The organism is Acidobacteriota bacterium (genome assembly GCA_040754075.1).
In the GTDB taxonomy this organism is placed as follows: domain Bacteria; phylum Acidobacteriota; class Blastocatellia; order UBA7656; family UBA7656; genus JBFMDH01.
Window position 1 is genome coordinate 173,015 of record JBFMDH010000003.1, and the last position, 222,340, is coordinate 395,354.

The window sequence follows — 222,340 nt, forward strand, 5'->3', positions numbered from 1 at the left end:
CCCGCAATACAAATTGAAATTGACCGGTAAAACCCGCAAACGCGGCACCAAAATTACCTTTAAACCCGATGCGGAAATTTTCGACACCACCGAATTTAATTTCGATACCTTGTCGCAACGCCTGCGCGAAAAAGCCTTCCTGAATTCCGGCATTCGCATCACCATCACCGATGAACGCAGCGAAAAAGCTCACGAATTTTATTACAAAGGCGGCATCGCGGAATTCGTCAAACACCTGAATAAAAACAAAAACGTACTACACAATCAGCCGATTGCCTTCAGCAAAGAAGGCACAAACGATGACCCGGTTTCGATTGACATTGCCATTCAATACAACGACAGCTACAACGAAATCGTCCACACCTTCGCCAATAACATCAACACCGTGGATGGCGGCACCCACCTTTCCGGTTTTCGCGCGGCGCTTACGAGCACCATCAACAGCTATGCGAAATCGGCGGGGCTATTCAAGAAGGACGACGAAAAACTTGCGCCCGAAGATGTGCGCGAAGGGTTGGTTGCCGTGGTCAGCGTCAAATTGCCGCAACCGCAATTTGAAGGACAAACCAAAGGCAAATTGAATTCCGACGTCAAAGGGCAGGTGCAATCGTTTGTCAACGAAAACCTCGGTCAATATTTTGAAGAAAACCCGGCGGTTGCCAAGCGAATTATTTCAAAAGCTTTGGACGCCGCCCGCGCCCGCGAAGCCGCCCGCAAAGCGCGCGATTTGGTGCGCCGGAAAGGCGCTTTGGATTCAACCTCGCTTCCCGGAAAACTCGCCGATTGTTCCGAAAAAGACCCGACATTGTGCGAGTTGTTCATCGTCGAAGGCGATAGTGCAGGCGGGTGCTGGTCTGGTGATACATTGATCCAGTTAGCCGAAGGACGCGCCATAAGCTTCAAAAAATTAATTGAAGAACAGGAAGCCGGCAAAGAACATTTTTGTTACACGATGCGTCCCGGTGGGCGCATCGGTGTAGAGAAAATCATAAATGCGCGTTTGACTAAAAAAGATACCGAAGTAATTCAGATTACTTTGGACAATGGCGAAAAACTAGTTTGTACACCTGATCATCCGTTCATGCTTCGTGATAGCAGTTTCAAACCTGCGGAATTGTTGACTGCTGATGATTCGCTAATGCCTTTCCATCGCAGGTTATCTGTCAAAGGCGAATGCCGAGCGGCTTTGGATGGTTATGAGATGGTGTGGAATCCGGCTGATAACAGTTGGATTTATGCGCATATACTCGCAGATGCCTGGAATTTGTTGAATGACATTTATGAATTTGTGCCTGGCGATCACCGTCACCATGTTGATTTCAATAAATTGAACAACAATCCGACAAACATTCGCCGTTTGTCACCTGATGAACATATTAAATTGCATCATGAGAATATTGAGCGGGGGCTGCGCCGTCCCGAATCTCTTGAGAGGAGTCGTAAAACCCGTCAAAGCGCAGAATTTCGCTCAAAGATGAGTGCGCGCATGAAGCAGACAGAGACACGCCCAATATTATCTCAACAGGCAAAAGCGCAATGGGATAACCCTGAATACAAAACCTATATGGCTGAGAAATGGCTGAAATTTTACGCCTCAAATGAAGCCTACCGTCAAATGAATGCTCAACAATTGAATCAGGCACAAATTGAATACTGGGCGAAAGATGAGCATCGTCACGCACCATCCGAGCGGGTCCGCGCGTTTTTTGCAAATCATCCTGAAGTGCGCGACACGTTTTCTCAGCAAGCCAAGCAGCAATGGCAGAATCAAGATTTGGTTGAATGGAGACGCCAAAAAACTTCAGAGCAATGGACGGAAGAGTTTAGAAATAAACGCAAAAATGCCTTGCACCAAACCGATTATCGAAAAACCATTGGCGCGTTGAAACAGATTGAATTGGAGAACGGGAACCTTGACCTTGAGGCTTATCGGAATTTGCGTATTGCAACCCAAGACAAATCCCTACTTCGATTCGATACGTTTTGCAAACGTTACTTTAATGGCGACACGGCTAAAGCATACGAAGCCATTGCCAACTACAATCATCGTATTGTCAAAATCGAGAGATTAACCGAACGCATGGATGTTTATGACATTGAAGTACCCAACACCCACAACTTTGCGCTTGCCAGTGGCCTGTTCGTTCATAACAGTGCAAAGCAAGGTCGTGACCGCCGCACGCAGGCGATTTTGCCGCTCAAAGGAAAAATTCTGAATGTTGAAAAAGCCCGCTACGACAAGATGCTGTCGCATTCGGAAATCTCCGCGATGATTTCGGCGCTCGGCACCGGCATCGGCAAAAACGATTTTGACCCGACCCGGTTGCGCTATCACAAATTGATTCTTATGTGCGACGCCGACGTTGACGGTTCGCACATTCGTACCTTGCTGCTGACGTTTTTCTATCGCCAGATGCCGCAACTCATCGAACAGGGACATGTGTATATTGCGCAACCGCCCCTCTTCAAAGTCAAAAAAGGTCGCAGCGAACAATATATGCGCGATGAAAAAGAGCTGTCGAAATTTCTGCTGCGTAAAGCAACTGAAAATGTGACGGTCACCGTGAAAAACGCCGGTACGCAATATAAAGGCGCGGAACTTCGCAAGGTGCTTGAAAAACTTTCCGAACTCAGCACCTATGTTGAAAAGCTGGAACATCGTCTGCACGACCGCAAACTGGTCGAAACCATCATTGATGCTTTTGCCGGGGTGAAAGGCGTACTGGCTTCCCGGGAAGGGATGAAATTGCACGAGGTCTTCGCTAAAGAGAGCCTTTTGCAAAAAGTGTCATCAGCGTTGGAGAAAGCCGGATACGAAACCCTGCTTGAACAGGACGAAGAGCATAGCATTTACGAAATCGCCGTGGTTCGTTCGCGCAGCAGCAATCGCTTGATGATTGATTGGGAACTCGCAACCCACGTCGAATTTCAAAAAGCCATTCAACTGTATGGCGACCTGCGGGAACTGAGCGCGCCGCCATTCGAGATTGCCGATAACGGCAACAGCGCGACGGTTGAATCACGCGATGCGCTGTTGGAACACATTATGGGCGCGGCGAAAAAAGATTTGACCATCCAACGTTATAAAGGTCTGGGCGAAATGAACCCCGAACAACTCTGGGAAACCACGCTCAATCCAGACAAACGCACGCTGCTCAATGTGCAAATCAACGATGCCGTTGAAACCGATGAAATGTTTACCGTGTTGATGGGCGATGCCGTTGAACCGCGTCGTCGGTTTATCGAAGATAACGCGCTTGAGGTTAAAAACCTCGACATCTAAAACAAGCGTTTGGTCGATGAATACAATTGGTCTATCGAGTTTGGTCATTCACCTAACTTGATAGACCAATTCAACCCATCGCCTTTCATTGATTAAAAGTATACAAAATCCGCGATGCGTGATTTAGAATAACCACAGATGTTGTCCCCTTCATCAATTCACTGAATTCACCAAAGCCCCGCAATCAATCAAGCAGGTTTGCCCTTAGGCGCACCGATTCAACCTTTTGAATTTGTGCTGAAAGCCCTCAGAAGTTGTGAGGTAGATGCAAAATGTTTGGAAAAGAAAATCCCGTACTCTCAATCAAAGAAATCAAAAACCGGTATGTCAATGAATGGGTAGCCCTGGCGATTGCCGAAACCGATGCCGATGGCTTTGCCGCCGCAGGCGAAGTCATCACCCATGACAGAGATGAAAGTTTTGTGTGGACGGCGGTAAAACTGCGAGAAGTCGAAGACCCGATTTATGTCTTTTTCACCGGCACCAGGCGCAAGTTCCGAAACGTCGCGTAATGAATCAAAGCCGCTTCTTTAAAGCTTTGACGCAATCGCTCGCATAAAAACATCCAGGCTGATATTGCGTCCCGAAATAATCGCCGCTAGCGATTGACCTGTGAGTTTCGGCGAATGCAACGCCGCCAGACTCACCGCCGCAGACCCTTCAATCATCACATGCTCTTCGCGCGCAAATCGGTAAAGCGCCTCACCAATTTCCGCTTCACTGACAGTAATCATGTCATCGACGAAGCGCTGCACAATCGGAAACGTAATCGAACCGGGTTCGATGTTTCCCGCAAGCCCATCGGCAATGGTGTCGTCTTCGATGACTTCAATAATCTGCCCGGCTTTCAAAGCTTCCATCATCGTCGGCGTTGTAGCGGGTTCCGCGCCATAAATTTTGATTTGCGGATTCAAGGCTTTTGCGGCAAGCGCGATGCCGGCAATGAGTCCGCCGCCGCCAACCGGAATGACCATCGCGTCAAGGTGCGGCGCGTCTTCCAAAATTTCAAGCGCGATGGTTCCCTGTCCGGCAATCACTTCGAGGTCATTATAAGGCGAGACAAAAGTTTTGCCGCTTTCGCGTTCCATTTCACGCGCGGCGCGCTCGGCTTCGTCATAATTTGCGCCACGTTCGATGAGGGTGACGGGGAAGCGACGAATGGCTTCGACTTTGGCGCGCGATGCGGACTTTGGCACCACGATAGTTGCATCGATTTTCAAAACCTCAGCGCCGCGCGCGACCGCCAATCCGTGATTGCCCGCTGAAACCGTCAACACGCCGCGCGCTTTTTCTTCATCGCTGAGCGCCGTGAGTTTCGCCATCGCGCCGCGCAATTTGAAAGAGCCGGTCTGCTGAAAGCATTCCAGCTTTAAAAATATTTCGCGGCTGAGTTCTTTCGTAAGCCATCGCGAATACTCGGTCGGCGTGCGCCGCACCCATTCGGCGATGCGCGCGCGCGCCTGCTTCACTTGTTCGAGAGTAACTGAGTTCATAAAAATTTGAATTTCAGTAAATATCCAAATCGCGGGCTGAGACCACTTTGCCCGAATAAAATTGCTGCACCTCTTTTACCAAATCTGCTTCGCTGGTTCCCCAGAACAGTTGATGATACAAAATCAACAAACCGGGTTTGGTTTGCGTGGCGAGATCAGCGAGTTGGCGTGAAGAGGTATGAAAATTCGCATGATATTTTTGCCATTCGGGAGGACGGCGCGCAAACCCTGCGGTTGAATAGACCTCGTGAATCAACACATCGCAACCATCGCAATTGTCAATCACACTTTTTGCGGGCGTTGCATCACCTGAGATAACAATGGTTTTGTCGGGCGTTTCAAACCGAAAGCCGAACGCCTCGCGCCACGAGCCATGCGGCACGCGAAAGGCTTTCACGCGGACATTTTTATCCTGATAAATCATGCCGGGTTTGAGGTCTTCGGCAATCACCCGATAGCCGGTTTTGTTTGAGGGTTCCAACCCTTTGGTGCGGATTTCAATATCTTCTCGATAAGCCTGCAACAAATGATGAGACATGGTTTTGATGCCGCGTGGCCCGAAAACTTTTAATGGCTCCTGACGTTCCAGTGTCCACGGCGTGAAGATTAAATCGGCAAAACCCAACGTATGGTCAGAATGCAAGTGGGTCACGAACGCGGTTTTGAGTTTATCGACTTTCAATCCGGTCACGCCTTTTTGATAAGCGGCGGCGGCGCGACGCACCACGCCGGGTCCGCAATCAACAATGTAAGGCGTGTCATTGACGACAATCGCCACGCTTGGTCCCGAACGTTCGGGGTCGGCATTGGGTGTGCCGGTTCCAAGCATCACGATTTGCGTAATTGGCTGCTTGTTCGTTTGCGAATTATCGCTTGCGGGTTTGGTCGTATGGGTTGATGTAGCAACGACAAAAATAAAAATCAACGACAGGCAAGACATTTTGTATTTCAAGGAAATCACCTCCAAAACAATGCCAGGATGATTAATTGATACGCTCCATCACGGCGGCAAAAAAACCATCGGTGGCGTGAAGATGCGGAAAGGTTCTAACAAATCCTTCGCGGGTGATGCAAACATCCGGCGCGTTCGGCGCAAGCAATCGAAACCCTGAATTCATTTGCAGAAAATTCTGTACAACCGCTTCGTTCTCTTGGCGTTCGATTGAACAGGTCGAATAGACCAGTTTGCCGCCTGCTGCGACGACACTTGCGGCGCGGTCGAGTAATATCGCTTGCAAAGTTGCGAGCCGCTTGAGGTCATTCACCACCAGTCGCCATTTGATTTCAGGATTGCGCCTGAGCGTTCCGGTTCCCGAACACGGCGCGTCAAGTAAAACCCGGTCAAATGATTTTGCGCTTTCAACGAAGGGCAATCCTAGGGTGGCATCGCAAGCGACGGCGTCAACCGAAGTCACCCCCAACCGGTTGCAGGTGGTCATCAAGGTTTTCAAACGATGGGAATATAAATCGGCGGCAAGGATTTCCGCTTGATTATCGGTGAGCGCGGCAAGCAGCGAGGTTTTAGAACCCGGCGCGGCGCACATATCGAGAATGCGCTGTGCGGGTTTGACATCGAGTAATCGCGCGATGAGTTGCGAGGCTTCGTCTTGAATATAAATCCGCCCGGCTTCAAGGGCGCGTGTGAGGCTCGCTATTGAACCCTGTTCGACTACGAAAGCCTGACGAGCAATTTTAGAAGGCGCGATTTGCACACCGGCTTTGGTCAATTCGTCCAGCACTTCATCAACCTGTGCTTTCAGGGTATTGACGCGAAAAGCGAGCAAAGGCGTTTGATTATTGGCTCGCGCAAGTTCTGTGGCTTCAGTTTCGCCAAAGGTTTTTATCCAGCGTTCGAGCATCCAGCGCGGGTGCGAAACGGCTATCGCCAATTTTTCGAGCGCGTCGTTTATGCCTTCGCCCGGTTGGTCTTCGAGATGCCTCGCAGCGTTGCGAAGCGTTGCATTCACAAACGGCGCGGCGCTTGATTTGCGGGCAAATTTTACGAGTTTCACTGATTCATTGACCGCCGCCGATGGCGGAATGCGGGTCAGGAAACGCAGTTGATAAAGCCCCAGGCGAAGCGCCAGCAATACCGCTAAATCCAACTTTGCAATTTTTCGTCCGGCATATTTTTTGATGAAATAATCGAGGGTTTTTTGTTGGCGCAACACGCCGAGCACCAGTTCCTGGGTTAGCGCCTGATCTTCACGCGAAAGTTGGTTGAGGGATGCCAGCAACACCGATGCGTAAGCGTTTTCGGAAGCGACACGATTGAGAATTTCAAAAGCCACGCGCCGCGCGTGAGTGATTTCGGGGTGTTTACCTGACGGGGATTTTCGTTTTGCAGATTTCATCAAGCACGTCGATTATAGCGCAGCGCCGGTTCACGCGCCTGCAAAGATTACTCGACGGATTGTGAATTCCAGGCGTATTCACTTTCTTCATCTGCGGTAGTGGGGTTCGCGAAAATTTTATAACGAGCCGTCAGCGAAGCGGAGATGGCAGCCAGAAAACAGAATATCGGCGAATAGGCGTGCGATAACAGCGCCCCGGAAACCATGAAGCCGACAATACTGACTTCGATTGCCGAAGCCAGCCACCACAATTCCTGGGCTTCGGTTGCGTCACGCGCCAGGCGTCGCGCCCTGCGCGCACCCAAAATTGCCGTGATGATGATTGCCAGAAAACAGAGGATGCCGCCGACACCGAGTTCCGCCATGACTTGAATGAACGAGTTGTGCGGCGAGATATAAATGTGACCGTCGGATAAAACCCGATGCGCTTCGTTAAACGAGCCGATGCCTACGCCGGTCAGCGGATGAGTGATGAGCATTTTTATGCCGTTTTGCCAGACGCTTTTTCGCCCATGCCCATCCTGCATATTGTAGTCCTGCTCCAACGCAAAAATCGTATTGATACGATTCCAGAACGAAGCCGGCGCAGCCACCACGAAAAGCGTCGCGCAAACGAGCAGCCCGATTAACACATATTTTCGCGCTTCACTTGATGAGCGAACGAAAATGAACAGGCTGATGACCACCAAACCTAAAAAGCCGCCGCGCGAAGCCGTCTTCACCATTCCTAAAAGCATCAAGCCGATAGCGCAAAAGAGCAGGAGGCGAGATTTGAAACTTGCTTCTTTCATCAGGAAAAAAGCGAAAGGCAGGGTGACGACAAACAAGAGCGCCAGATCGTTTACATCATAAGTGCCGCCCACCATCATTCGTTGTTCGGCTTCATAAATCGAAACTTCGGGACCAAAGCCGGTCATAATCGCCAGCACGATCAGCGAACAACCCAAAACCAACGCCCCGGCAATCATTCGCGATGAGCGATTGTCTTTTGCGCCCTGCACCAACAGGTAAGCGAACACCACATTTTTGACAAAGGTTTCCATCAGAAAATTAACGCTGCCGCCGCGCCAGTAAGAGAACGGCAGGGTTAAAACGCCAAGAAGCAGAATGCCAAGCAGATATTTAAATTGGGGGATGTCACCTAAACGCCAGCGATTGGCAATCAGATGCGGGGTGGTAACAAAAATGATGGCAACCAGAGCGACGATGATTTTAACCAGCGGCAAACCATTCAATTTGGGAAAAAGCTGCATCAACTGCGTCACGAAAAACAGCGTCAATACCGATACGCCCAGCACAAACACCGACGGTTTGGTTTTCGCCGCCGCTTCAGACCGCGTTTCACTTTTACTCGCTTCGAGTTCGGTGTTGTCGGTGAATTCAAATGATTCGTATGTGCTGCTCATTTTGTAACTTTCTGTGATTATTCACCGCGCACCCAGACATTGCGTTTGCCGAAAATAAAGTAGAATAAGCCGACAATCGCCGCGGCGTTCATCACTGAAAAAACATAGACGACATTAAAAATTTTTACCCTGATTTTACGTTTAGCCAGAAGCCAACCAAACAACACACTCAGATAAAACCCCGATTGGAAAGCCAGCGCAGTTTTATAAAAAAGCGCCGCCAAATCACCCGCGTTTTGCAGGCAAATGCTGATATTGGCAATCAGCAAAATCATCATCAGGATGGGCGCGGCAAGGCGCAGCAATTTATGCGACCAGAATTGCCATAACAACAGATTGTTGGGAAATAACAATCTTGGCATCAACTGGCAGAGTTGATAATTGCCTGTCAGCGTCCGTGCTTTGCGGGAAAACTCGCGCCTTGCAGATTGAGGAGCACGGTCGTGCGCGGCGGCTGCGGGTTCATAAATGACGCGGCTGCCGCTTAAAGCGATTTGCATCGGCGTATAGACATCATCAAGGATAGTTTCCGGCGGCAAGGCTTTCCACAATTTTTTACGAATCGCATAAATCGCCCCGGTTGCGCCAATGATGGAATTGAACCTGCCTTCGTTTTGACGAATCCACGCTTCGTATTGCCAATAAAAGCCGACACCTTCGACCACCGTTGAACCGCCGGGTTTACTTATTACATAGGAACCGGAAACCGCGCCGACGGTGGCATCGGCAAAATTCGCAGCCAGTTCTTTGAGCGCCTGTGGTTCAAAGCTTTGTCGCGCATCGGCAAACACCAGGATGTCGCCGCTGGCATGTTGTACGCCGAGATTCAAGGCGCTCGGTTTGCCCCTGCGTTCCGGGTAATGCAACAGGCGCACGCTTTGACTGGTGAACGATTCTGCGCATTCAACGGTGCGGTCGGTTGAGCCATCCGAAACCACAATGATTTCCAAATGGGTTTTCGGATAATCGCTTTGCAATAGATTGTGAATTCTTGCGGCGATGTTTTTTTCTTCATTCAAACAGGCGATGATGACTGTAAGATGTGGCGTAAACGGTTGTTTGCTAACGTGTCTTCCGCGAAAGCGCGCAAGCATCCACACCGCGAGTGGATAGCCGACAAAGGTGTAAAGGAGTGCTGCTATGGAAAACCAGAAAAGAAATTTTGCCATGTTTGAATCACCGCAAATTAAACGTGAGCCAAAGCCTTCTGACAAGTTAAATTCGTAACTGTGTTCTGATTCCTGATTTGTTTATCAACGAATGGAAAAATTATTCGATTGACCATTTATTGGTTATTGAAGCCATCTCAGGTGTGCATCTCGATTCTTGGTTAGCGCCATATGATTAAAACAAATTCTTCCACTGATTCCAGTTTCAACATCAGGAAAGGTTTACCTGACCGCGATACCCAGGTCATCAGCAATGAAGCGTTTCATAAAGTCGAAACCCACAATGCTCAGCCGGAAATTTTTCCCAATGCTTTGCCTGATAAAAAAACATTAATCATTGGCAGCCTTTGCATCACCATTTTTGTCACGGCTTTTGTTCTGTTGTGGTGGAATAAATATCTTGGCATTACCAATGACGGCTGGCATTTTTTTCACGCGCAGAGAATGTTGAATGGCGAAATTCCTTATCGTGATTTTTATCTCTTCATTCCGCCGCTGCATCCTCTGCGACTGGCGCTTGAAATCAAACTATTCGGCAATTATTTAATCGTTCCGCAAATTTTCGGACTCCTTGAACGCTTGATTTTATTCGTGGTTTTATTCATCTGGCTGGCGCGCTTTTTCCCGGTCAAATACGCCTGCATAGGAGTTATCGCCGGAGCGGTTTTTTATCTCGCGGATTATTCCGAGACCCTCAGTTCATTGCATCACGAAGCGGTTTTTTTTCCGACACTAGCGGCTTTCAGTTTAAGCGCCGCTTATAGCAAATCTCATCGCCAAACCCGTTGGTTGATGGTTGCCGGGTTTTTTGCTGGACTCGCATTTTTAGGAAAGCAGACCTCGGGGCTTGGCATCACGGCAGCAATTCCCGGGTTTTTGATTTTCGCGGACTATAAATCCGGCTGGCGGTTGTTGGCGAAAAAGCTCGCGGCATTCGCCGCCGCTTTCATCTTGCCGGTCGGGATGGTTTTCAGTTGGCTTGCCGCAAATCATGCCTTTTCGCCGTTCATCGAACAGATTTTTCTTAAAGGTCCCACCAGTAAAGGCTCACTCGCGCAATTGCTGATTCGCCCGATTGCCATGACGCTTGAAGAACCTTATATGCGGCGCACGGCATTTTTGGCTCTGGCAATCATTATAGGGTGTGCTTATTTGATTTATCGCAGCAGAGGCAAAGCGACCAATCCCACAACCAACCGTCAGCTGTTGGTTATCACCACCGGCGCGTTTTTATCATTGGGCGCGGGAATAATGATTGCGAAATTGACGACGCTTTCTCTGCAATCCTATTTTGCCAAACTGGTTGAACAATTGCCGATGTACATCAGTCAAATCGGCATCCTCGCCATGTTGATTTATATCGCTCAACGATTTTTTCGCGGGAAATTCAACAAACAGGATTTACCCCTCGGCGCGTTTGTGTTTTGCGGCGCGGCGATTATTCTGACCCTCTCTTTTTCGTGGTCGGTTTATGTGTCGATGATTATTCCGGCGTTGCCTTTTTTAATCGCTTTGGCGCTCACCCATCTCGACAAGCGCCGCTTGACAGGTTTTGCGCGTTTTGGACTGCTCGCCGGATGCGCGTTGCTGATCATGTTCACCGTCGCGCAAAAACTTGAACGCCCTTATAACTGGGCGCACTGGATCGAACCGAGTGTCGAACAGGCGACAGTTGCTTCAACGCTTCCTGAGTTGCGTGGTATTCAAATGTCACCTTTAACCAGAGAGCGCGTCGAACGCATCACTCAGTTGATGCAAACTCATGCAAGCGAAACCGAGCCGGTTTTTGTCTATCCGCATCTGCCGATTTTTTATAGCCTCTCGCATCGTCGTCCAAGCACGTTTGCGAGTGTCCATTTTTTTGACGTCAATCCCGATTATGTCGCCAGACAGGATGCCGCCGAACTTTTGCAACATCCACCGGCGGTTATTGTCGATTTTCAGTTTACGCCTGAACAGATTGCCAATAACGAAATGCTGTTTCGCGGCGGCGCGCCAAGCGGGCAACGCGACATCGTTGACGCCATTCACCAATTGACGGTTAATTACCAGTTGCTCGAAAGCTACAGCTTGCCGAAAGGTAATGTGATTCGCGTCTGGGCAAAAAAGTCATGAAAGCGTAGGATGCAAACCATGCGTAAGTGGGAACCGCAGCTTAGAATTTTATATTTCGCGCCGCGTCTTTGCGTCCCGACCAATACCGGCGCGCACCTGCGCAATTTTCATCTCACGCGTGAACTGTCACAATCGGCGCGCGTGGTTTTTCTCTCTTTCCCGAATCAGGATTCAGAGACCGCTGTTGATACAGATGAAACCAAGGAATGGGGTGTCCAACGTGTAGTGACAGTGCCGCGAGCCGGCGGTTATTCTGCCGGTAAAATTTTGCGCGGCGCGGTTGGCAAAACCCCTTTGCCGATTCTCAACTACACCACAGACGATATGCACGAAACCCTTGCGCGATTACTCGATGAAGAAGATTTTCACATCGTGCAGATTGAAAGCGTGCAACTGTCCGCTTATCTGCCGACGATTCGCCGGGCGCGCTCAAAACCCTCAATCATTTGCGACTGGCATAATGTCGAATCGGAATTGATGCAACGTTACAGCGAACACGCTACGAATCCTGCCCGAAAAATGTATGCGCGAATGACAGCGCGGCGTCTGGAAGCGGTTGAACGCCGCGTGTTGCGCGATTGTGATGCCCATTTTACGGTCAGCCAACGCGACCGTTTGCGACTACTTGAGATGAACCCGAAGGCGCAAATTTCGGTTGCCGATAATGGCGTCGATGCGCGGCATTATTCCCCGCAAGCCTGTCAAAAAGCCTATGAACATTGGCTAAATAGCCTATCGGATAATTCTTTAAAAAATCGTTCGGCAATCAACGGACGCCCACGTTTGTTATTCGTCGGTTCGATGGATTATCACGCCAACATTGATGCGGCGCTCTATTTCGCGAATGAAATCTGGTCGGAGGTTTACCAGAAACACCCTGAAATGATTTTCACTATCGTTGGTCGCAATCCCGCAAAAGTGGTGCAGGAGTTGGCGAATTTACCCGGCATCGAAGTCACCGGCACTGTTGATGACGTGCGCCCTTTTTACGCCGAAGCCTTTGCCTCGGTTGTGCCTTTAAGAGTTGGCGGCGGTTCGCGTTTAAAAATTCTTGAATCAATGGCTGCGGGGGTGCCGGTCATTTCGACGCGACTTGGAGCCGAAGGCATAGCGGTGTGCGATGGCGAAAATATTTTACTTGCCGATAGCCAAGCGAGTTTAGCGCAGCACATATCACAGGTTCTTATTAATCGGGAATTGCAGAATAAATTAAGCCAAGCCGCGCAGACGCTCGTGCATAAAGGTTATGACTGGTCGGCAATCGGTAGCGTTTTATTGAACGCTTATGCGAAGCTATCGCAAGCCAATCGCTGGTCTTTTGAAAGCACCGGTGTCACGCTGACATCTTAGAAATCATTGTTGAACGGCTTTTATCGGGTGAAAGCGGTTTTCAAGGAACCAAACATTTCATGAAGTTACTGGCAATCATCGAAGCGGGTTCGATCACCGGACCTGCAAAAAATCTTCTGGCATTTTGCGAGAACGCCCGCTGTCATGCGTTTGATAATTTGCCGCGCATTGAAACCACGCTTGCGACCTTTCAAAGAGCCGGTTCTGCAAACTCATCGAATGAATTCATCGCCTGCGCTCAAGAGAAATCCATTCCCATCGAAATCATCGAAGAACGGTTTCGTTTCGACACCCGCATCATTGGTGATGTGAAAAAGCTGGTCAACCAATTGCAGCCCGAGGTCATTCAAACGCACAACGTCAAATCGCATTTTTTAGTGAACGCATCGGGACTGTGGCGCGATATTCCCTGGGTGATCTTTCATCACGGCTACACGGCGACCGATTTCAAAATGCAGCTTTACAATCAACTGGATCGCATCTCGATTAGAAATGCGGCGCGCGTCGTCACCATGAATCAGGCATTTGGGCAGCACCTTGAAGCCATTGGCGCGAAATCTGCAAGCATTAGAATTTTGCACAATGCGGTTGACGTCGAAAATCTGACGAATATCAATCAACAGGAAACAGAAAATTTAAAAACCCGTTTGGGCATCGCTGATAATCAACCCGTTGTAATTGCCATCGGACGATTATCGAAAGAAAAGGGACACCTTGATTTAATTCGCGCCTTTGCGCGGTTGCTTGAACTCGATGCGCAAACATCAGCCAGATTGTTGATTGTCGGTGATGGTCCTGAACGCCCTGTACTTGAAGAAACGGCAAATAATCTGGGACTCAAAGCGCGTGTGGTATTTGCAGGGCAAATAAGTGATGTGAAGCCATTTTACGCGCTGGCTGATTTGCTGGTTTTGCCTTCACATTCTGAAGGCTCGCCCAATGTTTTACTTGAAGCGATGGCGGCGCGTGTGCCTGCGATTGCGACAGCGGTCGGCGGCGTACCGGAAATCGCTACGCATAATGAAACGGCGTGGCTGGTAAACGCGCGCGATACGCAAGCGATGGCTCAGGCGATGCGAACCCTGTTGACGGAGCGGGCATGGGCTTTGCAGCTTGCCGAAAATGCCCAACAACACATCATCAAGCATCATTCGCCCGATGCCCGTTTGCGGTCATTGCTGGAAATTTATCGAGAGGTTGTGCCAACCAGCATCGAGAATCAAGTTTCGGTTGCGCGTTGGTAAATGCCTGGGTTTTTAATACGAAAATAATGAACGAAGGCTCAGTAAAAATTTTAGAACCGCAAACTGCTGGTGAAGTTGTTGGAGAAACGCCATCATTTGCGGCACGGGCGCGTTCCTGGGTTAAAGCAGTTTTCTTTTTCATCTATCTCTATTGCGGCTATGTGCAATTGCGCGATTATTGTCTGGCGTTACTTGGTCGTTCACGCGCCGTGGTGCTGTATTATCATCGACTCGGTAAAGCCGATGTGTTGACCCGCGCGCCGGAACAATTCAGCGAAGACCTCAACTATTTAAAGCAACATTACGACTGCATCAGCCTGCGCGAACTGTGCCAGCGTTTGCAAAGTAAACAGGCGTTTCGTCGTCGCGCTGTGGTCATAACCTTCGATGATGGGTATCGCGACAATTACCTGCTGGCGGCGCCGATGTTGAAAAAAGCTGGAATTACCGCAACATTTTTCGTTTCCACTGGATATATGGGAACCGAGCGCGACTTTCTACATGATTTGCGAGATGAAAAAGAAGTTTCAGAAAAACCGCTGCGGTTCCCGAAACTGACTTGGGATGATTTACGTGAGATGGAACGCGAGGGGTTTGAAATCGGTTCGCATACCGTCAATCACACGAATATGGGAAAAACGGATAAAGTGAGCATTGAACGGGAAATTGTCGGCTCACTTGCAATGCTGAATTGCGAACTCAATGAACGACCGCGCGCTTTCTCGTTTCCCTGGGGGAAACCCGATGACATTTCCGATTACGCGCTGGAAATCGTCCGGCAAGCCGGTTATTACACCGCCGTGTCGGCGTATGGCGGAAGCAATACGCGCGGCGCAAATCTATTCAACATCCATCGCGTGGATGTTGGCAACGGTGAACTGAGCCGCCTTGCGATGCGCGCCCGGGTTGCAGGTTTTGACCCGGACTTTTATCGGTTGAAATTAAAAAATAGAAATATCTAAACGTTACCTGGCTGTACTGGCATTAAATCAGATGTTACCCGCAACCCAGACAATCGATACACCCCTCCCGAAGACTTGGTCTCTGGCTTTTGTGAACCTGCGCAAACTCTTACTTCTTTTCTGGGCATTCATCGCATTTTTCTTTTATCTATCTGCCAGCGCGCAGGCAAAAACGATTTATGTTGCGTCGAATGGTAAAGACAGTAATTCCGGCACACTTCAACGTCCCGTGGCATCGCCCGCGCAGGCGCTGGCAATGAGCGAAGCGGGCGATACGATTTACCTGAGAGCCGGACGTTACTCGATCAATCATTTTTTGTGGGTTGATAAACCCGGCATCACCATCGCTTCTTATCCGAAAGAGCGCGCCACCCTCACAAGCGGCACCGAAGAAACCGATAGCAACGCCAACAACATTCTCATTCTGGTCGCCGACAATATTTCCATCCTTGATATAGACATCGAAGGCGGTTCGTATTACGGCATTAAAATCGACATTGACCGCGCGCAAACCACCAAAGGCGTCACCCTTCGCGGTTGTCGCATACGCAACACCGGACGCGATTGCATCAAAAGCTTTCGCGCCGATAAATTGCTCATTGAAAATTGTGAAATCGGCCCATCGGGCATACGCGACGCATCAAACGCCGAAGGCATTGATGCCATTGCTTCTGTCGGCATCACCATTCGCGGTTGTTACATACACGACACTGCGACCAACGGGCTTTATTTAAAAGGCGGAACCCGTGAAGGTTTGGTTGAGCGCAATCGCCTCGAACGCGCGGGACATGCAGGGATATTGCTTGGACAGGACACCGACGAAGCGGCGATGCGCGACGGCGCAAAGTATGAAGCCCTCAATTGCGTTGCGCGAAATAATATCATCAGTGACACGCGGGGAGCGGGCATCGGTTCTTATTCGGGAAGCCAGATTCGTTTTGAAAACAACACGCTTTACGATGTAGCGAAACAGATGCAGGCGGGTTTTTATGTTGTGACCAACAGCCGCGCGGTGATGGCTGAAAAAATTTCTTTCAAAAATAATATTGTGGTTGTCTTGAGCGAACGCCCGCTGGTGTTGATTAAAAATTTAGGCGACCCGCTCCTGTGTGATACGAACATCTGGTTCAGCCCCAGGCAAGCCAACAATTTTCATCGCGAAGTCGAACTTGCAGGCAAATTCGATAAATGGAGTTTTGCGGATTGGCAGCGCCAGTTGCGAATTGATGCGCACTCGTTTTTTGCTGACCCACTGCTTGACCCGGCAAGCCTGTTCAAACCGCGCGCCGGAAGCCCTGCATTTGACAGCGGCGAACAGTTGCCGGAAATCAAAACCGATTATAGAGGCAACCCCAGACCACAAGGTGCGGCTTTTGACATCGGCGCTTACGAAGTGGGCGGCAACCACGAATCTGCGACAACCGCTTTGCCCGAACGCAACCCTGACGTTCCCGATACCAACGCCGAAATCGAAGAAAAGGACGAAACATTTGTCTCAAGAAAAAAACAAATCCTTGTTATAGTTTTTTCGGTACTGTCCGGGATATTGATTGTTTTATGTATCTACTGGTTTCGCGCCAAAAACCGTGCTCCCAAAAATATCCGCATCTAGGTGAAGCCAACAGCAAAGTGATTGAGCAATGATACGAGTAGAGAGGATTAACACCGATACCGCATTTCAACAACTCGCGCCGATCTGGAATCAAATTCTGGAAGCGAGCGCGAGCAACACGCTGACCCTCACCTTTGAATGGCTCTCCTGCTGGTGGCAAACCTTTAAAGAAAATCGCGGGTTATACATTCTGCTGGCGCGTGATGGAGAAGCCATCATCGGCATTGCGCCACTGCTGAAACGCGCGGTTCAACACTTAGGTGTGCTTCCCTATCAACGCCTTGAATTCCTCGCTTCGGGCGAAGATGAAGCGGACGAAATTTGCTCGGACTATCTCGATTTCATCTGTGTGCGCGGACGCGAAACCGATGCTTTAACGGCGATAGTCACTTATCTCAATCAAAACAGCAGCGATTGGGATGAAATTCTGCTGACCGATATTTCCGGCGAATCAATCAACCTGCCAATCCTTGAAAAACTTTGCGAGCAATACCGGATGCCGGTGCAAACCGTAGGTGAAGCCATTGCCGTTTACCTGCCGCTCAATCAAAGTTGGGAATCCATTGTGCAAAATGTCGGCAGCCATTTTCGCAGGCGCATTCGTCAGGATCGTCAGGTCTTTTCGGATTTTGGCGGAGAGTTTCGCATCATTGACACAGGCGAAGGCTTTGCCGAAGGGTTTGCAACGCTCATCGAGTTGCATCAAAGTCGCTGGGAATCGAAAGCCGAGTCAGGGGTTTTTGCCAGTCCACGCTTTGTGGAATTTCATCAACGATTTGCTGAACAAGCAATTGAACAAGGTTGGCTGCGGTTATATGTCGCGCTTAAAAACGGTGAACCTTTTGCGGCAATTTATAACTTTTTTTACAACCGCAAAGTGTATTACTACCAAAGCGGCGTCAATATCGCAGCGAGCGGTTTACATAGCCCTGGCATTTTATTGCAGGGCTTGGCGATTGAAGACGCCATGCGAAGCGGGCTTTGGGAGTATGATTTTTTGAAAAGCCCGGAAGGCAGTTATAAATTCAAATGGCGACCTCAGACGCGCCCACTTCTGCAAGTGCGCCTTGCGCAATCGCAAGCCAAAGAGCGGGTTTACCGGGCAACGACAAAAATGCTGAATGGCTTAAAAAATTTCAAACGCGGTTTACGAAATAAGGCGGCTCTGTAATCGCGCGAAGTTTAGTTATGAGCAAACGAGAAGTAGCGGCAAAAATTTTAGATAACCCGTTGGTGCGCGGCTTGTGGCGTGTGGCGACGCCCTTGAGAAACGGTTTGCGCATTCTGGCTTATCATCGCATCTTTGATTCTACAGATAGTGAATTTCCATTTGATGAAGCGGTGATCAGCGCCTGCACCGAGGCGTTTTATCAGCAGATGAAATTTGTTCAGCGTAATTTTGAGGTCATCTCGTTTGCTGATTTAGATGAGTGCGAACGAAAAGGTCGCCCGTTTCCGCGTCGCGGATTGATTATTACTTTCGATGACGGCTATCGCGATAATTACACCCACGCTTATCCGATTCTCAAACAGCTCAATTTACCGGCAACCATTTTTCTGGTCACCGGCCACATCGGCTCAGCAAAATTATTCTGGTGGGACATGGTCTCTTATTGCATTAAACATACGCCGCTCAAAGAAAAAATCTTTCACGACATTTCGCATCAAAAAATGAGATTGATTGATAGCCGCGATAAAGCCTTCATCATTCAATTGATTCTCGGATGGATTAAACATGTCCCGGACGATGTGAGCCGCCGGTTTGTTGAAAAATTGCCCGCAGAACTTGAAGTCGATTTATCGAATGAAGTTGGTCAGGGCGTGTGTCTCGCCTGGGAAGAGGTGCGTGAAATGGCTGCAAATCGCATTGAATTCGGCTCACATACGGTGACTCATCCAATCCTGGCTAACGTTAGCGAAGAACGATTGAACTGGGAAATTTCAGAAAGCAAAAAAACCATCGAGCAACAGGTTGGCAAAGAAGCCCTGGTGATGGCTTATCCGGTCGGACGTAAAACCAAATTCAGCAAACTGGCGCAGGAAGCCGCCGCTCATCACGGTTTTCGTTTTGCCGTCTCTTATGAAGAAGGCGTCGTCCTGCAAAAAAACTACAATCGTTATGCGATGCCGCGCGTTCATGTGGAAACCGAATATACCCGCAATCTTTTCCGCGCCAATTTAATGTTTCCCAATTTAATGTTGAGCGGCAGTCAATGGCCGCATTTAGCTCTGGAATTCACCGAGAATTTTCATTTATCTTCTAAAGAGCTTGCTTGAGGGTTTCCTTATATCCCCGCAATTTCCATCAGGCAAGAGAGCAAACTGTGAACACACTCAGTGAAAATGAAATGAATTTGAGCGATGAACTGGTTGCCGCCTGTGTCGCTACGAAAACGCCGCTTGCCGTCATGCAGGTCGTCTGGTCGCTGGTTGCCGGTGGTTCGGAAATGTACGCCTACACGGTGGCTGCCAATTTGAATGCCGAACGGTTCAGCAGTTCGCTTTGCGCCATTGATAAAGGCGGCGCGCTGGAACCGGAAATTCGCAGAAAAGCGATTCCCTATTTTGTAATGAATCGACGCAACGGGTTGGATTTCGCCTTGATGTGGCGAATGTATCGTCTGCTCAAATCTCAACGGATTCGCGTCATTCACACGCATCATTTCAATCAACTGTTTTACAGTGTCATCGGCGCGAAACTCACGGGTGCGCGCATCGTTCACATGGAACATTCCATTGAATATTTGAAAAGCAAAAAATTCCGCCTGGCATTGAAATTTCTATCCTTCTTTTGTGACAAAGTCATGGCTATCGGCAATGACGGACTGACGGTTTTAAAAGAGCAGGTGGGCATTCATCCTCGCAAACTGGAAATCGTGCGCGCCGGCGTTGACCCGGCAATCTATGCGGAAGAAAAAAAACAAGCGCGACAGGCGCTGGGATTGAATGCCGACGCTAAAATCATTGCCATCATCGCCCGGTTGTTCCCTGAAAAGAATCACCTGTTGCTGCTTGCAGCTTTCGCCGAAGTTGTTCGTCGCCTATCGAATGCGCAACTGCTGATTGTCGGCGATGGCACTGAACAGAAAATCATCGAAGAAAAAATTAATGAATTGCATTTAACCGCTAGTGTGCAGATGCTCGGTGTGCGCCGCGATGTGCCGCGCATTCTGGCGGCAGCCGATGTTTTTGCGCTCTCATCAGACCGCGAAGGTTTGCCGATTGCCGTGCTCGAAGCAATGGCAGCCGGAAAGCCTGTGGTGGCGACAGCCGTTGGCGATTTGCCGATGGTTGTTAAAGATGGTGAAACCGGACGCCTGGTGCCGCCGAAAAATTCTCAGGCTTTTGCCGACGCGCTTTGTGAAATTTTGAGTGATTCAGACCTTGCCTCAAAGATGGGCGCAAATGCCAGACGCGCGAGCGAAAATTACAGCCTTCGCGCTATGATTGAAAAATTTGAAAAACTCTATTCGGGCAAATGAACCTTAGAGGGTTGAACCGAACACCAGTAGGCAATTTGATTGCTGCTTTTCAGGATGAATAATGAGCGTGCGCTTTACCCAGATGGAACCAGATAACGCAAGCCCGGTTGCCTTAGCAACTCAAAACCTTGTGCGCCAAAAAGCTTTATCGGAAACCGCACCAACCTCAACGCCTTTAACACCAAGCGAAAATAAAATGACGGTTGTGGTGGCGCGAACGGTTGATGAGTTAAAACCGCATCTCGACGCCTGGAAAAAACTCGCCGCCACTGTCATCGAACCGAATGCGTTTTATGAATCGTGGATGCTTGTGCCGGCAATTGAAGTCTTAGGCAAAGAAACGGATTTATATGTTGTTTTAATTTACGCAACCGACCCGTTGCACCCATTTGGAGAAAAGATTTTATGCGGGTTGTTTCCGCTTGAACGGTTGCGAAACTACAAAATATTTCCGCTTGCCACGTTTCGTTTCTGGAAAAGCCTTCATGGTTTTTTATGCACGCCGTTAATTCACACGGAATTCGCGCACCGTTGTTTAGCGACATTTTTCGATTGGCTTAAATCTCCTGCCGCGCCTGCAAAATTAATGGAATTTTATTCGGTAGCCGGTGACGGTCTGTTTTACCGATTATTGATTGATGAATTGAATAATCGCGGTTGTTTGACATTTTCTTCCGACAGTTACAATCGCGCCATGTTCAAACCGCATACCAGCGAACCATCGGTGGTCGAAGGCATTTCGGGGCGACATAAAAAAGAGTTGCGCAGGAAACTAAATCGCCTGGCAGAAGAAGGCGCGGTTGAATTCGTCGCGCTTGAATTTGAAGACGAGGTGGATGCCTGGATTCAGGAATTTTTAACCCTTGAAGCGATGGGCTGGAAAGGGCAGGAAGGCACGGCTTTTGCCGCAGACGTTGAACAAAAAAGGTTTTTTGAAAAGGTAGTGAAAAACGCCTTTGCCAACGGGCGATTGATGATGCTGGCTTTGCGACTGGGCGGCAAAGCGATTGCGATGAAATGTAATTTCCTGTCGGGTCGCGGTTCATTCGCTTTTAAAATCGCTTTTGATGAGCACTATTCGCGCTTTTCGCCGGGTGTGTTATTAGAGATGGAAAATATGCGTCGCTTAGAAGCGATGCCTGAAAGAGAGTGGATGGATTCCTGCGCCGTGGCAGAGCATTTTATGATTAACCGGTTGTGGACGTCGCGCCGCAACATTACAACATTGCTGGTTTCGACCGGCAAAGGCTCTGCCGATTTATTGGTTTCAACGCTCCCGCTTTTGCGCTGGCTCAGTCGCAAATTGAAAGGGATAAAGAAGAGGAGTTAAGATGAGCGCACAATTGGTAATGGGAAAGGCAATGACAAACGCTTCCGCGAATCCATCAACGACGAACCGTAACTTGCTGGAGATTAACCAAGCCGAGTTTCGCGAAAATTTTAATCGCCAGTCATTTTTCATCCGTCACTATTTAACCGGGCAGCAATTGTTTGAACTGCCGCGATTGATTGAATTAGCCAAACAACTGCCCGCTGAATTTGTTGAATATAACACCGGTACGATTCCAATCAATCAAGACCCCACACTGACACCCCAAAACGGACTTTCAGTGGAAGAGACTATTCGCCGCATCGAAGCCTGTAGGTCATGGCTGGTCTTGAAATATGTCGAAACCGCCCCCGAATATAAAAAGCTTCTGGATGATTGTCTTGATGAAATCAAACCGTTTTCAGAACCCTTAGCGCCGGGGATGCGCAAACGCGAAGGCTTTATTTTTATCACCTCGCCCGGTTCAGTAACGCCTTATCATATCGACCCCGAATATAATTTTCTTTTACAAATTCGCGGCAATAAAACCATGAGTGTGTGGAACCCTGCGGATCGCGCGGTGCTCAGCGAACAGGAACTCGAACAATATTTATCGGGCGGGCATCGCAATTTGGTTTACAAAGACGAGTATCAAGCGAAGGCGAAAGAATATCATTTAACGCCCGGAATGGGTTTGCACGTTCCGGTGACTGCGCCGCACTGGGTGCAAAACGGCGATGCGGTATCGGTTTCATTCAGCATTACCTTTCGCAATCCGGCATCCGACCGGCGCAACCTCATCTACACCACGAATGCCTATTTGCGAAAACGTGGTTTGAACCCCAAGCCTTTTAATGAATCGCGCTGGCGCGACGAAATAAAATTTAATTCCTATCGCGTGGTGAGAAAAATCAAAGGCGTGCTGGGAAGTAAAAAGTAAAAAGTAAAAAGGCAAAAGTAAAAAGTCAGGAAAGCTGTTTAGTTCATTGCGCCAAACCGATTTCCAAAACAACAATCAAGAAGGCAAAAGTGAAAATTGAAACTCACTTTTGCCTTTTTACTTTTTACTTTTTACTTGATACGGGCAATGACGGCAGTTTGCATCACAGCAAGAACCGCGCTTTAACAGATAGGCGCTTGTAAAAATCATAAACCGACCTTCAAAATAGAAATCGGCTCCCTCAATCAATTCCAAAGTCGCGATGGGATTCGCAGGGATTGATTTTTTAACTTCATGGCGGTTCATTACTGGCTTACCAAAAATGTAAAACAAAATTTCGCAAAAGGCGTTAGATAGATTTTATTTTGCCACTCTTGAAGAGGAGAACATGTTCACAATTTTCCGAACGGTTGGTTTATTGACTTTATCCAACATCTTTATGACCTTCGCCTGGTATGGGCATCTCAAAAATTTAAACAACCGAAAATGGTACGTCGCCGCGCTGCTCAGTTGGGGCATTGCGCTGTTTGAGTATCTTTTACAGGTTCCGGCAAACCGCATCGGCGCAACCGAACTGAGCGTCCCGAAACTGAAAATTATGCAAGAGGTCATCACGCTTTGCGTGTTTGCGCCATTTGCGATTTTTTATATGCAGCAACCGTTGAAACTCGATTACCTGTGGGCAGGGCTTTGTCTGCTCGGCGCGGTCTATTTTATCTTTCGCTCTTAACAGAGGTCGCAGTCTTCAGACCACTTGCTCAACCAACGCCATGTTTCGCGAAACGATTAGCTGGCATTCAGGCACATCTGGTAAAGCGCTCTGGAAAAATCGCCTTTGACGCCCAGCATTTCGCGAAGTGCGGCTTTGGCTTTTTCCTGCGCCTCGCGGGTGTCGGCAAATTTTTCGATAATCGCGAGCGCGCGTTCGGCGTGGTCTTCATCTTCGCCAATGTGAATGAGCAGATATTCCACATCGTTTTTCGATAAACCGTAGTTGGTTTGCAAAGACCGGGCGAACATTGCGAAAAATTGCGGAATCGAATATTCGATACCGACACCGATTGCTGTCATGCCTTCGACGAACGACTGGTCGTGAGTGATGCGCAAACAAAAATTCACATAGGCAGTGGTTTCAGGAAGCGGCGCAACCGAATGGAGTTCTTCATCAGTTGCGCCGAGACTTTTCGCCAGGCGTTGAATCAATCGGTAATGGTCGCGTTCGATTTTACCTTTGCCATGTTCTTCCCAGAGATTTTCCGCAAGCAAAGCCTGCGCGTCGCGATGCGGGCAATTGGCATGAATGCCGCTCACGAACCGCGTAAACGGTTCGACGATGAGTGACGCCTGCAACATCCAGAGCTTGAGCGCCTCGCGACTCAGTTGCCCTTGCTGAATCGCCTCAAAAATCGGGTCGCGGCTGGATGCTTCGCGAAGAATGTCAAGTAGTTCTTCGCGAAATAATTTTCCTTTGGGTTGTGACATGGCGTTGCTCCTTTTAAAACACCGGGTCGGCAAGTTTCGCGAGCATCAATGCAGATGATTGTTCGACATCGGCGTGCAGAGAATTGCCATGCGCATCCATCGTCACGATTGCCGGAAAATCTTTGACGCGCAGATGCCACATCGCTTCAGGAATGCCGAAATCAAGCAATTCGACATCAACCACTTCTTCAATACAACGCGAATAATATTGCGCTGCGCCGCCGATGGCATTCAGATAAACCGCGCCCGATTCTTTCAGCCCATTGAGCGTCTTTTTGCCCATTCCGCCTTTGCCGATGACGGCGCGCACCCCGTAACGTTTGATGATGTCGGCTTGATACGGCTCTTCGCGAATGCTGGTCGTCGGGCCTGCGGCAGTGATTTTGTAATGCCCGTTATTTTTCAAGACGACGGGTCCGCAATGATAAAGCACAGAACCTTGCAAATCATAGGGCGCGTCATGTTTCATCAAGTAAGAATGTACGGCGTCGCGCCCGGTAAACATTTCGCCGGAAATCAACACCACATCCCCGACTTTAAGCTCGCGCACCTGGGCTTCGGTTATCGGTGCGGTGAGATATTTTTCATTCCCGGTCAAGGTAAAGCCCGCGCCGGCTGCCATCGGTTGCGGCGCAACTTGGTCATCGCGATAGAGCCAGCGTTTGATTGCGCCGGTTTTGGCATCAAGCACCACGCCGAGCCGTCTGAACGCCCAGCAATCATAAGCTACTGAAACGAAGAAACTCGCGGGCAGGCGATTGAGCGCGCCAACTTTGCAACCGATGAGCGTGGTGCCGCCGGAAAATCCCATCGTGCCGATACCCAGAGTATTGGCGGCTTGCATGATGTAATCTTCGAGGGCTGCAAGTTTCGCATTCGGGTTGGTGTCGTCCAAGGTGCGAAAGAGTTGTTCTTTGGCGAATGAATAACTGCTGGCACGGTCGCCGCCGATGCAAACGCCTACGGCACCGGCGCTACAGCCTTTGCCCTGGGCTGCCCAGATGGCATGCAGAATACATTTGCGAACACCATCGAGGTCACGACCGGCGCGACCGAGTTGCGGGAGTTCCATCGGCAAGGCGTATTGCGCGTTGGTGTTTTCGCAACCGCCACCTTTCAGCAAGAGTTTGATTTCGATTTCATCTTCGTTTTCCCACTGATCGAAATAGATGGCAGGGGTGCCGGGTCCGAGGTTGTTGCCGGAATTTGCGCCAGTGATGGAATCGACTGAATTGGGGCGAAGTTTCCCGGTTTTGGTTGCGTCGTCAATTGCCTGATAAATTTCGCGGCGCATGACGATTTGATTAGCGCCCACAGGCGTTTTGATTTTGAAGGTCGGAAAGCCGGTATCCTGACAGATGGGACCTTCCGCTTCGCAAGCCATATCGATGTTGCTGGCGATAACATTTAAAGCCGTACCGGCGCGGGTTGCGGCGTCTTCCGTGTTGAGCGCAGCCGCCATCGCCTGTCGAACATCGGGCGGTAAATTGGTTGATGTCTGGGTGATGAGTTCAAGCACACTTTCTTTGAATGATTGCATATCAAGGTCTCCAAAAAATTAAAGTGGTAGGTCAACGATTAAATTTGTCCGGTCTTCCATTTCTGATGCCGTCCATACCAAAAGCAATTCGTTAATTGCCGACCGCACGCTTTCTCTTTGCGAGATGATAAAAACCCCGGGACTATCCTCATTCGCAATAAATTTTGCAAAATGACCGGGCATGGTTCGGCGGTCATGAGTAACTAAAATTCGCTTGTCTCGCATAGCGATTTGCAAAACTTCTTCATCAGCCAAACCGCGCAGTTTCGCTTCGCTAGCGGTTTGAAAATCCACAGTAGATTCCTGTCGTATGAGTCCTGAAACGATTTCTTCATTCAGGTCTGCATCGGCTTGGAAGCGGATTTTCATTACCTTGTGACCTCGCTCTCCTGCTTGGCGCTTTTCAGCCGTTTTATCAACTCTGGTTTCGCTTTTTGTATTTGCTTTCGACGGGCTGCGGCTGTTGATTCGAGTTGGGTATTGGCTTCTTCAAGGTAGTCATCGACTTTTTTCTCATTTGCGAGATAGAAAGTTATTGCGCCGTAGATTTCTTCGAGCCTTAACAAAGGAAATTTGTGTTTTATGGTTTCAGGTGAAGCGCCTGCTTTAAAAGCATAAACAATTGAATCAAGTGAAATGCGGCTATCTTTAACCCAGTATCCGCCTTTACGTTTTTCTATATAATCTTTGCTCATGGTTTCCACCCGAATCTGATTTCATGTGTTTAACGAAGGTATCGGATATTCGATTGTCGCTATTCATTGATGTCAAGTCAACGGCATCACCAAATAAAAAAGGGAGGCGCGATTGCCTCCCCTTTTTAGCTTGTCTGGCTCATTCATTACTTGGCGATAAACAGCGTCAGGAACGTAAAGAGCACGAGGGTTTCAATCAGCGCCAGACCCAGAATCAACATGGTGAAGATACGTCCACCAGCGCCGGGGTTGCGGGCAGTGCCTTCGCAAGCGGCGGCAATCGCTTTTCCGTCTGCGAGCGCGCCACCGATAGCGGCAAGCGCCACGGCAAATCCGGGCCAATTGGGAATCACCCAGAACTGGCTGCCGGTCGCGGCAGTATGAGTGTCTTGCGCGGACGCGGTGGCAACCGCAATCAACATAACAAAGAGCGCCATGAAAAATAATCTTGCTTTAACCATTGAGCTTTCCTCCAGAGGTTGTGAACAACACTCGTCGGTCGTCGGTAGCCGGTAGCCGGTAAAGAATGAAATTTATAAAATGACTACAGGTTGCGAACTTCCGCTTTCGGTTGTTCGGGTTAATGCCAAAGGAGAGCGTTGAGAAAACTCAGGGATTATTTCCACTCGTCTGGTATTCACTTGCCTTTCCCCCTAGCTGTTGGCAAGGCTCCGACAACCAAGTGCCTCATTGAACTGCTTATAAAAGAGCTTCTTTCTTCTCTCCCACTTTTTGAACGATGAAGTTTAAGATTTCAGTTCATCGTTCATACTTCATACTTCATCAGTTAAATATTAATGCGCAGCGGCGGCTTCGCCGTGACCGGATTCTTCGTGGTCGTGTTCTTCGTGCGGCACGGTTTCCGATAGATAGACCATCGACAGCATGATGAAAATAAAGGTCTGCACGAAGGCGACGAATATGCCAAGCACGGTGGTAAACATCGGCACCAATGGCGGCGCGAGGTTCAAAAAGGATACGGCAATCTGATGGTCGGCAAACATATTGACGAACAAACGCAGTGCCAGCGTCACCGGTCGCACGCTATTGGATAACAATTCGACAAAGAAAATCAAAACCCCGATGATGACCAGCGGTCCCGATGTCAGCCCACCGGTGAAATGCTTCAAATATTTAATGCCTTGCTGTTTGAAGCCCATCGCCATGTAATACAAAAATGAACAGACGCCAAGCGCCCCCGTGACGTTGATATTATCGGTTGGCGCTGTAAGCCCCGGAACCAGTCCCATGAGGTTGGCGATTAAAATAAACAGCGCGAATGAACCGACGACCGGCAAATAGCGCCGTCCGTAAGGACCAACGACGCCATCAAGCATGCCGCGCACCTGTTCGACGGCGACTTCAAGCAGTTGTTGCCCTTTGGATGGTTTATCCACAGAGAGTTTGCCGCGCAGCAACAGCACCAGGACAATGACAATCAGAAACAGCAGCACGGTTGCGATAATGTGTTCGGGAACTTTGCCGCCCAGCAGGTGGTTGATTTGTTCGATGATAAACGGAGGCGGGCCGTGATCGCCGCCCGATTCGCCGCCACCGTGGTCGCCTTGTAATAATGCAAGTAAAATTGCTGTCATTTAATTATGCTCTCCGGGTTGAGTGATCGTCTTATAGGTAACGTAACCAGCTTCAATCATCACGGCAAGCGCGGGAGCAAAAAGTCCCGCAAGCATGGCGACGATGTCAAAATAACCGGTCAGGTGCAGCCCGTAAACCACCGCGCCAACCAAAATCCAGCGAACGATGAACAGAAGCATCGTGCCGGGAGGTCGTTTGCCATCGCTTGCCGTCAGCACATCTTTGATGGAGGCGTGCAGCCATTTGAAATTGACCAGACTGAGCGCGCTACCGACGAACAAGCTGAGCGTGAATTTGAGGTTGGCAAATAGGCTTGCGAAGATGATTGCCAGAATAATAATCGCAAACGTATTGCGCCAGATTCGGCGTTCGACCCGTTCGGGACTGGTCACTTCGTTCAGCGCCCTGGTTGCGGGCGAGTCCGGCGAATCTGCTACGCCATGCTCAGGTGTCTCACTCGTATTCAAAGCCGCTGATTTTAGCAGCGCGGTGAAATCATTGTCCAGCGCGTCAGTTTTCAATTAATGGCGGTTTTGCTATGCTCAAACCGCCATTGGCAATTCTGGTTTTTCTATTAGTTCATTAATCAAGGTCAATTGATTTTTAAATCACAATTCGAGTCAACGCAACTTACAGAACTTTAATAGAATTGGTGGTCATGGAAAATAATTACACATGGATTATTGAGGGAATTGGTTACTATCCGGTTTTCGGGAGCATATTACCTGATGGGCATTTACGAATTGCAATATCGGGTATGAACTCGAATGGTGAAAGATGGGATGGATATGAAACCATCGGTCTGCAACATAAACACTATGAACTCTGGCGGCAAATCATCGAAAATAAAGAAACTATTCTTCGTGCAATGAAGGACGAAAGAGCGAAAAGAAGGGCAAAAAATAAATCTGATGTCTTTGAAGAACGTAAATCAAAAAATCGCTAATTTCCCTTCAAAAAGGTTTGCTGCGAATATTTATCAAAATGTTATTTTCCGTGACCGCAGTTTATGATTGTTTGAAAAAGAACTGTTGAATTACAATCGTTGCGCCGACGCTTCTTATCGTTATGAGTAACACTTCAAAACAAGCGATCCGTATTTTACTCATTGATGACCATGTGGTGATTCGCACGGCGCTCAAAATACTCATTGAAAGTCAGGAAAGTTTGACGATGGTCGGCGAAGCTGGCAATCGTCAGGAAGCATTTGCTATTGCCGAAGGCGAACAGCCCGACATTATTTTGCTCGATATTGACCTTGGCGGCGAAAACGGTTTAGACCTCATTCCTGAACTGCTCAACCTCGCAACTCAAGCGCGCATTGTCGTGCTGACGGGCGTGCGCGACCAGGCGGTTCATCAACAAGCCATCAGCCTCGGCGCAATGGGCATCGTGCAAAAAGACCGCGCTTTTGAGGTGCTGGTCGGCGCTATCGAGCGCGTCAATGCCGGTGAAGCGTGGCTTGACCCGACCTTGATGGCAAAGGTACTCAATCAAATGTCTGCCGCCGGGAAAGCCAAAAAGGTTGACCCGGAAGAAGCCAAAATCGCCACGCTGACCGAGCGCGAACGCGAAGTGCTGGAGCATATCGGGCAGGGGTTAAAGAATAAGGAAATCGCTGATAAATTATTTATCAGCGAATGGACGGTGCGCCATCACATCACTTCGATTTTTTCCAAACTGGAAGTTTCCGACCGCGTGGAGTTGATTCTCTACGCCTATAAACGAGGGCTTGCCACGCCGCCCCGCTAAATTTTTCATCCTCACTGATTTTTCGTTATAGCAGTTTGGTGCTACCCATTCTGGTTAGTTGTAGCCAGTGAAATTGGCACCGGCTGGCGATGACGAAGAAAATAAACAATGCTAGACTGTAGTTTCTTGAACAGGTGGTAAGAAAAACGTGGGGTGTCTGGCCTGTCTTAATATTCTAAACAATAGAGGAAAAGAGGTAGAGATGGACAAGAGAGTTAGATTTCGTTCGTTTATCGTAGCAATTTTGGCTTTAACTGTCGGACTTGGAAATGGGTTTGCCGCCTTTGCGCAAAAAAAGACGACAACCACAACAAAGAAAACTTCAACAACCGCGAAAAGCGCGACCGCACAAAAAACCGCAACCAAACCTGCGGCTCCGGCAACGCCTTACGCCAAAGGTTATACCAGCGGTTATTCGGATGGATTCGGGCAGGGCGGTCAGGACTGGCGCGCCAAGTATCCGCGCGATTATAAAAACTCGGATGCCTATCAACGCCGCGAGCGGCTCTATGACCCGCAACTCGCAGATTCCGATGAGTATCGTCAAGGTTACGATTTAGGCTATGAACTCGGCTACACCGATGGTTATTTCGGTCGCCTGCGCAATGCGGAAGTTCCGGTCAATGGCGAAGCGATTGCCCGCGCCGCCGCGCCGCGTGAAACGGAAAGACCGCGCGAGCCTGAGCCAACCCAACCGGTGCAACCGGCGCAACCACAGACGCGCCGCGATACCTCTTCGAGCCGCAATGCCATGTCGGTCAATATTCCGGTCGATACCAAGTTGCGCTTGCAACTCACATCGGAAATCAGCACCAAGACGGCGCGCGTCGGCGACCGCTTTACCGCCACCGTCACTTCGCCTGACACCTATGCCAATGCGGTGGTTGAAGGGCATGTTTCCAGCATCAACAAATCCGGCAGAGTGAGCGGCAAAACCGAAATGAGTTTGACCTTTGATTCGATTTCCCTCGAAGACGGCAGAAAAGGACCCTTGACCGCAGACATCGAACGCATCGTCGAATCCGACAGCGTCAAAACCATTGATGAAGAGGGTAACATTCAATCCGGCAGTCGCACGTCGGATTCGCAAAAACGCGGCGGCATCGGCGCGGCAGCCGGCGCAGTCATTGGCGGTATTGCCGGTGGCATCAAAGGCGCGATTTTAGGCGCAGTGCTTGGTGGCGGCGCAGGCGTTGCAACGGTTGCTATCGAGGGCAGCAAGGATTTGGTTTTAGGCGTGGGAACCGAAATGGTCATTCGCACAGCAAAAAGCAGTTCGCGCGCGCAATAATCCGAACGATTTTTTAGTCAACATTATTGTAAAAGCGGTCAGAGATTTCATTGGTTGATCTCTGACCGCTTTTGATTTTAAAAATCATTTGTCACCTGATTCAACAACTTCTCTGAACGTAAGATGCAATCACTCACCCGTTGCCTTGCGAAATTCATCACGGTTTAACAGGCGCGATAGCCAAGCAAAACGATAAGCATAGCAAGCACGATTAATGCGCCTCTTTGTTGAGTCGGGGTAAATCCTGAAGCTTTCATTGCCTGATGATTATGACCGCAGCCTTGTGATAAGCAAACCGTAAAACGGATGGTTTGATTGTTGCATAAAAGCTTTTGATGAAATTTACCTTGAAGGAGTCTCAATATGGCAGATGTTGACAACACTTGCGCTCATGAAAATTGTAATTGCGCGGTAGACGAAAGTTCAAAATATTGCAGCGTACAATGCGAAACCGCTGAAGCCGCAAATACCACAAGTATGGCTTGCGAATGCGGGCATCCGGGCTGCGCCGGAGAAATTACCGCTTAATCAATGCAGAAAATTTTGGTTGGCGAAAGGATGGTTGATGATTGTGCTGTACGCAATTCAACCATCCTACCTGTCTTTTCAACGGACGATTATCTAAATTGATACACGGAGCGGCACCTCAATCAACAGACCGTAAAACCCGGCAACTGCATAATCATTTTCATTGTCGGATGAACAGGCACAAATTTCTTTAGAAATTTTGCGGAGTTCCTACATTCTGATTTTTTTCATTGTCCAACTGACTAATTGCCGTTTTTCATTAAACGAAAACCGGATGCGAAGTTCAAACCTTGCATCTATGATGCGCTCGATTTCAGGAATGCTGGCATCGATTATGCCGCTGTTTTCCGACCGATTGTTGCGCACCTCAGAGGTCTCGACATAGTCAAGGTGTTCAATCTTATTCACATCAAGAAAAGCGATAACCTCGGTAATTGTCATCCCTTTGATGAGTTGTTGCTTGAGCAATTGCTTGATGTCATTGTAGGTATATTTTTGAGCGTTGCCTTTAATGGTTGAAGCGCCGAAGCTCTGTAGCTTCTTCCATAAAATCGTGACGCTGCCGTTCTCATGAATGCGAATGACGCGAAATGCCACCAGCACATCCGACCCATCATATGCCAGATTATAGAGGCGTTTAAATCGGTGATACGGTTCATTCGGCTCAACCACAGCGCCATCTCTTTTGTAGAGGATTGAGCGAAAGAGGTAGGTTGTATCTGGCTTGACCTCGCTGACAAAACGGTAAGTGAAATCGCCGACCGTCAAGCCTTGAGCGAGGTCCTCAGTTAATTGCACGAAGCCGACATAATTTTTAGGAGGTGAAAGTTTAGTCAAAAAAACCACACCTGGAGTGCTTAGCGTAACCGACGCGAGCGGAATATCTCCAAGTTGGGTTAATGCTCCGACGGCGTAGCGCGAACGTACCGTGTATAAGCCATGACCGTCATTGCCGAGCGCCACATTATCCTGGTCGCTTAAAACCCCCATTGTTTTACCGGTGACCGCGGCATAGAAACGATTATTTGCCAGGTACAGATCAGACCACGGCCCGAGTTTATTGGTTTTTTCGGTGAACGAGTAGTAGGCTGCGCCGCCGAGTATGGGAAGCCGCATCTTTACCGTCTCATGAACCGAAACTGTGCGACCGGTTATCGCATATCGTCCTTGAGGTTGCAGACGGGCGATACCGGTATTTTTCTGCTTCAGGAACGATTCGTGTGCCGTTTGATCTTCGGGCAGGGGGGCGAGCAAGGCTTTCTGCTCCGGGGGTAACTTGGTGTCGTAAAAGTTCGGCCGCGTGTAAAACCAGTCGACCGCGCCGCGCGGCGACGGTGTAAAGTTCGGCGTAACCTCCAGGACATCCTGTCCAAAGATGCCGGTCGGAGAAAACGCGATCAAAAAGATGAACAGCCAGATTTTTGAGTAGGAGAGGTTTTTCATCGCCAATACACCCTCACAAACAGATTGATTATGGCAACGCCATGGTACTGAAAAACACCCCTCATTTCAGTCGTGATGCTTAACTATACTGAACTTTTCAAATCCTGGATACACCAATGAACACAAATTATTGGACGAAGCTAATCTGCCGAGGCTTCCGCTGTCTCCTGAACCCCTACGGAAAAATAGGTCGCGTCCGGGTGATGGAAGACCAATGCCGAAACGCTCGTACTTTGAGATCGGTTGGACAATTCATTTGTGACTTATTCAAAAAATTCTATTACACGATGACGACTCAACTTGTCGTGATGAGTCTGATTGCTAAAGTTTTTCAGACAATCATAACAAGCAACTTCGCATTTACATTTCTCACAAACCTTCTGTGCAGACGCTACGGTTTGCTGCCAGTTATCAAAGCCTTCTTTAACAAACCCTGCGCCGCCTGGAGTGTTGTCGAAAAGTATTATCTCTGCTTTCGCATCAGCAATATTGCGATTTGCCAACCAACGCCAAGCAACACCAATATCTGATGTTTCGATTTCGAGCATCTCACATAAGCCTTTTTGCAAAGCATAAGCTAAAGACTCAATTGGCGGTTTGGGTTCAATCGGACGCGCAATCAAACAAAAGCTTTGGAATTGATGACCATAAGCCAAAGGCTTCGTCCATGGAGTTTCATTTGAACAATCTAAACTGCCTTGCATTGGGCGTAACTTTCTATGCTTCTTGCCAGCTTTAAAGAAGTGTAACGGCTCGCTGCATCCGCAATGCGCGCAGAGCATGAAGCCTTTATTTTGTGGACCTAAGTTGTATCGAAACAGACTGCCTGAAGTTTTTAACGCAATTTTAAATGCCCCTCTGTCTTCAAACTCATCATCATTTACTGAATCAATGAAATGTGTCAGCGATTGCCTTTGTCGAACTAACGAAGCTCGCCGATGTCTTGCTGCATTAACATTGCTTTTTTCAATTCGCACACTGAAGGTTGCTGGCTCAACGAAAGGTTTGATGTGTTGTGTTGTAATAGAGCGTCCGCAAACCTCACAACTTGTTATCAAAGGGTCTTGTGTTCGTGAGGTACGAATTTGTAAACACTCAGGGCATTTTGAGTACCACCAACGCTCTGGTTTGTCTGTGCGACTGACGACATATAAGCCTGAACTGGTGAAGACCTTTTTGTGAGCAATCACTTGCGCCCCCGGAGCGAACTCTGAAATAGCAATGGCTCTATCCCGATTGAGTTCAACGTCGCTGTCACTCGACCATCGACTCCAACCCGTTTCCAAAGTGACAGTGTCCAACGGAAAAGCATAGCGTGGCAAGAAACCGCGTTTTGCCATAACTGCGACAATATCGCTATCAAGCAAATTCTTTACAGAGCGATCAATGTCGCCTGTCTCTTTACCCTCATTAAAAAATTTCTTGCGCTCGCTCATCAATTCAGATAGCTCATCTGCAATGTTGCTTAAAACTTCTTTATAGGTTTCTTTCGACTTTTCTTTGCCCAACTCAAAACCATCAATCGCTCCAAGCAAAGACTGTCCGGCTGGTGAGCAAAAAATGTCGGCAACGCTTTGCGTTTCGAGCCAAGCAATAAAATCTAAATGCAAATCCGACGGATAAAGCTGCAACCAATCTTGTGGAATGCCCACGCGGGAATCGGTTGGCAAAAAAGCTGCCAAACGGATTTTTTGTTTGACATCACGAAGAGCCTTTTCGTTAAGAATTTTGACGCGCAAGAAACGCGCAAAAACAACAGCGTTGAAATGTCTTTGCGCTATGACACGATTTTCTATAAAAACGGTTGGCGTGCGAACTTCGCCAGACATCAGACGCTGAGGCTCACGCCACATATCTGCATCATACTTTGAACGCCGGCAGAGTGTGACGCACACAGCATTCTTATCTTGTCCGCGTCCCGCTCGCCCAACTCTCTGCACATAACTTGCGCTTGAAGGCGGCGCGTTTCGCAATAAGACTTTTTGCAAATCACCGATATTAATGCCCATCTCAAAAGTCGTCGTGCTGCTCAAAAGGTTTACTCCCTCAGCACGGAAATCATCTTCAATCTTCTTGGCAAGGTCTTTGTTGATTTGTGCTGTGTGTTCTTCAGATTTCAAAGTTGTAAACTGGGGTTCGCCAGTGCCTGCCACCCAACGAGCGATGATATTGGCTTGAGTTGCATCGAATGGTCGTTCTTCTAATTTCCCGCTACAGGCTTTGCGGGGACAACACTGTTTAGCGGCGTAAGCTGTCACCATACCGCAACGATTGCAAATATACCGCGCTGTATTTTTCACAACAGCTAATCGCTCGTGGTCAAGCCGATACCTACCAGTACCTTTTTTGTTGATAATCAAAAGGTCGTGCTTAGTTAAAAAAGTCCAAACCTCTTCAGCTAATTTGAGCGTTTCTGCATCTGATTGACCAAATAATCGACGCAAATAGTCTGTGATAAAATTGTCATTGTAGCTACCATCTTTCTTAAGAAGCGGTAGCCAGCCGTTGGTGATTTTTTGACCCTCACGACGAAGCGCGTAACTGATGTCAGCAGTCACTCGCCCGAATGCTGGCGCATCATGCGCGACACCATTAGGCAAAGTAAATGCTTTACGTTGACGCATAAAACCAAGCAAGGTTTGTAAAACCGCTTTTGCTTCGACCAATGAAAGCTCAGGTAAGAGTGATTGAAACGCTTTCATCTCGGTTTCTTTGACTTCGTATTTGATTGCAACCAATCCTAAATCTTCCGCTGATTCGCGGGCTGAATCAAGAATGCCGAAATAGCTGAGGGTTTCCGCGATCCAAAGATTGCCTTTCTCTTTTGCGCTTGGGTTTTCATCCGTATAACGCGATACAGGCAGAAAGAATTCGGGATCGTGAATATCCGAATTGCGCTCTTCCGCAATCTCTGCAAGCAACTCTCCAAGATCACTCACTGTCAGAGGCTCATTTCTATTATGAATAAGTTTTACGATCTTGCGCCCCATATCGTGTGCGAAAGTTTCTTCCTCTAATAGTGACGGAAAAGCGGCTGCACGTTGGCGATGGTCAGTAAAACAAAGCAATTTGCGTGGCGGCTTGCCTTTGGTTTTTGGTTGACTGACTTGGAAATGCGACAAAGGAATTGCCATCGCCAAGCCTGTCTCATCGTCGGATTCTTGAAAACGACGCACAGGCTCTATGCCTGATCCGTTACGCGCTCCGCAATTGGGGCATGCAGCTAAAAGTTTTTTCTGTTGGCTGTAGATGTCTTGAAATCTCTCTGCTGCACATTGCCGATGAAAAATTTTGATTGGTCGCAAGTGTGGGGCTTCGCAACTGCAATTGTCTCCTTCACCCGAATCGCTTTTCTTGCCACATACAACGCACCACTCCAGCGAAGCAGGATTAACTAACAATTTGTCCTGTTCTTCGTCTTCTTCATCAGCCTTTGCCTGTATGGGATAAGGCAAATCATCCTCAACGCTAAAGTAAGACCAAAACGAATCTGATGCCCAACCAAGCTCTGTACTAAAAGAGTCGAAGGCAGGCTTTTGTATTTGCTCGTCGTTGTCAGGGTTTTGAGCGCGACGCGGCCCTAAATCCTGCAATGCGCCAAACAAGTAACCGCATTTGCGACAAGAAACGACTTCAACGAGTTGCGATCTTTGTGCAGGATAACATTTCGGGCATAGACCTTCGGGGATGTCGCTGTCGTCGCTCTTGCGCGAAACGAAAAAGGCAGGTTTATCGTTGCTTGAGCGCCCCGGACAATTTCGGTGCAAACAAACGTGTAAGCCATCTTGCGCTCGCACGAAATAATGTAAACGAGTAGGCAGCAAATCTTCGTGTGCGTCATCCTGTTTGGCAGCAGCGACGATTTCCAACAATGCTTGTAGCCCATCTTCCGCCTGTTTGTTCCCTCCCCATAAACTCTTTGCTGCGTCTTTCAACAGAGTCGGTTTGGTTAAAATTTCTGCGCGCAAGCGATAGAGGTTCTCGTCGTAGTTGAATAAATCTGCCAAAGTTTTTGCCACGTGATTGTGCGATAAAACTGTTCGCACATCGGCTTCTTTATTTTGTTGCAAGATTTCTGCTGCTTTTATGTACTGTCCGGGAGTCGGACAAACTGATGGTTGCAAAAGGAGTGGCGGCGCAGGTGTGCCGTAAATCGGATTCGGTTCAATAAATTCTTCGCCAAACAGTGCAGACGCGAAGGCACGAACTCTGCGTTTGCTGTCTTCCTCGTTCGGATTGCCAAGCGTTGCTGATGTGGCGATGCAAGACAATTGCTCTAACCCTAGTCTGTCTTTGAGTCGTCGAACCAAGAAAGCAATCTCTGTTGCCTGCACGCCGCGATAGGCGTGGACTTCATCCAAAACTAAAAACCTGAGCCTTGCGTTTTCAAATATCGGGGCATCAACAGGACGTTCCATCAAGTATTCGAGCATTGAAAAATTGGTGATGAGAATATGTGGCGGATTGGCGCGAATGTCATCCCGATGATTGAGGCGATTGGACGGATCATTTCTTAACTGTTCGTTCAGTTTGCGATTTACTTCACGTTGCAATTCGTTTTGCATCAACCCTTGTTCGCGGAGTTGTGTTTCAAAAGTTTGCTTTAAACGTGATTCATAATCTTGCTGATTATTTGGAGTTTGTCCTGTGAATCGTGCAAAAGTAATATGCTGGTGCTTCTTCAACATAGTTTCCCATTCTTCGAGTTGGTCATTAACCAGAGCATTAAGCGGATAGATAATGATGGCACGTAATCCGGGCGACGAATCATGTAACAAATCATCAAGAATCGGGATTTGATAACAGAGCGTCTTGCCACTGCTTGTGCCAGTGGCGATGACCGCATTCTGCCCATTCAAAATCAATTGTAAAGCGTCTGTTTGATGTTGATAAAGATTGCGCCCTTTCAATCTTTCATGGATAGTTGCTTTGGTTTTCTCATGCAGTGGCAGATTTTCTAAGCTTACACCTATTTTATACATCTGCGATTTTTCCAGAAATGCACCGTGAACCAATTCCGCCATCGTGAGTTTTTCATGCCAAGTTCTTTCAGCGTAGGCAAATTGCGGGTGGAAACGATATTCAGATTTGAGTAAATCCAAATACGGATTGAAAACTTCCTGCTCGAAACGATCTGTTAATGATTTCATACGCTCTCTCCAATTTTTCTTTTCATCGACCACAGCAATTAGGGTTCGGCATTCCATAAATCATCAACAATGCGAACTCCTTTTTTTTGCAGATATGTTCGTATAAGTTTTTTCAGGTCTTTTTGCCAAGCCATATAGAAATAAGGCAAACAACGAGGCTCGGCTACTACCTCAATAACAGGCAACCCATATTGAGGAATATGTTTGCCGTTCTCAAATCTAAAAATAGTTTGTCGCTCAAGTAATCCTGGGTTTTCTTTAGAAATCTCCCTATATAAGCCCCAAAGCAAAGATGGGTCGCCACAGAAACTTAAATGACATTCGTTGGCTGTATCTATAACAGCGAGTGATTCAGCAATTTGCCATTTCTGACCGCGTTGTATAAGCAATCCGTAAGATTCATACTTGCGTAGCAAAGCCACTGAGAATCGTTGAGAGTTTGGCGCAAGAATCTCTTTAGCCAATATCATGTCTTCCCATTTCAGCCCTTCAACTGATTGGCACAGTAAGAAAAAAGGAAGCATTTTGCCGGGCAAATTTTTCCAAAACTTTTCCAGTTTGGGAATCGGCTTAACCACTTCAATTTCCTTTTGAAACTTGAGGCCCAATTTGGAAGAAGTCAGATAAATGCTTTTGCGATTGCCAGTCAGATCAGGAGGTGCTAAGTATGCTCCCAGTTCTGCAAATGGATTGATTCCATCAGAACTTCTAAGCGGTTTGCGTTTCAGGCGAACAGCCTCTTCGTCCCAAATCCAAAAATATATCTCGCGCTCATTGTCTTCGTATCGCTTTTTCCATAAGCCATATAATTCATACTCATTAGACTCATCAATACTGACTTTGAATTCTCTTTCTAGCAGAGAAAGATTGTTATCAGAAAAACCTTGGGGAATAACTACACACACGATAGGCAGGTGTGCGATTCTAGTCACCTCAGATTCATGTGAGAAATTTGCCATCTGTGCGCCTTCGCCAAAGTAGAAACGTGCATCGATGCGCGCACTATTGCGAAAACGAATTTGGTGTAAACCATCTCGACTTGTAAAACAGATTTGCGGGATTTTACCAATAGGGAATAGTTTGGTTACATAACAAAATGTGCCATCTTCAAGTTCATACTTTTCATTTAGGGGATTTTCTTCCTCATCAAATCCTTCTCGTTTGAATTCAGTTAATGGTTGCTCAGCAATTAAAATATAGCTGCTGATTGGCAACTCCTGTCTTTCAGGATTGACGAATTTGTTTTTGACTATGTCAAATAGCCCATAAGGCGCAAGCCCCCGCAACATTTGCCTTTCGCTCAGTGTTTGATTATTGAGCGTAAGGAAGAGTTTCTTCGTAAAGGCGGCAGCATTTAAATTCAAACTATTTGAGTTGGCGCTGGCAACTTGCTTAAGATTCGCAATCTTCCAATCTGCAGGTAATTTGGCGCGCTCCACACCGGGTAAATCTAACCGGATTCTGCAAGGGTCTTCTTGCCAAACCAAAGACGCTCGATTCTTAAAAAGTGATTCTGGGTTGCTCGGACGCAAAAACTCTGCGGTTTCAGGTACTTCTTCAAAATATTCTGCACGTAGCAAACTTGCTTGTTTTCTTTCTATGGTCTGCTTTTCGTTCTCGCTAAGAACGGCACGAGCGTCGAGAAGTTCTTGAATAAAACCAGAAGCGGCTTCGCGGTTGGCTAATAAAAAATTCTTCAATCTTGTGCGCCCTCCCGCTCGCCTTTCGATAGCTTCTTTCCACTGTGTTTCCGAAAAATCACGCCATTCATCATGCAACAAAGCCCACGCACAAATTTTTAAGAAATCGTCCCACAACGAAAGCGGAATTCCTATGTAAAAAACGGCAGATCCTACATAGTCCATAGAAGTTTCTCTTTTGAGAATCTTTAAGCCTAAATTTTGTGCTGCGTCGGCGAAATAGCGATTAATATCTTGTTGTTGCTTAGCTGCAAGAGGTGGACAGCCAACGGCAGCGGCAAACGGCCTCCAAAAATTTCTTTCGTTGTATTCATAAAAGGCTAGCCCGCCAAACAAAGCAACTAGACAATGAGGGTAGCGCAGATCAGCTTGCCAGTAACGCCACTCTGTTTTAATAGAAAGAATGAAATCTTCCCACTCAGCACGGCTCGGCGTTATAGTCAACAACGCGCCTGCCGTTTGTCGCGCAGATAAACTAAGCTCTTTAAATTTGGCTTCAAATAAAGCATCCCAAGACGCCAAGCTATCCAACACTGGTTCCCCAACCTCTTGATGAAAATTTGAGAGCGGACGTCCACTGTTTAGAAACCGCGAAACCTGTTTTGATAAGCCGAAGAATGATTCAAAGATTGAAGTTATGAATCAATCGCCAGTTCTAACTTGTCGGTCAAAGTAGTCTGAGTTTTTCAGAAGGGTGGACGTCAACTAATAAATCAAGCACTGTTGGGAATAAGTGCGGTTCATTATTGCGAACAGATTAGTCGAGACTACTACGTCCACCAACGGCAGGAATAATAAGACAGAAATAGTTTGATGTCTATTGACTTTGTGTACAGGAAATAACAGAAATCAATCTGCCGAGGCTTCCGCTGTCTCCTGAACCCCTACGGAAAAATAGGTCGCGTCCGGGTGATGGAAGACCAATGCCGAAACGCTCGCTTCCGGTTCCATCATAAATCCGTCCGTGAGTTCGACGCCGATGTCTTCAGGGTGGAGAAGTTTGAAAAGCCCTGCCTGCGATTCCAAATCGGGGCACGCCGGATAACCGAACGAATAACGCTTGCCGCGATAACGCGCCTGAAAAAGATTCTGGCGCGACAAATCTTCGCTGTCGGCAAATCCCCACGCGGCGCGAAGTCGCGCGTGCAACCATTCGGCGGCGGCTTCGGCGGTTTCAATCGCTAAAGCCTGCAAGGCATACGAGCGCAGATATTCGCCCTGTTGTTTGGCGGCTTCTGCAAGTTCACGTATGCCGCTGCCTGCCGTGGTGACAAACATCGCGATGTGGTCGCGGCGGATTTCGCCGTTATGAATTTCCAGCGGCAAAACATAATCGCTCAAACACAAGCCGTCATCTTTGCGTTGCCGTGGGAAAGTAAAGGTTTCAATCGGCATATCGGAATTTTTATCGCTGAAAAGGTGAATGCGATTGCCGCTGGACTCGGCTGCAAAAAATTGCCACAAAACACGAACCTGCATCGCCCCTGCGCGACATTCTTCTTTCACCCGTTCGATTTTTTCTTCAAGCTCCAGGGCTTTCTTATCGCCCGCCGCCAGCATATCTTTGAAGCGCCCGCGAAAGCCCAGATGTTTGCCGTAGAGCATTTGCGGATTGATATAGCTCCAGATTTCATCAAGGTCTGTGACCGGTAAAATATGACGCTCCACATCGGGCACCGCAGGGATAGCGACATCAAGCGAAACGCGCGCGCTGCGCTGTTCGGTTTCAAGGGTTGCCGCTGGTGAAGTTTGCACCGTTGCGCCGTTCGCCTGCGCGTTCAATTCGGCAATCAGTTGGGCGCGCGCTCCCGCATCCATCAAACGATTTAAAATATCCAGCCCGCTCATCGCATCTTTCGCGTAGGCGACCGTGCCGTCATAAGCCGGAGCGATTTTCGTGCGGGTGAATTTATCGGAAAGCGCCGCGCCGCCAACCAGCATCGGCAGTTCAATGCCGGCGTCTTTTAAATCCGCAGCGGTGACCACCATCTGTTGCGCCGATTTGACGAGCAGACCCGAAAGCCCTATGGCGTCGGGTCGATGTTCACGCGCCGCAAGTATCAACGTCTCCGGCAAAACTTTAATGCCGAGATTGATGACCTGATAGCCGTTATTTGAAAAAATGATGTCCACGAGATTTTTGCCAATGTCGTGAACATCGCCTTTGACGGTTGCCAGGATGACTTTGCCGCGCGACGAGGTGTCGCTCTTTTCCATGAATTGTTCAAGGTGCGACACCGCGGCTTTCATGGCTTCGGCAGATTGCAACACTTCTGCGACGATGAGTTCGTTGGCGTTAAACAGTCGTCCGACCTCATCCATGCCGCGCATAAGCGCCCCGTTGATAATCTCAAGCGGCGCGGCTTCCTGTAACTTCAAATCCAAATCAGCAATCAGTCCGTCTTTGGTGCCTTCGATGATGTAATTCGCGAGCCGTTCATCAAGCGATAAATTCGATGCAGCGACTTTCACACGTGAAGTCTTATTGCGAAAATGCGCGGCAAACGCAGCAATCGGGTCATCGCCGCGATTCCACAACAGGTCTTCCGCGAGATGGCGTTCTTCTTCAGGGATAGAAGCATAGCGTTCAAGTTTTTCCGAATTGACGATGGCGAGGTCAAGCCCGGCTTTGGTGCAATGATACAAAAAGACCGAGTTTAAAACTTCGCGTCCGGCATCCGGCAATCCAAACGACACATTGCTGATGCCTAAAATGGTTTTGCAAAGCGGCAACGCTTCTTTGATTAATCGCACGCCTTCGATGGTTTCAACGGCGCTGCCGATATAATTCGCGTCGCCGGTCGCGCAAGGAAATACCAGCGGGTCAAAGAGAATGTCTTCCGGGCGAATGCCAAAATCTTCGGTTAAAAGTTTGTGCGAACGCAAAGCGATTTCCAGTTTGCGATGGCGGGTGATGGCTTGCGCCTGTTCTTTGTCTTCGTCAATGCAACCGACAACTAAAGCTGCGCCGTAACGGCGAGCCAGCGGCGTCACCAGTTCAAATTTTTCCAAACCGTCTTCAAGGTTGATGGAATTGATAATGGATTTGCCCTGACAGAAAGTGAGGGCGCGCTCGATTGCCACCGCATCTGTGGTGTCAATCATAATCGGCACTTTGACGATGCGCATCAATTTGTCATAGAAGCGGTCAACATCTATGAGTTCATCACGGTCGGCGTTTTGCAAATTGACATCGATGATGTGCGCGCCGCCTTTGACCTGCTGGCGTCCGATTTCGGCGGCTTCTTCGTATTTTTCTTCGCTGATGAGACGTTTGAATTTGCGCGAGCCGACTTCGTTGGTGCGCTCGCCGACTATCAGCGGGCGATTGTCATCGTTCGCCTCAACGATGTCCATGCCGGAAAAAAATGTGCGATGAATTTTTTTCGGAAGGCGCGGGCGTTTGCCTTCGAGCATTTGCGCGAGCGTGCGAATGTGTTCGTAAGTGGTGCCGCAACATCCACCAATCAGGTTTAACCAACCTTTATCAACAAAGTGTTCCAAGGTTGACGCGAATTCCGTAGGTGTTTCCAGATACTCGCCGGTCACCGTATCAGGCAAGCCGGCGTTCGGATAACACGAGATGCGATGTTCACTAATCTCTGCAAGACTGCGGATATGATCCGTCATGTGTTCGGGTCCGGTCGCGCAATTGAGTCCCAGCGATAAGAGATCGGCATGCATCATTGAGACGGCGAGGGCTTCGGCAGTTTGTCCGGCAAGCATTGCCTGCCCGACCAACTCAACGGTTGCCGAAACCATCACCGGAACGCGCGTACCGATTTCATCAAATAAACGTTCAATGCCGACGAGCGCGGCTTTGATATTGCGGGTGTCAATCATCGTCTCGACCAGCAAAATATCTGCGCCGCCGGCAACGAGTCCTGCCGCCTGGTCGTGAAATGCCGCGGAGAGTTCAGCAAAGGTAATGCCGCCGGTAAGTGAAATCGCTTTAGTTGTGGGACCGATAGAACCGGCGACGAATCGCGGTTTACTTACGGTCGAATATTCGGCGGCGGCTTGACAGGCGAGTTCGGCGGCGCGTTTGTTCTGCTCAAACGTCAACTCTTGCAGGTTGTATTCGGCAAGCACGATGGAGGTGCCGCCGAAGGTGTCGGTTTCGATGATGTCTGCGCCGACTTCGAGATATTGGCGGTGAATGCCGAGCACCACATCGGGGCGCGTGAAGACTAAATTTTCGTTGCAGCCTTCGAGATGCGCGCCGCCAAAATCTTCGGCGTGCAGGTGACAGGCTTGCATAGCCGTGCCGGTCGCGCCATCCAGTAACAGGATGCGCTCGGCTAAAACTTCTTCGAGTAACTTGGTTCGTGACTGTCTATCGGTCATTAGCTAATGCTCCGTTTTAAAAACCATATAGATCTTTAATCAAATTATTGATTTCTGCTTCATGATTTTTGGGATATTCGTGATGGTTCTTTAAAGCAAACAAAATTATTTCTACTGCCGCATTAATTGCAGTCAAAATATCTTCGGGCGGCACAATGAACGGAATTTTTTTTATGTAGTTTGCCGAGTTGTTTGTCGTTGGGTTAATGGTACGAATCAGTTGATTACAAGTCGGTGAATTGAAGAAGGCTAATAGATAAAAAAGCCATCGTGCGTCTTTCGGAAAAACGCCGACGATAGATTGGTCGAATAACTGATTGTCAATTAATGCTGCGCTAATTGACGATGATGAAACCATCGGCACGCCTACGCCGCGCTTGAAATAAAACTGTGAATTCTGGAATCGTGATTTCTTGTCCTGCTTAAAGTGTGCAACCGATTCGACGTGCCAATCCATAAACCAGCAATCCGGTTTGAAATAACGTAAACCACCGCCTTTCATAATCGGCACAAAACAGACAGACGCATCAATTCCATTGAATCGCTGTTCGTCGGTGATTGACGAACGAAAAACTGAGGTGGGATGCACCGTTTCATAATTTTTAGCATTTTTATGTTGCGCGGAAAGCGTTCGTAGAAATTTTTTATCATTACCTGAATAAAATCCGGTTACGCAATCGGCAACATCACCGACGCGAGTTTGGCATTGATTTATTAACCGCAAAACTTTATCGCTGTGGGCTATAAACAAAGCGTAATCAATATTGTTTTGAAGGTCGCTTTGCTTGAAAACGAATGAGGACGAATGCTCAGACTGCGCCAATTCATCAACATTTTTCAAATTGGTAATGACTTTGAAGCGATTATCAGTTCGTTTATTTTCATCTCTGCATTTTTCCAGGGTGATGATGCACAGATTTGAATAACCGAAATTGACCTTTGGAAAAAATGACGAGGGAAACAAACAAATTTCCTTTATACAAGTTGTCTGCAAAATAAACTTCCGCAATTGTGCATGACGATGAAGATTCAAAAAGGTATCGGGAATGATGAAAACTAAAATCCCGGTTTCGCGCAATAATTCAATACAACGATACAAAAAGAGTGCATAGGTTTCTTTGACATACAGGTTGGGGAAAAGTTTTTTGAGATATTTGCGTTTATCAAAGTCTTGCCACGCGCCGTAAGGCGGATTACCGATAATGCGATCATATCCCCTCCCAAGGTTTGTAAGCAAAATCAAGGTTTGACTGGTGAGAGTGTCATCACAGATTACATTGATGTTTTCTTGAAATTGATATTTTGCTTTAAGCGATTCACCGGCTTGCGGATTAAGTTCGTAAGCGTCCAGTGAAAGATTGATGCCTGAGTTGAGCAGGGCATCGACAAACACCCCATCGCCAGCACAGGGTTCCAGTACCCTGACGCTACCTGTGAGCGAAAGTTTTTTGACCATATAACTGACTATCGAAACGGATTTCGTATAGTGCGGTCGGTAAATTTGTTGACTCGGTTTTACCATTTCAAATATTGATCGAGATGATGTCTCCTGAGATGCTCAAAGGTATCGCTTCGTAAATCGTTGTCCCAATCTATATTGCTATCAATCCAAGCTTTCAAATCAAAGCCGGAGAGTTTTTTGATCGCTCCGTAGGTCTCATCGCCGCAATAAGCTTCCCAAATACCTGAGCGTTTAAGAGTTTGAAAGTAGTGATTATTCGTGTCTTCTGCGGCTCTCACCAAAAGCAGGCAACGATAGCGCGCTTCCAGATTTTTGTAGATGGTTGCGACTAATAACAACCGGTTGGTATTGCCTTTTTCATTTGAGCCGAACCCACTTTTGAAATCAATAATGAATTTTTCTCTCCGTTGCTCAAAATGTAAATCCGATTCCAGCTTTATTTCCCCTGAATCAACTAAGCCCCAAACTTTAGCGTAGTATTTTTTTAACTGTGATTTTTGATCAGGAGATAGCCCCAAAGCATCAATATAGTTTTCTATTTCATCGGTAAGGCTTTGCTTCACTTCTGAGAAAAGAGGCGGAATAAATAAGGTGAGTTTCTTCAAAGGATGCTGAAAGCAAAGTTTGCAAAAAGGCTCCCATAATTCGCCGATTCTGCGTGAAAACGCCATATAATCATAAGCCCAAACATCATTGCGAGACTCTATCATAACCACATAACTACAGTAGGCGATCATCAGGCAGCAGCGCAAAATAGCATCATTACTCCACTTCTCAGCGAGGGCTTTTTGCATAACCGCAGCGAGAATGTTGTCCTTTGTTGCAACGATAGCTTTGTTTATCGCCGCCGCTCGTTCTTTGAACTGAGTTGAGCCGTAAGAGAGTTTTATTTCGTCAAGCGATTCACTCGCTCTTTCTCTAAAGTAAGCAAGCAATTCCGCTTTTTTGTTATTCAAAGACCGGTCAATATTAAACATAATATGCACTGTTGCGATATGGTTTAATCAACTTCTTGCACTTCATAGCCCGATTTCCAGAAGGCGGTGAACCAGAAGATCACCCCGGAAAACGCGCCAACAATTAGCAATAAAAAGAACGTGTTGATAAAAGACCAGACCCCAAATAACGGTGCGATGAGTCCGCTTATAAGCCCTGCAAGTGTGCCGCCCGAAACCGATGCGGTCAGCAGCCTGATGCCGCGATAACGCATGAGCGTTAGACAGGGCACAGCAATGAACAGTTGGGCGATGAGGGCAAACAAAAAGAGCCGCAGCATCGGCGATGAACTGCTGCCAACCCAGCTTTGTTCATCACGATAAACGCTTGCTGAAAATACCAGGACTGCCGCAATCATCGGCGTGGTGATTAAACTTAAAATAAATCTTCGTCCGGTCATGTCAATCGCTTCTCTTTAGGCAACTCAAAATTTCCAATAGCCAAAATTGCTATAGGCAATAGACTATTGAAATATTTTTGCCTTTTAACTTTTGCCTTCTTATCGAGTCGGCGGTTTATCTTCGGCGGCTTTCTTGGGGTCTAAAGGTTTATCGGGTTCAAGCCCCAGGAGTTTGCGAATCTCCGGTTTATGTTCGCGTTCGGTCGCGAGCATTGAAAGATAAATCGTATCGAACGCGCTTTTGGTAATCGTCGTGCCGACATTGATGATGTATTTGTAACCGATGTCATCTTCATCATCGACGAAAAACGAACCGATAGAAATTTTATCGTTGGTCGAAAGCAGATAACGATAGACCTCATCTTTGTTGGGAAGGTCGCGGACATTGCCGAAATTATAAATATAAAAACTGAGCAGCGTCTTATTTTTGCTTTGTAAAATGACGATGTTGGTTTTGAGACTGGTCTTGGGGTCAAGGTAATTTGAAACCACCATCGCCGGGCTGCTTTTCGATTCATCGACCGTCGCTCCGGCTTTTGCGACCAACTCTTTGACCTGCTCAATCAAGGTTTTGGGTTTTGGCGGCGCGGCTTTGGGCTTGGGTCGATCAATCTGGGTTTGAGTGATTTCGACCTGCGCGGCGGCTTGAACGGCAAACAGCGTGAGAATAACCAGCACCGCATAAATTATTTTCCTGTTCATTACAATTCCCTCTTCGTCGTTTTATCGCGCACCCAAGACGATGCGCTTATGCCAGGTATAAAAATTAATTCTTGATTTTCGGCGTATCTTTCGCCGCTTTATCCTTATCGGATTTATCTCCGGACTTATCGGCTTCGGGTTTCTGCATATAGGTTTCCATTTTCGGCGTGAACTGGTCGGCAATTCTCAACACTTCGTTGACAGCGGCATTGAAGGCTTCATAGCCGATGCCGTTTTCGCTGGTAAACGTGAAGCGTGTGCCGATGTCGCCTTGCCGGTCAACAAAAAAAGTTGTGAATCCCGCGTAATTTTCTTCGAGTAATTTTTGAAAAAGTTTTTCCTTGTCAGCGACTCGCGACAGGTTGAAATATCTGCCTTTGGATTTTGCATAGACAGTTAAAATTACCGTCAAGTCTTTGCGAATTTCAACATAAAGGTCGAGCCGTTCCGCCGCTTCATTCTCGCGCGTGGTGACCACCAGGGTGTTGTCATTTTTCGGATGCACCACATATTTCAAACCGATTTTATCGAGATAGCCTTGAAGCTGTTTGATGTTTACCGCATCTTGCGCCTCAGCCGACGACGCAAAAAATAAAAATAGAAAAATAAATGTCAAATATCGTTTTTTCATAAAACCTCAAAACCAGTCTGGAGTCTGGAGTCTGGCGTCAGAAGAAGAGCGATGAAGGATGAAGTATGAACGCTGAACTTGGCGGATAGCAACTCTGTTCATCCTCCATCGCTCATATTTTCTTGCTTGGACTCCAGACTCCAGACACCCGACTCCAGACTGTTTGATTATAAAACCGAAAACACATCAAGCGCATATTTCACATTGCCGAAGGGCGCAGAGACCTGTACGCCTTGCACCAGGTCGCGCACTTCCGTAAGCGTTTCGCGGGCAATCGCCAAGCCTTCTTCGCGGGCAGCATCTTTGTCTGTCACTTTCGCCATGCGTTTTAAAATCGCTTCGGGCACCACGACGCCCGGCACTTCGTTTGCCAAAAATTCGGCATTGCGATAACTCACCAGCGGCCAGATGCCTGCAATCACCGGAATCCGGCAGTGCTCGATGCGTTTTAAGAAATTCTTGAGTTGTTCAACATCAAAGGTCGGTTGGGTGATGGCAAATTCCGCGCCCGCTTCGACCTTCCATTCAAACCGCCGCAGTTCATACTCCAAATCTACCGCGCAAGGGTTGACGCCGACGCCCATAAAAAAAGAGGTCGGACTGCCAATCGGGTTGCCGCCAATATCCAAACCGTGATTCAAACGATTGACCATATTCACCAGACCGATGGAATCAATATCAAACACGGCAGTGGCTTCCGGGTAAGGTCCCATCTTAGGCGGGTCGCCGGTGATGATTAACAGGTTTTTAAGTCCGAGTCCCGCTGCGCCGAGCAAATCGCTTGTCATACCGAGCAGGTTTCTATCGCGACAACAATAATGCACGACGGCTTCCATGCCGACGCGCTGTTCAATCAAAGTCGAAACCGCCAGCGCCCCCATGCGTGATTGGGCGCGCGGACCATCAGGGACATTGACGGCACTGACGCCCGCGTCTTTTAAAAGCTTAACGCTTTCCAGCATCTTCGACGGATCGCTGCCTTTGGGCGGCACGATTTCAACCGAAGTGACGAATTTACCTTGGCAAATGCTGCGGGCAAACTGTGATTTTTCGGCGCGCGGCGTGACCTTCACATCTGCGGGTTTATCATCGTGTGAAAGCACATGAACCGTCGTGCGACCGGGCGACATGGCGGCGACGGCGTTGGCAATTTCTTTGATATGTTTGGGCGTCGTGCCGCAACAACCGCCGATAAATTTCGCGCCCGATTGAATGAGTCGCTTGGCGTATTTCGCCATGTAATCGGGTGACGCCATGTACATCAAACGCCCTTCGTATTGACGGGGAAGTCCGCCGTTGGGTTGCGCAGACAATTTGCGGTCGGTGACTTCGCGCATCTTTTCCAGCGCGTCAAGCATGGCGTGGGGACCGACCGAACAATTCAAACCGATAACGTCCGCGCCCCATTCATCCAATCGTTGCGTGAAGAGTTCAGGCGACGTGCCGTAACTGGTGTTGCCATCGTTTTGAATGGTCATCTGCGCAACGATGGGCAAATCGCAAAGCGACCGCACGGCTTTGATGGCTTGTTGGATTTCGGCAATGTCGGAAAAGGTTTCGAGAATGAATAAATCGACGCCGCCTTCAAGCAGGGCGCTCGCCTGTTCGCGAAAGAGTTCCTGTGCCTCTTCGTTTGAAGTTGCTCCGTAAGGCTCGATGCGAATACCTAAAGGGCCAATCGCACCGGCAACAAAAGCCCGTTCGCCGGCGGCTTCGCGCGCCAGGCGCACACCCGCGAGATTGATGTCGCGGATTTTATCTTCGAGTCCGTAGTGTCGCAGCTTGACGCGGGTCGCGCCAAAAGTGTTGGTTTCGATAATATCTGCGCCCGCTTTAATGTATTCGCGGTGAATCCCTAAAATTAAATCGGGTTGCGCGACGTTCAATTCATCGTAGCATTTGTTGATGTATACGCCACGCGAATAAATCATGGTGCCCATTGCGCCATCAAAAACATAAACGCGGTCATCGGTAACGGCTTTGCGAAAATCTTTCATAAGGTTGAGAACTGAGTGCTGAGGACTGAGTTGTAGAAACGATGAAGGATGAACGCGGAACGATGAACTGGAAGATTTCTAATTTGACTTCATCTGTTCATCCTTCATCGTCCCTACAACTCAGTCCTCAGCACTCCTTACTTAAAAATTAAAAGCCTCGCGCTAAACGAACGCGAGGCTTAAAAACTCTCAGGCTGTTTAGCAGTTTTTTAAGTGGAGCAATTCGACCTTAAATCGCCACATTCGGTTATCAACGCTTCAAGCATACACGCCGCGTCAAAGTGAGTCAATTAACAATACCTTGGTCAATTCAATGCGAATTCAAACGCCTCCAGACATATTTTGCGCCGGTGTAGTAAAGAAAACCGGGCTTGCCGTCAAGCGTTTGTTGAATCACCTCGCCGCGCAACTGCGGAAAGCTTTTTATGCGCCGGGCAGTTTTAATCAAAGCTTTTGGGTCTTGAAGCATCATTTGATTGCCCACAGCATTTTTCAGCAGGTAAGTTTGAATCGCCTGAGGGCTGCGCCAGCCTTCTTGCCCGAATCCATGCAAAATCGCCAGCAAGCGGTCCGCAGGTTCGACGCGCACAGGGGCAGGGGCAGGCGGAAAAGGTTGAACGGGTTTTGTCGGGTCTGGCAGCGGGATGTTTTGCGGGTCTTCCAGAATCCAATTGGCAACCTCGCTACTCAGTTCTTGGTGTTTACCCGCAGCCGGTTTGACGATAACCGCGAGGTCTTGGGAATGGTCGCCGTTGAAATCGCCAACCAGGAATTGATGGGCTTCAATCATCACCGTGTCTTTATAGAGGCGGTTGACTGCCTGTTGTAATTCAGTCGGAGTAGGCGGTGGCAGTTTCAAAGTTAAATCAATCGGCTGAGGTTCGGCTGCCGGTAACACCGGTTGAGCAATTTCGACGGGAACTTCGCGTGTCGTGGTTTCAGGTTTGGCGCAACCACCTAGCAAAATAAACACACTCAAAAGGACACTCAGACGCAAAAATATCGCATAGCTTTGTTTAGCTGACATGGCGTTCTCCTTTGTAGAAAGTGAGGGCGGGTGGCGAAGCATCCCCGATGCATGCCGTTCGAGGATGCTTCGGTTATAGCTGATCATTATGCATTCAACCGAATGAATGCAGCGTCGCAAAGTTTAGAGTGAATTGAGAAATTTGATCAGCCGGTTTTTCTGCGTATTCGAGAGCGCGTTGTAATTCGAGATGACATTATTCGCTTCGCCCGCGTGACGCAAAATGGCTTCGTTGCGGTTGACGGTTTCGCCATCGTGCATCAGGCGGTTGCGACTGCGCATGCCCCAGAGCGGCGGCGTGCGCACTTTGTTGCGGGTTGATTGTCCGCCATTTTGCACAATGCCATCGCCTGTGCCGACATTGTGGAGCAGAAAATCGCTGAACGGGTGAATGATTTTGTTGCCAAGCGCCGCAGGAACCGTAAACGCGCCACCGTTAATAACCGTGCCGACAGGTGAGGTAGTGATGGTGCGAACGTGACAGATGTTGCAGCCCACTTGATTGAAAAGGTTGGAACCGGCAACGATGTCGGGGTCGGGACTGCTCGAATTTTCCGCGCCGGGACCGCGCGCCGGGGCTTTGGTGGCGCGCATGAAACGCGCGAAAATTTCGATGTCTTCGCCATCATCTTCGGGGTCAGCCACCGTATCATATGCTGCAATCGAGTTGCCATTGGAAGTATTTTCGGTTGGCTGCAATGGGCTGGTGATACCCATTTCATTCAAATAAGCATCGGCAGAAAACGAAACCAGACTGGCATGTTGATTTTTCCAGCCGAACCGCCCGCCGCGATTGTTGCCTGGGGCTTCGAGCACCGGCACTTGAATGAATTGCCCGCGCATCCCCGGCGGTTGATTGTTGGCAATCGCCACCAGAGTGTTACTGTCTATACATTCAATGTAACCATCGCCCAGAGTGTTTAGCGAGGTGCGAAAGGTGCGCACTTCATTGCCGCCAAGCACACGTTCTTGAATATCGGCATTGATGGCGCGGTCATTGATGAGCGAACCGCCGGGATGGTCAATGAAAATCGAGCCGTTGTAATGTCCTGCCCGCAGTTCGGTAATCTGGCTGATGCCACCGGTCACAGGGTTTTGATGGCATTCGCCACAGGCTTGAGCGTTGTAAACCGGACCCAGCCCTTCGGCAATCGATTCACGCTCGTCAAAGACTTCTTTATCTGCGTCAAAGGTCGCCTGGTCTACCAGCCCATTGGTTAAGTTATCGAAACCGCTTGGCGCTTCGGTTGCCGACTGACTCTCAACCGGCTGTGTCGATACGATGGAAAAGGTGAATAGCACAAAAAAAGAGACGAGAAGGGATATTTTTAGGGTTCTCATCTTCAGGTTTCCTCCTTTAAGAATGTCTGTGAAGAAACAGGTGAGGAAAGCTTCTTCGGTTAAACGAAAAAGGTGAGGTTGTTTGATTTTGCAGATAGGTTAATGGTTTTGCTTCTCTTTTGGTGACGCTATCTTGAGAAACAAGTTTGACGCGGAGGCGATAATACTCCCATTCAATTTCCGGCGCAATAGCCTGAAAAAATTCTCCGAATATTTTTTCGATTCGGAAATGTAAAAACCAAAAGGCTGGTGAAATGAAAATTGATATGCCGGATGGCTGCTAAAAATTTAGCAGCGCAAAGCATCTGCCTTACGCTGCTAAAGTTGTTTAAGCAAATACGGCGGGATCGATTTCGGTGAAAAATTCGCTGTGCAATTTGCGCGCAACCTGTTCGACATCGCGGTCTTCTATCACGAAGGTCAAATTAATTTCCGACGCCCCCTGGCTAATCATGTGAATGTTGACGTCGCCCAAGGCGCTGAACAATTTTCCGGCGACCCCCGGTTTGAATTTCAAATTGTCACCGACGACACAAACAATCGCTTTATGGGTTTCTATGCTCAGTTCGCCGTAGCCGCGCAAATCCGCTTTGATGGCTTCAAGGCGTTCGGTGCTGTCGAGGGTCATCGAAACCGAAACTTCAGAAGTCGTGACCACGTCAACCGAAGTTTGATGGCGTTCAAAGACTTCAAACAGGGCGCGCAAAAAACCATGCGCCATCAGCATTCGCGTCGAATTGACATTGACCACCGTGACCTTGCGTTTAAAAGCAATCGCCTTGATGGAATTTTTTGACGGCGGCGACTCGGCTAAAATCACCGTGCCTTCACAACTCGGATTTTTGGTGTTGAAGATATGCACCGGAATGCCTTTTTCAACCGCGGGCAAAACCGTACTCGGATGCAAGACTTTTGCGCCGAAATAAGAAAGCTCGGCGGCTTCTTCAAATGAAATGACGCGAATGCGCCGCACATCGCTAACGACTCGCGGGTCTGAGGTCAGAAGCCCGTCAACATCTGTCCAGATTTCGATGGCATCGGCAGCGAGCGCCGCGCCGATAATCGCCGCCGAATAATCGCTGCCGCCGCGTCCGATGGTGGTTGTGATGCCGTCTGTCGTTGAACCGATGAACCCTTGCGCTACGGGAACGCGACCGCTTTCGATGATGTGGGCGAGCGCCGCGCGTGTGCGCATCTCTGTGGCTTCCAGACGCGGCGCGGCGCTGGTGAATTTATCGTCGGTGATGACGAAACTGCGCGAATCGACGAGTTCCGCGTGAATGCCGTTTGCCTGAAAGGCGGCGCTGATGATGAGCGATGACAGGCGTTCGCCGAACGACACAATCGCGTCCTGACTGCGCGGCGTCAGTTCGCCAAGCGTGGCAACCGAATGCGCCAGGTTATCGAGTTCGGAAAAATATTTATGAATGTTTTGTTCAACGTATTCGAGCAGATTGGCGGAACCTGCCGACGATAAAAGTTCACGCGCGGTTGCCAGATGTCTCGTGAGCAGGTCATCGATAACGACGCGCGCTTCATCATAACGCCGAGACTGGGCGGTATGAGCAATCTTGAGTAGCGCGTCGGTGACCCGCGACATCGCCGACACCACGACTACGGGTTTTTGCGAAAGTTTGCTCTTAACAATTTCAGTGGTTTGGTTAATCGCTGCGGCATCCTGCACAGAAGTGCCGCCAAATTTCATGACAATCATTTTCTCTTTTCAATACCCGTTTCGTTTTTTTAGTCGGTAAGATTAAATCAATCCCCAGGTTTTCACGACATCGAGAATCGGGGGCAAGCTCTCTTGCCACAACCAATCGACTTTCAAAGTTAATCCTGCAAGCGTGCGACTGTGATAGACGCCGGTTTCATCCGGGGTTATGGCTTCGTAGGTTTTATCTTCCCCCAGACAATAAAACTCGGCTTTTTTGCGCATCGGGTCAATCAACCAATATTCGCGCACGCCGCCTTCTTCGTACTCGTAAAATTTTTCGCCGCGATCACGCACGCGACTTTCGGGGCTGATGATTTCAACCACCAAATCGGCAGGTCCTTCGAGATAATTCTTTTTGAGTCGCGCGAGATTTTCTTTAGCAACAAACAGAATGTCGGGTGAGCGACCATTCAAATGCGGCGCAGTTTTCATATTGAAGGGGTCGTAACGAATCTCTCCCAGATTTTTCGTTTCAACCCAGATACGAAATAATGCAATCAGAAAACTCCCAATGATTTGATGCAAACTTGAAACTGTTCCCATAAACACCACCTCGCCGTTTACCCATTCAACATGTTGTTTATCATCCGCCCATTGCAAAAATTCTTCATAAGTCATCTTGAGCGGAGAAACGACGGTTGGCAGATTCTTGGATGATGCAACTTTTAATTCCTGAACCATAAAGCCTCCTTGAACCGGAGATTCGCCAAAGACGAAAGCCATCGTCATTGTAGCACGATTTTTTGCTTCCGCTTTTGGCGGTTGCTGAGTGCCCTGTAAAAACCGTTGATTGAATCAACCAACTTACAAGATAAAATCCGCAATTCGCAATCCGCAATTGCAGCTTTTGCCTTTTGTGAGCCTTTTTGTTACTCTCGCATATCAATAAACCTGCTCTTCACACACGGGTTTTTATGAAAAAAAAAGACCTTTATTTCATCATCGGCGCGATTGTCATCATCGGCATTTTCGTTTATCTGTCTTACATCGGACGAAAAGCCAAACCGCTGACGGCGATTACTGAACACGCAGGCATCACCGACAAAACCGAACCGGCTTCATGTCTTCCGTGTCACGCGCCGGATTCCAACGTCAAACCGATGCCGGAACACCATCCGAAGAAGGGTCGTCCGCCCGACAAATCCAGTTGTTTTATGTGTCATAAACCGCCCGCGTCAGCGAGCGCCCTATTTTTACCTACTTTTTCTAAAGCTATATCGGAGGGAAAATTTAAATGGCAAAGCCAGCAGCAAAAATAAAACATGAATGCAATTTTATAAACGGCAAGTGGGTCGCCCCCGCTTCCGGTGAGTACCTTGAAAACCGCAACCCCGCAGATACGCGCGAACTCGTCGGGCGTTTTCCGGCTTCAAACGCCGAAGACGTCAATCAGGCGGTCGCCGCCGCCAAAGCCGCTTTTCAAATATGGCGCAAAACTCCTGCGCCGCGTCGCGCCGAAATTCTTTTCAAAGCCGGTGAAATTTTAATCCGTCGCAAAGATGAATTCGCCCGCGCTATGACCCGCGAAATGGGCAAAGTTCTTAAAGAGACCAGCGGCGATGTGCAGGAAGCCATCGATATGACTTACTTCATCGCCGGTGAAGGTCGCCGCCTGCACGGGTACACCACGAAAGCGGAACTGCCGAACAAAACCGCGATGTGCGTGCGCGAACCCATAGGCGTTTGCGGACTGATTACGCCGTGGAATTTTCCAATGGCAATTCCGTCGTGGAAAATTTTACCGGCGCTCATTTGCGGCAATACCGTGGTCATCAAACCCGCAGAAGACACGCCGCTTTCGACCTATAATTTCGTCGAAGCCTTAATTGAAGCAGGCGTTCCCGCAGGCGTCGTCAACATCGTTTCCGGTTACGGCGAAGCGGCAGGCGCGGCGCTTACCAATCACCCCGATGTGCGCTTGATTTCGTTTACGGGTTCAACCGACACCGGGCGCATTGTGGCAACCGCCGCCGCGCAAACCGACAAGATTTGCTCGCTTGAGATGGGCGGCAAAAATGTCGTGATGGTGATGGAAGACGCCGACCTTGAACTCGCGGTTGAAGGCGTTTTGTGGGGCGCGTTTGGCACTTCGGGTCAACGTTGCACCGCAGCCTCGCGCGTCGTAGTGCATAAACGGGTCGCCAAAAAATTCACCCAGATGTTAGTCGAAGGCGCAAAAACTTTGCGACTCGGCAATGGACTCGGCAATAAAACCGATGTCGGTCCGGTCATCAACGAAGAGGCGATGAATAAAATTCTCGGCTACATCGAAATCGGCAAAACCGCAGACCGCGCTAAACTCTTGTGTGGCGGCAATCGCGCCACCAAAGGCGAGTTGAAATACGGTTATTTCATCGAGCCGACCATATTTGGCGGCGTCAAGCCTGCGATGCGCATCGCCCAGGAAGAGATTTTCGGACCCGTGCTTTCGATTATCGAATGCAAAGATTTGCAAGACGCCGTCACCATTGCCAACAGCGTGAAATATGGGCTTTCGGCTTCGATTTACACGCGTGATGTCAATCGCGCTTACCAGGCAATGGAAGATTTGCAGACCGGAATTTTTTATGTCAACGCTTCGACCATCGGCGCAGAAGTTCACTTGCCGTTTGGCGGCGTGAAAGCCACCGGCAACGGTCATCGCGAAGGCGGCTTACAGGTCTTGGATATTTTCTCCGAGTGGAAAGCCGTTTACGTCGATTATTCGGGCAAATTGCAACGCGCCCAGATTGATAACCAGTGAATTAGTTCGTAGTCCGTAGTCCGTAGCCTTTGTTTTTGAGTTTTTTGCCGTAAACGAAAGATTGTGATGATGAAATAACTATGGACTATGGACTACGGACTACGGACTTCCTGCTTATTCAACTTAGGTCTGGAAGTCCGTAGCGCAATGCAGGCATTTCGTGAAACCGAATTGGCAAAAAGCCTGAACGCGGTTTATCAAATCGAAGGCAATAAGCGCGTTGACATTTCTGAAGTGACTCAAGTGCTGCGCGATTGAAATAGAAACCCCCCTTCACCATGCAACGGGCTTCAACTTATAAAAATCTCTCCGCGCCGTTTCGTTATTCCTGCAAAACATCGTAAAATCGAAACTCATAAATCAGCCTTATTACAAAATAAATCTGGAGACTTACGAATGAAAATCGGACTACCAAAGGAAGTGAAAGATAATGAAAATCGCGTCGGACTCACGCCTGCCGGGGTCAAAGCCCTCACCGACGCCGGACACGCTGTCCTGGTGCAGAAATCCGCAGGCGAAGGTTCGGGCATCACCGACGCCGAATACGCGCAAGCGGGCGGGCACCTGGTTGACCCCGCCGCCGAAGCCTGGGACGTCGATATGGTCGTCAAGGTCAAAGAACCGATCCCTGCGGAATACGGTTTTTTGCGTGAAAATCTTTTGCTTTTTACTTACTTGCATCTGGCTCCCGCGCGTGAACTCACCAAAGCATTACTTGATAGCGGCACCATCGGCGTCGCTTATGAAACCGTCACCAACGACAAAGGTCATCTGCCACTGTTGACCCCGATGAGCGAAGTCGCAGGTCGTATGGCTGTGCAAATCGGCGCGTATTATCTAGAAAAAGTCAACGGCGGACGCGGCGTATTGATGGGCGGCGTTCCCGGAGTTGAACCGGCGCAGGTGACCATCTTGGGCGGCGGCGTGGTCGGCACCAACGCCTGCAAGATGGCAGTGGGACTTGGCGCAGCCGTCACGCTGATTGACCGCGACCTCGACCGATTGCGCTACCTTGATGATATTTTCGGAAGCCGCATTCGCACGCTGGCTTCCAATCCTTACACCATTGCCGCATCGGTAGCGCAATCGGATTTGGTTATCGGCGGCGTTCTCGTGCCGGGGGCGGCGGCTCCGCGACTGGTCACCCGCGATATGCTTAAAACCATGCCGACGGCTTCGGTGATTGTTGACGTTGCGGTTGACCAGGGCGGTTGCATCGAAACTACCAAAGTCACAACCCACAGCAACCCGACTTACTTTGTTGACGGGGTGTTGCATTACGGCGTCGCGAATATGCCGGGCGCGGTGCCGCGCACCTCGACCTTTGCGCTGACGAATGTGACCATGCCGTTTGCCGTGAAGCTTGCCAATCTCGGTGTGGTTGAAGCCATCAAACGCGACCCGCATCTCAAACGCGGCGTCAATACTTTTAAAGGCAAATGCGTTTACGAAGCTGTCGCCATTGATCAAGGCATCGAATACACGCCGATTGACAGTTTGATTTAATCCAGGTTGTCGGTTGTTCAAAAAGGGGATTAGCCTGTGGTAAAGCCACAGGCTAATCCCCGCAGCGCCTCCCGCGCCTTTCTTTGCGTTTTGGCGTGAAATAGCTTTTATTCACCTACACCAGCCTGGTTGTTGTTCCTTCTTGAACTTTTACCTTGCCCGATACTTTTTAAGACTTTTTCGGTCGCATTCAAATCAAAACCTTGAAACTGATTTCAGGAGATATTTATGCGATTGATGAGAGCCGCGTTTATTGTCACTCTACTTTCGGTTATCGCCGTCGGTTTAACCATCAAATTCAAATCCGGAGCGCACGCATTCAGATTCAACGAAGGCGGTCAAAATAAGACCTTCACGGTTGATGGCGTCGAACGAACCGCGATTATCTACGCCAATACGGAAGCCGCGCCGAAAGCGGGCGTGCCGGTGGTGTTTTTCTTTCACGGACACGGCGGCAATTCACGCAACATTGACCGTCGCTACCAGCTAAACACCCTCTGGCGTGAAGCGGTGTGTGTTTATCCGCAAGGACTCACGGGCGTGCAAGGCATTACCGACCCGGAAGGCAAAAAAACCGGCTGGCAAAAAAATCCCGGTGAACTCGGCGACCGCGATGTGAAATTTTTTGACGCCATGCTTGCCGGACTGCAAAAAGCTTACCGGATTGATATGAATCGCATTTATGTGATGGGGCATTCAAACGGCGGGCGGTTCGTCAATGTCTTGTGGAAGATGCGCGGCGAACAACTTGCCGCCATTTGTTCCGTAGCCGGGCAGGGCGGCTTGATGATTCAAAACGCGGTGCCGAAATCCATCTTCATGATTGCCGGGGAGCGTGACCCGCTGGTGCCCTTTGAAGGACAAAAACGCAGCATGGATGTGGTTCGCAAAGTGTTAAAGACCGACTCAACAAAAGCCAAAACCGAAGGTTTGATGACCACAGAACCCGGCACGAATGGCACAGAGCTTGTCACCTACCTGCATCCCGGCGGGCACGAATTTCCTCAAGAGACCTTGCCGGCGATTATCAGTTTTTTTAAACGTCATCCCAAAGCCTGAACGTTGAACCGGCGGGTTTATTGGTCTATCTTCTCTGCGACGAATTCACAGGGAGGCACAGACCATGAGAGATGAAAGCCAGGAGTGGCAATTGCGTTGTCCAAAATGTGGACGCGCTAAAACCTACGCGGAACTCGGCGGCTACCGCGCGGGCGCAGCTTCAAAAGGTAAACGCCTGCTCGGTTGGTGCAGCCAGTGTCGCTGGTTTCGCTGGGCGATTGTTGAACGGGTCCCCGCCAAAGATAATGTTGCAAATACCCCGGCAAGCGATTGAGCAGGCATTTCTTTCAAAACTTCGTTTCCACTGAATGAGCGAATCAATTGGTTTTTATAGAAGAAATCGTTCTTGCCTGAATGGGAAAATTTACTTCGCGGATTGGGAGCTTGACTGAGAAAAACCAATCCTGCAAATCCGTTTCATCCGCTGAATCCGAGGATAAATTATCGCCTTTCGCAACTGTGCGCTTGCGCTTTTAGCGACACCTGTGAAATCCCCTGGAATATAAAGCCCAACCGAATGATTTATTCTCAAGATTGCCAGCGCGAATTCTATGAGGCAAAATTTCCGAGAAAAATCAGGAGAACGCCATGCGTAAATTATTTTTTAGCTTTTTAATCCTGCCGCTTTTTGTAGCCGCGCAAATCAGTTGCGCCGCCGCGCAATCTTCAACCTCAGAAGGCAAAGAATCAACCAAAGCCGCAACCAGTGAAACCACTGCAACCGCAGAAGGCAAACAGGTCGCCACCCTTGCGGGCGGCTGTTTCTGGTGCACCGAAGCAATCTTTAAAGAACTGCGCGGCGTCGAGCGGGTGGAATCGGGCTATTCGGGCGGCTCGGTTAAAAATCCGACCTATGAACAGGTTTCAAGCGGGACGACCGGACATGCCGAAGTCATTCAAATCACCTTTGACCCGACAGTCGTTTCATTCAAGGAACTTCTTGAAGTTTTCTTTGTCACCCACGACCCGACGACTTTAGACCGGCAGGGCGCAGACATCGGCACGCAATATCGTTCAGCAGTTTTTTACCATTCAAAGGAACAGAAAAAAATTGCCGAAGAGGTCATCAAAGATTTCACCGCGCAGAAGCTTTACCCAAACCCGATTGTCACCAAACTTGAACCCTTCAACGCATTTTATAAAGCCGAGGAATATCACCAGAATTATTACGAGCGCAATCCTGAAAAAGGTTATTGTCGCATCGTCATCGAGCCGAAGGTTTTGAAGTTTCGCAAACAGTTTATCAATAAGCTCAAAAAAACCGAGCAGTCGCAATAAACCCGTTCAACGAAAAGCTGCACGAAAATCAATTTCCGGAGTGATTGATGGTGAAAAAGGCGAGCCGTTGTTTAGCAATTTTTATAACCTTGCTTTCGCTTACGGTTTCGCTTTTTTCAAAGCAATCATCAACCGATAAATCGCCGCTTGCGCCGGATGCCTCCGGCAAAAACCAGGCGCAAAAACAATCCGAAAAGCAAACCGCACCTGCGGCATTCACCTATCAAAGCGAAACCGCAGACCGCGACATTGCCGCAATCTACGCGCCCGATTTTTATCAAGCCTATGCCGAAAAGCGTTTCGATTACCTCACCAATTTTGACTTCGATGGCGACTGGCGCGGCGACAACAACTGGGCGAATGCCGGTAAAGCGGAATTTGCGATGAAGGCGTTCATCTATTTCGCGGTGAGCGAAACCGCTACCCATTACTTCATTCACTACGCGGTCTTTCATCCACGCGATTACAAAGGCGGTGAACGGCGCGGCATGATTTTGAGCGAAATGATTCGCGAAGGCGCGAAAATCGGCACTCAGTATGACCCCACCGGCAAACTTGATGAAGCAGTCCTGGCGCACGAAAACGACATGGAAGGCTGTCTGGTCGTGGTGGAAAAAAATCTCAACAAACCGAAAAAATCCCGCGTCGCTTATGTTGAAACCCTCGCGCATAACAAGTTTTTGAAGTATGCGCCGGACACAAAAAATCTCAAAGGCGTACAGACAATTCAATTTGAAGGCAAGCGCCCGCGATTGTTCATCGAAGCCAAAGGTCACGGCATGGCGGCTTACACAGGCAAAGAGAAAGAGGTCGTTGAGAAAAAATATTTGCTCTATTCCTTCACCGGCGAATCCGAAAACCCCGAAGAAAAAAATAGTCCGGCTGTCGGGTATGATTTGCTGCCGCTTTACAGCACGCTCTGGAGTCGCGCACAGAATACGCCCAACGAGACGTTTGGCGAAGCGCAGGAATACCAAGGTGTAAAGCTGGTCAAGTCGTTGAACGAAACCAAAGCGGATGAAAAATCCGTGGAGTTGAATAAACTCGGTTCGGCGTTTTCAGGTAAAGTCGGCGCAGAAAACATGGCGCGACCGCCCTGGGGTTGGTTCGATAGCAGTGAACGCGAGAGACCTCTGGGCGAATGGTTTTTTAACCCTGCCGAAACTATCAAACGCCATTTCAAACAGGATGAAAAATTTGCCCTGACCTATACGCACAATCCCTTTTCAGGCGTATTTCGTTAAATTGACCGCGACAAAATTTTCCGTCGCGTGTAAGCTTGCTTTTCCAGCCGTCATGGCAACGACCTGCTGCGAGTTCAATGTCGAAAAATAATCGCTGAAATAAAATTCTCTGCGACCTCTGTGAAAGCCTCTGGGTTCTCTGCGGTTACTTTCAACCGGAAATATGAATCGCAAAGAATACAGAGGAAACCTCAGAGGACGCGGAGGTATTCGCGGCGCGCGTCACTTGTCGAATTCGCAGTTCATTAAAATTTGCATGACAACATTACTTCTCGGAGAAAATTTATGAATCGCCAACGCCACTTTCTGGTTTTGCTAATTATCTTGTTCATCGCGCAAATGGGTTTCGCGCAACAAACGGCAACCGACCCGTCGCGCCTCACGCTTGAGCGCATCTACAGTTCAAATGAATTCACTCCTAATTTTTTGCCGCAATCGCGCTGGATTGACGGGGGCGCGGGCTACACGACGCTTGAAGCTTCAAAGACTGCACAAGGACGCGACATTGTGCGTTACGACACGGCAACCGGCGGGCGCGCGATTTTGGTTGCCGCAGAAAAATTGATTCCCGCAGGACAAAATGCGCCGCTGGCGATTCACAACTACATCTGGTCGCCCAGCGGCAAACTGCTGATGATTTATACGAATTCGCAAAAAGTCTGGCGACTCAATACGCGCGGCGATTACTGGGTATTGGATTTAAACACCGGCAAATTATCCAAACTCGGCGGCGACGCCAAGCCCGCGACCTTGATGTTTGCCAAATTTTCCCCCGACAACACCCGCGTCGCTTATGTGCGCGAAAATAATTTGTATGTTGAAAACCTCGCTGATCATCGCATCACCCAACTTACCTCTGACGGTTCGCGCACCATCATCAACGGGACATTCGATTGGGTCTATGAAGAAGAGTTGGATTTGCGCGACGGTTGGCGTTGGAGTCCCGACAGTAAACAAATTGCTTACTGGCAACTTGATGCTGAAGGCGTGAAAAATTTCAACCTCATCAACTACACCGACGAACTCTATTCCAAAGTCATTCCCATTCAATACCCGAAAGCCGGTGAAAGCAATTCGGCGGCGCGCATCGGCGTGGTGAGCGCCGTAGGCGGCGCGACCCGTTGGATGCAGGTTCCGGGCGACGCGCGCAACAATTACCTGGCGCGCATGGATTGGGCGGAAAGCGCGGCTGAACTCATCATTCAACAACTCAATCGCCTGCAAAACACCAACACCGTGATGCTCGCTGATGCGAAAACCGGAGGTGTGCGCGCGGTTTTAACCGAAGTGGATAAAGCGTGGGTGGATATTTACGGTGATGAAGTGACCTGGTTTGATGGCGGCAAAAGTTTTTTGTGGGTGAGTGAACGCGATGGCTGGCGACACGTCTATGTGATTTCGCGTGATGGCAAAACGACGCGCCTGGTGACCAAAGGCGAATATGATGTGGTGAGCATTCAAAGCGTCGATGATGCGCAGGGATGGTTATATTTCATCGCTTCGCCGGAAAATGCTACGCAACGGTATTTGTATCGCGCGAAACTCGATGCGAGCGGTAAAGCCGAACGCCTGTCGCCTGCAAGTCAATCCGGGTGGCATTCGTATAACATTGCGCCGAATTCCAGTTGGGCATTTCATACCTATTCATCATTTGGCGCACCGCCGCGCACAGAACTGGTGCGACTGCCGGAACACACCGTGGCGCGGGTGATGGTTGATAACGCGGCGTTGCAGGCGAAAGTTAAACAACTCAAATTGGGAGCCAGCGAATTTTTCCGCGTCGATATTGGCGAGGGGCTGCAACTTGATGGCTGGATGATTAAACCGCCGGATTTCGACGCGTCGAAAAAATATCCGGTGCTGTTTTATGTTTACGGCGAACCGGCGGCGCAAACCGTCACCGATAACTGGGGCGGTGGAAATTATCTCTGGCATCAGATGCTTGCCGGTGAAGGTTACATCGTGATGAGCGTCGATAATCGCGGCACACCTGCGCCGCGCGGACGCGAATGGCGAAAAATTATTTATCGTCAATTCGGGCTGGTGGCTTCGCAGGATGAAGCAAATGCCGTTCGCGCGATTTCGCGCTGGCCATTTGTTGATGCAACGCGCATCGGCATATGGGGATGGAGCGGCGGCGGTTCATCTACGCTGAATGCGCTGTTTCGTTTTCCCGAGGTTTATCGTATGGGCATGGCGGTTGCGCCCGTAGGCGACCCGCGTTATTACGACACGATTTATCAGGAACGTTATATGGGACTTCCGCAAGACCACCCGGACGAATATAAACGTGGCGCACCCGTGACCTTTGCTCATCAGTTGAAAGGTGACCTGTTAATCGTGCATGGAACGGGCGATGATAACGTGCATTATCAAAATTCGGAGGCGGTGATTAACGCGCTCATCAAAGCCAACAAACCATTTACCATGATGGCTTATCCGAATCGCACACATGGAATTTTTGAAGGCGAGAATACCACGCGCCATCTGTTTGAACTGCTCACCAGATTTTTGCGCGAGAAGTTACCGGCGGGCGGGCGATGACGCTGAGGTGTGAAAAGTTAATGCTTGATTAGAAAATAGCGAGTAACGCGAAACCGGCTACTGTAGCCGGTTTCGCGTTTTAAGGTTGAGGTGATGTTCGCCGCACGCTCCAATGAAATGCCACCGGGCTTTGGTCGTTTTATGAGGGGTCGCGATGTGCAACAACCGCAACCCTGACGCTCTGATGCTTTCTTGTTATACTGAAAGCTTATGTACAGCGAATTATTCGAGACTCTCTATCCCATCAACCTGCTCAAGCGCGAAAAGGGCGTGGTGGTATCGGGCGTTGACCCTTTTGCGATTGGCGAAGAAATCGGCATCGAAGTTGGCGACAAAATCCTGAAGGTCAATGATAATGAGGTGCGCGACTTTCTCGATTTTCAATACTTCACCGGCTCTGAGGATTTCGTCTCGCTCGACATCATTAAAAAATCCGGTGAGCCTGTGAACCTCGAGGTTGAAATCGGTGAAGGCGAGATTTGGGGATTGGATTTTGAATACTTCACGCCGCGTCAATGCGCCAACGATTGCATCTTCTGTTTCTGTAATCAAAACCCGAAGGGGGCGCGCGAATCGCTGTTTTTTAAAGACGAAGACACGCGCCTTTCGTTCCTGCACGGCAACTACACCACTATGTCTTCGATATCGAAGATGGAACTTGACCGCATCGTCAGTCAACGCTTGTCGCCGCAATATGTCTCGGTGCATGCGACCGACCCGGAGGTGCGCCGTTATCTGCTCGGACGTAAACGCCCTGATGATATTCTCGGCAAAATGCGCTATCTCAAGGAGCAGGGCATTGAACTGCACGCGCAAATTGTTCTGTGTCCGACCATCAATGATGGCGAGGTGTTGAAGCGCACAGTCAATGATTTGGCGGAACTCTTTCCTGAACTCAGCTCGGTTGCAGTGGTGCCGGTAGTGTTTACCAAATTGCATAACTATGCGCATTTGATGACTGCCGTAACCCCTGAGTTTTGTCGTTCGCTGATTAAAGAAGCAGGTCGTTGGCAAAAAGAATTTCGCCAACGCCTGGGTTCGACCTTTGTATTCTTAGCGGATGAATTTTATTTGCGCGCCGGACAGCCTCTGCCTTCGCGTAAACATTATGGCGAGTATCCGCAGATTGAAGATGGCGTCGGCATGGTGCGGCGTTTTGTTGAAAGTTCTAAGAAAACCCTGCAAAAAGCGCGTCCATCATTCATCAAACGCGGCGGCTTATACGGCACCGTGGCGACGGGCGAATTGTTTTACCCGATTCTTTCCCGGTTTGTTGATGAAATGAATGAGCGTTGGCAGACCCGTTTAAAAACCGTTCCGGTAAAGAATCATTTTTTTGGTGAAGAGGTAACCGTTGCGGGACTCCTGGCGGGCGGCGATTTTCTCCAAGCGAAAGATAATGTCGCAGGTGAATTTTTAATTGTTCCCGAACAATCTTGCTTGAAAGCAAATCATATTTTTCTTGATGATTTAACCCTTGAAGATTTAGCGCGCGAATTGAATCTTCCGGTCGTTTCAGGCGGGGCAACGCTGATGGATATGGTGGAAACCGCTGCAAGCCTTGGCGACCCACAATAGCCTCAAGTTGATGACGCGGCTTTTCACAACCCGGTTTATTAATCAATCCGTATCCAATTTTTCGTAGAGCTATCCAGATTTTTGGAGAAATTCCTTGTCTTCGGGTTTCCGAAAGATTGCCAATTTTTAGCATTAAGGGTGTTAGCTACAGCGATTTTGCTGGCATATCTTTTGCTGGTTTGTAGTTTTCCATTTCTTTCGTAAAGCAATCAGAACTCAATTTACATAGGCGGAATGTATCAGTCTCCTGATGATAAAGTCTCCGCACCAGTATTATCCAATCGGTTTTATATCTATTAAGGAGGAAAGTATGAAGCAACTTCGCAAAATGAAGATGTTGTCCCGGACAACACTATTTCTCATCGTTGCAACTTTGGTCTTTCCCTTTACCACCCTGTCGGTAATGGCGCAGGCAACAACGGGTGGACTCACGGGTTCTGTGATGGACGCCAGTAACGCGGTCATTGCTGATGCTGATGTGACGGCAAAAAACGTCGGCACCGGAATTGAAACCAAAACCAAAACCAACAGCGATGGTATCTATAATTTTCCGAGACTAGCTCCGGGCATCTATTTGCTCACAGTTGAAAAACAAGGGTTCAAACGCCAGGAGTTTCAAGAGGTCACTATCAACGCCGGTCAGGTAGCAACCATTGATGCCAATCTGCAAGCCGGTCAAATCACCGAAACCGTATCGGTCACCGCTGAGGGGCAAGAGTTGATTCAAAAAGAGCAGGTGCAGGTTTCTTCAACTTTTGAAAGCCGCAAAGTGGCGGAATTACCGAAAAACGCTGTAGGCGCGGGTATCGACACGCTGGCGCTACTTGCACCGGGTGTGGTTCCCGGCTTTGGTAACGTCAACTCCAACGGCGCGACCCTTTCAGTAAACGGCAACCGCGCGCGCTCCAATAACTTTACGATTGACGGACAGGATAATAATGACCTCTCTATCGGCGGGCCCAATTACTTTGTCAATAACAACGAAATCGTTGCCGAGTTTCAAGTGGTCACCAATAATTTCTCTGCCGAGTACGGACGCAATCAAGGCGCGATTGTCAACGTCGTCACCAAGAGCGGCACCAATGATTTGCACGGCAGCCTCGCGTGGTTTCATAGAGATCGAAAATTATTTGACACGATGAACAACCTTGAGCGCCGTACCAATAATCAGGGCAAAGGCGAAGCCAATCCATTCCTCAATAATGTTTACACGGGCGCGGTGGGCGGCCCAATTAAGAAAGACAGACTCTTTTATTTCGGCAGCTATCAGTTGGTCACTAACCGACAGACTGCAAACCCTGGTTCCAATTCACCCACCATTGCTCCTGAAGAACTGAGCCGTTTGAAAGCCGATTTTCCGAATAATGGCGCGATTCAGGCGCTGGCGAATTTTTCTGCCTTTGCGCTCACTGATGTGGGCACAGTAACTGAAAATACCGACTTGAAAAACTTTCCGAATAATGAAAGGGTGACCATCGGTGGTAGAACTTATCGCCTGGCATACCCCGTGCGCACCGTGCCCATCACTTCCGACCAGCACCAATTCAGCATTCGCGGCGATTACAGAATCAATGACAAGCATTCGTTCTGGTATCGTCATCTCTATCAGACGGTAGATAATGTGAATGCTTTGGTGAGTGTAGACGGTTCAACCGGCAATCAACCGGCTTCAAGTAACCTTGGCGGATTGCAGTTTACCAGTCAGCTTTCAAACAGCGCCGTCAATGAATTTCGTTTTGTGTTCAACCGTTTGGACGTCATCTTCGGTGGCGGTTGTGAAAGTGTTAAGAATTGTATTCCCGACCCGGCAGACATCGGCAATACGGTCACCCGTATTACCTATGGTGGTCTAATTAGCAGTCTGACCTCACGCTCTTTATTGGCTATCGGTCCGGCAACCAACCTGCCACAAGGTCGTATCGTCAGCATCTATCAATTCAGCGATAACTTCTCAAAGACTCTCGGACGCCATCAACTGAGATTGGGCGCGGACGTGCGACGGTTGACCAATACCGTTCCCTTCCTGCCTAACGTGAATGGCTCCTACGCCTTCAACACGGGTGCTGCGGTTGCCAGCGGAACGCCAAGCACCTTGACGGTGGCTGCCGGTACAGTGCAAATCTCCTATGACGAAACCGATCAATTTTACTATGTGCAGGATGACTGGCGTATTCGCGACAATCTCACGCTTAATATCGGCGCTCGTTACGAATACACCGGGCAGCCGATCAACACGCTTTACAACCTGACCAAAGATCGCGAGTCAGACCCGGCGCAGGCATTGTGGAAACAATCATTGCCGCTTGAAGCCCGCATCTTCCCGAAGATTCCGGCTGATAAAAACAACTTCGCCCCACGACTTGGTTTTGCCTGGCGTCCCGGATTTACAGGGCTGGCGGGTAAACTGTTCGGTGAGGGTGACAGCACGGTAATCTCCGGCGGCTATTCCATCGCCTATGACCCGGCGTTCTATAACATCATGCTCAACATCTCGACTTCGGCGCCAGGTGTGTTCTTAAATACGCTAACCAGCCCAAGCATCGGTGTGCCGTTGAATCCGGTGGGTTCTGAAGTTTTAGCAGCCGCTTCCAGTTTGTTGCAAAAGAATACCTTTGATCCGAGATTTTTGGCATACACCAATGTCTCAGGCGATTTCTATTCACCCTATTCGCAACAATATTCTTTGCGTTGGCAACGCGAAATCAGCCGCCGCAATGTGGTTGAAGTGCGTTATGTCGCCACCAAAGGAACCGGATTGTTTATGACCACCAATCGCAATCCGCGCATCGACCGTTTGATTAGCGGTTTCACCGCTCCCGTCGTAATTGGGAGGGTTCCTATAACTAACGCGGCTATTACTCAAAACTTCACCTTCAAAGGCTTCCCAAATTTTGTGCCGCTTGGTGTCACACCGCAAACCTGCACCGACAACCCGGCAACCCCGGATAGAGACCAAGATTGTCAGGGGCGTGTGCTGAGACAAAATGTCATCCGCACCCGCGAAAACGGCGGCAGTTCGATTTATCACGGATTGCAAAGCCGCTGGCAGGCGAATTTCTCCAATCGCTATATGGGTAATGTCAACTTCGGCATGTCCTATAGCTGGTCAAAAGCGCTTGATAATGCCAGCGAAATTTTCTCATTCTTTGAAGCCATCGGCGCGCAAGACCCATTTAATATCGGTAGAGCCGAACGCGGTTATTCGGGCTTTGATCGCAAGCATTCCTATTCGCTGAATTTCATTTGGGATGTGCCGGGATTCAAAGACCAGCAAGGTGTCGTCGGTCGCGTGCTTGGCGGGTGGCAATTCAATGGCACCTATCTCCTTGCCAGCGGTCAACGCTACACACCGCAAATGAATGTAAACACTTTCTTCTTCGGCAACACCTATATGGATAGAACCTGGGAACAGACCTTCCTTGGGGTTGATACCTTCCGCCCGTTTGCTGGCAACCTCAATGCGCCGCGCAATGCCATCGGTATCAATCAGGTTGATGCGGCATTGCTGTTTGCCAGATTCGCGGCATTTGTTACCAGTTTCATTCCGATTCAAGACCCGAATGGGTTCTATTCGGTCAATGATTTGAATAATGGAAAGATTACGGTTGTGACCAAAGACCAGGTGCGTTATATCGTCAATGGTCCGGGCGCTGCACAGGTCTTCAACAGTCCTTATGGGACGGCGACCCGTGGCGAAGAGAAGGGGCCAAAACTCAATAACCTGAACCTCGGTCTTTTCAAGAACATTCGCATCAATGAAGGTATTCGTCTGCAATTCCGTATGGAAGCCTTCAATGCCTTGAACCATCCCAACACCGGTGTGGGCATTATCGAATCAGGACGTGTACCTCCGGTGAATATTCTCACTGCCGGACAGCGTGACGGTTATGGCGATTTCACCGCCATTAGCTTTGCGCGACGCGCTGTACAGATGGGTTTGCGATTGACCTTCTAATCGGCAAATTCATTCAAGCAGTAAAGCAAAAGGGGAAGAGCTTTCAGGCTCTTCCCCTTTTTGTGCTTGGATGGCAAAGCAATTTCAACGACCCCTCAAGTTTTGCGGTTGCCTTTACTCAAAGCCTGCTTTACCGCTGTTGGCGGCACAGCCGCAAACCGACGATTACCAAATACTGCACGCCACTAGAGCGGTTTGCGATTGAGTTTACTCAGCCTCGGTTGAGGAAGCGGTCTTTGACCGCGTATGACGGGAAACGCGGTCAAAGACCGCTTCCTCAACTTGAGTAAATCGTTTTGCAAACTGCTATATACAGGCTTTGATAGCGATTCATTTAACGACGCGGTCAAAGACCGTTCACTCAACATCGATTAATTGCCAACAAAGACCACGCGCCCCACAATCTTTGCCAACCGCTTTAATTGACCACCACAAAATCCATGCTGCGCACGATGGTTTGCGCTTTTTTATCCGCCAGCCCATCCGTGATAGTCAGTGTCAGTGTGTAGCGACCGGGTTTTACGCCGCCCAGTCCCAGTTGTCCAACCTTAATCAATTGTCCGCCGCTTGCTTCAAGCGCTATTTCCTCTTCTTTAAAAATCTCTTTGCCATTGTGACTGATAGTGAGTTGCGTCTTAACCTGTGGTTTGTTGTCTTTCACTTTGGCGTTATAGATAACCACTGCATAGCGCAAATCGCTTTTACGCGAAATCTGCCGGTTGCCATTGATTGGCACAGGATTAACCGCTTTCATATCATTGGCAGGAGCCGCGCCCAGCAGCAAAGTGCTTGCCGTGAGCCGACCTTTGGTTAAATCAGGAACCTCAATGTATCGCGACAGGGTGCCAATCTTGCCGGTCTTGTTGTCGCGCACAGCGATGCGGATTTGGTAAATGCCAGCCGGGAGATTGGTGTTGGCAGAATAAGCGATGCCGCCTTGATTTAACTTCGCCATATCCTGTGGCAAAACCCCGACCGCGACATTTTCACTGAAACCGCCACGCAATTTGCCGAGTTCATCGAAGACAAAACCGGCAACTTCCAAATCTGCCTTCTGTTTATCTTCACTGGTTTCAAACTCGACTTTCCTGGGGTCAATCGCCAGATGAATATCAATCGCGCCGGTAGTCGGCGATGCCGATTTGTAAAGCAGCATGGCGTCAATATCAATATCGCGTCGGGCAAGCGGCGCTTTGATTGCCGCAAGCAACTGTTCCTGTCTGGTTGCGGGCGCTCCCGTGGGCGCGTCGGCGCGCGCCATATAGCCCCGACGACTATAAACTTTCAAGCCTTCGCCTTTGACTTTGATTTCAACCTTGCGAAACTTGTTATCGAATTTCGTATCCATTGGCGTATAAGCCAACAGATAAAAGCCATCGTTGGCAGAGATGATTTTATCCAGTCCATCAATGAAATTATTTTTTTCAAGCACCGAAATGCCGCCGGTAGCTGCCGAGAGCGTTTTAAGTCCCATATGCCCTTCCAACTGGTCGAAAGGATTTTTATCGCCGAACTGGGTTTCATCCGGCACTCGTCCAAAGCCTCCGGCGGCTCCTGTACTGCCAACACCCGCAACCGCGCTTCTGCCTGGCGTCATATCGAAACTCGCGACTCCCGAAAACGCCTGCAATCCGCGTACATCCATCGTGTGAATGGCAACCCCCGCGCGCGTCGCATTATCGGAAAGCCTTTCGAGAAAGTAAGAGACATTGCCGAGGGTTTTGCTGGGATTGGCGCTCAGAATCGGCAAGCCGCCGGAAAACAGCACCAGCGATTTGCGTCCCGGCAACTGGGTCATGCTATCGACAACGAAATTTGCGGTTCCAAGACTCATCAAGGCGCGCAAGGCTTTATTGGTATCATCCTGCGGGCTGTCAATATCAATCTCTTCGCCTGAAGTCTCTGTCGCGGAACCGGCAGTCGCGCCCGCCGCACCGGGTTCGGCAACTAAATCATTCAATTTTATTGGCTGAATATCTTTGTCAAAAACCCGGAAAGCATGAGTGGTTGGCGTAAGCGATGCAATGGCGCGTTTGAGAAGGTTTTTGTCCGTCGTGAATTGTTGCAATAAACCTTTGCCGCCGACGGTTCGCACAATGGCGATGAGGTCGCCCGGCTGCATACGGTTTTCAACAAAATTCAAGAGCATCTGTCGAATGAAAATCAAATCTTCAAAACGAATGGTTAAATCATCAACCACAAAAGCAAAGATGCGATTGACATCGGCAATCGTAGTCTCGGCATTCAGGGCAGCGGGTTGTGTCGGTTTGGCGGTGTCGGTTGTGACTTGCTGTTTTTTAGCGACATCAACAAACTCAAAAAAACCGATTTGCTGCTTTTTACCATTCTCAATAATCTCAAAGTCCTCTTTCTTCAACCCGTTGACTATCCGACCTGCTTTATCGGTGACCACAGCATCAAGTTGAATCAAATCGGTGCCGATGCGAATGATTTTTTCGTCATCGTTTTTGGGGTTGGTTTGCGCGAGCGCAGAACAAGTCAGAAGAGCTATTGAGAATAAAGAAAAAATTTTCCTTCTCATAATCTGTGCCTCCTTGATGGGTCGTTTCAGAAGCTGCAATGGATGCTTGGCATTATATCACCAAAGCAATTGGTGCGAATAAAGAAAAGCCGCCGCTAGAATTTTTCCTGCAAATCACAAACAAAAAGGCTTCGCCGCAATGGAGATTTCCAATTTTTCGTAAATGATTCCAGAAACATGGAAAGATTAATGCCGCGGGCATCCCAGAGATTTTAGTTAAAGGCTTGAAAAACCACAGGTTGAGTTGTGTGGCACATTGCGGCATTGCGATTGCCTATGTAAACAGTGCACATCCTTAGAATCTCTACCATTCTGTTCTGAACTTGGAGAGGGGTCGCCACCCGGGCACGGTTGCGACCTCTAATTTTTTTGTCCATTCAGAAAAAATCATTTGGCATTTTCGGCTTCAAGCGATTTTCCCCACACCCCCAAAAAACCAAGGTCGCGGGTTGCGCGCCGCGAACGCAAACCTAATTCTCTGGTTCGGGTCTTGTCATCGAGTTGGCTTAAATCAGCTTTAAAGGGGTAGCCAATGGCAATCATCGCCATCGGCGTGTAACCTTCGGGAATTTGAAATTCGCTGCGCGCGCGTTCGGCATCGTAGCCCGCCATTTGATGAGCCATCAAACCGAGTTCAACAGCCTGCAAGACCATATACCCGGTTGCCGCGCCGGTGTCGTATTGGGCGTGGCGATTAGGCGCGCCATTATGCGAGAAATTTTCTTTGGCAACTGAAAGCAATAATAACGGAGCCTCGCGCGCCCAGGCATTGCCTTCCATCAAACACTGGCGCGCGCGTTCAAACGCCGCCGGGTCTCGCTGGTCAAAGACCAGATAATACCAGGGTTGTTCATTGAAACAGGATGGTGCCCAACGCGCCGCTTCCAGTAAGGACATCAGTTTCTCCGGTTCCACTGTGCGCCCTTCTTCAAATAATCGCGGACTCCACCGCTGTTTAATCAATTCATTGATGGGATAATCGTGGTTTGCCGGTTTTTCGGGATAGGTGGTTTCGCCAGGGTGTGTGCTGGTTTTCGACATCATCTCCTCCTTAGGATTAAAATGATAATTCGCTCTACCATTTATTTATCGCACGCCTTTGGGCGCTAGGCAAAGTCAGGTCGGCGAAAGCCGACCCTGCCGCGCTTGACTTGTTCGCTGCTGGCTCATAGCATTCGCCAAGAAACTCGAAGTCGAGGAAAGGCAAAAGGCAAAAGTAAAAAGGCAAAAGTATAGCGCGAGATTCGCCATCCGGTTGTCAATTTACAGCAACACAAAACCTGAGCATTTCACCTCAGTGGAAGAAATCATCACTTCAACAAATCTCAAAATCATAGGGGTCAACGATGCAATTCGGTTTAATGAACTTATTCAGGCAAAAAATTTTTCTCAGTACAATTTTGATTCTATTTGCGACGGCGATTTCCAGCTTCGCGCAAGGCGGCACCCTTGCCGCAAAGACCGCTAACCTGCAAAAGCTTGATGGCTATATGCCGCTCTATTGGGACGCGACCAACGGCAAAATGTTGATGGAAATTTCGCGCTTCAATAAAGAATTGCTTTATCAAGTTTCACTGCCAACAGGCGTTGGTTCCAATCCGCTCGGTTTAGATCGCGGCGAACTCGGCGGTACACGCATCGTCTATTTCGAGCGCATCGGGCAGAAAGTTTTAATGATTCAACCGAACTATCGTTACCGCGCCATCACCAATAATGCTGCCGAACGTCGCGCCGTCGAAGAATCGTTTGCGCGTTCGGTCATCTGGGGTTTTAAAGTCGAAGCCAGCGACGGCGAAAAAATTCTCGTCGATGCGACACCATTGTTTATGCGTGATGCGCACGGCGTGCTTGATGCTTTGCGAGGCACGCGACAGGGAACCTATCGAATGGACGAATCGCGCAGCGCATTTTATTTGCCGCGCACCAAAGCCTTTCCGAAAAACACCGAAGTCGAAGTGATGTTGACTTTCGTATCCGATGGCGAAACCGGCAACCTGGTGCGCGGCGTAACCCCTACGCCACAAGCCGTCACGGTGCGCCAACATCATTCGTTTGTCGAACTCCCCGATGATAATTACCAGCCGCGTAAATTCGACCCGCGTGTTGGTGTAAACGGCATGGATTTTCATGACTACGCCTCGCCAATCACCGAACCCATAGAAAAGAAATGGGTGGTGCGCCATCGCCTTCAGAAAAAAGACCCCTCGGCGGCGATTTCCGAACCCATCAAAGCGATTGTTTATTATGTTGATAACGGCGCACCCGAAGCGATTCGCAACGCCCTTGTTGAAGGCGCGTCGTGGTGGAATCAGGCATTTGAAGCCGCCGGTTTCAAAAATGGTTTTCAGGTCAAAGTCTTGCCCGAAGGCGCAGACCCGATGGACATTCGTTACAACATGATTAACTGGGTGCATCGCTCGACGCGCGGTTGGTCTTACGGCGCAAGCGTGGTTGACCCGCGCACCGGTGAAATCATTAAAGGCAATGTCACACTCGGCTCATTGCGCGTGCGCCAGGATTATACGATTGGCACAGGTTTGATTCCGTCTTACAGAGACCGCAGTCAAGGACAGGGCGACCCGTCATTTGCAATTGATGAATGCGATTTTGCAATCTTGCCCGATGCCGCATACTTGACGGAAACCGCAACCGATGCGGAAGCCATGTCGCTGGCGCGCATACGCCAACTTTCGGCGCACGAAGTCGGACACACCCTGGGACTGGCGCACAATTTTGCGGCAAGCAGTTATGGACGCGCCTCGGTGATGGATTATCCTGCGCCGATGGTCGAAATTAAAAATGGCAAACTTGATTTATCGCAGGCTTATGCGGCAGGCATCGGCGACTATGACAAATTCGCGATTCGGTATGGCTACGCGCAATTTGCTACGGGGCTAAACGAAGCCGCCGAACTCGAACGCCTGTTAAGCGAAGGCGCGGAAAAATATTTATTCATTTCAGATTCCGATACGCGCCCGCCCGGCGCGGCACATCCGCTTTCAAGTCTCTGGGACAATGGCGATGATGCGATTGCCAATCTGCGACACGAAATGAAAGTCCGCGAAATCGGTTTACAGGATTTCGGTTTGCAAAGCGTTCCCACAGGCACGCCGCTTTCCATGCTTGAGGCAAAGCTCTTGCCGCTCTATTTGCACCATCGCTATCAACTGACGGCGGCAATCAAATCTCTGGGCGGAGTTTATTACACCTACGCTGTGAAAACGCCGAGTGGCGCAAGCCCTGCGCGATTTAATGAAATCGTTCCGGCGGCGCGTCAACGCGATGCCTTGAATGCTGCGCTTGAAACTCTTGATGTGCAGGCACTGGCAATTTCGCCAAAACTTTTAGCGATGTTGCCGCCACGCGCTTACGGATATGGCGGCGGCGCGACCGAGCTATTCGAGAAGCGCACTGACCCGACGTTTGACCCGATTGGCGCAACGACGATTGCCGCTGATTTTGCCGTTTCGGGTCTGTTGCAATATGAACGCGCCGCGCGCCTCATTCAATTTCATTCGATGGATGCAAAGAATCCCGATTTTAAAGAGGTGATTGATGCGCTCATTGCGAAAACCTGGAAAGCGCCGACGCCGAAAGACGCTTATCATGCGGCAATTGTTCGCGCCGTGCAGAGTCTGGTGGTCACGCGACTGATGGACACGGCAGCCAATGACAATGCCTCGCCGGAAGTGCGCGCGACCGCCACGGAAGCTTTACGTGAACTTGGCGCGATGTTGAAACAGCCGGCGCGGGTTGCGGCAGAGCGTGCCCATCGCCGCGCTGTGCGCGATGACATCGAACGTTTCCTCACGCGCCCCGATGATAATCACAAACGCACCGCGCCGCTACCGATGCCACCGGGCGACCCGATTGGTTCACCAGGTCACAGCCGAAGTAATTAACTACTTTGTAAAAGCTCAGGAAGATAACGGAACAGACGAAAATAACGGAACAGATGGAAAGGCGATCAAAAAATATTTCTGTTTGTTCCGTTCATTCCGAGTGTTGCGTATTCTTTTTTTACTTCGATGAAAAGCGAATAACTTGGGTGAGGGTTAAGAGATTCGGTCATCTCAAAAGCCTTGCGCCATCAAAATACCTGGTAGAATCGTCGGCAGAAAAATTTGATTATTGGGAGAAGTAAAACCATGTCAACACCACCGAAAACCCGACTGACAATGGAAGAATACATTGAGTTGGACAAAGTTTCCGAAGAGAAATTTGAATATTTCGATGGCGAAATTTTTAATATGAGCGGCGTGCATCCCAATCATGCGCTACTTGAAAGTCGTTTGATTACCACACTCAATAATCAAACGGCTAAACGCGGATGTTTTATTTACCCATCGAACCTGCGCGTCAAAGTTCCAAGTATGCCGCCCTATCGATACCCGGATTTATCGGCGTTATGTGGCAAGCCGGAGTTTGAAGAACACAGCGGCTTGCTCTGTTTAACCAACCCCGTGCTGCTTGCAGAAATTCTTTCACCGTCAACCGAAGCCTTTGATCGCGGCGACAACTTCACTCATTACAAATCAATTCCCACTTTTCGCGAATACCTGCTCATCGCACAGAACAAAAAAAATATTACCCATTATTTAAAACAATCGGCGCGCCTGGTTGCAGACCGAATATAGCGCGGGAGAAATTTTGCAAATCGTTTCGCTTGAATGTGAATTGGATGTTGATGCCCTATACGACGGAATTAATTTTGAATCGGAAACCGGTTTTTAACCCTCACGCGATTGGGTAAACCCTACGTCTGCTTATAAAAAATGCCCGGAAAATTAACAGAAATTTAATGCGCCTGCCGATATGATGGTTTTAGAAATCTTTCATTAATGGCTTAAAATGATTCTCACTCAAGCAGTTGATATTGACTTTTTCCATTTCCCCGTTCTACTTGAGTTGAAAGAAACCGAAATAGAATGAAGCAAAATGTTTAATCAGGATTTAACCCAACTGCGCGATAAGCTGCTGATGATGGGCGGGGCGGCTGAACGAGCGATTGCCCAAGTAACCCGCGCCCTCGTTGAACGCGACGCTGATTTAGCCGAGCGCGTCATCACCGAAGACGACGCCATTGATCAATTTGAACTGGAAATTGATGCGATGTGCGCCGAGATGCTTTTAAAAAAATCGCTCACCTCCGCTGAACTTCGGTTGGTGCTGACGATTGCGCGCACGGCTCCCGGCGTTGAACGCATTGCCGACCACGCCGTCAACATCGCCAAACATGGGTTGGTGATTAATAGTGAACCGGAATTGGAGTTGCGAATCGATATTGCAAGGCTTGCGAGAATCGTTCGTGAAATGTTAATCGCCGGACTTGACGCCTTCACCTCAGGCGACATCGAACGCGCCCAGACAACCATTGCGCGTGATGATGAAGTCGATTCGCTTTACGATATTTTTTATTCTCAGGTCATTGACACCATGCGGCAGGACGCGATGAATGTCAGTCGCGGAGCCGAATGGCTGTTTATCTTGAAACACTTTGAAAGAATTGCCGATTACGCCACCAATATATGCGAACAGACAGTCTTTTTAGCGAGAGGTCAAGTTATCAAACACACGATATGGTAACTCACACAGATGACAGCAAAGTCCGCAGCATCGTTATTGTCGAAGACGATGACGATATTGCCGACACCATTAAATATAACCTGGAACGCGAAGGGTTTCGCGTGCGCACGGCAGCCACCGGCGAAGCGGCGCTCAATATCATTTTGGAACGCACCCCCAATCTGATTTTGCTCGATTTGAATTTGCCGCAGATGAGCGGGTTTGAATTGTGCCGTCGGTTACGCGCCGAAGCCACCACTGCGCGTGTGCCGGTGTTGATGCTCACCGCCCGCACGGATGAATCCGACAAAGTGCTCGGACTCAATCTGGGCGCAGATGATTACATCACCAAACCGTTCAGCGTTCGCGAACTCATCGCGCGGGTGCGCGCCGTGTTGCGGCGCACCGAAGGCAGCGACACTGGACAACAGGTTTACGATAACGGCATTCTCCGAATCGACCCCTCGACATTTGCCGTTACCTGTCACGGCAAAGAGGTGAAACTGACGCGCAAGGAATTTGCCCTGTTGCAGGAACTGGCGCGCAATGAAGGACGTGTGCTGACGCGCGAAGTTCTGCTCGACCGCGTCTGGGGAATGATTTATTACGGTGACTCGCGCACTCTTGATGTTCACATTCGTCGCCTCAGACAAAAACTCGGCGACCCTTCGCTCATTGAAACTGTTACAGGCATCGGCTATCGTCTCATCAGTCAGTAGTCGGTAGCTGGTAGCCGGCAGTCGGTAGTTCTTAGCTGGTGGCGCTGAAGGATTCGCCATCGACGGTTAATATCTACTGACTACCGGCTACCAGTTACTGACTGTCGACTACCGACTAAAGATGAATAATCTGGCGAAAAGAGTTTGGATAGTCACCTTTGCAGCGGTCGCTTTATTTGCGGTTTACGAGACTGCAAAAACGCTTCTGTTTCCGCACATGACCGTCGTGGTATCGCATGTCGTGACCACGATTGTCGTAGGCATTATCAGTTTTTTTATTTCGCGTTATGCGCTTCATCGGTATGGTATGGCTCTCGCGCAGATTGAAGAGCAAAAAGAATTTTCCGAAGAAACCAACCGCCTGCTTTCGGGTGTGCTCGCAACCATGCGCGAAGGCGTCGTCATCGTCAACCGGCAATTGGAAGTCGTGCTCTATAACGATGCCGCAACCCGTATTGTCAATCTGCAAACCGACAAGAGCTTGCTGCCGACGCGCAAACGTTTGATTGAAGCCACCCGCGACCCGCTGATTAATAACGCTTTTCGTGGCGTCTTAAATGATAAGCAACAGGTCGAGTTGCGCATTGAAATGGCAGACCTCGAAGCGCGTTGCTTTCAACTCAATGTCGCGCCGTTAGGGAGTGACCTCGCGGTCGGCGTCTTTTTCGACATCACCCAACTTGAAAAACTCGAACGTGTCCGCAGAGAATTTTTCGCCAACCTGTCACACGAACTGCGAACCCCGCTTACGGCAATCCTGGCTTATGCGGAAACCTTGCTGAATGGCGGTATCAACGACAGAGAAAACAGCGTTCGCTTTGTTGAAAAACTTTTCAAACATTCGGCGCGAATGCGCGATTTGATTTCCGATATTTCGGATTTATCGGCGATTGAATCCGGCAAAGTGAAACTGACGCTTGCCGCTGTGCGCCTCAAACATGTGGTCAGCGATGTCGTAACGCTTACGGAATCGCGCCGCAAAGAAAGCGGCGTGGTGTTTAATATCAATGTGCCTGAAACCATTCTGGTGCGCGCCGACCGCACCCGCCTGGAACAAATTCTTTATAACCTGATTGACAATGCCGTGAAATTCAATCTACCGAATGGCACAGTTACGGTGACCGCGCAGGAGAGCGACAACCTGGTGACGATTACCGTTGAAGACACCGGCATCGGCATAACCGAAGCCGACCTCACGCGTATCTTTGAACGCCTCTATCGCGCCGACAAATCGCGTTCACGCAAAATCGAAGGCACAGGACTTGGACTTGCCATCGTCAAACATCTGGTGCAGGCGCACGGCGGCGAAATCTCTGTCCTGAGCGAAGTCGGACGCGGCTCGCGTTTCGTTTTCACTTTGCCGAAAGCCATCGCGCAAACGGAAACACCGATTGAACCTGCAACCGATAAATCCCTTGAGCCTGAAGTCGCTTTATCAAGTATTGAACCTTAAACACCTTTTCATCTGTTCTGCACGCCACATATAAAATGTCACTTGCTTGCTCTTCATCTTTATTTTGTTTTGTACTATCCTTCGCAGAGGGATTATAAGGTAATGAGGTGTTCGACATGGCGGTTAATGAAGATTATTACAAACAAGCTATTGAAGCTGTGAAATATCTTTCGCCGGAACAAAGGCAACAGCTTATAGAAGAATTGTCTGAGCAGGTTGATGATTCCGTCATCCCGCTTGCCTTAGTTGGCACCTGGCAGGGAGTGTCGTTGAGTGAAGAGGAGATTAACGAAGCACGCCGTGAGTGCTGGGCAAGCTTGGGAGTTGATGAGTGAATCGCTACGTAACCGATACCCATCCGATGATTTGGGCTTTGAGCGATGACCCTCGATTAAGCTCACCAGCGAAATCTGTTTTTGTCGAGGCTGATACTGGCAAGGCAATCATTATCATCCCGCCAATCGTCATCGTTGAGATGATTTATTTGAGTGAAAAAGGTCGCATTCCTCTTCACCTTGTAGATGATTTCATGAACAAAATTGCACAGCTTGGAAGAAGCTACCGTCTGACGCTACTTGGCAAAGCAGTCATTAAAGCTTTGCGACAAATCCCGCGTGACCAAATCCCTGAAATGCCTGACCGCATCATTGCTGCAACTGCCAAAGCTTATAATTGTCCCTTGATTACTCGTGATGGAATGATTACAAGTTTTGGCGCTGTGGCGGTGCTTTGGTAAAAGAAAAGGAGTCGCTGAATGTTCAATCGAATACTGATGAGTCTGGCGCTGATTTTTGCCTTTGCGTTGATTGCCTGCGGGCAGAGTGCCACGCCGCAAACCCCGCAAAAACCTACAGCGTTTTTAAATCAACTGCCGCCCGATATAAAAGAAAAAGCCGCAACCTTGCTCAATCAGGAAGAAGGTGAATTGCGCCGCGTTCGACTGGTCGGTGAAATTGCCGCGAAAAATACCGATGCGACGCGCGATTTTCTCATCAGTGTTTATGACTCGGAAAAATCGGTGCGCATCAGGCGCGCAATTGTTGATAGTCTTGGCAGAATCAACCACCCGAAAATTCGCGAGTTTCTTGAGCGCGCGATTTTAAATGACGCCGATGCGACCGTATCAAGAGTTGCGCTTGAGCGATTGCGCGTACAAAAAAATATCGAGATGCGCGAAATGCTGATGCGACGTTTGGAAACCGCCCGCGCGCAAAATGATGCGGAAGGTTTAAAGTTACTTGCCGAAGAGCAGGAGCGTTGGATTGCCTTGGTTCGCGGCGCGATGCTGCCTTCGTTTTTACGGCGTCCGCCCGAAGTCTTTTCCGTGAAAGCCGAAAACCAGCCGGTTCGCGTGCTGGCATTCGGCGATTTCGGCACCGGCTCGAAAGCCCAAAAAGAAACGGCAGCGGCGATGCTCGCTTTCCATCGCAAAACCCCTTTCGATTTCGGCGTCACGCTTGGCGATAATTTTTATGACGCGGGGATGGCAAGCCCTGCGGATGCGCGCTGGAAAATCTGGTGGGAAGAGTTGTATACGCCGCTCGGCATAAAATTTTATGCGTCGCTCGGCAATCACGATTGGGGATTGGCAGACAGCCCCGCCGCAGAAATTCTTTATTCAAGCGCATCCTGGAAAATGCCTGCGCTCTATTACACCTTTACTGCCGGAGCCGCGCAATTTTTTGCGCTCGACACCAACGAAATGTCCGAAGCGCAACTCGCCTGGCTCAAAGACCAACTCGATAAAAGCAAAGCGCGTTGGAAAATCGTTTACGGGCATCACCCGATTTATTCGGATGGCGAGCACGGCGATAGCCTCGTGCTCGCGCAAAAACTTTTGCCGGTCATCGAAGGCAGAGCCGATATTTATTTAGTTGGGCACGACCACATCATCGAACACCTCAAACCCTCGGACAGTAAAATTCATTACCTGATTGCCGGGGGCGGTGGCGCGACACTTTACAAACTCAAAGAGAGCAAGCGTGCCTATTTCGCTGAGTCAGTGAATGGCTTTGCGGTGCTCGAGGCGACCGCCGAAGAAATCAAAGTTCGCTTTATCGGCGTGGATGGCAAACAATTGTACGAATACCCGATTCGCAAATAATTTGCAAAAGCGCGGTGATTTACTTGACACCGATACTCCCACAGGAATAAACCTTGCTCATACGAGAGAAATCTCTTGCAGTAAAAAATGAGCAAAGAAATATCACATTACAGGCTTGAGGACGAACTCGGTCAAGGGGGCATGGGGCGTGTGTACAAAGCCTTCGATACGACGCTTGACCGCACGGTTGTGTTAAAACTGCTTGCGCCTGAACTGGTCGCCGAAGAAGCATCAAGGCAGCGATTCCTGCGTGAAGCGCGACTCGCGTCATCACTCGACCACCCGAATATCTGCACGATTTACGAAATTGCCGAAGCCGACAAACAGTATTTCATCGCCATGCAATACCTGCCGGGTAAGACCTTGAAAAAACTCATCGGCAGTAAAGCTTTCAGTCTGGATTCGGTTTTATCTATCGGATTGCAGGTTGGCGATGCGCTTGCCGCCGCTCATGCGAAAGGCATTGTGCATCGCGACATCAAATCCTCGAACATCATTATCACCCCACGCGGGCAGGCAAAAGTGCTGGATTTCGGACTGGCGAAATTGCTCAATGAAAAAGGGCGCAACCATGATAGCGGCAATTTACCGAATGATGATTTGACCAAACTCGGCGCGCCGCTTGGCACCCCGACTTATATGTCGCCTGAACAGGCGCGCGGCGAACGGGTTGACCATCGCAGCGATATTTATTCGTTCGGCGTCGTGCTTTATGAAATGGCGACCGGGCGGTTGCCCCTGAAAGGCAACACCACCGTCGATACCATGCACGCCGTCTTGCACAACACGCAAAAGTCCGCCAATGAAATTAATCCCAACGTGCCGCAGGAACTTTCCGACATCATTGACACGGCGCTTGCGAAAAAACCGGGCGACCGTTATCAAACGGTGCAGAAGATGCTCGAAGATTTACAGCGTGTGAGCCTGAGTCTGCATTATGGCGGGCAGGGCGTCCCCGATGGCATCACTGTGCCGTATGTTGCGCCGCAACGGGCGGGCGGAAAACTGACAAAATTTTTCGGGCGACTGTTTGCGCGTGACGGCAACCTGGAAACCTTGCGCGCGCCGTCGCCGATTCAACCATCGGTTAACCGGGAAACTGTTAAACGGGAAACCAATCAGGATTTTTCCATTACTCAGGGCGCGAAAAAGTTTTTGGCGGTTCTGCCGTTTCGTAATCTGAGCGGCGACCCGCAATCCGATTTTTACGGACTCTCGCTCGCCGACAGTTTGATTACCGAGCTTGCCGCCACCAATCAGGTCATCGTCACGCCATCGAGTCGCGTGCTGCAATATCAGAATCAATCGGTTGACCCGGCGGATGTGCGCGCCGAACTGAATGTCGAAGTCATCCTGATGGGCAATTTTTTGAAAGCCGGCGACCGGCTTCGCGTCACTGCCCAACTGATTGATGCAACCGGCGGCGGCATCCTGTGGAGCGAAAAAATCGATGCCGATGCGACCGATGCGCTCGCCATTCAAGACCGCATCTGTGGGCGAATCATTGCCGGACTTGCAGGTGGGCAAAGACCGGTTGACCCGACGCAGCTATTAAAAGATGAAGACGAAATGATTCGCATCGACGCGGTGCGCACCCTGGAATTTTCGCACGACCCGCGCGCCCTTTCCGCACTGCTTGATGCGCTCCGGGATAAAAGTTTGAAAGTCAAAGCCGAAGCCGCGCGGGTGATTGTTAAATTGCGCGAGCAGGCGACCGGGCCATTGATTCGACTCCTGAATGACGCGGTTGATGAAGGCGATAATTTGACAGCGCGGTTTGCCGCAAAAGCCTTGGGACTGATTGGCGACCGCAGCATCGCCAACGTCCTTGAGATGTTGCTCACCAGCGAAGATAAATATGTCGCCTGCGAAGCGGCGCTGGCGCTCGGACGATTGAAAGACGCCAAAGCGGTTCCCGATTTAATTCAAATGCTCGAAGACGCCAACGGCAATGTGCGTTTTGCCACCGCCGAAGCCTTGGGGCAAATCTGCGATGTGCGGGCGATTGACGCATTGACCGCGCGGCTCAAGGATGAAGATGAAGGCGTGCGCGCCAAAGCCCGTTGGGCATTGAGCCGTTTGAAAAAAATCAAACTGAAAGCGACCAGCACAACGGCTTAGGATATAGGATTCAGGATTCAGGGAAAGGAAAGTATGAAGTAGGAACGATGAACGATGAACAAAAACGTTTTGCAGTTGTTCATCCTTCATATTTCAGCCTTCATCGTTTCTTCTCCCCTGAATCCTGAATCCTGAATCCTGAATCCTGAATCCTGAATTAAATTATGTCCACCGAAGAACATCTTTATATCGGCTTAGACGTCGGGCGCACCATTCGCGGCGCGTTAATCAATAATGCAGGCGCGATTATCAAGCAACAGAAAGTCGTCGCCGAAGTCAAAGACCCGCGATTGTTTGTCGCGCAACTCATTGAGGTCATCAACGGGCTGCGACTTTCCGATGAAGCCGCAGAGCGCGCGGCTGCGGTTGGCATCGGTTGGGCTGGCATGGTCAACCACAAACAACAGCGCATTGAAATCACCCCCAATATCGTTGATGTTTCGGTTTTCGATTTGCACGAAGAGGTGCAACAGGCGACCAAACTGCCGGTGGTTTTTGATAATGATGCGAACGTTGCGGCATACGGCGAGTGGCAATGCGGCGCGGCGCGGGGTTATGAAGATGTTTTCTACATCACCATCGGCACAGGCATCGGCGCGGGATTGATTCTGGGCGGCGAATTGCAGCGCGGCAGTCGCGGATTTGCCGGCGAATTCGGACATTTCAAGATTGGCTTTGATGGATTGGAATGCGCTTGCGGCAGCACCGGGTGTTTGGAAACCGTCGCCTCGGGTCCCAATATCGTGCGCCGCGTGCGTGAACAATTATTCAGTGACCCGGTGTTTTCGGTGTCGCAACTGGCGCGCGATATGGAAGGCGTGTTGACTTGCGAGCGCGTCTTTCAAGCGGCGATGGAACGCGACCAATTGGCGGTGCAGGTGTTAAAAGAGACCGCGAAAATTTTAGGCGCAGCCATCTCGAATGTGATTAATCTGCTCAACGTCGAAGTCGTGGTGATGGGTGGCGGCGTGATGTCCGCAGGCGAGTTGGTCATTCGTTACGTGCGAAAAGAGATTCTCAAAGACGCCATCGCGCCCGCCCGCGAAGCTTGCCAAATCCTTCCCGCCAAACTCGGACAAGACGCCGGCATCATCGGCGCGGCGCTGCTTGCCCGCGATTCCCTGCACGAATATGAATAGAGCGGAAGAAGGGGAAGGCGGAAGAAGGGGAGACGGGGAGAAAGGGAGAAGAGGAGACGGTAAATTATCTACATTTTCCAGAGCATTCTATGAATCTGATTTTCAAAGATTGATTTTCGATCTATGAATGAAAGAATAAAAAAGCGAAAAAAAGTCATTGCTGTTTTAGCAATAATTACGTTTCTATTGTCTATTTCTGCGCTGTGGACATATACAACTCGCTGGACAGTTGAAAAGGTAGAAAAAATTATAAAAAAAGAAACACCTCTTGGCTCAAGTAAAGAATCCGTCGACGCACTATTAACCAAATACAATTTTGAGTTTTCTTCATACGTTGAGGCATTAGATTCAGGGAATTTTGACGACAAACCAAATACCCTTAAAGGAATTGCCAAAGGATATATATCCGGGTTCAAAAAGAATGTAGGTTGGAGTTTATTAATTCGTTGGGACATTGCAGTCAGATTCTATTTCAATGAGAAGGGCGAATTGATTGACCATACAGTCAGAAAAATAGGAACTGCCCCATAGGTTATTTGCCCAACAATTATTTGTAGATGTGTGTGTAGTATTCGGCAATATTCAATTATTAAGTCAGCTCCTGTCTCCCTTTCTCCCCTTCTTCTTTTCCCTTTTTCTTTTTGGAACTTTTTTCCCGCCCAAGGTGAATAATAGGTGATGCACGAGGGATAATTCGCTTGTAAAGGTTTTCATGGATTTACGCAAAGAAGCCAGCGACGTCGAATTACTGAAACGAATGCTTGCCGGAGAAGAGCGGGCATTCGTCTCGCTCTATGCGCGACATCAGGCGAAGGTTTATAAATTCGCCTATCAAATGAGCGGGTCGCCTGCGTTAGCCGATGATGTCACCCAGGAAGTCTTTATAACGCTGATGCGCGATGGCGCAAATTATGACGCGAAGCGCGGCGCGGTTTCGGCTTTTCTTTACGGCATCGCGCGCAATTTTGTTTTAAGGAAACTTGCGAAAGAGAACCGCTTTGTGGCGATTGATGAAGATGATAAAAGCCTGTTGGCAATAAATGGCAAACCGCAAAATTTTAATGACCCGCTTCAGGATTTGACCCGCAAAGAAACCCTCGATGCCTTGAGGCAAGCCATATTAGCTTTGCCCGCGCATTATCGTGAGGTAGTGGTGCTTTGCGATTTGCACGAGATGAGTTACGCAGAGGTTGCCGATGCGTTGGAATGCGCGATTGGCACGGTGCGTTCGCGATTGAGCCGCGCGCGCACGTTGCTTGCCCAAAGGCTTCGCGGCGCAGAAGAGGTGAACGCGCAAAAAAAAGCGATTAGCGCGGAAAGGATTTTTATATGAACTGCGAGAAATTCGACCAGTCAGTCACTGACCTTGCTCGCGGACAATTGATGGAAAGCGGTGTGCGTGATGAAGCCTTGGCGCACCTGAAAACTTGCGCCGCTTGTGAAGCGCGTTACGAACAGGAGCAAAACCTGAGTGTTGCTTTACGAGTGCTGGCGGTGCTTGATGAAAACCGTCAGGCAAGTCAGCACATTGAAGTAAATTTACTCGCCGCGTTTCGTCAACAGGCGAAAACCAATGCAGCCTCAAGTGCATCGGGCGGACAATTCGCTCAACGCGCATCGCGAAAAAATCTGGCGCTTTACTGGTTAGCGGCAGCCGCTTTGTTATTAATCGCGATTACGATTTTCGCTTTGCGCCCCAAACCGGTTTCTCCACAACCACAGGCGAGGGATAACGCCGTTCAACCGCCACAACCTGAAAAGCAACCGAACGAGGTTAGCCCTCAACCGAAGAACGATGCGCCGCAACGCGATGCGGTCGGATATGCGCCGAAGAAAAATCGTCGGGATATTAACCGGCAAATAGCGAACCACTCATCAACAACTGACAGGCGCAATAATCATCGGAACATCACCGGTACGGATGGCAAAACGAATGCGGAAATCGCTACCGATTTTATTGTGTTACACAACCTGCCGATGAATGAAGGCGGGCAACTGGTGCGCGTCGAGTTGCCGAGTTCGGCGCTCGCTTCGTTCGGGCTGCCGGTCAACTATGAAAATGCGAATCAGCGCGTGAAAGCCGACGTTGTACTGGGTAATGATGGCATTGCGCGCGCCATCCGCTTCGTGCGCTAAAAAGTTTGATTAAGAAAAATCCAGCAAGTTAATGATTAAGGAGATCAGTCAATGAAAAATCGAAAGCAAATGATTCTGGCGTTGGTGTGCGCTGTAACCCTGTTGTCATCAACCGGCGCGTCAATGGCGCAAACCGCCAAACAGGAAAAAGCCACTAAAGCGCAAGGCGAAAAAGATGTCGTTGTCGTTGGCGCACAGGCTCCGATGCGTGAGCGCGTCGGGGGTGTGACCTTTGTCAGCGGCGCGGATACTTTTACTTATATCGCATCGGAAGCGAGTTTCGGCGGTAAAATCGTCAAAGGCGCGCCCTATTCGGCGCAGGCTGTAACCGAAAACATTCAGGTCTTAAACGACGGCAACCGCATAATCCAAAAAACCACACAGGATATTTATCGCGACAGCGAAGGCCGCACACGTCAGGATCAAACCATCGGCGGCATCGGTCCCTTTGCCGCCGCAGGCGAACCGCCGCAAACCGTTTTCATTCACGATCCGGTTGCCGGAACCACATACATTCTCGACCAACGTTCCAAATCAGCCCGCAAAATCGCCACTTTCATTCGCGAAGATCGCCCAGAAGGTAAAGAGGGCGAAGGCGCAACCTTCATCTACAAACAGAGCGAAGGCAGCACAGTGCATTGGAAAAGTGCTGATAAAGTGGACGCCGAGATGAAGGCGAAAATTGACGAGAAGATGAAAGCGAGTAAAGAAATGGCGAGGACTGAAGCCGAATTTGCAGCCGGAGTCGCAGCCGGAGCCAAGTTTGACATCAGCGCCGACGGCTCGCACTTCCGCGTTGGAAAAATGAAACGCGAAGTTACGACGGAATCGCTCGGTACACAAAACATTGAAGGCGTCATGGCTGAAGGTAAACGCACAACCTTTACCATTCCTGCGGGTGAAATCGGTAACGAAAGACCGATTAACGTGGTGACCGAAGAGTGGTACTCACCGGAACTGCAAGTCGTGGTGATGCGCAAGCACACCGATCCGCGACAAGGTGAAATGACTTATCGCTTGACCAACATCAACCGTTTGGAGCCGGCGCGGTCGCTTTTTGAAGTGCCTGCGGATTACACGGTTAAAGAGTCCGTCTCGCCAAAAATGAAATTGGATTTGGAAAGAGAAATGGTGCGGGAAAAGGTCAAAAGGAATAATGAACAATAAAGTTTGAAAGCTACGGCATTGTTTACCCCATCCCGGGCGAGGCAAAATTTGCTTCGCCCTTTTTTTATTAGAGCCGTTTTCGATAGAAAAAATTAAACACCGTTTAGTGAGCGGTCTCTGACCGCGTCGTTGGGAAATCGCAATCACAGGCTGAGGGAGTGTTGAGGGAGCGGTCTTTGACGGCGACGCTTACGTGGCGGTGATGAGTAAAAGCAATCGCACTAGGCGTCTATTTCAGCAAGCGTTTCAAGCGTTGCGGTGACCAGCATATCCGAAAGCGTGTCATAAGTCGTTTCGCCCTCGGCGCACGAAGCTTCAGCGGGGTTGCCGAAATAAGCTTCACTTGCGCCCGCCTGGTTAAAGGTCGTCACGCCTTCACGAATTTTATCGGCAATCGAAATATTCACAGGCTCAAGTTGCTCGCGTATTGGTTCGCGCACCAACTCAGGCGCGGCAACCATCACCAACGAAGTTTCATAAGCGCCCGCGTGACAATCGCCACGCCGAAATTCTTGGGTGAGTTTTTCTGCAAAGCGGCGACGGCGTTTATCCGGGAAAGCCACTTTGCGCCGGGTTTCCTGTTCAACTAGGGCGATGGCTTCATTGATAGAGGCAATGTGTTCGGGTTCAAGATGCGAATTGGCGATGACCACGAGGCGCGCGCCCTGTTGGTATAACGACACGCAGATGTCGCGAATCAACGCCGTAGCGGTGGCTTTGCGGATTGAAATGGTGCCGGCAAAATCGCTGCTGAAATCGGTGACGCTGTAAGAAAGTGGCGGCAGCACCAGGGCGTCGATGCCTTGTCGGGTGAGTTTTTCGGCGGCGCGTATGGACATCTCCTCAGAAATAATCACATCGGTTGCAAGCGGCAGATGCGGCCCGTGCGCTTCGGTTGACCCGACGGGCAATATCGCCACCACACCGTTTTGCAAACGTTTTCGCGCTTCTTTCCAGGTTAGCTTTTGAAATGCTGTCATACCTGTAAATCAAAATCGAATCCGGCGCGTGTGTCAAATCAATCAGGGTCAATGGCTTTTGCGTGAGCGAGTGGTCATCAAACACCTTTCGATTTGGAAAAACAATCTGTCTTGACGCGACCTTGCGGTTTCACATAGTTTTCGCATCGTGAAGACACAGAAAATCAGAAAAATTATTTGGCGGGCTTTGCGGTTGAAATGCCCCGATTGCGGTTGCGATTCGCTTTACCGGCGCATTTATCAAATCAAGCACCACTGCGAAATTTGCGGATTGATTTTTGAGCGCGAGCAGGGCTATTTCGTCGGCGCGATTTATATCAATGTGCTGATGACCAATGCGCTGATACTGGGAACCTTGATTACTTATATCGTCGTGACCGGAACCGTGAGTCAGAAAATTTTACTGGTTTTGTTCGCGATGGGCGCAACCTTGCCTTTTTTATTCTTCCGTCACAGTCGCAGTTTCTGGATAGGCTTTGACCATTATTTCGACCCGCTGAAAGAACGCTTCGATTTGCGCGACGATAGTTTTTAGAGAAGTTTACAAAGTTATTTTATGAAGTTGAACAAGCGGTCTTTGACCACGAACGACCGGAAGACGCGGTCAAAGACCGCTTGTTCAACGGGCGCTGAGGAAACGCAATTGCAAACGCCCATGAGTTCGATGTCCTCAAAGTCAGATTATGGAAATAAGGTCACGACAGTAGTCATTCGCGCCGTTTTTTGCGCGCTTCGAGCAAACGGCTGGATAAAGGCTTCGCGGTTTCGGTTTGTGCGGCAGTTGCTTCTTTTGCGGTTGCCGGCGTGGAAATCCGGGTTTCTTCTTGTGCAGGTTTTTCACTCTCTTTTTGACGGATGATTTCAATTCTTTCCTGAGCGATGAAAGCGGGCGGTTGAGTGGATTTTGATTCGCCAATCGGCACAGGTGTCTGGGTGGTCGTTTCATCTTCGCTCAAGCGCACACGCGACCGCGATTTTTTTAGCTGGGTGTGCGCAAGCGTCGCTTCATGGGTTTCAACTGCAACCTGACGACGCAATTTCGCTTGTAACCACTCACGCGCCTGCGCCAGTTGTTCGCGTGTAAGGTTCACGCGGCGAATGCCGACATCAAGAGGTAAAAGCAAAACAGCAAGCAACAATAGACTTTCAAAAATTTCTCGCGGTTTGGTTTTGTCTGTGCGACGTTCAAATAAATTCGCTTGACTGGTTGTTTCGTTTGTCTGTGTATCAGCAGTTAATTGAACGCCGCCGGTCGCTTCGCTGATTTCGGCAAGCAAATTGGTATCGGCATTGGTGATATTGAATTCGGGTGAATAAGAGTTCACCGATCCGGTGACCGGCGCAACCGCGCCGCCCGCCTCGGTGACACTAACGAGATATGCGCCGCGCCCGGTTGCCGTGAAATCGCCTTCATAACGCCCCGATGAAGTCTGTTCGAGCGGTACATCCAAAGTCGTAAAATCGGGCGTGACGATATGCGCGTTCAGGCGCAAATTATTTTTGAATCCGCCCTCCGGCGTAACGGCTTCAACCGTGATGTGACCTTTGCCTGCGTTAATTTCGACGCGCGGTTGTAAATCGCTTGCGCCTTGCCTTCTTAATGTATCGCGCAACACCTGCGTCCAGAATTGCCCGAACCCTGACCAGTTCAACCAACTCGCAGCCCAGCGCCCTTTGGCATCCGATGTAAATGCCGCGGCGCGACCCAACCCGTATTGCCAGACCGCATAAACCGGGTCGTCTTTGTCAGACACCAGCGAGGTAATCGCAGGAGAGTTCAACGAATCGCGCTCGGCGGTTCCGACATAACCGCCAAGTGGTGGTGATTGCGTCCAATCGACGCCTTCGGTTGCCTGCGTTGAACGCACCAGTCGCGCTTGAAAAGGTTCTTCGATAATCGTCGAACGCGAGGCGAGGAAAGCTTCGCGGGTGAAAATCTGCGGCAAAGTTTCGGCGCGGTCGGTGAAATAAAAACGCCCGCCGCCGATTTTGGCGATGGTTTGCATCCCGGCTACATCCGCATCATTACCGACAGCGATGGTCGATAGCGTCATCCCGGCTTGATTCACGGTTTGCGCGATGTCTGCAAAATCGCCCGGTTCGCTTTGCCCGTCCGACAAAACAATAATGTGTTTGATCTGCGCGTCACTGGTTTGCAGGGTCTCGAATGCCTGCTTGATTCCGGGGTACATCACTGTGCCGCCGCCCGCTTGAATGGTTTGAATGTCGCCGATGATCTTCTTTTTGTTTTCGACTTTGGTGAGCGGAACCACCGTTTGCGGTTCGCTATCGAAAGCGATGATCGTCACTCCGTCGCGTTCCGATAAAAAATCAACTGCCGTGGAAGCGGCTTCCAGAGCCAGTTCCAGCTTGTTGCGCCCACCGCCCTCGACCTGTAACATCGAACCCGATTTATCAATTACCAGCGCCAGCGCCAGCGCCGGAAAATGTTTTTTCTGCCGGACATCGAGTGAAACCGGCAAGACTTCTTCGACAGGAGTTTTGTAATACCCGCCGGGTCCAAAACTCTGTTCGCCGCCAATCATCAGAAAGCCGCCGCCCAAATCTTTGACATAAGCCTGCGTCATGCGCATCTGCTCTTTGGTGAGTTGCGTTGCCGGAAGATTATCGAAAATCACCAGGTCATAATTTTGAAACCCGGCAAGTGAAGCGGGCGCGGCGCGGCTCAGGTCGGCAACGAAATTGCCTTCGCTCAGCACCCGCATCAATGCCGATGAAGGTTGCGCGTCGCCCGTCACATAAAGCACTTTCGGACGACCTTCGACAAATGAAAAGGCTTCGCGGGAATTGTTCTGCACGAAGGTATCGACGTTCGGTGATTCGATTTCGGCGCGATAGGTATAAAAGCCTTTCTGTTCGATGCGCTCAGGCAATACAAAAACATTTTCACCGGCGGCGGTCAGTTGCACTTCGCGTTCGGCAATCAAAGTGTCATTGCGAAAGACTCTGAGTTTTGCTGCCGTGTCAACTGTGCTGTCAACCGTGGCTTTCAATTCAAATGCTTCGCCTTCGGCGAGTTGTTCGGGGGCGGTGAGTTCGCGAACTGCGATTTCACCTTGTTGTGCGGCAGTTTCACTCGTGGTGCTCACCAGGCGCGTGTGAACTTCGATGGATTCGGCTTTGAGTAGCTTGGCTTCGGCAATCGCGTTTTCAAGGTTTTCATTGCCATCGGAAATCAGCACCAATCGCCCGACCGCTTCATCGGGAACGAGCGCCGCCGCGAGTTTCAAGGCACCCGCGACGTTGGTGTAATCACGCGCGGGCGCGGAACTGATTTCATTCAGTTTCCATTCGCCCAAAATTTCTTTGCGAGTCGGCGCAAGTTCCACCGAAGCGTCGCGCCCGAAGACAATCACCCCGATGAAATCACGCGGCGCGGCACGAGCGACCTCGCGGTTAATAAATTCAATGGCGCTTTGGTGCTGGTTTTGCGCGACACTTGCCGAAACGTCAACCAGAAAAATCAACGCCAGATCACGCGAAGTGGTGCGCACCCGCAAGCCCGCAAGCGCCAGCGTCAGTAAAACGAGAATCGCAATGCGAACCCCAACGCTCCAGCGCGCCCGCAAACGCGAGAGATTTGCCAGGCTATGTCGCGCCAGATAGATTGCCGCCGGAATCAGCAGCAATAACAGAAGCGCGCTTGGATTGGTAAATTCGATTCTCATGAGGGCTTTCAGAGATTAATTTGGAAAACCAGAAAAAATCCATTGAAATGATGTTTGAGTTTAAAGACTTTGAATTGTTCGAGTTGGGTTTTATTGAACGCTCGCTTCATTTTCTTAATGGCGATTTCTTCATCTGCCTGTGAATGACAAGGTAGCACTAAATTCAATGTGTCCTCTGCGATTTCGGGATATTTGGTTGAGTTTAAAATATTGCCTTCGGCTTTGACCTCTGTCATCACACGGAAACGAAGTTTAACGGAAGCCTTGTCCACAGTTCTCACTTTGCTGAAACTCTCTTGTTCCGAAAAGGTTGTGATGAGTAATTCCTTTAAATCTTCGTCAACTGCTATTCCGCTTTGTTTTATACGTTCCTCAAGAACTTGCGAAAAAGATTTGCTTATCAATTCTTCGGTGTTGATAGTTTCAAAAAAGCTGCCGTGAACCAAAGCAACTTTAACCTTGCCTCTTTTTCTACCGCGCACCAGATAAAACACTTCACGCACAGGCAAACTATTGATGTCATCACCGGCAGTTTCCATTTGTTGACGAATGATGCTGTTCTCGCTTTTAATGACTTTTGCAATTTCTTTTTTGCCTGAAGGAATCGTTGAGTTGAATGACGAAACCATATAGCTATCGCTGTCTTTCAGTTCTATCAACTCACCACCTGTAAATAGTTTTTCACCTTTGTTGAGTTTGATTGCCATATCAGGAAACTGACCGGCATTTTTGCAAGACAACAAACTCTCATCAAAAGGAAAAACTTCAAGCTTGCCACTTTCCTTGAAGCGGGATTTTTGATTAAAAAGAGATTTGAATAAGTGGTAAATGGAATTCATTGGTTGTCAAATAGAGTTGCAATTTGTTTTTTCTTTTTGGGTTCAATAGCGTCAATCTTGCCGCCCCAAATTTCTGCCAGGTTGTCTGTATAAAGATATTCTTTGTAAAGCGGGTGAATGGAATCGGCGTCGCGCAAATTTTCCAGACGCTCTTTAATGCACGCCGCGTTTTTCGGGTCTATCTCGATGCTGATGGATTGACGATGCGTTTGCAAAGCGGTGACTGCCGTTGTTCCTGTTCCTGAAAACGGATCAAGCACCGTATCGCCCGGTGAAGTTGAGGTTAAGATCATTCTGAGCAGCAAAGCGATTGGCGATTGCTGCTTGTGAAAGCGTTCACCATTTTCCAGACGCAAGGCTTCCGCTCCTGCAAAATAACCCGATGTCAATTCACGAATATCATCCCAAACGTCGGTGACAAAAATGCCGCCTTCACGGTCGTATTTGTAATTTGCCGGAAGAGGCGGCGTGATGCGCAGTCGATTAAAAACGCGCGGTTTCGCGCCTTTTGTGGCATAAGCGATGATCTGATATTGCTTGCCGTATCTGCCTTGCACGGGAACCGCCGAGGTTTTCTTTTTCCAGATAATCAGGTTTTGAAATACCCAACCGGTCTCGCGCAAACATCGCAAGACCTGTTCGCTGTTTTTCTCGCGCTGCATGAAATAGATTGCGCCGCCGGTTTGCGTGAGCCGAAAAACCGCATCGCAAACCTCGCGCATCATTTGCCAGTAAGCTACTTCGGGCATAGCGTCGTTGTGCAGCGCGTAATCTTTCTGCTGATTAAAAGGCGGGTCGAGAAAAGTCAAATCAACCCGCCGGTCAATTTTGCCGGACTCAAAAACCGCCAGAGCGTTGTCGTTGAAAATTTCGTAGTTCATAAGTTTTATCGAAAGTTAAAAATTCTTTGGCTACGTTAGCTCTTCGCTTTTTTCTTTTCAAGCTAAGACATTGCTAACATCCCTGCCGGAAATCAGACGGCGATGCGTTTGTGATAAATCCACCATTCCAAACTTAACAGGGCAAGCACGGCGACGATTATCCACATCCAGATTTCGCGTTCGGCGCTGAAACTTTGCGACGCGCCGCTTACGCTACCGGCGCGCGTTTGAATGGCTTCGCGCGGCGTCGTGTTGGATTCACTTTCGTTCAATAAACTTACGGCAAAGCCCGGCGCATCTTTCACTTCGTATAAACCAACCTGCAAAGTATCGGCAAACGCTGCCGTGCCTTCGCGTAAATCAAGGTCTATTGAATCACCTGCGGGCGTAGTGATTTCGGCTTGGGTATTCGCGGCGCGAATGGTTGCCACGCCTCCGGCGCGAATCGCCCGTTCTTCGTTTAAGCTCTCGCGACCGGCAAGCCACGAAAGCGAATTCGCCAGGAAAATCGGAAATTCGACTTTAAGCGGCAAATCGCTTTTGGTTAAATCAAAACCGAGCATCACCACACGCCGTTTATTTTGTTCGCCGGCGAAAATCAATCCGTCACCATTATTTGCGGCAATCGCTTTCAACCAGGCAGCGGCTTGGCGTTTGGCTGCGGTTTCGATATGCACATCGGCATAACTTAAATAGCTATTCGCCGGGTGGGCGCGGTCGAGGGTGTTTAGCGCCGGCGCATCAAGTTGTCCTGTAGTTTGCCAGTATCCTGAAACGTCGAGCGGATTGATGGCAAGCAGCGGTTTATTGGCTGCAAGGATTTCCTGCGAAATCGCGCCGTCAGTGACCACACAATCGAACCCGTCAAGCGGCGCAGAAGCGGAATTCAATTTGCGCGCTTCAACCGCCGAGTTGACCGCGATGGCTTGCAAGAGAAATGGATTATCGCTTACCACAGCAACCCGCACGCGGCGCGAATCTGCAAGCATGGCAAAAGCGAGATTATCCGCGGCGAGGTCGTCTTCGTCGCCGGTGATTCTCAGTTCCGCGAGTCCGCCGGTCGCGGGCAGCGTGTCAAAGACCATAGCGGCTCTTTCATTGGCGGCAATGTTTGCGGTGCGCACATCCGCGAGCCGGTTTTCAATTTTAAGTTCGAGATTGACGGTCGCTGCCTTATCGCTGAAATTGGCAATCGAAGCGAAGAGTTCCTGTTTGCCGGTTGCCTGATTTTGCCGCGTATTCATCGCCACAATGCCAAGGTTTTGGGCGCGTTTGCCGACGCTCACCAGACGGGTTGCGGTTGCGCGCTGAATAGCTTGCGCGCTATTGAAATTGTTGGTTGTGACCACAGATGAACCGCCGCCATCCGAGATAACCACGATACCGGCGTCGCGTTCGGCTTTGGCTAACTGTTCGGCAAGCAGTAAAGCGTCAGCGAGGTTTCCCGCCGCATCGGTTGGCTGAATCTGATTGATGGCTGAACGCAGCGCAGCATGGTCTGATGTCAATGTCGAACGCACCGTCACTCGCGATGAACTTTCGATAATCGCTGCGCGGTCATTGCCGCCGAGACTCGCAATCATGTCATTGGCTAATTTTTTCGCGCGTTGAAGACGTGTATCGCCGTCTTCGTCACGCGCACTCATACTGGCGGTCGAGTCGATGATGATGATCGAACTGCCTGCGGCAAGCGCCTGAGTTTTAATGAGCGGTCGAGCCAAAGCGAAGACCAGCGCGGCAAGCGCAAGGAGTTGTAAAACGAGCAGCAGACTGCGGCGTAATTTTCTGAACGGCGCGTTGGCTTCGATCTCTTCCAAAGCGCGTTGCCACAAGAAGACACTTGAAACCACACGCCGTTTGCGCTTGAGTTTAAGCAGGTAGAAGAAAATGATAATGGCGCTGATGAGCAACCACCACAACGCGCTTACCGATAGAAATCGCATAACACCTTTACGGACAACTGCCTTTCACGGTTCCTGATTTGAACCGGCTCACAAGTTTTAACTTGAACCGCCAGAATGCCAAAGCGCCAGGAAAATTTTTTCATGGTTTGGCGTATTTTGCGTCCTGGCGATTCAAATTTTTTTGACTGAGAATCAGCAAGTATTGCATAGCCGATTGATTGACAGCCAACTCAGGCAACCGGCTTTGATGCGGGTTTGCGGCTGGATGCCGAAAAAGTTCCTCTGGGATTTGATTTTTAATTGGGGTATAAAATTTATATCGGGCAAAATTTATCAATAGATTTTCTGCATATGTCTGAAACCCTTATCACCAAAGAGAATTCATCAACACTCACGCCACGGCAACGCAAAGCCTTGTACAAACGAAAATCCACCTGGGCTTTTGCGGTCTCGCTCATCATCTATGCGGTGCTTGCGGGGTTTGCGTTTATTCATCCGTATTTCGGCTGGGATTTACGTATCGAAAATTTTGTGCAGACCATCAGCCTTCCGGGTTTTCGCGAATTGATGCTCTTTTTAACCCTGCTTGGCAATGGCTGGACGCCGTATTTAACGGTGATTATCGCCAGTATTTTTTTGCGAATGCTGAAACGCAAACCCGAAGCCTTTATCTGTCTGGTGGGCGTGTCTGCGATTGCCACCGTGAATCAGTTGATGAAAATTGTGATAGGCAGACCGCGTCCGAGTGGTGAGTTGGTCAATGTCTTCTCAGGCGTTGACCATCATAGTTTCCCGTCGGGGCATACGATTTTTTTTACCGTGTTTTTTGGTTTTCTGCTGTTTTTAACCTATGTCTTTCGCTTGCGCCCGGTGTATCGCTGGATACTGACCTTGCTTTTCGGCGGGATGATTGCGCTCATCGGGCTATCGCGTGTTTATCTTGGCGCGCATTGGCCCAGCGATGTCATCGGCGGTTACATTGTCGGCAGCCTCTGGCTTGCGGTGATGATCCGGGTTTATGCCTATATGAAATTGAAAGAGCAAAAGGGAACAGTTGAAACCATTGATTGACCTCGGGGCGCGGTTACCGGTTCTTTGACCGCGCTTAGCTGGGCAGTTATGATTTTCGCTGCAAGAAGCTGTTATGGCGACAACCGGAAGAAAACGAAAAATCTTGTGGCGGACCTTCATGTCCTTCCTCGATAACAACCTCACAACATCGGCAGCGGCAATTTCTTATTCGTTAATTCTCGCACTGTTTCCGAGTCTGCTGTTTTTACTGACCATCGGCAACAGTCTGATTGGACCGGAACGTGTCGAACGTTACGTGCTCAAACAGGTGCTCGATTTTTTCCCCGTCGCTTACGGGTTTATTCGTAACAACCTCGAATCGCTCTCGTCGCTTTCGACGCGCCTGATTATCACCTGTTTTATCGGCATGCTGTGGGCAGGGATGGGCATATTTTCGGTGATTGAAACGGCGCTCAATCGCATTTACGGAACTTCGCCGCGCTCGTTTCTGCACGGGCGCGCAGTCAATTTCGCGATGATCAATCTGGTCTTCGCGCTGCTCGGAGTTTCGGCTTTGTCAACGGCGGTGCTCACCGGTTTACAATCGACAGTCGGTTCATTGCCGATTAAATTGGGTGAAAAGGTCGCGGCGTTTTCGGGGTTTGTGTGGCAATCGTTATTTGTTCTGGTGAGTATGGTCATTACCATCACCTTGTTTACCGTGATGTACAAATGGTTGCCGAATACAAAAATTTCAACCCGTGAAGCGTTGACCGGCGGCATCATTGCAGGCGTGTTGTGGGAATGCGCAAAATACGGATTTTCTTTTCTGCTGCCTTTTTTCAATTACGATTTGTTGCACGGGTCAATCGGCGCAGCCGTGGCATTGCTCACCTGGGTCTATACCTCAAGCGTGATTATGTTATTTGGCGTACAGTTCACTGCTATCCTGCATCGCGATCATTTGTTGCATGCGGTGGATGCCAAAGCCGTTCCGGTGGTTAATGAAACGCCCATCGGCGTCAGCGAATAAAAAAGGCAAAGGTTAAAATTGCCTTCGCCATACTTTTAACTTTTGCCTTTTTACTTGATAGGTCTTTTCACGGTCGGGCTACTGATTCATTGTTCAACCCTGCGCCGGTTTGGTTAAAAATTTGGTATCCACATTATTGCGTTTGAGCATGGATTCAAAGGTCGCCTTATCGACAGCCTTCGCGTAGGCTTCATCAGGTTCGACGAGTTTCTTACTGACCAAATCCATCAAAGCATCATTGAGCATGACATTGCCGTTGCCGCGATTGGTTTGCATCATCGACGGAATCTGAAAAGTTTTGGCTTCGCGTATCAAATTACTGATTGCCGGATTGACGATTAAAACTTCTAATGCCGCCACGCGCCCGCCGCCTTTTTTCCTGAGCAGAGTTTGTGAAATGACGCCGCGCAAGGATTCCGAAAGCATGATGCGAATCTGGGTTTGCCGGTCGGGTGGAAACTGGTCAATGATGCGGTCAACCGTCGAAGCCGCCGTCGTGGTGTGCAAAGTTCCGAAAACCAAATGTCCGGTTTCGGCGGTTTCAATTGCGATGGCGACGGTTTCGAGGTCGCGCATTTCACCGACCAGAACAATATCCGGGTCTTCGCGCAGCGCCGCCCGCAAAGCGTCTTTGAATGACGTGGTGTGGTTATGCACTTCGCGTTGATTGATTAAACATTTTTTATTTTCGTGAACGAATTCAATCGGGTCTTCGATGGTGATGATGTGGTCTGTACGATTGCGGTTGATGTAATCAATCATCGCGCAAAGCGTCGTGGATTTTCCCGAACCGGTCGGCCCGGTAACTAGAACCAATCCCTTATTCAAATGGCAAAGTTTCAAAATCGCTTGAGAAAGTCCCAAATCTTCGGCGCTTAGAATTTTATTGGGAATCACCCGAAACACCCCGCCCATGCCTTTGCGGTCGCGAAAGATATTGGCGCGAAAGCGCGCGAGGTCGGCGATTTCGTAAGCGAAATCGGTATCATTGCGCCGCTCAAACTCCTCACGATTTTTTTGCGGCATAATCGAAGCCAGCAACTGCTTCATCGCTGTGGAATCAAGCGCCGGGTAGGTATCAGTGAGCGGCACCATCTGTCCGTCTTTGCGAATCAGTGGCGGCATATTGGAACTCAGATGTAAATCCGACGCGCCGGCTGCGACCATTGCGCGAAACAGGTCATCCATTTTGGAAGGTGAAGTCGAAGCCAATGCGCCCGAAGGAGGTCGCGTCACCGTCGTCGCCTGACCGTTTGGTCTTGGCGAAGTGAGCGGCGCTGTTGAATTGCGCACGAAAGGTTGAGCGGCAGGTGAAGTGGTGGTCATGCGCAATTGCGGTTGACCAGGAACCGCAGGGGACGCCACTGCACCCGGCGCGAAACTAACCGATAGCCCGCCGGTCAGTCGCCGAACTTTTACACCGAAATTACCCACTCCCGGACATTCATAATTGAACTCGATTTCCGATTGCGTAGCTAAAAGGTTTCTGACCGGGTCAGGAATAATCGGAGCAATCGTGCTTCCCACATCACCCTGGGTCAAAGGGGTTTGCGACATATCGAAAGTGCCTGCGCCGGTAATCAGTTTGATGCGATGCCCGACATCCATTTTGAGTTCTTGCCCTTTCTGGTTGTGCAGAATGCTCAATAAGCTATTGATATTTTCCATATTTTTCCCTTGATCGTTAGAAAGGTAAAACGTCTATGCAGAAGTGAGGGGGCAGCGGTCATATGAAAATCTTTATCGGGATGCCCATCTTACAACAGCAAAATTGCCAAATCTATAGTTACTTACTTGGGGCGTTGCGAGTAGAACGGCTACAATAGCAACGTGTTGGTATCGGATTTCGATTTTCATTTACCGGAAAAATTAATCGCCCAGGAACCCGCTGCAAAACGTGACGAATCGCGCTTGCTGGTCGTCAGTCGCGCCACCGGCAAACTGACCGATGCAGTTTTCAAATCGCTGCCTGACTTTTTAAACCCGACCGATTTACTGGTGCTCAACGACACGCGGGTTTTTCCCGCGAGGCTCCTGGGCAATCGTTTGTTGCCGGATGGCGAAGTTGGAGCAAAGGTCGAGATATTTTTAGTGCGCGAAATCGAGCCGCTCGTATGGGAAGCCTTGGTGCGACCCGGCAAAGCCATGCAGGTTGGCACTCGTGTGCGATTTGCGAGCGATAAACTTTCTGCCGAAGTCGTTGAATGGGGCGAGATGGGCAGACGTTTGATTCGCTTCACGACCACAGGCGATTTCAATCAAATCATTGATGAAATCGGGCGCGCGCCTTTGCCGCCCTACATTAAACGCGACGAAGCTTTGCGTCTGGACGCCGAGCGTTACCAGACCATCTATGCCAAAGAACGCGGCGCGATTGCCGCGCCGACTGCCGGATTGCACTTTACCCCGGAAATTTTCGCGCAATTGAAAGCGCGCGGGATTGACCGGGCGCAAGTCACCCTGCACGTCGGTTACGGCACTTTTCAACCGGTGAAAGTCGAGCGCGTCGAAGACCATCACGTCGAAGCCGAGCGTTTCAGCATCAGCCAAGCCGCAGCCGGGAAAATTAATTCCGCATTGCATGAAAATCGCCGCGTCATCGCTGTCGGCACGACGACCACCCGCGCGCTTGAATCAGCGGCAAGGCGTCAGGAGTCAGGAGTCAGGAGTCAGGAGTCGCAGGAAAAAGATGCAGCTAAAGAGTCGCCTCTTCACCTCTTCACCTCTTCACCTCTTCAAGCAGTCGATTATCAGCAGACCGAATTATTCATCTATCCGGGATACGAATTTCGCGTCATCAATGGTCTCCTAACCAATTTTCATCTGCCGCGCTCATCACTCTTGATGCTGGTTGCGGCATTTGCCGGGCGCGAATTGATTATGGAAGCCTACGCGCACGCCGTGAAAAATGAATACCGGTTTTATAGCTACGGCGATGCGATGTTGATTTTGTGATTCACAGATTCAACTGGGTAATTAAAAAGCGACGTGTTGCACCATGAGCCGGGTGTGAAAAACGAACTGTTACAACTCAATCATCAAGCGCTCTATGCGGCGTTTGACAGGTTTCCTTCGCGTAAAGGCGCGGCGGTTCATATCAATCAGATGGCTGGAACACTGTTTGACGCGGCAAATGGCGGTCTGCTTTTTGTCCTCGGCGATGACGCGCTTCCGGCTTATCAACGCGAAGACCAGGTGGAAATCGTACGGTTTTCAAAATCGATTGCCAATTTTCTTGACCGCACATTGGCTTATGGTCGGGCGCTTAGGAAATTATTAAAAGCGCAACGTGACACCTTAAAACTCTGCCATTTCCGCGATGTCTGGAGCGGCATTGCGGTTCTCGAAAAGAAAAATTATGTGACCGTGTTTGAAGTCAACGCCTTGCCTTCAATCGAACTGCCATACACTTATCCGAATCTCGCGCCCGCGACGCTTGATAAAATTCGCCTCGCCGAACAGTTTTGTTTTGTCGCGTCCGACGCCATCATCACGCCTTCACATTCTTTGCAAGAAAATTTGATTAAGCGAGGGGTTGATGCGGATAAAATCACGGTGATTGCCAACGGCGCAACTATTCAACCGAAACCACCACGCCCCGCGAATGTGCCTGAACGTTATTTGATTTACTTCGGCGCATTGCAACGCTGGCAAGGTGTCGAGGTGTTGCTGAGAAGTTTTGCGCGGCTTGCAGACCTCACCGATTTGCATCTGGTGATTTGCGCATCCACGCATCCGCGCACCGCCAGAGCGTATCAAAAGCTCGCAACAAAACTTGAAATTGCCGAACGCCTGCACTGGTTTTTCGCATTGGAAGAAGACGAACTCGCGCCGCTTCGCGCACACGCGCAGCTTTCCGTTGCGCCGCTTATCGAATGTTCACGCAATCTCGAACAAGGCTGCGCGCCGCTTAAAATTCTTGAATCAATGGCAGCGGGGGTGCCGGTCGTGGCTTCCGACATGCCCTCGGTTCGCGAAATCATCAATGACAAAATTGATGGGAAGTTGGTTCGCCCAGACCGCCCGTCGGATTTGGCGAGAGCCATTCGCGTAATGCTCGAATACCCTGAAACTTTGCAGGCGATGGGCGAACGCGCGCGCCGACGGATTGAAGAACATTTCACCTGGGAAAAATCTACAGACGAGTTGCGCGCGCTTTATCATTCGCTTTGTCCTGAACTCACTGGCAAATCTATTGCGTAAAGCGAATTCTTGTAGCATCCTTCAACGCGAAAGCGAGGATGATTGGGATGAATCTCTGGAAGGCTTTGCAGGCGCAACAGGCGCTCACCCCCGAACAGAAACTTTTTGTTAAAGAACGAATGGTTGAAGGAACCACAACCCCCGATGACTGGCTGGTGTTGTTTGGCAAAGTCGCCGAGTACGATTCGCTACGCGATTCATCATCGAAAACGGTTGGTTGGATGGGATGCGGTGGTTGCGCGGGGCTTGTGCTGCTGTTCATCCTGGGCGTCAGCAATGTCATTTTGTTTCCCATCTTTGTCATTGCGCTGATTATCTTCATCGGCGTCAGTGTGATTTTGGGAAAACACCGCAAAGATGTGCCGAATCATTTGCGTTTATTCGTGGTGCCCTTGCTTTCGGTTTTGCGTGAAGAGATGCGGCGCGGCGAGTCACTGTATTTGCGCCTGGACCTGCGCGGCGGTACGGTAGCCGATAAGCTGCACAGCAATCAGTTATCAAAAAAAGGGCAGCAGTTGCAGGCATCCGGCAGCAAAATCAAAGAAGAATTTTTTCAAGACGTGTGGCTCACGGGAAGCGCGCGGCTTGCCGACGGGACGCAATTGCAAATGCGCGTGGTTGATCGCATACGCAAACGCGAAGAAGGTAAACGGCGTTCGAGCGGTAAATACAAAACCAAGACCAAACATAAAATCAAATCCCGATTGGAAGCGCGACTGCAATTCAAGCGCGCGAAATACACTTTCGACAAAACCGGTTTGAAGGCTGCCACCAATGAAAAAGTGAATGTGCAATCCGACACGGGCAAAGATACGGTGCGCCTGCGTCGCACAGTGCTTTCAACGGATTTGAATAGACCCGCGAAGTTATATGATTTTTTAGATTTGCTTGCCAAAGCTTACAAGCAGGTCAAACCGGTTTCGTAAAGGAGGAAGCAATGCAACCCATGACCGGGTGCGCAATCAAGCGCGGTTTTTTTGTTTTGAGAGATTGTGGCAACGCCGCATATCAGGTCTGTCAGTATTGTTCGCGCTCAGTGTGCCAGGAACATCTTTCAATGCGCGGGCAAATCCTTGCGTGTCTGGATTGTCAGGCGCGACAACAGCAAATGACCGAAGAAGACCAAACTAATTTGATTGCCGGTGAAAATGCCTTCGGCAGAAGCGGCATTCACAGCTATCGCCATAATTATTATGCAAACCAGCACTACGCGCCGTTTTATACAGGACTCTATTACAGTCAGTATTACGACAGCTATGACACACGGGCTTTCGATAAGCGCGCCGCGCCGGAAGGGTTCGATGATGAATCTCTGAGCATGGGATTTTTAGACAGTTAGAAAAATTCAAGCAGGGATAGACAACCTGAACAGGAATTTTATTCATTATCCTGTTTATCCTGTCTATCCCTGTTAATTTCTGTAATGAACGACCAACGAATTTCACAGCTTCATCTGCTCTGGCTGACGGAAAATTATTTTCCGAGTCGCGGCGGGATGGCTGAGTCCTGTGATCGCATTGTGCATTCATTAAGGCAAGCGGGCGTGAACATTGATGTCGCGCATTTTTCGCATCGCACAACCAAACTTAAAATCGAAAATAAATCAAACGGGCGTGATGTGGTGTGCCCGCTTGGCGATGATGCGCCGCACGCCATGAATTTATTGTGGAATTTTCTTGCCGAACAGCAAACCGGCTATTCGCATCTGGTTGCTTTCGGTGGCACAACGCCGTTAATTGCCGGTTCGGTTTATACAGCGTGGTCGCGGGTGCCGCTTGTCACCTTGATTCGCGGCAATGATTTCGATGCGGCAATCTTTTCCGTAAAACGGCAGGATGTGTTGCGCGAAGCTTTGAAAAAATCGGCGCAGGTTTGCGTGGTCAGCCGCGATAAAGCGCAAAAGATCAGGGCGTTGTTTCCTGAGATTCAACCCATTTGGATTCCCAATGGTATTGATCTGGATGAATGGGAACTGTTGCCATCGCATAGCGCGCGCGCAGCGCATTGGCGCAGTGAAAATGTTGCGGCGGGTCGTCGCGTACTAGGCATGTTCGGGCACATCAAACAAAAAAAGGGTGGCTTGTTTTTTTTAGAAACGCTTTTGGATTCGGGACTCGCGGATAAATTTCATCTGCTTTTTGTTGGCGAACTCGACGCGATGGTCATTGAATTTTTACAAACCCATGAAAGTGAAATTGCCCACAGTATTTTTCCATTTGTTGACCGTTATGAATTGTTGCCACATTACGCCGTCTGTGACTTGGTAGCTATTGCGTCGTTTTATGATGGGTTGCCGAATGTTTTGCTGGAAGCGGCGGCGCTTGCTGTGCCGCTCCTGGCTGCAAAAGTTGGGGGAATGGCTGACGTGTTGACCGACGCCGAAAACAGCCTGCTTTTTTATCCCGGCGACGCACACCAGTGCCGCGCGGCAATCGAACGCGCCGCAACCGTCAGTGATGAAACCTTAAAGCAAATGGGCGAGAGTGCCCGCTTGCTGGTGCAAACCCGACTCACCAGTGAAATCGAAAGGGAAAACTATTTGCGGATGTTTCTGGAAACGCCGGGAAATTTGCCCGCTTATGATTTTGCTGATGAAGAAAATCTGGTGCGCGAAGGATGATAATTTATTACGCCGCAGGAGGTGGGCTTGGGCATTTGACGCGGGCGCGCTCGGCGATTCATTCGCTGAGTATCAATGAACCGGTTGCGCTAGTCACTGCTTCACCGTTTGCTGCGGACAACCGCATCGTTGGTGACGCTCAGGTTATTGGCATTCCGCAAAACTTTTCCGGTGATCTTCAAGGTTATCAACAATGGCTTGAAAAAACTTTTATTGAATACGCGCCCACAGAAATTTTTCTCGACGCTTTTCCCTGCGGAATCCTCAGTGAATTCGGCAATTTCAATTTTCCCGGGAACGCGAAACTTATTCACCTCGCCAGAAATTTGCGCTGGTTTGAGTATGAAAAAGTGATTCAAGGCAAGCCGCCGTTTTTTCAGCAGGTCTATTTTGTCGAAACTCTCGAAAATGAACAGCAGGCATTTTTACTAACCAACACCGAAGCTATGAGCTTTCTCGAACTCCAAGACCCGCCGGTTGATTTAAGCGAAGAAGAAAAAATTATTGTTCGCACATTTCAAGAAAGGTTTACTCATGACCCGCGACCCTGCTGGCTCATCGTCCATTCAGGTTCCGCCGAAGAGATTGCCGAACTTCTCGCTTATGCCGGCGAGATGAGTGAACAAGAGCAAATCAACCCTCGGCTGGTTCTGGTTGCGCCACAAAAAATTGATTTGCCCAATTTGAAAAAATTGTCGAGGTTGCAACCCGGAGATTCACAACTCCAGCAATTGGATTCCGACGCGCAAACGTCGGACATCGAACACCAGACGCCAGACGCAAAGTTCCAGACGCCAGACGCCAGACGCCAGACCGTTTTAGAGCGAATTGATTTTTATCCTGCCTCAGCACTTTTTCCGTTTGTTCACCGCATCATCACGGCTGCCGGATTCAATGCCATGCGCCAGACGGAAAATTATCGCGAAAAACATCGCTTTCTGCCGTTTGCGCGGCGATTCGACAATCAGTTTTTGCGAGCCGCGAGGCGACACGCAACTGAGTCTGCGAAGCAAAAATTTGAAATTTGAAACCCATCCCTCTATGATTGGCGCGACGTTTTTGGAAAAGAGTAAGCCCGGATGGAATTTAAAACCGCAACTCACGAAAAAGTTTATGAAAAAACCCGGCAGTTTCTCTTCGAGATTTTCGGCGAAGTCAATGTGACGGTCATTGACGATACCTTTGTTTTGCAGGAAGGTTCGACGTTTGTTTACGTGCGGGTTTCAGCGATTGGCGAACGACAAACCTGCGTTGAAATCTTCTCTTACGTGGTGATTGATATCGAGGTCAACGAAGCTTTGATGTGCTACCTGCTGGGTTACAATTTGAAACTGGTGTTGGGGGCATTTGGGCTGTCGATTGATGACAGCGGCAAAGGCACCATCGTGTTGACGCACGCGATTTTGGGCGACACGATGGATAAAGAAGAGTTGTACGCCAGCGTGTCGGCGATTGCGCGCGTCGCCGATAATCTTGATGATGAAATTGTTAAAACCTTTGGCGGCAAAACGGCGCTCGATAAATTGAACACGCCGATTGCGCCGGTTGAATACTGGGAAGAATAAGCGCCTCGCCCGACCGTCAGGGAAGGCAGGTGGAATCAGAGAAACGTTATGTTGAAAGTGGGACTGACAGGCAGCATCGCGGTTGGCAAAAGTTATGTGGTGTCGGTGTTTGCCGAACTCGGCTGCGTCACCTTTGACGCCGATAAAATCGCCCATTCGGTGATGGAACCGAATGCTTCGGCTTACAGGGATGTGATACGCGAATTCGGTGAAGGGGTGCTTGCGGAAAACAAAACCATTGACCGGGTGAAACTTGGCGCGATTGTGTTTGCCGATGCCATACGAAGACAACGGCTCAATGAAATCGTTCACCCGCGCGTCATTGAAGAACAGAACCGCTTGCTTAGCGACATCGAAGCCGCCAATCCCGAGGCGATTGTGATTATCGATGCGGCATTGATGATTGAATCGGGCGGCTACAAACGCTTTGACAAATTGATTGTGGTGTTTTGCGACCGCGAAACTCAGGTCGAACGCTTGATGAAGCGCAATCAAATCAGCCGCGAAGATGCCGAACGCCGCATCGCCGCGCAAATGTCATCGGATGAAAAACGCCAATACGCCGATTATGAAATCGATACCACCGGAACGATGGAAGAGACCCGCGAGCGGGTCATAGCGGTTTACGAAAAATTGAAAGCCTTACTCAATTGAAAGGCTGATTCAGAAATCCGGTTTATCTGAATTTTCCAAATCCTTCTGGTTCTTCCAGCAACGAAAGCATATTAAGTTCACCATATCGCCAATCGGTTTGTCGGGCGCAAATTCTTTGTACCAGGCTTCCAAATCTTTAACTTGCAAATGAAAAAGTTGTCCGCAGATTGGGCAAGTGGAATATGGCATAGCAACCGAATTGCTCAGACTGTTTCAATCAGCCGTGTAACCAAGGCGGCGCGACGCGGAATGTCGCTCAGGGTAATGTGTTCGTGCGTCGCATGAGCGCCTGCTCCGTCAACCCCTAAGCCGTCCAACACCGGCACCCCCATCGCCGCAATGAAATTACCGTCAGAGCCGCCGCCGACCTGCCCTTCCTGTAAATCGTAATCAATTTCGGCTGCTAAATTTTTAGCATGCGCAAAGAGCGTGGCAATCGCATCAGTGCGTTCAAGCGGCGGACGATTGATGCCGCCTTTGATTTCCAGTTGCGCGCCGTCGATAACCGGGGTGAGCGCGCGCATGGCTTCTTCGACACGATAGCCCTCTTCGATAACATTGAAACGCATATCAACCGCAGCGCGCGCTTCGGCGGCGACAACGTTTGAAAGCACGCCGCCTTCGACGACGCCGACATTGAGTGTCGTGCCGCGCGCAAAATCGGCAATTTTATTGATGGCTAAAATCTGATGCGCGAGTTCGGTGACGGCGCTGATGCCTTTATGAATATCATTACCGGCGTGCGCCGAACGTCCGCGAATCGTGAGTTCAAATTCGCCGACACCTTTGCGTCCGGTCTTCACGATGCCACCCGGAATTGGCGGTTCCAACACCAGGGCGGCGTGCGCGTTTTGCGCTTCTTCTTCAATAACGGGACGGGAAAAATGGCTGCCGGTTTCTTCATCGCAGGTCATCAAAAAAGTGATCGGGCGTTGAGTTTTACGCCCTAATTCTTTGAGCGCCAGCATCGCAAACGTGGCAAGCGTCACCCCGGCTTTCATGTCGAAAATACCCGGGCCATAAGCTTGGTCACCTTCGACGCGATAAGGCATTTTTGCAAGCGTGCCGATGGGCCAAACGGTATCAAGGTGTCCGACGATAAGCAGTTGTTTGGCGCAAGGGTCAAGGGTGTGAAAGTAACGGGCGCGAAGCGTCGCGCCGAATTTTTCATCGCGCAGCAAATCGACGGTTGCGCCGTGCGCGCTCAATCGCTCGGCTAAATTTTCAGCGATGCGCGTGGTCGCATCAGGCACTCGCGACATGGATTCCTGTTCGACCAGCCAGCGGATGAATTCAAGAATTTCACTTTGTCTTTCGCTAAAGTAAGAAAGCAATGCTTTGCCGGGTTTTTCACTATTTGACATCACAAGAGTTTTACCAGAGCGGCAAACCTGCCTACAACCTTTGCGGCAACAAAAAAGCCGACGCTGGATAGTCGGCTTGTGAAAAAATTTCTGCAATAAGGAGGAGAGCGTTTGATTAGAGCAATCCGTCAATCAGGTCGCTGATGCTGTTGATGAAAGCGGCGTTCGGATTGAACCCGCCGCGCGGTTGGCCCGCGACATTCCCCGCCTTGTCTAAAATCACGATGGTTGGCAATTGTTTTCCACCAAATTGTTTGAACGCTGCCCGGCTGGCGTCGCGCACCACTTTAACGGAACCTGCGGGACCGCAAGGCGCTTTCAACTCGGCGTCGGAAACGCTTGCCGGTGCGTCTATGCTCACCCAGAAAACCGCGACTTTGCTATTGGCATATTTATCTGCAAGCGTCTGTAAAGCTTTGAATTCTTCGCGGCATTGTGGGTCAGAAACGCCGCCGAAAACCAGCACGACAACTTGTCCACGTAGCGTACTCAATGAAATAGTTTCACCCGCAGGCGTTGTAAACACGGCGTTTTGCTGCGCGTTGGTTAAACTGACCAGTGCCGCAATCATTAAACTGGTGATAATCGTTTTAGAAATTCTGTTCAAGTTGAACACCCCTTTAGCGTTTGCTAACTTCTCAAACTTGAGATGCTTTACCCGGCGCAAAAGTTCGATGTCTGCTTGCTTGCGCCGGACTGCACAATCGAGATTCGCAACGCTTGACGAATTCAACTCTAACAGTCCGTTCAAAAGATGGGCAAACGACTTGCCAAACCTGAAGCGGCAATTGAAGCTATAGATGACAACTGCTTAAACGTTAGTATGGGATTTGGTGAGCAAAAAATTTTATGATTTCAGCGATACTGTTAGCCGCAGGCGAGTCGCGGCGCATGGGCGAGTTCAAACAACTTCTACCGTTTGGCGAAAAAACGTTTGTCGAAAGTTGCGTCGATAATTTACTCGCCTCATCAATTGATGAATTGATTGTTGTGACCGGACATCGCGAAGCCGATGTGCGTCGCGCGCTTGCCAAGCGACCAATCAAAAGCGTTTTCAATGCCCAGCACCGGCAAGGCATGAGTTCATCCATTCAATGCGGTGTTGAAGCCGCAAGCCAAAATGCGACGGCTTACCTGATTGCTTTAGTTGACCAACCGCAAATCAATATCGCCATCATCAATCAACTGATCGAGGCTTACCAACAAACCGATGCCTTGATTGCCATTCCGGTTTATCAGGAAAGCAGAGGGCATCCGATTCTATTGTCGGCAAAACTTAAAAAAGAAATCCTCAGCATTACTCCCGAAATCGGTTTGAAAGCAGTGATCACGGCGCACAGAAATGAAACGCTTTATGTCAAAGTCACTGACCAGGGTGTGCTTTTAGATTTTGATTACCCGGAAGATTTTGAGCGGATAAAGCGATAATCATTGCGCAAATCAAGGAAAATTAGGTGAAGAGTAAGCAAAATTAGTAAGCTTTTGACTACAGATTATCCAGACAAATGAATACTCACTATCCGAACATTTTATCCACCAGAAAAAAAGGCAAGAGATAGTTGTTCTACGGGGCAAATTCACATCTATCAAACGGCAATTTTCTGTTCCTGACTCTCACGGGCAGCGATATGTTCCTGAATCGAAATGACATTGGCATCATTGGTGGGCATGGCGGATTCCAGAAACTCCAATGCTTTATATAACATCATGGTCGATTCAAAGCTTGATGCCAGCACATAACTGTTGCCGCCACAGCGGGCACATTTGTCGTAAGCATTTAAGAAGGTTTTAAGCGGTGCCTCGTCTTCGCCGGCACAATCGCCACAGATAATTTGAACACCAACCAGTTTAATCAGATTTCGAGGTCGTGGAAGCGGTTCGGCGGGTATGCCAACCCTTTTGCGAAGAAGAAAATATGTCAACAGTGCGCCTGTGAAAAGCGAAACCAGTGAACTCAAAATAAAGGTAAACATAAACTACCCCCGCTTAAAAAAACATTGCCGGGTCGGGTCTTATTTCTATTCAGCGAAACCTAGTGCAACGAATATGCCAAGCAATTGAAATGTGCAATTGAAATTTAAACGGATTGAAATAATTCATTCCTGATTTAGGGAATGCGTAGTGAGTTTGGATAAACGCTAGCGATTGGCAAAGCAGGTGTAGTGTTGAGTCTGCGGTGGTTTTCTCAGGGCAAACTTTTCCGCAAGGTAGTGCTGTACCCTCAAGATAATCTGCCCTAAGAGCCGCTACGTTTGAGGTACATGCGACTCGCCATGGTGCGAACCACATCGGGGATATTTTTATTTGCAGCCAAAGCCCGCATATCACGGGTTTGAATGCGATTGAGGAAGTTCAAACTGAGCGCCACAGGGGTTCTCGGATTGCGCACCAGATTGTGAATGACTACATAGGATTTGGTGTAAGCGCGGTTTTGTCCGATTTGTCTCAGCACATCTTCGGGAACCGTGCGAATCGCCGCAATGCCTTCGACTTCGTTTTCAGTAATGCGCGGGTTACGCAACACCGCACAGGCGACGATGCGATTGGGATCGCGAATTAAAATCATGCGGGCTTCACGAGTGCCTTTAATCGCCAGCATCACACGTTCTTTGACGCTCATTATGGCGATTTGCTGAAACATCGCTTTGCGGTCAACCGAGATGTGTGATTGCGAAATTTCCGCAGCCGCATTCTCATCGTCGAGCACTTGACCGATGATGCTTTCAAGGTCGATCTGGTCATATTCAATGACCGGAGCCGCATCCAAATCACCGACCTCTTCTTCATACTCTTTAATGATGCCTTCGTAAACTTCTTCTTCGATGCCCTCTTCGACAAGCCCCAGGCGAACCAAATCTTCGAGACCGCCGATAAGAATTGATTCGTTGGCTTTGCGGGTTTGTTCTTCGGCATCGGCTTTGACGCGCTTTTCTTCGGCAATCATCTGGATGCCGAAGGCTTTTTCAAAAAACTCTTCGCGAATTTCTTTGGCGCGGCGTTCGGCTTCAGGAGTGCGTGCCGGATTATTCAAAATTGCTTCGATGATTTCCGGCGTTTGAATCAGGTTCTGTTGCTTGAGCGAGATGGCTTCGAGAATTTGCGCGTCGCGGGTGGTTCCGGCAAGCCGGGCAAGCGCCAGGTTGGGCGTAGCGCGATTGAAAATGATTTGTTCAAGAATTTCACTCGGCGTTTTTTTCCAGACGCAGAAAAATCCTAAAACCTCAGGCGCCGCCTCTTGGTCAGCAGCCAGGTGTGCGAACGATTGCGGATCAAATTTATCAACCGTGGTTGCTGCGGTGAGGCGTATCTCTTCATCCGCATCCGCCATCAGCAGCACCAGCACTTCAAACATTTCATCGTTGCTGAGTGGAAACAGTCCCTTGGCACCCGCCAGTTTTGCACTGTGTGGCGCTTTGCCGGATTTGATTGCTTCTAAAATTTGACTGGGGATAGCGGTGTCCTCTCTAACGTCGGCTGCGATGCGGGGCACTTCATCAGGGGACTGATGAAGCGAGAGTACAATAGCAAAAATGTGGATTCAATAGTTTGTTTCGGGAAGGTGAACCGCGTTGAATGAAAATCCGGAGTACGCCATGAGAATAATTTTCTCAGAGCAAACAGGAACTTATTTATTTGAAGAATTTTTAGCGAACCACTCCGCTCTGTTAATTTGGTACCGAACAATTGGCTTTTTCTCGCCGTAATACGCTCCTCTTATCCAGCGAGTTAATAAGCCACTGGAAACTATGGTCATCCCATTTTTTTCCATTACCCGCCTTGATGCACGATTATCCGCAAAACATTCGGCAATAACCCGCTCAACATTATGTTTATGAAAGCCGAGCCTTAATAGTTCACCGGCAGATTCCGTTGCATAACCTTTGCCTGTATATGAACTCTCCACATGCCAGCCAATGCCAGTGTTTTCATAACCGGCGAGTGTGCCACTAATTGAACAGGTTCCAATAATCGTTTCTTGTTCCTTTAATACTATCGCAAGAAAATAATTTAAACGGGGATTTTGCTCTTTAGACAGAAAGCCGCTTTCAAAAGACCGTTGAATATAGTCATCGTTTAATTGAAAGGAAAGAAAGTTGTTTTTTACGGAAGAGTCGTTATGGAGTTCAACAAAACGTTGCCAATCGCTTTCTTGAAAATCACGAAGTATTAACCGTTCGGTCGTAACCAGGAAATTTTGATTTTGCATTGCCGTTGGGGAGAAGAGCTAAGAAGTAATTAAACAAAAAGGCAGCAGGCAATCGAAAACTATCAATTGTCTGCTGCCCGTTATTACAGTTCAATTATTCAGCGCCGTGGCATTTTTTGTACTTCTTGCCCGAACCGCATGGGCAAGGTTCGTTGCGCCCGACGCGCGGCTCTTTATTGCGAAACGGTTTTGCTTCTTCCTCTTCACCCGCTGCAAACGCCGATTCGTTGGCTTTCGTGAAAGCGACGCGTCCGCGACGTTGACGCCGCCGCCGTTCAAGCAGTTGTTGCTCGACCGATTCTGTCACCTGCACCTGAAAGTTGAACAGATAACGCACCGATTCGTTGTTGATGCGATAGAGCATATCCTGGAAGAGGGCAAACGAATCGCGTTTGTATTCAACCAGCGGGTCTTTTTGCCCGTAACCGCGAAGCCCTATGCCTTCTTTCAAATGGTCGAGCGCCAGCAAATGATCTTTCCACTGCGCATCAACGATGTTGAGCATGATGTAACGTTCAAGACTGCGCAGCGCCTCGGCTCCCAGTTGCACCTCTTTCTCGCCGTACTTCTTCTCGATTTCAGGCCAGAGTTTTTGCCGCACCTCTTCGATGCCCATGTTTTCGAGATGCCAACCTTCGCTGTCCGCATCATAACCAAAAGTGGCGCGCAGTTGGTCTTTGAGTCCCGTAAAATCCCATTCATCCGGGCGCATATCTTTCGACAGGTACTCGTCAATCATATCATCGAATAACTCATGAGCGGTTTCCAGAACGTGCTCACGCTGATTGTCATTGCGCTCTTCGATAGTTTCGCCTTCAAAGCCCATCAACAATTGACGACGCATCGCGTAAATCGCTTCACGCTGTTTATTCATCACGTCGTCATATTCAAGCAGATGTTTACGAATCGAGAAGTTGTGTCCTTCGACGCTCTTTTGTGCGGCTTCGATGCGTTTGCTGACCAGCCCCGATTCAATCGGCACGCCTTCATCCATACCGAGTCGGAGCATAATGCCTTTGATGCGTTCGCCGCCGAAGATGCGCATCAAATCATCTTCAAGTGACAGATAGAAACGCGACGAACCGGGGTCGCCCTGACGCCCTGAACGACCGCGAAGCTGATTATCAATGCGGCGCGATTCGTGGCGTTCGGTGCCGAGTATGTGAAGCCCGCCGAGTTGAATGACCTCCTGATGTTCGGTTTCGGTAATGTCCTTGGCGCGTTCAAGCGCGGCGTTCATCTGTCCTTCGGTGGCTTCTTCGGGATTGATTTCTTTCTCTTTCAAAAACTGTTTAGCCAGGAATTCGGGATTGCCGCCAAGCAGAATATCCGTACCGCGACCCGCCATGTTGGTGGCAATTGTGACCTGTCCTTTGCGCCCGGCTTGCGCGACGATGTCGGCTTCGCGCCCCGCGTGTTCGGGTTTGGCGTTTAATACATTATGCGGAACGCGCATTTTTTTGAGCTTATCGGAAAGCACTTCAGAATTTTCAACGGAGACTGTACCGACGAGCACCGGCTGGCCTTTTTCATGAAGTTGTTTGATCTCTTCGGCAGCGGCATTCCATTTTTCGCGCTCCGTGCGATAGATGACATCCGAAAAATCCTTGCGTTGATTTTCGCGGTTGGTTGGAATGACCGCGACATCGAGTTTATAGATGTTGGCAAATTCCGATGCTTCGGTTTCGGCTGTACCGGTCATGCCTGCGAGTTTCGCGTACATACGGAAATAATTCTGCAAGGTGATGGTTGCAAGTGTCTGGTTTTCGGCTTCAATCTTGACGTTCTCTTTGGCTTCAACGCCTTGATGGAGTCCATCGCTCCAACGACGACCGGGCATCACACGCCCGGTGAATTCGTCAACGATAATCACTTCGCCGTCTTTAACGATGTATTGTTTGTCAAGATGATAAAGGCTGTGAGCTTTGAGCGATTGTTCAACACAATGCAGGAGTTCCATATTCGCAGGGTCATAGAGATTGCCGACCTGACAGAATTTTTCCGCCATATCCACCCCTGATTCCGTAAGCGTCGCCTGATGCTGCTTCTCATCGACGTGATAAAGCAGGCGCGGGTCTTGTTTCAAATCGACATCGCCTTCCTTACTTTTAATTTCAGCAACCAGTTTGCTCTGTTCAGCTTTCATGCGCACGATGCAATCATTGGCGATGTAATATTTTTCGGTTGAATCTTCCGAAGAGCCTGCAATGATGAGCGGGGTGCGCGCTTCGTCAATCAGGATGGAGTCGACTTCGTCAACGATGGCGAAATTGAAATTGCGATGCACCATCATGGTCGGGTCAAATTTCATGTTGTCGCGCAGGTAATCGAAACCCAGTTCGTTGTTGGTGCCATAGGTGATGTCGGCTCCGTATGCGGCTTTGCGTTCTTCATCGGTCATATCGTGTTGAATGCAACCGACAGTGAGACCGAGAAAGCGATAAATTTTGCCCATCCATTCGGTATCGCGTTTGGCAAGGTAATCGTTTACGGTGACGATGTGAACGCCGCGCCCGGCAAGCGCGTTGAGGTATGCCGGAAGCGTCGCGACCAGGGTTTTACCTTCACCGGTTTTCATTTCAGCAATCATGCCGCGATGCAAAACCATACCGCCGATTAACTGCACATCGAAATGGCGCATGCCGGTGGCGCGGCGCGACGCTTCGCGGACGATAGCGAAAGCTTCGGGCAAAATTTCATCCAACGCTTCGTCAATCGCCCGGCGCAAAGATTGTTGTCGCTCATCGGGAGAGGTGCCGCTGATTTCGGCTTCGGCAAGTTGACGCTCGACCTGTTCGCGAAACTCTGCGGTGCGGGCGCGCAACTCATCATCGGTCATTTTTTGCACTTGTGGTTCAAGGGCATTGATTTCATCAACAATGGGATAGAGGCGTTTGAGCAATCGCTCGTTGGCGCTGCCGAATATTTTGGTTGCCACTTTATTGAAAATCGCTGTCATATTATCTCTCTTTTCTTATCGCAAATTTTAAAATTCAGATAGTTGATTTTTGCATTCATTAAAGACCATTTAGCCTGTTGACTAAATCTTCTACGCCGCAGAAGCGATAAAAGATTCGGCAAACAGGCCAGGGGGTAAACGTTACGATGCTCTAAAAATCCGCTCACGAAAAATTTCTCACAATTCACTGCGCTAAAAATTCTATTGATATAAATTGAGCGCGTCAAACCGCCGCCCGTTCGTAGATTTTTTGCGACGGGACTCCTTTGATTGAAACCCGAGCGTTGGCGCGCGCAAGCGCCTTTGCGTCAGTCGGGCAAAGGTTTTGTTAGATTGATAATACCGCTACTGGAGAAGGGTAGCTTGCTGAACAGAATTGGAAAAAAGCCTAAAAAAGCCGGTATTTTGAGGACAAAAATTAACCCCTGATGGTTGCGGAAAATTAGTGTTGACACCTATGGTGACGGGTGTTAGAAATGACTGCGTTGGAAGAAGTGTCAATTTGATGTTTGATTCGCCTTAAAGTAAATGTCAGGACATCACGCGCCAGCAGGTCATTTCCGGCAAATGACATTTCTTTAATTCGACACCAAACATCGCCCCTAAGCACCGCCCCTTTTAATCTGACGACAATTCAAAATTTCAGAATCACATAGCCCCTAAAGTTCAAGTTGAAAATGGCGTTGGTTTCCGAGTCTGCAAGAAACCGGAAGCGCAAACAGCCACAGGGGAACGCTATGTTAGAAGGTTTGTTCGGAAATAAACAAAAAGGCGTAGTCGGATTAGATATCGGTTCCACCGCGCTCAAAGCCATTGAACTCAGACCTGCACGCGGCGGTTATGAACTCATGCATATCTCACATCAGAATCTGCAATCGGATACCATCGTTGACGGACACATCATTGACCTCAATCACGTAAGCGACACCATCAACCGCGTATGGATGGAACAAGGCATTAAAACCAATCAGGTCGCCACCGCTCTTTCAGGACACGCAGTCATCGTTAAAAAAATTACTATGCCGGCAATGCCCGATGAAGAACTCTATGAACAGATTCATTGGGAAGCCGAGCAATATATTCCATTCGATATTAATGACGTCAATCTCTACCACGAAGTGATGGGGCGCGACAGCACCGGGCAAAGCATGGATGTGTTACTGGTTGCCTGCAAACGCGACAAGATTGCCCAATTTACGCAGGTCATTTCGCAGGCGGGCAAACAACCGGTCATCGTTGATGTTGACGCCTTCGCATTGCAGAACGCTTATGAAGTCAACTACAACCCGCCGCCCAATCTCACGGTCGCGCTTCTGGACATCGGCGCATCGGTGATGACTATCAATGTGGTGCGTGGCACGACCTCGATTTTCACCCGCGACATCTCGGCGGGCGGCAATCAATATACCGACCTGTTGCAAAAAGAGTTCAACATGACCTTTGAACAAGCCGAGGCGCTCAAACGCGGCATGGCTTTTGGAATGGAACACTCGGTTGAAGACGCCATGCCGGCGATTGATTCGGTGACCGAAATGCTCGCTTTGGAAATTTCCCGCACCCTGGATTTCTTCCGCGCCACCGCAGTCGATTCGCCCAACATTGACCGGATGCTGATTGCCGGCGGTTCATCGAAAGTGATGAATCTGGTGAACTACCTTTCGGAAAAATTCCAGATGCCCGTCGAACGCTTTGATGCGTTTCGTTCCATCCGGTTCGACCACAAGAGATTTGATGAAGAGTATATGCGCGAACTTTCACCGAATATGGCAGTCGCTGTCGGTTTGGCAGTTCGTGTTGCGGAGGTGGCAAGATGATTAGAGTAAACCTGCTCGAAGGCACAGCCGAACAACGTGTAACCATTCAAAAGACCAGAGTCGCAGCCAAACACGGTCAGCAGATTTTCATGCTCATCAGCGCCCTGGTCATCGCTTTGCTTGCCATCGGCATTGACCACCTGTGGACAACCCGCGCGCACGCCGATGTCAAAGCCGAATTTGACCGCGAACAAGAGCAAGCCAAACAACTCGAAGCCGACATCAATCGCAAGAATGAGCTTGAGAATGAATTGAAGCAGTTGGAAGAGCGCATCAAGTTGATTAAACAACTGCGCGCCGAACAAAAAGGTCCGGTCGCCATGCTTTCGGCAATCAACGAACGAATGCCGGGCGGCAATGCCGATTTCAAACTGACGACGATTACCCAAAAAGGCAATCGATTGCAAATCATCGGCACTTCGATGAATGAACAGGTGGTCGCCGATTTTGCGCGACAGTTGGAATTCTCGAACGGACTGTTTACCAACGTTATTCCGGTGATTGAAGGGACGGAAGTCAAGATTGAAGAGGCTGACAAGAAAGAGGGCGATGATAAAGATACTGCCCGGGTGTTCAAATTCACCATCAACTGTGACTACAACAAACCTCGCGCCGAAGGCGAAGAGAAGAAGGCAGAGACTAAATAGGGGGAAATGATTATGGCAGCAGCAGTAGCAACCATTACAAAATCGGAAGAGGGTGGCAACTTTTTTACACGCCTGGCGTGGTATTACCAGATGTTGATTTTGCTCGCCCTGGTCGCGCTTTTGGTCTATGCCGCAGACACCATGCTCTACAGCGATACCCGCGCAGAGACCCTAAAGATTGAACAACAGGTGCAAACTTTGAAGGCGAAAAATGCCCAAGCCAGCATCATCCGGCAAAACCTGGCAGCCGCCGAAGAGACCCTGCGTCAGAAACAGGCGGAAATGGACAGCCTGCGCGATTTGCTGCCTGACCAGGTGGAAATCACCAAGGTTTTCGACAGCATCAAGGATTTAATGAAATCGCGTAAACTCGAACTCCGAAGATTCGCGCCGTTGTCGGTGACGCCATCGGAAATTTATACCGCGCAACCCATCCAAGTTGAAGTCACCGGATCATACGATAACGTTGGCTTGTTCCTTTCCGACCTGGGATTTTATAAACGCATTGTCAGCGTTGCCGATGTCGATATCAAACAGGCAGAAGACACCGCGCAAGTTGCGGGTCGTTCCATCAATACGTCATTTGTTGTGGTGGCATATTACATATCGCCTGAAAATCTCAACAAGTTGACCAGCAAAGGCGGCACGCCGCCAGCGGGCGCTGCGGCTCCGCAACCCGGACAGCCGACGCCTCCGCCAGCCAATCAACCGAAATAACCATGAGCCTCAAATATGGAGTAGTGTGATGAATAAAAGAATGGCAAATGTACAATCGCAGGTCATTGCCCGAAAAACCGCAAACGACAGAATAATAAAATGGACGGTTTTACTGGCAATCACCGGTTTACTGGTCTTTTCGCTGGTTTTGCAAGCCATCGCTCAACAACAACCGCAACCGGCTGTACAGGCGACGAAAAAAGAGTACCTCGGCCCGGCAAGCGATACCATTAAACCTTATGTTCCGGCTAACAAAGACCCGTTCAAAAAAGTGATTAAACCGAAACCCAAAGAAGGTCCGGGCGGCAAACCCAAAGAACCCAAGCCGGTCGGTTTCCCATCGCTTGAAGAACGCCGCGCAAAATTCAAAATGCTGGTTGATGAATATGTCGACAAGGGGATGGCGGAACCCAATCCGGTCATGCAATACCTGGTTTCAGAACTTGAAATCATCGGCGTATTTCGCGATGACCTCGGATTTGGCGCATTTGCCAGAGCCACACCAACCGGCTCGACTTTCTTTATACGAAGAGGTTCGCGTTGTTATAACGGCGAGATTTTAAGAATCGAAAGTGATACCAGCGATTCAGGGGCAAGGGTCACTTTCAAACAGGAAACTTATCAGATAAACCCTGATGGCAAACAAATCAAACTTGAAAATATTGTTGCCAAACAGCCTAGCGCGACGTCTGGGCCAAAAGTCAACTAAGCGATACTGACAAACTCAACGAAGCGGATGATCGTGGTGGTTGCTCCCTCAATCCCGCGTCTTCTTCATTCAAAACCGAGAGGGGAGATAAAGTGTATGATAGCTAGGAGGTTCGTAACTTCTATATTGCTGCTCACCGTGGTTGCCAATACCTGGGCATTTGCACGACCGAGCCATAATCAGAGAGTTCCGCAAGAGGGAGCGACTTTCAATTTAGTTGCGCTCAAACACGAGACCGTTGGAGCAGTAACCCGAATTGCCATCGAGTCCAACTCGCCACCTCTCTATACGGTTATCAAACCGACAGACAATTTGATTGTCGTCGATTTTCCGGGCGGGGACGGCTCGCAACTGACGCCCTGGTACGCCGTAAAGAGCGCGGGCGTCGAATCGATAACGGTTCGTAAATCGCAAGCTACATCGAAGGCGACCAAATTCATCGGCACCAATCTTGAGATTAAAGTTCAAGGACAGGTGAGCGATAGATCGATACTGCAAGGCAATACTTTGATTATCGAAATCGCGACTGAAAAACCGCTCGCTCAAGATGCCAGGAAAACCAACACCAAACCCGGCGTTTATGTCGAACCGGCACCGATTGCCGGAAGCGCGGTCGTTGAACCGACGCCGGTAAAAGCCAGTCAACCCGTAACCACGAAACCGGCGGCAACACCGGCTGCGCATACGGAAAAAGCCGACGCGGTAAACGCGAAAACCGATTCGCTAAACGCCGCGAAACCTGCAACCTTGATTCGCAACGTGCGCAGTGAAGCCGGCGAAGGCTTTGCGCGCATCATCGTTGAAGCCGACGGCAACGCCCAATTCAAAGATTTTGTTTTAACCAATCCTTATCGCATCGTGCTCGACATCACAGGGGTTCGCAATCAAGCGGGCAGCAAACCGATTACGGTCGGCGCGGCAGCGGTTGATAAAGTCCGCGTCGGACAACCCTCTGCCAATGTGGTGCGCATCGTGGTTGATGCGAAATCGCAGGTGGCGTATCAAATTGAACGCGAAGGCGCATCACTCGTCATTACCATCGGTGACCAACTTGCGGCGCGCAATGAACAAGCCAAAGCGAAAGCCGAAGAAGTAAAGGCACAAGGGGAAGCCGAAAAAGCGACGCTTGAAACCCGCACAGATAATGCCGAAGTTAAAGTTGCCGGTCAGCGCATTGAAAACGAAGCAGCCAAATCGGCAACCAAGCCTGCGACCACGGCGACCAAACCAGCTTCGACAACCAACACAACGCCACAACCGCCTGCACCGAATAAAACGACGGCGCAAACCACTCAACCGAGCGTCACGGTGAACTCACAGGTGGCTCAGGCGCAGAAGACCAACCCGGATTCGCAAGCCGCAAAACAGAGCCTGAACAATGCGCCCGCCGCCAAACCGGCAGTTGCGGATAAGAGCACACAAACTGCCAAACCGAGCGTTGTCGATACCAATACTCAGGTTGGAAAACCGAGCGTTCCCGAATCCTTGTCGGCGCAAGCCAGAAGAAATACGCCGGATTCGCGACCGCGGGTTACGGCTCAGCCCGTAAAGACATCTGCCAAGCCTGTAACGGTTAATCAACCGGGCGTTTCACCGACAACCGTGGCGGATACGCGACCCGCGCCGTTGCCCAGTGTAGCGATGCAAACGCAGGCCAGACCGCAAGCGCCGCAAGCTTTGTGCGACAGTGATTATCGAGGCGGTTTGATTAGCTTTGACCTTCGCGCAGGCGTCGATTTGCGCGATATGTTGCGCTTTGTTTCTCAACAATATGGCATCAATTTCGTTGTCGATAATTCCGTCAAGCAGGTTCCCGTAGATATTCGCGTAAGCGACCTGCCGTGGAATTATGTGTTGAATTCCGTGATGCGCGCCAATCGTCTGGGTTGGGTTTGCGATCAAGGAAACATCGTTCGCATTGCAACTTTGGATGCGATTGCTCAAGAAATAAATGCGGAAGTCGAGCGGAAAAAAGCAGAATCCTTAAAGGTTCCGCTGGTCACCAAGATTCTTCACCTCAAATACGCCCGCGCTGCCGGAACCCTGGGTGCAGGCGTTGGTTCATCCACACGCGGTGGCGGTGGTGGCGGATTAAGCAGCGGTGGCGGATTGACCGGTGCCGGCGGTTCGCAGGGTGGGTTACTTGCCATCGTGCAAAAGCGACTCAGCCCACGCGGCACCATTGAAATGGATGCGCGCAGTAATAGCCTCATTGTTTCGGATTTACCGGAATACCTTGTAGCCATCGAAGACATCGTTGCCAAACTCGATAAACCCGAAGCGCAGGTGGAAATCGAAGCTCGCATCGTCATCGCCAGCCGCAATTTCCTGCGTGATATTGGTGTTGAACTGGCGGCGGCGGCTTCAGGCTCAGGTGGCAAAGCGGGGCTGTTTGCCACCAGTCCTGTGCAGTTCATACCCGGCTCTGGTGTCAACCGACAAACAACGACCAGCGGCTCAGGTAGCGGCTCAGGCAGCGGCAGCGGCAGCGGCTCCACCTCTACTCCGACCAACTTGATTGGGCCAACGGCGACCGGCGCGTTCTCTGCAACCGCAGGGACGGTGCTCAGTCTGACAACCGGTATCTTCGGAACCAGCATCATCTCCGCAGCTTTGAGCTTACAGGAAACCAAAGGTCAGATTCGCACGATTGCCAGTCCGCGCATCACTGTGACCGACAATCAACCTGCGGAAATCGTCAACGGGGTGCAGATTCCTGTGCAAACCGTATCGAACAACACCATTACCACAACCTTTGTGACGGCAGCGTTGCGCTTGCAAATCACCCCGCAAATCGTCGAAGAAAATGGCGAAGTGCAGATTCGCGTGATTGCCGAAAACAATACTGTGAACTTCAATTTAGCCAGCCAATTCAACAATGGAACGCCGGGCATCAACACGCAATCGGCTGAATCAACCGTGCGCGTGCCCGATGGCGGAACGACGGTGATGGGCGGCATCAACATTGATAACGAAGGTCATACGATTGTTCGCACTCCTGGTGTGTCGCGCATTCCGGTGATTGGTGAATTATTCAAACGACGAACCACGCGACGTGACTTTGATGAAATTTTGTTCTTCATCACGCCGCGCATCATTCGCAATGACAATCTCGTCAGACCGAAATCGATGGAGTCGAATGCCTTGGCACCGCTCGACGGCAGAGTCAAACCGGATACGCCGCCGACCAAAACCAATCCGCCGAAGCAATAACTTTGTCGGATAAATCTTTGTGGTTAGCCGCCAAGTTGGATTAGCTTCAGGCAAGTGCTAATCTAAGTTTTCGGCTAACCACAAACCATTTTGAAAATTCTTGCGAGGGTAAATTGAGTTTCCACAAAACCTTAGAAACCATTGTCAATCAGGTCGAAGGCGGCGCGGTCGCCGTGGTGCTCGGTGTTGACGGCATCGTTATCGAACGGGTTGTGAAAGATATTGACCCGGCGCTTGACATCGATTTGATTGCCACGGAAATGACCACGCTACTCAGGCGCAGCATGCACACCGCAACCGATACAGGGCTTGGCGAACTGCGCGAGATGATGTTTGTCACCGATTTAATGACCTTTTTGCTGCGTTCGATTACCTCGGAATATTTTCTGATTTTTGCGGTCAATCCGGGGGGCAATATTGGACGCGCGCGCTTTGAACTGCGCAAAGCGCAACTCGCGCTCGAAACCGAATTTGTCATGTAATCGCTATCGAATCTTTATTTCCTCAAACTTTAATCAAATTTAACGGGCGCAAACGTTGCGCCCTTTTTTATTTCTCGCTTGCCTTGTTTGCCGATGAATTGTGAGCTAGCCTACTTGCACCCAAAACCTAAAAGTCGAGATGAACCGATGAACAAATTGTTCTTTACGATTTTGCTGTTTTTAATCATTGGCATGATGAATGACACCGCGGCGCAAAATTTTAAATCCCAGCAACAAAAATTTCCGCGCGTCCAAACCGCATTTGCCGAAAAAGAATCGACGGTTAGAAAAATGTTTGCGGCTAAGCAACTCACCTACCCGGCAAGAGCAATTTTTCTCCGCGCCTTCAAACGCGAAAGCGTGATTGAACTCTGGGTGCAGGAAACCGGTCAATTTCATTTACTGAAAACCTATAACGTCTGTGCCGCATCCGGCGGTATCGGACCCAAACGTGAGCAGGGTGATAACCAGGTGCCTGAAGGTTTTTACACGATTGACCGCTTCAATCCGGTAAGCAGTTTCTATCTTTCTCTGGGACTCAACTATCCGAATGCTTCGGATAGAATTTTAGGTGCGCGCGGCAATCTCGGCGGCGATATTTTCATTCATGGCAACTGCGTATCCATCGGTTGTATGGCGATTACCGACGAGCAGATTAAAGAGCTTTATTTGATTGCCGTCGAAGCGCGCGCGAGTGGACAAACGCAAATCCCTGTGCAGGTGTTTCCACTCAGGATGAACGAAGCCGGAATGAGGAAGCTCGAACAGAAAGCGGCGGGTAATGCGACGCTTCTTCGGTTCTGGCGCAATTTAAAAACCGGCTATGATGTTTTTGAAACTCAACATCGCTTACCTGTCGTTACAGTGGATACACAGGGGCAATACGTTTTCAGATAAGAAGCGAAATTCATTCGCTCAACAAAAGCGGCTGTGTTGTTTGCAAAATCAGCGAACCGCCAAGGGGCAAAATACGCCGAACTCGTTTGGCGATTTGGCGGTTGAATCATTATTCCGAAAAACCAAGGAGAGAATCTCATGTCAATTAACAACACCAGCATCATTAAACTCATTACGATTCCAACAGCCATTACGCTTGCCATCACGCTTTTGCGTTTGATTGGCGAATTGAATAACTGGACGCCTTTTCTGTTCAGCAAACAGGCGGGCGGCGGCGGCGCTTTGCTTGGCATTTCGTGGCTGCCGCCGATCTTCGGCATCTGGTTCGCGTACAAATTAATCAAAGCGAATGAGACGCCTGAGACGAGCAGCGGGCGGGTCATCTTGCACGCCATTGGCGGCATCGTGTTGTTTGCGGGCGGCGGCGCGTTAATGGCTGGACAAAGCCCCGAAAATTTCTCGCCCGTCAAAGCGTTTATCGGGGTTTTGCTATTCGTTGCCGCGACGGCGATTCAATTTCCGGCGTGGCGCAAATTCTTCAAAACCATTCTGGCGTATGGGTTCGCGGCGCGCGTTCCGGTTGCCATCGTGATGTTCATTGCGATTTATGGCAATTGGGGCACGCATTATGATGTCGCGCCGCCGAATTTTCCTGAAATGAGTTGGTTTAACAAGTACCTGTTAATCGGACTGATGCCGCAAATACTGTTGTGGATTCCATTCACTGTGCTGACCGGTTCACTCACCGCCGGCATCACTGCACTCGTGATGCAAAGAGGCAAAGCGACTGAAGCGGCGGAAGCGTAATAAGAAGCCCAAGCGTTTGCATTGCGCCTTGCTGACGCTTGGGCTTTTCAAATTAAAGAATCCTGATTGCCGTCACTGGCGAATTAGGAGGATGTTCAAATGAGTATAGGTAAAGAAAAATTAGCGCAGTCGGTCGGTAAATGTAATCTGTGTGGCGACCGATTCAATAAAAGAGTGATGAGCCGACACCTGCAATCGTGTCTGAAGAATGTGGTTACGGCGAATAAAAAAGCTTCGCCGACCAAAACCTTTCATATTGCGGTTGAAGGAAAGTATTTGCCCGAGTATTGGCTGCATCTGGAAATCCGCGCTGATGCGACGCTTGACGATTTGGATGAATTCCTCAGAGACCTCTGGTTGGAATGCTGCGGGCATCTGAGCGCCTTCACGATTGACGGCATACGCTACGATAAAATCGAAGATGATTTTGACCTGGGCTTCGGCTTTGAAAAATCGGCATCCATGAATATCGAAATCGGCAAGGTCTTTGCCAAAGGCGCGAAGATTGATTACGAATATGATTTCGGAACCACGACCGATTTAACCTTAAAGGTCATTCAGGAACGCGAGGGCAATTTGTCGAAACGTGAAGCAATTCGCATTTTGGCGCGCAATGATGAACCGATGATACCCTGTTATTTTTGTGGCGCACCCGCAAAAGCCGTCTGCTCATATTGTGTCTATGACCGCGAAGGCTGGCTTTGCAAAAAGTGCAAACGCAAGCATGAACATTATGATGATGACGTGTTTCTGCCGGTGTTGAATTCGCCGCGAACCGGACAATGTGGTTACGAAGGGTAAGTTTTTTCGGACTTTCTTTTGCAATCCATCGCCAAATAGTCGCTCATCGTATTGAGAGGTTGACCTGAGCTAACCAAAAATCTTCAACAGGTCGAGTTGACGTTTAAAATCGGCCAGAATAAAACTGCGCCGCCTATTCTCAAACGCAAAAATTAAAAAAGCCGTCGAGCGAATAACTCGACGGCTTTTCGTTTGGTTTGTCTACAACCTGTTACCTGTCACCTAATCGTAGTATTCAAGCCCAAGGTGGGTGATTAAATCTTCGCCTTTCAGATGACGCAAGGTGTTTTTCAATTTCATCAATTGAATGAACAGGTCGTGTTCGGGGTAAAGACCGGGCGCAGTCATCGGACTCTTGAAATAAAACGACAGCCATTCCTGAATGCCTTTCATTTTGGTGCGTTGCGCGAGGTCTAAAAACAACGCCAAGTCCAGAACAATCGGTGCCGCTAAAATTGAATCGCGGCACAGGAAATCGACCTTAATCTGCATCGGATAGCCGAGCCAGCCGAAAATATCGATGTTGTCCCAGCCTTCTTTGTTGTCGCCGCGCGGCGGGTAGTAATTGATGCGCACGATGTGGCTGAAATCTTTATAAAGCGTCGGGTAAACATCGGGCTGCAAGATGTATTCAAGCACCGAGAGTTTCGATTCCTCTTTGGTCTTGAACGATTCGGGGTCGTCCAACACTTCGCCGTCGCGGTTGCCTAAAATATTGGTCGAAAACCAGCCGTGCAGACCAAGCATTCGCGCTTTGAGTCCCGGCGCGATTAAGGTTTTCATCAAGGTCTGTCCGGTCTTGAAATCCTTGCCGCAAATCGCCACGCCGTTGTCGTTGGCGAGTTTCAAAATCGCCGGAATATCAACCGTCAGATTCGGAGCGCCGTTTGCAAACGGCACGCCGCTTTTGATTGCCGCATAAGCGTAAATCATCGACGGCGCAATCGCATCGCTATTTTCGCGCAAGGCTTTCTCGAACGATTCGAGGGTTTCGTGTTCGGCAGAGGGCTTCATAAAAACTTCTGTAGAAGCGCACCACACCAGCACCAGGCGGTCGCATTCGTTTTGGCGTTTGAATTCGGCAATGTCCGCCATTAACTGTTCGGCGAGTTCCATTTTGTTGGCGCCCTGTTTGATGTGCGTACCGTTCAGGCGTTTGACGTAGCGTTGGTCAAATACCGCTTTCATCGGTTTGACAGATTGCAGTTCAGGTTTGATTTGATTGATAAGGTCGCGTTCCAAAACGCCTGCATGCATTGCCGCTTCATAAGCATTTTCTTCAAAAATATCCCACGCGCCAAAGACCAAATCATTCAGCGCGGCAAGCGCCACGAAATCTTTAATCAAAGGCACGCGATTGTCTGTGCGTTTGCCGAGTCGAATGGTGCCCATTTGCGTGAGCGAACCAATGGGTTCGGCGAGTCCTTTTTTTATGGCTTCAACGCCTGCGATGAACGTAGTGCTCACCGCACCGAGTCCGACGAGCAACACACCAAGTTTGCCTTTCGGCTCTTGAACCTCTACGGTTGATTTATTGTTAGACATGAAAATTCCTTTCTTGAGATGCGTTCGGTCAACGCCTGAAATGTAGAACATCATTAGAGCAGATTTCCCTGCAAGAGTTTGCCGCGATGTTGCTCAGTTTTAGCGATGAGTTGCTATTTGGTGCTTCGTACTTGATGCTTTGTGCTTCGTGGTTGAGATTTTTTAACTTCTAAAAAAAATGCAGTGCATAGATTGATGCACTTGAAAACCAAGCCCCAAGTACAAAGTACAGTGTTTAATGACTCTCCCGATAAGAGCGTGGTGTTAATCCCGTAACCGATTTAAAAATTTTGGTGAAGTGGCTCTGGCTTTGATAGCCGACCATCGCAGCGATTTCGATGATGGGAATGGATGTTTCAGCGAGCAATTTGCGGGCGCGTTCGATGCGCAAGTTAGCAAGGTAGGCGTGCGGGGTCGCGCCGATGAGTTGTTTGAACAACCGGGCAAAATGAAATTCCGAAAGATAAGCGGCGGCGGCGATCTCTTCGAGCGCCAGTTCCCGCCCGAAATTGTCGTGCATAAATTCAATAGCGCGGCGTAAACGGCGATCAACCAACCCTGCGCGCGATAATTCAATCTGCGCCGATTTGCGAACCGTTAAATGTGAACGCAAGAGATGAATCACCAGTTGTCGCACTAAAGTTTCGAGCATCTCTTGATGCCCGATTTTTTCTTGAGCGATCTCGCCGGCGATTGAGCGCACGGTTGTTGTGATGGAGTCGTCTGTAACCAGGCTCGAATGAAAAACGATTTCTGCGGCATTGCGCGTGAGTCCAAGCTCTGTGACCAGTTCGTTAATTAATGTCGGGCTGATGCCGATGGAGACAAACTCAAATTCAGCGCCGCTTGCCGCGTGCGTTTGATGGGCATTGGTGAAGGTTGTTTGACCTCTGCCAAATGCAAAATGATTTTCGCCGATGGTGATTTGCATTCGCCCGGAAAGCAAGACCGTGACGGTGTAATAGGAATGCGAGTGCGCTTCAAATGTTGTTGGCTCAATGGCGGATGTATGGCGCACCGTAAAATGCGTTGCCGAAAATATTTTTTGAAACGCTTCAGTCATTACTCCAGGTAATTCATTTGTTGAAATGTTCAGTAATTTGCAGTCAAAGACTGCGGCTCAACACCATCTAATTTATGGTGATTGATGACATCTCCACAGATGCTTTCTACAATAACTCAATCAAACGATTCGGGTAATTGGTCATAATGGCATCAACTCCTGAAGCCATCATTTTTCGCAAAACCATTTTGCGATTGGCTGTCCACACCGAAACCGCAATGTGTTGTTCGTGCAAACTTTTGACCAATCGCCGTGTCGCCAGACTGTATTGCAAAGCTGCTTCGTCGGCTTTGATATGCCGAATCGTTTTAATAATCGAACGCCGCGTGGGAAGTCTATGGACAAGTGTTGCAAAGGTTGCAGCGGTGCGAATCTCCGGCGCAAGCCGTTTGGCTTCAGCGATGATTTGATGGTCGAATGAAAGCAAGGTGATAACCTTTTCCAATTTGTATGAGCGCACATCAGCGATGGTCGTTTCGAGTAAACGCTTTTTCGTTGCCGGTTCACCTTTGATTTCAACATAGATTCTTGGCAATCGCGCGGGCGCTAAAAGGCTGAGGGCATCTGCAAGTTTAACAACTCCTTCATCGGAAAAATCTATTTGAAAATTTAAATCGTTTAAAGTCGTTTCAACGATTTTACGTTTGCGCGGACGCAAAGCGAGTTGCCGCGTGAACCCATAACCGGCATTTAATTCGCAAAGTTCGGCGGCGGTGAAATTTGCAACCCGCCCGCGCCTGTTGGTCGTGCGGTTGATGGTGCGGTCATGCATGACCACCGGGATGCCATCGGCTGAAAGTTGTACATCGAGTTCAATGCCCTGAACGTCCATTGCGATTGCCAGGCGGAAAGCCGCAAGCGTGTTTTCGGGCGCAAACGCGGAAGCGCCACGGTGAGCGATGACCAGCGGTTGATGATTTTCGGAAACGATTTTGCGCATGTTGAAAAGTTTTTTGCACTCCTGAATTCAAGCGAAATCATAAGGCGGTCGAAGTCAACCAGCAAAACGAAAAGCTTGGATTACTGAGATAGAGAAAACTTTGCGGGAGTCATTGAAAAAAATCGTATCAGGCGCTTGCTTGATGCAGGGCTTTTTCCGTCGGTTTTTCGGCTTTTTGACAATCGGCGCAGATGCCGAAAATGCGATGGCTGTGACGCAACGGTTTGAATTTATAACGACGCACGATTGCATCCTGCAAGGCTTCAATTTGTTCATCATAAAATTCAATCAGTTTGCCACATTGTGTACAGATGAGGTGGTCGTGGTGTTTATGCTTGTATTCGTGTTCATAAAGCATGCGCCCGTCGTGGAATTCCAATTCACGCGCCAGTCCGCATTCGACAAAAAGTTTCAAGGTGCGATACACCGTAGTGAAGCCAACCGAGGGGTCTTGAATTTTGACGATATTATAGAGGTCTTCACTGGAAACATGCTTTTCGGTATCGAGAAAGACTTCCAGAATTAAATCGCGCTGCGCCGTGTGTTTTAATTTGGCGCGTTTCAGGTAATCGTGAAATATCCTGGTTTCTTCCCTGTCCATGTGCCTGTGGTTGATTATACACGCTAAATCCCGGCAAGCAAATTTTCGTTTGAGAGGCTTTGATATTTGCTTTTTCGGCAAGTCTTCAGGCTATAATTTCACTTTTCGTTCGCAAATTTTTTTAGAGGTGAATATGAAAAATAAAATTTTTAGTTGGTTAGCAATCGTTGCAATTGTCGTCGTTCCGGTTTTTGCTTTCAAAGCATCGGAAAAGCATTTCGGTGCGGCATTCAATAAAGATGCTAAAGTGGTCAAGCTCGCAGAGGTGACGGCAAACCCCGACAAATACAATGGCAAGACCGTCAAACTCAAAGGCAAAATCGCCGATGTCTGCCAGCGCGAAGGCTGCTGGCTGGTATTAACTGATGGTGAACGCACGGTGCGTGTGAATATGAAAGACCATGCGTTCGTGGTGCCCAAAGACAGTGGCAATAAAGAAGCGACTGTCGAAGGAATCATCGAAAAGAAAGAAATCAGCGAAGAGATGGCGCGTCATTACGCAGAAGAATCCGCTGGCAAAGTTGACCCTTCGACCATCAAAGGACCACAAGTGGTTATCTCGGTGGTGGCAACCGGGGTTCGCATCAGTCAGTAATTTTCAATTGCAAAACGGCGCGGTGAGCTATCATCGAATATCTGCCGCGCCGCTATACGAAGTTAGCTCTCTTCTAAAACCGTCTCGCCGGAAACCGCAGAATTTTTCGCAAAACCTTCCAGACATTGACGACATAAACAATCGTTAAATTGTTGGCGCATCTTTGCGCGCGTCGGCGTATCAAGTTTGACCTCCATACACCAACAGCCTGTAAGCCCTGCACCGCAAATAAAATTTTCGCCGCAGGACTGACAAGTCATCGGCTTGCGCAAACTTGGAATGAAGAAACTGGCTAATCGTCGCAATACCATTTGCTCTCTCTAAAAATCAACATTAATCAACCTGATTTTTATCAAGCCGGGATGGGAAGTGTCGAACCGTTTAGCATTTTTATCCGCATTTTTCATTTGTAAAAGGGGCAACCTTTGCACGCCTTACCTTTTTTAAATTTCTTACAACATTTCCTTTTTTTCATACTTCGTCTTTCAACCTCAAAATGACAAAGGCGCGACGACAGAGGCGAGAAAGCCGCCGCGCCTTTGTTGTTAAATCAACCACACAAGGTTGAGGAGAAAATTTGCTGTCTCATCATCTTAAAAGCGAAACTTCAAACCGGCCTGAATTAGTCGCGGGCTGCTCGGCAAAATACCTCGCGAGCGATCAACGATGTAGAGTTTGTCGGCAAGATTTTTTGCCGTAACAAAAAAGGTTGTGCGCCACGATTCAACATTATAATTCGCCGTCGCATTTAAAACCGTGTAACCCGGAAGCAATCCGCGTTGCCCATCAGCCGTCGGATTAATGGTATTCAAATCATCACCGAATTGCCGGTTTACACGAACTGCTTCGATGAAGGTATTCAAGCCAACAGGCGATGAATAACCAACAGTGAAATTCAACAGGTGTTCCGGCGCATACGGCAGACGGTTGTCGGTAATGAGAACATTGGTAAAGCCGGAAACATTACTGAAACGTCTGCCGGTAAATTTGGCTGTCGGCAGAAAGGTATAGGCTGAACTGAGAAAAATGTTGTGGCGGGATTTCAATATCGTCCCGGTGTCAAGGCGTGTCGAAAATTCAAACCCTTGGTGCAAGGTTTCTCCGGCGTTTGTAAGCGCCGCACCAACCCCACCTGCCAGGCTTGCCGGAATGATTTGATTTTCATAATCCATTCTGAAAAACGTCGCTTCAAGGCGCACACCTTGATGGAGTAAACCGCGAACTCCAACTTCATAATTCCAACTGAGTTCAGGGTCGAGGTCTATGCTGCCGCCTGTGGTGTTATTGATAATGTCTTCGGTGCGGGGCGGCGCAAATCCGCGATGCACACCCGCAAATAAGGTGACACTGGATTTCGGATTGTATGAGACGCCGATGCCCGGAACCAATTGCGTCAAATCGGTTCTACCACTGATGCCTGCTCCACTGTTGGCAAGGCGATTCAGGCGTTGGTAATTGATGTGTTCAACGCGCACACCCGGCGTGATGGTGACATTGCCGAGGAAAAAACGATTTTGGATGAACCCTGAATACGCCTGATTTTTGCGCTGGTTGTTTTCGACCAACACGCCTGAACGAGCCGTCGGGGTATCGCCGTTTTGCTGTTGACGTTCCTGACGCTCAACGTGCAGCCGGAATCCAAAATCCGCGTCGTTGTTGATTCCAAACAGGCGGAAATTGGCGCGGAATTTCGGCTCCAATCCCCAGACATAATAATCGCGCAGTCGTCCTTCGTTGCCGCAGGTGGTGTTGAGGTTTTGCATGCCGCCGCATTTCGGGTCGGCTGCGTCATTGGGGCGTTGACCGGAATTGCTTGATTGTCGCCACCAGTCTCGATGGAAAACGGAAGTGTACAAATTGGTGGTCAGCGCCAATGCGTTATTGAAGATCAAGGAGTGGGTTGCCGAAGCGCCGAAGCGGTCACCGTAGAAGAAATCATTTTTAAAGGGATTTTGTCGCGGGCTTGCGAGATATTCGCTGAGACGTAAACCTGAGTAAGTGACGTTGGAATCTTCGCCATAATAGTTGGCTTTGAGTGTCAGGGCTTGTCGAGAACCAATGCCAATGAGTGACTTGAAATTAAAATCATTCAAATCGGAATGGGTGTTTTCACGCGCTCCGTCTCCCTGTTTGCGTGTGTAATCAAACAGCAATCCAATCCCTTTCCAAGTTCCACCATATCCGAAATGTCCATTGAAATAATCGCGATTGCCACCAATCAGGGTGATTTGACCGGATGGTTTGGTGGGTGGGTTGGGCGTGACGTAGTTAATCACCCCGCCGACCGTAACCGGTCCGTAGGCAATTTGTCCTGAACCTTTCAAAATTTCGATACTCTCGAAGCGGTCAATTGGCGGGTGATAGTAGGACGCATTATCGCCATACGGCGCATAAGTGAGTGGGATACCGTCTTCCAGGAGTAAAACTTTGGATGAACGGGTCGGATTCAAGCCGCGAATACCGATGTTTGGACGAAGCCCGAAGCCTTCTTCATCGCGCACTGTAATCCCTGAGACTTTGCGCAAGGCTTCGGAAAAAGTGAAAACGCGACTTTCTTCTAAAAGTTTTTGATCAAGGAGTTCAATTGAACCCGGAGTGCGTTCGACAATTTCAGGAGTTTCAGCCAGGCGACCACTCTTAATCGCGATTTCTTCAGCAATCGCCGCAGGTTGAAGTTCAATCTTGAGATTATCCGGTTGTCCCGAAACCAAATGTACCGGACGGGTTAAGGCAGAAAATCCTTGCAAATTAACGCTCAAATCATAATCGCCTTCGATTAATTGGTCGAAAGCAAAGCTGCCGGTTTCATCGGTTTTCGTAATGCGCTCAAACCCGGTTGCCGGCTGACGCAAGCGTACCAGGCTACCTGAAACGACGGCACCGCTTTGATCTTGAACCTGACCTTTTAACGTAAGCCAACTATTTTGGGCAAAGCCGGAAAGAGACAAACTGGTAATTAACAAGAGAGTGATGGGAATGGAAAAAAGAGCTTTTTTCATAGATACTCCGCTAAATTAATGTAAATTCTTGTATGAAATTGAAAACGATTTTCAATTGCGAATTGCAGTATATGGCGACGGAGAACGGGTGTCAATGATTTTATGCGCTCAGTGGAATTTATTTGAAGGAGGGGTCGTCCGGGAGATTTGAAACCAATATGAGAATCGATTCATCGGGGTCTTGGCAGAATTGCCCAGACTCAGCATAATTGCGCCGGACATCGATAAACTATGCGAATGACGATTCTCGAATTTGCCCCGTGTGTGGACTGGATTTGTCACTTTCAACGTGATGCGGAAGAAGGTTACGCCGTTGGCGACGGAGAAAAATTCACCATTCACTCAGGCGCAAAGCTCAGACCTCGGGTTGCAAGTATTTACGCGGGCGGCAAAGCGACGAATGTTGCGCGGGTGATAGATCGTTTATTGAGCGATAAGGATGCAGTTGACATCGAATTGATGGTTTTTCGTCCTGATTCCCCCGAAGGTAACTATCTCCACGAACTACAGAGCCAGGCTCTCAAACGTGTTCGCTTGCGACCCGTTATCATTGCAGCTCAGGCGCGTTTGTGCATGGATTTATTTGATCCCACAACGCCGCCTGATAACCGTGTGGCATTTAATATCAGCCCGCGTGCCTGGTGGGGCGGTGCTTCGCTTGAACGTGCTTTGGATTTCGCTTCGCAAATTTCAACCGATTTATTGTTGCTTGCCGGTAATCCGCCGGTGCTTGAAACGACAGGGGAACTGGCAACGGACTTATACGCAAAGATAATTGAAAGCGTCCGACCACAGGTGAAAACGATTTCGCTTGATACTGAAAAACAATCGTTACTGACTTGTCTACAGGGGGCTGCAAAACCTGATGTCATAAAAATCAATGCGAAAGAGTATAGCTGGATTGATGAAAAGATGTGGGATGATTTTGACAAGACCTTGATGGTCACGCAGGAAACCGGCTGCTGGGTGCGGGAAAATAATCAACCTGCGTTGCCGCTTGCGGGGGCAAAGGTTGACTGCCTGTATTCAACCGTTGGTGCAGGCGATGCAGTTCACGCAGGTTTTACGCTTGCGCGATGGGTGCGCGGGTTTGATACTTTGCGGGCGGCGCGTTTCGGACAAGCAGTTGCCGCTGCCGTAGTCAACTCTGTAAGTGGCACACGCGATATTGATATTCACCTCGTAGAAAAATTTTTTATCGAGTTGGAAAACCCAGTGAAAAGGAGTGACCTTGAATGAAATTATCAATAAAAGTAAAGCCGGGAAGTAAAGTGAAACTAAATAAAATTAACCCGGATGATACTTTTGGAATTACGGAAGCACGGGCTATTGAACGATTGGATAAAATAACCGATGAACTCGGAGAACTTCAGGAATTGCTTTACGCAGCGGGGCAAAATGCTGTGTTGATTATTCTTCAAGGTATGGACAGCAGCGGCAAAGACGGCACCTTGAAAAAGGTGATGGATGATGTAAACCCGCTAGGTTGTCGCGTCGAATCATTCAAGGTGCCGACGAGCGAAGAACTCGCCCATGATTTTCTCTGGCGGGTTCATAAAGTCACACCGCCCAAAGGCATGATTACGATTTTCAACCGCTCGCATTATGAGGATGTGCTGGTGGTTCGTGTTCATAAACTGGTTTCCAAGCGCAACTGGCGAGCGCGTTACCGTTACATTAATGAATTTGAACGCTTGCTCGCCGATAACAATACCATTGTTTTGAAGTTCTTTCTGCACATCAGCAATGAAGAACAACAAAAACGTTTGGAAGCGCGTGAACTGGAAACCAAAAAAGCCTGGAAACTTTCAGCCGGTGATTGGCGCGAACGCCAGTTGTGGGATGATTATCAAAAAGCCTACGAAGACGCTTTGACCAAATGTTCAACCGAAAAAACTCCCTGGTACATCATTCCGGCAAATAAAAAATGGTTTCGCAACCTTGCGGTGGGCGAAGCCATTGTTCGCGCGCTCAGACCTTATCGCAAAAAATGGGAAAAATCGTTAAGCAAACTCGCGGAAACCAAACTTGCAGAACTCCAAACAATGCGAGCCAAAGACAAAGCGGCAACGAAGATACCTGAAGCATAAATTTTGCGATGAGACGCACCAGGCAAATCTTTAAATCTTTGTATGACCTGACAGGTACTCAATTGGGATGCAATGAAGTTTAATTTTGATTTATCCGACGAAAGTTGTAGCGAATCAGGGCGCGAACATTTATTGCCTGATGGTTGCGGGTTGCCGGTTTGAATTTCAGTTGACGGATGGCACGAATTGCCGATTCTTCCAAGCCAAACCCTGCCCAGCGAATTATTTGAATTTCACCGATTTCACCGCTGGCGCGAAAGACTACGCGCGCTTCAACCGTGGCATTGAGGTCTGCGCGGTCAGCCTCCTGGGTGAATTCAGGTTTCACCCGGTTCAAAAACTCCGGAGGCTTGAAATCGGCTTCTGTAGCCGGTTCGGTGGCAGGCAAATCTTCGGCAATCTCACTTTCCGATACCGCTGAGGTTTCCTGAACACGGCGAAAGGCAATCAACTTTTCAAGATAAATCCCAACCTGCTGGCTGAGTGTTTGCAGGGCGGCATTTTGCGCGTCGATTTTTTTTGCCGCCTTTTCCAAAATGAAATCGAATAATGTCAGCCCGCCGCTTCGCGCATCAATCACCATTATGCCAATAAAGGTTTCTTCATGGGTTTCACCGGCGCGTTCGCTGCGCGTCGCCGAATCGGTTTTACCGACGATAAAAAAATCGCAACCGATAGCCGCGCCCAAGTGTTTCGCAGTTTCAATATCAAGATTGATCGAGCCATCATAGCCGAAGGCTTTGAGCGCCGGTTTGCTTTGCGTTTCATCCAACAACTTGACCCGCTCATCGTGCTTGAGCGCATCACTCAAAGTGCTTTCAACCGCTTGCGTTGAAGCGCCAATGAAACCAACAACGGCGACACGAAACGGGTGACTGGATTGGGTTTCAGGGTTGAGGGGGGAAATTGAAGTCGCGGTCGCAAAATAATTCTGAAAGATTAGAAATGCTACGAGACAAAGCGAAAGAATAAAGATTTTCTTCATTGAATTAATCATCATCCTTCAATAAGTTCACAAAGCATTCTAAACCATTTTGCGAATCGTTAAAGTGCGCGGGATGCCTTGCAGGTCGTTAATAACATTTACAAGTTGCCAATTTGAAAAATTTTTCAATAGCTGATTGATGGGTTCATATTGTGCGCAGCCGATTTCGCAAACCAGAAAGCCACCCGGTTTCAAGTAGCGGGGACTTTCTTCAAGCAAGCGCCGGTAAAACCTCAGTCCATTTTCATCGGCAAATAAGGCAGTGTGTGGCTCATAGTCGCGCACTTCGCGCTGGAGAGTCGGTAAATCTTTTAGCGGCACGTAAGGCGGATTTGAAGCAATCAAATCAAGAGAATTTTCCAGATTGCGACCGGCAAGCGGCGCAAATAAATCGCCTTCAAGAAATTCAATGCGCGAGGCGACTTGATGATGCGCGGCATTTTCCCTTGCAATCTGAAGCGCGGCTTCGGAAATATCAATGGCAAACACCCGCGCATTTTTTAAGCAATAGGCAAGCGTCACCGCAATGCAACCGGAGCCAGTACCGATGTCGGCAAATAACCATTCCTGGTTTAGAAGCGATGCGTGATGCGTGATGCGTGATGAACTTTCGTCTGATGGATGAGCTTTGGCGAGTTTGATAATTTGCTCAACTAAAAATTCGGTCTCCGGTCGCGGAATCAAAACATCGGGCGTGACTTTGAAATCCAAGCCATAAAATTCCTGATGCCCGGTGATGTATTGCAGTGGTTCGCCCGTAGCGCGGCGCTCGATTAATTTAAGGAATGCCTGATAATCACTTTCTTCTAACGCTTCATTGGATTTGATAAGCAATTGCGTGCGGTCAATATTGAGAAGATGACAAAGCAATAAATTGGCGGTGAGACGTTCATCACCAACACCTGCATCGTGCAGAATTTGAGTGGCTTGTGAAACAGCTTGAGAAATTTTTCGATGATAGGCTGTGGATTGCGGATTTTTGCTCGCAGCATCTCGCATCGTTTTTCAGTCTGAGAAATTGGATTGCAGATTTAACGAAGTAAAGAATCATCCTCATTGATTAAATCATTTTTTCAATCCGCAATCCGCATTCTACAATCCGCAATTCGTTAAGCGGCGGCTTCTTCGGTTTGGGCTTTGAGTTTTTCGGCTTGAAAGTGCGCCACCAGGGCATCGATCAAATCGCCAATTGCGCCTTCCATAAACAAATCCAACTGATGCACGGTGTAGCCGATGCGATGGTCTGAAACACGATTGTCTTTGAAATTATAGGTGCGAATTTTTTCCGAGCGGTCGCCGGAACCGACCATCGACCGTCGTTCGCTGGCAATCGCTTCGTGCTGTTTCGCCTGTTCCATCTCAAGCAAGCGCGAACGCAGCACGCGCATCGCTTTTTCACGATTTTTGATTTGCGATTTTTCGTCCTGCATCGAAACCACCGTGTTAGTCGGCAGATGGGTTAAACGCACCGCCGAATAAGTGGTATTCACCGACTGCCCGCCGGGACCCGACGAACAAAAGGTATCAATGCGCAAATCCTTAGGATCAATTTTAATATCAACCTCTTCGGCTTCCGGGAGTACCGCAACCGTAACGGCTGAGGTGTGAATGCGCCCAGAGGCTTCGGTTTGCGGCACCCGCTGCACGCGATGGACGCCCGATTCGTGTTTGAGTTTCGAGAAAACCTTATCGCCTTCGATAAGGAGAATCGCTTCTTTGTAACCGCCGATGCCAGATTCTGAAGCTTCGAGCAGTTGCACGCGCCAGTTCTGACGTTCGGCATAGCGCGTGTACATGCGGGCAATTTCTGCGGCAAACAGTGTCGCTTCGTCGCCGCCCGTGCCCGCGCGAATTTCCAAAATGACGTTCTTTTCATCGTTCGGGTCTTTGGGCAATAACAACACTTTGAGTTCGGCTTCAACCTGTGGTAACCGCGCTTCAAGTTCAGCGAGTTCAGCCTGCGCCAGTTCACGCATCTCTTCATCGGCTTCGAGTTCAACTAATTCTCTCGTATCGTTGATGCCTTTTTCGATAGCTTTGAACTCACGGAATTTGGCGACGATTTCTTCGAGGTCGCGGTGTTGTTTAGCAACTTTGGCGTACTTCGACTGATCCGCCAATAATTCCGGGTCGCTCAGTTGCATGGTTAATTCTTCGTATTTGGTTTCAATAGCTGCAAGTTTGTCTAACATAAATCCTCAGTCGTCAGAAGCCGGTAGTCGGTAGTCGGTTTGATTATCCTCCGACTACTGACTACCGGCTTCTGACTACCTCAAATAGTAGGTTCCAGTTTCAATGCCTCTTTGAGCGAATAAATTGCAACTTCGAGTTGTTTATCATCGGGTTCTTTGGTCGTAATGTTTTGCAACCAGATGCCCGGTCGGGTGATGACCGAAAAGAACCATTGCATTTTGCTCTTTGCCGAAGCGCGAATGATTTCGTAAGAGATGCCTGCAATTACCGGCATCAGGGCGATGCGCACGAGAAAGTTCAAAAACAATGAATCGAATTTGACGACCGAAAAAGCGACGATGGAAACCATCATCACGACCATCAGAAAACTGGTGCCACAACGCGGATGTTGACGCGGTTGACGACGCGCATTGGCAACCGTCAATTCTTCGCCCGATTCCCAGTTGAAAACCACTTTGTGTTCCGCGCCGTGATATTCAAAAACTCTACGAATATCGCGCAACAATGAGAAACTGGTAATCATAACCAGAAAGAACGTCATGCGAATCAAGCCGTCAACCAGATTGAAAGCGACGGATGGGGTGACCGGATGCATCGCTGCGCGTATCCACGCCCAGGCATTGGCGTACCAGGCGCCGCTTTCTGATGCGGCGTTAATCGTGCCGCCGCCGAAATAAACGAACAGCGCGTTGGTCAGCAACAAAGGCAATACGATGAACAAGAAGATGTTGAAAATAATCGCAAAAATCATTGAACCAATGGCTGAACCCGTAGAGGTCTTTTTCACTTCTTTAACGGCTGTTGTCGTGGCGACAGCAATGCCGGTGGTTGATTGAATAGCCGGCGTTGCAAGAGTTGCCTCTTTGGCTTCGGTTTCGCCGCTGGCTTCGTGAAAGGCGATGTTGGCTGAATAATTCAAGGTCTTGATACCCAAAATCATGGATTGAATCAACACCGCTGCGCCGCGCAACACAGGAAGTTTCAATAGCGGATATTTATCTGAAAGCACCGGCAGGCGTTCGGCTTTTGAAACGATTTGTCCATCGGGACGACGCACGGCAACCGCATAGGCATGCGGCGCGCGCATCATGACGCCTTCAATAACCGCCTGACCGCCAACAATAATCTCTTCGTCTTTCATAAAATAGGAACCTCCTTGCTGTAAAGTGTAACGCAATTGTCCAAAGGTGTGGACAAAAAAATATCGGTAGCCGCTAAATCACCGCCGATTATCAATACATGTATTGAAGGCTGACGACGAATTGCCGACTACCGATATTAAATTGTTAATTGGTTAAGCTTCGGCTTGTTGTTTACGGCCGTACTTGCGGTTAAAACGTTCAACGCGACCTGCGGTGTCAACGAGTTTTTGCTTGCCGGTGAAGAACGGATGGCAATTGGAGCAAATTTCCAGACGAATCTCAGGTTTGACTGAGCGCGTCTTCCAATTCGCGCCACACGCGCAATGCACGTCGCATTCGACATATTTCGGATGAATTTCTGGTTTCATTAGTTTTTATATGCTCCCGTTGTTAATTTAGCCTTATTATATAGTTCCTGTCAAAATTTGCCTTTTACAGAAAGAATTGATAATACGGATTAGAGAAGCTTCGTGTCAAGCTTTCGTTTTTGCGCCTAAACTTGACACTCTTTTGCGCCGTGTGCTAGTTTTCGGGGCTTGAACTGGCGGTCAAATCATTAGATTATAGGAGTTCACGGACTTGCTCGTTTTACCGGCGTTTGCTCTCTTAGAGGAAAACATCATACAACCCAACGGCACGCTTCTGATCGTGCTCGGACTCTTTATTATCTTTGCTTTCATCTTGAACCAGATTTTGTTCAAACCGATTGGCAAAGTTCTCGATGAGCGTGAATCCTTGACCGATGGTGCCGCAGCCGAAGCCCGCGCCGCTTCACGTCAATATCAATCGCGTCTTGCCGGTTACGAAGACACCATCCGTCAGGCGCGAGCCGAAAACTACCGCAAAATTGAAGAGCAACGCAAAGCCGCGCTGGATGAGCGCCAGCAATTGATTGATGCAGCAAGAGCGCAGGCTGAAGCGGAAATCGCCAAAGCCAAAGCACAAATCGCACAAGAAGCTACGGCGGCTCGCGTGCAACTTGAAAGCGAAGCCCGCCAGATTGCCGAGCAAATCTCGCGTACCGTTCTGGGTCGCGCTGTAGGAGGTGGCAACGCTTGATTGCGCTAATGAATCTCGCCCTTTTCTCAGAAGGCGACAGTTTTCTCACTAATAAACCGCTCTGGCAAATCATTAATTTTATTGTTTTCGTTGCCATATTCATCTACCTGCTGCGCAATAAAATCGGCATCGGCAAAGTCTTCGATGACCGCGCCGCTTCCATCCGCAAAGAATTAGACAAAGCCAAAACCGAAAAAGCCGAAGCCGAGCGCAAGCTTGCCGAAGTCGAAGCGCGCCTCAGTCGCCTGGATGATGAAGTTGCACAGATGAAAGCCGAAGCCGAACGCGAAGCTGAACGCGAAGCGGCACGCATACGCGAAGCCGCAGCCGTTGACGCAGAGAAAATCAAACTCACGGCAGCGCGGGAAATCGCAGGCGCGATGAAAGATGCGCGCGCCGAACTCAAAGCTTTCGTTGCCGAAAATTCGGTAGCGACCGCCGAAGCCATAATCAGAAAAGAATTGACCGCCGCAGACAACAGTAAAATGCTTAACCAATATATTCAGGAACTCGGCGAGGTGGCGAAATGAGCATAACCACAGTTGCCCGCAGATATGCCGAAGCAGTTGCCGATGTTGCCATTGAACGCAATCAGGTTGAACAGGTCGATGCGGAGTTGAACGCTTTCGCGCAGATGGTCAAATCAAGCAAAGAATTATTTGAAGTTTTCGCCAGCCCTGTGCTTTCAAACGACCAGAAAAGCAAAGTTTTAAATGCCCTGGTTGAGCGCGCGAAACCAAGCGCCATAACCGCCAACCTGTTAAGCACAATGCTGAAAAACTATCGCTTACACTTTGTCGAAACGGTTTATGAGCAGTTCAAAAATGAAATCAACCAGCGTCGCGGTGTGGTTAAAGCCGAAGTCACCACGGCTGCGACTTTGAGCGCCGAGGATAAAAATTTACTCAGTCGCAAATTACAGGAAGTCACCGGCAAAAAGGTTGAAGTCGAATTCAAAGTTGAACCGGAAATTATCGGCGGGGTGGTCACGCGCATCGGTTCCATCGCTTATGACGGTTCGATTCGCACACAGCTTGATGCCGTGAAGCGAAAATTAAAATCGGGCGATAGATAGTTTTTAATATTCAGGGCGGTTTCTGATCGTCGAGATGAAAGAAATCATACGCGGTCTTAGATTAAAAACTCGGAGATATTTATGGAAGGTATTAGAGCGGACGAAATCAGTAAAATCATACGCCAGCAAATCGAAGGTTTTAACACAGGCGTTGAAGTCAGCGAAGTCGGCACGATTATTAAAGTCGGCGACGGTATCGCGGAAATCTTCGGACTCGAACAGGTGATGGCGGGCGAACTGCTCGATTTGCCGCACAGTGTTGCAGGCATCGCGCTTAACCTCGAAGAAGATAAAGTCGGCGCGGTCTTATTCGGCGATTACGAGAAGATTAAAGAAGGCGATACGGTGCGCCGCACCAAACGCATTATGTCCGTGCCGGTTGGCGAAGAGATGGTGGGTCGCGTGGTTGACCCGCTCGGTCGTCCGCTTGATGGTAAGGGGCCGATTAACACCACCCAGTTCAATCCGATTGAACGCATTGCGCCGGGTGTGATGGAGCGTCAACCGGTGCGCGAACCGATGCAAACCGGTTTGAAAGCCATTGACTCGATGGTGCCCATCGGTCGCGGTCAACGCGAACTCATCATCGGCGACCGCCAGACCGGAAAAACCGCCGTCGCGGTTGACACCATTATCAATTCAAAAGGCAACAACCTGATTTGTATTTACGTTGCCATCGGGCAAAAAGAATCAACCGTCGCCCAGGTGCAAAAAACACTCGAAGACGCGGGCGCGATGGAATATACCATCATCGTTGACGCCTCGGCTTCAAGCCCTGCGGCTATGCAATACCTCGCGCCTTACGCCGGATGCGCGATGGGCGAATATTTCCGCGATAGAGGCGGACACGTCCTGTGCATCTACGATGACTTATCGAAACAAGCGTGGGCGTATCGTTCAATTTCCCTGTTGCTCAGACGACCGCCGGGACGCGAAGCCTATCCGGGCGACGTTTTCTATCTGCACTCAAGACTTCTTGAACGCGCTGCCAAACTTTCGGATGCCCTGGGCGGCGGAAGCCTGACAGCATTGCCGATTATCGAAACTCAAGCGGGCGACATTTCGGCTTATATTCCGACCAACGTGATTTCGATCACCGATGGTCAAATCTTCCTCGAATCCGACCTGTTCCATTCAGGTATTCGTCCGGCAATCAACGTCGGACTGTCAGTAAGTCGCGTCGGCGGTTCGGCGCAAATCAAAGCGATGAAACAGGTCGCCGGAACCCTGCGCCTTGAACTTGCGCAATATCGCGACCTCGCGGCTTTCGCGCAATTCGCGTCTGACCTCGATAAAGCGACGCTCGCGCAATTGAACAGAGGACAGCGACTCACAGAACTTTTGAAACAACCGCAATATGCGCCAATGTCTGTCGATCAGCAGGTGCTGGTCATCTGGGCTGGAACCAATGGTTATCTCGATGACCTGGCGCTCGAAGATGTTCGCAAATTTGAGCAGGGTTTATTGAATTTCGTCGAGAATGCGCATCCGGGACTCTTGGAAAAAATCCGTGAACGGAAATCCCTGGATGACGAAATCAAAGATGGATTGAAGAAAGCGGCTAATGAATTTAAAGACCGCTTTACCGCAGACAAAGCTGCTGCTACAGCAAAATAAACGGATGTCGGTAGCCAGTAGCCGGTAGCCAGTGATTTATCTAGAAACCGGCTACCGGCTACCGATTACCGACGACTAACCTATTATGCCAAGTCTTCAAGATATACGCCGACGCATCCGGTCGGTTAAGAACTTGCAAAAGATCACCAAGGCGATGAAGATGGTCGCCGCCGCCAAGTTGCGCCGCGCGCAAGACCGCGTCGTATCGGCGCGCCCCTATGCCAACACCATGATGCGCATGCTCGGACGATTGGCGACGCGCGCTGGTGATTACAAACATCCGCTTCTCGAAGTGCGCGAATCGGATAACCATTATGTGCTGGCGCTGGTGACTTCCGATAAAGGATTGTGCGGTTCATTCAACACCAATCTCAACAAAGCCGCGCAACAATTCATTCGCAACCATCCCGGAAAACAGATTGATGTGATTGCCATTGGTCGCCGTGGACGCGATTTCTTTCGTCGTCGCGCCAATGTCGTCGGTGAATTCATCGAGGTTGAAAAACTTGCCGCCACTCATGCAGGCGCAACTCAAATTGCCCGGGAGTTGATGGAACGTTATACCGCTGAAGATTCAACCGTCGATAAAGTTTTCATTATTTATAACGAATTCAAATCGGTGCTCTCGCAACAGGTAGTCGTCAAGCAACTGTTGCCCATTGGCGCGGAAGCTTTCGCAGGTGAAGCCGACGCGAAAGAATCCGACACTCAGATAGATTACGTTTATGAACAACCGGCGGCGGATATTTTAGGGACGCTGTTGCCGCGTTATATTGAAACACAAATCTTCTATGCGATGCTCGAATCGATTGCCAGCAACCACGCAGCCCAGATGACGGCAATGGATTCGGCAACTAAAAACGCCGGTGATGTGATTGACACCTTGACGCTCAACATGAACCGCGTGCGCCAGGCTTCAATTACCCGCGAAATTATCGAAGTGGTTTCCGGCGCGCAGGCACTCGGATAACCCGCCAAGCCGTTTAAGTTTTCAAAAGGCAGAATCGGTTCAATGAAATCGGTTTTGCCTTTTTTAATTTGCATTCAAAGCCGGAAACTTTCTTGTTATGATGAGCAAATGTCAGAGCATCTCATCACCCCACAACTGACAACCGCTGAACGCCTCATTCGGTATTGGATTCCCGTAGGGCTAATGCTTTGTTTGATGTATTTGTTTTCGACAGACATTTTTTCCGGGGAAAACACCCAACGCATCATTGACTGGATTTTGGAGCTTTTAGGTAAGAATGAACAGGGACCGGAAACCGGGACTAATTTTCTGGTTCGCAAATTCGCGCATTTTTTCGAGTATGCAGTGTTAGCGATTTTATTGTTTCGCGCCTTTCGCGCCGACAGTCGCGCGCGTTGGCGCTGGGCATGGTGTGTGTATGCCTTTTCGGTTGTGGTGGTCTGGGCATTGATTGATGAACTGCATCAATCGTTCACCCGAACTCGTGGGAGTTCCATCTATGATTCGTTGCTCGATTCCGCAGGCGGTCTTTTCGCACTCGCGATGATTACGATTTATCACTTTTTCAAACGACGAAAAACTCAGACGAATGTTTGACAACTGGCGTTTAGCATTAGCTGAATGGCATCAGTAAAATCAAAATATTTTTTCCTGCAAAAAAATCTGCAATAAAAATTTTTTCGCTCATTCAAAAAACTTGAAACAAGTTTTTCCGCCCTCGCGTAAGTGAGGGTTGAAAATAGCCCGAATTTACAGGCTTTTTTGAAGATTTTTTAATTTAATCAAAAAAAGTTGTTGACATTGAAAAGCAAAAGGTTGATACTGTCGCTTCTTTTTTAACTTTCTTTGGAGAATTAAACGCAAATGTTGCTCAATGGACAAAGACAATTAGGCGAAGGTCGCGTGACCCGGATGTGGCGCGGACGGCAACTGGTTGTCGGTACATCCGTCGGGCTGAACCTCCACACGTGTTCACAACCCACGCCATCGAATATTTTATTCGTCAATTTTAATCGCATAACTAATCAGGAAACCGCGAAACCGAGTTTCACTGATTATAGCCAGATGAATTGATTCAGCGGGAGCGGCTCTCCCGCTCCCAAAATCTCGCAAAACCAGTAAGCAAACAGCGACTTTTAGGAGCGGGCAGCTTCCGAAATCTGATTCGGTAAGTTGTTTCGCTCCTTTTCGTTGTTTGACAATTTGATTCGCCTTTTTAATTCGTAAACTCGAAAGCGCCGGGTTGGCAGAATGGAATTGCGCTGGTCTGTAAAACCATTGGTCAAACGCGACCACAGAGGTTCGATTCCTCTACCCGGCATCGTTAGGAGCGTGAGGTAACTGGCAACCTGAAGGTCTCCAAAACCTTTCATCCGAGTTCAACTCTCGGCGCTCCTGTATTGGGGGGTTCGCATAATTGGTAGTGCAGCGGTCTTGAAAACCGCCGGGTCTTTAAGCCTGTAAGAGTTCGAGTCTCTTACCCTCCGTTGGAGGCGTGGGTGAATGGTAAAACCACCGGTTTGCTAAACCGGCGTCTTTGCAAGGATGTACAGGTTCGAGTCCTGTCGCCTCCGTTTCGGGACCCGTAGCTCAGTTGGATTGAAGAGCAGCTGAATACGAATCAGCAGGTCGTGGGTTCAAGTCCTACCGGGTTCATCAGTTTAAATGAAGTAGTTTCATTTCGATTTGCGGAAGATTTATTTTCAACTAAATGCCTATACCGGTATTTAGGAAATTAACGATATAGGCAACGATGGAGATTCATATGTACAAGAAAAGCAAATTTGAAGACGGCTTTTTATTTCGAGCGAAGCAGTAAGAGGCGCAAGGGCTTTAATTCGGAGACTCAAGTCAAACGTGGCATGCAATTCGTTCATAGCGAAAAAGAATTAGTTGAAAAGCTTGGTCGTAACGACCTTTGTCCTTGTGGTTCAAAACGCCGGTTTCAAGAAATGCTGTATGAAATCGGGCAGCTATGATGGTTCGCTTCGCAATTATTACTTTTAGAGAGTGACTTTAAGGGCTGCGGGTGTGGCGGAACTGGCATACGCGCAACGTTGAGAGCGTTGTTTTTGGAGGTTCAAATCCTCTCATCCGCACTGCGAGTTTATCAATGCGGAAGTGGCGAAACCGGCAAACGCAGCAGCCTTAAAAGCTGTCGCCTTCCAGGTCTGTGAGTTCGACTCTCACCTTCCGCATTCAACGAATGTTTCGTTTAACACGGTTTTTAGACAGGGCGAGAACTCGACCGTGTTAAGCGGAACGGTTGCGGGAGTGGCGGAAGCAGGCATACGCGACAGACTCAAAACCTGTTCTTTTGTGGGTTCAACTCCCACCTCCCGCACCAACCGAATGACGCGGAAGTGGCGAAACCCGGTAAACGCACCGGTCTTAGAAACCGGCGTCCGCCTGTGACATTGCGGGTTCGACTCCCGCCTTCCGCATTCGTAAGTGGCACGAAACCGGCTTCCACAGCCGCTTTCAAGGCAAAGGCATTGAGTGGATGTAGCTCAGACAGGCAAGAGCACAGGTATGCCACACCTGAGGTCGCGAGTTCAAATCTCGTCATCCACTCCACAACAAATTCACGCGCGTGTAGCCAAGATGGTTTAAGGCGTGGCTCTGCAAAAGCCATCATCGTGAGTTCAACTCTCACCACGCGCTCTGAAATTCAGGAAAGGAATAAAAGCCCATGGCAGTTTTGCAAATTGTAATTTCCACGTTCGCTGAAGTCCTTCGTGTTCGCGCACTGTCATTTGCTTTTACCCGGATTCCGGAAAGGAGGAATAAACAGCATGGTTTTCGATACGACGATTGTTTTGTTCATTGTGAAAGTATTGGCGAAGCTGGTGATGTGGTTGATCAGTTGTTTGTTTCTCCTGATTCAATACCTGTTCTAAGTCACACACACCTGGCATAAAACTTTTGCAGGGTGACGTAGTCGTGGGGCGTTATGCAAGCGGTCAAGCGACGTGGCTTTCAATCACGTTTTCGCGGGTTCGAGTCCCGCACGCCCTGCCAAATATTTTAATGGTGAATGTAGCTCAGAAGACTTAGAGCACACGTCTGTGGAACGTGCGGTCGCGGGTTCGAGTCCCGTCATTCACCCCAGCTTGCGGAGGCGTAGCTTAGTCCGGCAAAGCAGCGGATTGTCGATCCGAAGAGCGTGGGTTCAAATCCCATCGTCTCCGCCAAATTTTGTGATTTCCTTGAAACCGGCTCTCGTAGCTGGTTTCAAGGTAGCCAAAGTTTTGAAATTGTAACGCGGATCGGTAACTCAACTGGCGAGAGTAGCTGACTCTTAATCAGATGGCTGTGAGTTCAAGTCTCACCCGATCCACTCGCGCCCCTGTAGTTTAACTGGCAAAACAGCAGTCTTATAAGCTGCAAGCACCGGATCAGTGCGCGATTCGAGTTCAAATCTCGACAGGGGCATTACTGAAAGTGATGAGTAATGAGTGATGAGTAATGAGTGATGAGTAATGAGTCTTAATGACGTAGTTCGTTGAACCGATTTGCAATCCGGGTTGGTAGCTCAGTCGGCTAGAGCAAGCGCCTTTTAAGCGCGAGGTCGTGAGTTCAAGTCTCACCCGACCCATTTTAAAGAAAGGGAGATGGAGAGAGCAGGAGAAAGGAAATTCATTGAATTCCCTAAAGCCTGAATCCTCAATGCTAATTTTCGGCGGAGTAGTTCAGCAGCAGAACAGGGGTCTCATAAGCCTCATGTCGCAGGTGCAAATCCTGCCTCCGCAATTGGTTTGAAATCTGTTCCGGTGTAACTCAGTCGGCAGAGTATCCGCTTGTTAAGCGGGAAGTCGCTGGTTCGAGTCCAGCCGCCGGAGCCAGTTTCGGGGAGTAGCTCAGTCGCGCAAGAGCACACGGCTTGGGACAGTGAGGTCGCTGGTTCGAGTCCAGTTTCCCCGACTTTCCTGGGGTAGTAGCTCAATTTGGCAGAGCGCTGCGCTTGCAACGCAGAGGCTGTCGGTTCAAATCCGACCTATTCCACTGACGAAGTAAAAAGTGAAAAGGCAAAAGCGCAAAGAAAAAATTACCAAGCCAAAAGCGCAGGCAAAGGTTTCGGGTACTTCGGCAAACGCAATGGCAAAAGCTCAAGAATACTTTTTACTTTTACCTTTTGACTTTTTACTTATCTTGGAGCGTAGCTCAGTGGTAGTAGCACCCGGCTGATAACCGGGAGGTCAAGAGTTCAACTCTCTTCGCTCCAATTCGGTTGCCTCGCTGACCTGAGCATCAAGCGATGCTCGCGCACGGTACGGGCATTCCTCCTCCGTACCGTGCGAGCTTGGGGCTTTGATTGGTTAATTGATTAACGGTTTACCGATTAACTAATTTCGATAATTGAAATCTTCGGGGCGTAGTTCAGCGGAATGAGAATGCCTGTCTTCTAAACAGGAGGTTGAAGGTTCAAATCCTTCCGCCCTGATTTACGGTTGGATAGCTCAGTTGGAAGAGCATCGGTCTGAAAAGCCGAGTGTCGGCGGTTCGATTCCGCCTCCAACCACTGAATAAACGCAAAAGGCAAAAGTTAAAATGCAAAAGGCAAAAATAGTTTACGGGCTTATACTTTTACCTTGTTACTTTTGCTTGCTGGTGCGGAGTAGCGTAATTGGCAACGCGCTCGGCTTTGAACCGAGAGAGTACAGGTTCGATCCCTGTCTCCGCAGTCAACGCTTTCGGTTTGGCGAAACTGAGAAACGTTTTGAAGACGCCCATTCACTGAGGCGTCCGCCACCGAAAGCCTATAAAATTGCCGATGTAGCTCAGCAGGTTAGAGCAACGGTTTCGTAAATCGTAGGTCGTGAGTTCGACTCTCACCATCGGCTTTTTGAAAATCGCAGGTGTAGCTCAGCCTGGTTTAAGAGCGCGAGTCTTCCAAACTCGAAGCCGTGAGTTCAAATCTCACCACCTGCTTTGCAAGAAAGCAAAAGGCAAATTGCAAAAGGCAAAAGGCAAAAGTTAAGCTGCAAAATTGTCTTTGACCATAAATGTATAAACAGGATTTTTGCCTTTTGATTTTTAACTTTTGCCTTTTGCCTTCACTCGGGTCGGATAGCTCAATCGGTGGAGCGCCGGTCTTACAAACCGGAGGTCGAAGGTTCGATTCCTTCTCCGATCATTAAAAAAGCTAGTAAATTCGGGCTTTTTTATAGCAAGATGGCGAATCAAAGGTCGTTCTTACGAGGTAAATGAAATGAGTTGGAGTATGAAAAGAGAAAAACAGATGATGCCAATGACCAGAAAAGTTTTGCTTTTGAATGCCTCATACGAGCCGCTCGGCATCATCAGCGCGCCGCGCGCACTCCGCCTCGTGTGGAAAGAAGCGGCACAGGTCATTGAACTCGACGGCGACCGCGTGTTGCGTTCACCGCGCTTTGTTTTTCCTTTGCCTTCGGTGGTGCGTCTGGTTGAGTACATCAACCTGCACAAAAAGCGCCAGGGACGGGTCGCGAATATGCGCGCCAGCATCATCGCGCGTGACCGGCATCGTTGCCAGTATTGCGGCACAAAAGGCACAGCGTTTGAACTGACGCTTGACCACATTATGCCGCGTTCACGTGGCGGCGCGTCGGTTCCTGAAAACCTCTGCGCAGCTTGCAAGATTTGCAATCAACGCAAAGGCGACCGCACGCCGGAAGAAGCCAGAATGCCGCTACTTGCAAACCCCAGCGCCTTGCGTTATGGCTTGGACAAAGCAGCGATTTACGCGGCAGCCGAAAAGCGTCCCGAATGGCGCAAATATTTGTTCCTCGAAGACGCCATGACAGCTTAGGAATGAGTCTGCGGTCTTTCAACTGCTGTGCAATAAACCGAGGCGTTTATCACGCATCGCGGATACAACGACTCAGGACTCCAGACTCTCGACTCCAGACTTCTGCAAAGGAGGTAAACGAAAATGGTTCACGTACGTTTTGAAGGTCGTTCATACGATTTCAAGGAAGTTCAACTCGGTGTGCTTGCCGGTATGAACGATGCGCAAATCAAATCACAACTTGCGCGTCACTTTGATGTGGCAATCAACCGTTTCGATTTTTATGTGGTTGATCGCACCCCAGCAGGCGATTTCATTATCCGTCCTGAAGCGGTGTACGGATAAACAAGTTAAAAGTAAAAAGTAAAAAGGCAAAGTGGGTGACATTTAATGAACGCCCACTTTTGCCGACCGAATTCGCTGACCAGACTTTTTACTTTTACCTTTGCACTTTTGCCTTTTTATTTTTCCGCGCCCCGACCTTTGAAGCTTACATACTTGCAAGGTTCTCTGAGGTGTTGGTTCGACTCCTTCGTCCCCGATTCACTTGACGGGGAGTAGCTTAATTGGCAGAGCACAGGGGGAAAAATATGACTGGCTTTTCTAACTTGCGCGGAGATGCACTGATTTTAATTTTTGATTTTTAGTGGTTTTATTGATTGCAGTTTTTATCGAATTTTATTGGTTCTTTGAATGAATTGAATTTCACGCTCGCGCCCCGACCGGCGAGGCTTACATACATGGATAAACCAATCTGAAAAATTGGCTGACAGGTTCGATTCCTGCCATCTCCACCACAATCAGGGGATGATTAAAAACAGCCTTTCAAACTTGCGCGAGCATGATTTTGTGAAGAGGTGACAAGGTGAAGAGGTGTAGAGGTGATGAAGAAAGACGACATCACCCCTTCTCCCCTTCATCTTAAAATTTCCGCGCCCCAACCGGCGAAGCTTACACACATCCCGCTTATAACGGGGAGGTCGCGGGTTCGATTCCCGTCGGGTGCTTTTGATTTATGCACCCGTAGCTCAGTGGATAGAGCGCCAGTGAACAACAGCTTTTCTAACTTGCGCGGATTTGCACTTATATTTTTTTTGTTTTGCAATTTTGTTCTTTGAAAAATTTTTGAATGATTGAGTTAAAGATTTTCCCGCGCCCTGACCGGGCGAGCTTACATACCGTCCAAGTTTGCCAGGCTCTTCCAACTTGCGCGGAGACTCAAAAACTCAAAGGGTTTATCCCGCGCCCTGACACGCAAGGCTTACACACTTAACTGGTACACGCATCGAGCAGAAACCTCGACGGTCGCAAGACCTTGTGAGTTCAAATCTCACCAAAAGCCCAGGCTTTTGTGGCGAAAATAAGCAAATGCCTTTCAAACTTGCGCGGGAATTTCGATATCTGGAAAGTAAAAAGTCAAAAGGCAAAAGTAAAAACCTATTGCGGTAACTTTTTATTTTTACCTTTTAACTTTTTCTTTCGCATCGCGTCTGCGCCCTGACCCGCAAGGCTTACATACTGGTAAAAACCAATCTCCAAAATTGGTCATGTAGGTTCGATTCCTATCCTGCCCCGCCAAATTTATGGGGCAGCTTAAAAAGCACAGCCTTTCAAACTTGCGCGGACGCGATTCGGCTTTGAAGAGGTGAAAAGGTGTAGAGGTGAAGAGGTGAAGTCATGGGGTCGTGATTCACCCGTTCACCCCCTCACCCTTTCACCTTTTCGTCATTTTTGCCGCGCCCCAACCGGTAGGGCATACATACCCCACCAAAACAACCAACGAGGTGCGTGTAAAGGGAAACATGCTGCAAGCCTGAGACCTGATAGCAGGCAACAAACTGCCCTTTCAACTTGCGCGGTAAGTATTAAGGACTGAGTGCTGAGGACTGAGGCGCTGAAGTCGGAACGATGAACGATGAGCAGAAGAGTTGAATCTTTATTTTATCGTTTATCATTTCGCCTTCAGATTTCATACTTTCTTTGGCTCAGTCCTCAGCACTCAGCACTCATAAAGGAGAAACCCATGCTGGATACTATTGCAGTCACAATCGAACCGGTGGATACGATTAACACCACAGAGCCTTATCATGACACCAGCGAACTCGAACGCCTCATTGCGGCATTTGAAGCCTGTTCCTTGCCAAAACCCAAATGGACACATCAGGCGCATTTGATGGTCGCGCTCTGGTACAACCTCCACTACGACCCGGAACCGGCACTCAATAAAGTGCGTGAAGCGATTTTAGCGTACAACGCAGCCACCGGCACACTACAAACACCGACCGGCGGTTATCACGAAACGATGACGATCTTCTGGATGTGGGCAGTTCGCGCGTATCTTGCAGGCGCAAACGAAAAGACTTCGATAGTTGAATTGGCAAACGGACTATTAAGGAGTAAATACGCCGAGAGAAAATTTCCATTTGTATATTACAGCGCCGAACGCTTGTTTTCGTGGGACGCGCGAACCGCGTGGATGGAACCGGATATAGGACCATTGAAATGAGTCGAGAGTCAGGAGTCTGGAGTCGAAATAAGAAAGTATGAACGATGAACGATGAACAGTTCAGTGCTTCTTTTTGTTCATCGTTCATCGTTCATACTTCATCGTTTCCGAAGGAGAAACCATGTTCACTTTAATTGTCGAACTCATCAAACAACTGTTTGAACCAACGCCACAACCAACGCCGCAACAAACGGTTGCGCCGCGCCCGACGCCAACGCAAAATAACCGCGCCGGATTTCAACAAACGATAACCAATGGGAGAACTGAAATGACGACGATGAACAATGCAGAGCGCGATGTGCGTATGGAAATTTTAAACAGTTTGCTCACCACGCCGCACCGTGAACTCGAAAAAGTCGCGGCGCTGCACGATGATATGCTGAAGCGTGACCCGATTTTCTACGGTCACCTTGCGGTCTGGTATCAAGCCAACGGTGATGTGCGCGACCACAAAGAGGTGTTCGTTGCCAACTTACTTACGAGCACGATAGCTGACCACCGCGACGCGGGCTTCGTAATGTTGCAGGAATTTCCGCCTTATGAAGTAGCCCGTGTGGTTGATTTCATGAAGACGCACAAAGGCAAAGTGCCGCGTTCAGCGCGCACGGCGGTGACCAAGTATTTGCGCAAACGCGAAAGCGATGCGGCATTCTTCGACCGCGCCGCGCTTCGTGGTCGCAAAGCCATGAAACACCTCTATGCGACCTTGCACATCAAGCCAAATGAACGCGCCGAACAGGTGTTGTTCAAAGGCGCGCCGCCGGAAGACAGCCTCGCTTACGCGCTCAAGTTGTTAGCCATTGCCGACACGCCTCTCGCGCAGGCGCAAATCATCGTGGAGAAAAAAATTCCTTACACGATTGCCATCGGCGCGGTAAAGCAGGTGACGCCAACGGTGCTCGTAGCATTGATTAACGCGATGACGCCGCAAGAGGTCATCAACAATTTGAATTCGCTCAAATCTCGCGGCGCGTTCGAGAATGGCGAAGTCAAAGCCTTGATTGATGAAAAACTTGCAGAGGCGGCAAAGTCCGACAGAGTTGCGGCGCTCAAGACGCGCGTAGCGGCTGATGCAGCAGACCTCGATGCCGAAACCGTTGAACGCTTGAACAAGATTGCCGACACGCAGGTAAAGAAGCGCGGCAAAATTTCAAAGCCTACGGCATTGCTGGTTGACAAGTGTGTAACCGGAGACACGCTTATTTGCACAGAACATGGGTTGCTCCCTATCTCAAGCCTTGTGCCATCCGTGCAAGATGGGGTTACGGAAATCGGGCTTGATTTAACCGTGGCAACGCGCAGCAGCATGGCACAAGCCACAAAGCTATTTTTGAACGGCAGGAAACCTGTCCGATATATTGAAACGGAAAAAGGTTTTCGACTTGGCGCATCATTGAATCACCCGATTCTTTGCTACAACCCGGCAGATGCAAGATTGCTGTGGCGAAAAGCAGAAGCTTTGCAGGCAGGGGATTATATTGCATTGCGACGTAACACACGCTGTTTTGGTGAAGATGTTTCTTTTGCAGATTACAAGCCTAAAGAAGCTTATCAACCAACAGAAGTAAAGTTGCAAGTGCCACGCCGTATGACTCCTGAATTAGGCAGATGGTTAGGCTATGTGGTTGCTGAAGGACGTATTCACTTCCGTCCCGCTGTAGTTGAGTTCTGCAATAGCGATGAGCAATTGATGGAAGATTTCTGTAGATTGTCTTTGGAGTTGTTTAGCATAAAGGCAAAAGTGATGGAAAGAAACAATTGCCAAAGCGCTGGTGTGCAATCAGAAAGCTTAGTTTATTTCTTGTGGGATGCCATTGGCTTGAAGAAAGGTCGGGCAAGAGATTACATCGTTCCACTATCAGTTTTGAGGTCGTCTGAAAAAACGCAACGCGAATTTTTGCGCGGCTACTTTGCAGGCGATGGCGGACTGATGAATCGCAGAGCAGGCGTTCTTGCGGCTACTTCCACATCCGCGCGATTGCTTAGAGAGATTCAAGTGATGTTACTCAACTTTGGCATTGTCAGCCGTCTTAAATCATTTCGTAGTCAAGCCACAAACGGCAGTCGTTTGCTTCGTTCCTACTGGCGATTAACCATTGGCGGTTCCGATGCGCTGCGATTTGTGAATGAGATTGGCTTTGCATCTATCGCCAAGCAAGAAGAAGTTACGGATGCTGTAGCTGGCGCTCACACATTAACTTGGTCTGCTCGTTGGGATTCCGTACCGGGCTTGGCGCAAGCTACAATGGATACGCTTGGACGCGGAGCATCTCATCAATTGCGACAATTCTTTCCAACCGTAGCTTGCTTTAAAGGTAATGCCAAAAATCATCGCGTTCCCACTGATTTATTGTCATCCATTTTTGCAGCATACCCTTCGTTCACATCTGTCGGCGATATTGGAGAAATCGCTGATTCCCAGCTTTTCCTGGATGTTGTTGGCAAAATTGAAGAAGGTGAGGAGTCAGTATATGACCTTTGTGTACCTGACGGACATTCATTCATCAGTAATGGAATTGTCAGCCATAATTCCGGCTCGATGACCGAAGCCATCGAAGTGGGTAAGCAAATTGCTGCGTTAGTGTCGGGCATTACCGAAGCTGATTTGTTTGTCTATGCGTTTGACAACATCGCTTACCCGATCAAGGCAAAAGGCAACGAGTTGTCGGATTGGGAGCGCGCTTTTCAAGGCATACTTGCGGCAGGCGCAACCAGTGTCGGTGCGCCGGTTGAAGTGATGCGGCTCAAAAAACAAGCGGTTGAACAATTCATCATCGTGACGGACGAAGGCGACAACACCGCGCCGCTCTTCCACGATGCTTATGAAGCGTACCGTCGCGATATGCAGCTTGCGCCAAGCGTGTTGATTGTGAAGGTCGGAAGTTCCAGCACCTACATGGAACACAACCTTCGCGGTCGCAGCGTGCAGTTCGATACGTTCAGCTTTGCGGGCGATTACTATTCATTGCCAAACTTGATTCCGATGCTCTCGCGTCCATCAAGACTTGAGCTATTGATGGAAATTCTCGAAACGCCTCTCCCGGAGCGCGTGAGTTAGGAATAATCAATAAACCTGCATAGAAAATTTCAAACTTTCATGCAGGTTTTATTGATCAAAATGCGCTGGAGGCGCTTTGGAAATCGGCATTGAACAGTGCGCGTTCGGCATTCTTCCGCGATCAGAATGCGCCGGAGGCGCTTTGGAAATTAGCCTGTGGTGAAGCCACAGGAAATTTGTTCTAACATCACGCCCTGAAGGGGCGCAGGATTTTACCGCAATCCTTTGCCCTTTCAGGGCGAGAAATTTTTTGTAATATTGCCAACCTGTGGCTTCACCACAGGCTAATTTCCTTTGCCACTTCGTGGCATTTTTAGTTCAAGACGATTCAGGCAACCACAAGGGTTTTGCCTCTACAATTATTTCTTTCAACTAAAACCAAATCACCAACTCGCCTCACTGATGCCTCATACAAAAATCCAATTAACCCGATTGCTCATTTTGTTTGCGAGCTTGAATCGCTTATGATGTGCCCTCACGATAACGGTTTGCAAAATGATTACTAAGGTTGAACAAGCGGTCAAAGACCGCTCTCTCAACAGAGGATGGGTAACCTCAATTGCAAACCGCTATAGATTAAAAATTATTTCAGCAACTTGCAGTCGAAAACGGTTCAAGGAGACGGGATTTGAATCTTGCGTTGATTTCTCTGCTGGCGTTGTTTGTTGCCATTCTTGTAAGCATTATTTCGCGCCGCAATGTGGGACTGTTGTCCATCGCAATGGCGTTTATCGTCGGCGTCTTTTTCGGCAAATTGAAACTCGCGGAAGTCATCGCCGGTTTTCCCGTCAGCATGTTCTTAACCCTCGTCGGCATCACTTTGCTGTTTTCGCAAGCCAATGTCAACGGCACGCTCGATAAACTCTCGCATCTGGCTGTAACCCTTGCGCGCGGCAATGCCGGAGCCATTCCGGTCATCTTCTTTTTCTTCGCTCTCCTGGTCGCGTCGATTGGTCCCGGCAATGTCGCCGCCACGGCTTTGCTTGCGCCGATTGCGATGGCGGTTGCCGGTCGCGCTCGTGTCCCGGCGTTTTTAATGGCAATCATGCTTTGTAACGGGGCAAGCGCCGGAGCCTTTTCACCATTTGCGCCGACCGGCATCATCGCCAAAGAGTTAATGTCAAAAGCCGGACTGCAGGGCTTCGAGTGGCAGAATTATCTCAACACCCTGGTCGCGCAATCCTTCGTCGCCTTCGTCGGTTATTTCACCCTCGGCGGGTTAAAACTTTTCACCCGTCACAAAACCGCAGACCGTGAAGTCACGGACACCGCGCAACACAAGGTTGAATCATTCGACGGCAAACAAAAACTGACGCTGGCGATTATCGCAATGCTTGTGCTCACGGTAATCGTTTTAAAAATTGATGTGACGGTTGGCGCATTTATTGGCGTAGCGATTTTATCGCTCGCGCAGGTCGCTGATGAAAAACGCGCCATCAAAGAGATGCCGTGGAATGCCATCCTGATGGTGTGCGGCGTCACTTTGCTGGTTGCGATACTCGAAAAATCGGGCGGCATGGATTTATTCACGGGATTGCTGGCGCGCATCTCTACGCAAAAGACCATCACCGGAAGCATCGCATTTGTAACCGGCGTGATTTCGGTTTACAGCAGTTCATCGGGCGTCGTCCTGCCGGCATTCCTTCCCACGATTCCCGGACTTGTGGAAAAACTCGGCGGCGGCGACCCGCTGCATATCGCTTATTCAATCAATGTCGGCGCGCACCTCGTAGATGTTTCGCCGCTTTCGACGCTCGGCGCATTGTGCATATCGAATGCGGCAGAGAGCGAAAATCGCGGCGCGCTGTTTAACTGGATGCTCGCGTGGGGACTTTCGATGAGCATTGTCGGCGCGATTGTTTGCTTTGTCTTTTTCGGCTTATTACAGTGAAAGTGAGAAAAATTTTTGGAGGTTGTGATGCGGCTCAATCAAGTTACAGTTCACGTTACGGATGTGTATCGGTCGTTTGAATTTTATAAAGGTCTGGGACTCATTCCCATTGTTGGCGGACTCGATCATTACGCGCGGTTTCTTTGTCCCGATGGCGATTCGACTTTTTCGATTGAACGAATCAACGAAGGCAAACCGCATTCAACCACGGCGGTCTATTTCGAGTGCGATAACCTTGATGAGAAGGTTAGGGAACTTAAAAACCAGGGTTACAGTTTTCAAGAAGACCCGACGGATAAAAGCTGGCTCTGGCGCGAAGCCTATTTGAAAGACCCCGACGAAAACTTAATCTGCCTGTTTTATGCCGGTGAAAACCGCACCAATCCACCTTGGCGAATAAAAGAGTAGCCTGGCAACAGGGATTACCTTAGACTGGGCGCAGGTAATCAGAAGTAAATGAAGAAGTATTTTTCCGTCGCCCGAATTTTAAGTTTGGTTTTTGTTGCAAGCGTTCTTGTTCGCCTCACCATCAAAGACCGCTTCATTGGTTTTTCAACCTGGTATTACATTACGCCCTGGTCATTGCTTGCTGGGTTGAGTCTTATCATCAGCGCGCTCTACGCGCAAAAACGGAGGTTCAGGTTTGCGCTCTTGTTTTGGTTGCTAGCCATTGCGACCTGCGTGTGCTGGCTTGCAAACGGCTATCGTCGGCAGGCGCCGACCGCCGTACCCGAAGCCATTAAACTCATGTTCTGGAACGCCGACCACGCGCGTTACGGCATCGGCAAAGCCATCGTTCAGGTGCAGGACGTAGATGCAGACATCGTTTGCCTTGTTGAAGCCGGAAGAGAAAAAGAGATTAAAGAGGAATGGAAAAAAGCTTTCGCCTATCAAACAGTCAAATTATTGTTTGGCGAAATGCTGCTCACCACCAAAGGCAAAATCATTGAAAAAAATTCCAACGATCTGGCAGCAGGCGGCAGATACAACTGGATAAAACTGGCAATTAAAAATACGGAGGTATCGATTATTCTCGTTGATATTCCGCCCGACCCGCTGCAATCGCGCGCCCCTGCATTCGCCGAACTCGAAAAAGTCATCGCCCTGCACAGCGCAGAAAATCTCATCATCGTGGGCGATTTCAACACGCCCGGCGATTCCGTTCATTTTGCGCCGCTCAGAGAAAATTTCAATAATGCATTCGAGGTGAGTGGCGAAGGCTTTTCCGCAACCTGGCCCCTGCCTGTGCCGCTGCTTGCGATTGATCACATCTGGACGAAAAAGAATTTCGCGGTTTATGAAACTACCCTATTGCCTTCGTGGTCTGACCATCGCGCCTTGGTCACCTATGTTGCGCTTATGAATGATGCCAACCTTTCAGCAACAGAGTCACAGTCAAAGACCGCTCCCTAAACCCGCGCGACAGAGTGTCCGGTAGCGTACATTCGCTGTACATTGGTGTACACAAACCCCCGCAAAACAATTAATCCGCCCCAGAAAAATCAACACTTTAACGACCTGCTTGGATGGCGCGACGATTGCCACACCCTGGCGTATGGATAGAGAGATTGATCGCGGTTTTCGCAACCGGCAACTCATCAAACGGCTGTTGATTTTGCTGTTCGTCATTTCGTTTGTTGTCGCGGGATTCGTTTACGCGCCACGGTTGATGAAAGCGTCCATCAACCGTTCGCGCATTCGTACTGCTCGCGTCGAGGCGGGTGCAATCGAAGCAACCATCAGCGCGTCCGGAACCGTGGTGCCGGAATTCGAGCAGGTCATCTCCAGTCCGATCAATGCGCAGGTGAAAAAGATTTTGAAACGCGCCGGTGACGGTGTCCGCAAAGGCGAGCCGATTCTTGAACTCGATGTCAACGAATCGGTGCTGGCGGTTGAAAAAATCAATCAGCAAATGGCTTTGAAACAGAATCAACAGGCGAAAATCAAACTCGATTTACAGACCGCGCTTGCCGATTTGCAAAGTCGCTGGGAAATCAAAAATCTCGAATACAAATCCGCCCGCGCTGCAACCGCGCGCAATCGCAATCTCGCAAAACAAGGATTGCTTTCCGAAGAGAAATTGCGCGAAGCTGAACTTCAAGAAGAAAAAGCCGCATTTGAACTCAAACAACTCGAACAATCAAAACTGAATGCCGAACAATCAACCCGCACGCAAATCGAAGGTTTGGTTCTGGAAATGCAGACCCTTGAAAAAGAGCGTAACGAAGCGGCGCGACAACTCGAACTTGCGACCACCAAAGCCGACCGCGACGGGGTCTTGACCTGGGTCGTTACCGAAGAAGGCGCGATAATTCAGAAAGGCGCAGTCATTGCGCGCATTGCTGACCTCAATTCGTTTCAGGTCAACGCGACTTACTCGGATATTCACGCCGGAAACATTACGGCGGGAATGCCTGCGAGCATCAAAATAAACGACGATTATTTGCAGGGCACCGTCGCAAGCATTCTGCCGACCGTAAAAGACGGCACCATCACCGCCGCTATCACTTTGAAAGACAAATCCAGCGCCCTATTAAAAGCCAATCTGCGCGTCGATGTGTTGATTGTGACAGATAAAAAAGACCGCGTGTTGCGGATTAAAAAAGGTCCCGCGATTACCGCAGATGGGGTGCGCGAGTTGTTCATAGTTCGCGGCGATGTGGCAGTGAAAACCCCGGTTAAATTCGGCATCGCCAGTTTCGATAATTGTGAAATCGTCGAAGGACTCTATGAAGGCGATGAGGTCATCATTTCCGACATGGGCGAGTACCAGCATTTGCAAGAGATCAAGCTGAAATAGATTTTAAAGTTTGATGGCAAAGACTTGAAATTGGCTACAGGAGTCGGTTTCAGGGAAACCAATAACTTACAGGAGAGAAGATGGAAAGCGCATCCGTACAAGTTAAAGAAGAATTTTCAGCCAATCAACAAACCCGGAATATGATTCAACTCGAAAATATTGAAAAGGTTTATCGCACCTCGAAGATTGAAACCGTGGCGCTCAGCAACGTCAACCTCGCGGTCAAAGAAGGCGAGTTCATTTCGATTATGGGACCATCCGGTTCCGGTAAAAGCACCCTACTGAATGTCATAGGCTTACTGGACGCGCCAAGCGGCGGCAAAGTGGTTATCAACAATAACCGCATCACGTCTTATGCGGATCGCGCACTGGCGCGGGTTCGCAACGAGGAAATCGGTTTTGTCTTTCAAACTTTTCACCTGATCAGCGACCTGTCAGTGGTTGACAACGTCGAACTGCCTTTGCTCTACCGTCGTCTGTCGAATGGCGAACGGCGCAAACACGCGCTCAAGGCGCTGGAACGTGTGGGGCTGGCGTCGCGAGTTCACCATTTTCCTTCGCAACTTTCGGGCGGGCAACAACAGCGCGTAGCGATTGCCCGCGCCATCGTCGGTAATCCGCGCATCCTGCTTGCCGATGAACCGACGGGCAATCTCGATTCACAGATGGGCGATGAGATTATGGACATTTTGCATGACCTCAACCGCAATGAAAAAACCACGGTGGTGATGGTCACACACGACCCGCGCCAAGCCGATAAAACCGAACGCATCGTCAGACTGTTCGATGGGCGGCAGGTGAATTAGCCCGTAGTCCGTAGTCCGTAGTCCGTAGTATTAGTTTGCAGTTGTCACAGTGGTAAAACTAATAAACAAACTACGAGCTACTAACTACGGGCTACGGACTACGGACTACGGACTACGGACACTATGTTAAAAAACTACTTCAAAACCGCATTCAAAGTTTTTCTGCGACGCAAGTTTTTTACTTTCATCAGTCTGTTCGCCATCAGCTTTACATTGGTCGTGCTGATGGTGGCAACCGCGATAATTGACCATGTTTTCGGTGAAATGCCGCCGGAAAAAAATCTCGATAGACGGCTCGGAGTCTATGAAATGCAAATTCGCGGCGAACATGGAAGCATGAACGGACTGGCGGGTTATAGATTTCTTGACCGTTATTGTCGCGACCTTCCGTTCGTAGAAAAACAGACGTTCTTTACGGGACCGGGTCAGGTTGTCACTTACAAAGGTGACGAAAAAATTAAATTGTTTTTGAGACGAACAGACGGCGAGTTCTGGCAGATGATGGATTTCCAATTTCTCGAAGGCGCGGCGTTCACCGAAGTAGACGAGAAGAATCGAAATTTCGTCGCCGTGATTAATGAGGCGACGCGCAAAAAATTTTTCGGCAACGACTCGGCAGTGGGCAAAACTATCGACATTGACGGGCAAAACTTTCGCGTCGTCGGGGTAGTTTCCAATGTGCCGACCCTGCGCATTATTCCTTTCTCGGACATCTGGGTGCCCATCAGCACTGCCAAGACGGACGCCTATAAAAAAGAGTTCGTCGGCAATTTTATGGGCTTGTTTCTGGCGCGAAACGTTGCTGATATTCCAGCCATCAAAGAAGAGTTCAATTCACGGCTGACGCAAGTAGAGATACCGGATAAACAATTCAATCAGGCGGTAAGCGCCATTTGCACTTTCCCCGAAGGGGTTGCGCGTTTCTTCAGTCCGGGACCAAGCGAGGATGCCACACCGGCGCGCTTAATTATAGGCATTACCATCGCGGCGCTTTTATTTATGTTGCTGCCGACCATCAACCTCATCAACATCAATATCAGCCGGATTATGGAACGCGCATCTGAGATTGGTGTTCGCAAAGCCTTCGGCGCTTCTTCCCTGACCCTCGTCGGACAGTTCATCATCGAAAATATTCTTCTGACTCTGATTGGTGGCGTAATTGGTTTTGTGGGTTCTTACTTTGTCCTGCACCTGATTTCGCAAAGCAATTTGATTCCTTATGCCGAGTTCCAGATGAATTTCAGAATCTTTTTGTATGGCTTGGCGCTGGCGGTTTGCTTCGGTTTGCTGTCGGGGGTGTACCCGGCTTGGAAGATGTCGCGGCTGCACCCCGTGCAAGCTTTAACCGGAGGTGTGCGATGATTAAGCACTTGATTAAACTGGTCTGGAATCGCAAGCGCATCAATTTCCTCATCACGGTTGAAATCTTCGTCTCTTTTCTGGTGCTGTTTGCAGTGATGATGTTTGTCGTCTATTACGCCGACAACTATCGTCATCCGCTCGGTTTTACCTACGACAATGTTTGGAACGTCAGCATCGACGTCAAGCAACAATCTGACGATTACTTCACACCCGAACAACTGGAGACCACGCGGCAACTCTACCTTGCAGTGAAAGATATGCCCGAAATCGAACAGGCGGCAAGCGCGCTCTCTGTGCCCTATGAATTCGGCGGCAGTTTTGGCGCTGAAGAGTTCAATGGAAAAACTGTTGAATACGAACGTGACGAAGTCACAGATGGATTCAGTGAGGTGCTCGGCTTAAATATCGTCGCCGGTCGTTGGTTCAGCAAAGAAGATGATGGGGCGAACTTTCAACCGGTAGTTATCAATCGACGAATGGCTGAGGAAATTTTTGGCGCGGAAGAGGCGGTCGGCAAGACGCTCGGCGCACAGGGGCGAAACGGCAGAGAATCGAGAGTGGTCGGCGTGGTATCGGATTTTCGCAAATCGGGCGAACTGAGCGCACCCGGCAATTTTTTATTTGTCAGAAAAAATTTAAATGATCCGAAAGACCGCCCGCCGCGAAATCTGGTGCTCAAACTGCGCCCCGGAACCACGGCTGAGTTTCAAGTGAAGTTGACAGACAAACTGCAAGCCATTGCCAAGGATTGGTCTTTTGAAGCGCAACCGCTCGTCGAGATGCGCGAATCGGCGTTTCGCCTTCAATTGACGCCGCTCATTCTGCTCGGACTGATTGCCGGATTTTTGATGATTATGGTGGGGTTGGGACTCACCGGCGTGCTCTGGCAAAACGTCACCCAGCGCACCAAAGAAATCGGTCTTCGCCGCGCTAAAGGCGCAACCGCATCGCGTATCAAAAAACAGATTCTCGGCGAACTCCTGATCATTGCGTCATTCGGCGTACTCGTAGGAATTGCGGTTGTCGTGCAGTTTCCCCTGCTCGACATCATCGGCTTTATCACCGGCAAAATCTATTTTTACAGCATTATCGTTTCCGCGTTAATTGTTTACCTGTTGACGATTCTCTGCGGGTTGTACCCCAGTTGGCTGGCAACCAAAGTACAGCCGGCAGAAGCGCTCCATTACGAATAACTGCCAGCATACCTTTGCAAGGGTTGGCGCAAACCATAAATTCAAAAACCCAGCGAACCGAAAAGGAGAATCTATGTCCGTGCGAATTCTGCTATTTTTCGTTTGTCTGTTAAGTCTTCACGGCATCAATGCGACAGCCTCGCCGATGCCGTTTCAAATGCCCGCCGTCAGCGATAAATTCATCGCTTTCTGTTACGCCAATGAGATATGGGTGGTTGACCGCAACGGCGGCGAAGCGCGGCGGCTTACCAGCGTTCAAGCCGCGGAAAAACTTGCGCCGGTATTTTCTCCTGATGGTTCGCAAATCGCTTTTTCAATGAATGTCGGCGGCAATCTCGATGTTTATGTGATGCCGGTTGCGGGCGGCGAGCCGCGCCGCCTCACCTATCATCCGAAAGAAGATGTAGCCGTAGGCTGGACACCGGATGGCAAAGCGATTCTTTTTCGCTCGCGACGCCTCAGTGATGATACGCATCAACTGTACACCATTTCAGCGGCGGGCGGATTTGAAAAAGCCTTGCCGTTGCCGATTGCCTGGACAGGTTCATATGCCAGCGATGGCGCGCATCTGGCATACAATCCGTTAAGTGACCCGACACGCACCTGGCGCAATTATCGCGGCGGGCAAACCTCTGCCATCTGGATTGCCGAACTTGCCACCAGTCGGATTGAAAAATTGCCGCGTGAAAATTCCAATGACCGCAATCCCCTGTGGATTGACAATAAAATCTATTTTTTGTCCGACCGCACCTTTACGACTAACCTTTTCGTTTATGACCCGCAAACCAGGAAGACCAGTCAAGTAACCAATTTTGAAAAGTACGACATCAAAGCGGCGGCAGCAGGAGCAGGCGCAATCGTCTTTGTTCAAGATGGCGCCATTCAGGTTTACGATTTAAACAGCAAACAAACCCGCACCGTAAGCATTAAAATTCCCGCAAACGATTGGGCGGAAATTAAACCGCGAACTATTAAAGCTGCCCGTTGGATTCGCGCTTTCAATTTATCGAATGATGGCAGGCAGGCGCTGTTTGGCGGGCGCGGTGATATTTTAACCGTGAGCGCCGATGGCAAAGCGTTTCGCAATCTCACGCAAACCAGTAATGCAGCAGAGCGCGCGCCTGTCGGTTCGCCGGATGGAAAATGGATTGCTTATTACTCGGACGAATCCGGCGAATATCAATTGCACATTCGCTCTACGGCGACCGATGAAATTAAAAAGATTGCCATTGAACCGCAGCCTTCGTTTTATCTGGAACCCGTTTGGTCTCCCGATTCCAGAAAGCTGGCGTTTTACGATAAACGCTTGAACATCTGGTACGTTGATATTGAAAAGCGCCAGGCTACTCGTGTTGATACGGCGTATCGTTTCGATAATAGTCCTGCGCCCGCCTGGTCGCCCGACAGCCGTTGGCTCGCTTATACCAAAACGCAGCCCAATTATTTGCGCGGGCTGTTCATTTATTCACTCGACAAGGCGAAAAGTTATCAGGTGAGCAATGAACGATTCGATGCCGATTCGCCTGCTTTTGATAAAAATGGCAAGTATCTTTATTTCACATCGAGCGCCAACGCCGGACCGCGAAAAGTTTTCGGTATGTCATCCTTTCAATTCAGAAATACGGTCTTGCGCAGCATCTATGCTGTGGTGCTCGATAAAGATGAACCCTCGCCGCTGATGCCTGTTGCAAACCCATCGGAGAACCCAGAGAACACGCCCGGCATTGATGTCGAAGGCATCACAGAGCGAGTCGTTCGACTACCAATTCCGGCGCGGGATTATGCGGGAATCCTGGCGGGCAAAGCCGGAACCTTGTTTATATTTGAGTCGGGTATTCAAGCGCCGAATGTAATTCACAAATTCGATGTCACGACGCGCAAGTTCGAGAAGTTCATTGAAAATGCCGGTGGGTTGGTTATCTCAGACGATGGCAGCCGGTTGATGTTTCCGAGAGGCGGCGCTTATTACATCGTTTCGACTGAAGCTCAGCCAAAAAGCGATGAAGGAAGACTTGATTTAATGAACGCCGAATGGCAAATCACGCCGCGCGATGAATGGCAACAGATGTACAACGAATCGTGGCGACTCATGCGCGATTATTTTTATGACGCTAATCTGCACGGGCAAAACCTTGCGGCTTTGAAAGAGCACTATGCCGCATACCTGCCAAATGTGGTTACACGAAGCGACCTGCTGGTGGTCTTTCGTGAAATGTTTTCGCACATGACCGTAAGTCATATGCAGGTCGGTGGTGGCGATGCGCCACCCGCAGGGCAGGCAAATGTCGGAATGCTCGGCGCGGATTTTGAAATCAATCAAGGTCGCTATCAAATCACCCGCATCTATCGCGGTGATAATTCGGAACCGATACTCACATCGCCGCTCACACAGCCGGGCGTGAAGGTTACGGTCGGCGATTACCTCATCGCCATTGACGGACAGGAAATCAAAGCCGATGAAAATGTCTTTAAATATTTTCAAGGCAAAGCCGGACGCCCCGCGCAACTCAAAGTCGCCGCGAAGCCTGATGGCAGCAATGCGCGAACCTATATGGTGATTTTGAGTCCCGGCGAAAATATCTTGCGGCTTTACGATTGGATTCAGGAGAATCGCCGCAAAGTCGCCGAAGCCTCAGGCGGCAAACTCGGCTACATCTATCTGCCGGATACGGGCGCGGCGGGTTACGAAGAGTTCACGCGGGATTTCTATGCTTACCTGGATAAACAGGGCGTGATTATTGATGAACGCTATAATAGCGGTGGCGCGCCCGCCGATTATTTCATTGATATGCTGGGGCGCATGCCGCTTTCGACGTACACCTTTCGCGAAGGCGCGGATATGAATTTTCCGGTGGCGACCATCCCTGGCCCGCGCGTCATGATTATCAATGAATATGCGGGTTCGGGCGGCGACACCTTGCCCTGGATGTTTCGCGCCGCAAGTGTTGGTACACTAGTTGGCAAACGCACCTGGGGCGGCGGCATTGGCGGATTTGTGGCGATGCCCGAATTGATTGATGGCGGCAGGATGCTTGCGCCGAATCGCGCATTCTATAATCCTAAGACCGGCAACTGGGATATTGAAAACAACGGCGTCGCGCCCGATGTCGAAGTCGAACTTGACCCCCAGGCATTTCGCAAGGGGCGTGATTTGCAGTTGGAAAAAGCCATTCAACTGGCGTTGGAGAATTTGAAAAAGCAGCCCGCGCCGCAAATCAAAAAACCGAAGAGACCGCTCTACCCGTAATCTCCAATGCAAGCATTTATACAAAGGTCAGGAGATAAAAATCATTGAATAGCGAAATTTTGAACAGCGAATTTGCCAAACGAATTGAACACGCGGAAATCAAGGCGTGGATGGATATGTACGAAGCCGCCCCCAAAGACTACGCGGAAAACTTTCAGCTTGGGGTGCAACACCTTGACAGCCTTGTGGTCTTTACGGCGGGCGGCATTCCCTTCGGTCATTTCAATTGTGTTTTAAATCTAGGATTGGATGAACCGGCAACCGAAACGCAGCTTGAAGAAGTGCTGAAAACCTTAAATGCCGCACAGCGCCAACATTGGTACATTCATTACAACCCGCACTGCGAACCGGCGAATTTACGCGAATGGTTTGAGCGAAGAAATCTTAAGGCGCGAAGCGCCTGGGACAGGATTTATCGAAACGCTGAACCACTTTCACCTACTCTTTTAACCACAGATGACGTGCAGGTCGAGAAAGTGACGAACGCCACAGCCCGTGAATGGGCTGAATTTGTTTCGGGGGTTTATCATTTGCCAACCGTAGATTGGCTTGCGGCGTTTGCCGAACGAATGGGGTGGCACCATTACACGCTTCGCAAAAATTCAATTATCGTTGCGGCGCGCAGTATGTTCATCAACCGCGAGGGCTGGGCGTGGCTTGGCATTGATGCACCAGTGCCGGGACTCATGACAAATGATTTCACTTTGGATTGGCAGATTTGCCAGAGACTTGTGAAAGACGGATTACAACTTGGCGCAAAACATTTCGTCGCCGATATTGAAGCGCCAACGCTTGATATGGATTCACCCGCGTATCAACATTTTGCAAGGCTCGGGTTTAAGAAAGTTTATTCGCGGGCTAATTACATGCCTTAACCATCCATCTTTATTGGAACTACTGATGAGCACGACAAGTAATAAAAATGAAATGGTACTTGTTGTTGATGATGACCCATCGGTAACCACATCGCTGGCGCTCCTGTTAAAACAGGCGGGCTACCGGTCGCTTTGTGCCGCAACGCCGCGCGAGGCGCTCGATAAAATCGCGCAGGATGATTTTCATCTGGTCATTCAGGATTTGAATTTTTCGCGCAAAACCACCGGTGAAGAAGGGTTGGAACTGCTCAGAAAAATCAAAGCCGTCAAACCACAGGTGCCGGTGATTTTGCTGACTGCCTGGGGTTCGATTCAACTCGCAGTTGAAGGCATGCGCTCAGGCGCTTCGGATTTCGTCACCAAACCCTGGACGCATAATCAACTGCTGCAATCGGTCAAAACCGCCATCGGCGTGGCGGCAGCCGCCTCGAATCAAAAAGACAAACTGCCGACCCGCGAAGAACTCGACGCCGCGTATGATTTTCGCGACATCATCGGGCGCGATGCGAAAATGCTCAGAATTTTGGATGTCATCGGGCGCATCAGCGCAACCGATGCCTCTGTGCTCGTCACCGGCGAATCGGGAACCGGCAAAGAGTTGATAGCCGCCGCCATTCATCGCAACAGTCGCCGCCGCCATGCGCCATTTGTGAAAGTCAATCTCGGCGGCATCTCTGCGACGCTTTTTGAAAGCGAAATGTTCGGGCATGTGCGCGGCGCATTTACGGATGCCAAACAAGACCGCAAGGGTCGCTTTGAACTGGCAAATAACGGTTCGATTTTTCTCGATGAAATCGGCGATTTGGATTTGAACTCGCAGGTAAAAATGCTGCGCGTCCTGCAAGACCGCTCTTATGAAGTGCTCGGTTCGAGCCTGACGCGCACCGTCGATATTCGGGTGATTTCAGCGACCAATCGCAATTTGCAGGAGATGGTTGCCGCCGGGCAATTTCGCGAAGATTTGCTTTATCGTTTGAATTTGATTGCCGTGCATCTGCCGGCGCTGCGCGAACGCCCGACAGACATTCCCTTACTTGCCAGACATTTTGCCGCAGGCATCGCAAAGATTTATTCGCGAGATGAGATTCAAGTGAGCGATGCGGCATTGCACTGGCTGCAAGGACTGAACTGGCCGGGCAACATCCGCCAGTTAAAACAACTGATTGAACGCGCCATCCTGGTAAGCAATAAAGCGGTTCTTGAAATTGAAGATTTTCGTCTGCCACTCGATATGGCAGTGAACGAAAAATCGAAAGACGAACTGCCGGATGTCGGCAGGATGACGATTGATGAAATGGAAAAAGCCATGATTTTGAAATCCTTAGCGCATTACGACGGCAACATCAGTCGTGTGGCGGAAGCCCTGGGATTGAGTCGTCCGGCGCTTTATAGACGTTTTGAAAAGTACGGTATAAAAGTCTAGCCTGAACCTTTTTCCGGTTGTATTCTAAAAACGCCTCGCCCTTATTCAATGCTTGAATAACTCAATTCCAAAAAACAAACAATTCGATAGAGGTGTATAGATGGAAGCCAAACGCTTGGAATTTATCATTCACGAAGCCGGTTGCATGATTATGATTGCGCCGATGAGCCTCGGCGGTCACGCCTACGAAGATTTACTGGATTTATTCGACGATCAGCAGAAGCTACGCGAATTGATTTTAGCGGGCGCGATGATGCCGATGGATTTGTATCAGGATGATGGCTATCTGGTGCGCGTCGTTATCGGAGATTTGAACGAACAGGAAAGCGCCGAATGGACGGCGCGGGCGCGTTGGCATTTAAAAGTTCCCTGCGGGAAGTTGTTGATTACCGGCGCGCTGGATAATGACGACGAATTTGAGCCGATCAAAGACGGCGATAAATTCTGGCTTGGTGGTTACGTTGAAATCGAACCCGGTGAATACCTTGTTGAAGTGTTGAGCTACGCCCCGGGCGACCTTTCGACCGGATGGGGACAGATTGAAAATCATGATGGCAAAGGATTGTTTCGCCCGACCGCCGGTATCAAACCCGAAAAGCCGCTGGATTATTTCAAACGCACGCGCCCGAATGAAGAAGCGCCCGCGTGGATTCGCGATGAAGGATTCATAGGCGAAGCGGAATATGTCAACTTTGTTGTGAGACTTGCGCCGCCGGTTGATTTACCCGCGCCGCAATTTGAAGCGGGCGGATTTTTGCAATGGGAATTTCGCAAGCCGGAAATATGCCCGGTCGGTATTCGTTCTGCGACGTTTGAGAAAGCTGAATAGGATTGAGGTTGGTGAAAGCGTCGAAGTGTCAGGGTGTTTAATGCGTCAGTAAAATGACGGTGGCAAATTGAACGCCATTTGCCAATAGCTTTACTTTGAATCTGTTGAGGTCTTTGACCGCGCCATTGGTTGAAGCGCGGTCTTTAAACCCTCTTTCAACCTCAGCGAATGGTTTTGCAAGCTGGGCGAATTAACCTCTGCCGCCTGCTAATTTTTTAGCAGCCGGTAAGCGTCTGAGCGCAAGCATGGCGATAATGCCAAACACCGGCCCGATTGCCAGAAACATAAATGCCCGTTGCCAGCCAAACATTCGTTCAAACGTAGGAATCAGACGAATAGTCACCAGCGTGAGCAGAAATCCCAGACTGGTTTGCAACGTCAAAGCGGTGCCGGTGTATTCCGGTTTGCAAAGTTCCGTAACGCAGGCAGAAAACTGCGCCGAATCGGCGACCACCGCAAAGCCCCAGATTAAACAGACGCCGACGAGTAAGACGGGACTTGCGCCAAACAAAAAACCAACCACAAAGGCGCACGCGCCGCTGATGATTAAAGACGCGATGGTCAAGGTTGTGCGTCCCATTTGATCTGCCAGTTTTCCTGCCACCACGCACCCCAGAGCGCCGATGCCGATGACCGCGAAACTGGCTACAGCAGCCCATTTCGTGTCAATGCCGTAGGTTGCAAAACTGGCAATCAGGAAAGCCGGAATCCACGCCCACATGGCATAGAGTTCCCACATATGACCGAGGTAGCCGAGATTGGCGAGCACGATTTCGCGGGTGCGCGAAACTTCTCCGACATAACGCCAGTTAAACGGCGGCGATTTCGCTTGAAAGGGTCCTTCACTGACAAACCACCAACAGAGCAATCCGCCGGTTGCCGCTAGCATTGCCGCGAGATAAAGCACCCGCTGCCAGTTGTGAACCCCGCCAAAGGCATTCAGTAGATGCGGCGCAGCCGAACCCAGAGTGAGCGCGCCGACGAGAATGCCGATGCCAAAGCCACGGTCGGCTTTTGTCCAGGTTGCCATGATTTTCATGCCGACGGGATAGACGCCTGCAAGAAACATCCCGGTTAAAAACCTGAGCGCCAAGGCGACAGCGAGAGCATTCGCAAGCAGAGGAATGAGTAAGGTGGTCAATGCTGCGAAGATCGCGGAAAAGGTGAATAGTTTTTTCGTCGGAATACGGTCGGCGAGGTTAAAGATTGCCGAAGCGAACGCGCCAACGACAAAACCGATTTGTACGGACATCGTCAACCACGCCTTACCGGCATCGCCGAGCGTCCATTCGGCGGTGAGCGCAGGCACCACTGCCGATGCTGAAAACCAGACAGCCATGCCGAGCAGTTCAGCTAAAGCCAGCAACATCAAGGTGCGCCATTTTTTTTTCAACATAATGTTTGCGTTACGAAACGTTCGAGCAATTATTCACCGGCTTGAACGATTGTGAAAGCCCGAGGCTCGGAATTTTACGCAATCGGGCGAATCCTTTGCTTGAGTCAGGGGAAACTGTGGGGATTTCCCCAATAAAATTGGGCATCGGAGAGAAAATTTAACGGTATACCAATTGCCTTGCGTGATTCCCGTAAGCTCAAAACGTATCTCTAAGGAGGGTTCAATGAAACGATTTCGCCTGATTATTACGACTATTTTATTCGCTGCGTCGATCACTGCCGGATGGTTATTGCTGGTCGGCAATGCGCAAGCCAGCAACAAAGATGCCTATGTCGATAAAGGCAAAAGACTATTTTCACAGTATTGCGCCAGTTGTCACGGAGTTGATGGCAAGGGTCAGGGGCCGGTGGCTGGCTCGCTTAAAACTGCTCCCGCAGACCTCACGGCAATTCAGAAAAAGGGTGAAAAATTCCCCTTCACGCATATCGCTGTGTTGATTGACGGAGAAAAAACCGACAGAAGTATCGAAGCCCATGGAACCGGCAAGATGCCTGTCTGGGGAACCGTGTTTCGCCAGTCGCGCGGTTTGCAAAAAGAGAGCTATATCTACGCGCTCACCAAATATATCGAATCGATTCAAGCAGCTAGGTAGGCAAAAGTTCAACTGCTTTTAGAAGGTTTGAGTATTTAAACATCAATAACGACCCACGGCGTCGCCCCAATAAAAGTTTGCGCGAACATCGCGTTTCATCTGTCAGGTCAGTCGAAACTCGCTGCTCGCGCAAATTATTTGGTCATTTATCAATTGCGCCGCATACTGGATTCCGGTTTTGCAGTTTCCGCGTCTTCATAACGCTTGCCGGTTTCACGATCAAATACCGCGTTGCGTAAAAAGGCTTCGGTCGTCCAGGGCGCGCCGCCGCCACCTAAATATTTCTGGAACCATTCAAGATGCGCCGTGTAGTACAAAGCCATCTCGTACCAACTGGGCCAGTGCCCGGCATTCGGATAGACAATCAATCGCGAAGGCACGCCGCGTTTTTGCAAGGCGGTGAAAAATTCCAAAGATTGCGTGTAAGGCACGCGATAATCGCGCTCGCCGGTAATGATGAGCGTCGGGGTTTTGAAATTGCGAACATAATTCGATGGTGACATCGTCTCATACAAACGCGAATTCCACGGCTGACCTTTCGCGTCCCATTCGGGAAACCATAACTCTTCGGTTGCCCCGTAAAACGATTTCAAATTGTAGAGTCCCATCATCGAAGCAATCGCTTTAAAGCGCGTCGTGTGTCCGGCAAACCAGTTCATCATATATCCGCCATACGACCAGCCCATCGCGCCCATTCGCGTTTTATCGACATAAGGCAAACGTTCAAGCGCACTCGTCACCAGCATCAAATCCTGAAACACCATCCCATTCCAGTCGCCGGAAATTTGCGCGGTAAAGGCTTGACCGTACCCGACGGAACCATGCGGATTGCAAAACGCCACGATGTAACCCGCGCCCGGATAGACTTGCCAGTCGCCGCGAAACCCGTCCGCCCATTGCGATTGCGGGCCACCGTGAACATTTAATATCAACGGGTATTTTTTGTTCGGGTCGAAATTATGCGGCTTGACGATGAAGGTATGAATCTTGGCGCCGCCCGCGCCCGCAATCCACATCTGTTCGGCAGGACGAATATCAACATCGTTGGCAACGGCTGTATTAATGTTCGTCAGTTGTCGGTTATTTGCGGCTTTGCCGTTCGTAATATCGGCGCTATGAATTTCTGCGGGTTCGGCGATGCCGCGTCTGATGTAAAAGATTTTCTTTTCATCATCGGTAAACGTGAAAGCATCGATGGATTTGTCAGCGATAACCTGGGTGATTTTTCTTGTCGTCAAATCAAGCCGATGAATCGGCACCTGACCTTTGAATGGTCCCGTAAAATAGATAGCCTTTGAATCTTTGCTCCATTCAAAATCATCAATCCAGTCGCGGTAAGTTTCGGTTAAAACTTCCGACTTTCCCGTAGCGCGGTCATACAATGCCAGGCGGAACAAATCCGATTCATAGCCCGGCAGTCGTTGCAATCGATAGGCGATATATTTGCCATCGGGCGAATATTTCGGCGTCCCGTCATAAGCTTTATTTGCGGCGGTGATGTTTCGCGGTTTGGCGTTAGCGTCCGTGAGCGCAAGCAACCACACATCGCCGTTGGTAGACGAAGCCTGGGCTTTATCGTGATTTGACATTAACGCGAGTTCTTTGCCATCGGGCGAAAAGGTTGCGCGAATCGAACCCGACACATCAAACGGCGGCCAGTCCATATTGCCCGGCGTGAGGTCGCGCACTGCGCCGCTTTCAATATTCAATAAAAAGGTGTGCGCGCGTTTGCCGTCACGCCATTGTGTCCAGTGGCGATATAACAATTCATCAGCCAGGTGGGCGCGCAGCGCGCCTTTTTCCCAGCGTTCACTAATGCGTTTGTTGCAGGCGTCATTGCCGTTGCATTCGGGATAAACATCCGAAGTGAACGCCACGAGTTTACCGTCGGGTGAAATAACATAATCGCCAACGCCGGTTGAAAGTGTGGTCAGTAGTTTCCATTCGCCGCCGGTTTGTGGCATGACGAAAAGTTGCACGTTGCCATCTCTGACGGCTTGAAAGATGATGCGACCATCGGGGAGAAAATGCGGCGAGAAAGCGTTTTGCGTAGTGATTTCTTTAGAGTTTTTACCATCGATGTCCATCGTCCAGATGCGTGTGGCGCGTCGGGCGCGGGCTAAATCCGAAGTCGTTACGCCGTAAAGAACGGTTTTTCCGTCGGGCGAAATCTCAATGCCGGATACCCCTTTGATGCGGTAAAAATCTTCAATCGTGAAGGCGCGTTTCTGCGCATAAACCGAAGCGACGAGCAAAAGTAGAAGTGAAATTGATAATGCAAGCTTGCGTGTTGAAATAGATAAAAATGAATTTCGGGTCATAGAAGGCTCCTTCAGAAACGGGGTGGTAAATTCAGATACGAAGCAAAAACTATTTAACCGCCAAACCGCCAAATACGCCAAGCAGATTTGCATTTTTCTGTTGGCGTATTGGGTGTCTTGGCAAGTGGATGTTTAAGTCTGGAGTCCCGTCAGTCGTTCGCTCACTTCCCACAATTTCTTTGCGAGTTCATCGTCTTGCGCCGCGCGCGATGGGTATTTCTCTTTTTTCTTCTCAAAATATTTGCCGCTGACGCCTTCGACTTCCGAAGAGCTTGCCAGATACACAGAAGTTTGTGCGCCCTTTTCGGGACTCATGGTAAACAGTTTGATGAGCCATTCAAGCGGTTTCGGGGTGTTGCGAAAAATACTGGTCGCGACTGCGCCGGGATGCAGAGAGTTTGCCGTAACCCCGGTTCCGGCAATGCGCCGCGCCAGTTCGCGTGTGAATAAAATATTTTCGAGTTTGGAATTGCTATAGGCGGCAACGCCTTTGTATTCGCGCTCGCCTTGCAGGTTGTCGAATTCGACTTTGCCGTATTTGTGGGCTTCGCTGGCGACGCTGACGATGCGCGAAGGCGCGGACGCCCGGAGCACATCAAGCAATAAATTGGTCAGTAAAAAATAGGCGAGATGATTGACCGCAAAAGTGGTTTCATAACCATCAACTGTAAGCGCGCGCTTGGGAATATAAACGCCCGCGTTATTGATGAGCACATCGAGACGGTTATATTTGGCTTTGAATTCATCGGCGAGTCGGCGAATCGCTGATAGCGAAGACAAATCGGCAATCAGCAATTCAATATTTGAATTGCCGGATTGGGTTTTGATTTCACCGAGCGCCGCTTCGCCTTTACTGCGGTCGCGACAAACCATGACAAGCTGTGCGCCCTGTTCGGCAAGACTGCGTGCCGTCACTTTTCCGATACCGGCACTCGCGCCGGTGATTAAACATCGTTTTCCGTTCATTGATAGTTCATTCCCGATTTATAAGCTATTTGGGTCTACGACAGTAATTGAAGAAAACCGCTTGAAGTCAGATATATTAAAGGTCAACAAGTGAGTAATGCCATGTGCAAGCATCGCTCCTACTAAGCGTGCATCGTGAACTTGTACACCGGAAACCTGGTAAGTCACGACTAATTGACGCCAGTGTTTGTAAATGTCTGGTATATCTGGCAAGAGGGGAAAGAAATTTTCCAGTTGGTGAATCTCCGCATCGGCTTGCGCTGGTGTCAGTCCAAACCCGTTATTGGTTTTGGGGCGCGTCAGAACATTCCAAAATTCAATAACATTCTGGCAGGTGATATGGAGTAAATCACCGTTATTAACAAGTTTGGTGATAGCCATGCGCGCCGCCTGGTGTTGCGGGTCATTAAGACGTGCGCGGCGCAGCAAACCATTGGTATCAAGCAAATACAAATCCGCCATCAACCGCGTTCTCCATAGAAACTTTCACGACTCAAATCATTTTCTGAGAAGGGCGGCAGGCTCGCGTCGTATCCATCCATCCAATTATCAAAAGCCTTGAGCCACTGTTCTTGGGTTGCTCGCTTCCAGAATGGCTCCTGAATTTCAGATGTCAGTTTATCTTCCAGTAATCGCAACAAATATTCATCGGTTTTAAGCCCTTGTCGCGCCGCTTCGCTTTGCAACTTGGCTTCAAGTTCCGATGGAATGGTTATCGTCAAAGTCATGCGCTTCCCTCCGGCTTTATTTTGCCAAGCCCTCAGAGATATTAAAAGAGGTATCTATGATCAGCCGTAGTTTCTTAATGCGGCACTCGCGCCGATGATTAAACATGGTTTTCCGTTCATATAATTTGTTGAGGTTTATCACAACTGTCCTGACATAACGGCAATGTTACAACAAATACCGAAACGTTGACTAATCAACGCCCGCTTGCAAGTTGAAAAATCGAAAAGATGGATTTTCAGACAGCTTCAATTTGCGCCGCTATAAGGGTTCAGATTAGACTAGGCGGTCAGGTGTGTGCCTGACTTGTATGACAATCACAATCAGAGGAGAACTTGATGGCTAACAAAACCGGCAACGCCGCTTCCAAAACGGCGCAAGTTGCTGTTGAAGAATTGACCACTGCGCTTGGCGAAGCCCGCAAACAACTGACTGCCGAAGTCAAAGTGCGTCGCGATGTCATCAAACCGATGGAAGTGGCATTGCGCGCTCTGAAAGACCCGCATCGCAACGCCCTGGCGCTTTACGAAGCCGCTGTCGCGCTGGAAAATCCAAACGGCGATTTCATCCTGCCGAAAAGCTACGCGACGACCGCCGCCGAGTTACGCGCTTTTGCCGATGAACAGCTCTCCGAACTCGAATTTACCTTTGCCCGCGATTTGCGCGAAGCCTTCAAAGAAAAGGGCGTTGACCTGACAGGACCGCCGACCAAACTGGTTGCAGACCTTTTTGTCATCGAACCTGACTTGCGCAAAAAACAGGTCTACATAACATTCTCGCGGCAAAGCGTGACGGCGAAAAAAATCAAACTGGATGTCGTTCAAGTCCTCTCGACTTATGAACGCGCGCGGCGTGAAATCTGCGAGCGCAAAATTGACCTTGACGCTTTGCTCGCCGAGTTGTTTGAAGCCTATCAACGCCTGCTGACGCTTTCGGGAAAAAAGCCGGGCGCGCGCCTGAGCATCGTTGACTGTTACCGCGAACTGGTCTTGATTCGCCAACCCCTGGCGTTTCGCAAAAATCCGTCAAAAAACAGTTTCACCGATTACCCGAAAACCCACTTTGCTTACGATATGCTGGAATTGCGTCGCCAACGTAAACTCAATCACCAAGGGCAACAACTCAATTTCAGCGTCGCCACCATTGATGTCGGCAGCGATTCGACACGCGCCATGTTTTTAGCCACCAGCGCCACCGAAGGACAATTCATCAAAGAGTTGTACTTCGCGCAGGAGAAATCATCGTGAATCTCAGCAAACAAGAAGCCCAACATATTGTTCGCAAACTTGGCGAATCAGGGATTCCGCCGACGCGCGGACTGGCAGCTTACACGGTGGGCATTGACTCGCTGCTCAAAACTCTCGAAGACGAATATCTGCGCGGCTATCTGCGCGATGGCGGCTCAAGTTTCAAGTTGGTGGTCGGCGAATATGGCAGCGGCAAATCGCACTTTCTCTATTGCCTGCGCGATAAGGCATGGGAAAACGGCTACGTCGTCAGTCGCGCCGAACTCAGTCCCAAAGAATGCCCGTATGACAATCAATTGAAAGTCTATCAAGCGGTCATCGCCAATCTCATCTTCCACAATACAGACCCCAACGTCGCCGATACGCAAGGGTTGGAAGCCTTTCTCGAAAATCATTTCTACACGACTTTGAAAACTCTCGGTGTTGATGCGCCATTGACCAGCATTGGCTTAGACCTGCGCGTCAAACTCTGGCTCGATACCATCCTGCGGTTCAAAGTTGAAAGTCCGTCCTATCGCCACGCGGTCTATTTTTATTTGCAAGCGGTCGCCGAAGAGAATGAAACCCGAAAACAGTTAATCAGCGCCTGGCTGCGCGGCGAAGCCGTCGCCCTCAAAGATTTGCGCCAATTCAGCATCACCGAAAGAATAGACCGTTCGGTGGCGTTCAAAATGTTGCGCTCGCTCTCGCAGTTAATTCACGAACTCGGTTATGCGGGACTCGTGCTGCTGTTTGATGAAGGCGACCGCATGGTGAGCATCGGTTCGTCGCGCACCGAAAAAGTCGCCTGCGACAATCTGCGGGAAGTGATTGATCGTTGCGCGGGCGAAAGTCTGCCTTCGACACTCTTTGTTTACGCGGTGCCGCCATACTTTGTCACCAACATCGCGCCGAATTACGAAGCCCTCAGTCAGCGCATCAGTTCAAAGGTGAAATTTTCGCGCAAGAATCCCTTCAGCGTGCAAATCAGCCTCGATCAACTTGATTATCCGGGCGATGAAATGCTCAAGATGATTGGCGAGCGGTTGCTTGACATCTTCGAGATGGCTTACGACATGAAATTCGACCGTGAGTTGCAATTGCACAACATCGCGCAACTCGCCGAAGCTTGCGGCTCACTGCTGTCAACCAGCCATCGCCGCCATTTCGTCAAATCGTTGATGGACATCCTCACCGAACAGCGTGTCGAAGGCGAACAGACCTATGAAGCCGAAGGCATTCAAATCGTGGTGCGCAATGTGACCGAACAACTGGGTCGCTCGCAGGGAGGCGAGTATTAGTGGTCGGCTCCATCGTTACTCACCCGCTGTTCGGGCGCGGACAGGTTGTCGAACTCAGAAACGCGGCGCGTGAAGCGGTCGTGCGCTTCGATAACGGCATTCGCGCCGTCGTGCAAACCACCATGCTTTCGGTGTTGCAACCCTCGGCTTTGCCGCAACCGGTCGCGCCGCAACCCGTCGCGCCGACCAAACCGGAAGTTGCCGCAACCCCTGAACAAACGCAACAACTCGAAGCCCGCCGCGCCATCGAAGCTTTACGCTATGGCATCGTGCCCAACAAACGCCTGCGCGAATTGAGTGTCGGGCTGGAAGCTGAACGCGAAAGTTTGCAGCAGGCTTTTGCAACCACCGAACAACGCGGCGGCGATGTCCGCGTCGTTCTCGGCGAATATGGCAGCGGCAAATCGCACTTTTTTGAACTGGCGGCGCAAGAGGCGTTGGCGCGCAATTTCCTGGTCGCGTCGACATCGCTGGATTTGCGCGAAGTGCCGCCCAATCGTCCGCAACGCATTTACAACGCCTTGATTCGTTCACTGCGTTATCCTGATGCAACCGATGCGGGAACCCTGGTTCCGTTGCTTGACCGCATCCTCTCTCAGCAGACCGCATTTGCGGCGATGGGCGAAAAATTGCGCGGCACGACTTTCGGAACCGTGCTGCACAATTACGCCATGCTGCGCGCTGAGGGCGGCGAAGGTTTGGAATCCCTGCTGGATTGGATTTCCGGCGAAAAGGTGTTTATTCAAACGGTGCGCGCCGCGCTGCCGCTTAAGAGCAAAGAATTTCCGGCGCGCGCGCTTTCGATGATGACCACTGCCGCTGATCAGTATTGTTACCTGCTAAACGGTTGGGGCTGGCTTGCGGCGCAAGTCGGTTATGCGGGACTGGCGGTGTTGCTTGATGAATCGGAGCATTACAGTTTGCTCACCCAACGCGGCAAGGAGCGGGCGGACAATTTTTTCAAAGCTCTCATCTACACGGCGATGCACGGGCGCGAAGATTGTCGCCTGAGCGAAAGCCAGCTTGAACATCAGCAACGTGAACACCCTTTTCGCTTTGCCGACCGCAGCCAGCTGTTGGTGATGTTCGCGGTCACGCCATCGGCAAACACCTTCGATTATCAGCGTTGGCTTGGCGAAGAGCAGATTATCAAACTCACCGGCGATTTATCGGCGCAGACGCTCGAACAATTGATGGGACAACTGTTCGCGCTGCATCGCCAGGCTTATGGTTATGAACGCGACGGCAATCAATTGGATTTGTCGCAAGGCGCGCATGAAGGGCTGGAGCGCCGCTTGCTCAATTTGCGGCAAACCATACGCCTCGCCATAGAAGTTTATGACACCTGCTACGCGCACGTGGATTACCCAGCGAGCGAAGCCGTCGCAGAGATGCGACAATCGTTATTTGGACGCTACGGATTTTAGTTTTTTGTGCCGCACACATTCCGGTGTGTGACCGATTGTCAAGGCGATGTCCTCTTCATTTCTTCATTCGCTAAAAGCGAAACTGCCGCACACTTGGGGCGCATTTTTAGGGCGTTTCGGGCGCTTCACGGAAATTCAAAAGCTCGCTATCGAACCCATCCTCGCGGGGAAAAATTGTCTGTTGATAGCTTCGACGGCAAGCGGCAAAACCGAAGCCGCGTTGATGCCTCTGATTGAAAGGCTCAAACAACAGACTGCCGCGTTGCACGCCTTCGACGTGCTGTATGTCACGCCGACGCGCGCCCTCACCCGCGACCTGGCAAAAAGACTGCAAGCGCCACTCGAACAACTCGCCATTACTATGGCAATCAAAACCGGCGATGAACCGGCGCTTGATGCGCGCCGCCCGCCGAACCTGCTGCTGACCACCCCTGAATCGCTTGATTCGTTGCTTGCCAACCGTCCGCGACTGTTGAAAGACACGCGCGCGGTTATCCTTGATGAAATTCATCTATACGACAACACCGCGCGTGGCGACGGATTGCGCGTGTTATTGAATCGCTTGCGCAGGTTGCGACGTTACGCGCACGGGCGCGGCGATAGCCCGACCGACAACCTGCAATTTTGCGCATTGTCAGCGACCGTCGGTAATCCGCAAGCCGTAGCGGCGCGCTATTTCGCCGACCCGCTGGTCATTCAAGCCGCCGGGCAAAGACCGCTGGATGTCGAGTTGCTGGAGATGCAGGGAGAGGAATCGTTGCGCGATTTATTTGCCGGTTTGCGCAAGCGCGGCGTGAAAAAGGCGCTGGCGTTTTGCAATGCGCGAAGCGAATGCGAAGCGTTGGCGCAAGTTTTCAAACACCGCGCGCCGTTTGGCGATAATGTCTTCGTGCATCACGCCAGCCTCGATGCGCGTTTGCGCCATCAAACCGAACGCCATTTTGCCGAAGCCTCAGCCGCTTTGTGTTTCGCCACTTCGACGCTGGAACTCGGCATAGACATCGGCGATGTGGATTTGGTCATTCTCATCGGCGCGCCGGATGACGCCAGCGCCTTTCTGCAACGCATCGGGCGCGGCAATCGCCGTTCGTCGCGTTCAGCGGTTGTCGGTTTTTATCGTTCGCCCATCGAAGCGGCGATGTTTCGCGTCTTCATTCGCGCCGCTTCGATGGGCGAACTTCACGCCAAAGATTATTTTTTTCGTCCATCGGTCATCGTCCAACAGCTTTGCTCTTATATCAAACAGGTGCGCCACGGCGAGCTTGTGCCTCGCGAAGTTTATGAACTGTTCGCCACCCCGACGGGCGAGCCGCTCATCTCTAAAGCGGCGTTTGACGACATCCTTTCCGCGCTGATTGATAAAAATTATTTCGTCCGTTTGCCCGATGGCAATCTGCGACCGGGAGCCGTTTGGCAACGCCTTTACGAACAGCGCGAAATCTACGCGAATTTGTCAGACGCGACGCGCCAGTCTATGGAGGTGGTTGACGAAATCACCGGACGCAAACTTGGCGAGATGGAATGGGGAACCGGCATTAATCAAAGCTTTTTATTCGGCGGCGTGGCGCGGCGCGCTGTGCGGCGGCAAGGGCGCAAATTGATTGTCCGGGCAAGCGAAGATGACGCGCCGCCGCCACGCTTTTTCACGCCGCGTCGCGCCCTGTCGCCCAGGTTGGCAAGCGCCGTTGCCGCCGAACTCGGTTTGCCACAAAGCCCTGCGCCTGCTGAAATCGCCGTCGTCAAAGACCCGGAGTTAAGCGAAGCGCAAGCTTGGGTCTTTCACTGCGCCGGTGAAGCTTACGCTTATCTACTGGGCGATTTATTGGAGAATTGGTGCAATGCGCAGGTGAGCGAGGTCAATGGCTTCTGCTTTCTGCTCACCGGCGAATTGCCCGACGCCGCTTTGCCAATCAACGCCGAACAAGTTCAACGGCGGTTGCGGCGGCGCTGGCAGCAGTTTGAGAGCTATTACGATATGGGTCGCTTTCAAAAAGAGCTGCCGTTAGAGGTGCGGCGCGCAAGCGTCGAAGCGGCTTTCGATATTGAAAATTTTCTGCGCGCCTTTGCGGGAAAAAAATTAACCCAGTCTGCCACTTGCGACAAACAGTGATTTACTGATGATTCCCCCTCTGCGCTAATCCGCTAACGCCTGCGAGAAATCGGCGATTAAATCTTCGGTCGCTTCGATGCCGACCGAGACGCGAATCAAGGTATCATTGATACCCGCTTTTTTTCGGTCTTCTGCGGACATTCCCGAATGTGAGGTGGTTACGGGTCGCGTCATCAGGGTTTCAATGCCGCCGAGGCTTGGTGCGATAATCGCCAGTTGCACCCGTTGCATAAAGGCTTCGGCGCGCGCCACATCACCTTTCAGTTCAAAACTGAGGACGCCGCCGAATCCGTCGAATAATTCACGGGCGCGCGCGTAAGGCTCGTTACTCTCCAAGCCCGCATAATTGACTTTCTGCACCGCCGCGTGCGATTCCAGAAATTCCGCCAGTCGCAAAGCGTTCTCATTATTTCTTGCGACGCGCAAAGCGAGCGTCTTCACCCCGCGAGAGAGCAAGAATGCAGCGTGCGGGTCAAGGCTGCCGCCCAGATGATTCAACCGATGGGTGATGCGTTCGACTAAATCGGCGCGCCCGATGACCGCGCCCGCGACAATATCCGAATGCCCGTTCAAATATTTTGTCGCGCTATGCAATGACAAATCAAATCCCCACTCGGCAGGGCGAAAATTCACCGGGCTTGCAAAGGTGTTATCAATCATCGAAATCAAACCGTAAGCTTTGGCAAACTCGACGACGGCTTTGAGGTCTGCGACTTGCAGTAGCGGGTTGGTCATGGCTTCGACATAAATCGCTTTGGTGTTCGGGCGCAGATGCTCCTGCCAACTCGATGGATTATCGCCGTTGATAAAGGTGTAAGTGAGTCCGAAATCTTTAAAATCTTTGGTGACTAAATCATGGGTGCCGCCATAAAGACAATCCTGCATCAGGATATGGTCGCCCGCCGAAAGCATGGTGAGCAGCGCCGTTGAAATCGCCGCCATGCCGCTTGCGGTGACCACTGCGGCTTCGGCGTTTTCCAACGCGGCTAATTTTTTATGCAATGCCAAATGGTTTGGCGTGTTATTGAGGCGAATGTATTTGACGGCGTGGTAATCCGATTCGCCCGCGTATTCAAACATGGCGGATTGAAAAATCGGCGTCACCACTGCGCCGCTGATGCGCGGCACGGGTTCGCCCGCGTGAATCAATTTGGTTTCGAGGCTTTTATATTTATCGGTCATAAAATTTCTCTCGGCTAATAAAATTCCTTCGGCTGGTTTGCGAGAACGATTGATAATAACGCAAGCATTTATGGCAGCGGTAGAGCCAGCAGAGAAAATAGAAAAGCTTGGGAAGACTTTTTCAATTGAGAGGCGAGCGCCAATCTTCAAATGGCGCGAGTCAAGAAAGCTGTAAGCCATTGACGTGTGCTGGCTTTAATACCCCAAGCGGACTACACATCTTTTAATAACCGGTCGCCCAACAATGATTGATTTGCCAAAGAGATTTTGCAACCGTAAGCAAGTAGCGCGATGATTAAACCCATCGTCAACAACATCCCGCTTGCATACCACGCCGAAAAATTAGTTGTGAGAAGAGTTGATTCAAGCCACATAAAAACGGTTTGGGCGACAACCATCGTCATTAATCCGAGTCGGGCAATTGCCAGACACAAAATTGTGGCGATGGTTAGCGTAAAAGGCAGATAAACCCACGATTGAGTGAACAGCAAAATCTGAACGGTCACCATCAAGGTAAAAATCACCAAACCTGCAAAGAGTCGGCGGCGAAACAGTAAAAATAAAACGGCGAGAATACAAATGAACATCAACCCGTAGGCAAAGCCGCCTCCCGCAATACTCAAAACCCCTGCCGTCCAACTCCGCAAACTCACTAACGCACCCGTAAAGAAATAGAACCGAAAATCACCGTGAACCAATCGCTCCGTGTAAAATCCGGCGTAAATCAGCGTAATATGACCTGTGCCGACAAGCGTTCCGAGCAAAACATCACGTCCAACCAAAGGGTCTGCAAATTCGCCCGCCAACAGACGATTCCACGAAACAATCAAATCCGGCAAATTGCGGCGAACAATCGGCTCAAGGGCGAGATACATGATGCAGGTCAGCACGGAAAGGTATAACGCACTGCGAAATCCGAGCGTAATACGGTCAAGTTCGGGGAAAAATGACGGAACGTGATTCAGGCTGAAAACCCAACCGAGAAATGTCAAAACAAAAACGGCAAGCGAAACTTTGAATGCGCCTTTGCGGTCTCCGCTGCCGGATTTGAGGTTTTTCCAAGCCAGAAAAATTGCAGTAACGATGATTCCCCACAAGATTCCGAAAAAGACAAAAACGCCAACCCAATCGCGTGTCGTGTAGGTTAGCGAACCGTCAGAATCCGGTTTCGTCCACGGATAGATTAGTTTGAAAAAGACGATTTTGCCCTGAAAACTCGCGGTTTCGACACGCAGAGGAATTTCTTCGTTGTCGGGCATCGAGCCTTCCCAAGCTTTGCGTTCATCAAAGGCATTTGGCGGAGTCCAATTCGGCGATACGTCTTTGAATTTTGCTAAATTGAGTTCAGCGGCTTGAAATGCCGTAGAAAAATCCGCCTTCGTGTCCGATTGTTCGGCAAATTGCGGCGGCACGGCAGAAAATTCGACTAACCGTCCGCGCGTGTCTAGCGAAATCGTCCGCTGCCCGCTTTCCGCCTGTGAGTCAAACGCCCAAAGTCCGTTGCCCGTCATTCGCACTTCAAAAGTGTTTGGGCTTTGACGCTCGATAAAAACACAAAACAATGGCTGACCGCTCTCGATATTGGCAAATTTTTTCGGCGAGGAATCTTCCCGAACATAATAATCGAAATAAGAATAATCGGCGTAAAACCGATAATGCCTTTCGGCTGGCGCGTCCGTGTAGCCGAATTTGTTGATGATTTCGTTGGCTTTTTCAGAGAGAACTTCCGCAGATTTATTGAACGGAATACGATTTTGCGGCGAAACTCTCATCGAAGCGAACATCATAAAAACGAGCATGGCAATTCCGCCGACTAAACAAGACAAAGCGATTGCGGGTTTCAACGCGCCTTTCTTGGGAGCCGCCGCTACCATTTCCGGTGAAGGCGTTTCGCCCGCCGCGATTGCCGCTGCCAGCGGGTCGCCACCGGGCAACGCCGCCGCCACTTGCGAAACCGAAACCGGGCGATTTTGCGGGTCGCGTTCCAGACACCGCAAAATCACTCGTTCAACCAATGGGTCAACCCCTTTGGCGTGCTCGGAAATGCTCGGCGGCTGGCTTGATTCATGCAAACGCATCAACTCATCAAATGATGATGCCGTAAAAACCTTCTTGCCGGTGAAGACTTCATACAACACCAACCCCAGCGCGTAAATATCGCTACGCGCCGTCACCTCTTTGCCTGCCAGTTGTTCGGGAGCCATGTAAGCGGGAGTGCCTGCGCGTACTTCCGCGCCTTCAAAATCCTCTGCCAGTCCCGCCAAGCCGAAATCGGTAATCTTCGCTCGCCCGCGCCCGTCAATCATGACATTTGCAGGTTTCAAATCACGATGCAAAACGCCTTCGCTGTGCGCCGCCGCCAAGCCGCTGCACAGTTGCGCGGCAATCTCTACCGCTTTGCTTTCGGGAAGTCTGCCGATGCGACGAAGCAAGGTCGCGAGGTCTTCGCCGTCAATATATTCCATCGAAAGAAAGGTCTGCCCCTGGGCTTCGCCGATGTCAAAAACGCGACAGACGTTGGGATGCGAAATCTGTCGGGCGATGCGAACTTCGCGGTGAAAGCGTTCACGCATCGTTTTATCTTGCGCCAGTTTTTCCGGTAAGAATTTCAACGCGACGGCTTGCGCGAGTTTCAAATCGTCGGCGCGATAGACTTCGCCCATGCCGCCTTTGCCTAACAAACCAATGACGCGATAACGTCCGGCAATGACCGTGCCGGGAATGAAGCGTGCATCGCGGCGGCGGCTGAGCGCGGAAGATTCAAACGGCAAAAGTTCAGCCGCTTCCTGAATCATGGTCGGGATGAAACGACCCGTCGGTTGTTGATGCGCCAGCAAGGATTCGACCTCTTGCCTGAGCGTCACATCATCGCCGCATTCGCCCTTGAGAAACTCCGCGCGCGCTTCACCTTGACGCGCCAACGCTGCTTCAAACAATTCATCTATCTTTTTCCAACGTTCTTGATTCATAGGTCAGGATTCAGGATTCAGGATTCAGGGTTTGGGCAAAGGAAAATATGAAATTGGAACGAGGCAGGGTGAACAAACAGCATCGTGAAATTGTTCGTTTAAACAATATTTTGCCGTTGTTCATCGTTCATCATTCCGCCTTCATCGTTTCTTCTGCCCTGAATCCTACATCCTGTGATTCAATTCCCTGTGTAACCAGGCTTCTGCCATTCGCAAATGACGGCGCACGGTGGCGACCGATATGGATTCGACATCAGCGATCTCTTCGATTTGCAGACCGGCGAAATAGCGAAGTTCAATCAAACGACTCTTGAGCGCATCAACATGTTCAAGGCCGATGAGCGCATCATCAAGGGCGATTAATTCCGTAGCGCGTTCAATTGAAAAGACGGCGGCTTCTTCAAGCGGAATACGAGGTTTGCCGCCACCACGTTTGTCGGTTTGATGTTTGCGCGCGTGGTCTATAAGAATCTGTCGCATGATATGCGCCGCGACGCCGAAAAAATGTGAACGGTTTGACCAGTTGATGTCCGTGTAGCCGCACATTTTCATGTAGGCTTCGTGAACCAGCGCCGTGCCTTGCAAGGTGTGGTCTTTGCGTTCACCGCGCAAATAATGGTTTGCCAATCGGCGCAATTCGTCATACACCAGCGGCGTCAGTTTTTCCAAAGCGGCGCGGTCGCCCCTGCGCCATTCTTGCAACAAGCGCGTGACCTCTTGTGGCGATGATTTCACCATAGACCGACTCTGCGGATTCGCTGAAATTATGTGTGATTCGCGCAGAGCATAGCGATTTGTCGCTTTGCCGTCAACGACTTCAAGTTGAACCTGACGGCGTCCGGCGTACAGCCAGCCAATGACCGAGCGTTTCAATTGATTGAGCTTGCCCATCTCTGAAATCATCGTCGCTTTTCGTGGTTTCGCAATTCGTCACCAATGATTTGTTGCTCACAATTATTTCAGGCGAGCGGCTTCGATATTCGCTTTTTTCAGAGGTCGCCAAATCGCCAAACCGTCTTCCCATTTGTTATGCGTCAAACGCAAGACTTTGCCGTCGGCTAGTCGCATCACATAAATTTCGCCAAACGGTTGCGGATTGAAAATCACTTCGTTGACCAGCGGCATTTCATCGGTGAAACCATTGCGTTCCGAAGCAAAGACCAACCATTTCCCGTCTGGCGAATAGCGCGGGTGGGTATCGCGGCGCGGCGAATCGGTCAAGCGACGCAATGCGCCGGGCGTGCCGTCTTCACTGATATCCAGAGTGTAAAGTTCATAATCGTCATCGCGTGTGCTTGCGAAAGCGATCTGTTTGCCGTCAGGTGAGAAGTTCGGCATGGTATCGGTCGCCGGATGATTGGTGAGGCGGCGAAGATTTTTACCATCGGCATCCATCAAATAAATTTCCTGATTGCCATCGCGGTTGCTGCGAAAGACGATGTGCCGACTGTCGGGCGAAACATCCGGCAACGCATTGTTGGCTTTTGAATCGGCAGTCAAATTTACCAGTTCGCTGCCATCGGTTCGCATTTTCCGAATATCGCAAATCGCCAGCGACCCGCCGAAAGGCTGACCGGTGGTGAAGGCAATCCATTCGCCATCTTTTGACCAAGTGGTAGCCCAACCGGGTTCTTTCAGGGATTGATAAAGCGGCTGCACGCGATTGCGGTCAAATTCGACTTTAAAGATTTGCCCGAATCCGGCAACCATCTGTTCGCCTTGCGGGTCGAATGAGGCGAAGGTTGCGCCGCGCAAGGGAATGAGTTTAATCAAACGGTCTGACAATGATTTGCTTTCATTCTTTCCGGCAACGCGCATGGGGAATTCGCCAATCGGCGTGGGAATCATCGCGGTTTTTTCAACAATGCCTGAACCGTGACAGACGAGCTTGCCGGCTTTCAAGTTGAAATCCGGCGCCCAATATTCATTCGCTGTGTCGCTTTCGAGACGCGGATTGCCGCCGTTTATATCCGAAGAAACAAGCTGCCAACGGTCATTCAATTTCGCTGCATAAGCGACGCGACCTTGGGCGAGTTCAACCGGCGACAAAGCTTTTACCCCTTTGGGCGAAATCGGCGCGGCATTTGTGCCATCGGCATTCATATGCCAGATGCGCAAATCGTTTTCGCGTTCACAATAAAAATAGAGGGTCTCGCCGTCACGCGACCAAACGGGCGAACCATCCCAACCTTTCGCATTCGTTAGTCGCGTCTGATTATTACCATCGAGATTCATCACATAGATTTCGCTGCCCGGTGAACGCCCGACAAAAGAGGCTTTGGTGTATTCGTCGCGGTCGCTCGCAAAGGCTATGCGTTTCCCGTCAGGCGAAAAGCTCGGATTGAAATTGCCCGCCCGATTGCGCGTCAAGTTGATGGCTTGCGCTGTCGGAGCAGAAGATTCCGGGCGAAACGGCAAGAGGTAAATATTGGCGTTGCCGTCGCGTGTCGAAACATAAGCCAGCCATTTGCCATCGGGCGAAATCGTCGGCGCATCTTCCAACGCCTCGGTGCCGACAAGCAAACGCGGCGCGCCGCCCGTTTGCAAATCCAAAACGAAGAGGTCGGGATTGCCGCGCCGTTCCGAACAAAAAACCACCCAGCGACCATCCGGCGAAAAGACCGCGTTGTAATCGAGCGCCGGGTCATCGGTCAAGCGTTTGGGCGCGGCTCCGGCTTTGTCGAAAAGATAGATGTCCCAGTTGGTCGGGCGATTCGACGCAAAGACCAACGTTTCCGTCGGCGTGGCGGCGCGCGCGTTTGCGACTGCCGATAAAAAAGCGAGACTTAACAAACCGCACAGTAAGGTTTTTATAAAAGAAACGTTGAATCGTTGTCGGCATCTTCTCAACATAATTTTTCTCCTCTTAAAATATCGAATCCTGTTTGATAACCAATGCGGCGTGACTGTCTGTGCGCGCGTTGAAAGGGTTTGGCGTTCTCTTAACCATTGTCTGTTTGCTTTGTTGTCGTTTTCGCCAATCAAGGAATGCCAGCCAAATGACGCAAAGCAAGAGGAGCAACAAAAATCCCAAAACGATTTGCGTACAGGCGTTCACCGCAGGCAGCAATATATCTTCAAATTGTCGGTGGGCGATTTCCGGGAAAGGTCTTTGAAATAAGAGAAATTCACGCATGGCATCTCCTTTCTTGGCACAGAATTCAAATGTCGAAGGCGGCTGTTTTCGAGCCTTCACATCGTAAGGCGCGATTCGGAAAGGAAATCGCTCACCAAGAAAATTTTTTACAAATTTTTTTTAATGGAAAAAAGAAAGCGTGAAGATAAAGTTCACTTGGAAAAATTGTGGAAAACAGGGTGACCGATTTACTTCTGCCAGAGAATCGGGTTGAGCGGACTGGCGGCGATTTCGCCGGGTTTAATGCCGGGCATCCAGGTGGCTAAATCGGCTTCACGATTGGGATGGTCGGGCGCGACGACGCGCGCATCCGCTGCCATATAAATGATGGTCATTACTTCGCGCATGCGGTTTGTCGGATTGGCGGGCGCGCTGTGCAAAGTCCAACCGGCGTGAAAAGTCGCATCGCCCGCGCGCATCGCTCCATAAGTGTGGGTCGAAAGCCCACGCCCTGAAATCAATTTTTGAAATTCGGACTGCGATTCATCGGAAATCGGCAACTTGTCGAGATACCCTAAACGGTGCGAACCCGAAACAAAAGTCATGCTGCCAATCTCTGAAGTAATATCGACCAGCGGCATCCACATGGTGATGGTGTGCGGGGTGTCGAGGGGCCAATAAAACTGGTCTTGATGATAAGGCGTTGCGCCGCCGCCCGGTTCTTTGTAAAGCGCCTGGTCGTGATACATCCGTACGCCACTAACATTCATCAACTCGGCGGCAATTTTTGCGAAGCGTTTGGCGAAAGCAAACCGCTTGACGCCTTCATCTTTCGTCCAAAGATTCATGATTTGCAAAAAGGCTTTGCCATAAGTATCGCGGTCTTCGAGCTGGCGGGTCTCGGTGTTGTAGCGTTGTGCTGCGGCAGTGATGACCGGACGATAGGCGTTGATTTCTTCTGTTGTGGCAATCCCGGGTAAATAAATATGCCCGTCGCGTGCAAAACTCTCGCGCATCGCGCCGGTTATCGAATAGTCGCTGCTCAAATCGGGTAAATGGTCTACCGGACGATCAATCATACAATTCTCCGAAATTTAAAAAGTTGAGGGCAAACTATAAACCTTATGGCGCGATGCCGGTAGCTCTTTTTGACAAAGGCGCGATCCCGGCAAACTTCGCTTATGCCTTGCGGTCGGCTACCCATCTCATCATAAGCATCATAAAAATGATGAATTCACATTATTGTTGAATCCCTGTCAAAGCGCAAAAATACAAAAAGGGACAAACAAGTCCGCTAGTCTTCAGTGGTCATGAAATTAGTATGTGGCTGAATGAACAGCCCGGAAGGAAGTAATGATGAAACGTCTTATATTTGCTTTTTTGATGATAGCGATGTTTTCTGCTGGAGCCTTGTTGCAAACCGGACAAGCCGAAAATCTGCGCCGTGACCAGGCGGTCGTTGACTTTCCTGATACCGTCAAACTTTTGGATGTTCTGTTAAAGGGGCGCTATGTTGTGGTTCACGATGATGAGAAAAAAGCTCAAGGCTTACCCTGTCTCTATGTTTACAACTTCAAGAATGGCAAAGCCGGTGATCTGGTGGTGTCGTTTCATTGTCAGCGCGTCGCGCGACCAATGGCTGACAAATTTTTTGTGCGCGTCACCAGCCGCCGGACACCCTTTGATGTGCCTGAAATTCAGGAGATTCAATTTGCCGGAAGCGCCGACGGTCATGGAGTTCACCAATAACCGGTTTGCGCCTGACCTCTTTTTGCAATGGGATAGCGGATCAGGCGGGTAAATTAAATCTAAATCCAAACTAATGAGATTGGTAGAGGCGCGAAGTTGAGAGTCCACGCTTTAGGGTGACTTGCTAGCCTTCAGGCTGGACTCTGAACTTTACCTGTGCCCCAATCTCCGGCAGTCTGATTTAGCGCAGGATGACTGGCAAACTACCAAACATCCTACCGATGATTATTAAGTGAAAGCGTAAACTGAACGAGTGGAGGTGAAAGTATAGCCGTTCATTCCGAAAACACACGGAGCTTAGGCAATGCTTTACGCGCCTTCGTTGATTACCAACAGCTTCGCAGGTCGTTTGGAACCGCTCGTCACACTGGCGTTCGTGCGGTTTCTGGGTTTAGGATAAATCCCTTCGCAGACATACCCGCAAGAGTAAAGAATAATCGTTGTCATTGCCAACGTTGTGCCGGAAGGTTTGCGGCAAAGCACTGGCATCTCGCGGATTGTTTGCAACCCCTTTAAAGCGATCAGCAGGGCGCATTAAGAATGAAGGTGTCAGGCATGAATTTGCCAATGATTATTCAAGGCGGAATGGGCGTAGCAATTTCGGATTGGCGATTGGCGAAAGCCGTTTCACAGACCGGACAGTTGGGCGTGGTATCAGGAACCGGACTCAGTCGCGTGTTAATCAGTCGCTTGATGGATGGCGACCTTGCAGGACACATCCGCCGCGCCTTGAGCCATTTTCCTATACCGGAAGCGGTGCAAAATATTTTGCATCGTTATTATATTCCCAAGGGAAAAACCCCACCGCATCCTTACAAAACATTGCCTGCTTATACGGTTCGTCCATCGAGGTTTCTTGATCAACTCACGGTCATCGCCAATTTCGTTGAAGTCTTTCTTGCCAAAGAAAATCATACCGGTTTGGTCGGCATCAACCTACTTGAAAAAGTGCAATTGCCTAACCTCGCGTCGCTCTATGGCGCGATGCTCGCCGGTGTGGATTTTGTGTTGATGGGCGCGGGCATTCCCACACAGATTGCCGGAGTCTTGAATAAACTGGCAATGCACTTATCAACGAAGTATCGCCTCAATGTCGTGGGCGCAGACCATGACGACGCCTACCATATGCATTTCGATCCGCAGCAAGTTTTCTCTGGCATCACCAACATCATCGGACAACTCAAACGCCCGCGTTTCCTGCCGATTATCGCTTCGACAGGGTTGGCGCAAGCTCTGCTCAAACGCAGCGAAGGCAAGGTGGACGGTTTCGTAATCGAAGGTCACACGGCTGGCGGACACAATGCGCCACCGCGTGGCGCGCTGCAACTGAATGAAGCGGGCGAGCCAATTTATAGCGACAAAGATGCTGTAGAGTTGGCAAAGGTACGGCAGTTGGGATTGCCTTTCTGGTTGGCAGGGGGGTATGGACATCCGGCGCAATTGCAGAAAGCCTTGGATGCAGGGGCAGCGGGGATTCAGGTGGGAACGGCGTTTGCCCTTTGCAATGAATCAGGCATGGAGCCGGAATTGAAAAAGCGATTGCTGGGCAAGGTACTCCATCAAAAGGTAAAAGTTTGCACGAGTTCTATAGCTTCGCCGACAGGTTTTCCTTTCAAAATAGTCATACTTGAAGACACCTTGTCAGAGAAAGAAATTTATCAAGCGCGTTCTCGGATTTGCGATCTGGGTTTTCTACGTACACTGTTCAAACGCGCTGATGGCGCACTCGGCTATCGTTGTCCGGCGGAGCCTGTCGAGGCTTACCTGAAAAAAGACAGGCAACTCGAAGATACCATCGGCAAAGTGTGTTTATGTAATACCCTGGTGGCAACAGCGGGTTTCCCGCAACGCCGCAAAAACGGCTATATTGAGCCGCCGCTGGTGACGAGTGGCGATGATTTGATAAAGGTCAGGCAATTTCTGAGTTCCGGTAAAACCGACTACTCCGCTAAAGAGGTTATAGATTATTTGCTTGGCGAAATCTTGCAGTGAGGCACTCGCCGGATAATTACCCGCCGGAGCGGTGTGCAACGGGCGAAAGGTCTTGCGTGGCGGTCAACAGATAAGTCATCAACCGGCAACTACAGATAGTCAAAGAAAACTGAATTTTCAAACCGCTTGACGCCATATCAACTTCTTGTTTGACCAAAATATCCCGTTTAGCGCGTTCGTTAAGCAAACGTCGCGCACCCTGTCTGGCAACTCTCACAACTCATTGGCGGTCAATTCGAGGGATGTCGTCAGAGTCAGATCAAGGCGCGCCCACTCGTAGATTTCAAGGTGATGCCTAATTGCCACTCTGATATGTGTGAATGCCCATCTTCATCCTCATCATGCTGTTGCCGCTTCATAGGGTTCGCCTCTGTGGCGCAGGAAGATAAAATAATTCATGGCTAAACAGAGAAGCGCAAAAACCGAAAGGAAAATAAACCCCAGCGTATAGGAACCGGTTTGTCCGCGAATCACGCCTAACACCAGCGGCGGGAAAAAGCCGCCCAGTCCGCCTGCCGCGCCGACAAGTCCAGTGATGGTTCCGGTTTCGCGCGGGAAATATTCCGGCACCAGTTTGAAGACCGCCCCGTTGCCTGCGCCCAACATCGCCGCGCAACCTAACACTCCGATGGTGAAAACCAGCATGTTTGATGAGAGCAACCCAAGCGATAAAAGCGTGATGCCTGCGAGCACGAAAAACAACACCCGCGCGCCGCCGTATTTGTCCGCTAGTCCGCCGCCAAAGGGTCGCATCGCGGTTGCCACAATCACAAAACCGGCAACCCGCGCCCCCGCATCGGTCATCGTCAACCCGAAAATATCTTTGAGCAGGGTCGGCAAATAGAGGCTCAGCGCAACGAAGCCGCCGAAGGTCAGGAAATAGAATAACGACAACACCCAGGCAATCGGCTCGCGTTTTAAGATGGCGAAATATTCGCCAAACTTTTTCGGTTGGGAAGGCACAGCGGCGTTACGCGCTAATGCCAGAAAGACCAACCCGAATAGACCTGCCAACGCGCCGAATATCCAGAATGGCACACGCCAGTTGCCGGTGGCGGCAACCAAAGCAGGCGCGCCAAACACAGCGATGGATTGCCCGATGTTGCCCATCCCATAAACTCCCAGCGCGATGCCCTGTTGATGCGCCGGAAACCATTTCGAGGTGAACGATACGCCTACCGAAAAACTCGTTCCCGCAAAACCCAACAACAAACCCCAACCAATCAAGCTTGCATAAGAGTTGCTGAAGCTCGCGCCAATTGCCGGAAACAGACAAAAACATAAGAGCAAGCCGAATACTTTGCGCCCGCCGTATTTGTCCGCAAGAATGCCCAGCGGCAAACGACCGATGGAACCCAGCAACACCGGGACGGCAATCAATATCGCAGTTTGCACAGGCGTGAGGTTGTAGAGTTCACGAAAACGCGGAGCCAGCGCCCCCATCAATCCCCACGCCGCAAAGCTAACCGCGAACCCGATGGTCGAAAGCGCCAGGGCGCGGTAGGCGCTGGCGTCCCACGCAACAGGTTCTTCCTCCGTTTCATCCGAATGCAGCGCCAGACTCTCCGCCAAATAGGGGTCGTGTTTGGGCAACAACGCGGCTTTCTTCAAGCCTTCAACAAACGCCCACACAAAGAGCGCCGCAAAACCGATTAACAGCGTGAGGTCAACATAACCGGGCAAGGATGAGAGTCCCAACGCCGGATAAATCATCACATACAAATCCAGCCAGTGACCGACGAGAATAATCGCGCACACCCACAGCAATAACGTTTCGCTGCGTTTGGCGCGGCGCGAAATCAACAAGGCGAAAGGCAACACCCAGTTCAAAAAGAGGTTCAAGAGGAAGAAAAATTTCCAGCCGCCGGTTTGCGTGCGGCGTATGTAATAAATGGTCTCTTCGGGAATGTTGGCGTAATAAATCAACAGGTATTGCGACAGCCAGATGTATGCCCAGAAGGTTGAAAATCCAAAGACCAGTTTGCCGAGATTGTGCAGATGGTCGGCGTTGAGTTGCGGCAATACGCCGCGCCGATGCAAGACAATGGCAAGAACCGTGATTGCCGCAATCCCGCTTAGAAACAATCCCGAAAAACAATAAAAGGCATAAATCGTGCTGTAGAATTCGGCTTCAAGCGACATGAGCCAATCGAAACTCGCCAGCGAAAAAGTGATGGCAAAGACTGCCAGAAAAATTGCCGACAGTTTTTTGCTCCGCGTCGTGTGTGCGGGCAACCGGTCTTCATCCTGCCGATGTGATTCTCTGACCATGAGCCAGGCAAACACTGTCCATAACGCCAGCGCCACCAACATGCGCGCAAAGAAAAACGGCGTGTTCAAAAACGTCAGTTTCAGGTGCAATCCGGCGCTCGCTTCCGCTGATGAAAAATGGGTCCATTCGTAGAGCGTGTGTCTGCCGAAAAAGACCGTGAGCATAGCCATCGCGCCAAGCGGCAGATAATTCATCATCGCTTCGGGAATGCGGCGAATGACCGCGCTCCAGCCGGCGTTCGAGACATGATAAATGCTCAAAAAAACCATTGCGCCAAGCGCCAGCGTCAGGAAATAAAAAGCGTTGAGCAACACTCCTGCCCACGCTCTCGGGCTTGCGAACATCAATCCGGCGAGCAAACCAACTCCGCCAACGATGAAGGAAGCGGTCAGGATTTTCTGCTCGCGCGCTGTTATGAATGCCTGATTTGCCATAATTACTCTCACATAGTTCTGATACTCTTCTGCCGAGAAAGCGACATCTGACCACCTGGTTTTGATGGTCAATATCGTCCTGCGTTGATTCGTTATAAAAGCATTGCGGCTGTGCCGCTTTGATGTGCGGTGAGTCTCGGACTCACCGTTGAGTCGCTATTTTTCTTTCGGGGCTACGCCCCAATTGGCGGCGTAGCCGCAAGTTTCAGACGATAAGCTTTGCGGAAAGGCTTAGCCTTTCCGCACATCAAAGCGGCATAGCCGCCCGAAACCGAGATGTAGAGACGACGGGCTGCGCCACTGGCTAAGCTCCTCTGCGCCTCCAGCGCAAAATTTCAATTATCAACAAGGCTGAGGAATTACTTTTGCCTTTTGCCTTTTGCCTTTTGCCTTTCTGTTTACTGTCTCTGCAATTGGCGTATGTAGAGAATCACTTTCCAACGGTCATCAACTCCGACCTGCGCGGCGTGCGCCGGCATATCCTTGCGTCCCAGCGTGATGACATGAAACATCTGACCGTCCGGTAGATTTTTTGAAGTTTCGGTTTTATACGAAGGCGGATTGGGATATTTCGGAATAATCGCGCCATCACCGCCGCCCGTCGCGCCGTGACACACCGCGCAATAATTGGAGTAGATGTATTGCCCGCGCGCCAGATTTTCCGGCGTCGGCGCAAATGGGTTTTTCAATTCGCGTCCGGCTCTTGCGGCTTCCGCTTCGCCCGCGCCAAAGTGGAACGGTTTATAACCTCTGGGAATGGTGCCTTCGACCGGCATCTGCGCGGTCATGCGATTGGGCAACACCGGGTTTGAAGTCTGCGAAAGATAAGCGGGCGAATATTGCATCTGCGTTGTCCACTCGCGATTGCGTACCGTCACATCCCGACCAAGCAGATACAAGCCGCCGCATACCACCACAGGCAACAGCAGGACGGTCAACCATTCGAGCCTTTTTTTCATACGAATTGATCTCCTTCGATGACGCGAATCGCCCCGTGTTTATTGACGATTTTAAATGCTCGTCGGGCATCGAAGGCGGCATCGGCTTGTTTTAACACCAGCACGAAACGGTCATCGGTGACGCGGTCAAAGGTCTGTTTTTTGCTGAACAACCACAAACGATTGTTGATGAGCAGGACGCCAATGGCAATCAATCCCGAAAACAACACCATCAACTCGAAGGTCACGGGGATAAACAGCGGAAACGAATTGAACGGTTTGCCGCCGACATTCAAGGGCCAGTCATACGCCGAAGTCCACACCTGCAAACCGAGTCCGAAAGTCAAACCGACGGCTCCCGCGATAAACGCAATCCAGGTCAGTTTCGAGCGTTTCAAGCCGACCGCTTTATCCAACCCGTGAACCGCAAACGGGGTAAACGCATCGTGAATTTCAAAACCCGACTCGCGGGCTTCAATCGCCGCCGCTTTCAAATCATCTTCACGTTTGAAATAGATGGCGAGATAGCGAACATTGGCTGAAGCTTTAACGGCGAGCATAATGCAATACCCCCTTGATTTCGTTCATCGAGATGACCGGAAAGAGCCTTAAAAAGAGCAGAAAGAAAGTGAAAAACATGCCGAAGCTGCCAAACATAATCGTTACTTCCGTGAGCGTCGGCATATAGCTTGCCCAACTTGACGGCAGAAAATCGCGGTGCAACGAGGTGACAATAATGACGAAGCGTTCAAACCACATACCGACATTGACCAGAATTGACAGCACGAAAATTGCCGGAATCGAAGTGCGAATGCGTTTCGACCAGAAGAGTTGCGGCACGATGGCATTGCAGGTCACCATCGTCCAGAATGCCCAGGCATAAGGTCCCATCACCCGATTGATGATGACGAAGGATTCATTGGGATTGCCGCTGTAAAAGCCGATGAAGATTTCCGTAAGATAGGCGATGGAGACAATCGAGCCGGTCAACAACGTCACTTTGCACATATTTTCCAGATGCTGCACGGTGATGTAGTTTTCGAGGCGCATCAATTTTCTGACGGCAATCATCAAGGTCATCACCATCGCAAAACCTGAGAAGACCGCTCCCGCGACGAAGTACGGCGGAAAGATGGTCGAATGCCAGCCCGGGATCACCGAGGTCGCAAAATCGAAACTGACGATGCTGTGAACCGAAAGCACCAGAGGCGTCGCCAGTGCCGCCAACACCATATAGACCGTTTCATAACGCGACCAGGTATGATTCGAGCCGTTCCAACCGAGACTCATCACTTTGTAAACGGCGCGACGAAATTTTGACACCGTGCGGTCGCGCGCCGTCGCCAAATCAGGTATCAAGCCGAGATACCAGAAGACCGCAGAGATGGTGAAGTAAGTTGAAATCGCAAAGAAATCCCACACCAGGGGCGAGCGAAAATTGACCCACAACGAGCCGCGTTGATTGGGATACGGCAATATCCAGTAAAACAGCCACGGTCGCCCCATGTGAATGACCGGAAAAATTCCCGCGCACATCACCGCAAACAACGTCATGGCTTCCGCCGAGCGATTCACCGAGGTGCGCCATTTCTGATTGAACAGAAAAAGAATCGCCGAGATGAAAGTTCCGGCATGACCGATGCCAATCCAGAAAACGAAATTGGTGATGTCAAAAGCCCAGCCCACGGTTTTATTCAATCCCCATGTGCCGATGCCGGTGTTGACGGTGTGCGCGGTGGCAATGATTCCGGCGCACATCACCACAAAAGCCGAGAGAAATGCCGTCCACCAACCGACGCCGGGTTTTCTGTCAAGCAGGCTACAGATGTCTTCCGTAACTTCGCCGTAACTTTTGTCGCCTTCGATGAGCGGTTTGCGAAGCGGCGAGAGCGCTTCAGGCGAAGTGTCTGACTTACTCTCTTCGTGAACGATTTTTTCAAACGCCACAGCCATAGTTATGCCTTCTCCTCCTGAATATTTCGCACCTTTGCCAGATAGCTGATTGCCGGGCGCAGATTCAATTCTTCAAGCAATATGAAATCGCGCTTGTCGTGTTTGAAGCGATTGACGCGGCTTTCGAGATTGACCAAATCGCCAAAGGTGATTGCTTGTGCAGGGCAACTCTGCTGGCAGGCGGTTTGAATTTCACCGTCGATGATTTCGCGTTCTTCATTGCGCGCGCGGATTTTCACTTCTTCAATGCGTTGCACACAGAAGGTGCATTTTTCCATCACCCCGCGTGTGCGCACCGTGACATCCGGGTTGAGCGCGAGGTTGGCAATCGGGTCTGGATGTTGATACTCGAACCAGTTGAAGCGGCGCACCTTGTAGGCGCAGTTGTTGGCGCAATAGCGCGTGCCGACGCAGCGATTGTAAACCTGCATATTCAGCCCTTCGCTGCTATGCACAGTCGCCAGCACCGGGCAGACACTTTCGCACGCCGCGTTCTCGCATTGCGCGCACATCACCGGTTGATAAATCACCCGCTCCTGCTCTTTCTCCTCTTCGTAATATCGGTCAACTCGCAGCCAGTGCATTTCGCGTTGCCGCCGCACTTCGTCTTTGCCGACCACCGGCACATTGTTTTCCGCCTGACAACTCAACAAACAAGCCGAACAACCCGTACAGGCATTGAGGTCAACCACCATACCCCATTTGTGTTCAGGATAGGCGTGGTCTTGCCAGATGCTTTTCGGATGTTCGATTTTGCCCTGGTTTTCCGTGTGACCTTCGAGGAATTCCGCAAGCGACACTTCTTTAATCAGCGGTCTGCCATCAAGCGTGTTGTGGCGTTGCGTCAATGCCAGTTCAACTTTGGCAGGCGTTTTTTCAATCGTGATGTCTGACGTTTGATACTGAAACGCGCCGTTATCGAAAGCCACCAACGGATAAGCGTTCACGCCAACCCCATTGCCGACTTTGCCGGCGCGGGTTCTGCCATATCCAACCGCAATCGCCACGCAATCGTCGTGTTGGTGGGTTTGAATGTAAACCGGAAGTTCGACAACCGTATCGCCTTTGCTGATGCGAATGACCCGACCATCTTCGAGTTGCAACTTTGCGGCAAGCGCCGGCGAGATGCAGGCATAATTATCCCAGGTCACTTTGGTAATCGGGTCGGGCAATTCCTGTAACCAGGGGTTGTTTGCCTGCGAGCCATCGCGCAAAGCAATCTTTTCATAAAGCGTCAGGTACAATTTGCCCGCCGTTTCATCAGCGCGTTGTGTTAAACGTTTGACCGCCGCGCTCAAATCATCAGCGGAAAAAGTGGCGGGCGTTACCGGGGGCGTCGCTTCAATAACGAATGCGCCATCGTGCAGGGCGTTGTCCCAGAATTCATCGAAACTCGCATGTTTGGTTTGTTGCGGGAAAAGCTGCGCTTGCCAACGCGCTCGCAATACCTCGTAAAATTTGCGCTCGTCATTGCTCCAACGCAACAGGCTCTCTTGCCAGCTTCGCGTTTGAAACAGTGGCGCAATCGTCGGTTGACTCAAACTGAAAACGTCGGTCACGGGCTGGGCATCATCCCAGGATTCAAGCTGATGATTTCGCGGGCAGACATAATCAACCAGTGCAGAGGTTTCATCAAGGTATGCGTTGAGCGAAACCTTCAAGCCAACTTTTGCCAGCCCGTTTTTGAATTCATGGCTGTTGTAAAAATCATAAGCCGGATTGGCATCCACGATAATCAACGCGGCGACTTCACCGGCGTTCATCTCGCGCACCAGTTCAACCATGTCGCTATCGTTTTCAATGCGTGGTTGCGCCGCGTTGCTGATGAAAAGCGTTTTGCCATAATTGCCCAGCGTCTGATTGATGAAATTGACAACCTGCTGCGCGTCCGTGTTGTTTGCGCCGCTGATGACCAGCGATGCGCCGCGATGGCGAATTAATTGTTCAGCGGCTTGTTCGACAACTTGTCGAACTTTCGCAGGCAAGCGTTCGGCAGGGATAGCGGCAAAATCACTTTGATTGGCAACTCTGGCTTTCACGGCAATCAACTTCGCAAGCATTAACAACGCCCCTATCTCTTCGGCGGGCGAAACCTTCACACGCTTATCGGCGTTGCTGCCGGTCAAGGACAAACGCGATTCAAATTGAATGTGATGCGATAACTCGTGCTGCTCAGGTTGGAGATTGCGCGCCGCCGTATAAGCGCGGGTGAATTGCACCGGCGAAATCCACGCGCCGAGAAAATCCGCGCCGAAACTCACAATCGTTTTCGCTTTGTCGAAATGAAACCTGGGCAAAGCCGCGAGGTGATGCGTTTGCTGATGCGCTTCACGAATCGCTGAATTTGAAACGGCGCTATAGACGATGTGTTTGCCATCGGTGAATTGCTTGAGGAAATTATCGATGGTTTCGCGTGAAGTCGGACTGGTAGTCGGCGAACTGAGCAGGCGCACTTTGCCGCCCGATTGTTTAATGGTCGTGAGTTGCCAGTTGATTTGCTGGTCAGCGTCTTCCCAGGTTGCCGCTTGCGATTTGATTAACGGTTGGCGCAAGCGTTCGCTGTCATAAAGCCCGAATACCAAACCGTGAGCAAGGGCGCAAAGTCCGCCTTGGCTTACCGGATGTTCGGCATTGCCTTCGAGTTTAATCGGGCGACCGTCGCGCACTTTGACGAGTGTGCCGCAAGCCGCCGGGCAACCGCCGCACACCGAGGCATACCAGTTGGCAACGCCGGGCGTGAATTCAACCGGCTGGTTCACGTAAGGAATAATTTTCTGTTCCGGGGCGCGGCAACCGCTGAGTGCCGCAGCCGCAATCGAAAAACCTACCAATTCGATAAACGCGCGACGCGGCATCGTTGAGCGCGGCGCATCGCCCGATTCGCGTTCGTCGGCATCTTGCCGTTTGATGATTTGCCAAAGTTTCTCTTCGGTCATAAGACTCTCTTCCGAGTGATGAGTGATGAGTGATGAGTGTGGTGAAAGGTGTGTTCTAACCTCATCACTCATCACTTTTTTAATGATGACAAACCGAACAATCCGTCGAAGCCATCAATTTTTTCGCGGTCGCTTCTTCAGTCACCACCGGTCTGCCCGCTGCATCCAGCGTCACTTCGCGATGCGAGCGGTGACAGGTCACACAAGTCCCCATTGACAGCGGGTCGGCTTGCGAGATTCTATCCATCGTTTCCACCGCGCCGTGACATTGCTGGCACTTGAGACCAGCGACGACGTGACGACTGTGATTGAACACCGCGTGATCCGGCAAATCGTTGACCTTCACCCATTCGATGGGCTGGTTTTCGTCAACTGCTTGAGCAATCTTTTGAATTTCCGGCGAATCTTTCAAAATTCGCTTGTGACAATTCATACAGGTCGAAGCGGCGGGGATGCCCGCAACCTTCGATTTATCCGCGCCCGTGTGACAATAGAGGCAGGCAATCTGATTATCTCCGGCGTGCAACTTGTGCGAAAAGTTGATGGGTTGCACAGGCTCGTAGCCTTGTTGATTGCCGAGCGAACTGAAACTAGCGCCTTGCCACAAAACGATTGCCCCGGTGATGGTCACCAGCAGAGAGACGATTTTTGCTGTCCTCAAACTCATCTTCTCACCTCGTAATTGCCGGACGATTCGTTGCTGTCGGTTCGACGCTTAATGGCGCAGCCACTTCTGCCGGGTGCGGTTTCGGATGCCATGCCTGACCGCGAATCTTTTTGCGATTCCAATTCCACATCACCAGTTGATAAGGTCGCCACAAATAGGGAATCGGCACGACCAACATATGCACAAGGCGCGAAAACGGAAACACCGCAAGCAACAACCAGGCATTTAACACATGAAGTTTTACACCGAGCGGCAACGGCGCCATCATCGCTAAATCGGGTTGCAGGGTAAATAACGAACGCAGGTAAGGCACCAGTGAAGTCGCATACCACGACGACCCCCAGCGATAAAAAATGGCGATGTAAATGCCCAGCCCGACTTGGGTGAGCAACAACAACAGCACCACGATGTCCATCTTTGAGGTGACGGCGCGAATGCGCGCAGAGGTGTGACGACGGATAATTAAATTCACCAGCCCCGCAAGCGCCATCAAACCGAATAACAGCCCAATGCTTTCAAGCAGGTACAACCGCAAAGGCACGCCGTTAAACCACAAGACCTGTCGCGGAAACAGCAAGCCGATCAAATGCCCGAAAAACAGCGCCAGAATGCCAATGTGCCAGGAGACTGAGCCGTAAAAAAGTTCGCCGCTTTCCAGAAATTGCGAGGACAGGCTCGAATAAGTGAAAGGCTTTTTGATATAGCGTTGCACACTCACGACGACAGCCAGGATGACTACGGCATAAGGAATGATGATGAAAAAAAGATTATCGTACATAAACCTGACCTCTCATTTAGCCAATCAAAATGGATGCGATTGCAACACCGGCAATCCGACGCTCTTGCGCCACGCCGACGCTTCGACATTGGCGTTTGCTTGCGGCGCTTCGTCTTTCAAGGTCGCAGCGATTGCCGCTATCAAACTGCCGTAAAAGTTTTCAGCTTTTTGCAAAGCCGCGGTCATCAAATCAAGCGCCGGAATCAGGCATTCGGTTATCAACGCGCCGCGCAGTTCCGCGTCTTCAAGTTTCACAAGCAAGCGCAATAACACTGGCAAGTAATCGGGCAACTGTCGCGCTTGTCCCAAGGCAAACGGGGTTTCGGTTTCGCGCAGCTTCGCCAGAAAAACGCCACGCTTATAATTTTCGCCAAACAGGTGATAACCGATTTCCAGATTGCACACCGGATTCAAATCGAAGGTCTGCGTATAGCGTTCCTGAAGTGTTGCCAGCGACAAGTCTTCCACCGCTTGCAGAAATTCCAGCAACCGTGCGGCGCTCGCCAAGGGTTTCTGATTCATCAAGCATTTGCCTTCGGCTATGCGCGACAGCCAATCAGCGGTCGGATAATCGAGCAAATCGGCATAAATTTCATAAGGTTGTTTCATTGCAGTCTCGCAGTTCCTGCGGCACAGCCGCAATCAAGTGCTATCCAAATCATCATCAAGCCCTCATTCTGAAGTTACGCGCCGCGCGCCGGTCGGTCGCGAAAGCCCATACCGGCTTCGCCCCTGTCCATCAGAAAATCATCGCTCAACATCTGCATCGCTTCTTCTCTGTGCGACGGCGGAATCACGAAGCGTTCATCCATCGTCGGCAACGAAGTCAACCGGTACACCGCTTCGGCTTCCGCTTCGTTCATCTTGACTTCGTTGAGGGCGTGCTTGACCACAACCTTATCCATATCGCCTACGGTATCCAGACGTTTGAACAAACGCACGGCATACTGTTTCTTCAAGGCATAGCGGACGGGTTCAAGGTTGCCGCCGGAAAATAGTTTCGCCAGATACTGCATCGGCAGGCGCGCTTTTTCGATTGGCGAAAACAACTCAGCATTTGCCGTGTCGTAAGTTCCATCATCGGTATTCGCCATCACCGGCAACAGCGGCGGCACATAAAACAACATCGGCAGGGTGCGAAATTCGGGATGCAAAGGCAAAGCGAGTTTCCACTCTTTGACGTATTTGTAAACCGGCGAACGGCGCGCGGCTTCCAGCGTCGCGTCATCTATGCCGTTTCTGAGCGCCGCTTCGCGCACCTCCGGGTCGAACGGGTCAAGGATTAAATCGCGCTGCGCTTCAACCAGTTGGTCATCCGGCACATTCATCGCGTCAAGGATTTTGTCTGCGTCATAGAGCAAGCCGCCGAGATAACGAATCCTGCCGACACAGGAATGAAAACAGGCGGGCGCTTGCCCGGTTTCAAGGCGCGGGAAACACAGAATGCACTTTTCGCTTTTGCCGGTTGACCAGTTATAGAAGGTCTTTTTGTATGGGCAAGCGGTCACGCACATACGCCAGCCGCGACAGACTTCCTGATTGATTAAAACGATGCCGTCTTCGCCGCGTTTGTAAATCGCTCCCGATGGACAAGCCGCCACACAGCCAGCGTTCAAGCAGTGATTGCAGATGCGCGGCAGATAGAAAAAGACCAGTCGTTCAATCTCGAACAACTCCTGGCGTTGTTTGTCGGTGAGCGCAGCGAAGTTCGGGTCGTTGGCGGCATAGATAGGCGAACCGCTCAAATCGTCATCCCAATTCGGTCCCGCTTCGATATTCATGGGTTGTCCCGTGACCATCGAAATCGGTCGCGCCGTCGGTTGGTCTGCGCCTTCCGGCGCGTTAAACAGGTCTTCGTATTTATACGTCCAAGGCTCGTAATAATCATCAAGCTTGGGCATATAGGGATTGTGAAAAACATTCAAGACGCGCAGCACGCGCCCACCCATCTTCAATTCGGGCTGCCCGTTTTTACGCTCCCAACCACCTTTGTATTTTTCCTGGTCTTCCCACGCCGTCGGATAGCCGGTTCCGGGTTTGGTCTCGACATTATTCCACCACATGTATTCCGCGCCTTTGCGGTCAGTCCAAACATTTTTGCAGGCTATCGAACAAGTGTGACAGCCGATGCACTTGTCGAGATGAAAGACCATCGAAATTTGTAAGCGAACATCCATATCTTCTCCGTAAAAGTCTGGAGTCGAGAGGCAAGAGTCTGGAGTGAATGGAGCGATAGGCGGCTGCGGTTGTCTCCGACTCTCAACTCCAGACTCTTGCCTCTCGACTGTTTTATCACCAATTAACTTTCTCCATCTTGCGCACCAACACGAAGGTGTCGCGGTTGACACCCGTCGGTCCCCAGTAATTGAAGTGATAAGTGAACTGTCCGTAACCGCCGACCATAAACACCGGTTTCAAGCGTATGCGCGTCAAGCTGTTGTGACCGCCGGCACGACGGTTATTTCGCATAGGCGATTTCGGCACTGACAGCGTGCGCTCCGGCGAGTGGTATTGAATGCAAATGCCGCGCGGAATACGCGCACTGACGATGGCGCGGGTGCAGACTACGCCATTGTCGTTGTAGGCTTCGACCCAATCGTTGTCGTTGATGCCAAGCGCCGCCGCGTCTTCATCGTTTATCCACAGCGGCTCGCAACCCCGCGACAGGGTCATCATTCGATGGTTGTCCGAATAGGTCGAGTGAATGTGCCACTTGCCATGCGGCGTCAGGTAATTCAATGCCAGCGTCTTGCCGTCGGTGCGGCTGTGTTTGAGGTCGCCGTACTGCGCAGGCTTAGGCACAGGTTTATAGGTCGGCAGGTTTTCGCCAAATGCGATGTAGCCTTCGTGGTCTAAATAAAATTGCTGCCGTCCGGTGAGGGTTCGCCAGGGAACCAGCTTTTCGTAGTTGTATGTGAATGCCGAATACGCCCGTCCGTCATTGATCAATCCAGACCAGATGGGGCTGTTATGCAAACGGCGCGGTTGCGATTGCAGGTCTTTGTAAGTGGCTCTCGCGTGACGGCTCTTTTCGGCGAGGTCTGCGAGCGGCAAGCCGACTTTCTTTTCGACGAATTGATAGGCGCGATAGGCAAGCTCGCCATTGGTTTCCGGCGCGAATAACAAAATCATGTCCGCCGCTTCTTCGGCTCTGCGCAGCGATGGATAGCGCTGCCCATTCCATTCGCTCAAGGCGTAATGTTGCGATTCCAGCACTTCATCGTAAACGTCGGCGACTGCATACTTCACTCCGTGCGCCCCCATGCCGTTTTTCTTTGCCAGTGGTCCAAGCGAGATGAATTGATGGTAAAGATTCGGATAATCACGCTCGACAACCGTAAGATGCGACATGGTTTTTCCGGGCACGGGTTCGCATTCGCCTTTGCCCCAGTCTTTGATCGAAGGTTGCGCCAGTTCATCCGGTGTGTCATGCGCGAGCGGCGACGCCACTAAATCTTTCACCGGCACAGGCAGATGTTTTTCGGCAAGCTCGGAGACTTTTTTTGCGAGCGCGCGGAAGATGTCCCAATCACTGCGCGATTCCCAGCAAGGCGGCACCGCTTCCGACAGCGGGTGAATGAACGAATGCATATCGGTTGAATTCAAATCGGCTTTTTCGTACCACGTCGCCGCAGGCAACACGATGTCGGAATAGAGCGCCGAAGTATCCATGCGGAAATTCAAATCAACCACCAAATCCATTTTGCCTTGCGGCGCGTCGCCGTCCATCAACACGTCTTTGACGAAGCCTTCGGCGCACTCTTCGGCAACGTCGTTGTGATGCGTGCCGAGATAATGTTTGAGGAAAAACTCATGACCTTTGGCGCTCGACATCAAAGCGTTGCCGCGCCAGATGAACCACACGCGAGGCCAGTTTTCCGGGGCGCTCGGATTATCCATCGTTGAATGAATGTGCTTTTGTTGAAGTTGACGAACCGTGTAATCAACGATCTCTTTATCGCTCTTTGCGCCGGCGCGCATTGCATCGTTGACGATTTGCCGATTCGGTTTATCGAATTGCGGATAGAAAGGCAGCCAACCGCAGCGCACGGCTTTTGCCTGTAAATCAATGGCGTGACCGCTGGCAAGGCTTGCTGCGCCGTTCGCGTCGGCGTTTGGCGGCACGGTGTGATATTCGGTGAAGTTGCCTTCATAACGCCACTGCTCGCTGTGAACGTAATGCCAGGATGGCGCGTTTTGCAGACGCACTGCCGGAACCCAATCGCGGGCAAAAGCAATGGTTGACCACGAACCAACGAGCGCCAGTTTTTCCTGCCCGACATAATGATTCAAGCCGCCGCCGTTTTTGCCTACACAACCGCACAACATCAAAGCGGTGATGGCGGCGCGATACATCAGGTTGTTGTGATACCAGTGATTGATACCCGCGCCGATGATGACCGAGCATTTGCCTTCGGTAGCCTCGGCGGTTGACGCCCATTCGCGGGCGAACTTGATGACCGTCTCAAGGCTTACGCCTGTGAATTGCTCCTGCCAGGCGGGCGTATAGGAGTAGCGCGCATCTTCGTAGTTGTCGGGGTAATCGCCCTTGAGTCCGCGACTGACGCCGAATTGCGCGAGCAATAAATCGTAAGCGGTCGTCACGAGTTGTTCGCCGTCCGTGGTCTGTATGCGTTTTGCCGGAACCTGACGACGAAAGACAAAGCCCGAAGCGAATTCGTGAAAGGCTACAGAAACAAGTTCGTCGTAAGTTTCAATGAAAGATAATTGCGGGTCTATTTCTGACCCGTCGCTGGCGTCTTTGAATTCAAGGTTCCATTTGCCTTGTTCCTGTCCCCAGCGATGCCCCATCGAACCGCCGGGCATTCGCGCTTCGTTCGAGAGCGCATCATAGACTAAAAATTTCCAGTCGCCGTTTTCTTCATTTTTATAGCGGTCGAGTTGATTGGCGCGCAGCAAGCGGTCTGGCGCGTAGCTCTCATCTTGCTTTTCAAGGTTCACTAAGAAAGGCGAATCGGTGTAGCGTTTGACGTAGTTCAAAAAATAGGGTGTCGGTTTTTCAACATGAAACTCTTTGAGAATGACGTGATTGACCGCCATCCAGAAGGGTCCGTCTTGCCCGGCATGCAGCGGAATCCACTGGTCTGCATACTTGGCGACCTGATTGAAGTCTGGCGCCAGCACGACCATCTTGGTGCCATTGTGACGCGATTCGGCGGCGAAGTGGCAATCGGGCGTGCGCGTCATGTTGAGGTTTGACCCCATCACCGCCATGAATTTCGAGTTATACCAGTCGGCGCTTTCGGCAACGTCGGTTTGCTCGCCCCAGATTTCCGGTGAAGCCGGCGGCAGGTCACAATACCAATCATAAAAACTGAGGTTGACGCCGCCGAGCAGTTGCAGGAAGCGCGCCCCTGCGGCGTAACTCAGGAAAGACATTGCCGGGATAGGCGAGAATCCCGTGATGCGATCTGAGCCATGTTTTTTGATGGTGTAGATGACCGAGGCGGAAATCAACTCAAGCAACTCGTCCCAATCGCCGCGCCGAAAACCCCCTTTGCCACGGGCGCGTTGATAACGGGCGCGCGATTCTTCATCGCTGACGAGGGCTTCCCAGGCGGCAACCGGGTCATCGAAATCGCGTCGCGCATCGCGCCACAAATCAAGCAAAGCGCCGCGAATGTAAGGGTATTTGATGCGGATGGGCGAATAGAGATACCACGAATAAGAGATGCCGCGTTGACAGCCGCGTGGTTCATAAGGCGGCAAGCCATCTTCCAGCAAAGGATAATCGAGCGCCTGCATCTCCCAGGTGACGATGCCCTGTTTGACATAGACATTCCAACTGCAACCGCCGGTGCAATTGACGCCGTGGGTGCTGCGTATGACTTTGTCATGCTGCCAGCGATTGCGATAGAACTCTTCCCAGGAGCGCGTTTCGGGACTGATTAAATCTTTAATCCAATTCAATGTTTATTCCTCCGCACCAGTTCTTCGCGCACGCCGCGAAGCCGATTTCTCCAAATGCGATTGAGCGCCACAAGTGACAACACCAGGGCGACGAAACCGATTACTGGAAACCACAAGTTGAGCGGCGCGACCGGTGACTGGGTTTGCGCCGCCGGATAAGTGAATTTGGCGTTTTGAAAATAAGCGAAGAGGCGGACAATCTCTTCATCGGTCAAAGGCTTTGCGCCAAAAACGCTTTTCATCGTCGGGAAATTCGGGTTCTGTAAAATTGAAATCAATTCGGGGTCTTTGTACTTGGCATTGACGGCAGTCAAATCGGGTCCAAGCGTGCCACCGCCGAAACTGCCTATGCCGTTGACATTGTGACAGGCGATGCAGGAAGTGCCGCCGTTATTGAGACCGACTTTGCCCGCGAAAGTGTCGCGCCCCGCGTCGATGTCGCCTGCTTCGATTGGACGATAGAGTTTTGCGCCTGCCGGAATAAAGGTCTCGCCTTTTTTGGTGAGAGACTCAATAAGCGTTAAGATACCATAAATCTGCTCCGCTGTGAGCGCCTGGTCGGGCATGACTTCGGGAGCGAATTTCTTAAACAGCGCGTTGGCATCCGCATCGCCTTTGCGATTCAGGGCGGCGGGCGCTTGAATGAATTCGCGCAACCATTCTTTCGAGCGCCGTTCGGTTACACCTTTTAAATCGGGACCTTTTTTATCGCCGCCATTGATGTTGTGACAACTGTAACAACGCTTCTCGAAATCCATTGCGCCGGCGGGCGGCGTTTGCGCTGTTGCCTGTTGCGTGAAACCGGCAAAGAGGATGAAAATCCCAATAAACACACACAATATTTTGACTATAATCACTCTACCTGACATAAAACCGACTCCGAATTTTGCTGAATTTTATCCGGCATCTCAGCCGTAAAGGCGCAATTAAATTTCGGCGATTTCCACGGTCTGGTAACTGCGTTTTGAAGATGCCAGCTCGGCAATCGTCTTTTTCTGCAACAGTGCGAGTAAACTCTGCCGCCATTGTTGCCAGTCTTCATGCAGGGCGCAAGAGTTTGGCGATTGACACACCCCGCAAGCCAGTATGCAACTGTCCAGATAAGGGTCTGGTTCGAGCACACGAAAGACTTCCCAGAGCGTGATGCTTTGCGGGGCGCGCAAAAGTTCATAGCCGCCATGAATGCCTTTGACGGAACGCAGCAAGCGGTGGCGGCGCAATTCGCCCAGCAATTTACGCAAATACACCGGCGGAATCTGTTCGGATTCGGCAATCTCTTGCAAACTGCATAGCGTAGAATCCGAGTGATTCGCCAGATAAACCAGCGCTCGAATTCCGTAAGCTGTTGCTTTTGATAAAATCATGTTGATTCACATCACAAACATACATCTTTGTCCTCTATCATCACTTTTCCTTGCCGCAGGGACAATAATCACATCACATCATTTTTTTGATTGGCGTGTTGAATTGGGCGAAACGACGAGTTCGGGCGGTTGGCAGAAGTGGCGCGCGGGTGAATCGGTTACTTTCGCCTGATTACTGTGGGTTCGGACTTCGGTCAGGCGGCAATGAAGCGATTGCGTTTTCAGCCTGACTCGTACCATAATCAGACCATGCCATTTTAATTAAGCAGGTATCAACATGCGGCTTCGAGAGATTAAATCACTGGTGGATAGCACTTCGGATTCCGCGTTTGCCGTTGATGGTAACGGGCTGATTGTCGCCTGGAATCAGGCTGCGGAAAGGCTGTTTGGGCTGCCGATGCGCGACGTGTTAGGCAAATCCTGTGGTTCGATTCTTCAAGGCACGGATGAGTGCGGAGCGGTTTGTTCGCGGGACTGCATGATTCAGCAATCGGTCAGACAACATCATCCAATCAGCAATTTCGATTTACAGGTGCAAACCGTCGAAGGCAGAAAATGGTGCAACATTTCCATCCTGATCGCCAATGAGTCAAACCTGACATCACCCTATTCAATTCATGTTATCCGGCAAATCGATGTGCGGAAAAAGCTGGAAGTTTTAGTGCGCGATTTCGTCGTTCACGAAACCCAGTTACCCACCGAGCAGGTAACGACCTTGATGGCTTCGACGCGCGCCGCCGCCCACGACATCGGATTGACCAATCGTGAACTGGAGATTTTGCGTCTGCTCGCCAAAGGCATCACCACAGCAACCATTGCCCAGCAACTGCACGTCAGCCGCACCACGGTTCACAACCACGTGCAACACATTCTGCGCAAACTGAATGCTCACTCGCGACTTGAAGCCATCCGTCGAGCCGAGTACGCGGGATTACTCTGAACATCTGCCATCTTGAAAGAATGACTAACCGGGGTTTTCCGCAATCATTTCAAGTTGAAGGAGCAGTCGAAGGCTGCATTCTATGACGGCGGAAAATTATGGAAACCTTTCAACAAGTCGTCGTCCAATTGCACATCAACCGCAAACCCGAAAACCCGTGAATAAAAATAGAGTTCGGCGTTCAACGTGCGCTTGATGTTTTCAGCTTTGCGAAAACCGTGACCTTCGCCTTCCAGAGTGATGTAGGCAACAGGAATCTGTTTTTGTTGCAACGCCACAAACATCATTTCTGCTTGATTGGGCGGGACGATTTTGTCATCGAGTCCTTGAAACAAAATAATCGGGCACGAAAGCCGCTCGGTGTGATGAATCGGCGAACGCGCTTTGTATAGCTCTTTAGCCTGCGGGTGTGGGCCAATCAAACTCGCGTTATAGCGTGCCTCAAATTTATGGCAATCCTGTTCCAGGGCTTCCAGGTCGCTGATGCCAAAATAACTCGCCCCGGCTTTGAAGAAATCTTTGAAGGTGAGCGCCGCAAGTGTGGTGTAGCCGCCGGCGCTGCCGCCGCGAATGATTAAGCGGTCGCCATCGGCTTTGCCCTGTTCAACCAGAAAACGCGCGGCATTGACGCAATCATTGACATCGACAATGCCCCAGTTGCCATTCAAGCGTTCGCGATACTTACGCCCATAGCCGGTGCTGCCGCCGTAATTCACATCAACCACACCAAACCCGCGCGATGTCCAGAACTGTGTCGTCAGTCTCAGGGTGCTTGAGGTTGCCGCCGTCGGCCCGCCATGACTGATGCAGATGAGCGGCGGACGTTCATCTGCGGGCGCTTCGTAGTCTTTATTTTTCGGCGGGTAATAAAACGCATAGGCGGTTTGCTTATTCTCGGTTGGAAATTCGATGGCTTGAGCAATCGATAAATAAGCTTCATCAATTGCAAGCTCACTTGAACGGCGCAACACCTGGGTATCACCTGTTGCAAGGTTGAGGCTCACCACCGCGTCCATTTGAGTCGGCGAACCGCCGATGAAAAGGGCTTGAGATTTGCCAACCCGCAAACTGCGAATGTCTGTGTAAGCAGTCTCAATCGGCGAAAGCGTCCGTGTAGTGGTATTCAAACGTCCGAGTTGCCAGTTGCCCTGCACGTTGTAGGTGCAGATGATTTCATTTGCCGAAACGAAATCATAAAGCGACAGACGGAACACCCAGTGTGGGTAGCCGAATTCGGCTTCCATTTCATAAAGCGGTTCGGTTTTGCCATTAACTATACGATAGAGATTCCACCAGCCGGTTTGGTCAGAGACGAAATGCAGGACACCCGCAGGCGACCATTCGGGTTGAAAGATGGAGTCGCTTTTGCCGCCCGCCACGCATCCCCATTTGGCAAAAGTGCCATCCGGGTTGAGGTCTGCCGTCCATAACTCGGTGCCGTCCCAAGGCAGGTTCGGATGATTCCACTCCATCCAGCAGAGCTGTTTGCCATCGGGCGAAAGGCGCGGCGATGAATAGAAATCGCAGCCTTCAACCAGCACAGTGTTTTCGCCTGTCGCGAGGTCAATGCTCACGATGGTATTCGTGCAATCGGTGTCGCTCAGCGTATGGTCTTCGCGAACCGCGATTAACCGGTGGCGGGCGCTATCAAGCACAAAATCCGTGTAGCGCATTTGGCTGTCACGGGTAAGCGGCTGCGACAAACTGTCTCCGGTCTGTTTGTACAAAAGATTATCGGCAAAGTTGGAAAAATAGATTGCCTCGTCGGTGACCAGATACGCGCCGCCGCCATATTCATTGACTCGCGTGCGGGTGTTCAGTGACGCAGGAGTAATATCTGTAATTTGTCCATCGCCTGTGCGACGAACCAGAACATTGCGCCCGGCTTCCGCAGGGCGCGCTTCAATCCAGTAAAGGTCATCGCCGTTGACAGAGATTTCGCCAAGCCCGATGGTGCCTGACACGATCAAATCTGCGGTGATGGGTGTTTTCCAAGAACCAAAAGGAGCAATTTGCTTTTCAGCCATTTTCAATTCCTCAATCAAAGCTTACGGTCTTTTGTTGTTGCCACCAAGTATAAAGCGAATGTAGGTTATGTCTGCAAGTTTAGCAATTTGATTCACCGCACTTTCAATTAACTTTCATCAGGAGGACAGCAAGCTATCAAAACCCTAAAACTATTTGCTAATCAGTTGAACGCCATACCTCTTGCCACATCCTGGTATCTTGCGGACTTGGGCGAAGCGCGCGGCTAGCAGGAACTCTTCACCAAACAGTCACCCCAAAATTTGAAAGCCTTGCGCGAACACGCTGTGATTGAAAGCGCCATTTCATCAAATCGCATCGAAGGCGTTGTCATCGCGCCATCTCGCGTCGAAGCGGTGTTATTCGGCAAAGCTTTCGCATTGCCGATATTCAAAAACAGTGTCCGGGCGTGAGCATAGATTTAATTCGCTACACCTTGAAACAAATGCAACCGCAGGTTGAATGTTTAAAACGTGGTCGAGATGCACAATGGCGCAAAACTGAAAAGTGGGAATTAGGTAATACCTGATTAATTAGGTCATAAATTGGGTAATGGCTGTCCTAATTCACCCTCTCCTGAAAAACAATCGCAAACCGAGCAGGCTTAAAATGACCACAAGCGCGATGCCAACGGCGCCAAGCGTTTTATCAAGCAGGGCGATGCCTGTCCATTGCAAGTAATGAATTTTATAAAACCAGTCAATGCGGTCGGTATCCGCGCCGCGTTGTGTGAGCGTCAACCGCTCCCAATTCAAGGTCACGCGCACGCCGGTGTCGGTCGTGATTTGCTTGCCTTCGATTTTATTGATGTGCCCGTAACGCGACGGGTTGATTTGCAACGCATCGCTCAGAAGTTTTTGAATTTCATCTTCCGTAGGTTCGTTTCGCGGCGCTAACGTTTGCGGGTCGAGATGCCTTGCGCCTTGCGCTGTGCGCACCAACAGATGTTCACCGAGAATGGTTTTCACCAGCCGCGCTTCGAGCCAATCATTTTGCGGTTTAATCACCGTTTGCGATTCGAGCGGGTAAGTTTTAACTTGCAAGAGTTCATAAGCGCCCGCATAACCGGGCTTCAAAAAAAATATCGCGCCGGTGATTGCCCAACCGATAAACGGCAAGAGCATAATCAAGCCAATGAAGCGATGCAAGGTGCGAGTTTTCATAGGAAAGAGAAGACAGAATTCAGGAGTCAGAAGACAGAATCAAGGAAACGATGAACGCGGAAGTAGGAACGATGAACATTTTGAATCTCTGCTGTTCATCGTTCATCGTTCCTACTTCATACTTTCTTCCATTCTGACTTCTGACTCCTGAATACCTAATCTTGCCCACGCATCACATTCAACATCACACGCGATGTACAGAAGACGCGCTGCGTGGCTTTTTGGAAATCGCTGTCTTTGGCGGCGTAGATGTTGATGAATTTCTGCGGGTTTCTATCAACCAATGGGAACCAACTGCTTTGCACCTGAATCATCAAACGATGACCTTTGAGCCAGGTGTGAAAAACATCCGGCATGGTGAATTCCACTTTGGTCTTTTTGTTCGGCACCATCGCTTCGGGTTTTGACCAACTGTTGCGATATTTGGCGCGCATCGGTTCGCCTCGCACCAACATTTGATAGCCACCCATGCGAATGCCTCTGGGATTGGGCGAATTGTCGGGCGCATTATCCGGGTAAACGTCAATCACCTTGATCACGAAATCCGAATCGGTTCCCGATGTCGAAACCTCAAGGCTCACTTTGATGGGTCCTGCGACGGTCATATCTTCGCTGAGCGGTTCGGTTTGATAGACCACTACATCGGGTCGCGTTGCGGCATGGCGTTGATCATCGGTCATATACTCACGAGTCATACCGATTGCCGTGTAGTCGATAAACGGTACGGGCTTTGCCGGGTCGCTCACATATTCGGCAAAACAACTCGAATTGCCTGGCGCAGTGAATGTGAGTTTGCCGCTCACGTCCAGATAGACGCTTTTGGTTTCGACATTTTTCGGCGGCCAATCGCTCATTGTCCACCACTTGTTCGCGCCGGTGTTGAACATATAGGCTTCGGGTAATTTGTTTTCGCCTTTGTCTTTCAGAAAGTAATTGAAGAAATTGAGTTCGATATTTTCACGATAAAACGCCGAAGTTTTCGAGCCGAAACGCACATTGCCGAGTCCATCGCCATCGCCGCGCGCCCAACCGCCATGCGACCAGGGACCCATGATAATCGTGTTATAGGTTTTCGGATTGTGCTTTTCAATCGCTGCATAGATATTCAAAGGTCCTTGCAAATCTTCGGCATCAAACCAGCCGCCGACGGTCATCACGGCAACCGATGGTTTGACATTTTTCAAACGTTGCGGCACGTTTTGCGCCTGCCAGTATTCATCATAATCGCCGTGCTCCATCCATTCATTCCAGATTTTGATTTCGCCTTTGAGATATTTTTCGTTGGCATTGGCAAGCGACCCCATCTCCAGGAAAAATTTATAGCCATCGGGCATGCCATGACGAAAGCCCGGTTGACCTTGGGTGGTCGGCCCGGTGCGGGGCTTGCCAAAACTCGAAATAAAATTGAAAGCGTGCGGCAACCAGAATGCGCCGTTGTGGTGCATATCATCGCCAAGCCAGTTGTCTGCCATCGGGGCTTGCGGTGAAGCGGCGCGCAACGCAGGGTGCGCATCAGTCAACGTCTGCGCCGTGTAGTGACCGGGAAATGAAATGCCCCAGACGCCGACGCGACCGTTGTTATTGGGGATGTTTTGAATCAACCATTCAATGGTGTCATAGGTGTCTGTCGATTCATCCACCTCATTCCCTTTTTTATTCGGCTTGAAAGGCGTCATCCATTTGAAATCGCCTTCCGACATATAACGCCCGCGCACATCCTGATAAACGAAGATGTAGCCTTCCTGTTGAAAGAGCAGCGACGGGCCGAGCGAATTTTTATAGGCGTCAGCGCCATAGGGTCCGACGCTGTAAGGGGTGCGGCTCATCATAATCGGATATTTTTGCGACGTGTCTTTCGGCATATAAATCGACGTGAACAGTTTGACGCCGTCGCGCATCACGATTTGCGCCTCTTTTTTGGTGTATTTGGCTTTGACCTCTTCGACGCTCGGCATCTGACCTTGCGCAAAAACGTTCAAGCTGAAACCGAGCAGCGCGATGACAAGCATGATTCGCGAAACGAGTTTTACAGGATGCATGGTTTTTCTCCTTAGATGTTAATTCGTGCAAACTTCAAAACGCTTCATTGCTTTGGAGCAACGGGAAGATTGCTGCGGCTGAGTTCTTCAATATCTTTCAAAATTCCGGCGACCAAGGCTTCGACAACCACCTTACCTTTTTCGCGTGTCGCCAGCGTCGCATCGCCCCAGATGCCGGTTGCCGAATAGGTTGCTTCTTTATGGTTCGGGTCGCGCGTGAGTCTTCCTTTACCGGGGTGAAAATCTTTGGCGGCTTTTTTCATCTCAACCGTGTGAGGCGCGATGTAGAGCATCATCGAAGTTTCAATTTCATCAGCGTGAGTGCCGCCTTCCTGTTTGCTGATGCGTTTTTCGACCTCGCCCGTAAGTTTTGCAAGGTCTGTGTAGGTCATCAGTATTCCTTCAGCCGCTAACAGGTCGGCGGCGGGTTTCAGGGCGCGAAGCGTCGAAATCCCTGTGTTCAAAATATAGAACCGGTGTACGCCAAATCGAACGAAGCTCTTGCAAATGTCGATGAGCAAATCGCGCGAGGTTTCCAATCGGAGTGAAGTTGAGCCGGGATATTCGACAAATGCCGGATAGAAGTTGTAGTTCACGGTCGGCGCAATCACTACATCGGCGTTTTGCAGAACGCGATTTTTCAAATACTCGGCAATCAGCCAGTCGTTTTTGAGTTTGAGATGGGGACCGTGCTCTTTCGCCTGCGCGCCGAGCGGAATGACGACGACCCGTTCGGGTTTCAGAATTTTTTCCGCTTCAACCCAGGTGAGATTTTCAAGTAACACACCTTTGGATTTGGTCTGCGCAGTTGCGATTAAAGGCACTGCGATTACCACTAGCAAAATAAAACACCTGCGTTTCATGGAAAATAACTCCTCAGTGTATTCCCGCATCTGTGATGCTCTCTGATCCTTTCGTATGCGGTTTGCTTCTACTTCTCAGGCAGTATCTTAAGTAATACATTTGCCTGCTCAAAATATCCGAATTCAGCGCAAATTGACGGGATGCATATAAGCGTCTTTACCTGCTCATAATACGAATGATCGTGACAAGGGTCTCCGTTGAGCAACGGCTTAATTATATTTATGGCTTCTTGCAACAGGCTGAATGCCTGTTCAATCTCTCCAACTTTTACTAATTCAATTGCTACCTCACAACGCCGCCAGGCATTTTTTTCCATTCTCGCATCCGGTACGCCATCTGATAACCGCCAATCTGTTGCCTCAGAGCGACCTTCTCTTCATCATTCAGGGAATAAAATGATTTTTCATCCCCCAGGAGTCTATTGACGATTTTGCTCATCAGGTCAACCACGTGTTCATTCATTTGTCCTGCTCTCTGCTACAAGAACCTTTATAACTACTTCTTCATCCCGGCGCGTTCTTTGCGTTGTAAATCGCGAAGCGCGCGAAAGCCTGCCTCACTTCAAGGTTTTCACATGAGCGTAGGCAAGGATTTTTGCATCGGCTGTCAACAATGCACAGTCATAAACCCGCGCGGTCGCCACAATGATTTGATCTGCCGGATCATTATGAAATATGGGTGGCAACTGTGTAGATTCCAAAGCGATTTGAGGTGTAAGGTTGATCAATAAAATACCCGGGTAGTTCAGTGCCTTGTCGAACCAATCAGCCATCGGTTCAGGCAAGGTGAGTCGTTTAAGTTCAACGAGCTTGGCAACCTCCCAACATGAAATAGCACTGATGCCAAGTCCATAGGACTCATTATCCTTGATCCATTTTCGTTGGTTGTTCGTCAACTTCTTATCGTTATGAACCCACCATATCCAAATGTGTGTATCGAGAATAATCATTTCAAGGCTTCCCAATCCTCAACCGCTACAGGCTCCATCGGGTTTTCATAAATTAGTGGCGTCCCCTGCAAGGAGTATGGATTTTTAACATCTTTTTTTATGCTGCGGGAAACAATGATAACTTCAACAGTTTCGCCCGCTTGAAAGGGCAGGTCATTTAAAACCAGCACCCCATCTTTGGTTAATACCGTTTCTATTTGGTGTGCGCTCATTGATGAACCTCCTGTCTAATGACTTAAAACTTACCCATATATTTTCCCGCACTGGAGAAAAACCGCAAACTTTTTCCATATTTGCTCGTCAACCAAAGATTGCAACTCCTCATTTTAGCGAACAACCTTTCTATTGATCATTACTCACTTCTTCATCCCGGCGCGTTCTTTGCGTTGTAAATCGCGAAGCGCGCGAAAGCCGATGCGCTTGACGCTTTGCGATTCCAGGATTTTGCGAACCTCTGCGTCGGTGGTAAACAGGCGATACTCTTCGGCGCGGTCTTTCCACGAATTGGTAATGTGTTTGATCTCTTCACCGGCAACCGAAGCGTGAATGTATAGCTCGGTGACGCCCGGTTTCAAATTACTCAACAGGCGTTTCCAATAATCAGTGACCGATTCACCTTTGGCGGGACCGCCGGTAATCAGATAATCGGGATAGACAATGCCGTCGGCGTCTAACTGCCCGCGCTGATGCCCGCCGCCATTTGCCGCTAACAACTCCTGCGAACCCATGCGAATCGGCAAATTGAATTCATTGGCAAGCCTTCGATAAACCTGAAAATAATTGTCATTGTATTGCAAAGTGCCCATGTGCGAATCGAGATGCGTGACATCAACGCCCGCATCCAAGGCTTTTTTGATTTGCGCTTTCGCTTCAATATACGCCTGTTCAGTCGTCGCGTGACCATAGACGCTCATAATGTCAGGCCACAGATAACCTTGCGGGTCAACCAAGCCCGGCACTTCGGATTTGCTCGCCACCGGACTCCATTTATAACCTTTCCATTCCGCTGTGTGGGTCAAATGCAGACCGAAATCTTTTTCCGGGTGGGCTTTGGCATAAGCGAAAATTTCCGGCACCCAGGGACAGGGAACCATAATGGTTGCCGAAGTGATTAAGCCGTTTTCCATGCCGTCGATGACTGCGGCATTCGAGGCATGGCTGTTGCCTACGTCGTCACAATTGATGATTAAAATTTTATCGGTAGCTTGAAATCCCAAACGTTCGGCAAGCGACCGGCGTTTGGTTTGAATGATTTCAGTATTGCGGCTGGGTGGGTTCGCGGTTTCAGCGATTAAAGAAAAAGGCAATAAACACCATAGCAATAGAGCAAGTAATTTAGTCATTCATCTCTCCGTTTGCAAAATAAATTAAGCGCAAAAGTCTGATTGATTTTCGCTGGCGCTTTCGGCAAGCAGGCGTTCCATATGTTGCGCGGCTTTCCAGTCGCCTGTGCGGGTTGCGGCGGCAATGCCTGCTGTCCAGACGCGCCGCGCTTCATCGGCGTCTTGCAGATTCATCAACGCCGTGCCCAGCATCTGATACGCGGCGGGGTAATCGGGGTTACGGCGAATCACGTTTTTCAGGGCGTTTGCCGCATCCGACCAACGACTCAGTTTTGAATATTCGCTTGCCAATCCGTACCAGACCATCACCTCATCGGGATTATCTTTGACCATCTCTTCAAAGACGGCGATTCGCGATTCGGACATTTGCTGATTCTCCTCATTCAGGTTTGCTCAAACTTGAGCAGTGACTGCGCAACCTTTTACCGGTTCAGCGGATATAGAAATTCAAATTATTCCAATTTAGCTGATTGCCTTCCCGGTTTTGTTGTGTGATGAATAATACACGCACATTGCAGAGGCGACTATAGACCTCAAGAAAAAGGATCTTTGAAAATCTGAAACAATCGTGGTGGCGGTTGACGAAATGACAGCATCTGGAAATGCTCTTGCTGTTTTGCAATTTCCATTTTCACAAACAGAAGGAGTCTCC

The 222,340-nt window shown here is 49.9% G+C and carries 183 protein-coding genes, 27 tRNA genes and 1 pseudogene (1 of these 211 only partly in view); 126 read left to right on the forward strand and 85 right to left on the reverse strand.

Annotated features, from left to right (window positions below; all coding sequences use genetic code 11):
- Both gyrB and AB1757_04565 read left to right on the forward strand, forming a co-directional pair.
- Nucleotides 1-3,283, forward strand: partial view of a DNA topoisomerase (ATP-hydrolyzing) subunit B gene (gyrB, locus tag AB1757_04560; GenBank protein ID MEW6126314.1) — the 3' portion only. The gene continues 452 nt to the left of window position 1, outside the view; the window shows 3,283 of its 3,735 coding nt (coding positions 453-3,735); the start codon falls outside the window, past its left edge; it ends in the stop codon at nt 3,281-3,283.
- 272 nt (nt 3,284-3,555) lie between these two features.
- The gene (locus tag AB1757_04565) at nt 3,556-3,795 is read left to right on the forward strand and encodes a hypothetical protein (GenBank protein ID MEW6126315.1); all 240 of its coding nucleotides are present in this window, start codon (nt 3,556-3,558) and stop codon (nt 3,793-3,795) included.
- A gap of 18 nt (nt 3,796-3,813) precedes the next feature.
- Here the strand turns inward: AB1757_04565 and AB1757_04570 are convergent, their stop codons facing one another.
- Genes AB1757_04570 through AB1757_04590 form a run of 5 tightly spaced genes read right to left on the reverse strand, consistent with a single transcriptional unit; the run spans nt 3,814 to nt 9,705 of the window.
- Nucleotides 3,814-4,776: a threonine/serine dehydratase gene (locus AB1757_04570; protein MEW6126316.1), complete on the reverse strand. Its 963-nt coding sequence runs from the start codon at nt 4,774-4,776 to the stop codon at nt 3,814-3,816.
- 13 nt (nt 4,777-4,789) lie between these two features.
- On the reverse strand, nt 4,790-5,737 hold the full coding sequence (locus AB1757_04575) for an MBL fold metallo-hydrolase (protein ID MEW6126317.1): 948 nt from the start codon (nt 5,735-5,737) through the stop codon (nt 4,790-4,792).
- Nucleotides 5,738-5,759: 22 nt separating this feature from the next.
- Nucleotides 5,760-7,130 carry a 16S rRNA (cytosine(967)-C(5))-methyltransferase RsmB gene (gene rsmB / locus AB1757_04580; GenBank protein ID MEW6126318.1) on the reverse strand — a complete coding sequence of 457 codons (1,371 nt, stop codon included), beginning with the start codon at nt 7,128-7,130 and terminating at the stop codon, nt 5,760-5,762.
- A gap of 47 nt (nt 7,131-7,177) precedes the next feature.
- Nucleotides 7,178-8,536 (reverse strand): O-antigen ligase family protein, encoded by a 1,359-nt coding sequence (locus tag AB1757_04585; GenBank protein MEW6126319.1) that lies wholly within the window; start codon nt 8,534-8,536, stop codon nt 7,178-7,180.
- 17 nt (nt 8,537-8,553) lie between these two features.
- Entirely contained in the window at nt 8,554-9,705 is a 1,152-nt protein-coding gene (locus AB1757_04590) for a glycosyltransferase family 2 protein (GenBank protein MEW6126320.1), read from the reverse strand.
- A 171-nt stretch (nt 9,706-9,876) separates the two neighbouring features.
- Here AB1757_04590 and AB1757_04595 point away from each other — a divergent pair, with 171 nt between their 5' ends.
- The 10 genes from AB1757_04595 to AB1757_04640 all read left to right on the forward strand — a co-directional run bounded on the left by AB1757_04595 (nt 9,877) and on the right by AB1757_04640 (nt 22,719).
- On the forward strand, nt 9,877-11,820 hold the full coding sequence (locus tag AB1757_04595) for a glycosyltransferase family 39 protein (protein MEW6126321.1): 1,944 nt from the start codon (nt 9,877-9,879) through the stop codon (nt 11,818-11,820).
- A gap of 18 nt (nt 11,821-11,838) precedes the next feature.
- On the forward strand, nt 11,839-13,170 hold the full coding sequence (locus tag AB1757_04600) for a glycosyltransferase family 4 protein (GenBank protein MEW6126322.1): 1,332 nt from the start codon (nt 11,839-11,841) through the stop codon (nt 13,168-13,170).
- A 59-nt stretch (nt 13,171-13,229) separates the two neighbouring features.
- Nucleotides 13,230-14,414, forward strand: a complete 1,185-nt coding sequence (locus AB1757_04605; GenBank protein ID MEW6126323.1) for a glycosyltransferase family 4 protein — start codon at nt 13,230-13,232, stop codon at nt 14,412-14,414.
- 26 nt (nt 14,415-14,440) lie between these two features.
- Nucleotides 14,441-15,376, forward strand: coding sequence for a polysaccharide deacetylase family protein (locus AB1757_04610; GenBank protein ID MEW6126324.1), 936 nt, complete (start codon nt 14,441-14,443; stop codon nt 15,374-15,376).
- A 31-nt stretch (nt 15,377-15,407) separates the two neighbouring features.
- Nucleotides 15,408-16,988, forward strand: coding sequence for a right-handed parallel beta-helix repeat-containing protein (locus AB1757_04615; protein ID MEW6126325.1), 1,581 nt, complete (start codon nt 15,408-15,410; stop codon nt 16,986-16,988).
- 28 nt (nt 16,989-17,016) lie between these two features.
- Nucleotides 17,017-18,159: a GNAT family N-acetyltransferase gene (locus AB1757_04620; protein MEW6126326.1), complete on the forward strand. Its 1,143-nt coding sequence runs from the start codon at nt 17,017-17,019 to the stop codon at nt 18,157-18,159.
- Between the two features lie 17 nt (nt 18,160-18,176).
- Nucleotides 18,177-19,265, forward strand: coding sequence for a polysaccharide deacetylase family protein (locus AB1757_04625; protein MEW6126327.1), 1,089 nt, complete (start codon nt 18,177-18,179; stop codon nt 19,263-19,265).
- 47 nt (nt 19,266-19,312) lie between these two features.
- Nucleotides 19,313-20,470 carry a glycosyltransferase gene (locus AB1757_04630; protein MEW6126328.1) on the forward strand — a complete coding sequence of 386 codons (1,158 nt, stop codon included), beginning with the start codon at nt 19,313-19,315 and terminating at the stop codon, nt 20,468-20,470.
- 61 nt (nt 20,471-20,531) lie between these two features.
- Nucleotides 20,532-21,800: a GNAT family N-acetyltransferase gene (locus AB1757_04635; protein ID MEW6126329.1), complete on the forward strand. Its 1,269-nt coding sequence runs from the start codon at nt 20,532-20,534 to the stop codon at nt 21,798-21,800.
- Between the two features lies 1 nt (nt 21,801).
- Complete coding sequence (locus tag AB1757_04640) at nt 21,802-22,719, forward strand: cupin-like domain-containing protein (protein ID MEW6126330.1); 918 nt, start codon at nt 21,802-21,804, stop codon at nt 22,717-22,719.
- A 117-nt stretch (nt 22,720-22,836) separates the two neighbouring features.
- Here AB1757_04640 and AB1757_04645 read toward each other — a convergent pair whose 3' ends face one another.
- A complete protein-coding gene (locus AB1757_04645; protein ID MEW6126331.1) occupies nt 22,837-23,025 on the reverse strand; it encodes a DUF5522 domain-containing protein in 189 nt (62 codons plus the stop codon).
- A gap of 82 nt (nt 23,026-23,107) precedes the next feature.
- Here AB1757_04645 and AB1757_04650 point away from each other — a divergent pair, with 82 nt between their 5' ends.
- Complete coding sequence (locus AB1757_04650) at nt 23,108-23,449, forward strand: DMT family protein (protein ID MEW6126332.1); 342 nt, start codon at nt 23,108-23,110, stop codon at nt 23,447-23,449.
- Between the two features lie 56 nt (nt 23,450-23,505).
- Here the strand turns inward: AB1757_04650 and AB1757_04655 are convergent, their stop codons facing one another.
- The 7 genes from AB1757_04655 to AB1757_04685 form a co-directional block, all read right to left on the reverse strand.
- A complete protein-coding gene (locus tag AB1757_04655; GenBank protein MEW6126333.1) occupies nt 23,506-24,201 on the reverse strand; it encodes an iron-containing redox enzyme family protein in 696 nt (231 codons plus the stop codon).
- Between the two features lie 13 nt (nt 24,202-24,214).
- Complete coding sequence (locus tag AB1757_04660) at nt 24,215-25,741, reverse strand: FumA C-terminus/TtdB family hydratase beta subunit (protein ID MEW6126334.1); 1,527 nt, start codon at nt 25,739-25,741, stop codon at nt 24,215-24,217.
- An 18-nt stretch (nt 25,742-25,759) separates the two neighbouring features.
- Nucleotides 25,760-26,110 carry a DUF5615 family PIN-like protein gene (locus AB1757_04665; protein MEW6126335.1) on the reverse strand — a complete coding sequence of 117 codons (351 nt, stop codon included), beginning with the start codon at nt 26,108-26,110 and terminating at the stop codon, nt 25,760-25,762.
- Nucleotides 26,110-26,436: a DUF433 domain-containing protein gene (locus tag AB1757_04670; protein MEW6126336.1), complete on the reverse strand. Its 327-nt coding sequence runs from the start codon at nt 26,434-26,436 to the stop codon at nt 26,110-26,112. Before AB1757_04670 ends, AB1757_04665 begins: the two co-directional genes overlap by 1 nt.
- A 146-nt stretch (nt 26,437-26,582) precedes the next feature.
- Entirely contained in the window at nt 26,583-26,897 is a 315-nt protein-coding gene (locus tag AB1757_04675) for an ATP synthase F0 subunit C (GenBank protein MEW6126337.1), read from the reverse strand.
- 333 nt (nt 26,898-27,230) lie between these two features.
- Nucleotides 27,231-28,031, reverse strand: a complete 801-nt coding sequence (atpB, locus tag AB1757_04680; protein ID MEW6126338.1) for a F0F1 ATP synthase subunit A — start codon at nt 28,029-28,031, stop codon at nt 27,231-27,233.
- On the reverse strand, nt 28,032-28,499 hold the full coding sequence (locus AB1757_04685) for an ATP synthase subunit I (GenBank protein ID MEW6126339.1): 468 nt from the start codon (nt 28,497-28,499) through the stop codon (nt 28,032-28,034). It lies immediately after the preceding gene.
- A 191-nt stretch (nt 28,500-28,690) separates the two neighbouring features.
- Here AB1757_04685 and AB1757_04690 point away from each other — a divergent pair, with 191 nt between their 5' ends.
- The 3 genes from AB1757_04690 (at nt 28,691) to AB1757_04700 (ending at nt 31,075) form a co-directional block, all read left to right on the forward strand.
- Complete coding sequence (locus tag AB1757_04690; GenBank protein ID MEW6126340.1) at nt 28,691-28,978, forward strand: hypothetical protein; 288 nt, start codon at nt 28,691-28,693, stop codon at nt 28,976-28,978.
- A 122-nt stretch (nt 28,979-29,100) separates the two neighbouring features.
- Nucleotides 29,101-29,784, forward strand: coding sequence for a response regulator transcription factor (locus tag AB1757_04695; GenBank protein MEW6126341.1), 684 nt, complete (start codon nt 29,101-29,103; stop codon nt 29,782-29,784).
- 202 nt (nt 29,785-29,986) lie between these two features.
- Nucleotides 29,987-31,075 carry a hypothetical protein gene (locus AB1757_04700; protein ID MEW6126342.1) on the forward strand — a complete coding sequence of 363 codons (1,089 nt, stop codon included), beginning with the start codon at nt 29,987-29,989 and terminating at the stop codon, nt 31,073-31,075.
- A gap of 738 nt (nt 31,076-31,813) precedes the next feature.
- On the opposite strand, the gene AB1757_04705 is transcribed toward AB1757_04700, so the two are convergent.
- The 14 genes from AB1757_04705 to AB1757_04770 form a co-directional block, all read right to left on the reverse strand.
- A complete protein-coding gene (locus AB1757_04705) occupies nt 31,814-33,046 on the reverse strand; it encodes a hypothetical protein (GenBank protein ID MEW6126343.1) in 1,233 nt (410 codons plus the stop codon).
- 263 nt (nt 33,047-33,309) lie between these two features.
- Entirely contained in the window at nt 33,310-38,196 is a 4,887-nt protein-coding gene (locus AB1757_04710) for a DEAD/DEAH box helicase (protein MEW6126344.1), read from the reverse strand.
- A 38-nt stretch (nt 38,197-38,234) separates the two neighbouring features.
- Nucleotides 38,235-40,427 (reverse strand): hypothetical protein, encoded by a 2,193-nt coding sequence (locus AB1757_04715; protein MEW6126345.1) that lies wholly within the window; start codon nt 40,425-40,427, stop codon nt 38,235-38,237.
- A gap of 318 nt (nt 40,428-40,745) precedes the next feature.
- Complete coding sequence (metH, locus tag AB1757_04720; protein MEW6126346.1) at nt 40,746-44,243, reverse strand: methionine synthase; 3,498 nt, start codon at nt 44,241-44,243, stop codon at nt 40,746-40,748.
- Between the two features lie 16 nt (nt 44,244-44,259).
- Nucleotides 44,260-45,699, reverse strand: a complete 1,440-nt coding sequence (locus tag AB1757_04725; protein ID MEW6126347.1) for an Eco57I restriction-modification methylase domain-containing protein — start codon at nt 45,697-45,699, stop codon at nt 44,260-44,262.
- A 59-nt stretch (nt 45,700-45,758) separates the two neighbouring features.
- Nucleotides 45,759-46,682 carry a hypothetical protein gene (locus AB1757_04730; GenBank protein MEW6126348.1) on the reverse strand — a complete coding sequence of 308 codons (924 nt, stop codon included), beginning with the start codon at nt 46,680-46,682 and terminating at the stop codon, nt 45,759-45,761.
- 23 nt (nt 46,683-46,705) lie between these two features.
- The gene (locus tag AB1757_04735) at nt 46,706-47,101 is read right to left on the reverse strand and encodes a hypothetical protein (protein MEW6126349.1); all 396 of its coding nucleotides are present in this window, start codon (nt 47,099-47,101) and stop codon (nt 46,706-46,708) included.
- A gap of 99 nt (nt 47,102-47,200) precedes the next feature.
- A complete protein-coding gene (locus tag AB1757_04740; GenBank protein MEW6126350.1) occupies nt 47,201-47,803 on the reverse strand; it encodes a YbjN domain-containing protein in 603 nt (200 codons plus the stop codon).
- 64 nt (nt 47,804-47,867) lie between these two features.
- Nucleotides 47,868-48,434: a hypothetical protein gene (locus AB1757_04745; GenBank protein ID MEW6126351.1), complete on the reverse strand. Its 567-nt coding sequence runs from the start codon at nt 48,432-48,434 to the stop codon at nt 47,868-47,870.
- Between the two features lie 167 nt (nt 48,435-48,601).
- Nucleotides 48,602-50,431 carry a bifunctional homocysteine S-methyltransferase/methylenetetrahydrofolate reductase gene (locus tag AB1757_04750; protein MEW6126352.1) on the reverse strand — a complete coding sequence of 610 codons (1,830 nt, stop codon included), beginning with the start codon at nt 50,429-50,431 and terminating at the stop codon, nt 48,602-48,604.
- Between the two features lie 310 nt (nt 50,432-50,741).
- Nucleotides 50,742-51,458, reverse strand: coding sequence for a hypothetical protein (locus AB1757_04755; protein MEW6126353.1), 717 nt, complete (start codon nt 51,456-51,458; stop codon nt 50,742-50,744).
- Nucleotides 51,459-51,581: 123 nt separating this feature from the next.
- Entirely contained in the window at nt 51,582-52,799 is a 1,218-nt protein-coding gene (locus AB1757_04760) for a di-heme oxidoredictase family protein (protein MEW6126354.1), read from the reverse strand.
- Nucleotides 52,800-53,127: 328 nt separating this feature from the next.
- Nucleotides 53,128-54,513 (reverse strand): lysine-sensitive aspartokinase 3, encoded by a 1,386-nt coding sequence (gene lysC / locus AB1757_04765; GenBank protein ID MEW6126355.1) that lies wholly within the window; start codon nt 54,511-54,513, stop codon nt 53,128-53,130.
- Nucleotides 54,514-54,555: 42 nt separating this feature from the next.
- Nucleotides 54,556-55,197: a Uma2 family endonuclease gene (locus tag AB1757_04770; GenBank protein MEW6126356.1), complete on the reverse strand. Its 642-nt coding sequence runs from the start codon at nt 55,195-55,197 to the stop codon at nt 54,556-54,558.
- Between the two features lie 233 nt (nt 55,198-55,430).
- On the opposite strand from AB1757_04770, the gene AB1757_04775 reads away from it, so the two are divergent.
- The 10 genes from AB1757_04775 (at nt 55,431) to AB1757_04820 (ending at nt 70,423) form a co-directional block, all read left to right on the forward strand.
- Entirely contained in the window at nt 55,431-55,775 is a 345-nt protein-coding gene (locus AB1757_04775; protein MEW6126357.1) for a hypothetical protein, read from the forward strand.
- The gene (locus AB1757_04780) at nt 55,751-57,259 is read left to right on the forward strand and encodes an aldehyde dehydrogenase family protein (protein MEW6126358.1); all 1,509 of its coding nucleotides are present in this window, start codon (nt 55,751-55,753) and stop codon (nt 57,257-57,259) included. Before AB1757_04775 ends, AB1757_04780 begins: the two co-directional genes overlap by 25 nt.
- Before the next feature lie 396 nt (nt 57,260-57,655).
- Nucleotides 57,656-58,765 carry an alanine dehydrogenase gene (ald, locus tag AB1757_04785; protein ID MEW6126359.1) on the forward strand — a complete coding sequence of 370 codons (1,110 nt, stop codon included), beginning with the start codon at nt 57,656-57,658 and terminating at the stop codon, nt 58,763-58,765.
- Nucleotides 58,766-58,993: 228 nt separating this feature from the next.
- Nucleotides 58,994-59,824 carry an esterase gene (locus AB1757_04790; protein ID MEW6126360.1) on the forward strand — a complete coding sequence of 277 codons (831 nt, stop codon included), beginning with the start codon at nt 58,994-58,996 and terminating at the stop codon, nt 59,822-59,824.
- 64 nt (nt 59,825-59,888) lie between these two features.
- Nucleotides 59,889-60,098 carry a hypothetical protein gene (locus AB1757_04795; GenBank protein ID MEW6126361.1) on the forward strand — a complete coding sequence of 70 codons (210 nt, stop codon included), beginning with the start codon at nt 59,889-59,891 and terminating at the stop codon, nt 60,096-60,098.
- Between the two features lie 314 nt (nt 60,099-60,412).
- Complete coding sequence (gene msrA, locus AB1757_04800; GenBank protein ID MEW6126362.1) at nt 60,413-61,102, forward strand: peptide-methionine (S)-S-oxide reductase MsrA; 690 nt, start codon at nt 60,413-60,415, stop codon at nt 61,100-61,102.
- Nucleotides 61,103-61,149: 47 nt separating this feature from the next.
- Nucleotides 61,150-62,346: a hypothetical protein gene (locus AB1757_04805; protein ID MEW6126363.1), complete on the forward strand. Its 1,197-nt coding sequence runs from the start codon at nt 61,150-61,152 to the stop codon at nt 62,344-62,346.
- 285 nt (nt 62,347-62,631) lie between these two features.
- A complete protein-coding gene (locus AB1757_04810; GenBank protein MEW6126364.1) occupies nt 62,632-64,890 on the forward strand; it encodes a S9 family peptidase in 2,259 nt (752 codons plus the stop codon).
- A 210-nt stretch (nt 64,891-65,100) separates the two neighbouring features.
- Nucleotides 65,101-66,468, forward strand: a complete 1,368-nt coding sequence (locus tag AB1757_04815; GenBank protein ID MEW6126365.1) for a DUF512 domain-containing protein — start codon at nt 65,101-65,103, stop codon at nt 66,466-66,468.
- A gap of 310 nt (nt 66,469-66,778) precedes the next feature.
- Nucleotides 66,779-70,423: a carboxypeptidase regulatory-like domain-containing protein gene (locus tag AB1757_04820; GenBank protein MEW6126366.1), complete on the forward strand. Its 3,645-nt coding sequence runs from the start codon at nt 66,779-66,781 to the stop codon at nt 70,421-70,423.
- 418 nt (nt 70,424-70,841) lie between these two features.
- Here AB1757_04820 and AB1757_04825 read toward each other — a convergent pair whose 3' ends face one another.
- The gene (locus tag AB1757_04825) at nt 70,842-72,965 is read right to left on the reverse strand and encodes a VWA domain-containing protein (protein MEW6126367.1); all 2,124 of its coding nucleotides are present in this window, start codon (nt 72,963-72,965) and stop codon (nt 70,842-70,844) included.
- 387 nt (nt 72,966-73,352) lie between these two features.
- Entirely contained in the window at nt 73,353-74,009 is a 657-nt protein-coding gene (locus tag AB1757_04830) for a nitroreductase family protein (GenBank protein ID MEW6126368.1), read from the reverse strand.
- Between the two features lie 317 nt (nt 74,010-74,326).
- Here AB1757_04830 and AB1757_04835 point away from each other — a divergent pair, with 317 nt between their 5' ends.
- The 14 genes from AB1757_04835 to AB1757_04900 all read left to right on the forward strand — a co-directional run bounded on the left by AB1757_04835 (nt 74,327) and on the right by AB1757_04900 (nt 89,369).
- Entirely contained in the window at nt 74,327-76,867 is a 2,541-nt protein-coding gene (locus AB1757_04835) for a zinc-dependent metalloprotease (GenBank protein ID MEW6126369.1), read from the forward strand.
- A gap of 246 nt (nt 76,868-77,113) precedes the next feature.
- A complete protein-coding gene (locus AB1757_04840) occupies nt 77,114-77,602 on the forward strand; it encodes a Uma2 family endonuclease (GenBank protein MEW6126370.1) in 489 nt (162 codons plus the stop codon).
- Between the two features lie 301 nt (nt 77,603-77,903).
- The gene (gene phoU, locus AB1757_04845) at nt 77,904-78,551 is read left to right on the forward strand and encodes a phosphate signaling complex protein PhoU (GenBank protein MEW6126371.1); all 648 of its coding nucleotides are present in this window, start codon (nt 77,904-77,906) and stop codon (nt 78,549-78,551) included.
- Nucleotides 78,545-79,249: a response regulator transcription factor gene (locus AB1757_04850; protein ID MEW6126372.1), complete on the forward strand. Its 705-nt coding sequence runs from the start codon at nt 78,545-78,547 to the stop codon at nt 79,247-79,249. The genes phoU and AB1757_04850 overlap by 7 nt, the downstream gene beginning before the upstream one ends.
- 121 nt (nt 79,250-79,370) lie before the next feature.
- Nucleotides 79,371-80,702, forward strand: coding sequence for an ATP-binding protein (locus AB1757_04855; protein ID MEW6126373.1), 1,332 nt, complete (start codon nt 79,371-79,373; stop codon nt 80,700-80,702).
- Between the two features lie 116 nt (nt 80,703-80,818).
- A complete protein-coding gene (locus AB1757_04860) occupies nt 80,819-81,037 on the forward strand; it encodes a hypothetical protein (protein ID MEW6126374.1) in 219 nt (72 codons plus the stop codon).
- Nucleotides 81,034-81,438 (forward strand): PIN domain-containing protein, encoded by a 405-nt coding sequence (locus AB1757_04865; protein MEW6126375.1) that lies wholly within the window; start codon nt 81,034-81,036, stop codon nt 81,436-81,438. The genes AB1757_04860 and AB1757_04865 overlap by 4 nt, the downstream gene beginning before the upstream one ends.
- Nucleotides 81,439-81,456: 18 nt before the next feature.
- Complete coding sequence (locus tag AB1757_04870; protein ID MEW6126376.1) at nt 81,457-82,806, forward strand: metallophosphoesterase; 1,350 nt, start codon at nt 81,457-81,459, stop codon at nt 82,804-82,806.
- Nucleotides 82,807-82,893: 87 nt separating this feature from the next.
- Nucleotides 82,894-84,927, forward strand: coding sequence for a protein kinase (locus AB1757_04875; GenBank protein MEW6126377.1), 2,034 nt, complete (start codon nt 82,894-82,896; stop codon nt 84,925-84,927).
- Between the two features lie 164 nt (nt 84,928-85,091).
- Nucleotides 85,092-86,066 (forward strand): ROK family protein, encoded by a 975-nt coding sequence (locus AB1757_04880; protein ID MEW6126378.1) that lies wholly within the window; start codon nt 85,092-85,094, stop codon nt 86,064-86,066.
- Nucleotides 86,067-86,189: 123 nt separating this feature from the next.
- Complete coding sequence (locus AB1757_04885) at nt 86,190-86,597, forward strand: hypothetical protein (protein ID MEW6126379.1); 408 nt, start codon at nt 86,190-86,192, stop codon at nt 86,595-86,597.
- Nucleotides 86,598-86,778: 181 nt separating this feature from the next.
- Nucleotides 86,779-87,399 carry an RNA polymerase sigma factor gene (locus AB1757_04890; protein MEW6126380.1) on the forward strand — a complete coding sequence of 207 codons (621 nt, stop codon included), beginning with the start codon at nt 86,779-86,781 and terminating at the stop codon, nt 87,397-87,399.
- Nucleotides 87,396-88,202, forward strand: coding sequence for a hypothetical protein (locus AB1757_04895; GenBank protein MEW6126381.1), 807 nt, complete (start codon nt 87,396-87,398; stop codon nt 88,200-88,202). The genes AB1757_04890 and AB1757_04895 overlap by 4 nt, the downstream gene beginning before the upstream one ends.
- 51 nt (nt 88,203-88,253) lie before the next feature.
- Nucleotides 88,254-89,369, forward strand: coding sequence for a hypothetical protein (locus tag AB1757_04900; protein MEW6126382.1), 1,116 nt, complete (start codon nt 88,254-88,256; stop codon nt 89,367-89,369).
- A 221-nt stretch (nt 89,370-89,590) separates the two neighbouring features.
- Here AB1757_04900 and AB1757_04905 read toward each other — a convergent pair whose 3' ends face one another.
- The gene (locus AB1757_04905; protein MEW6126383.1) at nt 89,591-90,349 is read right to left on the reverse strand and encodes a creatininase family protein; all 759 of its coding nucleotides are present in this window, start codon (nt 90,347-90,349) and stop codon (nt 89,591-89,593) included.
- A gap of 148 nt (nt 90,350-90,497) precedes the next feature.
- On the opposite strand from AB1757_04905, the gene AB1757_04910 reads away from it, so the two are divergent.
- Nucleotides 90,498-90,884, forward strand: coding sequence for a DUF983 domain-containing protein (locus AB1757_04910; GenBank protein MEW6126384.1), 387 nt, complete (start codon nt 90,498-90,500; stop codon nt 90,882-90,884).
- Between the two features lie 172 nt (nt 90,885-91,056).
- On the opposite strand, the gene AB1757_04915 is transcribed toward AB1757_04910, so the two are convergent.
- The 4 genes from AB1757_04915 to AB1757_04930 all read right to left on the reverse strand — a co-directional run bounded on the left by AB1757_04915 (nt 91,057) and on the right by AB1757_04930 (nt 97,701).
- Nucleotides 91,057-94,038 (reverse strand): VWA domain-containing protein, encoded by a 2,982-nt coding sequence (locus tag AB1757_04915; GenBank protein MEW6126385.1) that lies wholly within the window; start codon nt 94,036-94,038, stop codon nt 91,057-91,059.
- A gap of 8 nt (nt 94,039-94,046) precedes the next feature.
- Nucleotides 94,047-94,778: a hypothetical protein gene (locus AB1757_04920; GenBank protein MEW6126386.1), complete on the reverse strand. Its 732-nt coding sequence runs from the start codon at nt 94,776-94,778 to the stop codon at nt 94,047-94,049.
- 95 nt (nt 94,779-94,873) lie between these two features.
- The gene (locus tag AB1757_04925) at nt 94,874-95,758 is read right to left on the reverse strand and encodes a site-specific DNA-methyltransferase (protein MEW6126387.1); all 885 of its coding nucleotides are present in this window, start codon (nt 95,756-95,758) and stop codon (nt 94,874-94,876) included.
- A 92-nt stretch (nt 95,759-95,850) separates the two neighbouring features.
- Complete coding sequence (locus tag AB1757_04930) at nt 95,851-97,701, reverse strand: VWA domain-containing protein (GenBank protein MEW6126388.1); 1,851 nt, start codon at nt 97,699-97,701, stop codon at nt 95,851-95,853.
- A 312-nt stretch (nt 97,702-98,013) separates the two neighbouring features.
- Between AB1757_04930 and AB1757_04935 the strand changes: the two genes are divergently transcribed.
- Nucleotides 98,014-98,733, forward strand: coding sequence for a phosphatase PAP2 family protein (locus tag AB1757_04935; protein ID MEW6126389.1), 720 nt, complete (start codon nt 98,014-98,016; stop codon nt 98,731-98,733).
- A gap of 118 nt (nt 98,734-98,851) precedes the next feature.
- The gene (locus tag AB1757_04940) at nt 98,852-99,706 is read left to right on the forward strand and encodes a YihY/virulence factor BrkB family protein (protein MEW6126390.1); all 855 of its coding nucleotides are present in this window, start codon (nt 98,852-98,854) and stop codon (nt 99,704-99,706) included.
- Between the two features lie 93 nt (nt 99,707-99,799).
- On the opposite strand, the gene AB1757_04945 is transcribed toward AB1757_04940, so the two are convergent.
- Nucleotides 99,800-101,374: a type IV pilus twitching motility protein PilT gene (locus tag AB1757_04945; protein MEW6126391.1), complete on the reverse strand. Its 1,575-nt coding sequence runs from the start codon at nt 101,372-101,374 to the stop codon at nt 99,800-99,802.
- Between the two features lie 162 nt (nt 101,375-101,536).
- Between AB1757_04945 and queA the strand changes: the two genes are divergently transcribed.
- From queA to coaE, 8 genes are all read left to right on the forward strand, one after another.
- Nucleotides 101,537-102,661 carry a tRNA preQ1(34) S-adenosylmethionine ribosyltransferase-isomerase QueA gene (gene queA, locus AB1757_04950; GenBank protein MEW6126392.1) on the forward strand — a complete coding sequence of 375 codons (1,125 nt, stop codon included), beginning with the start codon at nt 101,537-101,539 and terminating at the stop codon, nt 102,659-102,661.
- Nucleotides 102,662-102,715: 54 nt separating this feature from the next.
- Nucleotides 102,716-103,909, forward strand: coding sequence for a glycosyltransferase family 4 protein (locus tag AB1757_04955; GenBank protein ID MEW6126393.1), 1,194 nt, complete (start codon nt 102,716-102,718; stop codon nt 103,907-103,909).
- Between the two features lie 47 nt (nt 103,910-103,956).
- Nucleotides 103,957-104,835 carry a hypothetical protein gene (locus tag AB1757_04960; protein MEW6126394.1) on the forward strand — a complete coding sequence of 293 codons (879 nt, stop codon included), beginning with the start codon at nt 103,957-103,959 and terminating at the stop codon, nt 104,833-104,835.
- 11 nt (nt 104,836-104,846) lie between these two features.
- The gene (locus AB1757_04965; protein MEW6126395.1) at nt 104,847-105,248 is read left to right on the forward strand and encodes a hypothetical protein; all 402 of its coding nucleotides are present in this window, start codon (nt 104,847-104,849) and stop codon (nt 105,246-105,248) included.
- Nucleotides 105,249-105,332: 84 nt separating this feature from the next.
- Nucleotides 105,333-106,529: a glycosyltransferase family 4 protein gene (locus tag AB1757_04970; GenBank protein ID MEW6126396.1), complete on the forward strand. Its 1,197-nt coding sequence runs from the start codon at nt 105,333-105,335 to the stop codon at nt 106,527-106,529.
- Nucleotides 106,526-107,557 carry a hypothetical protein gene (locus AB1757_04975; protein ID MEW6126397.1) on the forward strand — a complete coding sequence of 344 codons (1,032 nt, stop codon included), beginning with the start codon at nt 106,526-106,528 and terminating at the stop codon, nt 107,555-107,557. The genes AB1757_04970 and AB1757_04975 overlap by 4 nt, the downstream gene beginning before the upstream one ends.
- Nucleotides 107,558-107,608: 51 nt before the next feature.
- Nucleotides 107,609-108,094 (forward strand): hypothetical protein, encoded by a 486-nt coding sequence (locus tag AB1757_04980; protein ID MEW6126398.1) that lies wholly within the window; start codon nt 107,609-107,611, stop codon nt 108,092-108,094.
- Between the two features lie 48 nt (nt 108,095-108,142).
- Entirely contained in the window at nt 108,143-108,748 is a 606-nt protein-coding gene (gene coaE / locus AB1757_04985) for a dephospho-CoA kinase (GenBank protein MEW6126399.1), read from the forward strand.
- A gap of 203 nt (nt 108,749-108,951) precedes the next feature.
- Here coaE and AB1757_04990 read toward each other — a convergent pair whose 3' ends face one another.
- Together AB1757_04990 and AB1757_04995 are read right to left on the reverse strand one after the other, a co-directional pair.
- The gene (locus AB1757_04990; protein ID MEW6126400.1) at nt 108,952-110,112 is read right to left on the reverse strand and encodes a M20 family metallopeptidase; all 1,161 of its coding nucleotides are present in this window, start codon (nt 110,110-110,112) and stop codon (nt 108,952-108,954) included.
- Between the two features lie 115 nt (nt 110,113-110,227).
- Nucleotides 110,228-110,719: a TlpA disulfide reductase family protein gene (locus AB1757_04995; protein MEW6126401.1), complete on the reverse strand. Its 492-nt coding sequence runs from the start codon at nt 110,717-110,719 to the stop codon at nt 110,228-110,230.
- Nucleotides 110,720-110,961: 242 nt separating this feature from the next.
- Here AB1757_04995 and AB1757_05000 point away from each other — a divergent pair, with 242 nt between their 5' ends.
- Complete coding sequence (locus AB1757_05000) at nt 110,962-111,540, forward strand: nucleotidyltransferase family protein (GenBank protein MEW6126402.1); 579 nt, start codon at nt 110,962-110,964, stop codon at nt 111,538-111,540.
- A 158-nt stretch (nt 111,541-111,698) separates the two neighbouring features.
- On the opposite strand, the gene AB1757_05005 is transcribed toward AB1757_05000, so the two are convergent.
- The 4 genes from AB1757_05005 to secA all read right to left on the reverse strand — a co-directional run bounded on the left by AB1757_05005 (nt 111,699) and on the right by secA (nt 117,278).
- Complete coding sequence (locus AB1757_05005; GenBank protein ID MEW6126403.1) at nt 111,699-112,085, reverse strand: hypothetical protein; 387 nt, start codon at nt 112,083-112,085, stop codon at nt 111,699-111,701.
- 263 nt (nt 112,086-112,348) lie between these two features.
- Nucleotides 112,349-113,602: a hypothetical protein gene (locus tag AB1757_05010; GenBank protein ID MEW6126404.1), complete on the reverse strand. Its 1,254-nt coding sequence runs from the start codon at nt 113,600-113,602 to the stop codon at nt 112,349-112,351.
- 135 nt (nt 113,603-113,737) lie between these two features.
- A complete protein-coding gene (locus AB1757_05015; protein MEW6126405.1) occupies nt 113,738-114,319 on the reverse strand; it encodes a GNAT family N-acetyltransferase in 582 nt (193 codons plus the stop codon).
- 94 nt (nt 114,320-114,413) lie between these two features.
- On the reverse strand, nt 114,414-117,278 hold the full coding sequence (secA, locus tag AB1757_05020; protein MEW6126406.1) for a preprotein translocase subunit SecA: 2,865 nt from the start codon (nt 117,276-117,278) through the stop codon (nt 114,414-114,416).
- Nucleotides 117,279-118,015: 737 nt separating this feature from the next.
- On the opposite strand from secA, the gene pilM reads away from it, so the two are divergent.
- From pilM to AB1757_05065, 9 genes are all read left to right on the forward strand, one after another.
- The gene (pilM, locus tag AB1757_05025; GenBank protein MEW6126407.1) at nt 118,016-119,092 is read left to right on the forward strand and encodes a type IV pilus assembly protein PilM; all 1,077 of its coding nucleotides are present in this window, start codon (nt 118,016-118,018) and stop codon (nt 119,090-119,092) included.
- The gene (locus AB1757_05030) at nt 119,089-119,739 is read left to right on the forward strand and encodes a PilN domain-containing protein (protein MEW6126408.1); all 651 of its coding nucleotides are present in this window, start codon (nt 119,089-119,091) and stop codon (nt 119,737-119,739) included. Before pilM ends, AB1757_05030 begins: the two co-directional genes overlap by 4 nt.
- A 12-nt stretch (nt 119,740-119,751) precedes the next feature.
- Nucleotides 119,752-120,456: a type 4a pilus biogenesis protein PilO gene (gene pilO / locus AB1757_05035; protein MEW6126409.1), complete on the forward strand. Its 705-nt coding sequence runs from the start codon at nt 119,752-119,754 to the stop codon at nt 120,454-120,456.
- A gap of 28 nt (nt 120,457-120,484) precedes the next feature.
- Nucleotides 120,485-121,165: a hypothetical protein gene (locus AB1757_05040; GenBank protein ID MEW6126410.1), complete on the forward strand. Its 681-nt coding sequence runs from the start codon at nt 120,485-120,487 to the stop codon at nt 121,163-121,165.
- Nucleotides 121,166-121,261: 96 nt separating this feature from the next.
- Nucleotides 121,262-124,378 (forward strand): AMIN domain-containing protein, encoded by a 3,117-nt coding sequence (locus AB1757_05045; GenBank protein MEW6126411.1) that lies wholly within the window; start codon nt 121,262-121,264, stop codon nt 124,376-124,378.
- A gap of 113 nt (nt 124,379-124,491) precedes the next feature.
- Complete coding sequence (locus AB1757_05050; protein MEW6126412.1) at nt 124,492-124,860, forward strand: hypothetical protein; 369 nt, start codon at nt 124,492-124,494, stop codon at nt 124,858-124,860.
- 147 nt (nt 124,861-125,007) lie between these two features.
- Nucleotides 125,008-125,757 carry a L,D-transpeptidase family protein gene (locus tag AB1757_05055; protein ID MEW6126413.1) on the forward strand — a complete coding sequence of 250 codons (750 nt, stop codon included), beginning with the start codon at nt 125,008-125,010 and terminating at the stop codon, nt 125,755-125,757.
- A 138-nt stretch (nt 125,758-125,895) separates the two neighbouring features.
- Nucleotides 125,896-126,564 (forward strand): hypothetical protein, encoded by a 669-nt coding sequence (locus AB1757_05060; protein MEW6126414.1) that lies wholly within the window; start codon nt 125,896-125,898, stop codon nt 126,562-126,564.
- Nucleotides 126,565-126,663: 99 nt separating this feature from the next.
- The gene (locus AB1757_05065) at nt 126,664-127,365 is read left to right on the forward strand and encodes a hypothetical protein (GenBank protein ID MEW6126415.1); all 702 of its coding nucleotides are present in this window, start codon (nt 126,664-126,666) and stop codon (nt 127,363-127,365) included.
- Between the two features lie 222 nt (nt 127,366-127,587).
- On the opposite strand, the gene AB1757_05070 is transcribed toward AB1757_05065, so the two are convergent.
- The 4 genes from AB1757_05070 to AB1757_05085 all read right to left on the reverse strand — a co-directional run bounded on the left by AB1757_05070 (nt 127,588) and on the right by AB1757_05085 (nt 131,514).
- Nucleotides 127,588-128,910 carry an inositol-3-phosphate synthase gene (locus AB1757_05070; protein MEW6126416.1) on the reverse strand — a complete coding sequence of 441 codons (1,323 nt, stop codon included), beginning with the start codon at nt 128,908-128,910 and terminating at the stop codon, nt 127,588-127,590.
- 235 nt (nt 128,911-129,145) lie between these two features.
- Entirely contained in the window at nt 129,146-129,973 is an 828-nt protein-coding gene (locus AB1757_05075) for a helix-turn-helix domain-containing protein (protein MEW6126417.1), read from the reverse strand.
- Nucleotides 129,974-130,079: 106 nt separating this feature from the next.
- Nucleotides 130,080-130,913, reverse strand: a complete 834-nt coding sequence (locus tag AB1757_05080; protein MEW6126418.1) for a glycerophosphodiester phosphodiesterase family protein — start codon at nt 130,911-130,913, stop codon at nt 130,080-130,082.
- 127 nt (nt 130,914-131,040) lie between these two features.
- On the reverse strand, nt 131,041-131,514 hold the full coding sequence (locus tag AB1757_05085; GenBank protein MEW6126419.1) for a Fur family transcriptional regulator: 474 nt from the start codon (nt 131,512-131,514) through the stop codon (nt 131,041-131,043).
- Nucleotides 131,515-131,647: 133 nt separating this feature from the next.
- On the opposite strand from AB1757_05085, the gene AB1757_05090 reads away from it, so the two are divergent.
- On the forward strand, nt 131,648-132,109 hold the full coding sequence (locus tag AB1757_05090; GenBank protein ID MEW6126420.1) for a DUF4920 domain-containing protein: 462 nt from the start codon (nt 131,648-131,650) through the stop codon (nt 132,107-132,109).
- Between the two features lie 62 nt (nt 132,110-132,171).
- Here AB1757_05090 and AB1757_05095 read toward each other — a convergent pair whose 3' ends face one another.
- Entirely contained in the window at nt 132,172-132,420 is a 249-nt protein-coding gene (locus AB1757_05095; protein ID MEW6126421.1) for a cysteine-rich CWC family protein, read from the reverse strand.
- Between the two features lie 282 nt (nt 132,421-132,702).
- Entirely contained in the window at nt 132,703-135,108 is a 2,406-nt protein-coding gene (locus tag AB1757_05100; protein ID MEW6126422.1) for a TonB-dependent receptor, read from the reverse strand.
- 231 nt (nt 135,109-135,339) lie between these two features.
- On the opposite strand from AB1757_05100, the gene AB1757_05105 reads away from it, so the two are divergent.
- Nucleotides 135,340-136,347 carry a PfkB family carbohydrate kinase gene (locus AB1757_05105; protein ID MEW6126423.1) on the forward strand — a complete coding sequence of 336 codons (1,008 nt, stop codon included), beginning with the start codon at nt 135,340-135,342 and terminating at the stop codon, nt 136,345-136,347.
- Nucleotides 136,344-137,198 carry a PPK2 family polyphosphate kinase gene (locus tag AB1757_05110; protein MEW6126424.1) on the forward strand — a complete coding sequence of 285 codons (855 nt, stop codon included), beginning with the start codon at nt 136,344-136,346 and terminating at the stop codon, nt 137,196-137,198. The genes AB1757_05105 and AB1757_05110 overlap by 4 nt, the downstream gene beginning before the upstream one ends.
- A 79-nt stretch (nt 137,199-137,277) precedes the next feature.
- Here the strand turns inward: AB1757_05110 and AB1757_05115 are convergent, their stop codons facing one another.
- The 5 genes from AB1757_05115 to rpmE all read right to left on the reverse strand — a co-directional run bounded on the left by AB1757_05115 (nt 137,278) and on the right by rpmE (nt 141,886).
- Complete coding sequence (locus AB1757_05115) at nt 137,278-138,183, reverse strand: energy transducer TonB (GenBank protein MEW6126425.1); 906 nt, start codon at nt 138,181-138,183, stop codon at nt 137,278-137,280.
- Nucleotides 138,184-138,222: 39 nt separating this feature from the next.
- Nucleotides 138,223-139,182, reverse strand: a complete 960-nt coding sequence (gene prmC, locus AB1757_05120) for a peptide chain release factor N(5)-glutamine methyltransferase (protein ID MEW6126426.1) — start codon at nt 139,180-139,182, stop codon at nt 138,223-138,225.
- A gap of 110 nt (nt 139,183-139,292) precedes the next feature.
- Nucleotides 139,293-140,375, reverse strand: a complete 1,083-nt coding sequence (gene prfA / locus AB1757_05125; GenBank protein ID MEW6126427.1) for a peptide chain release factor 1 — start codon at nt 140,373-140,375, stop codon at nt 139,293-139,295.
- Between the two features lie 80 nt (nt 140,376-140,455).
- Complete coding sequence (locus AB1757_05130) at nt 140,456-141,517, reverse strand: DUF1385 domain-containing protein (GenBank protein ID MEW6126428.1); 1,062 nt, start codon at nt 141,515-141,517, stop codon at nt 140,456-140,458.
- 153 nt (nt 141,518-141,670) lie between these two features.
- Nucleotides 141,671-141,886 (reverse strand): 50S ribosomal protein L31, encoded by a 216-nt coding sequence (rpmE, locus tag AB1757_05135; protein MEW6126429.1) that lies wholly within the window; start codon nt 141,884-141,886, stop codon nt 141,671-141,673.
- 211 nt (nt 141,887-142,097) lie between these two features.
- On the opposite strand from rpmE, the gene AB1757_05140 reads away from it, so the two are divergent.
- The 53 genes and pseudogenes from AB1757_05140 (at nt 142,098) to AB1757_05400 (ending at nt 171,999) form a co-directional block, all read left to right on the forward strand.
- On the forward strand, nt 142,098-142,577 hold the full coding sequence (locus tag AB1757_05140) for an ATP synthase F0 subunit B (protein MEW6126430.1): 480 nt from the start codon (nt 142,098-142,100) through the stop codon (nt 142,575-142,577).
- Nucleotides 142,574-143,107, forward strand: a complete 534-nt coding sequence (locus tag AB1757_05145) for an ATP synthase F0 subunit B (protein ID MEW6126431.1) — start codon at nt 142,574-142,576, stop codon at nt 143,105-143,107. Before AB1757_05140 ends, AB1757_05145 begins: the two co-directional genes overlap by 4 nt.
- The gene (gene atpH, locus AB1757_05150) at nt 143,104-143,652 is read left to right on the forward strand and encodes an ATP synthase F1 subunit delta (GenBank protein MEW6126432.1); all 549 of its coding nucleotides are present in this window, start codon (nt 143,104-143,106) and stop codon (nt 143,650-143,652) included. Before AB1757_05145 ends, atpH begins: the two co-directional genes overlap by 4 nt.
- Nucleotides 143,653-143,733: 81 nt before the next feature.
- On the forward strand, nt 143,734-145,269 hold the full coding sequence (gene atpA, locus AB1757_05155; GenBank protein ID MEW6126433.1) for a F0F1 ATP synthase subunit alpha: 1,536 nt from the start codon (nt 143,734-143,736) through the stop codon (nt 145,267-145,269).
- Nucleotides 145,270-145,354: 85 nt separating this feature from the next.
- Nucleotides 145,355-146,239, forward strand: coding sequence for an ATP synthase F1 subunit gamma (gene atpG, locus AB1757_05160; GenBank protein MEW6126434.1), 885 nt, complete (start codon nt 145,355-145,357; stop codon nt 146,237-146,239).
- A gap of 108 nt (nt 146,240-146,347) precedes the next feature.
- On the forward strand, nt 146,348-146,836 hold the full coding sequence (locus AB1757_05165; GenBank protein MEW6126435.1) for a VanZ family protein: 489 nt from the start codon (nt 146,348-146,350) through the stop codon (nt 146,834-146,836).
- A 267-nt stretch (nt 146,837-147,103) separates the two neighbouring features.
- Nucleotides 147,104-147,313: a hypothetical protein gene (locus tag AB1757_05170; GenBank protein MEW6126436.1), complete on the forward strand. Its 210-nt coding sequence runs from the start codon at nt 147,104-147,106 to the stop codon at nt 147,311-147,313.
- A 163-nt stretch (nt 147,314-147,476) separates the two neighbouring features.
- Nucleotides 147,477-147,560, forward strand: a tRNA-Tyr gene (locus tag AB1757_05175).
- Between the two features lie 81 nt (nt 147,561-147,641).
- Nucleotides 147,642-147,726: transfer RNA gene (locus tag AB1757_05180), tRNA-Ser, on the forward strand.
- A 2-nt stretch (nt 147,727-147,728) separates the two neighbouring features.
- A tRNA-Ser gene (locus tag AB1757_05185) sits at nt 147,729-147,813 on the forward strand.
- A 5-nt stretch (nt 147,814-147,818) separates the two neighbouring features.
- Nucleotides 147,819-147,895, forward strand: a tRNA-Arg gene (locus AB1757_05190).
- Nucleotides 147,896-148,101: 206 nt separating this feature from the next.
- Nucleotides 148,102-148,218, forward strand: a complete 117-nt coding sequence (locus tag AB1757_05195; protein ID MEW6126437.1) for an SEC-C metal-binding domain-containing protein — start codon at nt 148,102-148,104, stop codon at nt 148,216-148,218.
- 46 nt (nt 148,219-148,264) lie between these two features.
- Nucleotides 148,265-148,338 (forward strand) — tRNA-Leu (locus AB1757_05200).
- A 16-nt stretch (nt 148,339-148,354) separates the two neighbouring features.
- A tRNA-Leu gene (locus AB1757_05205) sits at nt 148,355-148,437 on the forward strand.
- Nucleotides 148,438-148,507: 70 nt separating this feature from the next.
- Nucleotides 148,508-148,586 (forward strand) — tRNA-Leu (locus tag AB1757_05210).
- Nucleotides 148,587-148,596: 10 nt separating this feature from the next.
- Nucleotides 148,597-148,683: transfer RNA gene (locus AB1757_05215), tRNA-Leu, on the forward strand.
- Between the two features lie 55 nt (nt 148,684-148,738).
- Nucleotides 148,739-148,816, forward strand: a tRNA-Gly gene (locus tag AB1757_05220).
- A 12-nt stretch (nt 148,817-148,828) separates the two neighbouring features.
- A tRNA-Cys gene (locus AB1757_05225) sits at nt 148,829-148,903 on the forward strand.
- Between the two features lie 28 nt (nt 148,904-148,931).
- Nucleotides 148,932-149,159: a hypothetical protein gene (locus AB1757_05230; protein MEW6126438.1), complete on the forward strand. Its 228-nt coding sequence runs from the start codon at nt 148,932-148,934 to the stop codon at nt 149,157-149,159.
- Nucleotides 149,160-149,184: 25 nt separating this feature from the next.
- Nucleotides 149,185-149,260, forward strand: a tRNA-Glu gene (locus AB1757_05235).
- Nucleotides 149,261-149,272: 12 nt separating this feature from the next.
- Nucleotides 149,273-149,350 (forward strand) — tRNA-His (locus tag AB1757_05240).
- 6 nt (nt 149,351-149,356) lie between these two features.
- A tRNA-Asp gene (locus AB1757_05245) sits at nt 149,357-149,433 on the forward strand.
- 72 nt (nt 149,434-149,505) lie between these two features.
- Nucleotides 149,506-149,579, forward strand: a tRNA-Lys gene (locus AB1757_05250).
- A 5-nt stretch (nt 149,580-149,584) separates the two neighbouring features.
- Nucleotides 149,585-149,674 (forward strand) — tRNA-Ile (locus AB1757_05255).
- Between the two features lie 89 nt (nt 149,675-149,763).
- Nucleotides 149,764-149,837: transfer RNA gene (locus tag AB1757_05260), tRNA-Lys, on the forward strand.
- Between the two features lie 83 nt (nt 149,838-149,920).
- A tRNA-Met gene (locus AB1757_05265) sits at nt 149,921-149,992 on the forward strand.
- Between the two features lie 16 nt (nt 149,993-150,008).
- A tRNA-Asn gene (locus AB1757_05270) sits at nt 150,009-150,084 on the forward strand.
- 4 nt (nt 150,085-150,088) lie between these two features.
- Nucleotides 150,089-150,163, forward strand: a tRNA-Pro gene (locus AB1757_05275).
- Nucleotides 150,164-150,170: 7 nt separating this feature from the next.
- Nucleotides 150,171-150,244 (forward strand) — tRNA-Ala (locus AB1757_05280).
- A 15-nt stretch (nt 150,245-150,259) separates the two neighbouring features.
- Complete coding sequence (locus AB1757_05285) at nt 150,260-150,427, forward strand: hypothetical protein (protein ID MEW6126439.1); 168 nt, start codon at nt 150,260-150,262, stop codon at nt 150,425-150,427.
- Nucleotides 150,393-150,465 (forward strand) — tRNA-Ile (locus AB1757_05290). The genes AB1757_05285 and AB1757_05290 overlap by 35 nt, the downstream gene beginning before the upstream one ends.
- Nucleotides 150,466-150,608: 143 nt before the next feature.
- A tRNA-Arg gene (locus AB1757_05295) sits at nt 150,609-150,683 on the forward strand.
- A gap of 5 nt (nt 150,684-150,688) precedes the next feature.
- A tRNA-Phe gene (locus tag AB1757_05300) sits at nt 150,689-150,761 on the forward strand.
- Between the two features lie 90 nt (nt 150,762-150,851).
- Nucleotides 150,852-150,924, forward strand: a tRNA-Gln gene (locus tag AB1757_05305).
- 85 nt (nt 150,925-151,009) lie between these two features.
- A tRNA-Thr gene (locus AB1757_05310) sits at nt 151,010-151,083 on the forward strand.
- 11 nt (nt 151,084-151,094) lie between these two features.
- Nucleotides 151,095-151,171: transfer RNA gene (locus AB1757_05315), tRNA-Gly, on the forward strand.
- A gap of 132 nt (nt 151,172-151,303) precedes the next feature.
- Nucleotides 151,304-151,376: transfer RNA gene (locus AB1757_05320), tRNA-Val, on the forward strand.
- 87 nt (nt 151,377-151,463) lie between these two features.
- Nucleotides 151,464-152,030: an HNH endonuclease gene (locus AB1757_05325; GenBank protein ID MEW6126440.1), complete on the forward strand. Its 567-nt coding sequence runs from the start codon at nt 151,464-151,466 to the stop codon at nt 152,028-152,030.
- Nucleotides 152,031-152,153: 123 nt separating this feature from the next.
- Entirely contained in the window at nt 152,154-152,354 is a 201-nt protein-coding gene (locus AB1757_05330; GenBank protein MEW6126441.1) for a hypothetical protein, read from the forward strand.
- A 1,678-nt stretch (nt 152,355-154,032) separates the two neighbouring features.
- Nucleotides 154,033-154,515, forward strand: coding sequence for a hypothetical protein (locus tag AB1757_05335; protein ID MEW6126442.1), 483 nt, complete (start codon nt 154,033-154,035; stop codon nt 154,513-154,515).
- A gap of 277 nt (nt 154,516-154,792) precedes the next feature.
- Nucleotides 154,793-155,695 (forward strand): annotated as a pseudogene (locus AB1757_05340) (hypothetical protein).
- A gap of 69 nt (nt 155,696-155,764) precedes the next feature.
- Nucleotides 155,765-157,573 (forward strand): LAGLIDADG family homing endonuclease, encoded by a 1,809-nt coding sequence (locus AB1757_05345; GenBank protein MEW6126443.1) that lies wholly within the window; start codon nt 155,765-155,767, stop codon nt 157,571-157,573.
- A 628-nt stretch (nt 157,574-158,201) separates the two neighbouring features.
- Nucleotides 158,202-159,464, forward strand: a complete 1,263-nt coding sequence (locus tag AB1757_05350; protein ID MEW6126444.1) for an SLC13 family permease — start codon at nt 158,202-158,204, stop codon at nt 159,462-159,464.
- 27 nt (nt 159,465-159,491) lie between these two features.
- Nucleotides 159,492-159,872, forward strand: coding sequence for a VOC family protein (locus tag AB1757_05355; protein ID MEW6126445.1), 381 nt, complete (start codon nt 159,492-159,494; stop codon nt 159,870-159,872).
- A 48-nt stretch (nt 159,873-159,920) separates the two neighbouring features.
- Nucleotides 159,921-160,877: an endonuclease/exonuclease/phosphatase family protein gene (locus AB1757_05360; protein MEW6126446.1), complete on the forward strand. Its 957-nt coding sequence runs from the start codon at nt 159,921-159,923 to the stop codon at nt 160,875-160,877.
- Between the two features lie 109 nt (nt 160,878-160,986).
- Nucleotides 160,987-162,264: an HlyD family efflux transporter periplasmic adaptor subunit gene (locus AB1757_05365; protein MEW6126447.1), complete on the forward strand. Its 1,278-nt coding sequence runs from the start codon at nt 160,987-160,989 to the stop codon at nt 162,262-162,264.
- A gap of 140 nt (nt 162,265-162,404) precedes the next feature.
- Nucleotides 162,405-163,070 (forward strand): ABC transporter ATP-binding protein, encoded by a 666-nt coding sequence (locus tag AB1757_05370; protein ID MEW6126448.1) that lies wholly within the window; start codon nt 162,405-162,407, stop codon nt 163,068-163,070.
- Nucleotides 163,071-163,193: 123 nt separating this feature from the next.
- Complete coding sequence (locus tag AB1757_05375) at nt 163,194-164,432, forward strand: ABC transporter permease (GenBank protein MEW6126449.1); 1,239 nt, start codon at nt 163,194-163,196, stop codon at nt 164,430-164,432.
- Entirely contained in the window at nt 164,429-165,625 is a 1,197-nt protein-coding gene (locus AB1757_05380; protein ID MEW6126450.1) for an ABC transporter permease, read from the forward strand. The genes AB1757_05375 and AB1757_05380 overlap by 4 nt, the downstream gene beginning before the upstream one ends.
- Before the next feature lie 73 nt (nt 165,626-165,698).
- A complete protein-coding gene (locus AB1757_05385; GenBank protein ID MEW6126451.1) occupies nt 165,699-168,872 on the forward strand; it encodes a PDZ domain-containing protein in 3,174 nt (1,057 codons plus the stop codon).
- A gap of 44 nt (nt 168,873-168,916) precedes the next feature.
- Nucleotides 168,917-169,747, forward strand: coding sequence for a hypothetical protein (locus AB1757_05390; GenBank protein MEW6126452.1), 831 nt, complete (start codon nt 168,917-168,919; stop codon nt 169,745-169,747).
- 25 nt (nt 169,748-169,772) lie between these two features.
- A complete protein-coding gene (locus tag AB1757_05395; protein MEW6126453.1) occupies nt 169,773-171,170 on the forward strand; it encodes a sigma-54 dependent transcriptional regulator in 1,398 nt (465 codons plus the stop codon).
- Between the two features lie 100 nt (nt 171,171-171,270).
- On the forward strand, nt 171,271-171,999 hold the full coding sequence (locus AB1757_05400) for a hypothetical protein (GenBank protein MEW6126454.1): 729 nt from the start codon (nt 171,271-171,273) through the stop codon (nt 171,997-171,999).
- A gap of 190 nt (nt 172,000-172,189) precedes the next feature.
- On the opposite strand, the gene AB1757_05405 is transcribed toward AB1757_05400, so the two are convergent.
- Nucleotides 172,190-173,395 carry an MFS transporter gene (locus AB1757_05405; protein MEW6126455.1) on the reverse strand — a complete coding sequence of 402 codons (1,206 nt, stop codon included), beginning with the start codon at nt 173,393-173,395 and terminating at the stop codon, nt 172,190-172,192.
- A gap of 223 nt (nt 173,396-173,618) precedes the next feature.
- Here AB1757_05405 and AB1757_05410 point away from each other — a divergent pair, with 223 nt between their 5' ends.
- Entirely contained in the window at nt 173,619-174,047 is a 429-nt protein-coding gene (locus AB1757_05410) for a cytochrome c (protein MEW6126456.1), read from the forward strand.
- A 149-nt stretch (nt 174,048-174,196) separates the two neighbouring features.
- Here the strand turns inward: AB1757_05410 and AB1757_05415 are convergent, their stop codons facing one another.
- The 4 genes from AB1757_05415 to AB1757_05430 all read right to left on the reverse strand — a co-directional run bounded on the left by AB1757_05415 (nt 174,197) and on the right by AB1757_05430 (nt 178,062).
- Entirely contained in the window at nt 174,197-176,368 is a 2,172-nt protein-coding gene (locus AB1757_05415) for a S9 family peptidase (GenBank protein ID MEW6126457.1), read from the reverse strand.
- A gap of 132 nt (nt 176,369-176,500) precedes the next feature.
- Nucleotides 176,501-177,334 (reverse strand): SDR family oxidoreductase, encoded by an 834-nt coding sequence (locus AB1757_05420; protein MEW6126458.1) that lies wholly within the window; start codon nt 177,332-177,334, stop codon nt 176,501-176,503.
- Between the two features lie 18 nt (nt 177,335-177,352).
- Entirely contained in the window at nt 177,353-177,796 is a 444-nt protein-coding gene (locus AB1757_05425; protein ID MEW6126459.1) for a PIN domain-containing protein, read from the reverse strand.
- A complete protein-coding gene (locus AB1757_05430) occupies nt 177,796-178,062 on the reverse strand; it encodes a hypothetical protein (GenBank protein MEW6126460.1) in 267 nt (88 codons plus the stop codon). Before AB1757_05430 ends, AB1757_05425 begins: the two co-directional genes overlap by 1 nt.
- 336 nt (nt 178,063-178,398) lie before the next feature.
- On the opposite strand from AB1757_05430, the gene AB1757_05435 reads away from it, so the two are divergent.
- From AB1757_05435 to AB1757_05450, 4 genes are read left to right on the forward strand one after another with little or no spacing between them, the layout of a single operon-like run.
- Nucleotides 178,399-179,307 (forward strand): hypothetical protein, encoded by a 909-nt coding sequence (locus tag AB1757_05435; protein ID MEW6126461.1) that lies wholly within the window; start codon nt 178,399-178,401, stop codon nt 179,305-179,307.
- A complete protein-coding gene (locus tag AB1757_05440) occupies nt 179,304-180,587 on the forward strand; it encodes a BREX system ATP-binding domain-containing protein (protein ID MEW6126462.1) in 1,284 nt (427 codons plus the stop codon). Before AB1757_05435 ends, AB1757_05440 begins: the two co-directional genes overlap by 4 nt.
- Nucleotides 180,587-182,014 (forward strand): BREX system ATP-binding domain-containing protein, encoded by a 1,428-nt coding sequence (locus AB1757_05445; protein MEW6126463.1) that lies wholly within the window; start codon nt 180,587-180,589, stop codon nt 182,012-182,014. The genes AB1757_05440 and AB1757_05445 overlap by 1 nt, the downstream gene beginning before the upstream one ends.
- Nucleotides 182,015-182,060: 46 nt before the next feature.
- Nucleotides 182,061-184,124 carry a DEAD/DEAH box helicase gene (locus AB1757_05450; GenBank protein MEW6126464.1) on the forward strand — a complete coding sequence of 688 codons (2,064 nt, stop codon included), beginning with the start codon at nt 182,061-182,063 and terminating at the stop codon, nt 184,122-184,124.
- 24 nt (nt 184,125-184,148) lie between these two features.
- On the opposite strand, the gene AB1757_05455 is transcribed toward AB1757_05450, so the two are convergent.
- From AB1757_05455 to AB1757_05480, 6 genes are all read right to left on the reverse strand, one after another.
- Entirely contained in the window at nt 184,149-185,306 is a 1,158-nt protein-coding gene (locus AB1757_05455) for an aminotransferase class I/II-fold pyridoxal phosphate-dependent enzyme (GenBank protein MEW6126465.1), read from the reverse strand.
- A 212-nt stretch (nt 185,307-185,518) separates the two neighbouring features.
- The gene (locus AB1757_05460; GenBank protein ID MEW6126466.1) at nt 185,519-188,275 is read right to left on the reverse strand and encodes a serine/threonine-protein kinase; all 2,757 of its coding nucleotides are present in this window, start codon (nt 188,273-188,275) and stop codon (nt 185,519-185,521) included.
- Between the two features lie 165 nt (nt 188,276-188,440).
- Nucleotides 188,441-189,178, reverse strand: a complete 738-nt coding sequence (locus AB1757_05465; GenBank protein ID MEW6126467.1) for a sigma-70 family RNA polymerase sigma factor — start codon at nt 189,176-189,178, stop codon at nt 188,441-188,443.
- A gap of 51 nt (nt 189,179-189,229) precedes the next feature.
- On the reverse strand, nt 189,230-191,128 hold the full coding sequence (locus tag AB1757_05470) for a hypothetical protein (GenBank protein ID MEW6126468.1): 1,899 nt from the start codon (nt 191,126-191,128) through the stop codon (nt 189,230-189,232).
- 13 nt (nt 191,129-191,141) lie between these two features.
- Entirely contained in the window at nt 191,142-191,411 is a 270-nt protein-coding gene (locus AB1757_05475; protein MEW6126469.1) for a hypothetical protein, read from the reverse strand.
- 188 nt (nt 191,412-191,599) lie between these two features.
- A complete protein-coding gene (locus AB1757_05480; protein MEW6126470.1) occupies nt 191,600-192,430 on the reverse strand; it encodes a phytanoyl-CoA dioxygenase family protein in 831 nt (276 codons plus the stop codon).
- A 274-nt stretch (nt 192,431-192,704) separates the two neighbouring features.
- On the opposite strand from AB1757_05480, the gene AB1757_05485 reads away from it, so the two are divergent.
- Together AB1757_05485 and AB1757_05490 are read left to right on the forward strand one after the other, a co-directional pair.
- Nucleotides 192,705-193,100 (forward strand): hypothetical protein, encoded by a 396-nt coding sequence (locus AB1757_05485; protein ID MEW6126471.1) that lies wholly within the window; start codon nt 192,705-192,707, stop codon nt 193,098-193,100.
- A gap of 555 nt (nt 193,101-193,655) precedes the next feature.
- Nucleotides 193,656-195,092, forward strand: a complete 1,437-nt coding sequence (locus tag AB1757_05490; GenBank protein MEW6126472.1) for a nitronate monooxygenase — start codon at nt 193,656-193,658, stop codon at nt 195,090-195,092.
- A gap of 339 nt (nt 195,093-195,431) precedes the next feature.
- On the opposite strand, the gene AB1757_05495 is transcribed toward AB1757_05490, so the two are convergent.
- From AB1757_05495 to AB1757_05550, 12 genes are all read right to left on the reverse strand, one after another.
- On the reverse strand, nt 195,432-197,870 hold the full coding sequence (locus AB1757_05495; protein ID MEW6126473.1) for an MFS transporter: 2,439 nt from the start codon (nt 197,868-197,870) through the stop codon (nt 195,432-195,434).
- 326 nt (nt 197,871-198,196) lie between these two features.
- The gene (locus tag AB1757_05500) at nt 198,197-198,757 is read right to left on the reverse strand and encodes a cytochrome c (protein MEW6126474.1); all 561 of its coding nucleotides are present in this window, start codon (nt 198,755-198,757) and stop codon (nt 198,197-198,199) included.
- The gene (locus AB1757_05505) at nt 198,754-199,296 is read right to left on the reverse strand and encodes a DUF3341 domain-containing protein (protein ID MEW6126475.1); all 543 of its coding nucleotides are present in this window, start codon (nt 199,294-199,296) and stop codon (nt 198,754-198,756) included. Before AB1757_05505 ends, AB1757_05500 begins: the two co-directional genes overlap by 4 nt.
- The gene (gene nrfD, locus AB1757_05510; GenBank protein ID MEW6126476.1) at nt 199,283-200,689 is read right to left on the reverse strand and encodes an NrfD/PsrC family molybdoenzyme membrane anchor subunit; all 1,407 of its coding nucleotides are present in this window, start codon (nt 200,687-200,689) and stop codon (nt 199,283-199,285) included. Before nrfD ends, AB1757_05505 begins: the two co-directional genes overlap by 14 nt.
- 2 nt (nt 200,690-200,691) lie before the next feature.
- On the reverse strand, nt 200,692-203,625 hold the full coding sequence (locus tag AB1757_05515) for a molybdopterin-dependent oxidoreductase (protein MEW6126477.1): 2,934 nt from the start codon (nt 203,623-203,625) through the stop codon (nt 200,692-200,694).
- A gap of 79 nt (nt 203,626-203,704) precedes the next feature.
- Nucleotides 203,705-204,292 carry a cytochrome c3 family protein gene (locus AB1757_05520; protein ID MEW6126478.1) on the reverse strand — a complete coding sequence of 196 codons (588 nt, stop codon included), beginning with the start codon at nt 204,290-204,292 and terminating at the stop codon, nt 203,705-203,707.
- Between the two features lie 4 nt (nt 204,293-204,296).
- On the reverse strand, nt 204,297-205,070 hold the full coding sequence (gene narI / locus AB1757_05525; protein MEW6126479.1) for a respiratory nitrate reductase subunit gamma: 774 nt from the start codon (nt 205,068-205,070) through the stop codon (nt 204,297-204,299).
- A 24-nt stretch (nt 205,071-205,094) separates the two neighbouring features.
- Entirely contained in the window at nt 205,095-205,679 is a 585-nt protein-coding gene (gene narJ, locus AB1757_05530; GenBank protein ID MEW6126480.1) for a nitrate reductase molybdenum cofactor assembly chaperone, read from the reverse strand.
- A 74-nt stretch (nt 205,680-205,753) separates the two neighbouring features.
- Nucleotides 205,754-207,247, reverse strand: coding sequence for a nitrate reductase subunit beta (gene narH / locus AB1757_05535; protein MEW6126481.1), 1,494 nt, complete (start codon nt 207,245-207,247; stop codon nt 205,754-205,756).
- A gap of 115 nt (nt 207,248-207,362) precedes the next feature.
- Nucleotides 207,363-211,001, reverse strand: coding sequence for a nitrate reductase subunit alpha (locus AB1757_05540; GenBank protein MEW6126482.1), 3,639 nt, complete (start codon nt 210,999-211,001; stop codon nt 207,363-207,365).
- On the reverse strand, nt 210,998-211,870 hold the full coding sequence (locus tag AB1757_05545) for a c-type cytochrome (protein MEW6126483.1): 873 nt from the start codon (nt 211,868-211,870) through the stop codon (nt 210,998-211,000). The genes AB1757_05540 and AB1757_05545 overlap by 4 nt, the downstream gene beginning before the upstream one ends.
- A gap of 57 nt (nt 211,871-211,927) precedes the next feature.
- Nucleotides 211,928-212,365 (reverse strand): Rrf2 family transcriptional regulator, encoded by a 438-nt coding sequence (locus AB1757_05550; protein ID MEW6126484.1) that lies wholly within the window; start codon nt 212,363-212,365, stop codon nt 211,928-211,930.
- Between the two features lie 277 nt (nt 212,366-212,642).
- Here AB1757_05550 and AB1757_05555 point away from each other — a divergent pair, with 277 nt between their 5' ends.
- Nucleotides 212,643-213,305: a LuxR C-terminal-related transcriptional regulator gene (locus AB1757_05555; protein MEW6126485.1), complete on the forward strand. Its 663-nt coding sequence runs from the start codon at nt 212,643-212,645 to the stop codon at nt 213,303-213,305.
- 80 nt (nt 213,306-213,385) lie between these two features.
- Here the strand turns inward: AB1757_05555 and AB1757_05560 are convergent, their stop codons facing one another.
- Complete coding sequence (locus tag AB1757_05560) at nt 213,386-215,332, reverse strand: prolyl oligopeptidase family serine peptidase (GenBank protein MEW6126486.1); 1,947 nt, start codon at nt 215,330-215,332, stop codon at nt 213,386-213,388.
- A 270-nt stretch (nt 215,333-215,602) separates the two neighbouring features.
- Between AB1757_05560 and AB1757_05565 the strand changes: the two genes are divergently transcribed.
- Nucleotides 215,603-215,743, forward strand: a complete 141-nt coding sequence (locus tag AB1757_05565) for a hypothetical protein (protein ID MEW6126487.1) — start codon at nt 215,603-215,605, stop codon at nt 215,741-215,743.
- A gap of 153 nt (nt 215,744-215,896) precedes the next feature.
- Here AB1757_05565 and AB1757_05570 read toward each other — a convergent pair whose 3' ends face one another.
- The 9 genes from AB1757_05570 to AB1757_05610 all read right to left on the reverse strand — a co-directional run bounded on the left by AB1757_05570 (nt 215,897) and on the right by AB1757_05610 (nt 222,054).
- Nucleotides 215,897-216,493, reverse strand: a complete 597-nt coding sequence (locus AB1757_05570; GenBank protein ID MEW6126488.1) for a PepSY domain-containing protein — start codon at nt 216,491-216,493, stop codon at nt 215,897-215,899.
- 155 nt (nt 216,494-216,648) lie between these two features.
- Entirely contained in the window at nt 216,649-218,532 is a 1,884-nt protein-coding gene (locus AB1757_05575; protein MEW6126489.1) for a CocE/NonD family hydrolase, read from the reverse strand.
- A 44-nt stretch (nt 218,533-218,576) separates the two neighbouring features.
- Nucleotides 218,577-219,395 (reverse strand): creatininase family protein, encoded by an 819-nt coding sequence (locus AB1757_05580; GenBank protein ID MEW6126490.1) that lies wholly within the window; start codon nt 219,393-219,395, stop codon nt 218,577-218,579.
- Between the two features lie 68 nt (nt 219,396-219,463).
- Nucleotides 219,464-219,712 carry a hypothetical protein gene (locus tag AB1757_05585; protein MEW6126491.1) on the reverse strand — a complete coding sequence of 83 codons (249 nt, stop codon included), beginning with the start codon at nt 219,710-219,712 and terminating at the stop codon, nt 219,464-219,466.
- The gene (locus AB1757_05590; GenBank protein ID MEW6126492.1) at nt 219,679-219,858 is read right to left on the reverse strand and encodes a hypothetical protein; all 180 of its coding nucleotides are present in this window, start codon (nt 219,856-219,858) and stop codon (nt 219,679-219,681) included. The genes AB1757_05585 and AB1757_05590 overlap by 34 nt, the downstream gene beginning before the upstream one ends.
- A gap of 94 nt (nt 219,859-219,952) precedes the next feature.
- Nucleotides 219,953-220,345, reverse strand: a complete 393-nt coding sequence (locus tag AB1757_05595) for a type II toxin-antitoxin system VapC family toxin (GenBank protein MEW6126493.1) — start codon at nt 220,343-220,345, stop codon at nt 219,953-219,955.
- Entirely contained in the window at nt 220,342-220,557 is a 216-nt protein-coding gene (locus tag AB1757_05600; protein ID MEW6126494.1) for a hypothetical protein, read from the reverse strand. Before AB1757_05600 ends, AB1757_05595 begins: the two co-directional genes overlap by 4 nt.
- A 144-nt stretch (nt 220,558-220,701) precedes the next feature.
- Nucleotides 220,702-221,688, reverse strand: a complete 987-nt coding sequence (locus AB1757_05605) for a polysaccharide deacetylase family protein (GenBank protein MEW6126495.1) — start codon at nt 221,686-221,688, stop codon at nt 220,702-220,704.
- A gap of 24 nt (nt 221,689-221,712) precedes the next feature.
- A complete protein-coding gene (locus AB1757_05610) occupies nt 221,713-222,054 on the reverse strand; it encodes a tetratricopeptide repeat protein (protein MEW6126496.1) in 342 nt (113 codons plus the stop codon).
- Between the last annotated feature and the right edge of the window lie 286 nt (nt 222,055-222,340).

What these genes read in the sequence shown, in the direction of transcription:
- AB1757_05560 (MEW6126486.1), bottom strand. Translation starts at nt 215,332, where the DNA reads ATGGCTGAAAAGCAAATTGCTCCTTTTGGTTCTTGGAAAACACCCATC.
- AB1757_05105 (MEW6126423.1), top strand. Translation starts at nt 135,340, where the DNA reads ATGCGAATGACGATTCTCGAATTTGCCCCGTGTGTGGACTGGATTTGT.
- AB1757_04870 (MEW6126376.1), top strand. Translation starts at nt 81,457, where the DNA reads ATGTTCAATCGAATACTGATGAGTCTGGCGCTGATTTTTGCCTTTGCG.
- pilM (MEW6126407.1), top strand. Translation starts at nt 118,016, where the DNA reads ATGTTAGAAGGTTTGTTCGGAAATAAACAAAAAGGCGTAGTCGGATTA.
- AB1757_05090 (MEW6126420.1), top strand. Translation starts at nt 131,648, where the DNA reads ATGAAAAATAAAATTTTTAGTTGGTTAGCAATCGTTGCAATTGTCGTC.
- rpmE (MEW6126429.1), bottom strand. Translation starts at nt 141,886, where the DNA reads ATGAAACCAGAAATTCATCCGAAATATGTCGAATGCGACGTGCATTGC.
- AB1757_05475 (MEW6126469.1), bottom strand. Translation starts at nt 191,411, where the DNA reads ATGCGTGAATTTCTCTTATTTCAAAGACCTTTCCCGGAAATCGCCCAC.
- AB1757_04835 (MEW6126369.1), top strand. Translation starts at nt 74,327, where the DNA reads ATGAACTTATTCAGGCAAAAAATTTTTCTCAGTACAATTTTGATTCTA.
- AB1757_05600 (MEW6126494.1), bottom strand. Translation starts at nt 220,557, where the DNA reads ATGAGCGCACACCAAATAGAAACGGTATTAACCAAAGATGGGGTGCTG.
- AB1757_05055 (MEW6126413.1), top strand. Translation starts at nt 125,008, where the DNA reads ATGAACAAATTGTTCTTTACGATTTTGCTGTTTTTAATCATTGGCATG.
- AB1757_05515 (MEW6126477.1), bottom strand. Translation starts at nt 203,625, where the DNA reads ATGACCGAAGAGAAACTTTGGCAAATCATCAAACGGCAAGATGCCGAC.
- AB1757_04615 (MEW6126325.1), top strand. Translation starts at nt 15,408, where the DNA reads ATGTTACCCGCAACCCAGACAATCGATACACCCCTCCCGAAGACTTGG.
- AB1757_05100 (MEW6126422.1), bottom strand. Translation starts at nt 135,108, where the DNA reads ATGAAAAAAGCTCTTTTTTCCATTCCCATCACTCTCTTGTTAATTACC.
- AB1757_05490 (MEW6126472.1), top strand. Translation starts at nt 193,656, where the DNA reads ATGAATTTGCCAATGATTATTCAAGGCGGAATGGGCGTAGCAATTTCG.
- AB1757_04980 (MEW6126398.1), top strand. Translation starts at nt 107,609, where the DNA reads ATGGAATTTAAAACCGCAACTCACGAAAAAGTTTATGAAAAAACCCGG.
- AB1757_05170 (MEW6126436.1), top strand. Translation starts at nt 147,104, where the DNA reads ATGTTGCTCAATGGACAAAGACAATTAGGCGAAGGTCGCGTGACCCGG.
- AB1757_05520 (MEW6126478.1), bottom strand. Translation starts at nt 204,292, where the DNA reads ATGAGTTTGAGGACAGCAAAAATCGTCTCTCTGCTGGTGACCATCACC.
- AB1757_04855 (MEW6126373.1), top strand. Translation starts at nt 79,371, where the DNA reads ATGAATAATCTGGCGAAAAGAGTTTGGATAGTCACCTTTGCAGCGGTC.
- atpB (MEW6126338.1), bottom strand. Translation starts at nt 28,031, where the DNA reads ATGACAGCAATTTTACTTGCATTATTACAAGGCGACCACGGTGGCGGC.
- AB1757_04880 (MEW6126378.1), top strand. Translation starts at nt 85,092, where the DNA reads ATGTCCACCGAAGAACATCTTTATATCGGCTTAGACGTCGGGCGCACC.
- narJ (MEW6126480.1), bottom strand. Translation starts at nt 205,679, where the DNA reads ATGAAACAACCTTATGAAATTTATGCCGATTTGCTCGATTATCCGACC.
- prfA (MEW6126427.1), bottom strand. Translation starts at nt 140,375, where the DNA reads ATGTTAGACAAACTTGCAGCTATTGAAACCAAATACGAAGAATTAACC.
- AB1757_04790 (MEW6126360.1), top strand. Translation starts at nt 58,994, where the DNA reads ATGCGATTGATGAGAGCCGCGTTTATTGTCACTCTACTTTCGGTTATC.
- AB1757_05000 (MEW6126402.1), top strand. Translation starts at nt 110,962, where the DNA reads ATGATTTCAGCGATACTGTTAGCCGCAGGCGAGTCGCGGCGCATGGGC.
- AB1757_04805 (MEW6126363.1), top strand. Translation starts at nt 61,150, where the DNA reads ATGGTGAAAAAGGCGAGCCGTTGTTTAGCAATTTTTATAACCTTGCTT.
- AB1757_04990 (MEW6126400.1), bottom strand. Translation starts at nt 110,112, where the DNA reads ATGTCAAATAGTGAAAAACCCGGCAAAGCATTGCTTTCTTACTTTAGC.
- AB1757_04825 (MEW6126367.1), bottom strand. Translation starts at nt 72,965, where the DNA reads ATGAGAAGGAAAATTTTTTCTTTATTCTCAATAGCTCTTCTGACTTGT.
- AB1757_04595 (MEW6126321.1), top strand. Translation starts at nt 9,877, where the DNA reads ATGATTAAAACAAATTCTTCCACTGATTCCAGTTTCAACATCAGGAAA.
- AB1757_04705 (MEW6126343.1), bottom strand. Translation starts at nt 33,046, where the DNA reads ATGAAAAACCTCTCCTACTCAAAAATCTGGCTGTTCATCTTTTTGATC.
- atpA (MEW6126433.1), top strand. Translation starts at nt 143,734, where the DNA reads ATGGAAGGTATTAGAGCGGACGAAATCAGTAAAATCATACGCCAGCAA.
- atpG (MEW6126434.1), top strand. Translation starts at nt 145,355, where the DNA reads ATGCCAAGTCTTCAAGATATACGCCGACGCATCCGGTCGGTTAAGAAC.
- narI (MEW6126479.1), bottom strand. Translation starts at nt 205,070, where the DNA reads ATGTACGATAATCTTTTTTTCATCATCATTCCTTATGCCGTAGTCATC.
- pilO (MEW6126409.1), top strand. Translation starts at nt 119,752, where the DNA reads ATGGCAGCAGCAGTAGCAACCATTACAAAATCGGAAGAGGGTGGCAAC.
- rsmB (MEW6126318.1), bottom strand. Translation starts at nt 7,130, where the DNA reads ATGAAATCTGCAAAACGAAAATCCCCGTCAGGTAAACACCCCGAAATC.
- AB1757_05335 (MEW6126442.1), top strand. Translation starts at nt 154,033, where the DNA reads ATGCTGGATACTATTGCAGTCACAATCGAACCGGTGGATACGATTAAC.
- AB1757_05330 (MEW6126441.1), top strand. Translation starts at nt 152,154, where the DNA reads ATGGTTCACGTACGTTTTGAAGGTCGTTCATACGATTTCAAGGAAGTT.
- AB1757_04895 (MEW6126381.1), top strand. Translation starts at nt 87,396, where the DNA reads ATGAACTGCGAGAAATTCGACCAGTCAGTCACTGACCTTGCTCGCGGA.
- AB1757_04565 (MEW6126315.1), top strand. Translation starts at nt 3,556, where the DNA reads ATGTTTGGAAAAGAAAATCCCGTACTCTCAATCAAAGAAATCAAAAAC.
- AB1757_04620 (MEW6126326.1), top strand. Translation starts at nt 17,017, where the DNA reads ATGATACGAGTAGAGAGGATTAACACCGATACCGCATTTCAACAACTC.
- AB1757_05405 (MEW6126455.1), bottom strand. Translation starts at nt 173,395, where the DNA reads ATGTTGAAAAAAAAATGGCGCACCTTGATGTTGCTGGCTTTAGCTGAA.
- AB1757_04760 (MEW6126354.1), bottom strand. Translation starts at nt 52,799, where the DNA reads ATGAGAACCCTAAAAATATCCCTTCTCGTCTCTTTTTTTGTGCTATTC.
- ald (MEW6126359.1), top strand. Translation starts at nt 57,656, where the DNA reads ATGAAAATCGGACTACCAAAGGAAGTGAAAGATAATGAAAATCGCGTC.
- AB1757_05060 (MEW6126414.1), top strand. Translation starts at nt 125,896, where the DNA reads ATGTCAATTAACAACACCAGCATCATTAAACTCATTACGATTCCAACA.
- AB1757_04735 (MEW6126349.1), bottom strand. Translation starts at nt 47,101, where the DNA reads ATGACCGGACGAAGATTTATTTTAAGTTTAATCACCACGCCGATGATT.
- AB1757_05480 (MEW6126470.1), bottom strand. Translation starts at nt 192,430, where the DNA reads ATGATTGATCGTCCGGTAGACCATTTACCCGATTTGAGCAGCGACTAT.
- AB1757_05085 (MEW6126419.1), bottom strand. Translation starts at nt 131,514, where the DNA reads ATGGACAGGGAAGAAACCAGGATATTTCACGATTACCTGAAACGCGCC.
- AB1757_04590 (MEW6126320.1), bottom strand. Translation starts at nt 9,705, where the DNA reads ATGGCAAAATTTCTTTTCTGGTTTTCCATAGCAGCACTCCTTTACACC.
- metH (MEW6126346.1), bottom strand. Translation starts at nt 44,243, where the DNA reads ATGACCGATAGACAGTCACGAACCAAGTTACTCGAAGAAGTTTTAGCC.
- lysC (MEW6126355.1), bottom strand. Translation starts at nt 54,513, where the DNA reads ATGATTGTCATGAAATTTGGCGGCACTTCTGTGCAGGATGCCGCAGCG.
- nrfD (MEW6126476.1), bottom strand. Translation starts at nt 200,689, where the DNA reads ATGGCTGTGGCGTTTGAAAAAATCGTTCACGAAGAGAGTAAGTCAGAC.
- AB1757_05415 (MEW6126457.1), bottom strand. Translation starts at nt 176,368, where the DNA reads ATGACCCGAAATTCATTTTTATCTATTTCAACACGCAAGCTTGCATTA.
- AB1757_05605 (MEW6126495.1), bottom strand. Translation starts at nt 221,688, where the DNA reads ATGACTAAATTACTTGCTCTATTGCTATGGTGTTTATTGCCTTTTTCT.
- AB1757_05230 (MEW6126438.1), top strand. Translation starts at nt 148,932, where the DNA reads ATGGCAGTTTTGCAAATTGTAATTTCCACGTTCGCTGAAGTCCTTCGT.
- AB1757_05075 (MEW6126417.1), bottom strand. Translation starts at nt 129,973, where the DNA reads ATGACTGAAGCGTTTCAAAAAATATTTTCGGCAACGCATTTTACGGTG.
- AB1757_04750 (MEW6126352.1), bottom strand. Translation starts at nt 50,431, where the DNA reads ATGAAAGATTTTCGCAAAGCCGTTACCGATGACCGCGTTTATGTTTTT.
- AB1757_04945 (MEW6126391.1), bottom strand. Translation starts at nt 101,374, where the DNA reads ATGGAAAATATCAATAGCTTATTGAGCATTCTGCACAACCAGAAAGGG.
- AB1757_04610 (MEW6126324.1), top strand. Translation starts at nt 14,441, where the DNA reads ATGAACGAAGGCTCAGTAAAAATTTTAGAACCGCAAACTGCTGGTGAA.
- AB1757_05425 (MEW6126459.1), bottom strand. Translation starts at nt 177,796, where the DNA reads ATGGCGGATTTGTATTTGCTTGATACCAATGGTTTGCTGCGCCGCGCA.
- AB1757_04695 (MEW6126341.1), top strand. Translation starts at nt 29,101, where the DNA reads ATGAGTAACACTTCAAAACAAGCGATCCGTATTTTACTCATTGATGAC.
- AB1757_05370 (MEW6126448.1), top strand. Translation starts at nt 162,405, where the DNA reads ATGATTCAACTCGAAAATATTGAAAAGGTTTATCGCACCTCGAAGATT.
- AB1757_05130 (MEW6126428.1), bottom strand. Translation starts at nt 141,517, where the DNA reads ATGAAAGACGAAGAGATTATTGTTGGCGGTCAGGCGGTTATTGAAGGC.
- AB1757_05570 (MEW6126488.1), bottom strand. Translation starts at nt 216,493, where the DNA reads ATGAAAACTCGCACCTTGCATCGCTTCATTGGCTTGATTATGCTCTTG.
- AB1757_05585 (MEW6126491.1), bottom strand. Translation starts at nt 219,712, where the DNA reads ATGGAAAAAAATGCCTGGCGGCGTTGTGAGGTAGCAATTGAATTAGTA.
- AB1757_05095 (MEW6126421.1), bottom strand. Translation starts at nt 132,420, where the DNA reads ATGGTATTGCGACGATTAGCCAGTTTCTTCATTCCAAGTTTGCGCAAG.
- AB1757_04650 (MEW6126332.1), top strand. Translation starts at nt 23,108, where the DNA reads ATGTTCACAATTTTCCGAACGGTTGGTTTATTGACTTTATCCAACATC.
- AB1757_04975 (MEW6126397.1), top strand. Translation starts at nt 106,526, where the DNA reads ATGATAATTTATTACGCCGCAGGAGGTGGGCTTGGGCATTTGACGCGG.
- atpH (MEW6126432.1), top strand. Translation starts at nt 143,104, where the DNA reads ATGAGCATAACCACAGTTGCCCGCAGATATGCCGAAGCAGTTGCCGAT.
- AB1757_04730 (MEW6126348.1), bottom strand. Translation starts at nt 46,682, where the DNA reads ATGTTTAATATTGACCGGTCTTTGAATAACAAAAAAGCGGAATTGCTT.
- AB1757_05110 (MEW6126424.1), top strand. Translation starts at nt 136,344, where the DNA reads ATGAAATTATCAATAAAAGTAAAGCCGGGAAGTAAAGTGAAACTAAAT.
- AB1757_04690 (MEW6126340.1), top strand. Translation starts at nt 28,691, where the DNA reads ATGGAAAATAATTACACATGGATTATTGAGGGAATTGGTTACTATCCG.
- AB1757_04740 (MEW6126350.1), bottom strand. Translation starts at nt 47,803, where the DNA reads ATGAACAGGAAAATAATTTATGCGGTGCTGGTTATTCTCACGCTGTTT.
- AB1757_04810 (MEW6126364.1), top strand. Translation starts at nt 62,632, where the DNA reads ATGAATCGCCAACGCCACTTTCTGGTTTTGCTAATTATCTTGTTCATC.
- AB1757_04665 (MEW6126335.1), bottom strand. Translation starts at nt 26,110, where the DNA reads ATGAAAATCCGCTTCCAAGCCGATGCAGACCTGAATGAAGAAATCGTT.
- AB1757_04655 (MEW6126333.1), bottom strand. Translation starts at nt 24,201, where the DNA reads ATGTCACAACCCAAAGGAAAATTATTTCGCGAAGAACTACTTGACATT.
- AB1757_05580 (MEW6126490.1), bottom strand. Translation starts at nt 219,395, where the DNA reads ATGAAACGCAGGTGTTTTATTTTGCTAGTGGTAATCGCAGTGCCTTTA.
- AB1757_05435 (MEW6126461.1), top strand. Translation starts at nt 178,399, where the DNA reads ATGGCTAACAAAACCGGCAACGCCGCTTCCAAAACGGCGCAAGTTGCT.
- AB1757_05470 (MEW6126468.1), bottom strand. Translation starts at nt 191,128, where the DNA reads ATGTTGAGAAGATGCCGACAACGATTCAACGTTTCTTTTATAAAAACC.
- phoU (MEW6126371.1), top strand. Translation starts at nt 77,904, where the DNA reads ATGTTTAATCAGGATTTAACCCAACTGCGCGATAAGCTGCTGATGATG.
- AB1757_05430 (MEW6126460.1), bottom strand. Translation starts at nt 178,062, where the DNA reads ATGACTTTGACGATAACCATTCCATCGGAACTTGAAGCCAAGTTGCAA.
- AB1757_05450 (MEW6126464.1), top strand. Translation starts at nt 182,061, where the DNA reads ATGTCCTCTTCATTTCTTCATTCGCTAAAAGCGAAACTGCCGCACACT.
- AB1757_04670 (MEW6126336.1), bottom strand. Translation starts at nt 26,436, where the DNA reads ATGAGCAAAGATTATATAGAAAAACGTAAAGGCGGATACTGGGTTAAA.
- AB1757_04890 (MEW6126380.1), top strand. Translation starts at nt 86,779, where the DNA reads ATGGATTTACGCAAAGAAGCCAGCGACGTCGAATTACTGAAACGAATG.
- AB1757_04935 (MEW6126389.1), top strand. Translation starts at nt 98,014, where the DNA reads ATGTCTGAAACCCTTATCACCAAAGAGAATTCATCAACACTCACGCCA.
- AB1757_05005 (MEW6126403.1), bottom strand. Translation starts at nt 112,085, where the DNA reads ATGTTTACCTTTATTTTGAGTTCACTGGTTTCGCTTTTCACAGGCGCA.
- narH (MEW6126481.1), bottom strand. Translation starts at nt 207,247, where the DNA reads ATGGATGTTCGCTTACAAATTTCGATGGTCTTTCATCTCGACAAGTGC.
- coaE (MEW6126399.1), top strand. Translation starts at nt 108,143, where the DNA reads ATGTTGAAAGTGGGACTGACAGGCAGCATCGCGGTTGGCAAAAGTTAT.
- AB1757_04605 (MEW6126323.1), top strand. Translation starts at nt 13,230, where the DNA reads ATGAAGTTACTGGCAATCATCGAAGCGGGTTCGATCACCGGACCTGCA.
- AB1757_05045 (MEW6126411.1), top strand. Translation starts at nt 121,262, where the DNA reads ATGATAGCTAGGAGGTTCGTAACTTCTATATTGCTGCTCACCGTGGTT.
- AB1757_04860 (MEW6126374.1), top strand. Translation starts at nt 80,819, where the DNA reads ATGGCGGTTAATGAAGATTATTACAAACAAGCTATTGAAGCTGTGAAA.
- AB1757_05575 (MEW6126489.1), bottom strand. Translation starts at nt 218,532, where the DNA reads ATGCATCCTGTAAAACTCGTTTCGCGAATCATGCTTGTCATCGCGCTG.
- AB1757_05325 (MEW6126440.1), top strand. Translation starts at nt 151,464, where the DNA reads ATGAAAAGAGAAAAACAGATGATGCCAATGACCAGAAAAGTTTTGCTT.
- AB1757_05410 (MEW6126456.1), top strand. Translation starts at nt 173,619, where the DNA reads ATGAAACGATTTCGCCTGATTATTACGACTATTTTATTCGCTGCGTCG.
- AB1757_04775 (MEW6126357.1), top strand. Translation starts at nt 55,431, where the DNA reads ATGAAAAAAAAAGACCTTTATTTCATCATCGGCGCGATTGTCATCATC.
- AB1757_05065 (MEW6126415.1), top strand. Translation starts at nt 126,664, where the DNA reads ATGAGTATAGGTAAAGAAAAATTAGCGCAGTCGGTCGGTAAATGTAAT.
- AB1757_04625 (MEW6126327.1), top strand. Translation starts at nt 18,177, where the DNA reads ATGAGCAAACGAGAAGTAGCGGCAAAAATTTTAGATAACCCGTTGGTG.
- AB1757_05455 (MEW6126465.1), bottom strand. Translation starts at nt 185,306, where the DNA reads ATGACCGATAAATATAAAAGCCTCGAAACCAAATTGATTCACGCGGGC.
- AB1757_04815 (MEW6126365.1), top strand. Translation starts at nt 65,101, where the DNA reads ATGTACAGCGAATTATTCGAGACTCTCTATCCCATCAACCTGCTCAAG.
- AB1757_05375 (MEW6126449.1), top strand. Translation starts at nt 163,194, where the DNA reads ATGTTAAAAAACTACTTCAAAACCGCATTCAAAGTTTTTCTGCGACGC.
- AB1757_04745 (MEW6126351.1), bottom strand. Translation starts at nt 48,434, where the DNA reads ATGAAAAAACGATATTTGACATTTATTTTTCTATTTTTATTTTTTGCG.
- AB1757_04930 (MEW6126388.1), bottom strand. Translation starts at nt 97,701, where the DNA reads ATGCGATTTCTATCGGTAAGCGCGTTGTGGTGGTTGCTCATCAGCGCC.
- AB1757_04905 (MEW6126383.1), bottom strand. Translation starts at nt 90,349, where the DNA reads ATGACAGCATTTCAAAAGCTAACCTGGAAAGAAGCGCGAAAACGTTTG.
- AB1757_04755 (MEW6126353.1), bottom strand. Translation starts at nt 51,458, where the DNA reads ATGTCAGCTAAACAAAGCTATGCGATATTTTTGCGTCTGAGTGTCCTT.
- AB1757_04585 (MEW6126319.1), bottom strand. Translation starts at nt 8,536, where the DNA reads ATGAGCAGCACATACGAATCATTTGAATTCACCGACAACACCGAACTC.
- AB1757_05165 (MEW6126435.1), top strand. Translation starts at nt 146,348, where the DNA reads ATGTCAGAGCATCTCATCACCCCACAACTGACAACCGCTGAACGCCTC.
- AB1757_05070 (MEW6126416.1), bottom strand. Translation starts at nt 128,910, where the DNA reads ATGTCTAACAATAAATCAACCGTAGAGGTTCAAGAGCCGAAAGGCAAA.
- AB1757_04640 (MEW6126330.1), top strand. Translation starts at nt 21,802, where the DNA reads ATGAGCGCACAATTGGTAATGGGAAAGGCAATGACAAACGCTTCCGCG.
- AB1757_04940 (MEW6126390.1), top strand. Translation starts at nt 98,852, where the DNA reads ATGTCCTTCCTCGATAACAACCTCACAACATCGGCAGCGGCAATTTCT.
- AB1757_05115 (MEW6126425.1), bottom strand. Translation starts at nt 138,183, where the DNA reads ATGAAGAAAATCTTTATTCTTTCGCTTTGTCTCGTAGCATTTCTAATC.
- msrA (MEW6126362.1), top strand. Translation starts at nt 60,413, where the DNA reads ATGCGTAAATTATTTTTTAGCTTTTTAATCCTGCCGCTTTTTGTAGCC.
- AB1757_05385 (MEW6126451.1), top strand. Translation starts at nt 165,699, where the DNA reads ATGTCCGTGCGAATTCTGCTATTTTTCGTTTGTCTGTTAAGTCTTCAC.
- AB1757_04830 (MEW6126368.1), bottom strand. Translation starts at nt 74,009, where the DNA reads ATGATGTCGAAAACCAGCACACACCCTGGCGAAACCACCTATCCCGAA.
- AB1757_04960 (MEW6126394.1), top strand. Translation starts at nt 103,957, where the DNA reads ATGAATCTCTGGAAGGCTTTGCAGGCGCAACAGGCGCTCACCCCCGAA.
- AB1757_04875 (MEW6126377.1), top strand. Translation starts at nt 82,894, where the DNA reads ATGAGCAAAGAAATATCACATTACAGGCTTGAGGACGAACTCGGTCAA.
- AB1757_04925 (MEW6126387.1), bottom strand. Translation starts at nt 95,758, where the DNA reads ATGAACTACGAAATTTTCAACGACAACGCTCTGGCGGTTTTTGAGTCC.
- AB1757_05555 (MEW6126485.1), top strand. Translation starts at nt 212,643, where the DNA reads ATGCGGCTTCGAGAGATTAAATCACTGGTGGATAGCACTTCGGATTCC.
- AB1757_05360 (MEW6126446.1), top strand. Translation starts at nt 159,921, where the DNA reads ATGAAGAAGTATTTTTCCGTCGCCCGAATTTTAAGTTTGGTTTTTGTT.
- AB1757_05460 (MEW6126466.1), bottom strand. Translation starts at nt 188,275, where the DNA reads ATGAATCAAGAACGTTGGAAAAAGATAGATGAATTGTTTGAAGCAGCG.
- AB1757_05015 (MEW6126405.1), bottom strand. Translation starts at nt 114,319, where the DNA reads ATGCAAAATCAAAATTTCCTGGTTACGACCGAACGGTTAATACTTCGT.
- AB1757_05485 (MEW6126471.1), top strand. Translation starts at nt 192,705, where the DNA reads ATGATGAAACGTCTTATATTTGCTTTTTTGATGATAGCGATGTTTTCT.
- AB1757_04660 (MEW6126334.1), bottom strand. Translation starts at nt 25,741, where the DNA reads ATGCAATCATTCAAAGAAAGTGTGCTTGAACTCATCACCCAGACATCA.
- AB1757_04840 (MEW6126370.1), top strand. Translation starts at nt 77,114, where the DNA reads ATGTCAACACCACCGAAAACCCGACTGACAATGGAAGAATACATTGAG.
- AB1757_04770 (MEW6126356.1), bottom strand. Translation starts at nt 55,197, where the DNA reads ATGGTTCAGGAATTAAAAGTTGCATCATCCAAGAATCTGCCAACCGTC.
- AB1757_04780 (MEW6126358.1), top strand. Translation starts at nt 55,751, where the DNA reads ATGGCAAAGCCAGCAGCAAAAATAAAACATGAATGCAATTTTATAAAC.
- AB1757_05380 (MEW6126450.1), top strand. Translation starts at nt 164,429, where the DNA reads ATGATTAAGCACTTGATTAAACTGGTCTGGAATCGCAAGCGCATCAAT.
- AB1757_05080 (MEW6126418.1), bottom strand. Translation starts at nt 130,913, where the DNA reads ATGCGCAAAATCGTTTCCGAAAATCATCAACCGCTGGTCATCGCTCAC.
- AB1757_05500 (MEW6126474.1), bottom strand. Translation starts at nt 198,757, where the DNA reads ATGAAAAAAAGGCTCGAATGGTTGACCGTCCTGCTGTTGCCTGTGGTG.
- AB1757_04635 (MEW6126329.1), top strand. Translation starts at nt 20,532, where the DNA reads ATGAGCGTGCGCTTTACCCAGATGGAACCAGATAACGCAAGCCCGGTT.
- AB1757_05465 (MEW6126467.1), bottom strand. Translation starts at nt 189,178, where the DNA reads ATGATTTCAGAGATGGGCAAGCTCAATCAATTGAAACGCTCGGTCATT.
- AB1757_04600 (MEW6126322.1), top strand. Translation starts at nt 11,839, where the DNA reads ATGCGTAAGTGGGAACCGCAGCTTAGAATTTTATATTTCGCGCCGCGT.
- AB1757_05595 (MEW6126493.1), bottom strand. Translation starts at nt 220,345, where the DNA reads ATGATTATTCTCGATACACACATTTGGATATGGTGGGTTCATAACGAT.
- AB1757_04850 (MEW6126372.1), top strand. Translation starts at nt 78,545, where the DNA reads ATGGTAACTCACACAGATGACAGCAAAGTCCGCAGCATCGTTATTGTC.
- prmC (MEW6126426.1), bottom strand. Translation starts at nt 139,182, where the DNA reads ATGCGAGATGCTGCGAGCAAAAATCCGCAATCCACAGCCTATCATCGA.
- AB1757_04885 (MEW6126379.1), top strand. Translation starts at nt 86,190, where the DNA reads ATGAATGAAAGAATAAAAAAGCGAAAAAAAGTCATTGCTGTTTTAGCA.
- AB1757_04700 (MEW6126342.1), top strand. Translation starts at nt 29,987, where the DNA reads ATGGACAAGAGAGTTAGATTTCGTTCGTTTATCGTAGCAATTTTGGCT.
- AB1757_05545 (MEW6126483.1), bottom strand. Translation starts at nt 211,870, where the DNA reads ATGTCAGGTAGAGTGATTATAGTCAAAATATTGTGTGTGTTTATTGGG.
- AB1757_04710 (MEW6126344.1), bottom strand. Translation starts at nt 38,196, where the DNA reads ATGAAATCATTAACAGATCGTTTCGAGCAGGAAGTTTTCAATCCGTAT.
- AB1757_05610 (MEW6126496.1), bottom strand. Translation starts at nt 222,054, where the DNA reads ATGTCCGAATCGCGAATCGCCGTCTTTGAAGAGATGGTCAAAGATAAT.
- AB1757_04820 (MEW6126366.1), top strand. Translation starts at nt 66,779, where the DNA reads ATGAAGCAACTTCGCAAAATGAAGATGTTGTCCCGGACAACACTATTT.
- AB1757_05395 (MEW6126453.1), top strand. Translation starts at nt 169,773, where the DNA reads ATGAGCACGACAAGTAATAAAAATGAAATGGTACTTGTTGTTGATGAT.
- AB1757_04795 (MEW6126361.1), top strand. Translation starts at nt 59,889, where the DNA reads ATGAGAGATGAAAGCCAGGAGTGGCAATTGCGTTGTCCAAAATGTGGA.
- AB1757_05420 (MEW6126458.1), bottom strand. Translation starts at nt 177,334, where the DNA reads ATGAACGGAAAACGATGTTTAATCACCGGCGCGAGTGCCGGTATCGGA.
- AB1757_05590 (MEW6126492.1), bottom strand. Translation starts at nt 219,858, where the DNA reads ATGAATGAACACGTGGTTGACCTGATGAGCAAAATCGTCAATAGACTC.
- AB1757_04725 (MEW6126347.1), bottom strand. Translation starts at nt 45,699, where the DNA reads ATGGTCAAAAAACTTTCGCTCACAGGTAGCGTCAGGGTACTGGAACCC.
- AB1757_05355 (MEW6126445.1), top strand. Translation starts at nt 159,492, where the DNA reads ATGCGGCTCAATCAAGTTACAGTTCACGTTACGGATGTGTATCGGTCG.
- AB1757_05030 (MEW6126408.1), top strand. Translation starts at nt 119,089, where the DNA reads ATGATTAGAGTAAACCTGCTCGAAGGCACAGCCGAACAACGTGTAACC.
- AB1757_04570 (MEW6126316.1), bottom strand. Translation starts at nt 4,776, where the DNA reads ATGAACTCAGTTACTCTCGAACAAGTGAAGCAGGCGCGCGCGCGCATC.
- AB1757_05195 (MEW6126437.1), top strand. Translation starts at nt 148,102, where the DNA reads ATGCAATTCGTTCATAGCGAAAAAGAATTAGTTGAAAAGCTTGGTCGT.
- AB1757_05550 (MEW6126484.1), bottom strand. Translation starts at nt 212,365, where the DNA reads ATGATTTTATCAAAAGCAACAGCTTACGGAATTCGAGCGCTGGTTTAT.
- AB1757_04970 (MEW6126396.1), top strand. Translation starts at nt 105,333, where the DNA reads ATGAACGACCAACGAATTTCACAGCTTCATCTGCTCTGGCTGACGGAA.
- AB1757_04900 (MEW6126382.1), top strand. Translation starts at nt 88,254, where the DNA reads ATGAAAAATCGAAAGCAAATGATTCTGGCGTTGGTGTGCGCTGTAACC.
- secA (MEW6126406.1), bottom strand. Translation starts at nt 117,278, where the DNA reads ATGACAGCGATTTTCAATAAAGTGGCAACCAAAATATTCGGCAGCGCC.
- AB1757_04645 (MEW6126331.1), bottom strand. Translation starts at nt 23,025, where the DNA reads ATGAACCGCCATGAAGTTAAAAAATCAATCCCTGCGAATCCCATCGCG.
- AB1757_05040 (MEW6126410.1), top strand. Translation starts at nt 120,485, where the DNA reads ATGAATAAAAGAATGGCAAATGTACAATCGCAGGTCATTGCCCGAAAA.
- AB1757_04915 (MEW6126385.1), bottom strand. Translation starts at nt 94,038, where the DNA reads ATGAGAATCGAATTTACCAATCCAAGCGCGCTTCTGTTATTGCTGCTG.
- AB1757_05505 (MEW6126475.1), bottom strand. Translation starts at nt 199,296, where the DNA reads ATGCTCGCCGTTAAAGCTTCAGCCAATGTTCGCTATCTCGCCATCTAT.
- AB1757_04675 (MEW6126337.1), bottom strand. Translation starts at nt 26,897, where the DNA reads ATGGTTAAAGCAAGATTATTTTTCATGGCGCTCTTTGTTATGTTGATT.
- AB1757_04965 (MEW6126395.1), top strand. Translation starts at nt 104,847, where the DNA reads ATGCAACCCATGACCGGGTGCGCAATCAAGCGCGGTTTTTTTGTTTTG.
- AB1757_05400 (MEW6126454.1), top strand. Translation starts at nt 171,271, where the DNA reads ATGGAAGCCAAACGCTTGGAATTTATCATTCACGAAGCCGGTTGCATG.